This is a genomic window from Lysobacter solisilvae (assembly GCF_016613535.2).
GTDB lineage: Bacteria > Pseudomonadota > Gammaproteobacteria > Xanthomonadales > Xanthomonadaceae > Agrilutibacter > Agrilutibacter solisilvae.
Window position 1 is genome coordinate 3,242,419 of the sequence record NZ_CP071518.1, and the last position, 230,686, is coordinate 3,473,104.

At 67.9% G+C, this 230,686-nt stretch carries 188 protein-coding genes, 1 tRNA gene and 8 pseudogenes (1 of these 197 cut by a window edge); 78 read left to right on the forward strand and 119 right to left on the reverse strand.

Annotated elements, in window-relative coordinates; all coding sequences use genetic code 11:
• Positions 1 to 630 precede the first annotated feature (630 nt).
• The gene (locus I8J32_RS14285) at positions 631 to 828 is read left to right on the forward strand and encodes a hypothetical protein (RefSeq protein ID WP_200615740.1); all 198 of its coding nucleotides are present in this window, start codon (positions 631 to 633) and stop codon (positions 826 to 828) included.
• Between the two features lie 100 nt (positions 829 to 928).
• Here the strand turns inward: I8J32_RS14285 and I8J32_RS14290 are convergent, their stop codons facing one another.
• Positions 929 to 2,125: a M23 family metallopeptidase gene (locus I8J32_RS14290; protein ID WP_200615741.1), complete on the reverse strand. Its 1,197-nt coding sequence runs from the start codon at positions 2,123 to 2,125 to the stop codon at positions 929 to 931.
• A 432-nt stretch (positions 2,126 to 2,557) separates the two neighbouring features.
• Complete coding sequence (locus I8J32_RS14295) at positions 2,558 to 3,385, reverse strand: alpha/beta fold hydrolase (RefSeq protein ID WP_200615742.1); 828 nt, start codon at positions 3,383 to 3,385, stop codon at positions 2,558 to 2,560.
• Between the two features lie 358 nt (positions 3,386 to 3,743).
• Here I8J32_RS14295 and I8J32_RS14300 point away from each other — a divergent pair, with 358 nt between their 5' ends.
• The 4 genes from I8J32_RS14300 (at position 3,744) to I8J32_RS14315 (ending at position 6,605) form a co-directional block, all read left to right on the forward strand.
• Entirely contained in the window at positions 3,744 to 4,460 is a 717-nt protein-coding gene (locus I8J32_RS14300) for a hypothetical protein (RefSeq protein WP_200615744.1), read from the forward strand.
• 1 nt (position 4,461) lies between these two features.
• Positions 4,462 to 5,106: a hypothetical protein gene (locus I8J32_RS14305; protein ID WP_200615745.1), complete on the forward strand. Its 645-nt coding sequence runs from the start codon at positions 4,462 to 4,464 to the stop codon at positions 5,104 to 5,106.
• 577 nt (positions 5,107 to 5,683) lie between these two features.
• On the forward strand, positions 5,684 to 6,319 hold the full coding sequence (locus I8J32_RS14310) for a glycoside hydrolase family 19 protein (protein ID WP_200615746.1): 636 nt from the start codon (positions 5,684 to 5,686) through the stop codon (positions 6,317 to 6,319).
• A gap of 34 nt (positions 6,320 to 6,353) precedes the next feature.
• A complete protein-coding gene (locus I8J32_RS14315; RefSeq protein WP_200615747.1) occupies positions 6,354 to 6,605 on the forward strand; it encodes a peptidoglycan-binding domain-containing protein in 252 nt (83 codons plus the stop codon).
• 82 nt (positions 6,606 to 6,687) lie between these two features.
• On the opposite strand, the gene I8J32_RS14320 is transcribed toward I8J32_RS14315, so the two are convergent.
• The 5 genes from I8J32_RS14320 to I8J32_RS14340 form a co-directional block, all read right to left on the reverse strand.
• Positions 6,688 to 7,149, reverse strand: a complete 462-nt coding sequence (locus tag I8J32_RS14320; RefSeq protein ID WP_200615748.1) for a BON domain-containing protein — start codon at positions 7,147 to 7,149, stop codon at positions 6,688 to 6,690.
• Between the two features lie 246 nt (positions 7,150 to 7,395).
• Positions 7,396 to 8,256, reverse strand: a complete 861-nt coding sequence (locus I8J32_RS14325; protein ID WP_200615749.1) for a PA4780 family RIO1-like protein kinase — start codon at positions 8,254 to 8,256, stop codon at positions 7,396 to 7,398.
• Between the two features lie 251 nt (positions 8,257 to 8,507).
• Positions 8,508 to 9,167 (reverse strand): hypothetical protein, encoded by a 660-nt coding sequence (locus tag I8J32_RS14330; RefSeq protein WP_200615750.1) that lies wholly within the window; start codon positions 9,165 to 9,167, stop codon positions 8,508 to 8,510.
• 75 nt (positions 9,168 to 9,242) lie between these two features.
• A complete protein-coding gene (locus I8J32_RS14335; RefSeq protein WP_200615751.1) occupies positions 9,243 to 10,322 on the reverse strand; it encodes a hypothetical protein in 1,080 nt (359 codons plus the stop codon).
• Entirely contained in the window at positions 10,319 to 11,419 is a 1,101-nt protein-coding gene (locus I8J32_RS14340) for an RNA polymerase sigma factor (RefSeq protein ID WP_200615752.1), read from the reverse strand. Before I8J32_RS14340 ends, I8J32_RS14335 begins: the two co-directional genes overlap by 4 nt.
• A gap of 171 nt (positions 11,420 to 11,590) precedes the next feature.
• Here I8J32_RS14340 and I8J32_RS14345 point away from each other — a divergent pair, with 171 nt between their 5' ends.
• Complete coding sequence (locus tag I8J32_RS14345) at positions 11,591 to 12,100, forward strand: hypothetical protein (protein WP_200615753.1); 510 nt, start codon at positions 11,591 to 11,593, stop codon at positions 12,098 to 12,100.
• A 28-nt stretch (positions 12,101 to 12,128) separates the two neighbouring features.
• On the opposite strand, the gene I8J32_RS14350 is transcribed toward I8J32_RS14345, so the two are convergent.
• The 3 genes from I8J32_RS14350 to I8J32_RS14360 all read right to left on the reverse strand — a co-directional run bounded on the left by I8J32_RS14350 (position 12,129) and on the right by I8J32_RS14360 (position 15,792).
• Positions 12,129 to 13,049, reverse strand: a complete 921-nt coding sequence (locus I8J32_RS14350) for a M14 family metallopeptidase (protein ID WP_200615754.1) — start codon at positions 13,047 to 13,049, stop codon at positions 12,129 to 12,131.
• 106 nt (positions 13,050 to 13,155) lie between these two features.
• Entirely contained in the window at positions 13,156 to 15,156 is a 2,001-nt protein-coding gene (locus tag I8J32_RS14355; protein WP_207526638.1) for a type II CAAX endopeptidase family protein, read from the reverse strand.
• A 54-nt stretch (positions 15,157 to 15,210) separates the two neighbouring features.
• Positions 15,211 to 15,792 carry a DUF488 domain-containing protein gene (locus I8J32_RS14360; RefSeq protein ID WP_200615757.1) on the reverse strand — a complete coding sequence of 194 codons (582 nt, stop codon included), beginning with the start codon at positions 15,790 to 15,792 and terminating at the stop codon, positions 15,211 to 15,213.
• 358 nt (positions 15,793 to 16,150) lie between these two features.
• Between I8J32_RS14360 and I8J32_RS14365 the strand changes: the two genes are divergently transcribed.
• On the forward strand, positions 16,151 to 16,909 hold the full coding sequence (locus I8J32_RS14365) for an OmpA family protein (protein ID WP_200615758.1): 759 nt from the start codon (positions 16,151 to 16,153) through the stop codon (positions 16,907 to 16,909).
• Positions 16,910 to 17,000: 91 nt separating this feature from the next.
• Here the strand turns inward: I8J32_RS14365 and I8J32_RS14370 are convergent, their stop codons facing one another.
• Complete coding sequence (locus tag I8J32_RS14370; protein WP_200615760.1) at positions 17,001 to 19,064, reverse strand: M13 family metallopeptidase; 2,064 nt, start codon at positions 19,062 to 19,064, stop codon at positions 17,001 to 17,003.
• A gap of 190 nt (positions 19,065 to 19,254) precedes the next feature.
• Here I8J32_RS14370 and I8J32_RS14375 point away from each other — a divergent pair, with 190 nt between their 5' ends.
• Together I8J32_RS14375 and bla are read left to right on the forward strand one after the other, a co-directional pair.
• Positions 19,255 to 20,145 carry a class I SAM-dependent methyltransferase gene (locus I8J32_RS14375; RefSeq protein WP_200615805.1) on the forward strand — a complete coding sequence of 297 codons (891 nt, stop codon included), beginning with the start codon at positions 19,255 to 19,257 and terminating at the stop codon, positions 20,143 to 20,145.
• A 119-nt stretch (positions 20,146 to 20,264) separates the two neighbouring features.
• A complete protein-coding gene (gene bla, locus I8J32_RS14380) occupies positions 20,265 to 21,128 on the forward strand; it encodes a subclass B3 metallo-beta-lactamase (RefSeq protein ID WP_200615761.1) in 864 nt (287 codons plus the stop codon).
• Between the two features lie 222 nt (positions 21,129 to 21,350).
• Here bla and I8J32_RS14385 read toward each other — a convergent pair whose 3' ends face one another.
• The 3 genes from I8J32_RS14385 to I8J32_RS14395 form a co-directional block, all read right to left on the reverse strand.
• Positions 21,351 to 21,785, reverse strand: coding sequence for an EF-hand domain-containing protein (locus I8J32_RS14385; protein ID WP_200615763.1), 435 nt, complete (start codon positions 21,783 to 21,785; stop codon positions 21,351 to 21,353).
• Between the two features lie 205 nt (positions 21,786 to 21,990).
• Entirely contained in the window at positions 21,991 to 22,524 is a 534-nt protein-coding gene (locus I8J32_RS14390) for a GlsB/YeaQ/YmgE family stress response membrane protein (protein ID WP_200615764.1), read from the reverse strand.
• A 199-nt stretch (positions 22,525 to 22,723) separates the two neighbouring features.
• Positions 22,724 to 24,115, reverse strand: a complete 1,392-nt coding sequence (locus tag I8J32_RS14395) for a hypothetical protein (protein WP_207526639.1) — start codon at positions 24,113 to 24,115, stop codon at positions 22,724 to 22,726.
• A 398-nt stretch (positions 24,116 to 24,513) separates the two neighbouring features.
• Here I8J32_RS14395 and I8J32_RS14400 point away from each other — a divergent pair, with 398 nt between their 5' ends.
• Positions 24,514 to 24,915 (forward strand): ribonuclease domain-containing protein, encoded by a 402-nt coding sequence (locus tag I8J32_RS14400; protein WP_245156344.1) that lies wholly within the window; start codon positions 24,514 to 24,516, stop codon positions 24,913 to 24,915.
• A 98-nt stretch (positions 24,916 to 25,013) separates the two neighbouring features.
• Here the strand turns inward: I8J32_RS14400 and I8J32_RS14405 are convergent, their stop codons facing one another.
• The 6 genes and pseudogenes from I8J32_RS14405 to I8J32_RS14430 all read right to left on the reverse strand — a co-directional run.
• Positions 25,014 to 25,454, reverse strand: coding sequence for a hypothetical protein (locus I8J32_RS14405; RefSeq protein ID WP_207526640.1), 441 nt, complete (start codon positions 25,452 to 25,454; stop codon positions 25,014 to 25,016).
• On the reverse strand, positions 25,451 to 28,906 hold the full coding sequence (locus I8J32_RS14410) for an nSTAND1 domain-containing NTPase (protein WP_200615767.1): 3,456 nt from the start codon (positions 28,904 to 28,906) through the stop codon (positions 25,451 to 25,453). The genes I8J32_RS14405 and I8J32_RS14410 overlap by 4 nt, the downstream gene beginning before the upstream one ends.
• 159 nt (positions 28,907 to 29,065) lie before the next feature.
• Positions 29,066 to 29,365, reverse strand: coding sequence for a hypothetical protein (locus tag I8J32_RS14415; protein WP_200615768.1), 300 nt, complete (start codon positions 29,363 to 29,365; stop codon positions 29,066 to 29,068).
• A gap of 2 nt (positions 29,366 to 29,367) precedes the next feature.
• Entirely contained in the window at positions 29,368 to 29,715 is a 348-nt protein-coding gene (locus I8J32_RS14420) for a RebB family R body protein (RefSeq protein ID WP_200615769.1), read from the reverse strand.
• A 40-nt stretch (positions 29,716 to 29,755) separates the two neighbouring features.
• A pseudogene (locus I8J32_RS14425) lies at positions 29,756 to 29,959 on the reverse strand (RebB family R body protein); the annotation flags it as partial.
• A gap of 60 nt (positions 29,960 to 30,019) precedes the next feature.
• A pseudogene (locus tag I8J32_RS14430) lies at positions 30,020 to 30,205 on the reverse strand (RebB family R body protein); the annotation flags it as partial.
• A gap of 762 nt (positions 30,206 to 30,967) precedes the next feature.
• Between I8J32_RS14430 and azu the strand changes: the two are divergent.
• Positions 30,968 to 31,579, forward strand: a complete 612-nt coding sequence (gene azu, locus I8J32_RS14435) for an azurin (RefSeq protein ID WP_200615772.1) — start codon at positions 30,968 to 30,970, stop codon at positions 31,577 to 31,579.
• 201 nt (positions 31,580 to 31,780) lie between these two features.
• The gene (locus tag I8J32_RS14440; RefSeq protein WP_200615773.1) at positions 31,781 to 32,710 is read left to right on the forward strand and encodes a hypothetical protein; all 930 of its coding nucleotides are present in this window, start codon (positions 31,781 to 31,783) and stop codon (positions 32,708 to 32,710) included.
• A gap of 156 nt (positions 32,711 to 32,866) precedes the next feature.
• On the opposite strand, the gene katG is transcribed toward I8J32_RS14440, so the two are convergent.
• Positions 32,867 to 35,056, reverse strand: coding sequence for a catalase/peroxidase HPI (gene katG / locus I8J32_RS14445; protein WP_200615774.1), 2,190 nt, complete (start codon positions 35,054 to 35,056; stop codon positions 32,867 to 32,869).
• 408 nt (positions 35,057 to 35,464) lie between these two features.
• Positions 35,465 to 37,459, reverse strand: a complete 1,995-nt coding sequence (locus I8J32_RS14450) for a M13 family metallopeptidase (RefSeq protein ID WP_200615775.1) — start codon at positions 37,457 to 37,459, stop codon at positions 35,465 to 35,467.
• A 209-nt stretch (positions 37,460 to 37,668) separates the two neighbouring features.
• Between I8J32_RS14450 and I8J32_RS14455 the strand changes: the two genes are divergently transcribed.
• The gene (locus I8J32_RS14455) at positions 37,669 to 39,342 is read left to right on the forward strand and encodes a tetratricopeptide repeat protein (protein ID WP_207526642.1); all 1,674 of its coding nucleotides are present in this window, start codon (positions 37,669 to 37,671) and stop codon (positions 39,340 to 39,342) included.
• Between the two features lie 39 nt (positions 39,343 to 39,381).
• Here the strand turns inward: I8J32_RS14455 and I8J32_RS14460 are convergent, their stop codons facing one another.
• The 4 genes from I8J32_RS14460 to I8J32_RS14475 all read right to left on the reverse strand — a co-directional run bounded on the left by I8J32_RS14460 (position 39,382) and on the right by I8J32_RS14475 (position 45,306).
• On the reverse strand, positions 39,382 to 40,626 hold the full coding sequence (locus I8J32_RS14460) for a hypothetical protein (RefSeq protein WP_200615778.1): 1,245 nt from the start codon (positions 40,624 to 40,626) through the stop codon (positions 39,382 to 39,384).
• Positions 40,626 to 42,971 (reverse strand): putative bifunctional diguanylate cyclase/phosphodiesterase, encoded by a 2,346-nt coding sequence (locus tag I8J32_RS14465; protein ID WP_200615779.1) that lies wholly within the window; start codon positions 42,969 to 42,971, stop codon positions 40,626 to 40,628. Before I8J32_RS14465 ends, I8J32_RS14460 begins: the two co-directional genes overlap by 1 nt.
• A 15-nt stretch (positions 42,972 to 42,986) precedes the next feature.
• The gene (locus I8J32_RS14470) at positions 42,987 to 43,652 is read right to left on the reverse strand and encodes a cupredoxin domain-containing protein (RefSeq protein ID WP_200615780.1); all 666 of its coding nucleotides are present in this window, start codon (positions 43,650 to 43,652) and stop codon (positions 42,987 to 42,989) included.
• Between the two features lie 262 nt (positions 43,653 to 43,914).
• A complete protein-coding gene (locus I8J32_RS14475; RefSeq protein ID WP_200615781.1) occupies positions 43,915 to 45,306 on the reverse strand; it encodes a pyridoxal phosphate-dependent decarboxylase family protein in 1,392 nt (463 codons plus the stop codon).
• A gap of 202 nt (positions 45,307 to 45,508) precedes the next feature.
• Between I8J32_RS14475 and I8J32_RS14480 the strand changes: the two genes are divergently transcribed.
• Positions 45,509 to 46,171 carry a glutathione S-transferase family protein gene (locus I8J32_RS14480; RefSeq protein WP_200615783.1) on the forward strand — a complete coding sequence of 221 codons (663 nt, stop codon included), beginning with the start codon at positions 45,509 to 45,511 and terminating at the stop codon, positions 46,169 to 46,171.
• 179 nt (positions 46,172 to 46,350) lie between these two features.
• Here I8J32_RS14480 and I8J32_RS17710 read toward each other — a convergent pair whose 3' ends face one another.
• The 5 genes from I8J32_RS17710 to I8J32_RS14505 all read right to left on the reverse strand — a co-directional run bounded on the left by I8J32_RS17710 (position 46,351) and on the right by I8J32_RS14505 (position 48,871).
• Positions 46,351 to 46,752, reverse strand: coding sequence for a DUF1801 domain-containing protein (locus tag I8J32_RS17710; protein WP_245156527.1), 402 nt, complete (start codon positions 46,750 to 46,752; stop codon positions 46,351 to 46,353).
• Positions 46,753 to 47,019: 267 nt separating this feature from the next.
• The gene (locus I8J32_RS14490; RefSeq protein ID WP_200615785.1) at positions 47,020 to 47,262 is read right to left on the reverse strand and encodes a hypothetical protein; all 243 of its coding nucleotides are present in this window, start codon (positions 47,260 to 47,262) and stop codon (positions 47,020 to 47,022) included.
• Between the two features lie 132 nt (positions 47,263 to 47,394).
• On the reverse strand, positions 47,395 to 47,805 hold the full coding sequence (locus I8J32_RS14495; protein WP_200615786.1) for a VOC family protein: 411 nt from the start codon (positions 47,803 to 47,805) through the stop codon (positions 47,395 to 47,397).
• The gene (locus tag I8J32_RS14500; RefSeq protein WP_207526893.1) at positions 47,802 to 48,230 is read right to left on the reverse strand and encodes a helix-turn-helix transcriptional regulator; all 429 of its coding nucleotides are present in this window, start codon (positions 48,228 to 48,230) and stop codon (positions 47,802 to 47,804) included. The genes I8J32_RS14495 and I8J32_RS14500 overlap by 4 nt, the downstream gene beginning before the upstream one ends.
• 113 nt (positions 48,231 to 48,343) lie before the next feature.
• Positions 48,344 to 48,871, reverse strand: a complete 528-nt coding sequence (locus I8J32_RS14505; protein WP_200615788.1) for a DUF1801 domain-containing protein — start codon at positions 48,869 to 48,871, stop codon at positions 48,344 to 48,346.
• A 264-nt stretch (positions 48,872 to 49,135) separates the two neighbouring features.
• On the opposite strand from I8J32_RS14505, the gene I8J32_RS14510 reads away from it, so the two are divergent.
• Genes I8J32_RS14510 through I8J32_RS14525 form a run of 4 tightly spaced genes read left to right on the forward strand, consistent with a single transcriptional unit; the run spans position 49,136 to position 51,080 of the window.
• Positions 49,136 to 49,663 carry a DUF2975 domain-containing protein gene (locus I8J32_RS14510; protein ID WP_200615789.1) on the forward strand — a complete coding sequence of 176 codons (528 nt, stop codon included), beginning with the start codon at positions 49,136 to 49,138 and terminating at the stop codon, positions 49,661 to 49,663.
• Between the two features lie 3 nt (positions 49,664 to 49,666).
• Positions 49,667 to 49,888, forward strand: a complete 222-nt coding sequence (locus I8J32_RS14515; RefSeq protein WP_200615791.1) for a helix-turn-helix domain-containing protein — start codon at positions 49,667 to 49,669, stop codon at positions 49,886 to 49,888.
• Positions 49,889 to 49,892: 4 nt separating this feature from the next.
• Positions 49,893 to 50,357 carry a hypothetical protein gene (locus I8J32_RS14520; protein WP_200615792.1) on the forward strand — a complete coding sequence of 155 codons (465 nt, stop codon included), beginning with the start codon at positions 49,893 to 49,895 and terminating at the stop codon, positions 50,355 to 50,357.
• A gap of 33 nt (positions 50,358 to 50,390) precedes the next feature.
• Positions 50,391 to 51,080 carry a DUF2306 domain-containing protein gene (locus I8J32_RS14525; protein ID WP_200615793.1) on the forward strand — a complete coding sequence of 230 codons (690 nt, stop codon included), beginning with the start codon at positions 50,391 to 50,393 and terminating at the stop codon, positions 51,078 to 51,080.
• 32 nt (positions 51,081 to 51,112) lie between these two features.
• Here the strand turns inward: I8J32_RS14525 and I8J32_RS14530 are convergent, their stop codons facing one another.
• The 5 genes from I8J32_RS14530 to I8J32_RS14550 form a co-directional block, all read right to left on the reverse strand.
• Positions 51,113 to 51,400 (reverse strand): hypothetical protein, encoded by a 288-nt coding sequence (locus I8J32_RS14530; RefSeq protein WP_200615794.1) that lies wholly within the window; start codon positions 51,398 to 51,400, stop codon positions 51,113 to 51,115.
• Positions 51,397 to 51,987 (reverse strand): hypothetical protein, encoded by a 591-nt coding sequence (locus I8J32_RS14535; protein ID WP_200615795.1) that lies wholly within the window; start codon positions 51,985 to 51,987, stop codon positions 51,397 to 51,399. The genes I8J32_RS14530 and I8J32_RS14535 overlap by 4 nt, the downstream gene beginning before the upstream one ends.
• Positions 51,988 to 52,242: 255 nt before the next feature.
• Positions 52,243 to 54,087, reverse strand: a complete 1,845-nt coding sequence (locus I8J32_RS14540) for a M12 family metallo-peptidase (protein ID WP_200615796.1) — start codon at positions 54,085 to 54,087, stop codon at positions 52,243 to 52,245.
• Between the two features lie 285 nt (positions 54,088 to 54,372).
• Positions 54,373 to 56,271, reverse strand: coding sequence for an FG-GAP repeat domain-containing protein (locus I8J32_RS14545; RefSeq protein ID WP_200615797.1), 1,899 nt, complete (start codon positions 56,269 to 56,271; stop codon positions 54,373 to 54,375).
• Between the two features lie 83 nt (positions 56,272 to 56,354).
• Positions 56,355 to 58,757: an FG-GAP repeat domain-containing protein gene (locus I8J32_RS14550; RefSeq protein ID WP_207526643.1), complete on the reverse strand. Its 2,403-nt coding sequence runs from the start codon at positions 58,755 to 58,757 to the stop codon at positions 56,355 to 56,357.
• A gap of 79 nt (positions 58,758 to 58,836) precedes the next feature.
• Here I8J32_RS14550 and I8J32_RS14555 point away from each other — a divergent pair, with 79 nt between their 5' ends.
• A complete protein-coding gene (locus I8J32_RS14555) occupies positions 58,837 to 63,393 on the forward strand; it encodes an NEW3 domain-containing protein (RefSeq protein ID WP_207526644.1) in 4,557 nt (1,518 codons plus the stop codon).
• A 419-nt stretch (positions 63,394 to 63,812) separates the two neighbouring features.
• Complete coding sequence (locus I8J32_RS14560) at positions 63,813 to 64,613, forward strand: helix-turn-helix transcriptional regulator (protein WP_200615810.1); 801 nt, start codon at positions 63,813 to 63,815, stop codon at positions 64,611 to 64,613.
• Positions 64,614 to 64,678: 65 nt separating this feature from the next.
• Here I8J32_RS14560 and I8J32_RS14565 read toward each other — a convergent pair whose 3' ends face one another.
• The gene (locus tag I8J32_RS14565; RefSeq protein ID WP_200615811.1) at positions 64,679 to 65,074 is read right to left on the reverse strand and encodes a hypothetical protein; all 396 of its coding nucleotides are present in this window, start codon (positions 65,072 to 65,074) and stop codon (positions 64,679 to 64,681) included.
• Between the two features lie 138 nt (positions 65,075 to 65,212).
• Positions 65,213 to 66,232 (reverse strand): lysyl oxidase family protein, encoded by a 1,020-nt coding sequence (locus I8J32_RS14570; protein ID WP_200615812.1) that lies wholly within the window; start codon positions 66,230 to 66,232, stop codon positions 65,213 to 65,215.
• 320 nt (positions 66,233 to 66,552) lie between these two features.
• On the opposite strand from I8J32_RS14570, the gene I8J32_RS14575 reads away from it, so the two are divergent.
• Positions 66,553 to 67,185 carry an FMN-binding negative transcriptional regulator gene (locus tag I8J32_RS14575; protein ID WP_200615813.1) on the forward strand — a complete coding sequence of 211 codons (633 nt, stop codon included), beginning with the start codon at positions 66,553 to 66,555 and terminating at the stop codon, positions 67,183 to 67,185.
• A 35-nt stretch (positions 67,186 to 67,220) separates the two neighbouring features.
• On the opposite strand, the gene I8J32_RS14580 is transcribed toward I8J32_RS14575, so the two are convergent.
• The 4 genes from I8J32_RS14580 to I8J32_RS14595 all read right to left on the reverse strand — a co-directional run bounded on the left by I8J32_RS14580 (position 67,221) and on the right by I8J32_RS14595 (position 72,044).
• Complete coding sequence (locus tag I8J32_RS14580; RefSeq protein WP_200615815.1) at positions 67,221 to 67,706, reverse strand: VOC family protein; 486 nt, start codon at positions 67,704 to 67,706, stop codon at positions 67,221 to 67,223.
• 345 nt (positions 67,707 to 68,051) lie between these two features.
• A complete protein-coding gene (locus tag I8J32_RS14585; protein WP_200615816.1) occupies positions 68,052 to 69,269 on the reverse strand; it encodes a S1 family peptidase in 1,218 nt (405 codons plus the stop codon).
• Positions 69,270 to 69,658: 389 nt separating this feature from the next.
• Positions 69,659 to 70,000 carry a Hint domain-containing protein gene (locus I8J32_RS14590; RefSeq protein WP_200615817.1) on the reverse strand — a complete coding sequence of 114 codons (342 nt, stop codon included), beginning with the start codon at positions 69,998 to 70,000 and terminating at the stop codon, positions 69,659 to 69,661.
• A 457-nt stretch (positions 70,001 to 70,457) separates the two neighbouring features.
• Entirely contained in the window at positions 70,458 to 72,044 is a 1,587-nt protein-coding gene (locus I8J32_RS14595) for a hypothetical protein (protein ID WP_200615818.1), read from the reverse strand.
• Positions 72,045 to 72,410: 366 nt separating this feature from the next.
• Between I8J32_RS14595 and I8J32_RS14600 the strand changes: the two genes are divergently transcribed.
• Entirely contained in the window at positions 72,411 to 72,998 is a 588-nt protein-coding gene (locus tag I8J32_RS14600) for a dihydrofolate reductase family protein (RefSeq protein ID WP_200615819.1), read from the forward strand.
• A 77-nt stretch (positions 72,999 to 73,075) separates the two neighbouring features.
• Here I8J32_RS14600 and I8J32_RS14605 read toward each other — a convergent pair whose 3' ends face one another.
• Positions 73,076 to 73,468: a GFA family protein gene (locus tag I8J32_RS14605; RefSeq protein WP_200615820.1), complete on the reverse strand. Its 393-nt coding sequence runs from the start codon at positions 73,466 to 73,468 to the stop codon at positions 73,076 to 73,078.
• Between the two features lie 322 nt (positions 73,469 to 73,790).
• Between I8J32_RS14605 and I8J32_RS14610 the strand changes: the two genes are divergently transcribed.
• The 3 genes from I8J32_RS14610 (at position 73,791) to I8J32_RS14620 (ending at position 80,322) form a co-directional block, all read left to right on the forward strand.
• The gene (locus I8J32_RS14610) at positions 73,791 to 74,726 is read left to right on the forward strand and encodes an ABC transporter ATP-binding protein (RefSeq protein WP_200615821.1); all 936 of its coding nucleotides are present in this window, start codon (positions 73,791 to 73,793) and stop codon (positions 74,724 to 74,726) included.
• Between the two features lie 12 nt (positions 74,727 to 74,738).
• Positions 74,739 to 78,359, forward strand: a complete 3,621-nt coding sequence (locus I8J32_RS14615; protein ID WP_200615822.1) for an ABC transporter permease/M1 family aminopeptidase — start codon at positions 74,739 to 74,741, stop codon at positions 78,357 to 78,359.
• Positions 78,360 to 78,711: 352 nt separating this feature from the next.
• Entirely contained in the window at positions 78,712 to 80,322 is a 1,611-nt protein-coding gene (locus tag I8J32_RS14620) for an SDR family NAD(P)-dependent oxidoreductase (protein WP_407060970.1), read from the forward strand.
• Between the two features lie 91 nt (positions 80,323 to 80,413).
• Here the strand turns inward: I8J32_RS14620 and I8J32_RS14625 are convergent, their stop codons facing one another.
• On the reverse strand, positions 80,414 to 81,802 hold the full coding sequence (locus I8J32_RS14625; protein WP_200615825.1) for a S8 family peptidase: 1,389 nt from the start codon (positions 81,800 to 81,802) through the stop codon (positions 80,414 to 80,416).
• A 440-nt stretch (positions 81,803 to 82,242) separates the two neighbouring features.
• Here I8J32_RS14625 and I8J32_RS14630 point away from each other — a divergent pair, with 440 nt between their 5' ends.
• Positions 82,243 to 82,857, forward strand: coding sequence for a dihydrofolate reductase family protein (locus I8J32_RS14630; RefSeq protein ID WP_200615826.1), 615 nt, complete (start codon positions 82,243 to 82,245; stop codon positions 82,855 to 82,857).
• 265 nt (positions 82,858 to 83,122) lie between these two features.
• Entirely contained in the window at positions 83,123 to 84,076 is a 954-nt protein-coding gene (locus I8J32_RS14635) for a hypothetical protein (protein ID WP_200615827.1), read from the forward strand.
• Positions 84,077 to 84,102: 26 nt separating this feature from the next.
• Here I8J32_RS14635 and I8J32_RS14640 read toward each other — a convergent pair whose 3' ends face one another.
• Together I8J32_RS14640 and I8J32_RS14645 are read right to left on the reverse strand one after the other, a co-directional pair.
• Entirely contained in the window at positions 84,103 to 84,930 is an 828-nt protein-coding gene (locus tag I8J32_RS14640; RefSeq protein WP_200615828.1) for an MEDS domain-containing protein, read from the reverse strand.
• 232 nt (positions 84,931 to 85,162) lie between these two features.
• Complete coding sequence (locus I8J32_RS14645) at positions 85,163 to 85,912, reverse strand: TerC family protein (RefSeq protein WP_200615829.1); 750 nt, start codon at positions 85,910 to 85,912, stop codon at positions 85,163 to 85,165.
• 300 nt (positions 85,913 to 86,212) lie between these two features.
• On the opposite strand from I8J32_RS14645, the gene I8J32_RS14650 reads away from it, so the two are divergent.
• Positions 86,213 to 87,058, forward strand: a complete 846-nt coding sequence (locus tag I8J32_RS14650) for a right-handed parallel beta-helix repeat-containing protein (RefSeq protein ID WP_200615830.1) — start codon at positions 86,213 to 86,215, stop codon at positions 87,056 to 87,058.
• 83 nt (positions 87,059 to 87,141) lie between these two features.
• Here I8J32_RS14650 and I8J32_RS14655 read toward each other — a convergent pair whose 3' ends face one another.
• From I8J32_RS14655 to I8J32_RS14680, 5 genes are all read right to left on the reverse strand, one after another.
• Positions 87,142 to 87,714: a hypothetical protein gene (locus I8J32_RS14655; RefSeq protein ID WP_200615831.1), complete on the reverse strand. Its 573-nt coding sequence runs from the start codon at positions 87,712 to 87,714 to the stop codon at positions 87,142 to 87,144.
• A 673-nt stretch (positions 87,715 to 88,387) separates the two neighbouring features.
• On the reverse strand, positions 88,388 to 88,825 hold the full coding sequence (locus tag I8J32_RS14660) for a hypothetical protein (protein ID WP_200615832.1): 438 nt from the start codon (positions 88,823 to 88,825) through the stop codon (positions 88,388 to 88,390).
• 491 nt (positions 88,826 to 89,316) lie between these two features.
• On the reverse strand, positions 89,317 to 89,556 hold the full coding sequence (locus I8J32_RS14665) for a hypothetical protein (RefSeq protein WP_200615834.1): 240 nt from the start codon (positions 89,554 to 89,556) through the stop codon (positions 89,317 to 89,319).
• Positions 89,557 to 90,518: 962 nt separating this feature from the next.
• The gene (locus tag I8J32_RS14675; RefSeq protein WP_200615837.1) at positions 90,519 to 90,758 is read right to left on the reverse strand and encodes a hypothetical protein; all 240 of its coding nucleotides are present in this window, start codon (positions 90,756 to 90,758) and stop codon (positions 90,519 to 90,521) included.
• A 195-nt stretch (positions 90,759 to 90,953) separates the two neighbouring features.
• Positions 90,954 to 91,424: a hypothetical protein gene (locus tag I8J32_RS14680; RefSeq protein ID WP_200615838.1), complete on the reverse strand. Its 471-nt coding sequence runs from the start codon at positions 91,422 to 91,424 to the stop codon at positions 90,954 to 90,956.
• 166 nt (positions 91,425 to 91,590) lie between these two features.
• On the opposite strand from I8J32_RS14680, the gene I8J32_RS14685 reads away from it, so the two are divergent.
• Complete coding sequence (locus I8J32_RS14685; protein WP_245156345.1) at positions 91,591 to 92,019, forward strand: GFA family protein; 429 nt, start codon at positions 91,591 to 91,593, stop codon at positions 92,017 to 92,019.
• A gap of 51 nt (positions 92,020 to 92,070) precedes the next feature.
• On the opposite strand, the gene ygiD is transcribed toward I8J32_RS14685, so the two are convergent.
• The 5 genes from ygiD to I8J32_RS14710 all read right to left on the reverse strand — a co-directional run bounded on the left by ygiD (position 92,071) and on the right by I8J32_RS14710 (position 97,430).
• Positions 92,071 to 92,934 (reverse strand): 4,5-DOPA-extradiol-dioxygenase, encoded by an 864-nt coding sequence (gene ygiD, locus I8J32_RS14690; RefSeq protein ID WP_245156346.1) that lies wholly within the window; start codon positions 92,932 to 92,934, stop codon positions 92,071 to 92,073.
• Between the two features lie 188 nt (positions 92,935 to 93,122).
• Positions 93,123 to 93,701 (reverse strand): hypothetical protein, encoded by a 579-nt coding sequence (locus I8J32_RS14695; RefSeq protein WP_200615840.1) that lies wholly within the window; start codon positions 93,699 to 93,701, stop codon positions 93,123 to 93,125.
• A 136-nt stretch (positions 93,702 to 93,837) separates the two neighbouring features.
• Complete coding sequence (locus tag I8J32_RS14700) at positions 93,838 to 95,289, reverse strand: serine hydrolase domain-containing protein (protein ID WP_200615844.1); 1,452 nt, start codon at positions 95,287 to 95,289, stop codon at positions 93,838 to 93,840.
• A 217-nt stretch (positions 95,290 to 95,506) separates the two neighbouring features.
• A complete protein-coding gene (locus tag I8J32_RS14705) occupies positions 95,507 to 96,406 on the reverse strand; it encodes a right-handed parallel beta-helix repeat-containing protein (RefSeq protein WP_200615845.1) in 900 nt (299 codons plus the stop codon).
• A 139-nt stretch (positions 96,407 to 96,545) separates the two neighbouring features.
• Entirely contained in the window at positions 96,546 to 97,430 is an 885-nt protein-coding gene (locus tag I8J32_RS14710; RefSeq protein ID WP_200615847.1) for a retroviral-like aspartic protease family protein, read from the reverse strand.
• Positions 97,431 to 97,724: 294 nt separating this feature from the next.
• On the opposite strand from I8J32_RS14710, the gene I8J32_RS14715 reads away from it, so the two are divergent.
• Complete coding sequence (locus tag I8J32_RS14715) at positions 97,725 to 98,108, forward strand: nuclear transport factor 2 family protein (RefSeq protein WP_200615849.1); 384 nt, start codon at positions 97,725 to 97,727, stop codon at positions 98,106 to 98,108.
• Between the two features lie 128 nt (positions 98,109 to 98,236).
• Here the strand turns inward: I8J32_RS14715 and I8J32_RS14720 are convergent, their stop codons facing one another.
• Both I8J32_RS14720 and I8J32_RS14725 read right to left on the reverse strand, forming a co-directional pair.
• On the reverse strand, positions 98,237 to 98,698 hold the full coding sequence (locus I8J32_RS14720; RefSeq protein ID WP_200615850.1) for a YybH family protein: 462 nt from the start codon (positions 98,696 to 98,698) through the stop codon (positions 98,237 to 98,239).
• 248 nt (positions 98,699 to 98,946) lie between these two features.
• Positions 98,947 to 99,834 (reverse strand): right-handed parallel beta-helix repeat-containing protein, encoded by an 888-nt coding sequence (locus I8J32_RS14725; RefSeq protein WP_200615851.1) that lies wholly within the window; start codon positions 99,832 to 99,834, stop codon positions 98,947 to 98,949.
• 210 nt (positions 99,835 to 100,044) lie between these two features.
• On the opposite strand from I8J32_RS14725, the gene I8J32_RS14730 reads away from it, so the two are divergent.
• Positions 100,045 to 100,182 carry a hypothetical protein gene (locus tag I8J32_RS14730; protein WP_200615852.1) on the forward strand — a complete coding sequence of 46 codons (138 nt, stop codon included), beginning with the start codon at positions 100,045 to 100,047 and terminating at the stop codon, positions 100,180 to 100,182.
• On the forward strand, positions 100,179 to 100,445 hold the full coding sequence (locus I8J32_RS14735; protein WP_245156347.1) for a DUF6522 family protein: 267 nt from the start codon (positions 100,179 to 100,181) through the stop codon (positions 100,443 to 100,445). Before I8J32_RS14730 ends, I8J32_RS14735 begins: the two co-directional genes overlap by 4 nt.
• Before the next feature lie 671 nt (positions 100,446 to 101,116).
• On the opposite strand, the gene I8J32_RS14740 is transcribed toward I8J32_RS14735, so the two are convergent.
• A complete protein-coding gene (locus I8J32_RS14740) occupies positions 101,117 to 102,538 on the reverse strand; it encodes a M20/M25/M40 family metallo-hydrolase (protein ID WP_200615853.1) in 1,422 nt (473 codons plus the stop codon).
• 273 nt (positions 102,539 to 102,811) lie between these two features.
• On the opposite strand from I8J32_RS14740, the gene I8J32_RS14745 reads away from it, so the two are divergent.
• Both I8J32_RS14745 and I8J32_RS14750 read left to right on the forward strand, forming a co-directional pair.
• Positions 102,812 to 103,657 (forward strand): right-handed parallel beta-helix repeat-containing protein, encoded by an 846-nt coding sequence (locus I8J32_RS14745; RefSeq protein WP_200615855.1) that lies wholly within the window; start codon positions 102,812 to 102,814, stop codon positions 103,655 to 103,657.
• Positions 103,658 to 103,850: 193 nt separating this feature from the next.
• Positions 103,851 to 104,696 carry a right-handed parallel beta-helix repeat-containing protein gene (locus tag I8J32_RS14750; protein ID WP_200615856.1) on the forward strand — a complete coding sequence of 282 codons (846 nt, stop codon included), beginning with the start codon at positions 103,851 to 103,853 and terminating at the stop codon, positions 104,694 to 104,696.
• Positions 104,697 to 104,811: 115 nt separating this feature from the next.
• On the opposite strand, the gene I8J32_RS14755 is transcribed toward I8J32_RS14750, so the two are convergent.
• From I8J32_RS14755 to I8J32_RS14795, 10 genes are all read right to left on the reverse strand, one after another.
• Positions 104,812 to 105,624, reverse strand: coding sequence for an alpha/beta fold hydrolase (locus I8J32_RS14755; protein ID WP_200615858.1), 813 nt, complete (start codon positions 105,622 to 105,624; stop codon positions 104,812 to 104,814).
• Between the two features lie 406 nt (positions 105,625 to 106,030).
• Entirely contained in the window at positions 106,031 to 106,627 is a 597-nt protein-coding gene (locus I8J32_RS14760) for a hypothetical protein (RefSeq protein WP_200615859.1), read from the reverse strand.
• A 56-nt stretch (positions 106,628 to 106,683) separates the two neighbouring features.
• A complete protein-coding gene (locus I8J32_RS14765) occupies positions 106,684 to 106,956 on the reverse strand; it encodes a hypothetical protein (RefSeq protein WP_200615860.1) in 273 nt (90 codons plus the stop codon).
• Between the two features lie 110 nt (positions 106,957 to 107,066).
• Entirely contained in the window at positions 107,067 to 107,345 is a 279-nt protein-coding gene (locus I8J32_RS14770) for a hypothetical protein (RefSeq protein WP_200615862.1), read from the reverse strand.
• Between the two features lie 89 nt (positions 107,346 to 107,434).
• Positions 107,435 to 108,658, reverse strand: a complete 1,224-nt coding sequence (locus tag I8J32_RS14775) for a BamA/TamA family outer membrane protein (protein ID WP_207526645.1) — start codon at positions 108,656 to 108,658, stop codon at positions 107,435 to 107,437.
• A gap of 228 nt (positions 108,659 to 108,886) precedes the next feature.
• Positions 108,887 to 110,032 (reverse strand): zinc metalloprotease, encoded by a 1,146-nt coding sequence (locus I8J32_RS14780; RefSeq protein ID WP_200615865.1) that lies wholly within the window; start codon positions 110,030 to 110,032, stop codon positions 108,887 to 108,889.
• Positions 110,033 to 110,202: 170 nt separating this feature from the next.
• Entirely contained in the window at positions 110,203 to 110,769 is a 567-nt protein-coding gene (locus I8J32_RS14785; RefSeq protein WP_207526646.1) for a NosD domain-containing protein, read from the reverse strand.
• A gap of 174 nt (positions 110,770 to 110,943) precedes the next feature.
• Entirely contained in the window at positions 110,944 to 111,069 is a 126-nt protein-coding gene (locus I8J32_RS17890) for a hypothetical protein (RefSeq protein ID WP_284691288.1), read from the reverse strand.
• Between the two features lie 97 nt (positions 111,070 to 111,166).
• The gene (locus I8J32_RS14790) at positions 111,167 to 111,676 is read right to left on the reverse strand and encodes a DUF1993 domain-containing protein (protein WP_200615867.1); all 510 of its coding nucleotides are present in this window, start codon (positions 111,674 to 111,676) and stop codon (positions 111,167 to 111,169) included.
• 315 nt (positions 111,677 to 111,991) lie between these two features.
• Positions 111,992 to 113,077: a J domain-containing protein gene (locus I8J32_RS14795; protein WP_200615869.1), complete on the reverse strand. Its 1,086-nt coding sequence runs from the start codon at positions 113,075 to 113,077 to the stop codon at positions 111,992 to 111,994.
• Between the two features lie 698 nt (positions 113,078 to 113,775).
• On the opposite strand from I8J32_RS14795, the pseudogene I8J32_RS14800 reads away from it, so the two are divergent.
• Positions 113,776 to 115,658, forward strand: a pseudogene (locus I8J32_RS14800) (DUF885 domain-containing protein).
• A 248-nt stretch (positions 115,659 to 115,906) separates the two neighbouring features.
• Here I8J32_RS14800 and I8J32_RS14805 read toward each other — a convergent pair.
• The 9 genes and pseudogenes from I8J32_RS14805 to I8J32_RS14845 all read right to left on the reverse strand — a co-directional run bounded on the left by I8J32_RS14805 (position 115,907) and on the right by I8J32_RS14845 (position 128,142).
• Positions 115,907 to 116,833, reverse strand: coding sequence for a pentapeptide repeat-containing protein (locus tag I8J32_RS14805; protein ID WP_200615871.1), 927 nt, complete (start codon positions 116,831 to 116,833; stop codon positions 115,907 to 115,909).
• A gap of 37 nt (positions 116,834 to 116,870) precedes the next feature.
• A complete protein-coding gene (locus I8J32_RS14810) occupies positions 116,871 to 118,427 on the reverse strand; it encodes a hypothetical protein (RefSeq protein ID WP_200615873.1) in 1,557 nt (518 codons plus the stop codon).
• 469 nt (positions 118,428 to 118,896) lie between these two features.
• Complete coding sequence (locus I8J32_RS14815) at positions 118,897 to 119,373, reverse strand: hypothetical protein (protein WP_200615874.1); 477 nt, start codon at positions 119,371 to 119,373, stop codon at positions 118,897 to 118,899.
• A gap of 301 nt (positions 119,374 to 119,674) precedes the next feature.
• Positions 119,675 to 119,901, reverse strand: a pseudogene (locus tag I8J32_RS18145) (DUF2188 domain-containing protein).
• Between the two features lie 146 nt (positions 119,902 to 120,047).
• Positions 120,048 to 120,719: a hypothetical protein gene (locus tag I8J32_RS14825; RefSeq protein ID WP_200615876.1), complete on the reverse strand. Its 672-nt coding sequence runs from the start codon at positions 120,717 to 120,719 to the stop codon at positions 120,048 to 120,050.
• The gene (locus I8J32_RS14830) at positions 120,716 to 121,120 is read right to left on the reverse strand and encodes a RusA family crossover junction endodeoxyribonuclease (protein WP_200615877.1); all 405 of its coding nucleotides are present in this window, start codon (positions 121,118 to 121,120) and stop codon (positions 120,716 to 120,718) included. Before I8J32_RS14830 ends, I8J32_RS14825 begins: the two co-directional genes overlap by 4 nt.
• A gap of 198 nt (positions 121,121 to 121,318) precedes the next feature.
• Complete coding sequence (locus tag I8J32_RS14835) at positions 121,319 to 122,503, reverse strand: STAND family AAA ATPase (RefSeq protein WP_207526647.1); 1,185 nt, start codon at positions 122,501 to 122,503, stop codon at positions 121,319 to 121,321.
• Complete coding sequence (locus I8J32_RS14840; protein WP_207526648.1) at positions 122,475 to 124,373, reverse strand: hypothetical protein; 1,899 nt, start codon at positions 124,371 to 124,373, stop codon at positions 122,475 to 122,477. Before I8J32_RS14840 ends, I8J32_RS14835 begins: the two co-directional genes overlap by 29 nt.
• 175 nt (positions 124,374 to 124,548) lie before the next feature.
• Positions 124,549 to 128,142, reverse strand: a complete 3,594-nt coding sequence (locus tag I8J32_RS14845; RefSeq protein WP_200615880.1) for a methylmalonyl-CoA mutase family protein — start codon at positions 128,140 to 128,142, stop codon at positions 124,549 to 124,551.
• Between the two features lie 359 nt (positions 128,143 to 128,501).
• Here I8J32_RS14845 and I8J32_RS14850 point away from each other — a divergent pair, with 359 nt between their 5' ends.
• The 6 genes and pseudogenes from I8J32_RS14850 to I8J32_RS14875 all read left to right on the forward strand — a co-directional run bounded on the left by I8J32_RS14850 (position 128,502) and on the right by I8J32_RS14875 (position 141,446).
• The gene (locus tag I8J32_RS14850) at positions 128,502 to 130,055 is read left to right on the forward strand and encodes a phospholipase D family protein (RefSeq protein WP_200615881.1); all 1,554 of its coding nucleotides are present in this window, start codon (positions 128,502 to 128,504) and stop codon (positions 130,053 to 130,055) included.
• A 434-nt stretch (positions 130,056 to 130,489) separates the two neighbouring features.
• Positions 130,490 to 131,590: a Glu/Leu/Phe/Val dehydrogenase gene (locus I8J32_RS14855; protein WP_200615883.1), complete on the forward strand. Its 1,101-nt coding sequence runs from the start codon at positions 130,490 to 130,492 to the stop codon at positions 131,588 to 131,590.
• Positions 131,591 to 132,192: 602 nt separating this feature from the next.
• On the forward strand, positions 132,193 to 133,350 hold the full coding sequence (locus tag I8J32_RS14860; protein ID WP_200615884.1) for an isovaleryl-CoA dehydrogenase: 1,158 nt from the start codon (positions 132,193 to 132,195) through the stop codon (positions 133,348 to 133,350).
• Between the two features lie 371 nt (positions 133,351 to 133,721).
• Complete coding sequence (locus tag I8J32_RS14865) at positions 133,722 to 136,316, forward strand: S8 family serine peptidase (RefSeq protein ID WP_207526649.1); 2,595 nt, start codon at positions 133,722 to 133,724, stop codon at positions 136,314 to 136,316.
• Between the two features lie 596 nt (positions 136,317 to 136,912).
• A pseudogene (locus I8J32_RS18205) lies at positions 136,913 to 139,721 on the forward strand (S8 family serine peptidase).
• 213 nt (positions 139,722 to 139,934) lie between these two features.
• Complete coding sequence (locus I8J32_RS14875) at positions 139,935 to 141,446, forward strand: DUF3369 domain-containing protein (protein WP_200615888.1); 1,512 nt, start codon at positions 139,935 to 139,937, stop codon at positions 141,444 to 141,446.
• Positions 141,447 to 141,566: 120 nt separating this feature from the next.
• Here I8J32_RS14875 and I8J32_RS14880 read toward each other — a convergent pair whose 3' ends face one another.
• The gene (locus I8J32_RS14880; RefSeq protein ID WP_200615890.1) at positions 141,567 to 145,331 is read right to left on the reverse strand and encodes a two-component regulator propeller domain-containing protein; all 3,765 of its coding nucleotides are present in this window, start codon (positions 145,329 to 145,331) and stop codon (positions 141,567 to 141,569) included.
• 137 nt (positions 145,332 to 145,468) lie between these two features.
• Here I8J32_RS14880 and I8J32_RS14885 point away from each other — a divergent pair, with 137 nt between their 5' ends.
• The 6 genes from I8J32_RS14885 (at position 145,469) to I8J32_RS14910 (ending at position 150,886) form a co-directional block, all read left to right on the forward strand.
• Entirely contained in the window at positions 145,469 to 146,644 is a 1,176-nt protein-coding gene (locus tag I8J32_RS14885) for a thiolase family protein (protein ID WP_200615892.1), read from the forward strand.
• A 180-nt stretch (positions 146,645 to 146,824) separates the two neighbouring features.
• Positions 146,825 to 147,178, forward strand: a complete 354-nt coding sequence (locus I8J32_RS14890) for a hypothetical protein (protein ID WP_200616037.1) — start codon at positions 146,825 to 146,827, stop codon at positions 147,176 to 147,178.
• A 145-nt stretch (positions 147,179 to 147,323) separates the two neighbouring features.
• Positions 147,324 to 147,725: a hypothetical protein gene (locus I8J32_RS14895; protein ID WP_207526651.1), complete on the forward strand. Its 402-nt coding sequence runs from the start codon at positions 147,324 to 147,326 to the stop codon at positions 147,723 to 147,725.
• Between the two features lie 204 nt (positions 147,726 to 147,929).
• Complete coding sequence (locus tag I8J32_RS14900; protein ID WP_200615894.1) at positions 147,930 to 149,540, forward strand: carboxyl transferase domain-containing protein; 1,611 nt, start codon at positions 147,930 to 147,932, stop codon at positions 149,538 to 149,540.
• A 447-nt stretch (positions 149,541 to 149,987) separates the two neighbouring features.
• Positions 149,988 to 150,527 carry a bactofilin family protein gene (locus I8J32_RS14905; protein ID WP_200615895.1) on the forward strand — a complete coding sequence of 180 codons (540 nt, stop codon included), beginning with the start codon at positions 149,988 to 149,990 and terminating at the stop codon, positions 150,525 to 150,527.
• The gene (locus I8J32_RS14910; protein ID WP_200615896.1) at positions 150,524 to 150,886 is read left to right on the forward strand and encodes a hypothetical protein; all 363 of its coding nucleotides are present in this window, start codon (positions 150,524 to 150,526) and stop codon (positions 150,884 to 150,886) included. Before I8J32_RS14905 ends, I8J32_RS14910 begins: the two co-directional genes overlap by 4 nt.
• A gap of 31 nt (positions 150,887 to 150,917) precedes the next feature.
• Here I8J32_RS14910 and I8J32_RS14915 read toward each other — a convergent pair whose 3' ends face one another.
• The 3 genes from I8J32_RS14915 to I8J32_RS14925 are packed head-to-tail and all read right to left on the reverse strand — an operon-like array spanning position 150,918 to position 153,267.
• Positions 150,918 to 151,160, reverse strand: a complete 243-nt coding sequence (locus I8J32_RS14915) for a DUF6587 family protein (protein ID WP_407060971.1) — start codon at positions 151,158 to 151,160, stop codon at positions 150,918 to 150,920.
• Positions 151,157 to 153,025, reverse strand: a complete 1,869-nt coding sequence (gene feoB, locus I8J32_RS14920; protein WP_200615899.1) for a ferrous iron transport protein B — start codon at positions 153,023 to 153,025, stop codon at positions 151,157 to 151,159. The genes I8J32_RS14915 and feoB overlap by 4 nt, the downstream gene beginning before the upstream one ends.
• Positions 153,022 to 153,267 (reverse strand): FeoA family protein, encoded by a 246-nt coding sequence (locus I8J32_RS14925; RefSeq protein ID WP_200615900.1) that lies wholly within the window; start codon positions 153,265 to 153,267, stop codon positions 153,022 to 153,024. Before I8J32_RS14925 ends, feoB begins: the two co-directional genes overlap by 4 nt.
• Positions 153,268 to 153,417: 150 nt before the next feature.
• Here I8J32_RS14925 and I8J32_RS14930 point away from each other — a divergent pair, with 150 nt between their 5' ends.
• The 9 genes from I8J32_RS14930 (at position 153,418) to I8J32_RS14970 (ending at position 163,263) form a co-directional block, all read left to right on the forward strand.
• Positions 153,418 to 154,203, forward strand: coding sequence for an enoyl-CoA hydratase-related protein (locus I8J32_RS14930; RefSeq protein ID WP_200615901.1), 786 nt, complete (start codon positions 153,418 to 153,420; stop codon positions 154,201 to 154,203).
• Entirely contained in the window at positions 154,203 to 156,218 is a 2,016-nt protein-coding gene (locus I8J32_RS14935; protein ID WP_200615903.1) for an acetyl-CoA carboxylase biotin carboxylase subunit, read from the forward strand. Before I8J32_RS14930 ends, I8J32_RS14935 begins: the two co-directional genes overlap by 1 nt.
• Positions 156,219 to 156,342: 124 nt before the next feature.
• Positions 156,343 to 157,062 carry an alanyl-tRNA editing protein gene (locus I8J32_RS14940; protein ID WP_200615904.1) on the forward strand — a complete coding sequence of 240 codons (720 nt, stop codon included), beginning with the start codon at positions 156,343 to 156,345 and terminating at the stop codon, positions 157,060 to 157,062.
• A gap of 2 nt (positions 157,063 to 157,064) precedes the next feature.
• A complete protein-coding gene (locus I8J32_RS14945; RefSeq protein WP_284691305.1) occupies positions 157,065 to 157,958 on the forward strand; it encodes a hydroxymethylglutaryl-CoA lyase in 894 nt (297 codons plus the stop codon).
• Positions 157,955 to 160,525 carry a sensor domain-containing protein gene (locus tag I8J32_RS14950; protein ID WP_200615907.1) on the forward strand — a complete coding sequence of 857 codons (2,571 nt, stop codon included), beginning with the start codon at positions 157,955 to 157,957 and terminating at the stop codon, positions 160,523 to 160,525. Before I8J32_RS14945 ends, I8J32_RS14950 begins: the two co-directional genes overlap by 4 nt.
• A complete protein-coding gene (locus I8J32_RS14955; RefSeq protein WP_200615908.1) occupies positions 160,525 to 161,100 on the forward strand; it encodes a GNAT family N-acetyltransferase in 576 nt (191 codons plus the stop codon). Before I8J32_RS14950 ends, I8J32_RS14955 begins: the two co-directional genes overlap by 1 nt.
• A gap of 204 nt (positions 161,101 to 161,304) precedes the next feature.
• Positions 161,305 to 162,075, forward strand: coding sequence for an SDR family NAD(P)-dependent oxidoreductase (locus I8J32_RS14960; RefSeq protein ID WP_200615909.1), 771 nt, complete (start codon positions 161,305 to 161,307; stop codon positions 162,073 to 162,075).
• Between the two features lie 145 nt (positions 162,076 to 162,220).
• A complete protein-coding gene (gene yeiP, locus I8J32_RS14965) occupies positions 162,221 to 162,787 on the forward strand; it encodes an elongation factor P-like protein YeiP (RefSeq protein ID WP_200615911.1) in 567 nt (188 codons plus the stop codon).
• A 254-nt stretch (positions 162,788 to 163,041) separates the two neighbouring features.
• Positions 163,042 to 163,263, forward strand: a complete 222-nt coding sequence (locus I8J32_RS14970; protein ID WP_207526652.1) for a hypothetical protein — start codon at positions 163,042 to 163,044, stop codon at positions 163,261 to 163,263.
• A gap of 53 nt (positions 163,264 to 163,316) precedes the next feature.
• On the opposite strand, the gene I8J32_RS14975 is transcribed toward I8J32_RS14970, so the two are convergent.
• Complete coding sequence (locus I8J32_RS14975) at positions 163,317 to 163,865, reverse strand: NUDIX hydrolase (protein ID WP_200615914.1); 549 nt, start codon at positions 163,863 to 163,865, stop codon at positions 163,317 to 163,319.
• A gap of 264 nt (positions 163,866 to 164,129) precedes the next feature.
• On the opposite strand from I8J32_RS14975, the gene I8J32_RS14980 reads away from it, so the two are divergent.
• The 4 genes from I8J32_RS14980 to mtnC all read left to right on the forward strand — a co-directional run bounded on the left by I8J32_RS14980 (position 164,130) and on the right by mtnC (position 167,811).
• Positions 164,130 to 165,659 carry an amino acid permease gene (locus tag I8J32_RS14980; protein ID WP_200615916.1) on the forward strand — a complete coding sequence of 510 codons (1,530 nt, stop codon included), beginning with the start codon at positions 164,130 to 164,132 and terminating at the stop codon, positions 165,657 to 165,659.
• Positions 165,660 to 165,772: 113 nt separating this feature from the next.
• On the forward strand, positions 165,773 to 166,429 hold the full coding sequence (locus I8J32_RS14985; protein ID WP_200615917.1) for a methylthioribulose 1-phosphate dehydratase: 657 nt from the start codon (positions 165,773 to 165,775) through the stop codon (positions 166,427 to 166,429).
• 90 nt (positions 166,430 to 166,519) lie between these two features.
• Positions 166,520 to 167,077, forward strand: coding sequence for a 1,2-dihydroxy-3-keto-5-methylthiopentene dioxygenase (locus I8J32_RS14990; protein WP_200615919.1), 558 nt, complete (start codon positions 166,520 to 166,522; stop codon positions 167,075 to 167,077).
• Positions 167,078 to 167,097: 20 nt separating this feature from the next.
• Positions 167,098 to 167,811, forward strand: coding sequence for an acireductone synthase (mtnC, locus tag I8J32_RS14995; protein WP_200615920.1), 714 nt, complete (start codon positions 167,098 to 167,100; stop codon positions 167,809 to 167,811).
• 141 nt (positions 167,812 to 167,952) lie between these two features.
• Here the strand turns inward: mtnC and I8J32_RS15000 are convergent.
• The 10 genes and pseudogenes from I8J32_RS15000 to I8J32_RS15045 all read right to left on the reverse strand — a co-directional run bounded on the left by I8J32_RS15000 (position 167,953) and on the right by I8J32_RS15045 (position 177,262).
• A pseudogene (locus I8J32_RS15000) lies at positions 167,953 to 169,588 on the reverse strand (calcineurin-like phosphoesterase C-terminal domain-containing protein).
• Positions 169,589 to 169,649: 61 nt separating this feature from the next.
• Positions 169,650 to 170,291 (reverse strand): bifunctional phosphoribosyl-AMP cyclohydrolase/phosphoribosyl-ATP diphosphatase HisIE, encoded by a 642-nt coding sequence (gene hisIE / locus I8J32_RS15005; RefSeq protein WP_200615923.1) that lies wholly within the window; start codon positions 170,289 to 170,291, stop codon positions 169,650 to 169,652.
• Positions 170,281 to 171,132, reverse strand: a complete 852-nt coding sequence (gene hisF / locus I8J32_RS15010) for an imidazole glycerol phosphate synthase subunit HisF (protein ID WP_200615924.1) — start codon at positions 171,130 to 171,132, stop codon at positions 170,281 to 170,283. Before hisF ends, hisIE begins: the two co-directional genes overlap by 11 nt.
• Positions 171,126 to 171,905, reverse strand: coding sequence for a 1-(5-phosphoribosyl)-5-[(5-phosphoribosylamino)methylideneamino]imidazole-4-carboxamide isomerase (gene hisA / locus I8J32_RS15015; protein ID WP_200616038.1), 780 nt, complete (start codon positions 171,903 to 171,905; stop codon positions 171,126 to 171,128). Before hisA ends, hisF begins: the two co-directional genes overlap by 7 nt.
• A gap of 30 nt (positions 171,906 to 171,935) precedes the next feature.
• Entirely contained in the window at positions 171,936 to 172,535 is a 600-nt protein-coding gene (gene hisH / locus I8J32_RS15020) for an imidazole glycerol phosphate synthase subunit HisH (protein WP_200616039.1), read from the reverse strand.
• On the reverse strand, positions 172,532 to 173,620 hold the full coding sequence (hisB, locus tag I8J32_RS15025) for a bifunctional histidinol-phosphatase/imidazoleglycerol-phosphate dehydratase HisB (protein WP_200615926.1): 1,089 nt from the start codon (positions 173,618 to 173,620) through the stop codon (positions 172,532 to 172,534). The genes hisH and hisB overlap by 4 nt, the downstream gene beginning before the upstream one ends.
• Entirely contained in the window at positions 173,617 to 174,741 is a 1,125-nt protein-coding gene (gene hisC / locus I8J32_RS15030) for a histidinol-phosphate transaminase (protein WP_200615927.1), read from the reverse strand. The genes hisB and hisC overlap by 4 nt, the downstream gene beginning before the upstream one ends.
• Positions 174,738 to 176,039 (reverse strand): histidinol dehydrogenase, encoded by a 1,302-nt coding sequence (gene hisD, locus I8J32_RS15035; protein WP_200615929.1) that lies wholly within the window; start codon positions 176,037 to 176,039, stop codon positions 174,738 to 174,740. The genes hisC and hisD overlap by 4 nt, the downstream gene beginning before the upstream one ends.
• On the reverse strand, positions 176,036 to 176,947 hold the full coding sequence (gene hisG / locus I8J32_RS15040; RefSeq protein WP_200615931.1) for an ATP phosphoribosyltransferase: 912 nt from the start codon (positions 176,945 to 176,947) through the stop codon (positions 176,036 to 176,038). The genes hisD and hisG overlap by 4 nt, the downstream gene beginning before the upstream one ends.
• 9 nt (positions 176,948 to 176,956) lie before the next feature.
• Positions 176,957 to 177,262 (reverse strand): YerC/YecD family TrpR-related protein, encoded by a 306-nt coding sequence (locus tag I8J32_RS15045; RefSeq protein ID WP_207526653.1) that lies wholly within the window; start codon positions 177,260 to 177,262, stop codon positions 176,957 to 176,959.
• A 206-nt stretch (positions 177,263 to 177,468) separates the two neighbouring features.
• Here I8J32_RS15045 and I8J32_RS15050 point away from each other — a divergent pair, with 206 nt between their 5' ends.
• Entirely contained in the window at positions 177,469 to 179,268 is a 1,800-nt protein-coding gene (locus I8J32_RS15050; RefSeq protein ID WP_207526654.1) for a sensor domain-containing diguanylate cyclase, read from the forward strand.
• 42 nt (positions 179,269 to 179,310) lie between these two features.
• On the opposite strand, the gene I8J32_RS15055 is transcribed toward I8J32_RS15050, so the two are convergent.
• Both I8J32_RS15055 and hisS read right to left on the reverse strand, forming a co-directional pair.
• Positions 179,311 to 181,206 carry an HAL/PAL/TAL family ammonia-lyase gene (locus I8J32_RS15055; RefSeq protein ID WP_200615935.1) on the reverse strand — a complete coding sequence of 632 codons (1,896 nt, stop codon included), beginning with the start codon at positions 181,204 to 181,206 and terminating at the stop codon, positions 179,311 to 179,313.
• Positions 181,203 to 182,612: a histidine--tRNA ligase gene (hisS, locus tag I8J32_RS15060; protein WP_200615937.1), complete on the reverse strand. Its 1,410-nt coding sequence runs from the start codon at positions 182,610 to 182,612 to the stop codon at positions 181,203 to 181,205. The genes I8J32_RS15055 and hisS overlap by 4 nt, the downstream gene beginning before the upstream one ends.
• A 169-nt stretch (positions 182,613 to 182,781) precedes the next feature.
• Here hisS and I8J32_RS15065 point away from each other — a divergent pair.
• A tRNA-Pro gene (locus I8J32_RS15065) sits at positions 182,782 to 182,858 on the forward strand.
• Positions 182,859 to 183,056: 198 nt separating this feature from the next.
• Here the strand turns inward: I8J32_RS15065 and I8J32_RS15070 are convergent.
• Positions 183,057 to 191,219: a putative Ig domain-containing protein gene (locus I8J32_RS15070; RefSeq protein WP_245156352.1), complete on the reverse strand. Its 8,163-nt coding sequence runs from the start codon at positions 191,217 to 191,219 to the stop codon at positions 183,057 to 183,059.
• Positions 191,220 to 191,535: 316 nt separating this feature from the next.
• Here I8J32_RS15070 and I8J32_RS15100 point away from each other — a divergent pair.
• The 4 genes and pseudogenes from I8J32_RS15100 to I8J32_RS15115 all read left to right on the forward strand — a co-directional run bounded on the left by I8J32_RS15100 (position 191,536) and on the right by I8J32_RS15115 (position 193,768).
• Positions 191,536 to 192,038 (forward strand): annotated as a pseudogene (locus tag I8J32_RS15100) (phage tail protein).
• 50 nt (positions 192,039 to 192,088) lie between these two features.
• Entirely contained in the window at positions 192,089 to 192,616 is a 528-nt protein-coding gene (locus I8J32_RS15105; protein WP_200615940.1) for a phage tail protein, read from the forward strand.
• A gap of 63 nt (positions 192,617 to 192,679) precedes the next feature.
• Positions 192,680 to 193,213 (forward strand): phage tail protein, encoded by a 534-nt coding sequence (locus I8J32_RS15110; RefSeq protein ID WP_200615942.1) that lies wholly within the window; start codon positions 192,680 to 192,682, stop codon positions 193,211 to 193,213.
• Between the two features lie 12 nt (positions 193,214 to 193,225).
• Positions 193,226 to 193,768 carry a GNAT family N-acetyltransferase gene (locus I8J32_RS15115; RefSeq protein ID WP_207526655.1) on the forward strand — a complete coding sequence of 181 codons (543 nt, stop codon included), beginning with the start codon at positions 193,226 to 193,228 and terminating at the stop codon, positions 193,766 to 193,768.
• Positions 193,769 to 193,836: 68 nt separating this feature from the next.
• Here I8J32_RS15115 and I8J32_RS15120 read toward each other — a convergent pair whose 3' ends face one another.
• From I8J32_RS15120 to I8J32_RS15160, 9 genes are all read right to left on the reverse strand, one after another.
• Complete coding sequence (locus tag I8J32_RS15120; RefSeq protein WP_200615945.1) at positions 193,837 to 194,124, reverse strand: DUF6916 family protein; 288 nt, start codon at positions 194,122 to 194,124, stop codon at positions 193,837 to 193,839.
• Positions 194,125 to 194,188: 64 nt separating this feature from the next.
• On the reverse strand, positions 194,189 to 195,478 hold the full coding sequence (argH, locus tag I8J32_RS15125) for an argininosuccinate lyase (RefSeq protein ID WP_200615946.1): 1,290 nt from the start codon (positions 195,476 to 195,478) through the stop codon (positions 194,189 to 194,191).
• Positions 195,479 to 195,534: 56 nt separating this feature from the next.
• Positions 195,535 to 196,506 carry an N-acetyl-gamma-glutamyl-phosphate reductase gene (argC, locus tag I8J32_RS15130; protein WP_200615948.1) on the reverse strand — a complete coding sequence of 324 codons (972 nt, stop codon included), beginning with the start codon at positions 196,504 to 196,506 and terminating at the stop codon, positions 195,535 to 195,537.
• Entirely contained in the window at positions 196,499 to 197,110 is a 612-nt protein-coding gene (locus I8J32_RS15135) for a GNAT family N-acetyltransferase (protein ID WP_200615949.1), read from the reverse strand. The genes argC and I8J32_RS15135 overlap by 8 nt, the downstream gene beginning before the upstream one ends.
• Positions 197,111 to 197,112: 2 nt before the next feature.
• Positions 197,113 to 198,411 (reverse strand): acetylglutamate kinase, encoded by a 1,299-nt coding sequence (locus tag I8J32_RS15140; RefSeq protein WP_407060972.1) that lies wholly within the window; start codon positions 198,409 to 198,411, stop codon positions 197,113 to 197,115.
• Positions 198,412 to 198,588: 177 nt separating this feature from the next.
• Entirely contained in the window at positions 198,589 to 199,674 is a 1,086-nt protein-coding gene (locus tag I8J32_RS15145) for an acetylornithine deacetylase (protein WP_200615952.1), read from the reverse strand.
• 25 nt (positions 199,675 to 199,699) lie between these two features.
• Entirely contained in the window at positions 199,700 to 200,902 is a 1,203-nt protein-coding gene (locus I8J32_RS15150) for an argininosuccinate synthase (protein ID WP_200615954.1), read from the reverse strand.
• A gap of 169 nt (positions 200,903 to 201,071) precedes the next feature.
• Entirely contained in the window at positions 201,072 to 202,076 is a 1,005-nt protein-coding gene (locus tag I8J32_RS15155; protein WP_200615955.1) for an N-acetylornithine carbamoyltransferase, read from the reverse strand.
• A 280-nt stretch (positions 202,077 to 202,356) separates the two neighbouring features.
• Complete coding sequence (locus I8J32_RS15160) at positions 202,357 to 202,755, reverse strand: hypothetical protein (protein WP_207526657.1); 399 nt, start codon at positions 202,753 to 202,755, stop codon at positions 202,357 to 202,359.
• 156 nt (positions 202,756 to 202,911) lie between these two features.
• On the opposite strand from I8J32_RS15160, the gene cysS reads away from it, so the two are divergent.
• The 3 genes from cysS (at position 202,912) to I8J32_RS15175 (ending at position 206,099) form a co-directional block, all read left to right on the forward strand.
• A complete protein-coding gene (gene cysS, locus I8J32_RS15165; RefSeq protein ID WP_200615958.1) occupies positions 202,912 to 204,279 on the forward strand; it encodes a cysteine--tRNA ligase in 1,368 nt (455 codons plus the stop codon).
• 43 nt (positions 204,280 to 204,322) lie between these two features.
• On the forward strand, positions 204,323 to 204,766 hold the full coding sequence (locus I8J32_RS15170; protein WP_200615960.1) for a SufE family protein: 444 nt from the start codon (positions 204,323 to 204,325) through the stop codon (positions 204,764 to 204,766).
• A gap of 76 nt (positions 204,767 to 204,842) precedes the next feature.
• Complete coding sequence (locus I8J32_RS15175) at positions 204,843 to 206,099, forward strand: MFS transporter (protein WP_407060973.1); 1,257 nt, start codon at positions 204,843 to 204,845, stop codon at positions 206,097 to 206,099.
• Positions 206,100 to 206,184: 85 nt separating this feature from the next.
• Here I8J32_RS15175 and dksA read toward each other — a convergent pair whose 3' ends face one another.
• Complete coding sequence (gene dksA, locus I8J32_RS15180; RefSeq protein ID WP_200615967.1) at positions 206,185 to 207,384, reverse strand: RNA polymerase-binding protein DksA; 1,200 nt, start codon at positions 207,382 to 207,384, stop codon at positions 206,185 to 206,187.
• A gap of 293 nt (positions 207,385 to 207,677) precedes the next feature.
• Between dksA and yidD the strand changes: the two genes are divergently transcribed.
• Genes yidD through I8J32_RS15195 form a run of 3 tightly spaced genes read left to right on the forward strand, consistent with a single transcriptional unit; the run spans position 207,678 to position 210,132 of the window.
• Positions 207,678 to 207,875, forward strand: a complete 198-nt coding sequence (yidD, locus tag I8J32_RS15185) for a membrane protein insertion efficiency factor YidD (protein WP_207526894.1) — start codon at positions 207,678 to 207,680, stop codon at positions 207,873 to 207,875.
• Positions 207,876 to 207,895: 20 nt separating this feature from the next.
• Complete coding sequence (locus I8J32_RS15190; protein WP_200615970.1) at positions 207,896 to 209,260, forward strand: dihydroorotase; 1,365 nt, start codon at positions 207,896 to 207,898, stop codon at positions 209,258 to 209,260.
• Between the two features lie 26 nt (positions 209,261 to 209,286).
• A complete protein-coding gene (locus I8J32_RS15195; RefSeq protein ID WP_407061034.1) occupies positions 209,287 to 210,132 on the forward strand; it encodes a M23 family metallopeptidase in 846 nt (281 codons plus the stop codon).
• Between the two features lie 149 nt (positions 210,133 to 210,281).
• Here I8J32_RS15195 and folE2 read toward each other — a convergent pair.
• From folE2 to efp, 6 genes and pseudogenes are all read right to left on the reverse strand, one after another.
• Positions 210,282 to 211,256: pseudogene (gene folE2, locus I8J32_RS15200) on the reverse strand (GTP cyclohydrolase FolE2).
• A gap of 63 nt (positions 211,257 to 211,319) precedes the next feature.
• Positions 211,320 to 212,096 carry a phytoene/squalene synthase family protein gene (locus tag I8J32_RS15205; RefSeq protein ID WP_200615975.1) on the reverse strand — a complete coding sequence of 259 codons (777 nt, stop codon included), beginning with the start codon at positions 212,094 to 212,096 and terminating at the stop codon, positions 211,320 to 211,322.
• Positions 212,093 to 212,776 carry a phosphoglycolate phosphatase gene (locus tag I8J32_RS15210; protein ID WP_200615977.1) on the reverse strand — a complete coding sequence of 228 codons (684 nt, stop codon included), beginning with the start codon at positions 212,774 to 212,776 and terminating at the stop codon, positions 212,093 to 212,095. The genes I8J32_RS15205 and I8J32_RS15210 overlap by 4 nt, the downstream gene beginning before the upstream one ends.
• Positions 212,777 to 212,860: 84 nt before the next feature.
• Positions 212,861 to 213,595, reverse strand: coding sequence for a bifunctional 2-polyprenyl-6-hydroxyphenol methylase/3-demethylubiquinol 3-O-methyltransferase UbiG (gene ubiG / locus I8J32_RS15215; protein WP_200615978.1), 735 nt, complete (start codon positions 213,593 to 213,595; stop codon positions 212,861 to 212,863).
• 85 nt (positions 213,596 to 213,680) lie between these two features.
• Positions 213,681 to 215,021, reverse strand: coding sequence for a TRZ/ATZ family hydrolase (locus I8J32_RS15220; protein WP_200615980.1), 1,341 nt, complete (start codon positions 215,019 to 215,021; stop codon positions 213,681 to 213,683).
• Between the two features lie 227 nt (positions 215,022 to 215,248).
• Entirely contained in the window at positions 215,249 to 215,815 is a 567-nt protein-coding gene (gene efp, locus I8J32_RS15225; RefSeq protein WP_200615981.1) for an elongation factor P, read from the reverse strand.
• A gap of 113 nt (positions 215,816 to 215,928) precedes the next feature.
• Between efp and epmB the strand changes: the two genes are divergently transcribed.
• Together epmB and I8J32_RS15235 are read left to right on the forward strand one after the other, a co-directional pair.
• Entirely contained in the window at positions 215,929 to 216,972 is a 1,044-nt protein-coding gene (epmB, locus tag I8J32_RS15230) for an EF-P beta-lysylation protein EpmB (protein ID WP_200615983.1), read from the forward strand.
• A gap of 191 nt (positions 216,973 to 217,163) precedes the next feature.
• Positions 217,164 to 219,248 carry an EAL domain-containing response regulator gene (locus tag I8J32_RS15235; protein ID WP_200615985.1) on the forward strand — a complete coding sequence of 695 codons (2,085 nt, stop codon included), beginning with the start codon at positions 217,164 to 217,166 and terminating at the stop codon, positions 219,246 to 219,248.
• A gap of 117 nt (positions 219,249 to 219,365) precedes the next feature.
• Here I8J32_RS15235 and htpX read toward each other — a convergent pair whose 3' ends face one another.
• Positions 219,366 to 220,259 carry a protease HtpX gene (htpX, locus tag I8J32_RS15240; protein WP_207526658.1) on the reverse strand — a complete coding sequence of 298 codons (894 nt, stop codon included), beginning with the start codon at positions 220,257 to 220,259 and terminating at the stop codon, positions 219,366 to 219,368.
• Between the two features lie 90 nt (positions 220,260 to 220,349).
• On the opposite strand from htpX, the gene gluQRS reads away from it, so the two are divergent.
• The 3 genes from gluQRS to phaR all read left to right on the forward strand — a co-directional run bounded on the left by gluQRS (position 220,350) and on the right by phaR (position 222,717).
• Positions 220,350 to 221,294 (forward strand): tRNA glutamyl-Q(34) synthetase GluQRS, encoded by a 945-nt coding sequence (gluQRS, locus tag I8J32_RS15245; RefSeq protein ID WP_200615988.1) that lies wholly within the window; start codon positions 220,350 to 220,352, stop codon positions 221,292 to 221,294.
• A 44-nt stretch (positions 221,295 to 221,338) separates the two neighbouring features.
• Positions 221,339 to 222,079, forward strand: coding sequence for an acetoacetyl-CoA reductase (gene phbB, locus I8J32_RS15250; RefSeq protein WP_200615989.1), 741 nt, complete (start codon positions 221,339 to 221,341; stop codon positions 222,077 to 222,079).
• Positions 222,080 to 222,228: 149 nt separating this feature from the next.
• On the forward strand, positions 222,229 to 222,717 hold the full coding sequence (gene phaR, locus I8J32_RS15255) for a polyhydroxyalkanoate synthesis repressor PhaR (protein ID WP_200615991.1): 489 nt from the start codon (positions 222,229 to 222,231) through the stop codon (positions 222,715 to 222,717).
• Between the two features lie 182 nt (positions 222,718 to 222,899).
• Here phaR and I8J32_RS15260 read toward each other — a convergent pair whose 3' ends face one another.
• On the reverse strand, positions 222,900 to 223,832 hold the full coding sequence (locus I8J32_RS15260; protein ID WP_200615993.1) for a M48 family metallopeptidase: 933 nt from the start codon (positions 223,830 to 223,832) through the stop codon (positions 222,900 to 222,902).
• A gap of 95 nt (positions 223,833 to 223,927) precedes the next feature.
• Positions 223,928 to 225,730: an SUMF1/EgtB/PvdO family nonheme iron enzyme gene (locus I8J32_RS15265; protein ID WP_455423547.1), complete on the reverse strand. Its 1,803-nt coding sequence runs from the start codon at positions 225,728 to 225,730 to the stop codon at positions 223,928 to 223,930.
• 251 nt (positions 225,731 to 225,981) lie between these two features.
• Between I8J32_RS15265 and rnd the strand changes: the two genes are divergently transcribed.
• Entirely contained in the window at positions 225,982 to 227,070 is a 1,089-nt protein-coding gene (gene rnd / locus I8J32_RS15270) for a ribonuclease D (RefSeq protein WP_200615994.1), read from the forward strand.
• A 481-nt stretch (positions 227,071 to 227,551) separates the two neighbouring features.
• On the opposite strand, the gene I8J32_RS15275 is transcribed toward rnd, so the two are convergent.
• From I8J32_RS15275 to I8J32_RS15290, 4 genes are all read right to left on the reverse strand, one after another.
• Entirely contained in the window at positions 227,552 to 228,634 is a 1,083-nt protein-coding gene (locus tag I8J32_RS15275) for a matrixin family metalloprotease (RefSeq protein WP_207526659.1), read from the reverse strand.
• A 452-nt stretch (positions 228,635 to 229,086) separates the two neighbouring features.
• A complete protein-coding gene (gene trxC, locus I8J32_RS15280) occupies positions 229,087 to 229,527 on the reverse strand; it encodes a thioredoxin TrxC (protein ID WP_200615997.1) in 441 nt (146 codons plus the stop codon).
• 205 nt (positions 229,528 to 229,732) lie between these two features.
• A complete protein-coding gene (locus I8J32_RS15285; protein WP_200616043.1) occupies positions 229,733 to 230,161 on the reverse strand; it encodes a nuclear transport factor 2 family protein in 429 nt (142 codons plus the stop codon).
• Positions 230,162 to 230,405: 244 nt separating this feature from the next.
• On the reverse strand, positions 230,406 to 230,686 hold the 3' portion of the coding sequence (locus I8J32_RS15290) for an SIMPL domain-containing protein (RefSeq protein ID WP_200615999.1). Its footprint extends 472 nt past the window's final position; the window shows 281 of its 753 coding nt (coding positions 473-753); its start codon lies off the right edge, out of view; its stop codon occupies positions 230,406 to 230,408.

The window sequence follows — 230,686 nt, forward strand, 5'->3', positions numbered from 1 at the left end:
GACCCACGGCAAATCCGGATGGCTGACTGGGTGCGTGGACGCCTCCGGACCGGGAGCGAAGCCAGGACCGTCCGCGACGCGCGCGTTGCCCCTTCCGGCGGAGATGGACGCACGCCCGCCCATGTCGGCGAGCCGCCCGTGCTGCACGGCCCGTGCCAGTCGACGACGGCGACGCGAGGACAATCCAGAATCTGCGCCAGACGCGCACCGGATCGGTGGAACACCGTGTCCTGCGATAGTCCGCGAGCGACGCGCCATCCACGCTGCCGCAACGGACACGACAAGACGCGACTGGCCCGCGCCAGCGCACTGAATTGGCATGCGCAACACGCAACGAGGTCGCATGCTCCGATGTACGCCCCCAACCGGGTGCCATCACTTTTGTCATGCCGCGCACCTGACGAGCGCGAATATCCGCGCTCGCCGACATGCATGCATTGCATCACGCGCCACGCGTTGACCCGCGCCTGGAAAAACGGGTGCATGCTTCCCGCGCGCCGGTCGCACGCCGGCGCGATCGAGGCAGGCGGACAGAACCCCCCGGTCGCTCGCAAAGGCCACCGCCTGCAAAAGTTCGCCGCGGCGTAACGAGCGACGCCGCCCGCGATGCGGCCGACCCGCAAGGTGCCCATGAACACGTCCGAACACCGCCTGGAACCTCCCCAATCCCATGCCGCGAAGATGTCGACGGCGACGGTGCGATTGTCGAAGCGCGACCCTGCTGCCGACGGCTGGCCTTCATTGCCGGCCGCCCCGCAGGTGCGACGCCGTTCGACCGATGCCCTGCCCTGGCGGCCGGAGAGCCCGCGGATGCGCTGGGAACGGTGAGGCTCGCCGGATGCAGCCGCCGGAATGCATGCACTCCGGCGGCTCATCCCGCAGCGCCGATCGGGACCTGCATCGGGCGCTTGCGACCTACTCACCTCGCTCAGGGGTTGTAGAACCAGCCCGAGCAGTACCGGTAGCCGTTCTTGCTCAGATAGAAGCGCGAGCAATAGGTGTCATAGCTGCTGCCCAGCGCGGTGATCTGGAAGCCGGACAGGTACACGCCATTCAAGTGGTAGTGGCTGCCGTTGTACTTGAGCGACCAGTGCTCGTGCGGGCCGGTGGAGGATCCACCGTTGCACAGCGCCTGCGAGGTGGTGTTGGCGGGATTGCCGATGCCGTAGTTCTTGTATACGTAGGCACCGGTGCCGTACTGCAGGTTCATCATGTGGTAGTAGGTGGTCGACCACCCACCGGTGTGCACGACCTCGGCGAAGCAGGAGGAGTGTCGCTTGAAGTATCCCGCGGCCGATGCCACCACCCAGGTGTTGCCCTGATAGCTGCCCCAGCCGCCGCCTTGGGACATGTCCAGCGAGGACATCGGCCAGGAACCCGAACCGGTGTTCGTGTGCGCGCCACCCACGTGCCATGACTGCCCACGCGGGAACGGGAACTGCAGGAAGCCGTTGACCGGACCGGCCTTGGTATTCACGTCGCCGTGGCTGAAGCGCCCCGAAGTCGTCGCCTTGCGCGGTCCGTTGAACAGCCGCCCATAGACCAGCTGGAAGGCACCATCGCCCAGCAGCGCGGCGCTGGCGCTGCTCTCACCCGCGCGCAGGTACAGCGCCTGCAGGGGGTTGGCCGACGACAGCGTCGCCAGGCCCTTGGGCGTCACCGCCGGCACCGGCGGTGCGTACAGCGACCGGCGCAACGCAAGGGCCACGTCGCGCGTCTGCTCGTTGAATCCGGTGGCCTTGGACAGCGCACCGAACGGTCGCCGCATCGACTGCGCGCCGCCACGACGGGACACCACCCCGCTCTGCTGCTCCATGAGTGCGATCAGCACCTTGGGACTGATACCGCTGTAGCCGGCCCAGTGCGAGATCACCTCCGCGTGCGGGCGCAGGTGCGGCGCGTGCTTGCCCAGGTAGGCGGGAATGTCGAAATCGAACATCTCGTCGTAGGAATACACCAGGTCCTGTGCACCCAGAACTGTTGCCGGCTGTGATTGCCGCTGCAGCGCGGGCTTGCCGGTGCTGCTGCGTGGGAGGCCGTTTCCAGCCCAGGCCGCGCCCGCGGTCCCGACGGCGAGCGCCATCGCCAGCAACAGCGTCCTGCGGGACCAATTGTGTTTGTTCATCTGCATCGTCCTTGCCAGTGCGGCGGCTGAACTGCGATCACCCGCCGGCCCCTGCGGACGCGCACGGGCCGCGCTTGCGCGACCTCGACGCACCCGCCGCCAAGGGGTGCGATGCCATGGAATCTAGTCGCGGCGGGGTCCGCGCGCCCGCAACGGCAGGAGGCAAACCGAGAACGCACGCACGTTTCCGCTTATGCCAAAAAGGAATGGAATTGCATCGGAGCGCGGCTGTCTTGTGGATAACCCATCGCCAGAACGCCGCGTTGGCGGGCCGCGGCCCGCGCAGCGGCATTCGAGCAAGAGTCGTCATGGCCAGCGCGTGCGCCTTCGCGGGCCTTCATTGAGCGAGGTGAAGTCCAGCCGCGCTCCGCGAGGCGGAACGCGCCGCCCCTGGCAACGCAGGACCTCGCGGCGTGCCCGCGCAAAGCGCCGCTAGTCTTTCAGGAAGTCCAGCAACGCTTCGTTGAACTCATCGGCGTGACTCAGGTTGCATCCATGCGGGGCATCGCGCAGGAGCACCAGGCGGCTGCCGGCGATGGCGGCATGCGTGCGCTTGCCGGACCCCTCGAATGGCACCGTGGCGTCGCTGTCACCGTGCAGCACCAGGACGGGCACGGTGATCTTCTTCAGGTCGTCACGGAAATCCGTGGTCGCGAACGCTTTCATGCAACCCAGCGCGGCGCGCTGGTCCGACTGCCGGCACACCGCCAGCGCTTCCTGCCGCTGCGCTTCACTCACTTTCAGCACGTCGTTCGCGCTGAAGAAAACTGTGGTGAACTTGTCGAAGTAGCCTTCGCGATCGTCCTTGAGGCCCTCCTCCTTCTCACGCGCCTTCTCCGGCGTGAGCGGGCCGTCGGGATTGTCCGCCGACTTCATCAGGCACGGGGGCACGGCGGCGGCGAACACGACGCTTCGCAGGCGTTCCTCGCCGTGATTGGCCACGAAACGGGCCACTTCCCCACCGCCCATCGAGAACCCGACGAGTGTCACCTCGCGCAGGTCCAGGTCTTCCAGCAGGCCGGCCAGGTCCGCGGAGAGCGTGTCGTAGTCATAGCCATCGGCCGGCTTGTCCGAACGCCCGAATCCGCGCCGGTCGTAGGCGACGACGCGATAGCCCGCGCTGCGCAGCGGCCCGGTCTGGGCCTGCCATGACTGCGCCGACAAGGGCCAGCCGTGGATGAGGACCACGGGACGGCCATCACCTCCGCTGTCTTCCACATGGAGGCGCACGCGGCCGGCGATGGATTCATTGGCGGACATGGGGGTTCCTCGCGCGGGCCGGACGGCGGCCCCGAGTCGCGATGATGGCCAGCATCGCATCCGTCCCAGGTGAAGGTTGATTGCGGCGCTGATGGTCCCTTGGTGACGAGCTCTTCCACGCCGGCAGACGGCGCAATGGCGTCAACGAAGTCTTCGTGTGCAAACACCCGGGCCGGGCCCTTCGCGGTGCGAAGAGTCCCGTGATCTTTGCGTTAATTGGCCGAGCGTCCTGGCACCGCGCGTTCTTCATTAAGCCGGCGGCATTGCCGGCCACGCGCCCGGCAGGGATCCATTACCGGGACTTGAGGACCGCCACCGGCCGCAACTTGCACCGGTGGCATGCAGGCGAGGAAAAGCCATGGGATGCAAGAAGGAAACAGGAAACAAGGGCAGCGACTGCGTCGAACTGGAACAAGGCAGGCATTGGTTCGACGCATCGGAAACGGCCTGGCTGATAGGACAGGCCGTCCGCTACCTCAACGGCGCCGAGCCCACCGACGAGCGCCACTACCAGCACACCGTGGCGCTGCTGCGCGAGCACAAGGACGGCACCCGCGCCATCAGCCAGCTCGCCCACGCCACGTCGGAAGACCCGACGCTGCGCTGGAATCTGCTTCACGTCCTGGGTGACGCCGGCGACGTGAAGTCCGCCAAATACCTGGTGACCGCGGCGCTGGAGCCGTTGCCCGACCGGACCCGCGAGAAGGGTTGCGAAGGCCCGTTCGATACCGAACTGCTCAATCGCACCATGGCCGTGATCGCACTGGCCACTGTTGCAGGACGCCACAAGGACGCCGCACAGAGTCTGCTGAAGATCATCGGTTCGGCGCCGGCGCGTCCGGTGCTGATCGAAGCGGTCAAGGCCGCCGTGGACCTGGGCCTGCAGGACCGCGTACGAGAGATGCTCCCGGAGGAAGAGCGCTGGATCCTCGACATCAAACGCGTCAGTTATCGCGAGGTCAACGCGGACCCCGAACGCGAGGATGGCAAGGAAGTCGGCTACACGCCGCCCCGGCATCGTGCCGACCACACCGCGCCGAGCAGCAACGCTTGCTGCGGCTGCAGGGAGAACTGACATGGCCAGCTGCTCGGTTACCGTCCCGGACCTCAACACCTCCGGCGACAATCTCTATGGCCCGCGCGTGTGCTGGCAGCCCTTCGTCGACTGGGCCTGGAACGCCTTCGACTTCGACGAGGGCGACTGGGACGACGGCTTCGGTTACGACGCGGTGTGCGACAACAGACTCCCGCTTTGCCGTGCGCTGGCAGGCATCTGGTGCCTGACCTACTCCTCACCCCACTTCCCGAGCGAGTCCTACAGCTCCAACATCCTGGAATGGGGCTGCCGGTTCGCACGCAACCACATCGACGAGCTCGATGCCCGCTGCGGTTCCGGTGGGGCTTTCGCCGAAACACAGTGGGGCGCGTTCGCCGACGACTGGACCCGGCTCTACCTGCCGTTCTTCTATGACCAGGGCGTCAGCCGCCGGGCCGGCACCATCCTCCACGAGTCCCGCCACGCCGACGGCAAGGGCCACGACGTCGGCGACAACGATTCGTCCTGGGGCTACAACGGCGCCTGGCGCTGGCACGTCTGCTGGCTGGCATGGTTCGCCTTCGAGGGCCTGCATGCCTCCGCCGCCATGCGAAGCCAGGCCACGCAACGGGCGAACAACATCATCAATTCGCGCTTCGAAACCCATCCGGGCTTCAACGTGTAGCGACGCCGTGGCCTGCTGTATGGAAGGGCTTTCGTCGGTGAAACGGCCAAGCCGCTGACCTGCAGGCCTGGCAAGCCCGGCGGATCGGCCATGTGCCTGATCCTCCGGGCTTTTTTATGGCTTGGGGATAAGTGCTCGGCCGGTGGGGATAAGTGCTCGGGAGGCCGAGCAAAAAGCTCGGGGCGCCGAGCAAAAAGCTCGGGGCGTCGAGCAGATTGCTCGGGCGGCGGGAATTTTTACCCGGGGCGCCGAGCAGATTGCTCGGCAGGCCGGGCAAATTGCTCGGCAGGCCGAGCCCGGACCGCGGCGGGCCGAGCAGATTGCTCGGGGCGCCGAGCAAATAAGGCGGACCTCGGGAATCCGAGCTCGGGTCGCCGAGCACTTATCCCCACGGGCCGAGCACTTATCCCCACGGCCGGAAACAGACCTATCAGCGCGGAGGCATTGCGCTGACCATTCGTCGACGACCTCGTCCCATTGCACGCCGGCACCCGTCACGGTGGCCGCCGCCGCGCGTTGAACCCAGAGCAGGCTCGTGCGGCCTGGCCCGGGGTTCACTGCCAGAGGACGGTCCGCCATGCTCTCCCCTTCCGTACTGAAGCGCCTCTATCCGAGGGCACCGCAGGCGCATCTCGACAGTTTTGCGCAGCGCCATGCTGCCCTGTTCGACGAGTTCGGCGTCGGCGCCACGCGCAACCGCCTGCAGTTCTTCCTTGCCCAGATCGGCCACGAATCAAGCGGCCTGACCATCGCCGAGGAAAACCTGAGCTACCGGGCATCCCGCCTGATGGCCGTCTGGCCGTCGCGCTTCCCTACCTTGGCCGCAGCCGAGCCGTTTGCGCACAACCCGCAGAAACTGGCCAACCAGGTCTATGCCCACCGGATGGGCAACGGCGCGCCGGAGAGCGGCGACGGGTTCCGTTTCCGCGGCCGCGGCTACGCGCAGGTCACCGGTCGGGACGGCTATCGGGAGGTCGGTGCCGTAGCCGGCCTGGACCTGCTCACCCACCCCCGGCAGGTCGCCGATCCCGACCACGCACTGCGCGCGGCGTGTGCGTTCTGGGAGTGGAAGAAGCTGTCGGCCCTGGCCGATCGTGGCGACTTCGTCGCGGTGACCCGGCGCTGGAACGGCGGCAACGTCGGCATGGAAGACCGCCGCTTGTGGCTGGTGCGCGTGCAGACGATCGTGCCCACCCGCACCGCCGCAGGATGAAGCCCCGCGTATCGACCGCGACGCCATTGTTCACGTGCAACGCGTGCTGCGGGACGCCGGTCTCTATCACGGCGGCATCGACGGCGTGATCGGCCGCATGTCGCGCGCCGGCCTGCGCGCCTGGCAGGCGGAGCACGGGCTGGAAGTCGCGGGCGTGATCACGCGCGAAACCCTGGCCAGCATGCCGCCTGCGTCCGATGGAGGCCCCGCTGGGCATCGTGTGGCCGGCGCATCCCGCAACAAGCCCAAGGCCGACGGGAGCAACCGGGGCCACACGCCGGCGTGATTCCGGGCAGGCGCAAACCGCGCGCCGCGCCGAGCGTGCCCCTTGCGTCCGGGTTGGGTCCGGACGCCCTGGTTTCACGCAGTCAATGCCGCTGGGACTCCTCGCCCGCCACGCCTTCCCGTCGGGTGGTCAGGCGGCTTTCGACCTCTTCCACGCCCGGCAGCGCCGCGACCTCATCGATCAGCTGGTCGATTTCCGCCACCGCCACGTGCCCGCTGAGCACCACGAAACCGTCCTCGACACCGACCTCCACATCGACGGGCCGATCGACCAGCCGGCCGATCTTCGCGCGTACCCTGGCTTCCAGGCGCTCGTCGTTGTCCAGCTCGGCGCGCGCCTGCGCCCGCGCCTCCAGCGCGGCATCGCGCATCCGGTCCAGGGGGCGCCGCGATCGCGCCGGGGCGAACGTGTCCAGCTCGTCGTCCCCCGCCAGCACATGTTCGTGCGCGAGCCAGCGGCGGCGCCTGCCGGTGACCGGATCGAACAGGTACATGACCAGCGCTCCCGCGCCAAAGGCCACCGCCAGCTTCACCAGGTTACTCATCGGAACTCTCCTCTGGATGGGATGCGCCGTGCATCGACAGGCGCAGATGCTGCCATCGGGGATGGAAAGTGCGCGCGAAGGAGCGGCCATGCCCTGGCGCGGCCAAGTATCGCTGCGGCGCGCGCGATCCCCGTGCACCTGACGCGATCAAGCGCGGATCGTGCGCGGGGAGCGGCTGTATGCGCTCCGGCGCCCGGAAGACCGGGCCTCTCGCCGCTGGCCGTCGCCGCACCGGCGCCTGCGGGACTATGCCTCGGCTTCTTCCGCCGCTTCGCGTCCCTGCTGACGGATCAGGGCTTCCTCGCGCGCATCGTTGATCGCATGGCGGACGCTATCGAGGTCGACGGTGCTTTCGTCGGGTTCGAATTCGCCGGTCAACTCGGTTTCCGGCTGCAGGGCGCCGGCCTGGAACAGGGCCCACATCTCCTCGCCATACCAGGTATCCAGCAGTTCCGGCGCCCAGCGGCCCAGGCTGGCGGTGAGGTTGTTGACGTCGCGCAACAGCATGGCCCGCGCGGCGTTGTTGCCGCCGGCACTGACCACCTGCGGGAAGTCGATCACGATCGGGCCGTCGGGCCCGACCAGGACGTTGTAGGCCGACAGATCGCCGTGGATCAGGCCACAGCACAGCATGCGCACGACCTGCCGCATCAGCACGGAATGGAACTCGAGCGCCTGCGGCGGCGTGAGTTCCACCTCGCCCAGGCGCGGCGCGGAGAATCCTTCGGCATCGGTGACCAGTTCCATCACCAGCACGCCATGAAAATAGCCAAAGGGCTCGGGCACGCGCACGCCGGCCGCGCGCAGCTGGTAGAGCGCATCGACCTCGGTGTTCTTCCAGGCCGCTTCCTGCTGCCGGCGCCCGTACTTGCTGGCCTTGCCGACCGCACGCGCCTCGCGGCTGCCGCGCACCTTGCGGCCTTCCTGGTACTGCACACGCTGCTGGAAGCTGCGCTGGGCCATGTCCTTGTAGACCTTGGCGCAGCGCACTTCGCCACCGCTGCGAACGACATATACCGCCGCTTCCTTGCCGCTCTTGAGCGGACGCAGCACTTCATCGATGACGCCGTCGTCGATCAGCGCCTGCAAGCCTTGGGGGGTCTTCACGGAATCTCGGGAGAGCGGCTGGCGCGGCGAGGCCTGCGCGACCGGGGCGCGCATCTTCGCACCTTCGGCCAGGTGGGGCCATGGGAAGGGGGGCCGTAGCGGTGCCCGGTTCACGATTTGCGGGCTTGAACGCCCCGCTGGCCTGTTAAGCCCGTCGGAGGGAGTTCCCACGGCAGCCCAAGGCGGGTCCGCCTTCCAGGCGCAAACGGGGGCGGTTGCCAAGCGCCCCCGTTCATCCACAGCCATCCGCTCTACTGCATGGCATCCACGATCTCATTGGCCAGCGTCGAGATCCGATGCGTGTGCTTATGCGTGGCGATCGGGCTCTTGCCATCCAGCTTGCGTCCCGTCAGCAGCACCACCACCTTCCTGGCTTCCAGCGCCCGCTGCAGCTCTGTCTTCTTACCGCCGAGCGTACCGATCTTCTGGACCAGGGTACCGAGGGCCTCGATGAACGACCGGGCGTCGTTGCTCAGTCCACTGCCGGGCACGAACCCGATGAGCTGCGTCCCGTAGTTCTTCACCAGGGACGAGAACGAATACGCGCTCTCCTCCTCGGGAAACACATACAGGAAATAGTCCATCCGGACGATGTCGTTCGGACCGGCCACGTCGGTGACCTGGTCGTCGCCGCCGCCGTATTCCGATGGAAGGAACCGCTCGATCGTCATTCCCTCGCGGATGCCGCAGCGGATGAAATGCTTGTCCATCTGCGACATCAGCTGCAGGGTCTCGACCAGCGCGTCCTTGCCTTCGGCCCGGAACACGACGTCCTTGCCGATGAGGTTGTGGTAGCCCGGACGCAGCGGCCCGGTGCGCTGCCTGCCCTTGATGTAGTCGGGACCAAAGCTCATGCCCTTGATCACGGCTGCCTGGTCGATGATGACCCAGCCACATGCGACTTCTGCCATTTTCCTTCTCCTTTGCGCCTCCGGAACGGAGGCGGTTGGTGGTTCAGCGGGACGCCCTGCCCCGCACGCCACGGGCTATGCCACCCCGGCCTCGACGTCCACGGCGCGGGTTTCGCCCGGCCACACGCCATACAGGTCGACATGGCGCACGCCACCGACCCACTGCCCCCGCGGGCTGCTCCATTGCAGGCGCTTGCTCTCGCTGGAGAACACGCCGCGGAACGAGAGGTCGAGGACCAGGTTGCTCGCGTCCAGCGGAATGTCGCCGATGCTCGCCGACAACCCGCCCGACACGGTCGTCTGGTGCGACTTGCGGCCGCGCGGCGTGTCGTACTGCAGGCTGATGTCGACGATGTACGTGCCGCCGTTGGAGTTTCGGATCACCAGCTGGAAGGCGCTGATGTGCGTGATCCAGCGCGGCAGCAGCAGGCGCCCATCGAAAGAGGCGAAGGTGAAGGCCAGCGGCGTCGACCCCGAAGCCAGCACCCCGGCCTCGCTCGGCCACAGATGCTTGTCCACGCTCTTGCTCTCGCTGGTCGAAGTAAACGAGCCCTTGCCGCTGGCTTCGCCCAGCATCTTGTGCACGCCCGAGGCGGTGCCCGTGAGCGAGAAGGTGTTGTCGGCCGCCATCGAGCCCACGTTGAGGCCGCTCTTGGCGAACAGCACGCTGGTGATGACGCCGAAGCCCTGGGCGATGCGACCATCCGAGCCCATGCCCGACTGCGCTGCGCGCTGGACCAGCCAGTCCAGGTTCTGCCCCAGCACGGCGTCCGGGTTGTTGAGGACCGACTCGGCGTCCAGGGCGCACTTGGACACCATCGATCCCTCGCGACCCATCTTCCATTGCACCTGCACGCCCGCCGTCGCTTTGACGCCCGTCTCCGGATCCTCCGCCTCGCCCTTCAGGTCGACTTCCACTTCCGTGCGCGAGACATCACTGGTCATCGCGTTCCAGTCGGAACTGACCTGCGTGCGGATGAAGTTGCCGTCGCTGACGCCGGGGATTTCAGATGAAATCAGCTTGAACAGCCCCGTGGCCGGGTCGAGGATGCCAACCGCACCCGGGGTGATCTCGCTGCTCAACGACCAGTTGCCCCAGTAGGCCTGGTTGGTCTTGCGGATCAATTGTGTGAACTGCGCGTTCCAGTTGATCATGTCCTGCTCCTTGTGGTGGTGGGATCCTGCCGGTGGCTCGAACTCGCGGGGAGGTGCTTGCACTGCTTGCGCCGGGGCGCCCGACACGCGTCGCGCGTGCTCCTGTTCAAACGCTGCAGACGTCGGTCTGTGAAACCGTTGTCGAGGCCAGCGAGCAGGCGTGCGCGCAGCAGCTGCACGCGCTTGCGCGCCAGCGCTTCGCTGATCCCCAGGCGCTGGGCGATCGCGGCATAGGGCAGGTCATCGATGAAGCGCCACGCGAACAGGCGCTGCTGGTCGGGCGCCAGTCGGCGCAGCACGCCATCCACCCGTCCCAGCTGCTCGCGGCGCTCGCTCCACTGTTCGGCGGTGCGATCGCCGCCGGAAGGCGCGGATTCCGCATCCAGTTCAGGATCGGTGGAGGCGTCGAACACGCGGTTGTGGCGCGCGCAACGCCTGACTGTGTCGAGGAACACATGCTTGAGCACGACGAAGAGGAAGACCTCGGGATCGGTCAGCTTCTGTGGCGCCCGACGCATGAACTGCAGGGCCTTGACCGCGGCGCCGGCGAGCAGGTCGTCGGCGCGGTCGCTCCGGCCTTCGGCCAGGCGCTGTGCGCGATGGCGAAGCGCCGGATAGGCCGCGCGCCAGGTGCGTTCGAACAACAGGTCAGCCTGTGCGGTGACGCCCGACCTCCCCTGCTTGCTCGCGGTCGGCTTTTCTGTCGCGGGCGCGCTGGCCGGACCGGCGTCCGAGGGATGCTGCTGCGCAGGGGGTAACACAGACGGGTGCGTAGGAACGTTCAAGGCGACGATTCCTGTCGTACTGCTCCGAAAAACGTTTCCTGCGCGCGCCGATGAAGGCAGGCGCAGAAAGTCCTGGGCTCCACGCCTTCTGCCGGTCCGGCTGGGCGGTCGGGGCTTGTCTTGTTCGAACGTCAAACCCCGACGGGTGTGAATCGCGCTGTCCAAAGGAATGGCGCGCAGGATCGGATCGAAACGCCAGGCGCGGATGCCGTGGCCCCGACCACGCGACAAGGGCGCCGGCTTCGACTTGCAGGTGCCGACCTGCAACAGCGCGCGAACCGGCGGCGGCATCCGAGGCGGGAAAGGCGTCACCACCACGGCCTGGAGCGGGTGCTCGTTGCGTTCTCTCAGGACAGGGGATCAACCGCCATCACCGGTTGCCTCCCGGTGTGGCGCACTGCGGCAGCTTCGCTGTGGGTGCGAGTCCGGCCAACCTGTCACCGGACGCGTATCCTGACGTTTCGCGCCCGAGAGACACTGCCCGTGCCCGCCATCGAGACCTGCTCGCTGCCTGCCGATGCGTTCCTGCAGCGCTATCTGCGCGAGGGCCACTACGCCGACTGCTACATCACCGCCATCACCGGCGATGCGGGCCTGGCCCAGTACGTCGAAGCCTTCTACACGACCGCGCTGTTCAAGGCCGAACGCGTTGTGCTGGCGATGATCGGCCGCTCATCCACGGACCACCAGGCGCGGCAACTGGGCGCGGGCGCGCGCGACCGCTTCGCAGCCTGGGCTGTCGAGCAGCGCGACGACCGCCAGATCCTGCTGCGCGACTTCAGCGGTCACACCTGTTCCTGGCTGATGGCGGCCCCGATCCCCGGGGGCGGCACGCAGCTTTATTTCGGATCGGCGGTGGTGGCCTCTGCCGATCCGCGCACCGGCCGTAGTTCGATCGGAACACGCTGGCAGGTGCTGCTCGGACTCCACAAGCTGTATTCGCGCATGCTGCTGCGTGCGGCCAGCCGTCGCCTGATGGCGGGAGATCGATAGCCCGGGGCGTGCGTTGGCCCCTCTGTCCTCAGAGGCGTGCCAGCGCGTAATCGATCGCCGCGCACACCGCGACCGCCTGGGCCTGGTTGCATTGTTCCGGCGTGGCGCGGGGGCTGTCCGGATACACCTCGGTGGTGGTCTTGTAGCGGGCGTCCGTGATGCCTGCGCACAACCCCAGCTGGCGCAAGGGGTAGCGGATGACGCCCGGCGCCACCACCGTCGAGCCGATGATCTCGCCCTTGGCGTCCGCCGGTGCGATGTGGGTCACCTTGGCCACCGCCTCGATCACGGCCTGCTGGAACTCCGGCTGCGGGTACTCGCTGTCGTCCACCAGGTAGAACCCGTCGGGAATCTCGCCCGGCTCGAAGGGCATGCCATCGCGGGCGGCCAGCGCCGGGCGGAATTCCGACTCGTCGGTGTCGGTGGTCTCGTGCAGGTCCACGTGCACCAGCACGCGATCGCGCAGCGGGCCGACGAGCCGCAGCAGCGCCGCCGATTCCTGGGCCGGGCTGTCTTCGCGGAAGGACCGGTTCGGGTCGATCGCGTCGGCATTCCAGCGATGGATACGCTCGTAGGCCCAGGGGCTCACGCAGGGGACCACCAGCAGGTTGACCCGGCCGGCGTAGCCGGACGCGTACTGATCAAGGAAGCGCAGCGCGCCATGCACGCCACTGGTCTCGTAGCCGTGTACGCCGCCGGTGACCAGGACCGCGGGCAGGCTGTCGTTCCACTCCCGGCTCTTGACGGCAAACAGCGGGTAGCGGTCTGCGCCGTAATCGAGCTCGCCGTACTGCACCACATCGAACCGTGGACGCAGTCCGTCGATCACGCCGACCACGTCCACGTCGTAACTGCGGTGGCGGACCTGCCGTGCACGCCAGTCGGCCTTCTCCGCCCTGCCCCACGCCTGGCCGGGGGTGCCGATGGGATAGCTGGCCTGGGCGTTCATGGCGCGCTCGCTGGTCGTTGGATTCGAAGAAACTCTAGCACCGCCTGCCTGCCGCCCGCACCGCAGGACCTTGGCTGTTGGCGATGCCCGCCACCGGCAGCGCTGCCTAGGTTGCGTACATCATCGCCAACGCCGCCCAGGAATTGTTCAGTGCGTGCAGCACGATCGCCGGACCCAGCGAACGGGTGCGCTTCACCAGCCACCCGGCGAACAGGCCCAACGCCAGGTAGAACGGAAGGCGCGGCAGATCATCGTGGCTGGCGGCGAACACCAGGGCCTGGATCGCATTTGCCCAGCCGAAGCCGATGTGGCGCGCCAGCCCTCCCAGCAGGAGTCCACGGAAGACGAGCTCCTCGAGCACGGGGACGATCAGCGCCATCAGCAGCAGCGTGACGGCCGGACCGGCAGCCTGCCTGCCGCCTTCGGCGATCGCCTGCACGGCCTGCGTCTGGGTGGTTTCAGCACCGCCGGAAGACGCGTTGACCGCGGCGAGCAAGGCACCGACCACCAGCAGTGCCACCTGGGCCAGCAGCACCCAGCCGATCATTCGAGCCGCGCTGCGGCCGCCCACGATCTGTCGCAGGCCGATGCGCCGGGCGTAGGGCACGATGCAGAGCAGTCCGGCCAGCGAGCCCCAGAGCATGGACCGGAACAGGCCCGGCTCATCGAAAGCAGGCCCCCCCGACGCCATGCCGGACAGCGCATCGGGTGCCACCAGGGTGCCGACCGTCAGCGGAACGACCAGCAGGATGGCCAGGCCGATCCACGCCTGACGCAGGCCGACCACCTCGAACAGCGGCTCCAGCGCGGGCTGGCCGCGGGCCCTGCGCAGCAGGCTGCGGTAGTGCGCGGGAACCAGCACCAGCCCCGGCAGGAGTGCCAGCAGGATCAGCATCCCGATGGCGATGGCCGCGGCCATCGTCATGGCCGGCTTGAACAGCGACAGCGGCGAGCGGACGAGGATGGCCGCGGCGCGCGCAAGGTTCTGCGCAAGCCCGTCCATGTCGGACACGTCGACCATGTCCACGGCGATCTCGAACTCGCGCAGGGCGAGCGCGACTTCAAAGCGCTCGTCCTCCATCAATGTCGCCCCGTCCTCGCTGGAGGCGCGCAGGTACCTGCGTGCCTGCGCCGAGTTGCCCGCATGCAGGTGCACCCGCGCCGCCAGGACATCGGCCACCTGCCGGCCCGCCTTTTGGTGACGTCGCAGTTCCGACAGCGCCACGCGTCCGTCCGGCAGGTCGAGCGCCGCCTCGATCCGCTCGCGGGCGGGCCAGTCCTCGTCTGCGACCGGCGCCTGTGCCAACAGGCGTGCCGCTTCCAGGCTGCGCTCGTTTGCAGCCAGCCAGCGCACCGCGGCGTGCACCTGGCTGTAGTCGCCCAGGCGCGCGGCCTTCTCGCCCAGCTCGCCGGCGCGGTCATCGTCGTTTCCGGCATGGGCGTTGGACAAGGTCGCGAGCAGCGCGCGACGCTGCGGCACCGGCCAGCGCTCCGCCGGTCCGATCAGTTTTTCCCCGGCTTCGATGACTTCCTGGTCATCCCACAACTGCCTGAGCAGGAAGACCTGGGCTTCGGGCGCCTTGTCGGCACGATCGCGCAACGCCTGCTGGCACGCTTCGAAATCGTCGGGCGCGCTGTCCACGAATTCGCCGTATTCGTCATCGACGAAGTGGGCGATGAAGGCGCAGCGCGCGACCGTCTGCGCCGCGTCGTGCGGCGCGGCGGCGCGGATGGCGGCGTCATAGCGGGCAAGGGACTGCTGGTACGCCGCGGCCTTGACGGCCTGCACGCGCTCGAGTTCGCGCTGGTCGCTGGAGGGGGCGGCTTCGTGCACGCCGACGACGGGCGCGGCGGCCAATGCCGACGCGGAGACGAAAGCCGCGACGGCAACCAGCCGGCGCAGCCAGGAACGTACTGCCATGGAACTACTTCCCCTGATTCTGCTGGCGCGCGTGCAGCGCGGGCCGGCGTCTGGATGGTGCGACCCGGGCCGGGCGGAAGCCGCGGCGCCGCGTGGGACCGGACTATAGCCCAGCGCCTCTCCCGCGACTTCCGCCGCTGGACATTCCGCGTACCGGCGGCGCCTGCCGCGGATCGGCGGCGGCATGACCGCCTGTTTCCAGCCGCACCGGGCACCACATCGCCGCTGGTCCGTCGTCGGCTACAGCAGCTCCCCCTGCGCGGGCGCATAGCTCAACCGTCCGTGCTCGATGCGCGCGGGCGCCGTGTAGGCGTGGGTCGTGGCGTGGGTCTGGTCCAGGATATGGATGACCTCGATCCCGCGCAGTTTGAGCACGTCGGAAATCAGCGCGCGGTGGCAACGCCACCACAGGGATTCGGCACACATCAGTGCGGTCCGACGCCGCGCCGCCAGCGCCAGCACCGCGGCCAAGCCCTCGGCGAACTCCGGGCTGTCCAGGTGATCGGCGTACCCCTGGAAGGAGGGATTGCGCCAGCCCCCGTTGGGCGAGCCCGGTCGCACCTTGCGACGGCCGCCGAGCTGCGGCAGCCATGCGTACTCGATGCCCTGCGCAGGCAGGCTCGCCGACAGTGCGTCGCCGGCAAACCACGGGTAGCGCCGGGAGCCGGGAAAACGGCGGACATCGGCGATCGCGCCGATGTCGTACGCGGCCAGCAGGTCGAGGAAGGCCTCCAGCGGCCGGGTCGAATGCCCGATCGTCCACACGGCCGCGGGCGTGGGCCGGGTCGTGGATGTTGGAGCAGACGCGTGATGGACCGGCATCGGGCGTACCCCTGGCGTAGCGCATGGCCGCTGGATCAGGCCGGACCCAGTTCACCGCAGCTTGCGTCCACGATGCGTATGGACGCAGTCCTGCCAGGCCTTGCCACTGGGACCGCAGGACGACGCCGGATGCCAGGGCCCGCAGCCGTGTTGGCCCAAGGGCCAATAGGCAGCCTCCAGCGCGCGTGCCAGCCTGATGCCTGCGCTCCCGGCTCGTCCCATTGTGCCCAGTGAAATCGCGCCGGGCTGCTGCTGCGCCAAGCCGCAAGGCTGCGACCTTGCTTCGGGCATCCGCCCACCCGCATCCAAAGGCCCAGAGGGCACCGCCATGACTACCAGGAAGCCTGTGAAACACACCATGTTGATTGCCGCGTTCGTGGCCATCCTGGCCATGCTGCCGGCATTGGCCGCCGACAAGAGCACGATCCGGGGCCTGATCACCGCCATCCAGGGCGACACACTCACCGTCAAGGACGGCAACAACGTCGAGCACACCATCACCGTGTCCTCCGACACGACCTACAAGAAGACCAAGGGCCTGACCGGCGCCATCAGCGAGAAGGCGGCCTTCACTTCGCTGATGCCGGGCCTGCCGATCATTGCCGACGGCATGGCCGACGGCGGCAACTTCACCGCCAGCGCGATCTCGTTCAAGTCCGAGGACTTCCGCACCGCCCAGCAGGTGCAGGCGGGCGTGGCCCCGACCTCCACCCGCGTGGATGACATGGGCAAGCGCATGGACGACTTCGGGACCTACGAGGCGCTGGAAGTGCTCGACGTGCATTTCGCCTCGGGCAAGACGGCGCTCTCCGCCAAGGACAAGGCCGCCCTGTCGGCCTTCGCCGAAAAGGCCAAGGCGACCAACGGTTATCACGTCGTCCTGCAGGGCTTCACCGACTCCGTGGGCAACGCCGCCGCCAACCAGCGCCTGAGCACGATGCGCGCGGCCTCCGTCGCCAATTACCTGCAGCAGACCGGCGGCCTGATGCCCGGCAAGGTGCACGCCGGCGACGGCATGGGCGTTGCCGCGGACGCAGGTTCGGGCAGCAACGCCAATGCGCGCAAGGTCACCGTGAAGCTCGTGGTCGACAAGGGCGTGCAGGCCGGCAACAAGTAACCGTTCACCACCATGCCGGCGGAAACCCACGCCGGCGGACATGCACCCCAGAAAGACGAAGCCCGCAGATCGCGGGCTTCGTCGTGTCAGGTCACCAGATCCGCACCCGCTTCTCCGGCGGCAGGTACATCTCGTCGCCCGGCTTCACGCCGAAGGCCTGGTACCACGCATCGAAGTTGCGCAGCGGGCCGTTGGCACGGTATTGCGACGGCGAATGGGGGTTGGTCTTGATCAGGTTGAGCAGCGCCTCGTCGCGGTACTTGCCCTTCCAGATCTGCCCCCAGGACAGGAAGAAGCGCTGGTCGCCGGTCAGCCCGTCGATCACCGGCGCCGGCTTGCCAGCCAGACTGAACTGGTAGGCCGTGTACGACATGGACAGGCCGCCCAGATCGCCGATGTTTTCGCCCATGGTCAGCGAACCATTGACGCACTGGCCCTCCAGCGGACAGAAACCGTCGTACTGCGCGCCCAGCACCTTGGTGCGCTGCTCGAAACCGGCGCGATCGGCGTCGGTCCACCAGTTGCGCTGGATGCCGGCGAAGTCGGACTTGCTGCCCTGGTCGTCGAAACCGTGGCCCATTTCATGTCCGATCACCGCACCGATGCCGCCGTAATTGACGGCCGGATCGGCGTTGAGGTCGAAGAACGGCGCCTGCAGGATGCCGGCCGGGAACACGATCTCGTTGAAGGTCGCGTTGTAGTAGGCGTTGACCGTCTGAGGCGTCATGAACCATTCGCTGCGGTCCGGACGGGTGCCGACGCGGCGGTTCTCGTCGTTGCGCCCGTAGCGGCGCATCTGCATCACGTTCGCCATCAGGTCGCCGGGGACGATGGTGACGCTGGAATAGTCGCGCCACTTGTCCGGGTAACCCACCTTGGGCCGGAAGGTTTCCAGCTTGCGGTAGGCCTCGGCCTTCGTGGACTCGCCCATCCAGTCGATCTGCTCGATGTTGGCACGCAGGGCCTTGCGCAGGTTTTCCACCATCGCCTGCATCGCGGCCTTGGCCTGGGGCGAGAAGTGGCGCTCGACATACAGCTTGCCCAGCGCATCGCCCAGGCCGTCCATGCCGCCCACCGCGGCCACGGCGCGCTTCCAGTCCTCGCGCTGGGCCTTCTGGCCGCTGAGCACGGTGCCGTTGAAGGCGAAGGCCGCATCGTCGATCTCGCGGCTGAGCAGCGGCGCATTGTTGCGGACCGCGTGGAAGGCCAGGTAGTCGCGCCACACCGCCAACGGGGTGCGCGCGATGACGTCGACCACCGGCTGCACCGCGCTCGGCGTGACGATGTTGACGCGGTCCAGCGCGGGCATGCCCTGCGCCTTCACGTGCGCGGCCCAGCCGTAGCCCGGATACTGGCTTTCCAGGTCGGCGAAAGTGACGGCGTTGTAGGTCTTGTCGCGGTTGCGCAGCTGCGCGCGCTCCCACTGCGGCTTGGCCAGTTCGGTTTCCAGCGCCAGGATCGCTTCGGCGCGCGTCTTCGCGTCGCCCACGCCGGCGAAGCCGAGCATCTTCTGGATGTGTTCGAGGTAGGCGGCGCGGATGCCGGCGAATCGCGCATCCTGGTTGAGGTAGTAGTCGCGGTCGGGCAGCCCGAGGCCGCCCACGCGCAGGCCGACGAGGTACTGGTCCGGATCCTTGCGATCCAGCTCCACCCCGAACTGCAGCGGCGAGATCGTGCCGTCGAGCGCGCTGCTGGCGAAGGCGGCGACCAGCGCATCCTTGGTCCGGATGGCATTGATCCGGTCGAGCACCGGCTTGAGCGGCGTGATGCCCGCCGCATCGCGGGCGGCGCGGTCGAGGAAGCTGGCGTAGTAGTCGCGCACCTTCTGCGCGTCACTGCCCGGCGCAAGGTCCTGGCGCTTGGCCAGTTCCTCGATGATGGCCTGGACCTGCGCTTCGGAGCGGTCGCGCAGCATCATGAAGGAGCCGTACGAGGTCTCGTGGTCCTTCAGCTGGTAGGTGTCGAGCCAGTGGCCATTGACGAAGCGGTTGAAGTCATCGCCCGGCTTGACGGTCGTGTCCTGCGCGGCGAGGTCGACACCGAAGCTGCCCAGCTGGGGCCTGGCCTTGGGTGCGGCGTCTGCGGCGTGGACGGTGGTCGCCGCGGCCAATGAAACAGCGAGCGCGAGGCCCAGGCTCAAACGTGAAGGCTTCATGGACGTTCCCCGGTGGAAAGCTGGAGCCTAGCGTGGCGCCGGAAGGGTGTCGTAGGCCAATGGTTGGGAAAACGGCGGACGCGGTGGAAGGCCGGAGTCGGCAAAGCCGGGCTGGGCGAGACGGCCCTTCCCCAGGCGCCGGGTCCCGCACCGTGGCACCCGCGCGCGCAACGCCTCTAAAGTAGTTCGGATAGCTGCTTCCACACCCCGCTTCCAACCGCGCCTCAGGATCCCTCCCCACGTGCATTACGCCGGCCCGCTGCTGACCCTTCCCCTCGCGCAAGCGCTGCTCGCGGCACGCCATGCCGGAGCGGGCACATGGCACGGTTCGCTGGATCTGGACGTTTCCCGCGCCGAGGTGGCCCTGTCGTCCGACGCCTGGGAGTGGCGTGGCCAGCGCTATCCCTATCCCGGAAAGCTGAAGGACCGCACGCTCTATTACTGGGATGGCGACGGGTTCGCCTCCATCTCGCGGTATTCGGGCTCGCTGATCAAGCTGGTCCCCACGCCATGGGGCGCTCCCACGTTCGAGATCGACGGCATCAAGATGCTGCCCACGTCGAAGGAATCGCCCATCGACGATGCCCGCCGCAAGGTGGCCCTGGTGGCGCCGCAGGGCAAGATCGTCCTCGACACCTGCGGCGGCCTGGGCTACTTCGCCGCGTGCTGCCTGGACGCCGGTGTGGCCCGCATCCTGTCGTTCGAGAAGAACGCCGACGTGCTGTGGCTGCGCACGCTCAACCCCTGGTCTCCCGACCCCGACGCCCCCGCCAGCGGCGGTCGACTTGAGCTGACGCATGCCGACGTGTCGCAGGCCATCGCGCAGATCCCGGGCGCATCGGTGGATGCCCTGCTCCACGATCCGCCCCGCTTCGGCATTGCGGGGGAGCTGTACTCCCAGGCCTTCTACGACCAGCTGGCGCGGGTCCTGCGCCCGGGTGGGCGCCTGTTCCACTACACGGGCAGTCCGAACAAGCTCACCAGCGGGCGCGACGTGCCGCGCGAGGTGGAGAAACGGCTGGGCAAGGCCGGCTTCAAGGCGCAGCTGGCGCTCGATGGCGTGCTCGGCGTGCGCAGGTGACGTCGCGCCACCCGGCTGTGCAACGGTAGCGGAAAAGCCGCGCCATCAACCGCTTGGCGCATCGTGAAATTGATTCCATCGCGTGGCACATTGGCCACCCCCACTGCGGAGCTCGGTCGATGCGAACGAAGGTGCTTGCCACTGCACTGATGCTGGTCACGACCGGCATGGCCCTGGCGGCCGAGCCGTTGCCGGTTTCGCCCGCGGCGGACACGCCCGAGCACTGGCGCCAGCCCGTCACTCCGTTCCGGATCGCCGACCACACCTGGTACGTCGGTACGCAGGGCCTCACTGCGCTCCTGGTAAAAACCGACGCAGGCGCCGTGCTCATCGATGGCGGACTGCCGCAGGCGGCGCAGTACGTGCTGGCCAACCTGCGCAGCCTGGGCGTGGAGCCCGGGCAACTGAAATTCATCCTGCACAGCCATGCCCACGCCGACCACTCGGGGGCGCTGGCCGCGCTCAAACGCGCGACGGGCGCCACGCTGGTGAGCAATGCCGAATCGGCGGTGCTGCTCGCGCGCGGCGGCAGCGACGACATGCATTTCGGCGACGAACTCCCCTACCCGCCGGTCCACGCCGACCGCCTGCTCATGGACGGCGAAACCGTCGATCTGGGTGCCATCCACCTGCGTGCGCACTTCACCCCCGCGCACACCCCAGGCAGCCTGAGCTGGACCTGGACCGACACACGCGACGGCAAGCCGCTGCGCATCGCCTATCTCGACAGCTTCAGCGCCCCCGGCTACCGGCTGGTGGACCATCCGCGCTATCCGCGCATCGTCGAGGACTACCGCCGCGGGTTCGCTACCGCCCGCGCGCTGCCCTGCGACCTGTTGATCACTCCCCACCCCGACGGCAGCGGATGGAAAACCGAAACCGGCACGGCAGGAGAGATGAGTTGCCCAGACTACGTGGCCAGAGCCGAGAAGGCGCTGGAGGCGGAAGTCGACAAGCAGCGCAAGGCGGCCGCGTCGCACTGAGCCCGCGCTTGAGGTTCCACAGCTGATCGCGCCGACGGGTTGCCGCGGCTGGTCCTCGAGTTCGCCGGCTTGTTCTCGGGTGCACCAGATTCGTCCGACGTTGAGCCAATCTGGTCCGACGCCGGACGGGGGGTTGTCCTCGCGCGGGTCATTCCGGCCCAGCGCAGGACCACGCAGGCGGACTGGCGGACGACAGGTCGTCCGCGGGAACGGCCGGAACCGCTAGTAGTTCTGGTATTGCCCGGGTGCGGGAATGCCGAACCGCGACTTCATCTCGGCCAGCTCCAGCTTGCCGTCCTGGTTGGTATCCAGCCACATGAAGCGCGTCTCGGCGCCGCGACGCAGCTCTTCGTCGGACAGCTCACCATCCTGGTTGCGATCCGTGCCGCGGATGCGGTCGACGGCGGACATCTGGCCATCCTCCTGCGGCCCGAGCACGGCCTCCAGCTCTTCGGCGGAGATACGCGAATTGCCGTTGCTGTCGAGCTGGCGGAACAGCGCCTTGCTGTCGTACTCGGATTTGTCCACGACGCCGTCGGCGTTGGTGTCGAGAGACTGGAAACTGGACGTTGCGCTGGTGGGCACGCCCTGGGCGCACACGCTGGCCGGGATCAGGCTGGTGACGAGCAGCAGGCTGGAGAGAGGTAGGGCATTCATGGCGGGCTCCTGGACGCGACTTCCTGGATGAAGCAACGAGGACGGTGCCGGCGGGCGGAGACAGGGCGTGTCGGCTCGAGGGCCCGGTCGGGATCGGGATCCGGGTCGGGACCGGGGAGCGCAGGCACGTCGGATCCGCGGGGTGGATGGACGAGCTGCCGATGCCGGGGTCGGCGGTTCGACAGTACTCCTGTGGCCGTGCCTCCTACAACGTCGAGGTCACTTCACCGCCCTGCGCGCGCAGGTAGTCCGCGGCGCGGGCGCGCTGCTCGGCCGAGAAGGCATGCACGACCACCGTCGTGCTGCCGGCCGCCATCGCGTCCCGGGTGGCCTCCACGTAGCGGTCATGGTCGGGCCGCAGCGATACCAGCCCGCCCAGGAACAGCCCGGCTACCGCGCCGAAGCCGATCAGCACCAGCAGCGCGGCCACCCAGGACTGGACGACGAACGGCACGCCCATCGCGTACAGCCCCCAGAACACCAGCGCGCCGAGTACCGCGCCGACGATGCCCAGCCGGACGTGGGCGACCACGATCGTCCGCCAGATGCCCCGGCTTTCCGGTTCGAGCTTGTGTCCGGGATGCGGTTCGGCCGGCGTGACCAGCTGCACCTGCGCCGCCTCCAGCGAGAGGGCCGAGGACACGCCGTCGGCCGCCTGCTGCGCGACGCGGGTGCTCGGGAATACGGCGGCGACCTTGTGGTTGGAGAACTCGCCGGTGATCGGGGAGGCTTCCGGCATGGCGTGGATCCGCTGCGGGGCTTCGATGCTGCCAAAAGTGATGTCCCGGGGGCGTGAGCCCGGCCGTTTCAACGAGTCCCGGACGCTCGGCTGTCACGGGGCCTTCGTGCCAGCCGTTCCACGAAAAACAGGTGCCCCGCACGGTGGCGGGGCACCTGGCTGCTGGTTGCCCGGCGTCATCGCCGCCGGGCGTGTGGCATCAGCCCTGCCCGCCCTTGGGCATCTTGGCGATCTGGACGCCGATGATCATCGGCTGGTCCGATGTCGTGGTGCCGGTGAAGCTCGAGCCGTTGGCGTCGGCATGCCAGCCGGACTTCTCGCTGCCACCCTCGGCCTCGAAGGAGAACGGACCAATGCGGATGCCGGTGGCGACCTTGAACTTCTCCGAGAACTGCTTGAACGTCGCGCTGCTCGTGCGGATGCTGAAACTGGGCTTGTAGCCGACGTACATGCCGGTCTTGAGCAGGTTGAAGAAGCCGCTCTCGCCATACACCGCCTGGTTGTCGCCGTCGCCGAACGGGCTGTAGCCGCGCACGAACGGCCCATTGGCCATGCTGCGCACGAAGCCGCCGTTGTACCAGAGGCTGGGCTGGATCTGGATCAGGTCGAATGCCTCGAATTCCAGCGAGACCTCCAGCTGGTTGTCGGTCTCGAAGGAGTCGATGCGCTCCCACTTGCCGTTGACCTTCACTTCCCAGAACAGCTGCTGCACCTTCGCCTCGCCGCCCGCCCACGACTTGCTGAAGTCATAGGAAGAATCGCGGCTGCTGAAGCCCATGGTGGCGCCCGCCGGACCCTTGCCCGCCTTCACCTTGTCCAGCCACTGCGCGGCGTTCTGCGAGATCGACCAGTTCGGCACCTTCGGCAGCTTGGTCAGGTTGGGATCGGCCAGGCGCACGTAGAACTCTTCGTTGACGAACTGGTTGCGCGCGTCGGCCAGGCCGGGCGTGTTGGCCTGGTCGACCAGCGCGGCCAGGTTGATCTCGGCCTGGGACATCTTCTTCAGCGCGGCGGCGATGTTGGCCTGGTAGCCACGGCCCTGGAGCGAGCCCAGCCACTCGGTGAACGGCGGCGTGTTGTCGACCACCGTGTCGTCGTAGATCGCCAGGGCGATGTCCACCGCCTGCGTGTACTGGTTGCTGGCCTCGGTCAGGGCATCGGTGGCCACGGTGATCTGGTCGCGCAGGTCCGGATCGTCGGTGGCGACGGGAATGACGCGCAGGAACTGCTGGTAGGCCAAGTCCACGCGATCGCCGCCGGAGGCATAGGCGCCCACGGCATCCCATTGCGGGGCGGTCGAACAGAAATCGTACTGGGCGCTGCCGATGGTGCCGGCGGCCGCCGTCGGCCAGGACCAGCTGACGAAGGGATAGACCAGCTGGAAGGTGTCGGGCGAGGCGCCCAGCGAATTGATCAGGGCGCGGTACAGCAGGCCCCAGGGCTTGTCGTCCGCATCCGCGGCGGCCAGGCCGCGGGCGCCGACGCGGGCCCGGCGCAGCAGGCGGCGACTGACGGCGCCATGGGTGAAAGCGGAAATCGGACGCTCGTCTTCGCGATCGAGGATGTCGACGGCGGTGGTTTTCGCGGACATGGAAAGGCTCCTTGCGATGTGCCGGCCTCCTGTGGCCGGCAGCGGTGCCGAACGCTGCGCATCGATCGATGCGTCAACCCCGGGCGGGGCACCCTCGCTCCGGTGGGCGCACCTTCCCGGGTCGCCCGGCGCGGCGCCTGACGGCAACCTTACCGTCGGCAAAACCCTTGTGATTCGGGTAGTTGCAGGCAGTGCCCCGCGGGCGGACCGGCAGACCGGCCGATTGGGGCGGCGGCCGCACGCGGCCCTGGCCGGCTTCCACGGCGCGGCCCGGGACGCTGTCGCGCCGCTCCGGGCGCGATCGTCAGGTTGCGGTAAGGCCGCGACGTCGGACTCTGCGCAAGCCTGTGGGCCGCGTCTGCCTGTCGCAACGCGTTCGCCCACCAAGGAGTTCCACCATGAACAAGACGATCGCAATCCACCGGCGCCTGGCCGGTGCCCTCACCACCGCCCTGATGCTGTGCGCGCTTCCGGCCGCCCAGGCCGCCCCGCCGGCCTGCAAGGGCCTGCACACCTCGGTCAAGGAAGCCATGCGCACGATGTCCGTGTGCATCACGATGAACAACCCGCCCGCCGACTGCAATCACGCCGGCATGGACGTGCAGCGCTTCAACAACGACGAGAAGAAGCTGCCCAAGGCCAGCCCGCCGCAGGAATACTGGGAAGGCAAGCTGCGCGACGGTGGCGCCGCGGGCACGTGGCGCCTCGTGTACCTGGTGACGATGGGCACGACCAAGAACAAGGTCGACGCGCGCTACTTCACCAACGACCACTACGCGAGCTTCTGCAAGATCAACTGATCCGTCGCACACCGCCCGGCCGGCGCCGGGCGGTGTGCGGGATGGTTGCAGCGCCAAGCGCGCGCCCGGCCTTCCGGAGCGCGCTCCGGGGCACGGCTTCAGGCCGTTTCCGACGCCTGCGGAACCGGTGAGGCCATCAGCACGGGCTTGATTTCGGGATCGTTGCCGACCTTGGGGTCGCAGCCGAACACGAGGTTGCGGCGTTCGTCGCGCACGACGATCGAGAAGAAGATCAGCGTCTTGATGTTGTTGTTGTTCGAGAACACGACGCTGCGGCCGTCATCGCTCACCACGACGTCCTGGATCTGATGTCGCGCGTCGGAGCTCAGCAGCGTGACGATGCGGAAATACTCGGGCACTTCCGATTGCAGGGTGTAGCGCATCTTCACCCCCTGCTGGCCCTTGCCGACCAGGACCATGTCCGGGTCGAAACTGTAGAAGTACTTGCCTCCGCGGGTGTTGCCGCCGAAGCCGGTGTAGGCCACGGTCAGCTGCATCTGGATCTCGAGGGGTTGGATCGGGGGATTGCTGTCGCTCATGGTCGGACCTGCTTGGGTGACGGGTGGGATGGAGATGAGCCGGACGGGGATGAGCCGGACGGGGCTGAGCCGGACGGGGATGAGCCGGACGGAGTTGAATCGAAGGCGGAGGGACGCGGGGCAGCGGAGAACGCCAGGAAATCGGGGTGCCGGTAGCCCGCCGCGTGCAGTCGGGCCAGCGGCGCCCGCACGCCCTCTTCCGCGCCCAGGCGCCGCAGTACGCGGACCCAGGCATCCAGCACCGCGGGGTTGTGCGTTCGCCCGGCCGGTCCCTGCAGCAGGTGCCGGGCCCGCTCCCAGTCGGCACGCGCCTCCGCGTTGCGGCCCGTCGCAGCCCACCGGTCGCCACGCCACAGGCGCGCGTGCGCCAGCGCGAGTGCGGCCAGGCGATCGTCGGGCGCCTCGACGAAGCGGGCCTGCAGTTCGGCGATCGCGGCTTCGGCGCTTTCGCTGACGGCTGTCGACAAGGGGCTGTCATCGGCCGCGATGCGCGCCAGGCGCAGACGCACGATCGCGTCCAGGGTCCGCCATTCCGGCAGCGGTTCGGTCTCGCGCAGCAGCGGTGCCAGCACCCGGCGCGCACCTTCGAGGCCGCGCCGGGCCTGCCCGCGGTCGCCACGCAGGGCATCGATCCAGCCCACCTGCGCCCGGCCGTGGGCCAGGTCGCGCCGCCAGACGCGGTTGTCGGGTTGCTCGGTCGTGAGCGCCGACAACAAGGTCACGCTTTCTCCGGCGTCGCGCCGGGCGTCCTCCAGGCGGCCGCGATCGAGCGCGAGGTCGGAGCGCCGCAGCAGCGACGTGGCCAGCCGCCGCCGCCACGCGTCGGCGGTGGGATCGCCGCGCAGCAGCTCGCGGAGCATGCCGATCTGCCGGTGCAGGCCGTCGGCCGCCTCGGCCAGCCGCCCTTCCGACTGCTGGGCGCTGCTGAGCCAGGCCAACGAGTCGATCAGTTCGAAGCGCAGCGACGAGTCGCCGGGACTGCGTCGGAGCAGTTCGCGCTTGAGCGCAATCGAGCGCGCGAACAGGCGCGCCGCCTCGGCGCTGCGGTCGCGGCCCTGCGCCAGCGTGCCCAGGTTGTTGAACGCGTAGGAGAGTTCCAGCATCCAGCGCGGGTCGCCGGGCGCGCGGGCGACCAGTGCCTGCGCGACCTGCCGATAGTGTTGCCAATGCAGCTGCGCGGCGTCGAAGTCCTTGTGCCGCCAGGCATAGTCGCCCAGCCAGAAGGCGGTGGTGCCGGATTCGGCGAGGGCCTCGATTGAATCGGGCGACTGCGCGCGCGCCTGCCGCGCCACTGCATCCGCCCGTTGGAAGGCCGCGCGCGCCGCATCGAAGCGCCCCTGGTTGGTCAGGACCTCGCCGATCGTGCGCAGGGCTCGGGCGTGGTTCACCAGTTCGCGGGGCTGCATGTCGGCGGCGGGCAGGCGTTCGAGATAGTCCAGCGCCTGGCTGCCGACACCATCGAGCAGTTTCAGGTTGCCCACCGGCCGAAGGCCATCGGCCAGGTCGCCCAGCATGAAGTCCACCAGGCCCTGGGCCTGGTCGCGACGCTGCTCGGCTTCGCGCCGGGCCTGCTGCGCCTTCCATCCAAACGCGCCGGCGATGCAGCCCGACGCGAGCACGCTGGCGATCACCGCCTTGCCGATCCATTGGCGCCGGCGGTCGGCGCGCTCGGAAGCGCGCAGGAAATCCCTTTCGTCCGGGCCGAGGTCCGAGGCCAGCCTGCGCGCGGCCTCGCGTGCCTCTTCCAGCGGCCGCCCGCGGGCCAGCAGCCGATCGGCCCTGCGCTGATCGTCCGTCCAGCGCCGGCTTGCCCGCCTGAGGCGCTCGCGGGCCTGCAGCAGCGCGCGGTTCTCGCGCGTCCATTCGCGGGCCCGCGGCCACTGCCGCAGCAGCGCTTCATGGGCGACGCCAAACCCCGGCTCGCCACCACTGAGCCCGCCGACGAAAAGCCGCGCGCGCACGAACGCTTCCACCAGCGCGCGCGTGGGGTCGTCGCCCAGCGCCGACAGCAGCACCCGGCGCGCAGTGATCGCATCGCTGTCGGGATGGGGTACCACCAGCCGTGACAGCACGGTGTCCAGGCGTTCCTGCGCTGCGCTCGGCAACGATGCGAACACCGCCTCGGCGCGGTGCGCAAGGGCGCCTTCGAGGCCTCCGAACGCGCGGTAGGCCTGGAACCCCAACAGACCATCATCGCCCCGGGCTTCGTACAGCGCCCGCAGGGTCTGCTGCAGCAGGGGCAGCGCGTCGGGATGCAGGGCCGCGGCGTCACGCAGGACGTCGTCCAGGCGAACGTGGGTATCGGCATCCTCGTCGAAGCGCAGGCCGGCCAGCGCCGCGGGCGCGCGGATCATCTGCGCGATCTCGCCCGCATGCGGAGGCAGCAGGTCGATATGTCCCTCGCCCGCCTTGAGTTCAGCGATGGCCGGCACGGCATCGATCAGGCGCGGATAGAGGTCGCTGCGCGTCATCCCGATCACGGCCACGCTGCCGCACGCGCACAAGGTACGCAGGGCCGCGCCAAGGTCGTCGCGGTCGCGCGCCGTCATGCCTGGCGTGGCGACGGCGGCTTCGGCGTGGTCGAGGATCAGCAGCAGGCAGGCGTGCCTGGGCACCGCGGCCTTGGGCGGCGACCTGCGCGACAGCGCGCTGTCGATCCTGGCGCGCAGCGTGTCCGCCGGGCCACGCAGCGCCTCCATCAGCTCCGGAATCTCTGCGGCCAGGAACACCGGACGCCCGTCGAGGCTCCACTGGCACAGGGCTTCGGCCACGCGGGCAAGCAGGTCGCCCCCCACGCAGGCACCCAGGTCGCAATAGGCGGACGACATCGCAAGCAGGCCGTCGAACCCCGCCGCTTGGCACAACAGCGGTGTTACCGCCGCGCGCACCAGCGAGGTCTTGCCGCAACCACTGGCGCCGGAAACCAGCACGAACGGACGGCCATGCTCCAGTTGCCGGCGCAGCGCACCGAGCAGGTCGGCGGCCGCGCGACTGCGGCCGAAGAACACGCCGGCGTCCTCGTCGTCGAACGGTCGAAGGCCCGGATACGGGCTGCCGCCGGTCCAGGCCTCGCCAGGCGGGAGCCCATGCCGGTAGTCGTCCGGAAAGGCCACCCGGGCTATCAGCCGATAGCCGCGCTTGCGGATGGTCTCGATGTAGCGCGGTGCGCGGCTGTCGTCGCCAAGCCGGCGGCGCAGTTGCGCCATCGTCTTGTGCACCGGGTTGTCGCCGTAGAAGGTGCCGCGCCACACCTCGATCAGCAGCTGCTCGGCGCTGACGACCTCGCCGGCGCGCTCGGCCAGCGCAACCAGCACCTCCATCATCCGTGGCTCAAGCGCCACGGTGCCGTCCTCGCCGACAGCGAGGAGCCGGTCGGGCTGGATCAGCAGCCCGCCGACACGGAACTGCCTGGCCGACGCCAGGGCCCTGACCCGCTGGTTGCGTTGCGGCATGGCTGCAGTGATGTCCCTATCGTGGCCGCGACGTCTCCGACGTCGTCCGTATCCTGAAAACCCGTACCGCCGTTTCCGGATCCTTGAACCTTCGCGCGCAAACCCGGGATTGCGCCTGGTCCTTGCGCCGCCCGCCCCGCACGCTTGAAGCCGCGCGTGCTACTGCTCCTTGCGACTCCTGGTCGACTGCCGCGCGAGCCGGATCGCCTCGCTCACGCCCTGCACCGCTTGCGCAACCGCGTCTTCGGCCAACTTCATTGCATCCTGGACCTGCGCGTGTCCGGCCGCGATGGCAGCGGTCACGGCGGCGTGGGTACGCAGGAGCTCTTCGGCTACCTGGCTGTCCGCCAGCGTCACCGGTGCGGCCGTCGCGCGGACGCTGGACGATGGACTGGCCTTGGTCGCCGGCCTGGCAGTCGGCTTGGCCTTGGGCTGCGTCGTCTTCTTCCTGGTGGCCATGCTCACCCGCCCTTGGAAGGCTGGCGCGCCTGGACGCCGCTCATGACTTCACCCAGGCGCTCGAGCGTCTGCGCGACGTCGTCGCTGGACAGTACTTCGCGCGCGAATCGAAGCGCTTCTTCCGGGCTCGACTGGAGAATCGCGCGGGCGGCCGCAGTGGTCACGGCATTGCGCAGGATGTAGGCCTGCTGCTGTTGCGCGACCGCGTTCTGCATCGCCAGGCCGACGGCGTGCGCCATCACCTGGTCCGCCAAGGCGCGCGCCTGCGATCCGGATGCCCCGGCAATGGTTTCGTTGACCTGGGTAACCGCGTCGGTGATCTGGCTGTTGACCGTGGACTCGTCGGCCATGGCACTACTCCCGACCGGGGAGACTGCCGACCAGTGCGTTGACGCACCGCGTCGCGACAGCCATCGCCACGTTGTTCGCGCCCTGCTGTTGCGCCACGGCATTCTGCGCCGCCAGGCTGGTGGCCTGGGCAATCGTCTGGTACAGCGAGCCCATGGCCTGGGCCGGGGCTTCCCCGAGCACCTTGACGTTGGACTGGGTGACCGAGTCGGTGATCTGGTCGTTGACCGAGGTTGGAAATGCCATTGTCGTAGTCCCTTACCTGGTGGCCGGCGCGAGGATGGATTCGACGCAGCGCGTGACAACCGCCTGCGCCACCTGGTTGGCGGCCTGCTGGTTTGCGGTGGCGTTCTGCGCCGCGATTCCTGCGGCCTGGGCGAGGGTCTGGTACAGCGAACCCATTGCCATGGCGGGCGCTTCGCCCAGGACCTTTACGTTCGATTGCGTCACCGCATCGGTGATCTGCGAATTGACGGACGTAGGAAATGCCATCGCTCAAACTCCCTTTTGAGTGTCCGCGAGATGCGGTGGCGACACCTTACGCGCGTGAAGGCGACCGGCGCAAGCGGACCGCCGGCCCAGGCGATCATCGCCCGGACCGCGACTACTCCGGACAACGTTCACCGCAACGGCTGTCACCGCTGCAGCGTTTGGACGCATCCGATAACGCAAAGCACCACGTCCACGGCTGGATCACCGAGGAAGGCGCGGCGGGTGCCGCCGAACCGGCGTAGTCGACGGCCAAACGCGGTGGCCATCGGCCTCGCCGGTGGCACCGGCGCAGACCTGGCGCTTGCTGCCTTCGCCATGGCTCACGGCGCGGATCCGTCCAGCGGTCAGCCGCCCGATCCCGCCCGATAGTCGCGCGCGGCTTGGGCGCGTCGCATGTGCAGCGCACGGTTGAAGTCCGCACTGCCCACCGGATGGACTTGGCTTGTTAATGACACGTGGGAAGCGTGTGAACGTTCTGGCGAGCACGTCGGGAGGCTCGCCAATGCTCAGCCACAAAACGCAACGAATGCCGGCCAGATGCATTAGACGCGGCTGGGCGGCACGGGCACTGCGCCGCACCCGCCCTTTTCATGCCACGCCAGGAAAAATGGCAGCCACTGCCCGGCCGCGTGCCGGGGCGCACTGCCGACCTGGGAATCGGTGCTGGCGCCCGCGCAGGTCGAACTCGTTGCGCTGCTTTCACACGATGCAAGGGTGCCGGGGCGAATGATGTCCGGCGCATCCCCATCAGGAGACCACACCATGACCATCAGGATCGCACTACTGGCGGCTGCCTGTGCATTGGCTGTCACCGCATGCGGCGGCCGCGAAGCGCCACCGGCCCAGGACACCACCGCGCCCGCCACGACTTCCACCACGCCCGCACCCACGCCTGCCGAACCGGCTCCTCCGGCCACGACCACCGCACCACCGACGCCGGCTCCGGCCACACCGCCGGCTGCCAGCGACAAGCCCGCCGCCACTGTCAGCGACTGCGCCACCCACATCGAAGGCACCGACGCGATGCAGTTCAACGTGTCGTCCATCACCATCCCGGCGTCCTGCAAGACGTTCACGATCCATCTGAAGCACACCGGCCAGATGCCGGTAGCGGCGATGGGCCACAACGTGGTGATCGCCAAGACCGCCGACGTGCAGGGCATCGCCACCGACGGCATGGCCGCCGGCGCGGCCGCGCACTACGTCAAGCCGGACGATGCCCGCGTCGTTGCGCACAGCGATGTCATCGGCGGCGGACAGAGCACCTCGGTCACGTTCGACCCCGGCAAGCTCAAGAGCGGCGGACCGTACGAGTTCTTCTGCAGCTTCCCCGGCCACGTGGCGATGATGAAGGGCAGCATTTCGGTCGAATGAGTGCGTTGGCCGATGTCCGTGGACAGGGCCGCGAACCACACGCGGGGGCCAGGTGCGCACGGGCGGACCTGGCCCTCCCGCTCCGGCGCGCGCCTCTGACGCCCCGCCACGCGCCGCCTGGTGAGTCCCCCGGCTGTCGGCGTGTCCGCCCTTCCGCGGCGCGGCTATTCTGGGAAGCAGGCGAGTCCGGGGAGCGGTGCCATGCCAGGTCAAACCAAGCGCGTCCTGATCCTGGGGCATGGCGCCATGGGCCGCGCCTTCGAGGGGCTGCTCGGGCCCCGGCACGAGATCACGGTATGGGATCGAGACCTGGCGACCGGCGTGGAAACCCAGCCGCTGGAACTGGCGGCGCAGGACCGCGACGTGGTGCTCTTCGCGCTGCCCACGAACCCGCACGATGAACTGGCCGGGCGACTGGCGCCCTGCCTGGACGCGGACACCGTCTGCCTGTCCATCGCCAAGGGACTGGACGAGCACGGACGCACGCCGGCGCAGATCTTCGAACAGCATCTGGGGACGCGGCTGCGCTGGGCGCTGTTGTACGGCCCCATGCTGGCACGCGAACTCCAGGCCGGCCAGGCCGGATTCGCCCTCGCCGCCAGCAGGCAACCCGGCGTGGATGTCGTGCTCCGTGCGCTGTTCGACGGGACGGCGCTGCACCTGGACTACGGCGACGACGTCCAGGGCGCCGCCTGGGCAGCCATCCTCAAGAATGTCTATGTGCCCCTGATCGGAGCGGTCGACGCCCTCGCCCTCGGCGACAACATGCGCGGTTTCCTGATCGCCGAGGCCACCCGCGAACTGGCGGCCATCCTCCAGCACATGGGCGGACGCCCTGAAACCGCGTACACCTGCGCCGGCCTGGGGGACCTCACCACCTCCGCCACCAGTGCCTCGTCCCACCATCGTCGCATCGGCGCCGAACTCAGCGCGGGCCGGACGGAGCAACTGGCCGCCACGGGCGTGAACATCCGCAGCGAAGGCGTGCACACCTTGGCGATGGTGCGCGCGCACCACCTGTTCGAGCCGGACCGGTTCGCGCTGTTCGGCCTGGTGTGTCGCTTCCTGGAACAACCGGCCCGGCTGGAAGCCGACCTGCGCTCGTACGTCGACCGACGGTTCGCGCATTGAGGGCAAGGCCGGTGTCCTGCCGCAGGATCGTCAGGCCGCGTCGTCGGCCATCTTGATCGCTCCGGGCATGCACGCCCTCCCCCCTCTCTCCGGAGGGGTAGAGGGGGGCCCATCCAACAGGCAGTCGCCTTGGCGCCAACACGCCAGCCTTGATGCTCAAGCCGCCTTGCGTCGGGCGATATCGAACCGGTCCAGGTTCATCACTTTCGTCCAGGCGGCGACGAAATCGCGCACGAAGTCGGCCTCGCCGTCGCTGGCGGCGTACACCTCGGCCAGCGCCCGCAGCTGCGCATTCGAACCGAAGACCAGGTCGGCGATGGTCGCCGTCCACTTGAGGTCGCCGGTCTTGCGGTCGCGTCCCTCGAACAGGCCCGGCACGGTCCCGGACTTCTGCCACGCCGTGCCCATGTCGAGCAGGTTCACGAAGAAGTCGTTGGTCAACGTCCCGGGTCGCGTGGTGAACACGCCGTGCGACGTGTGCCCTGCATTCGCGTCCAGCGCGCGCAGCCCGCCGATCAGCACCGTCATCTCCGCCGCCGTGAGGGTCAGCAGACTGGCGCGATCGATCAATGCCGCAGCCGTGGTGGATTCGGCGCCCGCGCGGACGTAGTTGCGGAAACCATCGGCCGCCGGTTCCAGCACGAGGAAGGAATCGGCATCGGTCTGCTCCTTCGAGGCATCCATCCGCCCCGGCGTGAACGGCACGCTGACCTCGAAACCGGCCTGGCGGGCCGCCTCCTCGATCGCCGCGTTTCCGCCGAGCACGATCAGGTCGGCCAGTGACACCTTCCGGCCGTCGGACTGGGCCGCGTTGAACTCGCGCTGGATCCTTTCCAGCGTCGCCAGGACCGTCGCCAGTTCCGCCGGTTCGTTCACTTCCCAGTCCTTCTGCGGCGCCAGGCGGATGCGCGCGCCATTGGCGCCGCCGCGCATGTCAGACCCGCGGAACGTGGACGCCGATGCCCAGGCCGTCAGCACCCACTGTCGCGACGCCAGGCCGGCGCCCAGCAGCCTGGCCTTCAGCGCCACGGCATCGGATGCGTCGATGAGCGGGTGGTCGACTGCGGGAATGGGGTCCTGCCAGATCAGGTCTTCCTGCGGGACCAGCGGCCCCAGGTAGCGGACTTTGGGGCCCATGTCGCGATGGGTGAGCTTGAACCACGCGCGCGCGAACGCATCGGCGAAGGCCTGCGGGTTGGCCAGGAAATGGCGCGCGATCTTTTCGTAGGCCGGATCGGCGCGCAGCGCAAGGTCGGCCGTGGTCATCATCGGCTGGTGGAACTTGCCGGGAATGTGCGCGTCCGGCACGTTGCGGCCCGCGTCACCCCTGGGTTTCCATTGGTGGGCACCCGCCGGGCTTCGGGTCAGCTCCCACTCGTGCCCGAACAGCGTCTGCAGGTATTCCATGTCCCACGTGGTGGGCGTGGACGTCCATGCGCCCTCCAGGCCGCTGGTGATGGTGTGCGCGCCGACGCCGCTCTCGTACGCGTTGCGCCAGCCCAGGCCGAGTTCCTCGATGTTGGCGCCTTCGGGCTCGATGCCGACGTGCTGGGTCGGCCCCGCGCCGTGGCACTTGCCGAAGGTGTGGCCGCCTGCCACCAGCGCCACGGTCTCTTCGTCGTCCATCGCCATGCGGCCAAAGGTGTCGCGGATGTCCCTGGCCGAGCGCAGCGGATCGGGTTCGCCGTTGGGGCCTTCGGGATTGACGTAGATCAGCCCCATCTGCACGGCGCCGAAAGGCTGCGCGAGCTCGCGCTCGCCGCTGTAGCGCTCATCGCCAAGCCAGGTTGATTCGGGACCCCAGTCGATCGGCTGCGGTTCCCAGACATCCTCGCGGCCGCCGCCGAAACCGAAGGTCCTGAAGCCCATCGATTCCAGCGCGACGTTGCCGGCCAGGATCATCAGGTCCGCCCACGACAACTTGCGGCCGTACTTGCGCTTGATTGGCCACAACAGGCGGCGCGCCTTGTCCAGGTTGCCGTTGTCCGGCCAGCTGTTGAGGGGGGCGAATCGCTGCTCGCCCGAGCGCGCGCCGCCACGGCCGTCGAAGATCCGGTACGTGCCCGCCGCGTGCCAGGCCATGCGGATGAAGAACGGCCCGTAGTGGCCGTAGTCCGCCGGCCACCAGTCCTGCGAATCGGTCATCAGGGCGTGCAGGTCGGCGACCACCGCGTCGAGGTCGAGGGTCCGGAACTCGGCGGCGTAGTCGAAATCCTCGACCATCGGGTCCGACAAGGCCGAATGCTGGTGCAGCAGGCCGAGCGGCAACTGGTCGGGCCACCATTGGGCGTTGGTGCGCGCTTTATGCGGACCATGGGCGACAGGACACTGGGAGGAGCCACTCATGTTGTTCTCCTGGGTTCACAGCCATCGGACGGGCAATCGGACGGGAGCAGGCGGGCATGAAGGCGCGTCATCTGGTCCACGACCCACCGTAGCCCCCGGTGGCCGATCCAGGAAATCGAATGATTGGATGGTTGCGATAGGAGTCGGCTATCGACTTTCGGAGCGACGTCGGAGCTCGTCCGCGAACCCCGCCGCTACCGTGGGGCGGGCCGCCCAGCGCGGAACCCCAACGTCGCAGCGCCTGTCCACATCAGACCATGCCGTGGCGGGCCAGCTACACGCGCGCAGGCAAACCACCATGCGCGATGCCGCACGCCAGGGACTCAGCCTGCACGATGCAGCGGGCCCGGGAGCCGGAAACTCATCCGGCTGGCCCGGGCCCATATGGCTACCTGGCCCCTGCCCGTTTCACCACACTTCGCAGCGATCCGACTGTGCCCGCACCATGGGATCGCCGACTTTGCAGCTGAAGGCCTCCTTGAAGGCCGGCAGGTTCGACAGCGGACCGTTGACCCGGTACTTCGCAATCGGGTGCGGGTCGCCCTGGATCATCGTGCGCTGCGTTTCCATGCGGGTCTCGTCGCCGCGCCACTGGCCCCAGGCCAGGAAAAACTGCTGCTCGGGAGTGAAGCCGTCGATGGTCGGTTCCGGTCCCTTGCCTTTGCGGGACTTGAGGTAACCCAGGTAGGCGAGCTTTGCACCGGCCAGGTCACCGATCGATTCGCCAAGCACGAGCTTGCCGTTGTGGTGCACGCCCGGCTCGATGAAGTAGCTCTCGAACTGATCGACCACGCACTGGCCCTTCGCCTGGAACTGGCGGCCGTCCTCGGGCGTCCACCAGTTGGCCAGGCGACCCTGCGCATCGAACTGGGCGCCCTGGTCGTCGAAGCCATGGCTGATCTCGTGGCCGATCACCACGCCGATCGCGCCGTAGTTGACCGCATCAGTGGCATTCACGTCGAACGCGGGCGGCTGCAGGATGCCCGCGGGGAACACGATCTCGTTCTGCGAGGGGTTGTAGTAGGCGTTGGATGTCGGTGGCGTCATCCCCCAGCGGCTGCGGTCGGTCGGCTTGCCGACCTGGCTGCGGTTGTCGGCCACGTTCCAGCGCGATGCGGCGACCAGGTTGTCCCAGGCCGAGTCGCGGCTCACGGTCACGCCAGCGTATTCCTTGAACTTGTCGGGGTAGCCGAGCTTGGGGAAGAAGGTGGCGCGCTTTTCCAGCGCCTTTTTCTTGGTCGCCTCGTCCATCCAGTCCAGTTCGCCGATGACGTCGTCCATCGCCAGCAGGATGTTCTTCACCATGTCCTGCATGCGCGCCTTGGCCTCCGGCGGGAAATACTTCTCCACGTATTTCGCACCCAGCGCCTCGCCCAGCTGCTGGTCGGTGGCCTCCGCGCAGCGCTTCCAGCGCGGCTTCATTTCCGTCGCGCCGGTGAGGAACTTGCCATTGAAGGCAAAGCTTTCCTGGACGAAGGGCGTGGACAGGGCATCGGCGCCGTTGCGCAGGACGTGCCACTGCAGATACGTCTTCCACTGCGGAAGCGGCGTCGAGCTCAGTTCCTTCTCGACCTGCTGGAGGAACCTGGGCTGGGTCACGTTCACCGCGTCATGCGGCATGCCGGCCGCGTCGAAATACTTCGCCCAGTCGAAGCTGGGCACCAGCCTGGGCAGGTCGGCGAACGGCGTCGGGTTGTCCGACAGCTTGGGATCGCGCAGCTGCACGTTGTCGAAAGAGGCTTCCGCCAGGCGCTTCTCGAAGGCCAGTACGGTGTCGGCGTTCTTCCGCGCCTGCTCGGGGGCGGTGCCGGCCAGTTCGAACATCCTCGCCACGTGCGCCAGGTACTTCGCCCGCGCCTCCACGAAGCGCGGCTCGGTCTTGATGTAGTAGTCGCGATCGGGCATGCCCAGGCCGCCGGCATAGATGTGCGCGACCGTTCGCGACGGCTCGTGCAGGTCTTCTCCGGCGTAGACGATGAAGGGCACGTACACCCCCATGTCGTGCAGCTTTCCAATCATGCGCTGCATGCCGGCCGCGTCCTGGAGTGCGCCGATCTCGCTCAGCCAGGGCAGCACGGGCTTGCTGCCCAGCGCGTCGATCCGGGATTCGTCCATGCACGCCGCATAGAAGTCGCCAGCCAACTGGCCCGCGCTGCCCTTGGGCCAGTCGCTGCGCGCGGACAGCTCGGTGAGGATGTCGCGCACATGTTCCTTGTTGACCTCGCCCGACTGCCAGCGACGGCTCCAGCGGTCCATGTAATCGGGGATGGGGTTTTCCTTCCGCCACGATCCGTTGGCGTAATCGAAGAAGTCGGTGCAGGGGTTGCCGTCGCGATTGATGTCGCCGGACTGGATGCCGTGTACGGCCCCGGCCGAGGCAGTGGTGGCGAACAACAAGGCCACGATGGGAAGACTGGACCTGATCCGGTTCACGGCATACCCCATGCTTGAATGGTGGGGCTCACTATAGCCCCGGTCCGGGAACCGGCCTGTCCCAGAAGTTGGGGCGGAGCAGCGCCGCCTGCTCGTGCCTGTGCAGCCACGTCCACGCCCGCTGGCCCCGCCGCAGAGGCAACTGCGTTGTTCCTGTTGCCACCCGCCGTGGGATTTCCATGAACGTGAAGAATCGACGCCTGACAGCCTCACTGCGCATCGGCGCCCTGGCCAACGCTGTGCTTGGCTGCCTGGGTTTCGCCTTCACTGCCAGCGCGATGCAACCGCCGGCACATGCCGATCACGCACTGGGCACGGTCCACTTCCCCGTCAGCTGCACGCCCCCCGCGCAACGGGATTTCGACCATGCGCTGGCGCTGCTGCACCACATGACCTACCCGCAGGCGCGCACTGCCTTCGCCGAGCTGGCCGCACGCGAGCCGGACTGTGCGATGGCCCATTGGGGCGTGGCCATGACCCTTTTCCAGCCGCTGTGGCCTACGCGGCCCACGGCCGCGGATCTCGCACGGGGGGCCGCCGAAGTGGAGGCCGCGCGCGCTGCCGGGCGTGCCAGCGAAGGCGAGAAACTCGCCATCGACGCGGCGGCGGCGTTCTTCGACAACGCAGGCCAACCGGACTACTGGGAGCGCATCCGGCGCTGGGAAGCGGCCATGCAGCGTGCGCACGCTGCGCTACCCGAAGACCCCGAGCTCACGGTTTTCTACGCCCTGGCGCACCTGGCCGTCGCACCGTCCAACCAGAACGCGCGCGCTAATGCCGACCGCGCCGCCGCGTTGCTGCTGCCGGTCTACGGTGACAACCCCGATCATCCGGGCGCCATGCACTACCTGGTTCACGCCAACGACGTGCCCGGGCGCGAACACGAACTGCTCCAGATCGTGCGCAAGTACGAAACCGTCGCGCCGGACAACCCGCATGCGCTGCACATGCCCACGCACATCTACACGCGCCTGGGAGAGTGGCCGTCCGTCATCCGCGGCAACCTGCGCGCGGCCGATGCCGCGCTGAAACACCCCGCCGGCGACCAGGGCCAATACGTGTGGGACGAATTCGCCCATGCCATCGAATACCTCGTCTATGCCCATCTGCAGCAGGGCGACGACGACGCCGCGCTCGCGCAGGTGCGCCGCCTGCAGGCGCAGGCGCGGATCGAGCCCAGCTTCAAGTCCGCGTTCCACCTGTCCTCCACCGCCGCGCGCTACGCGCTGGAACGGGGCGACTGGGCATCGGCGGCCCAACTGCCCGTTCGCATGCCCGACACGATCGCGTGGGACAAATACCCCTCGCCCGAGGCCGTCACCTGGTTCGCACGCGGGCTCGGCGCGGCCCGGCAAGGCCAGGCCGAGGGCGCGAAGGAACCCGTCGCGCGGCTGACGCAACTCGAAGCAGCCAGCCAGGCCAGCGGCGAGGACCTGTTCGCCCGCAGCATCCGCGTCCTTCGACTGGCGGTGCAGGGCTGGCAGTGGCAGGCGCAGGGCGAGCCGGACCGCGCACGCAAGCTGCTGGAGGAAGCCGCGGCCCTGGAGGCCGCCACGCCCAAGCACGCAGTCACTCCCGGGCCGACACTGCCGGCCGAAGAACAATTCGGCGACCTGCTGATGCAACAGGGGCACCCGGCAGAAGCGTTGGCCGCCTACCAGCGCGCGCTGGCGGCCTATCCCGAGCGCTTCAATGCGCAGCTCGGAGCGACCCGGGCGGCATTCGAGTCCGGGGACGTGGATGGCGCACGCAGGCGACTGGACCATCTGCTCGAGGTGACCCTGCCCGGCCCGCGGCGACGGGACGCGGAAGCCTCGGGGCGGCAGGTGTTCGCGGCGTCGAAGACCGACTGATTGCAGGCCGGGGCAGGTGCGCGGCCGTCGCGAGGTGCCTCAGAAGAACAGCCGCAGGCCCAGTTGGACCTGCACGTCCACCTGCCGCGCGTCGAGCTCGTCCAGGCGACGCTGGTTCCTGCTGCTGTCGATGCGCAGCACTTCGCCCGTCAGGCGCACGGCGTCCGAGGGCCGCCAGTTCAACGCCAGCGTGAGGGCGTTGCCGTGCTCACTCAGCGGGGGCGTCAGCGCCGCAGGACGCTGCCGGGTCTGGAACAGGTCCACGCGCAACGCCGGCTGCCAGGCTCCCTCTTCCCGCGCCAGCATCAGATAGCCCGCATTGAAGTCCGTATCCAGCCGCAGACGGCCGGGCACGGGCTCGAAGATGGTCGAGCCGTGCATGGCCTGGGCCAGCAGGGCCCATTCGCCGAAGCGCTGCTCGCCGCCCAGGTTCCAGAAGTACGTGCGCCAGGCACGCAGCGTGCGGCCGGAATAGCGCACGGACTCGGCGAGGTCGGCATGATTGTCGTAATACAACGCGGTGAAGCGCCGCTGCGACGACGGCTGCCAGCCCAGTACGCCGTAGAAGCCTGGCCGGTCGTCCATCTCGACGAAAGGACGAAAGCGCATCGGCACCGGCGCGCGCGCGACGGGAGCGTGCACGTCCGGCTGTCGCAGGCTGCCATCGATGCCTGTCGCGATGTCGCCCAGCGCCCAGCCACGCGAGGCGAGCAGCTCGCCGGCCGGATCGTTTTTGAAGAACACGGCGGCGCGCGCGTCGAGCGTGCCTTGCCGGCCCCGATGCTCCACATGCAGCTCCGCGCCGAAGATCCGCAGTTCCTCTCCGACCCACGTGTTGACCGCCGACGGGGTGAGCGTCCGCGTCGTGCTCCAGGCCAGGCCGTCGTGCTCCTGCGAAACCGGCGGGAAAAACGCGCCGGCCTTGGCCGACCAGCGCCAGGGCGTGGTCGAAACCGGACGGTAGCGGACGAAGCCCTCCAGCACGTCGAACTGACGCTCCAGTTCGGGCTGGTACTGCAGCGAGGTCGTCGCCAGCAGGGCGGGCGTCATCTGGATGGCCGCGGTCAATGCCGCACGCCCGGACAGTGCGTCGTCCGACGCCGCATCCCCACCTCCGCCGAAGCGCGTCTTGCCCAGGCCACCCTGGGTCCAGGAGGTCTCATCCGCCGGTTGCGCCACACGCAGGTCCAGGGAGCCGTGTACCTCCAGCTCCAGCGCGTACACGGGCGCCGCGGCCACCGATGCCAATCCGGCCATCGCCACTGCCATTGCCGTCCTTCGCATCAGGTCTCCGTTGCCGCGGGCAGCGGCCAGCGTGCGGGGTCGAGCCACTGTCCCACGTCCTGCGCCTGCAGCGGCGGCGCGATCAGATAGCCCTGTGCATGATCGCAGCCGACATCGCGCAGGTACGCCAGTGCGTCCGCATCATCCACGCCTTCGGCGGTGACCCGGTAGCCCAGGTGATGTCCGAGCTCGACGATCGAGCTGACAATGATGCGGTCTTCGCGAGACCGGGCCAGATGGGTGATGAACGTCTTGTCGATCTTCAGCTCGCGCACCGGCAGCCGACGCAGGTACGCGAAGGACGACTGGCCGACGCCGAAGTCATCGATGGCCAGGTCGATGCCGTCGTCGGCCATCCGCCGCAGCACCGCGATGGCCGTCTCGGGCTTGCCCATGATCGCGCTCTCGGTGATCTCCAGCACGATCTGCGCAGGCGCGACGCCGTGCGCACGCAGCAGGTCCCTCAACCGGTTCGGAAGTTCCGGATCGTCCAGGTCCCGCGCCGAGACGTTGATCGACACGCGCACCGCGTGGCCGGCCGCCATCCAGCGCGCCGCCTGCGCAATGCCAGCGCCCAGCGCCCAGCGCGTGACGCGGCGGATGTTTCCGGTTTCCTCGGCCAGCGCGATGAAGTCGTCGGGCGCCACGGGTCCGGCAATCGGGTGCCGCCAGCGGATCAGGCCTTCGACCGCGTCGATGCGCCCTTGCTGCAGATTGAGCTTGGGCTGGTAGTGCAACTCGATGCCTCCGTGTTCGAGCGCGTGGCGCAGGTCGCCCATCAGGGACAGGCGCTCGGGACGGTGCGGATCGGTGGCCGGGTCGTAGAGCACCACCGCGTCGTCCGAATGCAGCGCGCCGATCATCGCGACCTCCGCGCGTCGCAGCAGCACGCCGGCGTCGGTGCCGTGTTCGGGCGCCAGCGCTATGCCGATGGCGGGCGCGAAGTCGAGGGTCAGCTCGGCTTCGCGGTAGGGCTCACCCAGCGCCTCGACCACCCGGTGCGCGGCGGTCATCGCCTCTTCAAGCGTGGCGCCGGGCAGGAAGATCGCCAGTTGCGTCTCGGTCGCCCGGGCCACCAGGCTGTCGCCAGCCGGCGCCTGCAGACGCGCGCCCGCCGCATGCATCAGGCGGTCCGACACCACATGGCCGAGCGTCTTGATGATTTCCGGCAGCCGTCCCAGGCCGAGCATGAGCAGGGCCGCGGGTTCCTGCGGACGCGCCGCGAGCGCGTGCTGGACGGCGGACTCGATGTAGGCGCGATTCGGCAGCCCGGTCACCTGGTCGTGGCCCGCCTGGTGCAGGATGCGCGCCTCGCGCTCACGGATCGCGTGGGCCATGTTGCCGAACGCGCTGGCCAGCTGGCCGAGTTCATCCGGCCGGGCAGGCGCATCCGGGGCGCTGTAGTCGCCGGATGCAATCCGCCGTGCCAGCGACGCCAGCTCTTCGACCGGACGCGACACGCTGCGCGCGATCACCCAGGCACAGACCAGGCCCACCGTCAGCCCGAACACGAGCAGGCCCGCCCATGCGGCGGCCACGGGCCGGTACGGCTCGAGGGCCTCGTCGACGGAAAAGCCCAGGACGGCGGCGACGCGGGGACTGTGGCGGGCGCCGCGCAGCCAGACAGCCTGCGAGACGAACTCGCGCCCGCCCACCATGACGACCGCCGGCGCGGTCGGCAGGCGGCCGTTGGCGCCCAGTGACACGGCGAGCTGGCTGCGATCGCGCCCGCGCGCCAGCACGGCAAAACGGCCAGTCGCGTCGGCAGCGGCGAGTTCGATGTTGTCCGGCAGCGCCGACTGTTGCTGCAGTTGCACCAGCATGCGGTTGTCGGCGGGGATGGCGGCGCCGATGTAACCCACCAGGTCGGGGGCGAACACCGGGACGACGACCATCCAGTACGCGTGCTGCTCCCAGGTCACCGTGGCCGCGGCCGGGGCCTGCAGCGAACGTTCGACGAGGTCCGGATAGGGAAATGGCGAGCCGGCGGCCCATCGTCCGGCGGTGTCGACCTCCACGCGACCGTCGGTTCCGACCAGCAGCATCTGCGTGGCGCCGACGCGGCGGCCATGGTTGCGCAACGCAGAGGACAGCGTCGCCTCGTCGTGCTGCGCCACGGCCGAGCGCAGCGCGAAATCCAGCGCGAGCACCTGCACGCTGGCGGCCGCGCGGTCGGCCATGTCCTCGAACTGGTGGGCGAAGGACTGCGCGGCCTCCTGCATGCGGCGCTTGCCTTCGCCGATCAGCTCGTGCCGCGTGACCTGATAGACCAGCAGGCCCGTGAGCGCCTGCACCAGGATCAGGGCTACGACGAAAAACGACGCCAGGCGGAAGCGGAAGCCCATGGCGCCGGTCCTGCCTCAGTACCGGGTGTGCTCGCGGTCGAACTGCAACCGCGAGTCGGGAAGCAGGGAAAGGGCGAAGCCCAGGCTCCGACGTTCGTCCGCACGCAGGGTGATGCCGGACTGCACCAGGTCGGGTCGTTTGGGCGGCAGCCTGGGCTGCCAGACACGCACGTCGAAAGCGCCCGCCGGGAGGTCGCGGAACACGACCACGCCGCGTTCATCGGTGCGCGCGGCCCAGGGTGCGTCGGAGATGTAAAGGTAATTGATCATCCCGTCATGGATGTTGCAGCCCACCGCGATCACGCCGGAACGCTCGAGCCTCATCGGCGCGGAGGTCACCCCCGGCGCGAGCACGAACTCGAAGGGCTTGATGGGCGAAAAGGAATAGACATGGTGGCGCGTGCGGTCGCTGTTGCGGTACGCGACCTGGTCGCCGGGCCGGAACACCTCGACGTAGGGAGTGAAGGCGAGCGCCTTCTGGTCGACCACGTGCAGGGATGGCGCGGAGCGGGTCGGCGGGTTGCGCGAGCCGTTCGCGGCGGCGTTGTGCAGCACGATCGTCACCACGGCGTCGCCTACTGGCTCGCCTCGACGATCGGTGACGCTTACCTCGAGCTCCGCCGCCGTGGCCCCGGCGCAGAGCGAGGCGAGGATCCCAAAGATCACGATCTGCCCGCGCATGTCGCTCCCCCTGACGCCGCCTGGACACCCGGACCACCGCAATGGTCCTCGCCCGAGCGTAGCACCGCGGGCGTGGACGGCAAGACCACCGCGCCAGCGAAGCAAAATGGCCGCTTGAACTCGAAGGGTCCCGCTGCGGGACCGCGACCGGCACGGGCGCGACCCTGCGGAAGTTGGCGCCGGTCGCTTCGGCGTTGCGCGGGCCAGCCATGCCAGGCCGGGGCGAACCATCACGGGTCCGCAGGTGGATGGCGGCCCCCGGCTACCGGGTCGATTGCTTGAAGACCCGCACCATTGCGCCGGCACTCGCGACCACGTCCTGTTCGCTGGTCGCCCAGTTCGACACCGATATCCGCATGGCCGCCAGGCCATGCCAGGTGGTGCCACTGGCCCAGCACGTGCCGTCCTCCTGCACGCCGGCAATCACCTGCCGCGTCAGGGCGTCGTCGTCGCCGAAGCGCACCAGCACCTGGTTGAGCACCACCTCGTTGAGGATGCTGATGCCCGGCTCGGCGGACAGCAACGCGGCGAACTGGCGGGCCCGCGCGCAGCAGCGATCCACCAGGTCGGCAACGCCATCGCGGCCCAGGGCCCGCAGGGTGGCGTACACCGGTATGCCGCGGGCCCGGCGGGAGAATTCTGGCACCCAGTCGACGGCATCGCGTTCGGCGCCGTGCGTCTGGATGAGGTAGGCCGCGGCGGAGGTCATCGCGTCGCGATGGTCCTGCGCGTGCCGCACGATGGCCACGCCGCTGTCGTAAGGCACGTTGAGCCACTTGTGCGCATCGGTGGCCCAGGAATCGGCCAGTTCGATCCCGTCGGCGAGTGCGCGGTGGTCCTCGCTCGCACGCGCCCACAACCCGAATGCGCCGTCCACGTGCAACCAGGCGCCATGTGCCCGCGCAAGTTCGCCGATCTGCGGCAGCGGGTCGAACGCACCGGTATTCACGTTTCCCGCCTGCGCACACACGATCGTCGGCCCCCGCAGTGTGGCAAGCACTTCGGCCAGGCGTTCGGCCCGCATGCGTCCCTGGTCGTCGGCTTCCACGCGCACCAGGCTGCGCGTGCCCAGGCCGAGGTAGCGAAGCGCCACGTCCAGGGTGATGTGCGCTTCCTCCGAGGCGACCACGTGGATGCGCGGCGCGCCGGCCAGCCCGTCGGCCTCCACGTCCCACTCCGCCCTGCGCAGCACGCCGTGCCGCGCGGCGGCCAGGCAGGTGAAGTGCGCCATCTGGCAGCCAGTGACGAAACCGACGCCGCTCCCGCGCGGAAGGTCGAACAGCTCGAGCAGCCAGCGGGCGGCGACCTCCTCCATCGCCGCGGTGATCGGCGAGATGGCGTGGATGCCGGCATTCTGGTCCCACGTGGACACCAGCCAGTCCGCCGCCAGCGCCACCGGCAACGAGCCACCGATGACGAAGCCGAAATAGCGTGGCGATGCACAGGCCGAAGCGCCACGGCCGGCGTGGCCGGCCAGCAGGTCGATCACGGCCGCCGGGTCTTCACCCTGCGCCGCGAGCGGCGAGTCGAGCGCGGCGATCAGCTCGTCGCGGCCAGCGCGCGCGCCGACGAAACGTTGCGGCAAGTCCTGCAGGAAGGCACGGGCATGCGCGTGGGCGCGCTCGAGCAGCGGATCGAAGGCATCGCGGGACATGGGAACTCCACGGCAGCGAGGACCTTCATCGTATCGCCTGGGAGCCGGCAGGCGAAAACCCCCGCTCCGGTGGGCCCCGGCGTTATCTTGGCCCGGCGCCGCCCGATCGCGGGGGGAGGACTCGAAAAATCCGGGGCTGGCCCGATGTCGATTCCAGGCTCCGTGCTTCGTCGTTGAGACAGACACCGCCACAAGGACACCCATGCCCGCGCCCCTGCCCGTGCTATACGCCCATCCCTTCTCGTCGTACTGCCAGAAGGTGCTCACTGCGCTCTACGAGAACGGCACGCCCTTTACGTATCGCAACCTGGAGGATGCGGGCGCTTCGTCGGAACTCGCCGCGCTCTGGCCGATGAAGCGATTCCCGGTGCTCGTCGACGGCGACCACACCGTGCTGGAGGCCAGCTGCATCATCGAGCACCTCGACCTCCACTACCCCGGCCCCACCCGGCTGGTCCCGGCCGATGCGAAGGCTGCGCTCGAGGTCAGGATGATGGATCGGTTCTTCGACAACTACATCTCGACGCCACAACAGAAGGTCGTGGCCGACAGCCTGCGTCCTGCAGCGGTCCGCGACGCCTACGGCACAGCAGAGGCGCGGGCCATGCTCGACACTGCGTACGCCTGGCTCGACCAGCGGATGGCCGACCGTATCTGGGCCGCCGGGAATCGATTCACCCTCGCCGACTGCGCGGCCGCCCCGTTCCTGTTCTACGCCGACTGGACCCACGCAATCGATGCCGGATTCCGGAATGTCCACGCCTATCGCGCGCGGTTGCTGGCGCGGCCATCGTTCGCGCGTGCCGTGGACGAGGCGCGGCCGTATCGAAGCTACTTCCCGTTGGGGGCGCCGGATCGGGACTGATGCCCGACCAGGCGCCGTCCGCCGGTGCAATGCCGTCGATCATTCCTTCAGTTGCGTTGCGCGCGACCCAGGCGCATCTGCTTGTGCAGGGCGTCCTGCGCCGCGGCCGCCGCCGTGCGGCCACCGGCACCGCGCCGGAGTCAGGTCCAGGCGCCTCGCAGCCGGCGACCACGCGCGGCTCAGGCCCTCGAACTCTTGCTCCGGGGTACCGCGTTGGCGGTGTTGAACGCCACCGCTTCGCGTAGCAGCGCCTTCAGGGCGCCCTTGTCCAGCTTGTCGCCCTGGCGGTAGTCGATCGCTCGCCACTTGTTGCCGCCGAGCCCGGCGTTGAAGAGCCTGCCGTGGTCGGCCAGTCGCGCACCGTGGAAAAAGGTCAGCTTCACCTTGTCCTTGTGCGCGTTGGCCAGGACATACATCCCCTCGTGCGACCAGACCGGAGTGCCCATCCACTTCCATTCTTCGATGACCTCGGGGTCGACCTGGTGGATGAGCTTGCGGATTTCAGCCAGCCGCTCGCCACGCCAGTCGCCGAGGCTTTCAATCCTGGCGTCGATGCGCCGCGCGGCGCTTACTGTCTGCACGGACTCTGCACCGGCCTTGCGCGGGGCCGCCCTCGCGGCCACTCGTTTGGCCGGTGTCTTCTTCGCCGCGACTTTCCTGGCCGGAGCCTTGTTCGCGGCGACCTTCTTCGCAGCAACTTTGCGCACCGCGACCTTCTTCGCCACGACCTTCTTGGCCGCCACCGGCTTCACCGCGACCTTCTTCGACGCGGTCCGCTCCGCGCTGGCTTTGCCTGCACTGGTGCTCTTCTTCCCGACCATCTGGTTCGCTCCTTGGACTGGCCAGCCTCAACCGCCGTGATCAGCCGCCTGTTCGCCGGCGCGCGAGCGGCCACGCCACTTGGCGGCATAGGGCAGCGCGAACATGTACAGCCCGGTGACCAGCAGCAAGGCAAGCGGCACCAGCGTCGCCAAACCCACCCATACCGCAATCTGCCCCTTCCCCATGACGACCAGGTTGGCGATCACCGCCAGCGTGAAAGCGATCGACAGCCAGCGATGGAACTGCCGGATCCATTTGTTCCAGTTCAAGGGACACCTCCTGGTGAAGTCGCGTCCGATGGATTCGGACGCCTTGAAGAATCGGTCGAGCCATCGCCTTTGTTTCCTGGCCCCCCGACAGATGCCGGCATGCGGGTTCTCCGCATGCGCGATGCGGGAGGCTCAGCCCGGCCGCGCCTGGGTCATCTTCCATCCGTTGCCCGAGGGATCGCGGAAGCTGGCGTCCACGGTGCCGTAGCGCTCCACCGGCTCCTGCGTGAACTCCACGCCGCGGGCCTGCATGCGCTCGAATGCGGCGCGACAGTCGTCGACCACCAGCAGCAGCGGCGGCATGCCCCCCTTGGCAACGATCTCGCGCAGGCTCTGCGCGGTCGCTGCGTCCACCGTGGGGGCCTGCGGCGTGAACAGGCCCAGCTGGAAGTCCGGCTGGTCGGGATGCTGCACGGTAAGCCAGCGGTAATTTCCGTTGCGCGCGTCGGTATGGACGCGGAATCCAAGCCGCTGGACATAGAATTCAAGGGCTTCGTCCTGGTCGCGGACGTACAACCCGGCTACTGCGACACCCTGGTTCATGGGACCTCCTCCGTGTTTGGAGGCTCTTTTATACCCACGGCCTCCTGCCTACGCTTCTCCGAAACTGCGATGGTGAGTCCGGGCCGGTGGGCCGCGCTGACGAAGCAGGCCGGCACCTGTTCGAGCGCGTGTTCCGCGGCCTTCTGGCGCGCGCGCAGTTCGCTGGGGCTTTGACCGGTGACGTCGCGGAACGTGCGTCCGAACGTCCCCAGGCTGTTCCAGCCGGTCTGCAGGGCGATGTCGATGATCGGCAGGTCGGTGTCGCGCAGCAGTGCCGACGCACGCTCGAGCCGGCGCGTCAACAGGTAGCGGTGCGGCGGGACGCCGAAGGCGTCCTTGAACGAGCGGGCGAAATGAGCTTCGGAGACACCGCTCACCTGCGCCACGCGCCGGACCGGCCATTCCTCGTGCGAGGCCACGTCCATCCGGTCCTTCGCGCGCAGGAGCCGGCGCAACAGCCGGGGGTCCTGGCCGACCGGGCCTTGGCCTTCGCTTCCATTCGCTTTTGCCACGTACTTACCTCGGTTTGATCGGGGGCCTACATCCGCTCGCCGGGCAACTGGCTGGCCTGCTTCACCCAGGCGGCGAACTGGGCCTCGTCGAGCGTGTCGTGCTGGCGGATGTCGAGGTAGCGCGTGTCCTGGCTCCTGGACGCGCCCGGTGGAACAGGACGCAGCGCTGCACCTCGGAAGAAAGCCACTTTCACGTAGTGGGCGTAGCAATGATAGGAGAGGAACCAGCCATCGCCGTCGATGCCATAAAAAGGCGAGTTCCATTTCACTGCCTTGTGCACGCCGGGGACGGTGCGCTCGATGATCGCGTCAAGGCGACGCCCCACTTCGTGCTTCCACCCAGGCATGGCCGCGATGTAGGCCTGCACGGGCGCGTCACCTTCGCCTTTTGGGATCTGCGGATTGCCACCGGCAAGCAGTTTCGGCGTCGAGGCCGGGGCCTTTGTATCGACGGCTGTTTTCGTCCGCGCAGTCTGCCTCGGCTTGCGCGGACTGCGTGGGGCGGCCGCCTTCGCGACAACTTTCGCCGGTGGGTTCTGCGTCGTGCCGGCCATGGCTTCACTCCAGTGGATCGACCCGGCGGCGGGTCTGGATCGTGATCGAAGCGGGCCGCTTCACCGGCTGGACCGGCGGTCAGGCCCTGCAGTGTGCCCAAGCCTATCGCAGCGGCGCACCGGCCCGCGATGGCTGGGGACGCCTCCCGGGGGACTGCCTGCCCAGGCCCCTGACTGTCGAGCCATGGCCCCTCATTCGGCCCTTGCATATCGTTTTGCGATATCGTATATATCGTCCACCGATATCCCCTCGAGGTGCACACCGTGACCACTGCCCCGAACCCCCTCGTCCTGGCCCGACCCCTGATCCGGGTGCTGATCGTCCTGAACACCCTGTATGCCCTCGCCATCGGCGGGCTGCTGGTCGCCACCCTCGTCTCTCCGACCTTCACCTTCGAGGCGCTCGGCGGCGGCAAGGCCAACTCCGTCTGGGAGCTGCGCAACTCGCTGCGCGCCATCGTGGTCGTCGGCCTCCTCGCCGCCTATGTCACTTATCGCGTGCTGCGCGAATTGCTGGCCATCGTCGACACGGTTCGTGACGGCGACCCGTTCGTCGCCGGCAATGCCCGCCGACTGCAGGCGATCGCCTGGTGGGTGTTGGCCGGCGAAGGCCTGCGGCTGGTGGTCGGCGCCATTGCCTGGAGCGCCGCCCGCGCCGCGCCCGCGCTGAAGATGGACATCGACGTCGGATTCTCCTTCGCCCCGTGGCTGGCCGTGCTGCTGCTGTTCGTGCTGGCACGCGTGTTCGAGCACGGCGCACGAATGCGCGCCGACCTGGAAGGCACGGTGTAAGCCATGGCCATCCTGGTCCACCTCGACGACAAGCTGCATGAGCGCCGCATGACGCTCACCGAACTGGCCGCGCGCGTCGACATCACCGTCGCCAACCTGTCGATCCTGAAGACCGGCAAGGCCAAGGCCATCCGCTTCTCCACGCTCGAGGCGATCTGCGCGGCGCTCGAGTGCCAGCCCGGCGACCTGCTCGCCTTCGATCCCACGCAGCCGCCCCAGGAGTAAGCACATGACCGCCCTCGCCCGCTTCTTCGCTTCCGACTCCCAGCGCCACGACGGCGTCCGCCCGGTACAGATCTGGGGCCTGCGCCTGTTCTTCTTCCTGATGCTGGTCTTCGTCACGCCCTTCGCCTGGCGCGTGCTGCTGACGCACGAGGGGCCCTGGGACCCGCTGCGCGCGATCGCGTTCGCCGTGTGGGCGACCTATCCCGCGCTCGCCTTCTTCGGGTTGCTCAATCCCCTGCGCTGGTTGCCGCTGATGTTCTTCACCATCGGCTACAAGGCGGTATGGCTGGCCTTCGTCGCCTATCCGCTGTGGCAGGCCGGCACGCTCTGGGGCACGCCCACCGGCGAGATCGCGAGCTCGTTCCTCGCACTGCCCCTGCTGGCGGCGGTGGTTCCCTGGGGCTACGCATGGCGGACGTACTTTGCCTGGCCGCGGCGTGGGTTCCAGTCGCGACCGGTGTCAGCCTAGGGCCGGACCGGCCATTACCTGCGGAGCATGGGCATGAATGGCATCACCTGGATCCACATCGCCGGCGGCATGGTCGCGCTGGCCACCGGCGCGGTGGCCTTCGCCGTTCGCAAGGGCGGCCGCGTCCACGTGCAGGCCGGCATCGCATTCGCCGTGTCCATGCTCGTTTTGGGCATCACCGCGGCATACCTGTCGCCGCTGCGGACGCCGGCCGAGTCACCGGTCGGCGGGCTCATGGTCTGCTACTTCGCCGCCACCGGGTGGATGGCCGCGCGCCGGCGCAGCGGTGTGCCGGGCCGCTTCGAGAAGATCGCCTGCGCCGCCGTACTGTTCATCGCGATGGCCATCATCGCCAAGGGTATCCGGCTGGCACTGGGTCCACCGCCTGCGGTGTTTGTCCCGCCTGGTCCGATCGAACTGCTGGTGCTGGGCAGCATCTGCCTGCTGTCGGGCCTGGGAGACCTGCGATGGATCCTGCGCGGCACCCTGTCGGCCATGCAGCGCATTACCCGGCACCTGTGGCGCATGTGCTTCGCTTTTTTCATCGCCACCGGCTCGTTCTTCCTCGGGCAGCAGGACATCCTGCCCGAAGCCGTGCGCGGCTCGCCGATCCTGTTCGGCCTGGCCTTCGCGCCGTTCGGATTGTTGCTGTACTGGCTCGTGCGGGTGAGGCTTTCCCGCCGCAACAACCCGGCAAGGCCAGAAGTCACCGAAGGGGCTTGACGGTCGTCCTGTCTTGCCCAGGCGCGGAAGTGTCAGTCGATCATGTCGCCCAGGTCGCTCACGCCGAGCGTGAACCACGCCACCGCCAGGCCCAGCGCGATCCGCAGCAACAGCGGGATCGGCACGCCTGCCCGCTTCGCTAGCACACGGCGCACCGCCGGCATGTACGCCAGAGACAACACCAGGCCCACGGCGCCGGGAACGGGGTGGACCAGCCACAGGTTCGCGACACCGATGGCGAACACGCAGGTACCGAAGATCGCATCGACGCAGCGCGAGGCCAACGAGGCGTCGCGTGTGCCGGCCGTTGTCTGGTTCACGGAGTACCTCCTGCAGCCGCCTCGTCGCGCGCGGCCTTGGAAAACACCAGCGCCGCGACCATCCAGGGCACGGCGAAGCCCGCCGTCAGGAAGGTCTCCAGGCCGATGCCGGGCCCGTCGCGCTCCATGCCGCCCAGTGCCAGCCCCACTCCCGCCGCCAGCAGCTGGGCCAGTGCAGTCGCGGCCATGGCCCGTGCCATTCCGCGCGCCCTGAACTTCGCGGCCAGCGCCCCGGCGGCGGCCACCAGCAGGACGCCGCCGAACATCAGGTTGAGCGGGTTGTGCTCGCTGCCGAACATGCCCACCGCGAGGTTGACCCAGACGGTAAGGAACCCTGTCGCCACCGCGATCGCAAAGCCCATCCGGTAGACGGTGTTGCCGCTCAGCCACGTGGCCAGTTCATACAGCGCGCACGCGGTCCCCAGCATCACCCCCATCGCGATGAAGTCCGACCCGGTCCACACCACTTCGTGGGTGAACTGCATCGCCACGGCGGGCAGCAGCAGCAGGGCCGCCGCCCCGCCCCAGATCAGCGGGCGCCAAGGGTTGCGCCCGCGGCGAGGTTGGGGAACGGGATGGGTGGTCATGTCTGCCTCCGCGCTGGGTGTGCCGGGCCCACCGAAGTGGACCGTCTGGAGCCTGCGAGGCCAGCCTCAACCACACTGATGAAGGCGACAAGGGCGCTGTGTGAAGCGAGGAAGAAGTCGGCCGGCGGCTCAGTGCCACGCCGGGACGATGGGGACGCCAATGAAAAACGCCCGCTTCGCAGCGGGCGTCGTTCATGGCGCGGCGACCGGATCAAGGGCGCCAGGTCTCCCGGCACACTCAATCCGCACCTGCCCTCAGAAGCTGATGCTCCAGCTGTCGATCTTGCCCGTATCACCCGTGGCATTGTCGTTGGCGCGCAGCTTCCACGTGCCGTTGAGGGCTTCCGACGACAGGTTCACCGTATAGGTCTGGATGATGTTGTCCGCACTGCCGCCCGAACGGTTGTGCAGCAGGTAGGCGGTGCCATCCGGGGCGATGAGCTGGACCTTCAGGTCGCCCTTGTAGGTGTGCAGGATGTTCACCGCCACCGCCGTGTTGCTCGGGGCGTTGCCCGCACGGCCCGCGACCACGATCGGACTGTCGACCGTCGCGTTGTCATTGATGGTGAAATCGGCGGGGTTGGTATAGGTCGTCTTCACCTGCGAGACGACCACCGACTTGGTCACGCTGTGGGTGGCGCCGTCGTCATCGGTCACGGTCAGCGTCACGCTGTAGGTGCCCGCCGCAGCGAAGGTCTTGAGCGGGCTGGTCGCGGTCGACGTGGTGCTGTCGCCGAAGTTCCAGCTGCGCGACACGATCGTGCCGTCGCTGTCGGTGGAGCTGTCGGTGAAGGTCACCGCCAGGTTGCTGGCAGTGGAGCTGAAGTTCGCCACCGGCGCGGCGTTGACTGCCGGCGTGGCGCGGAACGCGGCGACCGTGGCCTTGCGCTCGATCAGCACGCGGCGGTTGTCGCTCTGGTTGGCGTTGCCCATGGCCACGCCGTTGTAGGTGATTTCGGGGCTGGACCAGTAGTTCAGGCGCGGGCACCCGCCGGTGCAGGCGTAGGCCATGATCGTGCGCCAGCTGTTGCCGTACTGGTAGCCGTGGCCATAGGTGTAGATGCTGTTGCTGCCGTTGACCGGGTCGTGGTGCGCGCCCATGTTGTGGCCGATCTCGTGCGCGAAGCTGTAGTAGCCGGTGGCGCAGTTCCAGGCCACCGCCACGAAGGCGCTGCTGGCGCCGGAATTGAGGTAACCCAGGCCGCAGTACTGGGTGTTGTTGATGATCAGCGCGTTGACGTCGGCGCCGATCGAATCACGGGTGGCGTGGTAGCTGTCCAGGTATCCGTCGTTGGTGCCGCTGAAACGCGACAGGTCCGTATCGAAGCTGCCGGATTCGGAGTAGCTGGAGGCGTAGTACCCCGCCAGTTCCATGGTGATGCCGATGTTGGAGTTCGCGTAACCGGCATTGGTTTCAGCCACCGCAAGCTCCATCAGCGCCCGCATGTCGCCGGTATAAGCGGCCACGGCCTGCTGGCTGGCCACCACCATCACGCGGAGGGTCTGCGTCGCACCTGGCGCGGTGTCGGCGACGACCGCCGGCCTGCGCAGCTTGTGCTGCCGCATGGCCTGGTCGAACATCGCGCGGTAGCTGTCGGGGTGGTCGGCAGGCATGGCCGATTCGTCGACCTCGATCACCGCGTGCTCGCCGCCGGGCAGCGGCTGGATGCGGTAGAGCGTGCCCTTGACGCGGACACTTCCGGTGATGCCGTTGCCACGGCGCACCAGGATCACCGAGTTCAGCTCATCGCGGCGCACTTCCTTGTTGATCGCCGGACGCGGCTTGGCATCCTTGAGATGGCCGGTCCAGACCTGGCTGCCGCTGGCGTTGACCTGGGCCTTGTCGAGCACGGCCGTGACGTTGACCCGCCCCAGGTCGAGGTCGAGTTCGCGCGTGGCAGCGTTGACGGCCGAGACGTCGGCGCGCGCGACGCGCATCGTTGCGGTCTCCGGGCGGTCGGCGATCATCCGCGCGGCGCGGTTGGCCGCGGCCTGCGGCTGGGCCGGCGTCGCCACGAACAGCGGTCGGCCGGCGAGGACGCTGCCGGACATTGCCAGCGCCGCGATACCGACGGCAAAACGAATGGCCTGCTTTTTCACTGCTGCTCCATGGATGACTGGACCGGATAGGGCGCCCGCAATCGCACCCGGACCATCGCTCGGCCCGGACAGGAATTGGGGGAAGTCGCGGGAGAGTATCCCAACCGGCACCCGGCGAAAAGTGGGAGCGCGGCCACACTTTTCCTCGGTCGAACAGGCGGTCCTGATGGCCCCGGGTAAACGCCACTGCGGACGCGGGCCAGGGCCGCGTGCCCGGGGTGGAGGCTGCGAAATTCGGACTGGGCACCCGGATGCGCCTGCCGCATCCGGCCCACAGCACCGCCGTCAGCGGACGACCTTCCACCCCACCAGCGAACCCACCGGCTGCAGCTGGTTCTTGTCGGCCGATCGCCAGATGACGTTCTCGCCGGTGCTGGCATTGCGCCACATCAGGTCCGCGCGACCGTCGCCGTTGTAATCGCCTACGGCGGCCAGGGTCGTGTGCACCGGCACGGCGGCAATCAGGACGCGGCGTGCGCTGAGCCCGGACAGCCACAGTTCGTTCGCGCCGGTGGCGCTGTTCCTCCAGACCAGGTCGTCGGTGCCGTCGCCGTTGAAGTCCCCCACGCCGGCCACCTGCCACTGCTGGCTCGCCACGCTTGTCAGCGCCTGCTGCAGATCCTGGCGACTGCTGGGCCACACGACGTTGGCACCCGTCGTGGCATGCCGCCACAGGATGTCCGACCGGCCATCGCCGGTGAAGTCACCGATCCCGGCCACCTTCAAGCCCAGGTCGGCAACGGCCAGCGCCTGGTAGGTTTCCGAGGTTGCCGATTTCCAGATGGTATTGGCGCCGGTGCGGGCATTGCGCCAGAGCAGGTCCGCGCGGCTGTCCCCGTCGAAATCGCCGGCCCCCACCACCTGCCAGTCCTGGCTGGCGATGCTGGTTGTGGCCGTCAGTCGCGCCTGCCCGGCCGACCATACTTCGTTTGCTCCGGTCACCCGGTTGCGCCAGAACGAATCCGCGCTGCCATCGCCATCGAAGTCGCCCACGGCCTGCAGCGACCAGTTGCCGTCCTGCGCATCGAGCGTGCGGGTCGAAGCGCTGTTGGCCGAAAGCCACAACATGTTCTGCCCTGCCTCGTTCGTCCACGCCACGTCGGAAACGAAATCCCCGTTGAAGTCACTGACCGGCTGGCGTCCGCCGTAATGGATATGCAGCAGGCCATCGGAAACGGCCAAGTCGGCGTGGCCGTCGTGATTCAGATCACCGATGGCCATGTGGTCCGGGTATTTGACGTGCAGCGGTGTCCACAGTTCGGCAGGCGACAGACGCTGTCCCAGGCCCATGTACCGGCCGATGGTCATCCAGCCGCGATGTCCGACCAGCAGATCCTGGCGACCGTCCTCGTCCACGTCCGTGGCAAGCATGGCATGGGGGTTGTCGAAGGTCGGCAGCTGTTCGGCCAGCTCGAAGTATCCGTTCGGCGCGCGCCGGTACTTGTAGAGCGTGGCGCAGGGCGTGTTGCAGGACGCCGCGACGATGACTTCCCTGGCGCTGGCATGGTCGACGACTTCGATGTCCTGGGACCAGGCGTAGTCCTTGGGATAGGTGTAGGCCACGGCCGGCAGGAAGCCGCGGTTTCCATCGTGGGCGTAGACGAAGAAGCTGTTGGATGTGCCATTGGCCAGCAGCAGGTCGGGCTTTCCGTCGCCCGTCACGTCGCGCAGCCGCGGCCTTCCCACGGTGGCGACCTGCATGTAGGAAGGCGCGGAAAGCCCGGTCGCCATCGCGCCGTAATACAGCATCGCCTCGGCGTCGCCGACGCAGACCACGTCCTCCAGGCCATCACCCTGCAGGTCGGCCGTGCCGATGGCCTGGCAGGCATAGGTCGCGGCATGCTCCTTGAGCGTGAACCCGTTCGCGCCGTTCCACTTGTAGGTCGACAACCCCCGTGCGTGCCCGACCAGCAGCTCGCGGGTGCCATCCTTGCCCAGGTCAGCCACGCCCAGGTCGAAGACGGTCACCGGTGAGGACAGCCTGTGCGTGCGCAACAGGGTGCCATCGGCCTGCTGGAGCAGCACGTCCACGTACAGCTGCATGCCGACGACAGCCACGTCGTCTCGTCCGTCGCCATTGAAGTCCGCCACGGCAACGGCGCTCGTGCTCTTGTCCCATACCTGGACCGGCGGGCCGAACATGAAAGCACCCGCGTGGGCGGCGACCGGGACGGCTGCGGCCATCGGAGCCAGAACCAGAACCATCAACAGGCGCCTGAGCATGGGGCTGCACCTTTGCGTCATCGAATACCGATCAAGATCCATGGTCAGCGCACCAACCGGGTGTCAGTACCGCTGGCATGCACTGCCTGCGTGACGCGCGAGTCCGCCGAACGCCAGATGACGTTTTCACCGGTGCCCGGGTCATGCCATAACAGGTCCGCGCGACCATCGCCGTTGTAATCGCCCACCGTCACCACCCACTCGACGGACGTACGGGTGATCGCGACGCGCCGCGCGAGGCTGGCCGAATACCAGATGTCGTTGGCGCCGGTCGCTGCGTTTCGCCACAAGACGTCGTCCTTGCGGTCGCCGTCGAAGTCACCGATTCCTGCCACCTGCCACTGCAGGCTCACCACGCTGGCCAGTGCCTGCCGCAATTCGCGGCGGCCGGAAGGCCACAGGTCGTTGCTGCCGGTGCTGGCGTGCCGCCACAGGATGTCGGCCCGGCCGTCGCCGTTGAAGTCGCCGATGCCGGCGACCTTCCATCGCTCGTCGGTCACTGCCGGCAGCACCTGGTAGGTCGCCGGGTTCGCCGACTTCCAGACAGTGTTGGCGCCGGTGACGGTGTTGCGCCACAGCACATCCGAACGCCGGTCTCCATCGAAGTCGCCCGCCCCCACGACCTGCCAGGACTGGCTGTCCACCGCACCAATCGCGCGCTTGTATATCGCGTGGTCCCAGACTTCGTTCGCGCCCGTCGAACTGTTGCGCCAGAAAACGTCCGCGGCACTGTCGCCATCGAAGTCGCCGAAGGCCTGCGGCTGCCATTCCGCGGCGATGAAACCGGGGCACATGGCATTGCCGGTCCGGTAGAACATGACTTGGCGGCACTCGATCCAGTTCTCGATCTCCGCCCAGCCCCACAGCATGGCTTCGCCACCCGTGTAGAGGCGCCAGAGGACGTCCGCCATGCCGTCCCCGTCGAAATCGTTCTCGGCCATGCGCGTGCGCACGGCAGGCCTGCAGCCGTACAGCACCTGCACGCCCGTGCGCGTCGCGCTGGCCAAGTCCTTGCAGCCGTCGTGGTCGAGGTCCCCGAGCGCAATGCTGTTGCTGTGGCCCTGGGGAACGAAAAGCGCGAGATCCTTGCCGAAGCCCGGCAGGTCGAAACGCGACTGGCCAGCCAGTCCCTTGGTCCCGCTGCCCAGCAAGGTCACGCTGTTGAAGGTGAAATGGGCGGCGATCAGTTCGTTGTCGCCATCGCCGTCCACGTCGCCCGCCAGCATGGCCGTCGGCGCGCTCTGCACGGGGATGCGCTCGGCGCGGGCAAGGTAACCATTGGCGCCACGGCGGTAGACGTTGAGTGTGGCGTCCGGTGCGTTGTCCGGGCTGGCAGTGACCACTTCATTGACGCCATCGCCGTCCAGGTCGAGCACTTCCAGCGCCGCCGGCCATTTGAAGGCGGCCGAGCGCGGATGGGGATACACGTTGGGCGGCAGGAATCCGCCGCCGCCGTTGTTGGGGAAGACCAGGAACCCATTGACCGTGGTCGAGGTCACCAGCAGATCGGGCCGGCCGTCGCCGGTGACGTCCGCCAGGCGCATGCGCTTCCAGTCGAAGGAATACGTGCCTGCCGGCGTCTGGAACTCGAGTGTCGAACGGAAGCCGCCGTTGCCATTGCCGAGGAAGACCGTGGCGGTCTGCTTCCAGTCGTGGCAGAGAACGTCGGCCAGGCCGTCGCCGTCGACATCGCCGGTCACCAGGAACTTGCAGCCATGGCTGTTCGCGTGCGGGACCAGCGCGATGGTTCCGCCCGCGCCGACTCGCCCCACCAGCAGGCCGGGGCCACCTTCGGCGACACCGACGACGATTTCCCGGGCACCGTCGCGGTCCAGGTCGACGAGCGCAAGCGGGTAGATGTGTTCATTGAAGGCCGATGGCAGGGCCACCCGGACACGCTCGGCGAGCGAACCGTCCGCACGCTGCAGGGACAGGGAAAGGTTGTGCACCTCGGTCGCGGCCAAGTCGTCGCGCCCGTCTCCGTTGACATCGCCGACGGCCACGCTCACGAAAGTGTCCCGCGACATCACCACCGGCACCGGTGGCCCGAAGGAAAATTCCGTCGCGCACGCAACACCCGAAAAGCCCAGCATCAGCCAGGCCAACCAGCAGACTTTCTTCATCGCCCCTCCCCGATCGCGGGGAAAAGGGTAGCAGACGCGACGCGTGGCCCGAAGCCCGGCCGAAAGCACGAAGCGGTGTCGGCGGTACGCGCAAAGGCGCTTTGACGGGCTACCACTCATCGGCCGAAGCGCTGGTTTGGATACCTGAACCTGCTTCCGGCCGGATGTCGATGTTCGGCTCGCTGCACACCACCACGACGGGGAATGGTCCGCGCCTGCCGAGGTTTTCACCATGCGCGCAACGCTTGCCGGCGTGGCGCGCCGGCGGGCCCGCCATATGGCCCATGTCCGTCCGCCAGTGTCGAGTTCAGGCGGGCCTGGCAAGGCCCGGTGCCTGGCTGCCCTCCTCGCGCTCGTCCTCGGGAGCGGAGCGTCGCAGATCGCGCGCGCGGAAACCTTCTACGTGCGCGTGGACGGCGGTGACGCCAGCCAATGCACCGGACGCAGCGACGCACCGTATCCGGGCAGTGGCACCGGCCAGGCCTGCGCCTGGAGCCATCCCTTCCACGCGCTCGCACCCGATGGCACGCGACGCATCGCCGGTGGCGACACCCTGCGGATCGGCGGCGGCAGCTACATGATCGGCCAGGGCGCATCAGGCGCCGGTGCGTGCCTGCCCGCCAACTGCTCGCTCGCCACGGTTCCCGGCGGCACGGCCGGGGCACCGACGCGGATTCTCGGCGACCCCGCCCACCGGCCCAGGTTGTGGGGCACGCTGGGGGTGACACGCATCCTCAGTCTCGATGGCAGCTCCAATGTCGAGATCGGCCACCTGGAGATCACCGACCAGGACGACTGCGTCTACAGCCACAGCAACGCGACGGCGAAGTGTCCCGCGGTCGGCCTCGGGGCCTGGGCCAAGCACGGCGTGTATGCGCGCGCCTCGGCCAACGTCTGGCTGCACGACCTCGATATCCATGGCCTCGGCCACACCGGCCTTTGGGCGGGCGGTCTGAGCAACTGGACGCTCGAGCGCGTGCAACTCAACCGCAACGGTCGCGCGGGTTGGGACGCCAACATCGGCACCGGCAGCTCGAACTCCGGCGCCATAGTCCTGCGCGGCATGGAGATCGCGTGGAACGGTTGCGGCGAACGCTGGCAGACCGGCGCGGCCTGGGCCTGCTGGAGCCAGCAGGCCGGCGGCTATGGCGACGGCCTGGGCACGGTGGCCACCGGCGGCCTGTGGCTGATCGAGGACAGCTTCGTCCACCACAACACCCAGGACGGACTGGACCTGCGCTTCCTCGACGGCGCGGACACCACGCACGCCACGCTGCGCCGCATCCATGCCGTGGGCAATGCCGGCAACCAGGTCAAGGTGAAAGGCAACTCGCTGATCGAGAACTCCGTGCTGATCGGCAACTGCGGCTATTTCAACGGGAAGTTCTACATGTTGGCGGCCGACAACTGCCGCGCCGACGGCACGACGCTCCTGCTGGTGTTCACCGCCAACGACCTCGCCGTCGTGCGCCACAACTCGATCACTGGCGAAGGCTGGAGCCTGGTTGGCGCGACGGAAGGCGACAGCAGCGGTCGCGCGCTGGTCCAGAACAACGTGCTCGCCGGCTTCCCCTGGTTCCTCAACCCGGCGGACCTGAGCCGCGTACAGGCCGGCACTTCCCCCGCCCTGGTCACCCACTCGGGCAACCTGGTCTGGAACGTCTATGCCAATGCATGTCCCGGCGACAGCCTCTGCGGACAGAATCCAGCGCTGAAGGACATGGCGCTGGCCACCTACGATGCCGAGCCGCTGCCGGGTTCGCCGGTCGTCGACCGGGTCGCTCCGATGGCCCAGGTCACCACCGACTTCCTGCTGCATTCACGGCCGCTGGGGGCGGCCAGCGATATCGGCGCCTATGAACTGCCGGCCGCGATCACATGCACACGCGCCACGCCGACGGTGGCGCTCGCGGGCTTCCCGGCCGCAGTGCCGGCCGGCACCCGCATCGATTACACGCTGACCCTCACCAACCATGACAGCGCCGGCTGCCCGACTACGAGCTTCACCCTGTCCGGGTCCGTGCCGGCGGGCTGGAGCAGCACATTGGGGGCCGGGAGCCTGGACCTCGCGCCCGGCAACACCGGCAGCACCACCGTCTCCGTCACCTCGCCGGCCAGCGCCGCGGGCGGCGACTACACCGTCGGCGCCGGCGTCGCGAGCAGTGCCCATAGCCGCCACACCGCGAGCGCCACCGCGACCTACTCCGTGCTCGTTCCGGACCCCGTCTGCACACCGGCTGCGCCGACCCTGAGCCTGGGCGGGCCGACCGACGCCGTGCCGGCCGGCACGTCCATCCAATACACGGCGAATCTGCGCAACAACGACAGCGCGAGCTGTGCAACGACGTATTTCAACCTCGCCGATTCGACACCCGCCGGATGGACCGCGACGCTGGCTATGCCGGGCCTGACGCTCGCCCCCGGCGCCAGCGGCAGCACGACGCTCACCGTGGCCTCGCCCTCCGACGCCACTCCCGGCGGCTACGGCATCGGCGCCGGTGCCAGCAGCGATGCCGGCGCCGTGCACACGGCGAGCGCCGGCATCACCTACAACGTGGCCGAGCCGCCTGCGCCGTGCACGCGCTCGGCTCCCACACTCGCCCTGGGTGGCCCCACCGCCCCGGTTCCGGCGGGAAGCGGCGTCGACTACACCATCAATCTGCACAACAACGACAGCAGCACCTGCGCCGGCACCAGCTTCAGTCTCGCCGCATCCGTGCCTGCCGGATGGACCGGGCTGCTGGCGGCCGACACGATCACGCTCGCACCGGGCGCCAGCGGCGGCACCACGCTGGCCGTCACCTCCGCCATCGACGCCGGTGCGGGCAGCTACACCATCGGCTCGGGCGTGGGCAGCGGTGCGGGCGGCGTGCACACGGCCAGTGCCAGCGCGACCTACACGGTCGACGAGCCGGCGCCGGCATGCACGCGCGCCGCGCCAACGATGACGGTCGGCGGGCCCACCGCCGCGGTGTCGCCCGGCAGCGTCGTCGACTACACCGTCGGTATCCGCAACAACGACAGCAGCTCCTGCGTCGGCACGAGCTTCAGTCTCGCCGCATCCGTGCCGGCGGGATGGACCGGGCTGCTGGCAGCCGACGCCATCACGCTCGCACCTGGCGCCAGCGGTGGCACCACGCTGACCGTCACGTCCGCCACCGACACCAGCGCGGGCGACTACACGATCGGCGCCGGTGCAGGCAGCAGCGCGGGCACCGTGCATACGGCCAATGCCAGCGCAACCTACACCGTCGACGTGCCAACTCCGGTATGCACGCGCGCCGCGCCGGTGGTCAGCCTGGGCGGGCCGACTACGGCAGTGGTCGCCGGCACCGCGGTGGCCTATACCCTCAGCGTCAGCAACCAGGACAGCAGTGCCTGCGCGGCGACGAGCTTCAACCTGTCACGCACCGTGCCCGCGGGATGGGCCGGCACGCTCACCGCCACCAGCATCGACCTGGCCCCGGGCGCCAGCAGCAGCACGACGCTCACCGTCACCTCGGCGGGTACGGCTCCGGCGGGGCCGTATGCCATTGGGGCCGGCGTCGACAGCAGCGTTGGCAGCGTGCATGCAGGCAATGCCAGTGCGACCTACACCGTTGCCGTGCCACCTCCGGTGTGCACGCGCGCCGCGCCGGTTGTCAGCCTGGGCGGGCCCACTGCGGCAGTCGCCGCCGGCACCGCGGTGGCCTACACCCTCAGCGTCAGCAACCAGGACAGCAGTGCGTGCGAGTCGACGAATTTCAACCTGTCGCGCACCGTGCCGACGGGGTGGGCCGGCACGCTCGCTGCCACCAGCATCAGCCTGGCCCCGGGCGCCAGCAGCAGCACGACGCTCACTGTCACCTCGGCGGGTACGGCCGCGGCGGGGCCGTATGCCATCGGGGCCGGCGTCGACAGCAGCGTTGGCAGCGTGCATGCAGGCAATGCCAGTGCGACCTACACCGTTGCCGTGCCACCTCCGGTGTGCACGCGCGCCGCGCCGGTTGTCAGCCTGGGCGGGCCCACTGCGGCAGTCGCCGCCGGCACCGCGGTGGCCTACACCCTCAGCGTCACCAACCAGGACAGCAGTGCGTGCGAGTCGACGAATTTCAACCTGTCGCGCACCGTGCCGACGGGGTGGGCCGGCACGCTCGCTGCCACCAGCATCAGCCTGGCCCCGGGCGCCAGCAGCAGCACGACGCTCACTGTCACCTCGGCGGGTACGGCCACGGCGGGGCCCTATGCCATCGGGGCCAGCGTCGACAGCAGTATCGGCAGCGCGCACACAGGCAATGCCTCTGCCACCTACACCGTCGCCGCGCCACCGCCGGTGTGCACGCGCGCGACGCCCACGCTGTCCATGAGCGGCCCGACCTCCGCGGTCGCGGCCGGCACCGCGGTCGATTACACGGTGAGTCTGGTCAACCGCGACAGCGCCGCCTGTACGCCGACGAGTTTCAACCTGACGCGCGCCGTGCCGAGTGGGTGGACCGGGACGCTGACCGCCACCAGCCTCAGCCTGGCCGCCGGGGCCAGTGGCAGCACCACGCTGCGCGTCACCTCGACGGGAACCGCGGCCGCCGGAAGCTACACGATCAGCACCAGCGCCGGCAGCAACGCGGGCGCGGTGCACACCGCCAGTGCCTCGACCAGCTACACGATCGCGGCCCCAGCCATCGTGCTGACCACTACGCTGACCACCGATCGGGCCACCTACGCGGCCCGCGGCACGGTGCAGATCGCGGCCCTGCTGCGCAACAACGCCGTGGCGGTCGCCGGGGTCCCGGTCACCTTCACCCTCGCCCGCCCCGGCGGTGCCACCAGCACGCTGACCGCGACCAGCGGCAGCGATGGCTACGCCCGCACGACCTACAAGATCCCCAGCAACAAGGCCGCGCTGGGGCTCTACACCATCACGGCGCGCTGGAGTTTCGGCGGCGTCAGTGCGTCAGCGGTCAGGACGTTCACCGTGCTCTGAAAACGAGGCCGGGTCACGCAGGCGCACCGGAGCGTTCGGACCAAACCGGGTGGTTCACCCCGACCCGATGGGCCTCGGGGCGAACCGTGGCCGGCATCCGGCCACACCGTCCCGGCGGCCGGAAAGCGCAGTCAAACGAGCGCCCGCCCGCCCTCCCCCGGTTGGGTAGAGGTGCCCCCTGGCATGGCCGTCTGCGGCGGGCAGCACCGTAGTGCTGAGTGAGCGTGACGATCTTGTGGTGGAACGGGTACACGGGCGGTCGCTTCCAGCGGAACCACCGGACTGGCGCATTTCGCTGGCCGTTGCTCCCTTCGTGGCACCTCCGGCCTCCATTCCTGTTCCTTTCGAACGCGCATCCCATGCGCGGCAGGACGATGCGTCCGCTGATTTGGATGTCAGGCGCTGACCGGGACGGGACCATGGCGATGCACCAGGATCAACTCGACGCGGTGCGGCCGGACCCGGCGTCCCGCCTGGTACCGCTTGTCCTCGAGGAGTTCGAGGCTGCCACCACCGCCACCGCTCGCGCCGCCAGGATCAAGGTCATGGTGGCTTCGGCCGGCGATGTCCTCGGTGCGCCATCGCAGGCCATGCTGGCATGCGCGGCCGACATCGAGATCACGCAGCGGCCGGAGCTGGACGCAACCGGTCTGGCCACCTCGGTGGAGCATCATCTCCCTGGCGTCCTGCTGCTCGACAAGACCATGCTCGAGAGGCTCGACCCGCAGTCCCTGCTGCGCATCCGAGCGCAGTGCCCGCGCGTGCGCGTGCTGCTGCTATGGGACGGAATCTGCCGCAATGTCGTGGCCGACGTGCTGCGCAATGGGTTCCAGGGCTTCATTCCAGCCCCCTGCCCGCCCGACGTCTGCCTGAAGGCAATCCGCGCCGTCAGCCATGGGGAGCTTTGGTTGTCGCGCGCTTCGATGGCGATGGCCATCGCCGACCTCCTGCAGTTTCCGGTCCACGTCGATTCCGCAGCGCCGGCCCCGGCGTTGCACGTGGATGCCCGGGAAGTGCTCACGCCCCGGGAGATGCAGGTCGTCGCGCTTCTCCGCCAGGGCCGCATCAACAAGGAAATCGCGCGCGAACTGGGCATCATGGAAGACACCGTCAAGAAGCATCTGCAAAGCGTCTTCGCGAAGCTGGGGGTGCATCGCCGCGCCCTGGTGGCCCTTCGCAGCCTGCCCGGCGGCTACGGCGCGGGCCACAGCATTCCGTAGGGCGGCCTGCGGCGATCGGAGCGGACGATGCGTCCGCCCGATCACTTGATCGCGACGTGCGCGGGTCAGTTGCCCGGTTCCGGCGGTTGCTCGGTGGTGGCCCGGCGTGCAAGGCATTCCACGTTCGACGCCTGGTGGGGGCCGATGACCGATGCCAGGTGCAGCGGCGGATCGAACACCCGGGTGGCGAACCCGTCGCCATGGGCCAGGTGGGCCGCCCATGCGTTCTCGCTCGCACCGATGATGATGCCCAGGAACTGGTTCGCACTGAAGGTCAGGACTTCCCCGCCTTCAAGTGCGACCGAGCAATTGCCGGTGGCTTCGCAGTTGGCGCCCAAGTCCATGGGGCCGCCGATGTTGTGGCACAGCACGTAGGCCTGTCCGCCCGCAAAAGCCGAACCAGCCGCCAGGGCTGCACTGAGACCCAGCGCCGCCGTCATCAATGATTTCTTCGCAGTCATTTCAGTCTCCTCGCCTGGATGGATCGAACTTGCTTCCGGTTCACTTCGCTTCCGCATGCCCGGATCGATGCGGTCGCACGGGGTCAGGATCGAAACCGCCGGACCAATCCCCGCAAAACCAATTCATGATTTTCCGGTCTACCTCGTGACCCGGAACCCGTTGACCAGCACCCCACCGCCACCGACCCGCACATTCCAGACAGGGTCCTGGCCGGGGTTCTTCTTGTAGGGCACCGTCACCGTCGCCGTGATCTGGTCCACCGATTCGGTGTTCGACACCAGTTGCACGTTGCTTGCGACGGGACGTTGCCCGTTACCGCTGTCGAAGGTCACGCCCATGCCGGAGCTGAATCCGTAGCCGGTGATCGTGACCTGCACACTGGTGCCCACGCGTGCCGAATTCGGGGTGATCGAAGCCACCGCGGAGCACAGGCCGCTGCTGTCGAGCACGGTGGCCGTGCTCGGCTTCCTGAGGCTGAGCAGCACGCACGAGACGTTGTCGCTCTCGTTGGTCTCCTGGATCACCTTCTTGGGATCGACTTCCACCTTCAACTGGTAGATGCCGTCGGCGTTGTTGCTGAAGTCGATCTCCTGCCCGGCCAGTTCGGGACCGTAGGTATCGGCCCATCCGACCGACATGCCCTGGAGGTCGCGCCCGCAGCGTCCGTAGAACGGCGAGGCGGGTGCGCGCGGCAGCGCGAGGTTGACCGGGCTGGTATCCATCACGCAGAACGTCGTCTTGGCGCCGGTCCGCAACGATCCGCCCGGCGCATTGAGCGGCTGCAGCGAATAGAGCGCGTAGTCGTTGAAGTGCATGTGGTCGTGCGCGGGGTGGTATTCGAAGGCGCCCGCGAAGCTGAGCACCGGGCTGCCGCTGCTCTGGTACACGACTTGGTATACCCGCAGCTTGCCCGATCCGGTTTCGACTTCGCCGGCGGCCAGTTCCAGCGGCCCGGCGCCACTGTTCCAGGTGGTGGTCCCGAATCGCAGCGTGGAACGGCCGCCCGCGTCCGTGGACAGCGTCGGACTGAAGGCTCCCAACGCAACGAGGTTGGGCCGCAGGGCCGTCTGCGCGGCGGCGGTGCCGGCCAGCGACAGCGCCCATGCCGCCGCCATGGCCAGCCAGGGAGCGCGCTTGCGAGGGGCGTTCGGCGTCATTCCGATCCTCCAGGGTCATCGCGCCGGCTACACGGCACCGGCGTTCACGCCACCCTCTCAGGCCCGCCCTGGCGGGACAATTCCACTAAAGAGGGGGGCGGACCCTGCGGCATCGCCAGCAAGGGCCGCGGTCCCGGCAATCACCGTGCCGGGGCGAGGACGGAAGCACCGTGCACGCAGTTCAGGTGCACCCTGGTCCGCCACGAGCGCTCAGCGCGGGAAACCTTCATCCGCTCCACCCAAGCTGGTACCCTCCCGCTGCTATTTTCCTACCGGTTTCCCATGCCGCTCTCGTCTTCGCCAGCCCCTGGTCGCCGCGCATGAAGCAATATCCGATGTTCGCGCCGGAATCGCCCCTCGCCATCGACCGCATGGTCTCCGCCTACCCTTTTGCCCTGCTCATCAGCGCCGGGCCGGGCATGCCGACCGCCACGCCCCTGCCCCTGCTGCTCGAGCGCAGCGCGAGCGGGACGGGCACGCTCATCGGCCACATGGCGCGCAACAACCCGCAGGTTGACGTACTACGCAATGACCCGCGCGCGCTCGCGGTGTTCCAGGGACCGCACGGATACATCTCGCCCTCGTGGCTGGTCGACCGCACCCAGGCGCCGACGTGGAATTACGAAACCGTGCATTTCCAGGTGGAGGTTCAATTCCATGACGAGCTCGAGGCCACGACGTCGGCGATTTCCCGCCTCGTCGCGCATATGGAGCGCGGCCGTCCGGACGCCTGGTCCATCGCCGACATGGGACCGCGCTACGCCTCGCTGGCCGGCGCGGTGATCGCGTTCGACGCGCGCATCACCGCCACCCACGCCATCTTCAAGCTGGGCCAGAACGAACGTCCCGGCGACCGTGCGGACATCCTCGCCGGCCTGGACCGGACGGGCCAGCAGGCACTGCTCGATGCGATGAGGCGGGTGGCTCCGGAGCCCGCGGCCGTGGAGGACTAGCGCGGCCACGCGTGCCAGCGTGCTTCGCTCGCGCTTCAGTCCTTGGCGCCCTCGACCGCGCGCTCGAGCGCGGCGATGTCGATCTTCTTCATCTCCATCATCGCCTTGAACGCACGAGCCGCCGTTTCACCACCCTGGGACATGTATTCGGTCAGGCGCTTCGGCGTGATCTGCCAGGACAGGCCGAAACGATCCCGGCACCACCCGCACATGCTTTCCTCGCCGCCGTTGCCGGTGATGGCATTCCAGTAGCGGTCGGTCTGCGCCTGGTCGTCGGTCGCGACCTGGAAGCTGACCGCTTCGTCGAACTTGAACTCGGGTCCACCGTTCAACAACAGGAACGGCATGCCGAGGATGGTCATTTCGACGGTCAGCACGTCCCCCTGTTTGCCAGCGGGGTAATCGCCAGGTGCGCGCATCACGGCGCCTACGCGCGAATCCGGAAACGTGTCGGCGTAGAAGCGCGCCGCGTCCTCGGCATTTCCGTCGTACCAGAGGCAGGGCTGGATTCTAGGGGTCATGGTGGCGCTCCTTGAAGACCTTGGAAAGCGAACCCGTATCGTGGACCGATCAGGCGATGGGTGAAACCGGCACAGTCCGGTGCTGGAGCTGCGACGGGTGCAAACCCGTGCCCGGGCGACGCGGGCAACGACATCATCGTCGCGTGCGGCGCGCTCGTCTCGCCAGCGCATCAGTCCGCCAGGATGCGAATCCGCAGTCCGTGCACAGCGTCCCCGGCACCCCGGTCGACTCCGCCCAGCTTTCGTTTAAGCCTCCCGTACGACCCCGTGGCCGCCCCCGCAAGACAAACGCCCCGGCAAGCCGGGGCGTTCGTGTGTGGCATGACCCGTGCGGGGATGCGGACGTCAGGTACCCGTGCGCAGGGTGAGGTTGTATGCCTGCAGGATCGGCAGGAGCGGCTGATAGAAACTGCGCGTGCGATTGTTGGGCTGCTTGCCCTTGCAGCTGCCGCTGCCGCCCGACAGCACGCCCTGCGCCTGGCCGGGACCGGTGATGAACGAGCCGCCGGAGTCGCCGCCTTCGGAACACGCAGTGGTGCGCGTCAGGTTGAGGATCGTTTCACCGGTACTGTAGCTGACGGTCTGGTTCTTGGCTTCGATCGTGCCGCAGCGCCAGCCCGAGGTGCGACCGGAGCGGCAGATCGCCGCGCCGACGGCCGCTTCGGTACTGCCCCTGACGGTGACGTCGCCCTTGCCCCAGCCGTACACGGCCGGCAGCGAGGTGTGACCCGCGTCGATTCTGATCCACGAGTAGTCGTTGCCGGTCTGGCCAGGATTGGGGAACTTGGATGCGGCGAAGTTGCCGATCTTCGGTCCCAGCGTCCACTGCGGCGACAGCTCCAGGTAGACCGGCTCGTTGGCATCGCCGCAGTGACCGGCGCTGACGTAGCCCGGCGTGCTGCCCTGGGTGACCGTGAAGCCGATCGAGCAGGCATACAGGTAGCCGTCGCCCGGGTTGCGCAGGTAGCCCAGTCCGCCCTGCAGGGTGGAGCGCAGGCGCGGCTGCTCTTCAGCCGTCACCAGTCGCACGCTCTGGGCATCGGCGCCGCTGGCGGCCACGAAGTTGATGCCGGCCTGCTGCGCGCCCTTGCCGACACTCACCACGACGCTGTTGGTGGGCATGTCCACGTACCAGCCATATACGCCGCGCGGCACCTTGCCGCCGCGCGCCAGTACGGCGTCGAGTTGCGCCTTGGAGGCATCGAGCGTGGCCAGCGTGTGGCGCGTGCTGCGGAACTCGACGCCGGCCGCGGGCTTTTTCGGGGTGATCGAGGTGGTCGCAACGACGAGCTGGAAGCTGCCATTGGCCTTGCGCTCGATCCAGCTGCCGGCGAAGTTGCGTCCCTGCGCCTGGGCCAGCTGCTTCTCCTGCAGCGCGGCGAGGCGTTCGATCTTGAGGTACTGGGTCAACTGGGAAGACGTCAGGCCCAGGTCACGCTGCATGGCCGCGCGGAGCGAATTGGGGACGGTGCCGGACGGTGTCGCCGCGGAAGCGGTCATGGCGAGCGCGAGGGGCGAGAGCACGATCAGGCCGCGTACGGCCCAGGAAACGAACTTGCGCATCTGCAAATCTCCAGTCGAATTGGGGTGGATTTGCAGGACCCGTCACCCGATGCGGTGGGGCGCGCTCGCGAATGGGGCCCGGCCGACGGATGCTGTCACAGCAATATTCAGCCGGTGTGAAGCATTTGCGCGCTGAACAGCGAAGATCACGCGGACGGCGGGCGGCGGATTGAATGATTCAGTCGAACAGCAGCTCGGCGCCTGGCCGAAGCCGACGGTGATGTTCGTTTAATCGCCCGGACAGGTAGCGACACAGGCTGTGCACACGTGCGCAAGGCTCGCAATCGGCGAAGTGGAAGCGCTGTTCAAGTCTGCGCGGACGGCGCGCGGCGTAGCGATGAGTCGGCGTGCGGCGTCAATCCTTGCGGTGCGATCCTCTGCCGGCCCGGTCAGGTCGCCGGTCGGATGATCCAGCAGGCCCTGGTGACCTGTGTCGATCCGGGCTCGTTGAAATCCGCCAGGATCCGGTAGGACGGGCCGGCATCGACGCGGCGCAATACCTTGCTCCAGCCATTCTTGCCGACGGCCTCGTTGAACGACCACACGCGGTCGTTGACCTTCAGCTGGCCGATGGTGACATCGCCGCGACCCTCGGTGGACACCACGGTGTTGTCCGCGAAGCCGCTCTTGCAGACGCCAAAGCCCAGGCCGCCGCCGTTGTTGTCCGCGCTGGCGGGCCCCGAAAGCAGGCCGAGTGCGACCAGCGTGGCCGCCCCTTGGTAGATACGCATTCCCTTCCCCCGATCTGGCCGTCGCAGGCTCAGGCCTGCGGTCGAACGAAACAGCGCCCCGACCGCCCGAGCCGCTGGCCGGGCCGTCCAGGGCGGAGTATAGACCGACCAGCGGTCGAAAACAGTCTCCGGGCGGTATCGCGATTTCGAGCCAGATGCGCCTGCGGCGCGGCCCGGCGTCCCCGGCCTGGTTCCGGACTGGGCGGATGCGGCAGCTGCACGGGGTGGTGGCCGGGCGCCAATGCGACGCGCCCGGGCACTTCTCGTCCATTGCCGCGGGAGGTTCCGGGGGCCCTTGCCCGCCCCGGCATGGCGCAGGTCCGGGACGCGACCCGAAGTGGCGGCGCCGACTGCAATGCACAGCCAACACCGCCACTGGCCTGGTCTCTTCAGCAGAACCGCTGCAAACGCTACGACACCACCAATGCAGGCCACCCGAGGGTGCCGGCGTCAGTCCTCACGGAATCTGACAGCTCGCACAAGCGGTCCTGCAGGTGCACGTTGCCGAGTTCCAGGTCCCGCCCTTGATGTCGCACTGCTGCTCGGCGGTCGCCGGACAGGTGGGCGCCGGCGGAGGTGTCACGGGAGCCGCCTCGAAGTCGCGGCGGTCGTCGAACAACTGCGCCCAGCGCCCGTCGAAGCCGCCGTTCTGGGGGAGGTACCAGGCGCCCACCAGCCACAGGCCGGCTTCGTAATGCTCACGCGTGTCCAGGACGCCGGAATGGGCGAAGAAGTCGTGCTGTCGCCAGTAATTCCCGAGCGAACCGTAGTCCCCGCTTGCATCGGCCCGATTGCGGTTGAAGCTGTCACGGCCCGCGCCACCGTAGCCACCGAAGTCGTCGGAGCCGGAGGTGTAGTCATCGGCATTGGCCTCGGCCGAATAGCCACCCCAGAACCAGGACTTGGCGATCACGCCGTCGCGGCCATCGGTCAGGTCGGAGCTGTAGTTGTCCCGCGAGCCGAGGTAGAACCGCTGCAGGCCCGCCGGAATCTCCGCCACGCCGGCTTCGTTCACGATCGGGCTGTCGAGCAGCACGTCCTCCGTGCTGTCGTCGGTCCAGCTGGTCGACCACGTCGATCCACCCCACTGCGTGAGGAACACATCGGCCAGGTCCTGCAGTTCGTAGGTGATGCGCTTGACCTGCGACCACGAGGTCTGGCTGTTACGCCGGGAGGCCAGCGACGACGCGCTCGAATAGCTGATCGCCTTCGCGTTCCAAGCCGACACGGCGGCCGCGGACGTCTCCGGCACCCAGACGTAGTGGACGTTCTTGTCGTCGTCGTTGGTGACGTCGACGTCGGCAGTGCCATTGGACGCAACGCTGGCGCTGATCGTGCTGTAGGCGTCCTGGACGAAATGCAGCTCGTGGGCGTGGGTGCTGCCGTAGCCGGTGTCCTCGTCCGCCTGCCAGATCATGACGTGCCTGCCGCCGGCCACCTGCATGAACCTGACATCCGAACTGGAAGCGCTGCGCATGACATGGTCGGCATGGCTGGTCACGGTGACGTAGCCGACCGACTCGCCCGCGGCGCCGGGCGTGCCAGTGACGCCGCGCACCGAGATCTCGATGCGTTCCCAGTCATGGATGGCGCCGGCCATTTTGTCGACGGGATGGAAAACGTGATAGAGCAGCTGCAGCTTCTTGCTGCCGCCATCCATGTACTCCACCAGTGACGCGTACAAGGTTGGCCGGATGCGCCAGTGCCGGTATGCGCCCGTGTTGGCCGCGCCAGCCGCCACGTAGCCCGACAGAACATTCGCCCACGTGTAGCGGTTGTTGGCAAAGTTTCCATCGCGATCGAAGTCGTAGTTGGAGATCCAGTCGCGGCCGGGCTTGCTGCTGTCTTCCTCGGCGCGCTGCATGATCACCGGCGCGTAATAGTTCAGATAGGCCTGGCGCTGCACCTGGCTCAGTACCGGCACCTGGGCCTGCGCCGCACCGGGTACCAGGCCGCCCCCCGACAGCAGCAGCAACGTGCACAGGATGAAACCCCTCACGCCCACGAACCGTGGCTTACGCGCAATACAGTTGATCCATTTCATGTCGAGCTCCTTTGGTCAGTCCATCGAGCAGTCATTCCATCGAGCGTTCTTTGCTTCGCCATCGAAACGGCGATAGCCGTTCCATTCCCGCAGGTGCGCCTGGCTTGCCGGCCATGTTGGAGCCTGGACGTCCAGGTCATTCCCCGCCACCTTGCGGGCCCCAGACATTGCCGCAAGGCCCCGGCGGAAAACAAGCCAGACCCCGTGGGTGAGTCCGCCCACAGCGATGCCCGCTGAAGGCAGCAGCATCGGGGCACATCTTCCCGTTGTCCTGCGGTCACAGGATGTCGATCTCCTTCCCGCCCGTTCGTCATCCATGCATGGGTGCCATGCGCCCTGATCCCTCCCACCGACAGCGAGGCAGACATGGGCAAGCTCATCGTGGAACAGATCGTCAGCGCCGACGGCTACGCCCAGGACGCACAGGGCGGGATCGGCTTCTTCACATCCGCCCGCGAGCTCAACGACGCGGACCCGGGACAATTGCGGATGCTGGCCAGCGTCGGCGCCATCGTGCTGGGCCGCGTGACCTACGCGATGTTCACCGACTACTGGCCCACGCCGGCGGCGAAAGCGGAGCCGGTAGCCGGCCCGATCAACGCCTTGCCGAAGTTCGTGGTCTCGTCCACGCTCCGCGCCGCGCCCTGGGGCGCGGACGATGCGGCCGAGCTCCTGCGGGGCGATGGCGTGGCCGCGGTACGCGCGTTGCGAACGCGCATCACCGGCGACCTGATCGTGTGGGGCAGCCTCACCCTCAGCGATGCCCTGCTCCGTGCAGGCGAAGTCGACCTGCTGCGGCTGCGCACCGTGCCGGTACTGCTTGGCGCCGGCCGCTCCTTCACTCCCGCCGACCTGGGCGAGCGCCGGCTGGAGCTGGTTGAATCGCAGGCCCACGCCGGAGGACATGTGACGTCGGCTTACCGGCCGGCGCGTCAGCAATCGGCGAGTGCCTAGCCCCTATCGAAGGGAATCCAGAGCATCGCCGCTTCAGGGCGCCGCTGACGGGCGACGCCTTGTCGCCTGCGCACGGCCTAGCCTTCGAAGCGACCCGCCGCATCACGTTCCCGCTCGTACAGCCGGGTGTGCGGAAACGGCGGCAGCCAGGCCTCGCGGCGAACCGTCCAGAGTTCATAGCTGGGCCGCAGCTGGTCGGGGGCATCCAGGGATCCCAGGCTCACCTCGATCTCGTCCGCGGTGCGCGCGAACACCGGCGAGCCGCAGCGAGGACAGAAATGCCGGCCGCCAAAATCGCGCGTGTCGCCCACTATCGTCACCGCCTGCTCGGGAAACACCGCCGAAGCATGGAACAGCGCCCCATGCTGCTTGCGGCAGTCCAGGCAGTGACAGACACCTACCCGGTACGGACGGCCCGACGCCTCGACCCGGACGTCGCCGCACAGGCAACCGCCCGTGAACTTTTCCATGCTGCGTCTCCTTGCGGATCAGGTTCAAGCTTTGGAGGTGGTACGGAAACCGGGGCCAAGATATCTCGCTATGGATCGACGTGCCCTTGGGAGGTGCGGCCACGCCTACCCTGCCCGGCAGACCGGCCCTGGTGCGATGCAGCGCGCCGCTGAACCCCTCAGCCAAAGCAGGGCAGCCCAACAGGTGGCATGGCGATCGAATCCCGGACCGCCGCCGAACCCAGGAGGCCCAATGACCACCAGCCTATGGAACGGGCCGTCCGGCACGCCTTAGCATGGCCCGCCGCCCGTCGCCCGCGGGCCTACCCAAGACACGGACCGCATGCTCACCATCCGCAACCTCAGCAAGACCTACGCCAACGGCGTGCACGCGCTCAATGACGTCAGCCTCGACATCCCGCGGGGCATGTTCGGCCTGCTCGGTCCGAACGGCGCCGGCAAGTCGTCGCTGATGCGGACCCTCGCCACTCTGCAGGAGGCCGATTCCGGCAGCGTCACCCTGCAGGGCGCCGACGGCGGGACGATCGACGTGCTGCGCGACAAGGACGCGGTACGCCGCCAACTGGGTTACCTGCCGCAGGATTTCGGCGTGTACCCGAAGGTCAGCGCCGAGGACCTGCTCGAGCACTTCGCCGTGCTCAAGGGCCTCACCGCGCGCAAGCAGCGCCGCGAGGTGGTCGACGGCCTGCTCCAGCAGGTGAACCTGTGGGATGCCCGCAAGCGCAAGCTGGGGACGTTCTCCGGTGGCATGCGCCAGCGCTTCGGCATCGCCCAGGCCCTGCTGGGCAACCCGCGCCTGGTCATCGTCGACGAACCCACCGCGGGCCTGGATCCGGAGGAGCGCAACCGCTTCCTCAACCTGCTGGCCGAGATCGGCGAGAACGTCGCGGTCATCCTTTCCACGCACATCGTCGAAGACGTCACCGACCTGTGCCCGACCATGGCGATCATGAACAAGGGTCAGGTGCTGCTGACCGGCAAGCCCAACGATGCCATCGCCGCGCTCGCCGGGCAGGTCTGGCGCAAGCAGGTCGGCAAGGCGGAACTGGCGGAATACGAGTCACGGCACCAGGTGCTGTCCACGCGCCTGATCGGTGGGCATCCGGTCATCAACGTTTTCAGCCATGAGAAGCCGGACGCCGGCTTCGAGCAGGTCGCGCCTGGACTGGAGGACGTGTACTTCCAGCGCCTGCGCCAACAGGCCCGCCGCCCGGCCGCATCGCAGCCAACGCCCGCCGCCGAAGCCGAACTGGCCTGACAGAGCGCTCCCATGACCTTTGAATTCTTCAAGTTCGAGCTGCGCGAGCAGCTCCGCTCTCCCCTGCTATGGGTGCTGGCGGCCCTGTTTGCTCTCCTGGCCTTCGGCGCCGCCAGCAGCGATGCCGTCCAGATTGGCGGCGGTATCGGCAATGTGCACCGCAATGCCCCAACCGTCATCGCTCAGTGGCTCACCTTCTTCACCCTGGTGGGCATGCTGATCATCACGATCTTCATCACAAGCGCCCTGCTGCGCGACTTCGACCAAGGCACGGCCGAACTGTTCTTCGCCAGCCCGATCCGAAAGCGTGATTACCTGGCCGGGCGGCTCGCCGCGGCGTTCACGGCCAGCCTGGTGGTGTACATGGTGATCGCGCTTGGCATCTTCATTGCCCAGTTCATGCCGTGGATCGACCCGGCGCGGCTGGGACCGATATCGCTGCAGCCGTACCTGTGGACGTTCGCGGTGCAGGTAATTCCCAACGTGCTGTTCACTGGCGCACTGCTGGCGCTGCTGGCCGCCACCACGCGCAGCATCCTCTGGGTATACATCGGCGTGCTGGCCTTCTACGTGCTGTACGGCACCAGCGCGTACATGCTCAAGGACCTGGACAACGTGTGGCTCGCCACGCTTGCCGAGCCCCTGGGCGTGCGCGCCCTGTCGCGCACGCTTCGCTACTGGTCGGTGGAGGAACGCAACGCCGGCCTGCCCGCCGTCGCTGGCTATCTGCTTGCCAACCGCGCGCTGTGGTCGGTCATCGCGCTGGCGATGTTGGCAGCGACGTTCGCGCTGTTCAAAACCGAACGCAGCGGCACCTCGCGTCGCCGCGGCAAGCGCAAGGCGGTGTCTGCTCCAGCACCGGCTTCGCGATCGGCAGAACGCTCGGCCTCCGTCGTGGTGCCCAAGCCCACGCCCGCCTTCACCGCCGCTACCGCATGGCAGCAGTTCCTGCGCCAGGTCCGCTTCGATACGGCTGGCGTGCTGCGCAGCGTGCCCTTCCTTGTGATGTTGGTGTTCGGCATCGCCAACTTCATCCCGTCGGCGCTGTTCATGTCGACGACGTACGAGACGCCGATCCATCCGGTCACCTCGCAGATCCTCGACGCACTACAGGCCAGCTACGGGTTCCTGCTGGTCATCATCGTGCTGTTCTACGCTGGCGAACTGGTGTGGAAGGAGCGCGGCACGAAGATCAACGAAGTGAGCGACGCCATGCCGGTGCCCAACTGGGTGCCGCTGCTGGCCAAGTTCACCACCCTTGTGGCGGTGATCGTGTGCTTCCAGGCGATCGGCGCGCTCACCGCTGTGGCCATCCAGCTGGCCAAGGGGCACACCCAACTCGAGCCACTTGTCTACCTCAAGCTGCTGTCGGTCAACTGCATCGCCTTCATCCTGATGGGCGGAATGGCGCTGGTGCTGCAGGTGCTGAGCAACAACAAGTTCATCGGCTACGCGCTGCTGCTCGTGGTCGTGATCGCGCAGGCCGCATTGGGCATGATGGATTTTGACCACATGCTCTACACGTTCGGGAGGTGGCCGAACGCTCCGTATTCGGACATGAATGGCTACGGCCACTTCCTGCCGGGGCAGTTGTGGTTTCAGATGTACTGGGCGCTGTGCCTGCTGTGCCTGCTGCTGGTGTCGCTGGCGCTGTGGGTCCGCGGCGTCGACCAGGGGCGCAAGCAGCGCTTCGCCATCGCCCGGCAGCGCATGCGCGGCCCGCTGGCGCGCGGCCTGATTGTCGCCGTGCTGGCCTTCGTTGCGGTGGGGGGCTGGCTGTTCTGGAATACCAACATCCGCAACACCTACCTCTCGGGCGAACAACAGCTCGACCTGCAGGCCCGCTACGAGCGCGAGTACGGCAAATACCGGAACTTGGCGCAGCCTCGCATCCTGGCTACGCAGACGGAGATCGACCTGCGCCCGGAAACCCAGACCCTGCGCGTCCACGGCCGCTACCGCGTGCGCAACCCGCACGCCCAGGCTATCCCTGAGATCCACATCAGCGTCCCTGTAGACGATGCACTGACGTCAATCGACCTGGGCGGGGCCAAGCTGGTCAAGCATGACAAGCCGCTGGGCTACCGCATCTACCGCCTCGACCGGCCGATGCAGCCGGGAGAGATGCGCGAGGTCGCCTTCGAGATGGACTACCACCCCAACGGCCTGACCAATAGCGCGCCCGAGACCCGGATCGTCGACAACGGCAGCTTCTTCAACAACCGCATCTTCCCCACCTTCGGCTACGACGCCGGCGGCGAGATCACCGACCGCAACGATCGCCGCAAGCGCAAGCTCGGCGAGCCGCGCCGAATGCCCAAGCTCGAGGACACCCAAGCCCGCGCCAATCCCTACATCGACGACGACGCCGACTGGCTGGACTTCAAGACCACCATCTGCACCGCTCCGGACCAGATCGCACTGGCACCGGGCTACCTGCAGAAGGAGTTCACCCGCGCAGGCCGCCGCTGCTTCAGTTACGCCATGGACCGGCCGATGCTGAACTTCTACGCCTACCTGTCGGCACGCTGGCAGGTGAAAAAGGGCGACTACGTCAGCCACCTGCCCGACGGGAGCACCCGCCGCATCCCGATCGAGATCTATTACGACGCGCACCACCCGTACAACATCGATCGAATGATCGAGGCTTCCCGCAAGTCGCTTGCCTACTACGAGGCCAACTTCACGCCGTACCAGCACCGACAGGTGCGCATCATCGAGTTCCCGGGATATGTCGGCACCTTCGCCCAGTCCTTCGCCAACACCATTCCCTATTCGGAAGCCATTGGTTTCATCGCCGACCTGCGCGACAAGGACAACATCGACTACGTCTACTACGTGACCGCGCACGAGGTCGCCCACCAGTGGTGGGCGCACCAGGTGATCGGCGGCAACGTCCAGGGCGCGACGATGCTGAGTGAGTCGCTGGCCCAATACTCCGCGCTGATGGTGATGGAGAAGGAATACGGCCGCGACAAGATGCGCCAGTTCCTGAAGACCGAACTGGATGGCTATCTGTCCGGTCGCGGCGGCGAGCGAGTGGAGGAATTGCCGCTGTACCGCAACGAAAACCAGCAGTACATCCACTACCAGAAAGGCTCGCTGGTCTTCTACCGCCTGCGCGAGGAGCTTGGCGAGGCCGCGGTGAACCGCGCCCTGAAGAAGTTCCTGCAGGACAAGGGCTTCCAGCAAGCGCCCTACACGACCTCGGCCGAGCTGCTGACCTACCTGCGCGCCGAGGCCAAGCCGGAGCAGCAGGCGCTGATCACCGACCTGTTCGAGAAGATCAGCTTCTACGACAACCGCGTCGAGACCGCGACGGCGAAGAAGCGCGCCGACGGCAAGTACGAGGTCACCCTCGAACTGCACGCCGACAAGCGCTATGCCGACGGCAAGGGCAAGGAGACCGCCGGCAAGCTCGACGACTGGATCGAGGTGGGCGTGTTCGGCCAGGGCAAGACCGGCGAGGAAGCCGATCGACCGGTGCTGTACATGGAGCGCGTCCACGTCACCAGCGCGAAGCCGAAGCTGACGGTGGTGGTCGACCAGCTGCCTTACGAGGCCGGCTTCGACCCCTACAACAAGCTGATCGACCGGGTGTCCGCGGACAACCGCAAGCGGGTTTCGATGTAGCACCTGCCCTGGCGGCACGCGGACCGCAATGGGTCCGCGTGCGCACCACAAGCCAGACCACGAAGGCGCCCCGCATCGGGGCGCTCTTCGTTTCCATGGCCGCGCCACCGGTCACCTTCACCAGCGGTGGACTTCAACGCGCCGCGGCGCGCTGGCACTCCCCACGCAGGCCGACGTCCGGGCAAGCCCAGGCAGCCCGGAAGGGACGCCGCCCTCGCCCCGGGAGCACCCGAATCACGGGGTCGAAACCAGCGGTCAGGATCATTCACCCCCGGGGATGACCGAACAGCCCCCTTCGCCCGGCTTTCCCAGTACCCTTTCCCGCCTTCCGGCCCGCCCCGCAGACCCGTCCTTGAACACCCCCGCTTCCTCTACCCCTTCCACCGCGCCGGCATCCAATGCCGATGCAGCCGTCACCGGCGATCGCCTGCAGGCCGCCCTGGCGCTGCTGGAAGCGATCATCGCCGACCGCGGCGTGCTCGATGCGCTGCCCGCGGACGAACGCACGCGCCTGCTGCAGGCGGTCGCGCTGGTCCATCATCCCGAGCCCCGGGCGCGGCGCCGCAAGTCCAAGGACGAGGCACGCGAACGCGCGCTGGAAAAAGCGCGCGCGACCGAGGCTCTGCTCGACCAGACCGGCATCCGCACCCTGCGCCGCAAGCCCGTGTTCTCCACGCCGAACTATTTCCCGCCGCAGGCGCCGGGCCTGCATGACCCGCACAACCGCGCGTCCGATCCGGTTTCGCACAACGAGTCGCCGGAGCTGCTGCACTGCTACGTCTGCAAGCAGAAGTACACCCGCATCCATCATTTCTACGACCAGCTGTGCCCGAGCTGCGCGGAGCTGAATTTCTTCAAGCGCACCGAGACCACCGACCTGCGCGGACGCGTCGCGCTGCTCACCGGCGGACGGGTCAAGATCGGCTACCAGGCCGGCCTGAAACTGCTGCGCGCGGGCGCGACCCTGATCGTGACCACGCGCTTCCCGCGCGACTCGGCTGCCCGTTATGCGGCCGAGCCGGATTTTGGCGACTGGGGCCACCGGCTGGAAGTGTTCGGCCTGGACCTGCGCCACACCCCCAGCGTGGAGGCCTTCTGCACGCAACTGCTGGCCACGCGCGACAGGCTGGACTTCATCATCAACAACGCCTGCCAGACCGTGCGCCGCCCGCCGGCGTTCTACGCGCACATGATTGCCGGCGAGACCGCCGCGCTGCACGCCATGCCGGCGCATGTGCGCCAGCTGATCGGCCAGTACGAAGGCCTGCGCAGTGCCGACCTGGTGGCCGATGCCAGTGCGACCGCCCTGGCCGGGCGCCATGACGTCGCCGGCGTCGCCGGCCTCACCCGCGCCGCCGAACTCTCGCAGGTCCCGCTGCTGGCCGACGAACTGCTCGGCCAGACCCACCTGTTCCCCGAGGGCCGGCTCGACCAGGACCTGCAGCAGGTCGACCTGCGCGGCCGCAATTCATGGCGCCTGCAGATGGACGAGGTGCCCTCGGTGGAATTGCTGGAAACGCAGCTGGTCAACGCGGTCGCGCCGTTCATCATCAACGCGCGCCTGAAACCACTGATGCTGCGCACGCCGGAGGGTGAACAACCCACGCGCGACAAGCACATCGTCAATGTCTCGGCGGTCGAAGGCCAGTTCTACCGCAACTTCAAGACCACCAAGCACCCGCACACCAACATGGCCAAGGCCGCGCTCAACATGATGACGCGCACCGCGGCCGCCGATTACCACGGCGACCGCATCCACATGAACAGTGTCGACACCGGCTGGGTGACCGACGAGGATCCGGCGGAGATCGCCGCGCGCAAGATCATCGAGGAGCGCTTCCATCCGCCGCTGGACATCGTCGATGGCGCCGCCCGCATTGTCGACCCGATCATCCACGGCATGAACACCGGCGAGCACGTGTGGGGCCAGTTCCTGAAGGACTACGCGCCGACGGACTGGTGATCGGCCCGATCCGGGCCCCGCTGGTCGAACAAAGAAAAACCCCGGCCGGAGCCGGGGTTTTCTTTTTGCCTTGCCTAGCTGATGAAGCCGATCAGTACGCCGCCGCCGCGGAGACCGCTGCCGCCGCGTCGATGATGCCGCTGCCGATGGGCTTGTCGTTGCTGCCCGGGAAGGCGCGCAGCGTGCTCTTCAGGATCGTCTCCACCTGCGCCGGGGTCAGCGGCGTGGTGCGCACGGCCTGCATCAGCGCCACCAGGCCCGCCACGTGCGGCGAGGCCATCGAGGTACCGGCCATGCACATGTAGTTCTCGGTGGTCGGGCCGCTGGTGCCCGCGTTGCCGGTGGACACGATCAGCGTGGTGCAGTCCGGGCTGTCGCCGCCCGGAGCGGCCACGTCGATCTTGGTGCCGTAGTTGGAGTAGCTGGCACGCGTGCCGGACTTGTTGGTCGCGGCCACCGTGACGGTGTTGGTGCAGCTGGCCGGGGTGAAGCCGGCGGCGTCGGCGTTGTCGTTGCCGGCGGCGACCACCACGGTGGTGCCACGGCCAACGGCGCCGTTGATCGCGTTCTGGTAGGTGCTCGAACACGCACCCGCGCCACCCAGCGACATGTTGATCACCTCGGCCGGGTTGGCATTGGCCGGCGCGCCGGCCACCGTGCCGCCCGACGCCCAGGTGATGCCGTCGACGATGTCGGAGGTGTAACCGCCGCCACGGCCGAGCACGCGCACCGGAACGACCTTGGCGCCGTAGGCCACGCCGATCACGCCGGCGCCGTTGTTGCCCACCGCGGCGATCGTGCCGGCCACGTGCGTGCCGTGCCAGCTGGAGTTGTCGGCGCGGTAGTAGTCGCCCGGGTCGTGCGCATCGGCATCGCGGCCACCGCCGTCACCGGAGACGGTCTTGCTCGAGATGAAGTCGTAGCCCGGCAGGATGTTGGCGACCAGGTCGCTGTGGTTGGTGTAGCCGGTGTCGAGCACGGCCACGACCACACCGTTGCCGTTGGTGGTGTTCCAGGCCTGATCGGCCTTGATGCCCGGGGTACCGCTCTGCAGGCCCCACAGGTAGGTGCCGTAGTGGGTGTCGTTCGGGGTCATCAGCGGCTTCATCAGCCGGTCGACCTCGACGTACTCGACGTTCGGGTCCGCGGCGATCTGGCGCATCAGGCTTTCGGCCTCGACGCGGTCCATCCCGCGGCTGGCCTGGATGACTTCGCCGCCGACCGACAGCGTCCGCAGGCGATTGAGGGAAACGGCCTCGGCACGGTCGCGGCCGGCGCTGGTGAGGTTCTTCTGCTGCGCCGCGGACGGCGTGCCGGCGCGATATTTGACGATGAAACGATCAAAGCTGGTCTGATCCGCGGACCGCAGGCCTGCGGTATCCACGCGGCCGGCAGCGGCGGCAGAACCGGCGAATCCGACCAGGGCGACCGCAATGGCCGTGACGAACGCGCGCTGCTGGAACTTGTGCGACTTCGACATCAGGTGTTTCCCTCGGAAAAAGTAAGGTTGGCTTGCATGGCATTTGGCTCCAAGCCTTTCCCCGGTGCGCAATCCGGCGGCCCATCCGAGCGCGCGCTCCTAGTAACCGGGTGATGTCCGGCAGAACGCCGGTTTTTCGAACCTAGCGGGAAACACAAACGTCAACAATGAGGGTCACTACTCATGCCGGGCGGCGCTGCGGGCAGAAACACCGGCAATCTGCCGCAGACAGGCAGTGGACGGCACAATCCGGCAGACCAGCGGTCGGTAAATCGTTCATTGCGAACGTCGGGACCACCAGCGCGATACTCGCAAGTGCGAAAGCCGTCACACGTACTGCTGCGTAGCGACATGGCCAGCGCCCGCGTTCATGTCGATCCATTCTCCCTTCGTGCGTCGCACAGACAGGCAAACACGTCGATCAACCCAGGAGTCCGGACATGAGAACGCTCACCATCGCCGCCATGATCAGTCTCGATGGCGTCATGCAGGCCCCCGGCGGCCCCGGGGAAGACACCAGCGGCGGCTTCGCCTTCGGTGGCTGGGTCGTGCCCTACGCCAGCGAAGACGACGAGATCATGGGCGGCGCGCTCGAGCGCCCGTTCGACCTGGTGCTCGGCCGCCGCACCTACGACATCTTCGCCGCCTACTGGCCGCACGTTCCCAAGGGCGCGCCGCACCAGCACATCGCCGACGCGTTCAACGGCGCCACCAAGCACGTGGCCACCCACCACCCCGAAACCCTGGAGTGGCGGAACAGCCGCGCGCTCGGCCCGGACATCGCCGCCGCCATGCGCGAGCTCAAGCGCACCGACGGCCCCGACCTGCTGACCCAGGGCAGCAGCGAGCTCCTGCACCAGCTGCTGGCCACGGACCTGGTCGACGAACTGCGCCTGCTGGTCTATCCCGTCCTGCTCGGCCGCGGCAAGCGCCTGTTCGACGACGGGGCACAGGCATCGGCTTTCCGGCTGGCGGAGTCGAAGACTTCGTCGAAGGGCGTGCTGGTGACCCGGTATGTGCGCGACGGGGACGTGCGGACGGGGTCGTTCGGGTAAGGGGCTGCCAGGGATGATGCCTGCCGCCTTTCGTGCCTGCCTTCCGACTCAAACCTGGGCAACACCCTCGAGTTCCCGGATTGAGCAAACCTGCGTTGCTTCACCACCGGCTGCAGGTCACAAGGACTCGACGACCCTGCATCTACCGTCGGCTTCCCCCTCCAGGAAACATCGGATGCGCCACTGCCCCTCAGCAATGCCCGCGCAACGCGGCCGCCTTCGCGGCACCTCACAAGCCCTCTCATTTCCATTGCTCTGTGCATTGATGCTGTTGGGCCTGGCCACCGGTTGCCAACGCAACGCGCCGACTTCGGCAAACAACGCATCTGACGCCACCCCCGAATCACAGCCCCAGGTTCCGGCGCCCGATGCGCAGACTGCATCCCCGTCGACAACGGGACCCGTCACGCCTGACAGCACTCCCACGCCGCCCACCTCCCGACCCACCGGACGCTTCGCCGAAGAGCTGCGCAACGCCGTCTACCCGATCGACACCACGCCCACCGGCAAGGCGCCGCTCAAGGACGGTCTGTACGAATCGTCCGTCGCCGGTTCCAGCAGCAGGAACACCGTGCGACTGGGACCGGTCCCGGTATTCGGCGACCTGGATGGCGACAACGTCGAGGATGCCGCGGTGACCCTGCTCGCCACGCCGGGCGGCAGCGGCAGCTTCAGCTACCTGTCGGCCGTCCTCAATGACGATGGCGCCGCCCGCCCGACGGCTGCGGTGCTCATCGGCGACCGCATCACCGTGCAGTCGATGCACATCGTCGACGGCAGGATCGAGGTGACATGGCTGGACCGCAAGCCGGGCGAGCCGATGAGCACGGCGCCCGCCACGCGGGTCAGCAAGACCTTCGTCGTGCGGGGCGGAAAGCTGGTGGAAGCCGACGATGCCGGCACGGGCGCGACCGCAGGCCTGGAGCCGTTGCGTGGCCACTACACCTGGGGCGCGGAAGTCGAGACGTTCCGCCCCTGTGGCTCCACACAGTCCTTCTGGGTCATCGGCGACAAGGTGCTGCTGCAGCCCCTGCGGGACAGATCGGCGGCGCTGGCCAAGACCAGGGGCAAACCTTACCAGCCGGTCTACATCGAGGCCTCCGGCGCATCGGAAGGCAAAGCCACCGATGGCTTCGCGGCGGACTACGACGGCGTCTACCGCCTCGCAGCGGTGCAGGCAGCGAAGGATGTCAGCCCGGCGGACTGCAAGGCGCGCTGAGCCGCGCCTGCCTGCCTCCCCCTGGATCAGGGGGGAGCGCCCGCTCCGGCCAGTGACGCGAAAACCGCTTCGATCTTCTGGGCGTCCCTGGACTTGTCGTGCACCCACGCACCACGCTTCACGAAGATCCGTCCGTGGTTGTGGATGAGCTCCCGGCACCCGCACATGGAGGACGCTTTCGCCGGATAGGTGCACACCGCCATGATCCGCGAGTTCTGGATGGCGAGGTTCACCTTCGTCTCGTAGTCCATGAACCTGGCCATGCTCTCGGGGTCCTTGACCCAGCTGACACTCCCGGAAGCCCGAAGCCCCTCGAAACCCATGTCCCTGGCGCTCGCGCCCATCGACGCGAACTGGTAGCTCAGCTGCTCGGGCGCGCGCACCGTCCCGTTCGGGTCGGTGTAGAACTCCGAGTAATGCCGGATCTGCATCTGCCCCGTGGCCATGTAGCGATCCAGGTCAGGCACGCTCGCCGCGAGTGCCGTCCTGGCTTCCTTGACGCTCAGGTCCCCCACCAGCCAGGCGCAGGCCTCGTTTCTCTCCAGGCCCTGCTTGAAATACGGCACGAGCATGTCGAGCTGATCTTCGCTGGTCTCGTAGAACTGGCAGACATGCGCGCCCCACGGCAGGTCCAGCAGGGCTCGTTCGGATGGCACGGGCAGCGTGACCACGCCCTTGCCGAGCAGATACAACAGCAGTTCCGCCCTCATGTCGGCGGAGAGGTTCTGCAGAAGCGCGGCGTCCAGATCCGGCATCCTGGCCGCCAGCGCGTCCACGGAGTGCTCCGATTCGGGAATGCCAGCGACAGCCAGCTTCTGGCGGAGCGACTCGTTGGGGTATTCAGGTGCGTTCATCATTGGATTCTAGAAGGGCTCGGCAGGTCTGGACTGGGCGCTGGTCACGCCGGCGGGTTTCGCGGAAGCCGGACGCCGGGCGGACAGATGGTGCAAAGGCGCTGTGGCCATGCCCTCCATCCCTTTAGCAGGTACCCAGCCGCCTCATCGTGAAACAGCGCACCCGGGCCACTGCTTCGCGCAGGCTGGGCTCGTGGAGCCAGCCCAGCCTGCGTCCGGGGCCCGCTTTCGATCAATCCATGTACCGCTCATGCAACTGCACCGGCTCCACCGGCTTCTGCCGCCGGCGGATGGCCAGGTTGATCAGCTCCACGAATACCGAGAACGCCATCGCGGCGTAGATGTAGCCCTTCGGGATGTGCAGGCCGAAGCCGTCGGCGATCAGCACCAGGCCGATCATCAGCAGGAAGCTCAGCGCCAGCACCTTCACCGTCGGGTGCCGCTCGACGAAATTGCCGATCGGACGCGCGAAGGCGAGCATGAAGACGATCGAGATCAGGATCGCCGTCACCATCACCCAGCGCTCGTCCACCATGCCCACCGCGGTGATGATCGAGTCGAGCGAGAACACGATGTCGAGCAGCATGATCTGGACGATCACGCTGGCGAAAGTCGCCGTCGCCACGCCCGCCGTCACCTGCTCGCTGGCGCCTTCCAGCTTCTGGTGGATCTCATGGGTCGCCTTGGCGATCAGGAACAGGCCGCCGCCGATGAGGATCAGGTCGCGCCAGGAAAAGGCCTGTCCGAAGGCGGAGAACAACGGCGCGGTCAGGCCGACGATCCAGGCGATGGCCATCAGCAAGGCGAGCCGGGTGACCGCCGCCAGCAGGATGCCCAGCTTGCGTGCGCGCCCGCGCTGCTCGGGCGGCAGCTTGCCCGCCAGGATGGAGATGAAAATGATGTTGTCGATGCCGAGCACGAGCTCGAGCGCGGTGAGGGTCGCCAGCGCGATCCAGGTTTCGGGGTTCAACAGGACTTCCATGGTGTGCGCTCTCGTAGAAGGAACCAGGCGGGATGACCGCGGCCAGGTTCCTGCATCGACAGACGCACGCACCTTCGCCGCGAAACGGCGAAGGTCTTGCTCACAGGCCGGATGTGGCCTGCTGCTGCACCGGAGCAGATGCTCGTAATGACGGCGACAGCACGTGGGAGCTACTCCCCTTCGAGGGGAAGACTAGCAGATCGGCAGGTGCCCGGACCTTGCACAGGGCCACCGCTTGACCGCTTCCCGCCACCCATCCCATCCTCCGGGGCACTGCTTCGAGCCCGAAGGCCCCAAGACATGATCAACCCGCTGCGTTCGCTCCTGATCGGCGCCCTGCTGCTTGCACCGCTGGCCGCCCGCGCCGAGACCCATGCGACCTGCGCCGGGTTCATCGACTCGGTGCCCACCGTCATCAACACCCAGGGCACCTGGTGCCTGCGCCATGACGTCAGCACCAACATCAGCGTCGGCAGCGCCATCGAGATCGGTACCAACAACGTCACCATCGATTGCAACGACTTCAAGATCGGCGGACTGGCAGCGGGCATCGAATCGACAACGGTCGGCATCAAGGCGATCTCCAGGCAGAACATCACCGTACGCAACTGCAGCGTGCGCGGATTTTTCATCGGCGTGCAACTCACGTCCGGCGCCGGTCACCTGGTCGAAGACAACCGGGTCGACAACAGCCTGCGCTACGGCCTCTATGTCGCAGCCGAAAACTCGGTCACCCGGCGCAATCGAGTGTTCGACACCGGCGGCACGCCTGGCATCAGCTCCACGGCCGGCATCGTGGCCAGGGCGGACATCATCGACAACGTCGTCTCCGGCGTCTTCTGCGATCACCCGAACGCCTGGCCCACCGGCATCTCGCTGGAGAACGGCGACGCCGGCATCATCCAGGGCAATCGCGTCAGCGGCCTGGTCCCATCCGGCTCCGGTCTCGCGATCGGCATCACCGCCTACGCCAGCTATCCCCGCGTGCAGGGCAACCACGTTACGGCCCAGACCCCGACAGCAGGCATCGGTATCTGGACACCCGGTTCGACGAGCTTCTGTCTGGAAAACACCGTTGCCAACTTCCAGACGGCGCGCCAGAACTGCGGGCAGAGTGTGGGGAATCTGGACTTTCCGACGCCGTGATCGACGGCGATGCAGGCGGCGGGCATCAGCGTCGCTGGCTGACCCTGCAATCTAGATGCAGCACCTGCAGTGACCCCGCTTCCTCAGCAGGCCGGCACCATCTCCATCGAGATGATCGTTGGCCAGTACTTGGAGTCCGTCGACTCAAGCAACCTGAGCATCATCTCGTCGAATTCGGCCAGTTCAGGCCAATCAAGGATGGCCGACCTCATCCCCGCACCTATTGCGAGCAACATCCCTTGCAGGGACGCGTTGAACTCCCGAATGAGCGCTTGCTCAGCCTGAAGCTTTGCCACGATTGAAGCGCAGCCCTCCACAGTCCTGAACTCCACGCCGTTGTCCGCATGGAAGTGGTGAACCAGCCTGTTCCGCTGCTTTACCCGCCTCTTGAAGCCCTCCTTGACCTCGGGCACGTCAATTGGAAGGTTCGACAGCAAATCCTCCACGAGCGAACCGAGCGTCTTGCCAGCAACTGCCTTACTTCTCTTTTTGACCTCGGTGATCGAAAAGGAACCCGGGCCGTCCATCACTGCCAGCACGGTTTTCAGCATGCTCTCCATTAGCTGCATGGAAACCACGTTCTGGCCAACCCAGGCAAGCACTTTTCGCTGCGCGAGCACGAGATCGCTGTCTATCGCGCCAACCGGCTCTGTCATGTTTCGCTGCTCACAGGTCTAGAAAGCGACGGGATCCAGACGTTCTTTTCTTTTGGTCAGTCCCCACTTCTGTGCTATCGAGGATCGAACGGTTGAGCCCATGACCGTAGAGCGGTCTATTGCCACGTCTTTCCTCCGCTCTTGAAAGCGGGTCAGGGACCGTTGTCACTGGGTCAAAGGGCCATGACCCCGCCATCCGCCATCAGTTGGGCGACACGCTGAGCTGTTTGCTCTCACGCGTGAAGAGCTTGTACACGCCCCACGCGCCAGCCCCAGCAAGAAGTGCCCCGCCAACTGCCCAGCCAATTACCGGGACGGCTGCGGATGTAGCGGCTGCACCGACAATGGTGCTTACTCCCCCCGCCATTCCCGCGCCACCGGCTGCAAGAGCACCGCCACCTGCTGTTGCGAGGGCGCCCGTTGTTGCGGCCGCTCCAGTAGCTCCAACGGCCGTAGAAGCCGCCAAAGCGGCCGCGGCCGCTGCCTCAGCAGCAGCGCCAACCATAGTTACGCCGATCACAGCACCGGTACCCGCACCCACCGTCGCGCCTACACCCGCAGCGACAGCCTCCCCAATTGCGTTCTGTTTTCCACTATTCACGGGACCCCCTGTTGTTGATTGCCGCCAAATGCCTGAGTCAAGCCGGGCCGGGAATGGGCCTCTGCTTGAAATCTAGTTGCTTGACCTCTGCGCGATCGTCAGGAGAGTCGTAACGTCGCCTCCCCAGGAAGAAAGCTCGTCGAAATGCATGGCACCGAATGCAAGCCCCTTGCCAAAGAAGAGCTTCTGATTGACGAGATCAAGATTGCTGATTGTGCGCACCGGGTTGAACTTCCTGTACGCATGAACAACGAGGAAGAATGCTGGCTTGTCCGAATCGCGAAGATGATTCAACAGGACATATTGTCCGACGATCAACTTCGCCATGTTGGCCGAGTCAATCTCGATCAGAACCTCCCTGTCGTCATGCACGAACGACTGGTCAACAGATATTTCCACGCCCCCAGACGCGTAGCGCTTCTTTCCCAGCAGGGGTGTTCCTGGCGCTTTGCCTACAAAGATGTCATGAAACCTTCGCTCGTTGTCTCCGGCTCTTGCAGCTGTGGCCATGATTGTTAGAGACCTCGCCCCTGAAACTGGGGCCGAACCGCGAAGCGGCTTCGGCTTGAAGGAATTGTTAGGCGGCCCTAGCCGGAGATGCTGGCGCTGCATTTGTTGCATACGAAATTGCGCCTGGCTTGGTCGACTTGCGCGCCAGCCCTATTTCCAAGTGCGCCACCGATTCCTGCGCCGGTAAGTGCGCCCATTATTCCGCCCGCAACAGCTCCCACCGCAGTACCTAGGACTGGGACAACTGAGCCGATGGCCGCTCCGACGGCGGCGCCCCCTGCCGCCCCGCCGTACCCTGCAGCGGCCCCTCCGGCAATTCCAGCCACAGTACCGAGGGTCTCACCAGCGCTGGAGAGAGCAACGTGCTCATCGGTACCGCAGTTGTGACATTTCGGCTTAGATAAAGACATAGACTCCCCTGTAGAAATAGTTGTGCCGCCTGCCGCCTGAACTAAGCCGAGCCGCGAAACGGCTTCGGCTTGAATGAATTGTTAGGCATCACTCGCGGTGGGACGCTGTGACCTTTGCGACGCGAGTTCGGCACGTGTAGCCGCCAGCTCAGAGGCGATGCGTGCCAACTCCGCATTAGTCTTCCTTGACTCCGCAATGATCGCGGCAAGCTTGTCTTTGGTGCCGAAGATTGCGAAAGGAAGCAGAAACCACAGCAGCGCAAGCACAAACAGAAACAAGATGATGACGATACCGAAGCCACCACCCAGTAGATCAGCCATATCAAACTCCCCCTAGTTGATTTGCGCACCACAGAAACGACGCTGGCCCCTGTGAGACCTAACGCTTAGTAATGCCTCCAAATTGAGGCGTTGAAACCTATTTGCACGCATGCCTAACCACCGCATCCAACCGCGACAGCAAGTCATAGGTTCTCCCCAACCCCGCCGCTTCCAGCGCCGCGTCGCGCTGGCGCTTCGCCGCCTCGCAACCCGCGTTCGGGCTCCGCACGGGGATCGACGTGCCAGCAGCGCTCGGCCGCGCATTGGCTCGCGACGTACCAGCCAGGTTCGAAAGATATGCAGACTCCGCGCGATCGCGCTGGAGCTTTCGCCGTTGAGCCGCCAAGTCACCAGCGGACGGAGGTGTTTCGGGGACGTAGGTCCGGGCATTCGCGATGCGTTGCCCCGGATCGCAGGCGTGGGACTGGTAGCTGATGGCTCCGCCCTTCCCCACGCACTTGTAAAGCGTTTCGGCCCTTGCTGTTCCGCACAGCAAGACCAGCACACAGATCATCCTGATCAAATCCCGCCCCCCGGCCAGGTTTGTTTGTGCGTCGAGGATAACCAAAAGTGGCGCGGCCCGAGCGTGCCGATTGCAACCGGTCCGCAACTAGCCGTTGGGTCCGCCGGTGAACATGGGTCTGTGTCGTGCGGCTATCGGCGTGGCCCAGGCTTCAAGCCAGCGTCGGGCTTGTACCAAGCTCGCAGCAGTAGCGCCCTGCTTGGCCCTGCCCGGTGCGCGCACCACCGTTCGCCATCGGCCGTCGTGGCATTGAACCGCCCGCGCCAGCGGAAGCGTAAAACCCTGAATCGTTAATTCGTAGCCGACGCTTGGGGCCGGTCTCCAGATCAATTCGGGGTGCGGGGACTTCATGCCCCAAGGCTACGAATCCGCGTCTCGCCCACCGAGACGACAACTCTCGCGCACGGCGCCCGCAGCAACGCCGGATGCCGCACGACCATCAGCCTCCGCAGCCGCCGCAGCATTCCGAGGGAACACGCTCGACCCGAGTGGCGGCGAGCGGGCCGCCGGCTTGAAGCAGGATGCCGAGCAGCGCCGCTTCGGGCAGCAACGTGGCGATTCGCAGCGTCCGCCCACCTGCAGCCAGGTCGACGAGTGCCGTCGGGTCTTCCATGACCAGGGCAGCTTCGATGGACGCCAGGCGGGACGGCGCGTCGGGGTCGTGGACCATGTATTGCATCGCGTGCTCCAGGCTTCGTGGGTTCTGCCAGGAGAGTGCCCACCGGCGGACGGGCGGGCCATGACCTGGATCAAGCGCGTGCGCGCCTCCGGAAACCTGGCGACGTTGTCCTGCACTGCGGTGATCGTCCGCTCCACCCTCCCCCGCCATGCGGGAGAGGACTCGGAGCCGCTGGATGCTTTCCACCCTGACCGGTCAGCCACACCGCTCCAGGTCATGATCGATGGACGAAGTCACCGTCCCATCCGGATTGATCCTCAGATGGAACGTCTCGCGCACCAGGTAGTTGTTGCCGGGCCCCGGACCGATGACGAGGAAGTTGCCCACCAGGGTCGTGTTGTAGTCGTGACCGTCCTGGATCGAACCCATCACCTGGCTGTTCAATCCGCCGGTGGCGCGGTACGCGTCGCCGGTGGTCAGACCCACGCCGGTGACCTCGTGCATGTCCACGTGCATGCCACTGCGGACCTGGTTGCCGCCGATGTTCAGCCGGAACTGTTCGTGTCGCGGCCCCTCCAGCAACACCAGTTCCCCGTCACCGCCGTTGGCGCAGGGAACGAAGGTCAGGAAGCTGTAATCGTAGGTATTGTTGATGACGACTTCGGCGTTGACCGGCGCGGCCATCGCCGCGAGAAGCACGCCTGCACACACGGCACCTCGTTTCATCTGAGCTCTCCGCTCGTGGGGTAGTCCTGCGCGCGAGACTGGCGTGGCGCCCGGACGGCTGCCATCCCCCGAAAGAGGTACATGCGGGTTCAGCCCTCCACCCGGCCTGTCCTGGCGGGCCGCTACGTTGTTCCGGAAGTACGCCCAACACGCACGGAGCATCCCCATGACCCAACAGCACTCAGGCACCTGCTTCTGCGGCGCCGTGGAAGTCCAGGTAACCGGCGAGCCCGAAGGCATGGGCTACTGCCATTGCGCCTCCTGCCGTTCCTGGTCGGCCGGGCCGGTCAACGCCTTCACCCTCTGGAAGCCGGAGAACGTGAAGGTCACCCGCGGCGCCGGGCAGGTCGGCCACTTCCAGAAGACGCCGATGAGCGACCGGCAGTTCTGCACCGCCTGCGGCGGTCACGTGATGACGCACCACCCGCCGTTGGGCCTGACCGACGTCTACGCCGCGACCATCCCCACCCTCGACTTCAAGCCCGGCGTGCACGTCAACTACGCGGAGACCGCGCTGCCGATGAAGGACGGGCTGCCGAAGTTCAAGGACTTTCCTTCCGAGTTCGGCGGGTCGGGGGAAATGGTGCCGGAGTGAGGGAAGGCTCGGGGTGACTCCATCGAGCCGGCAGCATCCACAAGCCTTCACTCAGATATTCGTCGACTCAGGCGGCGCGATGCTGTCCAACGCCGCGCCGCCGCCCGTGGCGCGATCGCTCTGCGGGCGCGCCATGCCGACCAGGAACGAGGTCATCGACAGGGACCCGAAGGCGTAGCCGTCGACCAGCACCTCGAGCGGCTGCCGCGTCTGCGCGCCGAATCCGGCGATGTAGAGGAAGGGCAGGAAGTGTTCGGGCGTGGGCGCGACCCGGAGGAAATCCGGGGCCTGCATCAGGCCTGCGGCGTCCTCCGGTGTCGAGGTCGCGATCTCGATGGCCTTCTCGTTGAAGCTACGCGCCCAGTCGAAGCCCCCGTCGCTGGCGTTGCAGTCCATGGCGCGCACGTTGTGCACCACGTTGCCGCTGCCCATCACCAGCACGCCGGAATCGCGCAGCGCCGCGAGCTTCGCGCCCAGGCGCAGGTGGTATTCGGCGGGTCTGGTGGCATTGATCGAGAGCTGCACTACGGGCACGTCGGCCTTCGGAAAGGCGTGGACCAGGACCGACCAGGTGCCGTGATCCAGGCCCCAGCCGTCGTGGTCGGCCCCGACGAAGTCCGGCTGCACCGCATCGGCGACCTCCTCGGCCAGTTCCGGCATGCCCGGCGCCGGGTACTGCACGTCGAACAGCGCCTGCGGGAACCCGAAGAAGTCGTGGATGGTCTTCGGCCGGGCCATCGCCGTCACCGCGGTCGCGTTGATGTACCAGTGCGCCGACACCATCAGGATCGCGCGCGGCCGCGGCACGCACAGGCCGACCGAATGCCAGGCCGCCGAGTAGCGGTTGCGTTCCAGGGCGTTCATCGGGCTGCCGTGCCCCAGGAAGACGGCCGGCATGTGCATCGCTGTGTCCATGATCAAGGGCCGTCGATGGAAATCAACGCCGCGCCGTCAACGCACGCCGTGTGCAGCGCGGATGGCTGCCTGCGCGTGGCGGGGCAGTCCGGACCATCTTTCGCGCCGGGCTGTATGCGGCCGGTGATTCCCGGCCAAGCAGTCGAAGTCGCCAGTGGCCGAAGCTCGACTACCCCCGTCCCCTCTGATCACGCCCTCAGTTCCAGCTGCCCCAGGTGGAAGCGCGTCAGCGTGATGGCGAGGGTGACCAGGGTGGCGAGCAGCAGGCTCGCCACGCAATGGAAGCGATTGTCCTTGACCAGGGCAAGCCCCACCAGCAGCGCGGCGCCGCAGGCCTGCAGGATGCGAAACGGGACCGCGAAGGTCCGCACGCCGGTGACAGGTTCCAGGAACATCGCCCAGACAGCGGCAGCCACGAGCAGTCCGAAGAAGACCACGTGGGTGTCGTAGTAATGGCGCTCGATGTCGATCTGGCCGTCGAGCAGCTCGGGCACGGCCAGGTGGCTGGCGATCACCAGCAGCGCGGGACCGATCAGGACATAGGCGAAGGTGCCGTAGGTCCAGTCCGTGACGCTATGCAGCACCCACAGCGACCACCACATGTGCAGGTGCATCACGATCAGCAGCAGCACCCAGAACGTGTGCAGCCAATAGAAGCGCACGCGGCGGCGGATCTGCACGAAATTGCCGATGCCCGCCAGGAGCTGGGTCATCCCCAGCCCCACCACGATCGACACCATGACCGTCAGGTAGTTGAAGGCGTCCATGGGATGCATCCGCGGCCGGGGACCGGGGCAGAGTACTGAATTCGGCGTTACCCCCAACGCCCTTTGATCGGCTGTTGCCAGGCGGCTGGCCGGGTTGATTCGGCCAACCCGGCAGCAGGACGCGTGCATCGTTGCGTCAGTGGAACTCCAGCGAAAGCGATCGTTCCGGACCGAACCGGACCAGGTAACCCGGCAGGCCGGGTTGCGCGCGCAGGTCATGCAGCCCGATCGGGGTGACGATGGCCGCGCGGGACAGGCCGCCGCGGGCATCCAGTCCGATCAGCTTGAGTGAATCGGCGTCGCGCTGGGGAAAGCCGTTCACCCAGTCGCGCAGCGGGCCTGGGGCCAGCCGGAGCGTGCCGATGCAGGTGCCGTCCTCCATCGCGAATACGGCGCGGCCGGCGAACGCCTTCCCGTCGAAATGGGCCGTGTAGGCCGAGGCACGCACGGGACAGGCGCGCGCGGGCGGTGACGGTCGTGGGGCCTCGCCCTGGAACGGCACGGCCAGCATCGTCGCGGTCTGCTCGATCGAGGAAACCCACAACGCATTGGACAACACGCTGGCCGCGAGCCGGCGCTGCGGCCACAGCACCAGCGCACTGCGTGCGCCCTCGGTGACGCCCGCGTGGTGCGCGATGCGCGCGCCGTCGGCGTCCTCCCCCACCCGCCAGCCAAAGCCCACGGTGGCGTCACGCTCCCGAGCCAGGCTGCCGTCGGCCAACGCCATCGGCGTGAGCATCCCCTCGAAGGTAGCGCGCGACACGATGTCGCCCCCCATGGCGCGCGCGCCGAACAGCGCAATGGCCTCGGGCGTCGCGCCCAGCCCGCCGCCACCCCAGGTGTAGCTGAAGTCATGGGGCGGGGCCGGGACCGCGGCGCCGTCGACGAAGCGGTAGGCCCGCGAGGCCTGCACATCATCGCCATCGGTGGCGTCGGCCCCCAGTGCGAGACCAGGCGCGAGCGTGTCTTCCACATAGTCCAGGAACGGTACGCCCGCCCTCGCCTCCACCACCGCGCTGAGCAGCGTGTATCCCCAGGACGAGTAGCTGTACGCCGTCCCGGGCACGCTGAGGAGCTGGCGATCCTGGAAGAGGCCCACGGCCTGGCGCACCGAGGCGTAATGCACGGCGCCGCGACCTTCGTCGACGGCCTGGTAATGCGGCAGTCCCGAAGTGTGCGCGGCCAGTTGCCGCGTGGTGAGCGGGCTCCATTGCGCGCCCAGCCAGGGCAGCACGGACTGGACGGGCGCATCGACGTCGAGCGCCCCTTCCTGCATGAGCCTGGCGGCCGCGGTCGCCGTCACGACCTTGGAGACGCTGGCCAGCCGGAACCGAGTGTGCCTGTCGACGGGCCACCCGCGCTCGACGTCGCGAAAACCGGCACTGCCCGTCCAGACCGTGACGCCGTCGCGGACCACCGCCGCGCCCATGCCCGGCACCCCGGTGGCTTCCACCAGCGCGGCCAGCATCCGGTCCGAAAGGCGCGCGGCCGCCTCGTCGGCGGGGGTGCGCCCGGCGGGGCGGGTGGGCGCGGGGACGGACAGCCCGACCAGCACACAGGCCACGATGGCCGCGGAATTCCATGTCATGTGCACACTCCATGCGGGGACGCAGGGGTAACGCGTGTGCCGGCGGGCGGTTGACGTGGGGGCTGAAAGAACATGCAGGGATCGAGGCCCCTGGACGCGAAATCGACAGCCGACGTCCTTCGGGATTTCGACGATCGTCCGCCCCCTCCCTGTCAGCGCGGATCGATCAACCCCGCCCTGCGGTGAAGGGAGCGGTCCGCAGGCTGCGGACCCACCCTCACGGCCCCACGAAGTTCCCGCCATCGGTGCAGGTGGTGAGCGCCGTGATGAAGCCACCGATCGTGTTGTCGTGCGCCAGGTGCTTGGCCGAATAGCAGTACACGCCGGCGCTGGGTGTGGTCCCCGGGCCGACGAGGTCGTTGTCGTGGACGCTCGGGCGCGCGGTGGAGGTGTCGTCGTAGGTCAGGATGCCGACGGCGGTCCCCGAGCCCTGCACGGCCAGGCCCCGGACGCGGTTGCCGGCGATCGTGCCGGAGCTGTAAAGGACCTGGATGCCGTTCGCGCTGGCCGCGCCGCTGCCATTGGGCACGGCGGCGAGGTTGCTGACCAGGTTGCCCAGCACGTCGCCGTCGTAGGTGACGCTGATGCCCACCGCGGCGCCCGGCACGCTGGTCGAGCCGCCGGTATCGATCACCTTGTTGCGCTCGACCACCGAGCCATCGCCCTCCAGGAAGATCCCGTAGCGCGTGTTGCTGGCGAAACGGTTGTCCTGGACCACGTGCCCGGCCGAATGCGTCCTGCTGCTGGCTTCGATCGATACCCCGGCATAGAACCCGCGGATGTTGCAGTTGCGCACCGTGGCATTGAGCCGGTCCTCGGCCAGGATCCCGCTCGTCATGGTGGCGCTGCCCGCGGCCAGGCCGCCGAGCTTGAAGTCGTTGCAGTCGATGGTGACGTTGTTGGTGGCGATGGTGATGGCCGCGCCGGTGGTGATGGCCGTGGTCAGGTCCTTGCGCATGCACCACACGCCCTGCGTGCCGATGACGACCGGCAGGCTTTCGATGAAGCGGCCCTCGCAGGCGTCATAGCTCTGGGCGGCGCGCGCGGCGCCGGGGAGCGCGAGCAGTCCGGTGAGAACGGCCAGCGTGGCCAGCAGGGGGCGGATCGGGATAAGCATGGATGCTCCGATGAGAGTGCACGGGTGAGGCCCGGGGCGACTCTATCAGCAGCCATGGGAGGCCGAGGGGGCTGCGCAACCGATGGGGACGCAGCGAATCAACCGCGGGTGACTCTCCCCGGACTGGCGTCCCCTTGGATCACCGCTCGATCAGCAGGCGCTTGCCCGGGTAGTCGACGACGAACCGGCGATCGCCCATCAGGTCCAGGCCGAGGATCATGCCCGGCGCCTGGTCCATGCCCATCGGCACGAACACCGGCAGGTCGCCGATGGCCAGCGTGCTCGGACGGAACGCGGTGTCGCCGATGCCGATCCGCTGGAACGACCGGGTGTGATAGTCGAAGGCGTGCCGGGTGACGCCGCTGGCCATGGTCGCGGTCTGCAGCCCGGCGCTGCCGGGCGTGACCCCGGCGGCCCTGGCGGCGTGCCAGTTCATGAAGGTCCTGCTCGCACCGGTGTCGAGCACCGCGGTCACCGGCACGCCGTCCAGAGTCACATCGAGCATCACGAAACCGATTTCAGGCATCAGCCGGATCGGCACTTCGTCCCAGCCGCGCGTGGCCGCGGGCAGCGCGCCCGGCCGGTGCAGGCCGAGCCGGTTGGACACCAGATCGAACTCCACCATGTAGCTGCCCAGCACATCGCGCCCGAGCACGCCCATCACCTCTTCGCCGTGCTTGGCCGAGGCGGGGAAGCCCGACACCAACAGCTGGCCGGCGTCCTCGCCCGCCACCTGCAACCGCGGCAGGCGGTAACGCTGGATCATCTGCGAACCGCCGGCTCCGTAGATCTCGATCTGCGCGCCGGGCTCCGGCACCAGGCCCATGCGGGCGCGCCCATGCTCGTAGAGCGCCGTGGCGCTGGCCCCCGTGTCGACCCCGAACAGTTGCGGCCCGTGCCCGCGGATCTGCACCTGCGTGACGACATGGCCCGTGCTGCTGCGCTGCAGGTCCTGGGTCCCGGCCTGCCCTGCCACGGGCAGCGCGAGGGCGATGGGCAACAGCAGGCCAGGCGACATTTTCATGGGCACATCTCGATGGGAGTGGCCGCATCGTAGGGAGGCCACGCCAGTAGGGTATGTGCGGGAAGTCGGTGTGCCTTGGGGCAGGCCCTCGAGGACCGCCACAGCGCCTGCGTGCGGGTCACGCGGCCAGCTGCCCACGCGCCTTTCCGCGCCATGAACCCATGAACGGCACCTTCGCATTTCCTTTCCCCGGTCGGCGTTACACCATCCCCCGTCGTCCGACATTCCGCACTTCTTCAAAGACCCATCGGCCGCCGACCGCGCGACCGCAAAATTCCCGATCCGGAGGTGGGCATGACCGTTACCGACCTGGGGCTGAAGTACGCCGCCCTCGACTTCCTCAAGCTGGCCGCCGCGGGTGACGTCGACGAAGCCTTCGAGCGGCACGTTGCCGCCAACTTCCGTCACCACAACCCGGCCTTTCGCGGCGACGCGGCGGCGTTGAAGCAGGCGATGCAGGCCAATGCCCGGGACAACCCCGACAAGTGCCTGGAAGTGCAGCGCTCGCTGCAGGACGGCAATGAAGTGGTCGTGTTCTCGCGCGTGCGCCAACGCCCGGATGACCGCGGCGCGGCGGTGATCCACCTGTTCCGCTTCGAGGACGGGATGATCACCGAACTGTGGGACGTGGGTCAGGCGGTGCCGGAAGAGTCGGTCAACGAGCACGGGATGTTCTAGGCCGCGTACCGCACCGTCCGCGACACCGGTGCAGCCAGCAGCGTCGAGGCGACCACTGCGCTCCCGGATTCCATGAAAACACCCATCCGGGGGAGGCCATCCGCCTGCGCCCCTTCCTCGTCAACGGATCACTTGGCCTCGGGCGGGGGATCGTCGGAAGGGTGGTCCACGATATACAGCCAGCGCCCGCCGATCTTCTTCTGCACATCGATGTAGCGTCCGTGGGTCACCGCTTCGGCCTGCGTCGCCTTGTCGACGTGGCTGACCGTGTAGGTGCCCCAGGTCACCTTGGTCGGACCCACGGTTTCCTCGCCGATCTGCGACAGCTTGAAGTCCTTGATCGTGACGCCCGAGAAGAAATGCGTGAACCCCTCGCGGATTGCCTGCCGCCCCTTGGCCATCGACCCGCCCGGGAACCAGACGATCGCGTCTTCGGCGTAGCACGACGACACCGCATCGGCGTCGCCGGCCTTGAACCCCGCGACGAAGCAATCTCCAGCCGGAGCCGGCTCCTTGGCCGCCGCACTGCCCGCGGCCAGGGCCATTCCGCACAACACGACGGCGACGGTCGATCGGCTCAGGACATGCATGGCGCGTTCTCCGGTGGCGGCGGGCGCTAGGCGGCCCGTATCTGGCGCAACGCCAATCCGGACGGTGATCGGCCATGCAGGGCGCAGACTGAAACGGCACCGGAGGTAACGCCGGGGATCATCGATGCCCTGCGTCCCCCTTGTCTGTCCCAGTGGTTTCGCCTGGTCCCACGAGCCACCCACCTGGAGACGACGAAGCCCGCGTGCGCGGGCTTCGTGGTACTGCGTGCGCAAGCAACGGGAACTGATCAGAGCCCCAGGTGATTCCCACCATCGGAGCAGGTGCTCACCGGCGAAGCGAAGCCGCCGATCGTATTGCCATGCACCAGGGCCATGGCCGAGAAGCAGTCCACGCCGCTGCCGGGCCCGAACCCGACCAGGTCGTTGTCATGGACGCTGGTGCGCTGGCCTCCGGTGTTGTAGACGAAGATCCCGGCCACCGAACCCGTCCCTACTGAACTCAGGCCACGCACGCGATTGCCGGCGACGCTGCCCGCGCCGTACATCGTCTGGATGCCGTATGAGCCCGCATTGCCGCCACCGTTCGGGACGGGGGCCAGGTTGCTGATGAGGTTGTCGAGCACATCGACGTTGTACACGGCGTTGATCCCCACCGCGCCGCCCGGATCGCTGGTCGAGCCGCCGGTATCGAGCACCTTGTTGTGCTCGATGACCGAATCGTCGCCGACGAGAAAGATGCCGTAGTGGGTATTGCTGGAGAACCGGCTGTTTTCGATCACGTGTCCGGCCGACAGCGCCTGGCTTCCCTCGATCCAGACCCCGGAATGGAACCCGCGGATGTTGCAGTTCCGGACGGTGGCATTGAGGCGGTCCTGTGCCCGGATGCCCACCGCGAAGGTGTTCAGGCCCGCGGACAGGCCGCCGATCTTGAAGTCGTTGCAGTCGATGGTCACGTTGTTGGTGGCGATGAGGATGGCCGCGCCGACGGCGATGCCGGTCGACACGTCCTTGCGCAGGCACCACACGCCCTGGCTGCTGATCGTGACGGGCAGGCTGTCGATGAAGCGCCCCTGGCAGGCGTCGTAGCTCTGGGCGGCGCGTGCGGCGCCGGGGATGGTGAGCAGGCAGCCGAAAACAGCCAGCATGGCCAGCACAGGACGGATCGGGGTAAGCATGGATGCTCCGATATGAGGGCGCGGGTGAGGCCCGGGCCGACTCTAGCAGCCGCCACGGCAGGTCGAGGGTTCCTGCCGCGAGGCTCTGCGGCATCCAGCCTGCCCCTTCGCCACGCTGGTCACACGCCCGCCATGCCGGCACCTGATCCAGGTCATGGCCGACGCGCTCCACGCGGTCGATCATGGCGCTCCGTGGTGGAGCGCAGGACCATGAGCGAACTTGACGCACAGATCGACGAGGCAGATGACCAGGTGCCCGAGGACAGCCGCTGGATCGAGCGCCTCAGCGGCGCCGTCAGCGACTATGAAGTGATGGGCGCGGAGGACGCCGCGGGATTGAGCCTGTGAAGACCATTGCGCTGCAGCTGACGCATGCGGGCCCGGAGACCGCCGTCAGCATCGCCATCGATGGCGCCCTGGTGGCGCGCAAGCTCGGGCTCGAGACGGAAGCCTTTCGCCAGCTGATGGACAACCGCAAGGTGTCGGTGCTGTGCGAACGCGGCATCGGCCAGGACGCCGGCCTGTATCGGGCCACGTTCTACTTCGAGGATCGCCGCTTCCGCGCGATCGTGGAAAGCGACGGGCGCATCGTACAGACCGAGCCGCCCTAGCCGCCCGATGCGCGGCGCTGCTTCCGCGGAAGGCGGGGGATCCATGGACGCTGCGTACCGACGTCATCCCCGCGAAGGCGGGACGTGCTCCTCAACAGCGCAGCTGGTCATCCAGGGACGTTGCTTACAACACGTCTTTCCCGCGAAGGCGGGGATCCAGGGACGTTGCTTTCCGGCGTCTTCCCCGCGAAGGCGGGAAGTGCTCCTCAACAGCGCAGCTGGTCATCCAGGGACGTCACCCAAAGCACGTCATCCCCGCGAAGGCGGGGATCCAGGGACGTTGCTTACAACACGTCTTTCCCGCGAAGGCGGGGATCCATGGACGTCACCTTCAGTACGTCATCCCCGCGAAGGCGGGGATCCAGGGACTTGGCTCTGTTTGGCTCTTATTTGGACGCCGGCTACTGATTGCCCAGAAGCAACGTCCATGGATCCCCGCCTTCGCGGGGATGACGAACTCTGAGATTCTCGCGGACCCTGGATCACCAACTACGCTCTTGAGGAGTCCCCTCCCTTCGCGGGGATGACGAACTCTTAGATTCCCGCGGCCCCTGGATCACCAGCTGCGCTCTTGATGAGTCCCCTCCCGCATCCGCGGGCCTCACAACGAAAAGGCCCCGCAATGCGGGGCCTTCTCCATGAACCGAATCAGCCGGTTCCAGACCTGTCGCCTACTCCGCCAGCGCCTTCACCAGGTCGAACAGGTAATCGCGACCGACATACACCGAGCGCACCTCGAGCCGTTCATTCAGGCCGTGCGCGCCGTTGCCATCCGGATCGCCCCACATGCCCGGCACGCCATAGGTCGGGATGCCCACGGCCGACATGTACAGGCCGTCGGTGGCGCCGGTCGACATCGACGGGATCACCGGCACGCCGGGGAAGTACTTCGCGCTCAGCTTTTCCATCGGCCCGATGATCGCCGGGTCCAGCGCCGGCGACTTGGCCAGCGGCTTGTCCTTGCGAGCCAGGTCGATGGAAATCTTCGGGTTGCCGATGGCCGCGGCCAGCGCGTCCTTGATCTCGAGCGGCGTGTGGCCGGGGAAGATGCGGCAATTGACGTTGGCCTCGACCCGCTGCGGCAGCGCGTTGACCGCGTGGCCGCCGTTGATCATCGTCGCCACGCAGGTCGTGCGCAGCATCGAATGGAAGCCCTTGTCGGTGTTGACCACCTTGGCCGCCTTCTCGTCGGACGGGTCCTTCGCCAGCGCGACCATCGCCGCGCCCATCTCGTCCTTGCGCGAGGCGCCGGCGCGCGAGAAGAAGGCGCGCGTGGTGTCACTGAACTCGGCCGGGAACTCGTGCGCGCCGACCTTCAGCAGGGCCTCGGACATCGCGTAGATCGCGTTCTCGCGCACCGGCTGGGAACTGTGCCCGCCGGGATTGGTGGCGACCAGGTGGTAGTCCTGGTAGATCTTCTCGCCGACCTGGATCGACTGGGCGACGATGTGGCCCTTGCCGTCGGTGTCGCCGCCGCCGCCTTCGTTGAGCGCGAAGGCCGCGTCGATCAGGTCACGCTTGTTGTTGGCCAGGTACTGCGCGCCGTTGAACGCCGTGTCGGTCTCCTCGCCGCAGGTCAGCGCCATCTTGACCGTGCGCTGGGGCTTGTAGCCCTCCTGCTTGAAGCGGATCAGCGTGTCGGCCCAGCTGGCCGCCATCATCTTGTCGTCGGCGATGCCGCGCGCGTAGTAGTAGCCGTCCTCCTCGACCAGCGTGTACGGATCACGCACCCAGTCGGCGCGCTTGGCCGCCACCACGTCGATATGGGCCAGCAGCAGGATCGGCTTGAGCGTGCTGGACGTGCCGGGATACACGGCCACGATCCCGCCCTCCTTCGGATGATCGGGCACAGAGAACTGCGTGATCTGGTCGTCGCTGAACCCTGCCGCCTTCAGGCGCGTCGCGATCTGCGCCGCCGCCCGGGTGCAGTCGCCGCTGGTGACCGAGGTGTCGGTCTCGACCAGCTCCTTGTAGAGCTCGAAGAAGCGCTGCTGGTCGGGACGAAGCGCGCCCATCTTCCCGGTCGGCACCTGCGCCGACACCGTGCCCGCGACGAACGCCGTTACCGCCAGTGCAATCAATGCCGATCTCATGAACCACTCCCCGAATTGAATGTCGCGCGAGCCGCGCAGTCCGTGCCCAATCGATGGAGCCTGGGCCCGGGGCTGATTCTTACAATATCTGAACGAGCAAGGATGGGCGGTCGACAGGCCTGGGCGCCGGCGGGGAGAGAAAGGCGTGGCCGGGCAAAGGCTGGGGTGGCTTTGTGCAAAGTCGGGGCGGGCTCCTGCCCGCCCTGCGTGACCGCCCGTCCCCACCTATGCCGTTCCTCGGGGTTACTGCTTCGAACCCGAAGGCCCCAAGCCATGATCAACCCGCTGCGTTCGCTCCTGATCGGCGCCCTGCTGCTCTCGCCCCTCGCCGCCCGCGCCGAGACCCATGCGACCTGCGCCGGCTTCATCGACTCGCTACCCACTGTCATCGATTCCCAGGGCACCTGGTGCCTGCGCCATGACCTCAGCACCGCCATCACCGTCGGCACCGCCATCGAGATCACCACCAACAACGTCACCATCGACTGCAACAACTTCAAGGTGGGCGGCCTGGCCGCGGGCATCAGCTCCAAGACCTCGGGGATCAGGACGTCCTTCCGGCAGAACATCACCGTACGCAACTGCAACCTGCGGGGCTTCTTCATCGGCATCAACATCTACGGCGGTTCCGGCCACCTGGTCGAAGACAACCGCCTCGACAACAACACCCTCTTCGGCATGTACCTGTTCGCGGAAGCCGCACTCGTCCAGCGCAATCGCGTGTTCGATACCGGCGGTTCGCCCGGCGAGGGCGGCCCTACGGGCATCTGGGCCGTGGGTGACATCATCGACAACGTCGTCTCCGGTGTCTTCGGCGATGCCGTGAACACCTCCCCCACCGGCATCATGCAGACACTCGACGGCGGCCGCGTGGTCCAGGGCAACCGCGTCAACGGGCTGGTCACCTCCGGCACCGGTACCGCGCGCGGCATCAGCGCATCCAGCTTCAGCACCCGCGTGCAGGGCAACCACATCACGGCCCAGACCATGACTCCCGGCATCGGCCTCGACGCCGCCAGCGGGACGAGCTTCTGCCTGGAAAACACGGTTTCCAACTTCCAGACGTCGCTGCAGGGCTGCGGGTGGAGCGTGGGGAACCTGGCGTTGAATACGCCTTGATGAGGCGGTGAGCGGACGAGCAGGATCGCTTGATGACCTGCCTGCCTCATTTCAGACACGACGGACGAGGTGAGCTCGCGTGACCGGCCCGGAGAACGCACCGCGCGGGCCAATGGCCCCCGTCCCCTATATCCTCGCCCGCACCTGCCCCGATCCTCGGGGTAATTGCTTCGAACCCGAAGGCCCACAGACCATGATCAACCCGCTGCGTTTGCTCCTGATCGGCGCCCTGCTGCTTTCACCCCTGGCCGCCCGCGCCGAGACCCATGCGACCTGCGCCGGCTTCATCGACTCGGTCCCCACCGCCATCAACACCCAGGGCACCTGGTGCCTGCGCCATGACCTCAGCACCGCCGTCACCATGGGCAGCGCGATCGAGATCAGCACCAACAACGTCACCATCGACTGCAACAACTTCAAGCTGGGCGGCCTGGCCGCGGGCGTCAGCTCGATGGCCATGGGCATCAGGACGGCCAACCACCAGAACATCACCGTGCGCAACTGCAACGTGCGCGGCTTCAACATCGGCATCAACTTCTACGGGGGCGCCGGCCACCTGGTCGAAGACAACCGTCTGGACAACAATCTGGTGTATGGCATCTACGTGTATGCCGGCAACTCCCTCATCCGGCGCAACCGCGTGTTCGACACCGGCGGCTCGCCTGGCGAGCCCGCGCCCACCGGCATCTGGGCCTCGGCCAACATCTTCGACAACGAGATCTCCGGCGTCTTCGGCAGCGCCGCGAACGTCTACCCCCGGGGCATCGTGCACATGCTCACTGGCGGCGGCGTGATCCAGGGCAACCACGTCAGCGGGCTGGCCACCTCCGGCGCCGGCACCGCGCAGGGCATCGCCGCCTCCAGCAGCGGCACCCGCGTGCAGGGCAACCACATCTCGGCCCAGGCCATGACCAACGGCGTCGGCGTCTACGCCCCCGGCGGCGCGAGCTTCTGCCTCGAAAACACGGTCTTCAACTATCAGACGCCACTGCAGGATTGCGGGTGGAGCGTGGGGAACCTGGCGTTGAACTCGCCTTGATGGGCGGGGGCGGCGGCGTCGATTGACCAGCCAGGTCGATCAATTGCCTCCGTCCCCATTATTCGGTGCCCGTCGCAGCGCCCGGACGGGTCAGTGCCCTTCGTCTCTTGATCCCTTAGTCCGCCGCCACGAACCGGATCGCCTCGGCGACGGCCTTGGGATTCTCGCGGTGGATGTTGTGCCCGGTGGCGTAGTACTTGTGCATGCCGCGCGACACGCCTGCGAACAGGTTCGCGTGCTGGCCCTTCCACAGGGCCTTGCCCTGCGCGGTTTCCTCGAACACGAACGGGTCGGCCGCTACCTGTGTCGCGGTGAGCAGTGCTACCGGTACGTCAGGCAGTTCCGGCGCGCTGCGGGGCGCAACGGCGGCGTTGTCCAACTGGGCGATCAGCAGCTTGTAGTCCTCCGCCATGGCCGGCGGCAGCATCGTCAATAGCGCCTTGTCGTCGGCCAGCACGCGCTCGCGATCGGCGTGCAGGAAGGCGGTGCGCTGCCCCATGGTCGCCGGATCGACCAGCACCAGGCCCCGAAGGCGCTGCGGATGCTGGCGCGCGAACTCGGTCGCCAGCAGGCCACCGTAGGAATGGCCGACCAGCACGACCTTGCGGCCGGGCGCCAGCGCGTCGATGACGGCGCCGAGGTCCTGCACATGCTGATCGATTGTCTTCGGGGCACCGTCCGTCCCGGACTTGCCCAGGCCAGCGCGTGCGTAGGTGATGCAGGTGCAGTCGGCGCCCAGCTTGGCGATCGTGTCCGTCCACACGCCGGCGCCCTGGCCAAAACCGGACTCGAACACAACGGTGACGGGCCCCTGCCCCTGCTGCTCCGCCTGCAGGCTGTAGCCCGTGCGGGCCACCTGCGTTCCGGTCGACTGTACGTCCGCCGCCTGCACCGTCGTCGCCGCGCATGCCAGCGCCAACGTCAGCATCCATCCCTTGGTCCCGAACGTCTTGCCCACTCATCACCCCCGCGTTGTTGATGTGCGCAGTGTGGCGGAATGAATGGAAGTGGCGCAGTGCATTTGGTCATGCATGTGAACGCAGGCGGGAGTGCTTGGCATATGTCGCCTGCGTTGGGCCTAGCCGCGCAGCGGCTTTGGCCGGAACCCCTGCCCGTAAGCCACCTTCAACTCGGCGAGCTCCTGCGGTGACAGGTGATACGCAAAGACCTGCAGTACAGGGGACGGAGGGAATTAAGGTCGCTTCTTCCCTCCCGCTTTTTCAGGAGTGGCGACTCCGCGTGGAGTCGCCCGTCGCAGGCATCGGGCGGGTTGGTTACCCCCTCTTTGATTGCCGAATCAAGCCGAGCCGCGAAGCTTCCGCTTGGATGAACTGTCAGGCAAGGCCCGCGTCACCCTTGAGCCGCCCTCTTAGGTACTTACCAGAAGCTCCCGCTAGCTCGCTCCTGTCAAAGAGCTTGCCTTGGAACTGGAAATCGCGACCAATGCGAATGATGAGCAACTGTTCAAAATCTCCCTGACTCTTGACGAGCACACGATCGCTGGTTTTCTCAGGCGAGATCGTCTTTACCTCGACAAGCTTTCCGGCAATCGTGCCGTCAGAGCCAGCCCTGTGGGTTGCATGTCGACGAAGTCCGAACTTGATCTCGGCATAGATCTCTCCGAGCTCTCCCCAGACCTGCAAGTATCTGCCTGTGTTCTCGAAATGGCGCTCAGCGCATTCGACAAGATCCTGGAAGATTTCAGTTTGCTCAAGGACGCTGTAGGGAAATCCTTCCCTGCTCTGAAATGGCTCGCTTGGCTCAATCGAGTAGGCGTCATCTTCCGGCGCTTCTTCAAGTTGAGAGTCGACCCAGTCCCGATCTATGTAGCTCCACTGCCACGGCGCTAGACCAGAGCTGGCGGCGTCGGCGATCTGCTCTGGGCTATAGCCGCGCTCCTGCATCTCATGAAGAAAATCCCAATCCCCCATGGTCTCTCCCTAAGCGACTTCGACTCGAATGAATTGTTAGGCCCCAACCCGCGCAATCACAGGCAATCCCCATAACTGCACGCGGTGAAGAGGCCAAGAAAGAGGAACGCCGGCAACAGTAAGGCGAGTGCAAAAAAAGTGGCCACTACGCGGCCCGCCACTTGCTTGTAGGGGTAGATCAATACCGCTGCCACGGATGTGATCAGGCCGGTGATGAGCGCCGGAAGTGACCACGGCCAGTCTGACGCACTGGCGCCGGACCAGTAGCCAGAAGCGGTGCCGACCCAGGCGATTGCCAATCCGAGTAGTACGCCTGCAGCCGAGCGCATCAGATGCTCCACGGTCGAGCGTGCCGTGACTCTCCCGGTTGCCGGGGCAGTTGATTCCGGAGATGCGTAAGGATTCTCGGACATTGCTGTGCGGCCTGACCCCCGCCCCCTCAATCCCGCGCCAGCCCGCGCGCAGCGGCGGCCGCGGCGCGCAGGACCCGGATGTAGTCCTCGCGCGCCCTCGCCGCCTGGGCGATAGCCGAATCCAGGCCCTCGAAATACGACGCCACCAGCGCTTGCGCGTTGAACTGGTCGCTCAGCTCGGCCATCGTCTTGGCCACCGTGTCGCGGACATGCCAGTCCACGTTCATGCCCTTCTCTGCTTTGATGGCGAGGTCGACGACGCGCAGCAGGTGCGGCGTCACGAGACCGACGACAGTGGCTTTCATCCTTTCAACCCTGGCTTCCGGAACCCCGCAAGATTACCGCGACGGGCGGCGGGGGCGGGTTAATTGCCTCCGTTCCCATTGATTGCCCCTCACCGCCACGCGCTGCCCACCGTCACGTAGACCGCCTCGTCCTCTGCCCCCCAGCCGTAGTCGAGGCCGGCGTACAGGCCCATCCGGCGCGCGATGAGGTAGCGGAAGCCGGCGCCCTTGGCCACGGCGCTGGCGGTGTCGCCGAAGCCGGCCTTGCGGCCCCACGCGCGCCCGGCCCCGGCGAAGCCGACCAGCGCCCAGCGCGGGGTGAGGTTCCAGCGGGCTTCGGCCTCGAGCACCGCGGTGCGGCGGTCCTCGTAGCGCACGGCGGGGATGCCGCGCAGTTCGACGAAGGGCTGCATGTAGAACGGCACGTCGCCCTGCGCCGCGCGCACGTCGACGCGGCCGCCCAGCACCAGGCGGCCGTCGGCCAGCGGCCAGTAGGCGAACAGCTTGCCGCGGTACGTCTCGAACACGGTGTCGCTGCCGAAGGCCTTCGCGTAGGAGACGCCTTCCAGCGCCCCGATCCAGCCCGAGGACGGGGTGAAGCTGTTGTCGCGCACGTCCATCTCCGCCAGCAGGCCGAGCCCGGAGTTGCGCTCGCCGAACTCGCGCGGCTCGAAGTACTGCGCGTCGGACTCGATATCCAACTGCGCCTGCAGGTCCAGGTACAACCACTTCAGCCCCAGGTACAGGTCGCCCTCGCCGATGCGCCGCTGCACCTGCTGCAGGCTGCCGGTGCCTTCGATGGTGTAGGCGATCTGCCGCGTCGGGCCGGGCCCGTCGATGTAGTAGTCCAGGTTGATTTGCGGCCGCCCGAGCAGGCCGCGATAGCGCCAGCGGTCCTGCCGGAAATGCATCACGGCGCCCAGCCCGTAGCCCTGGGTGCCGTTCTCGGTCTCGAGGGCGACCACGCCGAAGATGTCCGGCGTTATGGGCCGCACCTGCCCCGAGGCGGTGGTCCGCGTGGGCGGCCCGTCCGGGCGCCGGAAGAACAGCAGCGCCAGCCCGCCGCCGTAGCCCACCGCCGGCTCGGTGACGATGACCGGCACCGGCAGCGCGCCCTTGCGATCGAGCAGCCAGGTGGAGGCGTCGAGCTTGCCGTCGTCGGGGTCGCGGAAGCTGGCGAGGCGTTTGGGTTTGGCGGGCGCGGCCGGTGGCGGCGTTGCGTTGGGACTGCGCGCGGCCTGGTCCGTGGCCTGGTGGGTGAGCTGCGCCGGATTCGCATCGGTCGGCTGGGCCGTCGCGAGGACCGGCGCGCACGTCAGCAGGGCCGCGCACACGGGCAAGCCCCACCTGATCCGCCTGAAACCGTCGCCTCGCATGCGACCTCCGTGGTCGGCCAGCGTGGGCGCCGCCGGTGGCGGGTCGCGGGCCACCGGGACACGAGCGCTTCGTCCGCGAAACGATGCCAGAGCGGCGTTAGGCCGGGGTGTAGGGGCGCGAGGGGAGTTTCGGGATGGCGATGGCGGGTCGAGACCCGCCCTATACCCGCCGACCGCTCGCACCGCTCAGGCCGCGAGCACGGCCTCGCACAGGCGGTGCTCGCTTTTTTCCATGGCCAGGTCGACCGATTGGCGGGCGCTCGCCCGGGTTTGTTCGAGCAGTTGCCGCGCCAGTGCGGCGTCACCGGCGCGGGCGGCGGTGAGGGCGCGGCAGCGCAGACGCAGGGTGGGATAGTGCCAGTCGGCGTCCGCGTCGAGCCCGTGTTCGAGCTCGGCGTCGTTCGGGATTCCCGCCATCGCCCGGGAGAAGCGGATCTCGCAGCGGAGCTGGGCGATGAAGGCCTCCAGGCCGGCCTGCTGCTCCACGGGCATGGCCGCAACGCGCTCTTCGAGGACGTCATGCAGCGCCGCGGCGCGGTGCCAGTCCAGGCGGTTCTGGTCGGCCTTGAGCACGAACCACAGATGGACCAGCGGCATCGGCGCGGGCTGGGTTTCCAGCAGCGCCACCTGGTCGGGCGGCAGTTGGTCCGCCGTCGTTCCCACGGCCGACAGGCCATTGAGGCGGGCGAAGACCAGTTCGGGCGCTGCCTCGTCGCGGGCGCGCAGCCAGCGCAGCAACATCAGGCCGTCGCTGGCGGCATGCTTCTGCGTGGGCAGCAGGTTCGTCAGCGCGAGCGGCAGGTTGATCGAGGCGAAGGAGAGCAGCAGCCAGCAGGCGCTGCCGCCTCGCTCCCACAGAGCGGCCGCGAGCAATGCACACAGCCCACCCACCAGCGCGTTGGCCGCCGGGCCGGCCACCGTCATGAGCATGCACGGCGCGCGCATGGGCACGCGCGGGTCGGGGAACGCCACCACCAACCCGGCCAACTGCGGCTTCTTCCGGTTCCAGCGCACCCGCCACCCGCGGCGCTGCGCCTTGAACTCCAGGCGCCCGACGCTGGCGTGGAAGACGGTCATCCCGCTGGCGCGGGCGCCCAGCACGTGCCCGCCCTCGTGCACGGCGACCGCCAGCACCCACAGCGCCACGCACAGGAAGATGCCCAGGAAGCCGAGGTCCTCGCGCCAGAACGCGACCGCGACGCAGCAGCACGCGACCGAGGCGACAATCGCCAACCAGTTCAGCACGCCCTGAAGGACCTTGCAGGCCAGCTGCGCTGCAGGCGGCGGGTTCCAGGCGAAGTCGGAGGGCGGGGGCGTGGCGGCGTCTTGCATGCGGGCGTGGTGCGGGGAAACGGGCGTCAGTCTACTGGGGCCGGGGCGTCGGGGCCCTGCCCGGAGAGGTCGATCAACCTGACCCCTTTAGGGCCGGAGTTTTTCTGCATGGCGATGGCGGGTCGAGACCCGCCCTATGCGCGTTAGCTCCGTCGCCATTGATCCCGGACTCAAGGCAGCACGGCGTTGCCCCCGGCGTCGGTACACATCGACAGGGGCGTGGTGAAGCTGCTGATGACGTTGTCCTTGGCCGCAGCGCTACCCGCGCTGGGGGTGCAGATCACGCCGTAGGTGCCGCCGTTGCCGGCGATGACGTTGCCCAGGGCCACCGCGTTGCCGCTGTACGCCAGCAGGATGCCGCGTGCAGTGCCATAGCCGTCCGGCGTGATCTTGCGGATGCGGTTGCCGGCGACCGCGCTGCCGGCGCTGCCGACCAGGTAGATGCCGTGGACGGTGCCATTGCTCCCGGCGCGGGCGGTCACGCCCACGATGGTGTTGTCGAGCACGTCGGTGCCCCAATAGCCCGAAATGCCCACCGCGTCGGTCTGGGCGGTGCTCAGCCCGGTGTCCATGACGAGGTTGCGCCGCACCACCGAGCCGTCTCCGTCCACGGTCACGCCGTACCACGTGTTCGCCTGGAACCGGTTGTCTTCGACGATGTGGCCGCCGGACGACCCGAGGGAGGTGCCCTGCAGGAACACGCCGCGGGCGAACCCGCGGATGTTGCAGTTGCGCACGGTGATGTTGAAGCGGTTGGACGCGGCAATGCCGTTGGACAGCGTGCCCGCGCCCGCGGTCAGGCCGCCCAGCTTGAAGCCGTTGCAATCGATGGTGACGTTGTTGGTGGCGATGTTGATCGCATCGGCGAAGGTCAGGCCGGTGGACAGGTCCTTGTTGAAGCACCAGGTGCCCTAGGTGCTGATCGTCGCCGGAAGCGTGGCGATGTACCCGGTGCAGTTGTCGTAGCTTTCCGCGGCGCGGGCGGACGGGACGAACACGAGCGCGAGGAGCAGGAGGGCCGGCAGACGCAGGTTCATGGGATTCCCAGGTGGGTGACCGGCGTCCACTGTACCCAAGTACCGCCCCCCCGCACCGCGGGCACCTGACCGTTCAAGCCCCGCGCGGGTGCCTTCGTCAGTAGCTGCCCATGTAGTCCTTCTTGCCGATCTCCACGCCGTTGTGGCGCAGCAGGTCGTACGCCGTGGTGACATGGAAGAAGAACTGCGGCAAGCCGTACGCCAGCAGGTAAGCCTGGCCGCCGATGCTGCGTTCCTTCGGCGTGCCGGGACGCAGCACGACCTCGCGCTGGTCGCTGCCTTCGAATCGCGCCGCGTCCAGGCCACCGATGAAGGCCAGGGTCGCCGCGATCCGCTGCTGCAGGTCGGCGAAGGTCTCGTCGCCGCCCTCGTAGGCCGGGACCTCTTCGCCCGCCAGCCGCGCCGACACGCTGGTGGCGAAATCACAGGCGACCTGCACCTGGCGCGTCAACGGAAACATGTCGGGGAACAAGCGCGACTGCAGCAGCGCGGCCGGGTCGATCTTGCGCTCGGTCGCGTGGGCTTCGGCCTTGGCCAGGACACCGCCCAGCGCAGCGAGCATCTGCTTGAAGACGGGAACGGACGCGGCGTGCATCGAGAGGGACATGGGGGACTCCAGTGTTGTGAGTGCGCGCATGGTAGCTGGCGAGCGTGCGTGGTGCGGTTACGAGCCCTGGACAGAGTGGACTTGTCCGGCAGCAACGACGGCACACTTACAGCACCCTCACTTTTGCGAGGCCATCAAAGCCCAAGTGGGGCGCGCCGCGGGCCCGAAGAAGATCGGTCGGCCGCGGAAGGATGCAGCAGACCGCGAAAGGCGACTCCGACCCCTGTTTCGTGTTTCGTAACTGCGTCGGGGCAGCAGGTCGCCGGGACCGCGCGGGGTATTACCTCCGCCCCTTCGAGCGCAAAATTCAAATCCTTAGAACTCCCCTTCGGACAATGAATACGTCTGCATGTTGCCATTCGCAACCTTGAATAACGTCAATCGAATTGAGCTGTAGCGAGTGCCGTCGGCGACCCGCTCCTCCTCAAGGTCAAATGCCTCTGACCTGGCTAGCGCACCGGTATCCAATTCACGGTACCGGACATCATAGTGACCCACATTCACTTTTCGAACCGTAAACGCACCGTGCGCAGGAATGAAGAATTGCCGCACTGGCTTAGCAATAGAACCAATAGCAACGAGTTTCACGAGCACATCCGAATCGTTTTCGGTGTTGTCGACCGTAACCTCAGATAGCCCTCGAGTGTTCAATCGAGGCTCCCCGGTCATGTATCCGGCTCGAGACGGCCACGCTTTCCCGTTTGGCGCAAGCGCCGGGCGCAAGTATGAAGCCTGCCCGGACTGAGACTGTCGCACTGCTTCCGATCGCGGAATATTGACGGCATTCGCCTGGTCCGACGATTCAACTGCGGTACTCGCATTCTGTGAGGACGAATCAATTGCCCCCTCTGCGTCTTGGACCATTGCAGGCTCTGCGGAGGGCTCTCGCACATAGGGCGCCGGACCTGGAGGTGGTGGGGCCGGGTCAGCGAACTGCGAATAGATGAAGAAGCCCGCCAGTAGCGTAATGGGCCACGCGGCAATCGCCGCAGTGAAGACCACTCGCACCAGCCGCCCAACGTGCTCGGCCTTTGTCTTGCGCGGGGGGCGTGCTCCGAGATGCGAACGAACACCTGCGCCACTAGCCGCCGGCCTAGGCTGATACGGTTCATGTGGAGAGGTGCCGGGGGTTGCTCGACCGGATGTTCCCCCAGCATTGCCGAAAGGCTCGGACCTAGTTTGACCCTCTTGCGTCGCCTGCTCGGCAGGGCGCTGTTCCTGCCGCGAGATCCATTCATCGTGTTCAAGGCGACGCACTGGATCCGACAATACTGCATAGGCCGCGTTGATAACGGCCATTCTCTGTGCCGCCTGCCCGTCGCCGAGATTCTTGTCTGGGTGGTACTTTTGAGAAAGTGACCTATAGGCCGCGCGGATCACTTCTTCCGGAGCATCGCGCATGACCTTTAGATTGTCGTAGTGAGTATGAAGCCTGCCCATCCCTTCCCCCCGAAGGAACTCGTGCGGTCCCTATCTAACCGCAGATTCTTGTTCAACGCCATTCCCGGGGGAAAATGGGTCAGGTTCACTTTGAAAAAGCATGACCACCCTTTTTCGCTTGGATTGGTGGTGCTGTCCGGCAGCAGGGCTGTCGTCACAGCTCGCTATCCCCATCGCAGCCCCCCCGCATCAACTCCCCATGATTCCGGGGCCGAGCGAATCAGTTGCCTCGTCCCCTTCAATTTTTGCTGAAGCGGGAAGCACGTGACTATCCGCCGGGCCCAAATGCCCCTCGGCGCGACCCAATGGACCCAAAGCCCGACCCCCGTGGCACAAATGGGGACAGGATCAATTTTTCCTGACAATGCCCCCTTCAAACACGTTTCCCCTCCGCACTTTTCCCTTACAGCATGGTCCCCTTCCGACTGGCTGCACCCAACTCTCCAAAGCGGTCGAACAACCGCTTCGAAGCCCGGGTCAGAGTGGACTTTCGCGGCAGCACTGCGGTCATGCCCGGTGGAAGCTCGCGCGACCCGGCCCTGCCCCATCAGGCCGTTAGTCACCTCCTCCCCATTAATTGCAATGCCCACACTCGGCAAACCCTGACTCGACCGGATCGGAATTTTTTGGCTGCTCCCTACCCCGGTGACCTTTGGCCCATGTCGGCTGCGGGCCCTGCCGAGGAGGCTTGCGCGTCCCGATCGACCACTGGCCTGGAGTTCCCGATGACCGCACGTTTGCCCGCCCTGCTCGCCCTCGCCATCGCAGCCGCGCTCGCTGGCTGCGGCAGCACGCAGGCCTCCACCTCGACCACCACCGCCACTGCGCAGGTCGCCGAAAGCAAGGGCGAACGCCTGGCGAAGCTCTATGAGGCGTACTGGGAAGAAAGCCTGCAGCTCAATCCGATCCAGGCCACCTTCCAGGGTGACAGCCGCTACAACGACCAGTTGCCGGACTTCCTGTCCGCCGAATATCGCCAGCAAAGCCACGCCTTCACCCAGCGCTGGCTGGACGCCGTCGAAGCGGTCGGTCCGGAAGGCCTGCAAGGCCAGGACCTGCTGAGCTACCAGATCTTCGTCCGCGACGCGAAGCAGTCGCTGGAAGCCGAGCAGTTCCCGAGCTGGATGCTGCCGATCCACCAGATGGGCAGCATCGCGAGCATCGCCGTGCAGTTCGGTTCGGGCAGCGGCACGCAGCCGTTCCGGACGGTCAAGGACTACGACGATTGGCTCGCGCGCGCCAACCGCGTGCCGGTGCTGTTCGACAGCGCCATCGGCAACATGCGCCAGGGCATTTCCGCCTGCGTCGTGCAGCCCAGGGCGCTGATGGTGAAGGTGGTGCCGCAGCTGGCCATGGTCATCAAAGGACCGGCCCGAAGACACGATCTTCTGGGGGCCGATCAAGAACCTGCCGGCGGACTTCTCCGCCGCCGACAAGGCACGCCTGACCGCTGCGTACCGTGAGATGATCGGCCAGCGGATGATTCCGGCGTTCAAGGAGCTGCGCGATTTCATCGCCAACGAGTACATGCCCAGGACGCGCACCGCGCCCGGCATGGACGCATTGCCCGATGGCCAGGCCTGGTACGCGTTCCTCGCGCGCCAGTACACGACCACCGGCAAGTCGCCGACCCAGATCCACCAGATCGGCCCTGGACGAAGTGGCCCGCATCCACGGCGAAATGCGCCAGGTGATGCAGGAGGTCGGCTTCAAGGGCTCGCTGCAGGACTTCTTCCACTTCATGCAGACCGACAAGCGCTTCAGCTTCCAGAGCGAGGAAGCGCTGCTGGCGCACTACCGCGCGGTGGAGGCGAAGGTCAACCGGAAGATCCCGGAACAGTTCCTGCTGCTTCCCAAGGCCCCGTTCGAGATCCGCCCGGTCGAACCGTTCCGCGCGCAGTCGGCCGCCGCCGGCGAGTTCTACCCGTCGAGCGAGGACGGCAGCCGTCCCGCCATCTTCTACGTCAGCACCTACGACCTGCCCACGCGCAGGACGTGGCTCGCCCAGGACCTGTTCCTGCACGAGGCCATCCCCGGCCACCACTTCCAGTTCTCGCTGCAGCAGGAGCTGGCCACCATGCCCAAGTTCCGCCGCTTCGGCGGCGAGACCGCGTTCGCCGAGGGTTGGGGCCTGTATGCCGAATCGCTGGGCAAGGACCTGGGCGTGTACACCGATCCGTACGACTACTTCGGCTACCTGCAGAACGAACTGTGGCGCGCCATCCGCCTGGTCGTCGATACCGGACTGCACAGCAAGGGCTGGACCCGCGAGCAGGTGATCCGATACATGCTCGACAATTCGGCCGAGTCGGAGACGCAGTCCACCGCCGAGGCCGAGCGCTACATGGCCGTCCCCGGCCAGGCGCTGGCGTACAAGATCGGCGAACTGAAGATCCAGGAACTGCGCCACCGCGCCGAGGCCGAGCTCGGGGCCAGGTTCGACGCGCGCGAGTTCCACGCCGAAGTGCTGAAGGATGGCGCGGTGCCGCTGGAGGTCCTCTCGGCCAAGATCGATCGCTGGATTGCGACGAAGAAGGCTTGAGGGGTTCGCCCGCGACGTGGGCCGGCCCACGGAGGGAATCGCCTCCGTCCCCTTTTTTCCGCGTGCCCTACCTTGCAGGCCAAGGGCGCTGTTGGCGGGTTCCCGGTGAAGGAGGACGGCGTGGGTGTAGCGCGGTCCGGCATTGGGCGTGCCGGAAACGGGCGCCTCTGCTAGTGCGGAGGCGTCGGGCGCCACCAGGAGGGGGCAATCACCCTGCCCCCTTCAAGCCAGGTCCTGGAGGGCCACCCTCATTTCAGGGTAGTGAAGCGCCGCCCGTCCGAATGCACATGGACCTTTACGCGCTCGGGATGGTCAGCCGCAAACTGCTGAGCAATATTCGGCGGCAGTTGAGCACCTCGCACGCTCTTTGCCTTGAGAAGCTGTTCGACTAACAGCCCGGCAACGTCCCGGAAATCCACGCCAGCCAGATCCGCATCTTGAAAGCTCGCGCCGGTCACATCCGCTCCCGAAAGATCAGCTCCTCGAAGATTCGCGCCAGAAAAACTTACCCGGACGAGCGTTGCCGTTCTAAAGCTGCATCCGGAGAACTCACCGAACATGCACCTGGAGTTCTTCATGAATGCCCGCTCAAACCTTGCCCCGGAACACCGCGCCGCGACCAGGTAACATCCTTTCATCTTCGCGTCCGTAAGCACACAGTTCTTCAGCACTGCGTCACCCAGATCAGCCCCCCAAAGCTTGGCTCCGGTCAGGTCCAAGCCGCGAAGATCAGCCTGCTTCAAGAAGCACTCATACAGGTCGATCTCCCTGACCCGTTCGTTTGCCAAGCGCTTCACACACCCAGCGATCCTGAAAGCGGACTCGGGGGTTCTCCATGGACGGAAATCGTCGATTTCCTCCTGGAATCGAGTGATCGCGTGCTTTCGTTCCAGGCTTTTGGTCACCCAAGACAAAACAAAGGCAATGATCACCAAATCAAGCAAGAAGCCGTGGGCTTCCGTGATGAACCCAACCCAGAAATCAGCCTCCCCATAGAGACCTAGCGAGTAGGTCAAGAAACCTCCCGAGCGGTCAAATAACACAGTGACAGCGATTAGAAGAACCGCGTACCCCGCTATGGTCCAGCCCACAATCCTGAGCTCGGTGAACTTGACGGAAAACAATGACATCTCAACCCTCAAAATGGAAAAGTGATCAGATTCGTTGTTGAGCATGCGGCAGGTTCATTCTTTCGAACGTCAACCTACGAGCTCAGGTGTCCGGCAACTCCACCTGCAGGTACTCGATCGGCAGATTGAAGTCCGCTCGCAAGCGCGCGACAAAGATGTTGGTAACCGCGTCCAAGGCAGGTTCGCCGACGACGAACAGCTTGACCGGTTCCAGCCCACCTTGACGGAAGCCGTACTCCAGCAGTTGGCCCATCGCCAAACGAACCACCTCGGCGGCGCTGTCAGCGACCTTGATTTCATAGAGATGGCAGCGGCCATCCGGTAAGCGGGTGATCGCATCGGCGAACCCACCGGTCCCGGTGGGGTATTCGGTCCAGACGCGATCCCTTCCCAACTCGGTAGCCAACCGATCGAAAAGGGCTGTCTGAATTGCATTGTGTCGCAGCGCGATGATTCGCTGCGCCGGAGGAAGTTCCGCGAAAGCAGCGAGGGCACGCGGCTGATGCCCGGGCGGGACGGCCGCTCGGGCCGTGCGAACACTCAACTGATCCGCGACGAACCACGGGAACATGTTGCGAGCCAGGATGTCGTCGAACACCCCGAGCTGGTCCAGGTGCCCCACCAACGCCTGCGCACTTGCCGCCCAGCTGCCGGAGCGGGGCCGAATGAAGCCAGTGTGCTGAACAAACCATCCCAGAACCTCGTTGTGCCTGTCGCCATCTACCGTCGTGTGGTAGCGGGCCGGATGCACACCGGCAAAAGCCCGAGCAATCAGCAGGCGGGGCACCTTTCCAATGCGGCCCTCGGCCTTCCACCGCTCGAATCTCTCCACGATCCGATTGAAGCTCGCCGGGCTCCCGTCCGAATGGATCTGGCGAATGACTTCCAGCAAGTCGTTACGCATCGCCTCGACGGTCTCGTACTTCAGCAAGCCCGGCCCGGCATTGCTGATGGCGTTGTCCGGGCTTTTCCAGACGATCTCAAACACGTCCTGAGGGCGGTCCTGGCGCAGTGCTTGGCTGATGGCCTGGGTTGTTTCGCGATAACGCGGCATCCATCGCGTCAAGAACCAACCATTCGGATCCTTGAAACCCTTCAGGAAGGCCACCGCTTCGGCGTCCAGCGTTGGGGGCGCAAGGCTGTCGTTCTCCTCCCCGAACGCCCCCGCCTCCGAGGGGGCGTCCTCCGATACCGCTCTGGGCGACGGCCTGCCTTCCAGGCGCGCCCGAGCGGCTTCGACCGCGGCAGCGGAGAACTCGCCCGGGAAGCGGTCGATGATGGCTTCAAAGCTGAGCGCCTGCAGCCCGGCTTCTTCGAGTACTTCGAAGCCCTTCGACGGCTGGCGGCTGAGCACCATGCGTTCTGCGGCGATGAGCGCGCCATGCCGGTCCAACATCTGTCGCGTGCGGTTGGCGCGGAAGGTCCGTTCCTTGAGCCGGCTCTGTTCGTCCTCGTAGGCGTAGAGGGCGATCGCAATGGCCTGTTCCGCGGGAGTACTGAACCCCTCCTCCGCGGCCTGGAGCTCGCTGGCACGTTGCAGGGCCCGTGCCCCCAGTTCCGGATGCCCGAGCCGCCGCGCGTTCTCCGCCAGCCTGCGAGCGTCGTCTGATGTCTTTAGGCGCGCGATGCGCTCTTCCATGGTTCCCCCCTGGTAATGCGCAGGGATTCTGGCATGGGTGAGGCGGCACGCACGCGCCCTTCAGCCGGACCCAAACGCTCTCCGGCGCGACCCAAGCGATACTCAGCCCGACTTACGCGCCCCTCGCAGCGACCCACTCGACCCTCGCCGCGACCCAATACCCCCTCGGGGCGAACCAAGTGCCCCTCGCCGCGAACCACACGCCCCTCGCCGCGAGCCTCGCGCCCCTCGCGGCGACCCCAGCGACCCTCGCACCGACGCACGCGACCCTGCGCGCGACCCAAGCAACCCTCGGCGCGACCCATGCGCCCCTTGGCCCGGACCACGCCACCCTCGGCACGAGCCACGCCACCCACGCCCCCAACTGTGCATCCCGCGAGGACCCACCGATACCAGCCTTCGGCGGGATGCGGCCCCCAAAAAGAAGCCGCCCAATGGGCGGCTTCCTTCTCGATCAATAATGCGGCGCTCAGGACTGCGGGGCCGGCTCCTCCTGCGCCCGGCGGCGGCCGCGGCTGAACTGATGCCCGAGGTCACGGCGCAGGTTTTCTAGGCCCTGGTCGGCACCCGACAGCTTGAGGTGGCGGTAGCCTTCGTACGCGAAATCCATGACATCGTGGCCCAACAGGGCCACCGTGCCTTCCAGCAGTGCATGCAGGCGCCCCACTTCCTCCAGCAGCGGACGCAGCGCATCCAGGGCATCGAGGTCGGCACGGGCGCCGGCGACGTCCAGGCTGGGCGGCACGATCTGCCGATGGGTCTCCAGCGTGCGCAGCACGCCGCGCCCGAAGAGTTCGTTGTTGTTAACGAAGTGGTGCAGATCGCGACTCTGCGAAGGGTGCACCGAGACGAGCCCCGGCAAAGCCGCAACGGCCTGCGCGATGCCCGTCGTGGCGGCCTGCCCCTGTTCGGGGGTGACGGTGAGCGTAATGCGGTTATCCGACACAACAACCTCCTGTTGATTCCCTGTGTGGACCGGCGATGCCGGCTGCGTCCTTGCTCCGCCGCGTTCCGTGTGGCGATGTTTGGTGTTGACCGTTACGGCGCCATCGGAGCGAGCAGAAGTCTGGCACCAACCGCTGCGTGCGTGGTCGCGCGGATACAAATCGATACAAGACGCTACAAAGCGATACATTGGGCCGGGGTCGCTTCGCGGCCCGGGACGCCGCCCGAAAATGGAAAGGCCCGCCGGTGGCGGGCCTCCAGGATGAAGTCAAGAAAGTCAGACCCCTGTATTGCCTTCGAACTTACGGCTTGGTGTCTTTGGGCGGATTGGGATCGTTGCCGTAGCTGTTACTACCCTGAATCCTTCCGTCCTTGCCATGCTCGACGACCTCGACTTTGTCGCGCCGCCCCTGATCGCGGGCTTGGCTCATCGCCTCGTCCTTTCGGCCGTGAACGCGCGATCTCCGCCTTCCCTCACGACTGCCCAACCGTCTTTGCGCGGCACTACATGAATGTCCTTCTTACTCATGCGACTACCTCCCGTCAAAGCTCACGGACCACCCGGAGCCTGTCCTAGAGCTTACGTCCAATAGGTCTCAAACAGTGCGACAACTTCGTCCGAAAGAAAACGGTCTTTGACCCGGTTGTTTTGACCTTTGTTCTTCATGGCTTCTTTCAGTCGCCCCCGTCGTCCTCTGCCGACCAAGCGTTCACATACCGTGCAACTCGATCGAAAGAATCATCGATCGCTGACCTTGGGAAACTAGTACTTCCATGCCCGTGCGCTACTTGATTACGAGCATTGAGCAAACCCTTAAGTCCGTCGTAATCATCCACTGAAATCTCGCCCAACGAATACATGTGGTTGAAAACATTAGCTGCCGGCAAATTGGAGACCGGAATGTTTCGCAACGCTGCTCGCTTCTTCATCGCGAGCTCGAAAACCGCCCACAAATATAGAACCGCAGGCTCCAACACATTCGATTCGATCAATGGACGGACCTGCCTAAGCTTCTCCAAAATCTCCGCCCAAGTCGAATAGCGTTCGTCCAACGAATCCATCTCGTCGGAACCATCCAACGTTACCAGCACAAATCGCCATCCCTGCCCCTTTAGAACCTCTGAAATAGACTGAAACTTTTCCATCGGGAGCCTGGAGCGACTTTGCTTCACCTCGACGACCAAGCGATCACCCAACTTATCTGCGATCAGGTCGGGCCTATAGCCTTCCAAGTCAATAGGCATCTGCTCTGGTAGCGGCTCGACCACGACTTGGTAGCCGTCATCTATCAACTTGTCTCGAATCTGTCGGACCTTTTCGTCGTGAACAACTCTTGAAGTACTCACAACAAGCTCTCCAGAAGCGGCGATTCAGCCACTCGAACATAGACGCACTCATCTCCATCAAATACGCCGAGCTTGAGCAACTGAGGAAGATTTGTGACATCAATTCCCGCCGCGAGGAATCGTCGGTGACTATCCACATCAGCGATCAGACTATCATCCACATATACAAGGCCTACGAGCGCATCTTGAATTGGCTTGATTATGTTGTCTATGTCTGCCGGCGAATCGTCGCATAGATAAACGATCGAAAATCTTAGATCTCCTTCCTCCGCAGGCCTGCCAACTGGCCAAACCTTTTCGGCCTCACTTCTCACGTATGCCTTCCATGCCTGGAGATTCTTCCTGCTCTTTGTTTGATGCGAGACAGGACGCTTCCTAATCAAGAACTCGAAGTTCGGCATTGATGCGGGCCACCCATTCCATGTTGCGATGCATTAACCAATGGCGACTCGGGACCGATCCCCTGCTTAAGTCGACCCCGCTCCTGTTCTGGCACTGATCCACGGGAAGCGGTCCGCGCCGAGCCTGAAATGGCCGCGAATCACGTGTACGAATCAGTGGCACATGCTCGCGACCGTGATTTTCAGACCCCGCCCTTATTACCCTGGCTTAGGAAGGCGCTTCTGCTCCAGGAACTGGAAAGGCAACGCCTTGATCTTAAAGCGGTCCAGCACCGCACGCTTGAGTTCCTCACGCACCGGAAAGAGGTAGAACCGACGAATAAGGAAACGCCGAAGCACGGAATTTGGGAGTACCGGACCACGCTGAAGAGCGTCTTCCTCAAAATCTAAGAGTTCCTTTTTCGGAAAATCCGAAAAATGCTCGAGATGGGCTATCAGCCTAAGTAGCTTTCGCGTATTCACGCCACGAAGGACATCATCGAGCGTAGGTGACAACTCCTCCGATCCTATCGCGTTGGCAATCTTGATAAGGGTACCAACGGTCAATGATGACATCATCGATGGCAAGTATGACTCCAATTCCTCAGCCAATTCCGAGTCGTTCATGCTCCCCCTTTCGGCCTTTATCTGCAGGCCGCGAAATTTCAACATCTCTTCGCCGTGGGACCCAACCATGCGGTACAAGAACGACAGTACGCGCAGGCCAAGCCCTACGCATGTATCGGCCATTGCATGCTTGTCATCTCGCTCGATCTCGCCCGCGTGATTTCGCAGCACCTGGCCCAAGACTTGAAGAGTCTTGAACGCCGCATTCATCAATACCGCATCATCAATTCGGGAGCGGAGCCTAGCTTCCGCGACCTTCTCAATTTCCTGCGACGCGGCCTCATGATCCTTTTCATCAAGCGCGCGCTGCTCAAGCTGAAACTCGCGCGCGCCTTCCACCAAAATTTGACGGATTTCCATAGGCTTGAACTTGTCAAGCACAGGACTTACTTCGAAAAGGTCAGCTTCCGGGAGATCCCTGAACATCTGCGTCGCACTGTCGATGATCTTTTCTGCAACTCTTGGGTCGCGCTTAAGGTGCGCGAGGAATAACAGTACGTTGGCACTCCTCTCCGTATGAATTGACCTCACCAACAAGTCAACCCGCGGCTCAAGCTCACCCCAACTTCGCTGGGAAATACTTCTGGCTAAGAAATAGTAGTAGTGGTACGGATATTTGAAACGGACGCGCCCACCGCGATCTTCTAGAATGTCCGCCTCTACGAGTTGCGCCTGAAGCGAGCCCATGGGCAACCGCAGGTTGTACCTCTGACAATGCTCAACATGGAACGCTTCAAAATCAGCCTGCTCAACCTCCTTGGACGTTGCCCAATTCAAAGAGGGACGCCAATGCTGTCAGGTACGTCATGGAAGTTATGGCGTTGCACAACGAAACTCTTCCGCTGAGCGCCTGCGTGATCAAGGATTCGTAAAGGAACCCATGGGAACCACTCTTCACCACCGTACTCAAATCTTGTGCAAGCTCTGCCCGTTGAAGAATGATGAGTACAAATACGGGAGCCGCCGGAATCAAGTTTCTCCCAAGGGTCTCATCAACAATCTTCAAAAGCTTGACGGCGGTTAGCTTGATCTCCTCGAGTCCGTGTGATGTCTCATTCCCAATCATCAACCAGCGCTCAATGATCTCCAGGCGATGATGGTGGGTGGACGGAAGAATCTCGAAAGCTGCCGAGTCAACAAAGTTCTCATCCGAAAGGAACTCGCTCAGAGCAAGTTCCATTCCAGGATTGGAATCGATCACCAGATAGATCCGTCCAAACTGCTGCCGGAGCGCCCGCAACCCCTGCAGACACCCGTCCGAATGCAGAAGATCGAAATCATCGATCAGAAGGACCTTTTCCTTCGGATCCAATTTCTTGTACTCGGCGCGCCAACGCTTTCCGTAAAGCAGATCGATCGCCCCGTCAACTCGATCTTCAAGCCCGCTGGGGCGCCACGACGTAATCGTCGCCGCGTTCAGGAGCAGCGGATAGACGCCGCGCTTGCTCAATTGGATCGCTAGCATCTTGGCGAGAGCCGACTTACCGGACTGTTCCCCGCCCTTGACAACGCAGACTGCGGGCAATCCAGTCAACTCAGCGAGTGCGTCTCCCTTTTCCGCAAGGCCGTCCGCGACAATGTTTCCAGTATCTTTCTCGGGATTTACGCGCTTGAGGTTTGGCCATACAAAGATGTCTTGTAGTGTCACAACCTCTTTCCTGCGATGGGTGTAGTTGGCCCCGGCACTGTTCAAGTAGCGGAGCCCCTCCGTCGATATCGAGATCTTTCTTGAACCGTTGGACACAGGCCAGGGCAAATACTCGTCCCTCGACTTCTCTACCCACGCCTCGTAGGCTCCATCCTTCCAACGATAGGACCGGGGCAAGAATCCAAGCTTCCTGTCAACCAGAACCGTCTGAAAGGCACTATTCTGAGAGTCTGACGAGTCACGCAAAGCGTGCCCTCGCAAGTAGGTAATTGCCGAATCGTCGTAGATGTCGTTGACCTGTTGAGCCCACAGCTCATGCTCGTGCCCCATCAGGAACAGGTCACCCAACATGGATGCGTGTTGAGCCAGTTCGCGGGCATTGTCCGGCATCAACCAACCGTACGGATGGTGCATGACGAGGAAGGTCTTCATCCCGTCTTTTGAATCCAATTCCGGCAACGGCACAAATAGCTTCCCAGGGTCTTCCCTGATCGTGGACATCACAGACGAGTTCAGCAGCACATAGCGAACGGCGACATCGGGGAACTCTGCGACTGCGCCCCACTTGTCCGCACTCATGAATGTGGGCCCAAGGTCTCTTTGCAAGTCAAAGAAGCTGTCCAATGGCTTCGCAATCTGCTCCAGGATTAACGGAGACATTTCATGTGGCTTATTCCGCGCCACACTTAGTAGGGCATCCCTTACGGTTTGATCACCTGAGAAGTCACAGTCATGGTTGCCCGCTGATACCAGGATTGCCGCCTCGATACCGAGCCTTTCATGCACCCGAGCTTTGACACGCTTCAGAAGGTCTCTAACAACTTGAAAGTCCTCAGGCGCCCTCTTGTTCGCCATATCACCGGAGAAAACCACGTGAACTTCCGACACTTCAACGATGGGCGACAGAGCAGAATCTACAATCGCCTCAGCTCGGCTCACGAAATCGATCGAATCCTCGTCGAGATGCGCATCCGTCAAATGGATCAGCAGCAAGCTCATTCACCCCCCCCTTTCCTTCAAATTACTACCTGGCAACCAACCACTCTTCATGCACGCATGATCGACGCCTCATCTTCAGACGCTAATTGACTCAGGGGGCAAAGTGCAAATGCCTTCCAAAAAAAAGGGCCTACCAATGGCAGGCCCTCGCGGTCTCAAGAAGAGGGAATCCGAGCTACATATTCCGCCGGTATTCCCCACCAACGTCATAAAGCGCATGACTAATCTGCCCCAAGCTGTGCGTCTTCACCGCCTCCATCAGGCTGGCAAACACATTCCGCCGCTCCCGCGCCGTCGCCTGCAGCTGCCTTAACCCTTCAGCTGCGTAACCATTGCGATTGCCCTGATACCCCGCGACGTTCTGGATCTGCTGCCCCTTCTCCCCTTCCGTGCTGCGGATCAGCTCGATCTCGGTGACGATGTCGCCGCCGTGGTCCTTGGGCAGGAAGGTGTTGACGCCGATCAGGGGCAGCGAGCCGTCGTGCTTCTTGTGCTCGTAATAGAGCGACTCTTCCTGGATCTTGCCGCGCTGGTACATGGTGTCCATGGCGCCGAGCACGCCGCCGCGCTCGCTGATGGCTTCGAACTCCTTGTAGACGGCTTCCTCGACGATGTCGGTGAGCTTGTCGACGATGAAGCTGCCCTGCCAGGGGTTCTCGTTGAAGTTGAGGCCCAGTTCCTTGTTGATGATCATCTGGATGGCCACGGCGCGGCGCACGCTTTCCTCGGTCGGCGTGGTGATGGCTTCGTCGTAGGCGTTGGTGTGCAGGCTGTTGCAGTTGTCGAACAGGGCGTACAGGGCCTGCAGGGTGGTGCGGATGTCGTTGAACTGGATCTCCTGCGCGTGCAGGGAGCGGCCGCTGGTCTGGATGTGGTACTTCATCATCTGGCTGCGGCTGGAGGCGCCGTAGCGCTCGCGCATGGCGCGGGCCCAGATGCGGCGGGCGACGCGCCCGATGACGGTGTATTCCGGGTCCATGCCGTTGCTGAAGAAGAACGACAGGTTGGGCGCGAAGTCGTCGATCTTCATGCCACGAGCGAGGTAGTACTCGACGATGGTGAAGCCGTTGGACAGGGTGAAGGCGAGCTGGCTGATCGGGTTCGCGCCGGCTTCGGCGATGTGGTAGCCGCTGATGGACACCGAGTAGAAGTTGCGGACGTTGTTGTCCACGAAGTACTGCTGGATGTCGCCCATCATGCGCAGGGCGAACTCGGTGCTGAAGATGCAGGTGTTCTGGGCCTGGTCTTCTTTCAGGATGTCGGCCTGCACGGTGCCGCGCACGGTGGCCAGGGTGTGGGCCTTGATCTTGGCGTAGGTCTCGGCGTCGACGACCTGGTCGCCGGTGACGCCCAGCAGGCCCAGGCCGAGGCCGTCGTTGGTCTCGGGCAGCATGCCGCTGTATTCGGGGCGCTGGCGGCCCTCGAACATCGCTTCGATCCTGTTGTGCGCCTCGTCCCAGCGGGCCTGGTCGGCGCGCAGGTACTTCTCGACCTGCTGGTCGATGGCGGTGTTCATGAACATCGACAGGATGATCGGGGCCGGGCCGTTGATGGTCATCGACACCGAGGTACTGGGCGCGCACAGGTCGAAGCCCGAGTACAGCTTCTTCATGTCGTCCAGGGTGGCGATGTTGACGCCGGAGTTGCCGATCTTGCCGAAGATGTCCGGGCGCACGGCGGGGTCTTCGCCGTACAGGGTGACGCTGTCGAAGGCGGTGGACAGGCGCGCGGCCGGCTGGCCGACGGACAGGTAATGGAAGCGGCGGTTGGTGCGCTCGGGCGTGCCTTCGCCGGCGAACATGCGGATCGGGTCTTCGCCGGTGCGGCGGTAGGGGTAGACGCCGCCGGTGTAGGGGTAGTAGCCGGGCAGGTTTTCCTTCTGCAGGAAGGTCAGCAGCTCGCCCCAGCTCTTGTAGGTGGGGGCGGCGATCTTGGGGATCTTCTGGTGCGACAGGGACTCGCGGTAGTTCTCGACGCGGATGGTCTTGTCGCGGACCTGGTACTCGGTGAACTCGTCGACGATGGACTTCAGGCGCTGCGGCCAGTCGCGCAGGAGCTTGAGGGCGTCGGAGGTGAGGGACTGGATGGCGTCGTTGTAGCGCTGGCGGAGGGTTAGGAGGGTGCGGTCTACACCCGCCCCGTCATTCCCGCGGACCCCACTTTCGTCATTCCCGCGAACGCGGGAATCCAGTGCCTTGTCGCTGTCCGAAGGAAGTCGCTGGGTCCCCGCGTTCGCGGGGACGACGAGCAGATCATCGGCGCCGTAGAGGTCCAGGGCCTTCGGCAGCTTGTCGTCCCCCAGATCCCGCAGCGACTGCCAGTAACTCTGCGCCCGGTCGGCGATCTCCGCCTGGCTTTCGATCTTGGCGTTGATGCCGCGGCCCTGTTCGGCGATTTCGGCCAGGTAGCGGACGCGGGCGCCGGGGATCAGGACGGTGGCGCGGGGTTCCTTGAGGGAGGTGTCGATGACGGGCTGGTAATCGCAGTGGGCGGTGCCGAAGGGCTTGGCGCCCTCGGGCTGGTCGCCCTGCCCCGTCTTGCCGAGCTTCTCGCGCAGCAGGCGGCACAGGTTGGCGAACATCCAGCTGATGCCGGGGTCGTTGAACTGGCTGGCGATGGTGGGGTAGACGGGGACGTCCTCGTCCTTGGTGGCGAAGGCCACGCGGTTGCGCTTCCACTGCTTGCGCACGTCGCGCAGGGCGTCTTCGGCGCCGCGCTTGTCGAACTTGTTGAGGACCACCAGCTCGGCGTAGTCGAGCATGTCGATCTTTTCCAGCTGGCTGGGGGCGCCGAAGTCGCTGGTCATGACGTACATGGGGAAATCGACCAGGTCGACGATCTCCGAGTCGGACTGGCCGATGCCGGCGGTCTCGACGATGACCAGGTCGTAGCCCAGCGACTTGAGGAAGGCGATGCAGTCCTTGAGGACGACATTGGTCGCCGCGTGCTGGCGGCGGGTGGCCATGGAGCGCATGAACACGCGCGAAGAGCGCAGCGAGTTCATGCGGATGCGGTCGCCCAGCAGCGCGCCGCCGGTGCGGCGGCGGGTGGGGTCGACGGAGATGACGGCGATGCGCATCTCCGGGAAGCTGGCCAGGAAGCGGTTGAGCAGTTCGTCGGTGACCGAGGACTTGCCGGCGCCGCCGGTGCCGGTGATGCCCACGACCGGGGTCTTGCCGCCGGCCAGCTGCCATTCCTTGCGCAGGTGGGCGAGCTCGGACTCCTCCAGGGCGCTCTCTTCGATGGCCGAGAGCATGCGGCCGATCTCGATCTCGTTGTCGAAGGCGACCTGGTGGGGCTTGTCGACCGGCAGGCGCGCGCCCTCGGCGCGGCGGACGACGTCCTCGATCATGGACACCAGGCCCATGTGCATGCCGTCGTTGGGGTGGTAGATGCGCTCCACGCCGTAGGCCTGCAGTTCGCGGATTTCCTCCGGGGTGATGGTGCCGCCGCCGCCGCCGAAGACGCGGATGTGGGAGGCGTTGCGCTCCTTGAGCATGTCGACCATGTACTTGAAGTACTCGACGTGGCCGCCCTGGTAGCTGGACAGGGCGATGGCGTCGGCGTCCTCCTGCAGCGCGGCGCGGACGACGTCCTCGACCGAGCGGTTGTGGCCCAGATGGATGACTTCGGCGCCCTGCCCCTGGATCAGCCTGCGCATGATGTTGATGGCGGCGTCGTGGCCGTCGAACAGGCTGGCGGCGGTGACGAAACGCAGCGGCGAGGACTCGGCCTGGGCCTGCGGGAGGTTGCTGGCGGGGGTGCTCATGGGGGGCACTCAATACGGAAAGCGGGTTGGGTGAATTGTAGCGGGTGGGGCGTGGGGGGGGCTTTGGGGGGGATTGATGAGGTCAACACCGTCCATGGATCCCCGCCTTCGCGGGGATGACGGTCTGATTGATAACCGGCCTTCGTGAAGATGGCAGCTTGCTTGAGGCCGTCATCCCCTTTGAAACCGTCATCCCCGCGAAGGCGGGGATCCATGGACGTTCGTGCAGAGACCGTCATGCAAGAGGTCAACCTGCACTCCCGCCCGCGGTCCTCTCACGGGTGGACCCGCGCCCCCCCACGCGTGAATACTCCCCCCGCGGCCTTCAACAGCCGAAGGCTGGTCAACGGGGAGATCGCATGCGGATACGACGGGTGCTGGCGTGGGTACTGGCGGGCCTGCTGGTGCTGTTCCTCAGCGGCTGGGTGCTGGCCGACCACCTCACGCCGCCGGCCACCGGTGCGCCCAGCCATGCGCTGCCGGTGCAGGCGGCGCAGACGCTGCTCGATCGCGAGGTCGGTGCCTTGCTCGCGCAGCATCCGGGCAGGAGCGGCGCGATCCTGGTGCCCGACGGGCTGGATGCGTTCGCGGCGCGGGCGATCTCGGCGCGGCGGGCCGGGCGCAGCCTGGACCTGCAGTACTACATCTGGCACGACGACATCGCCGGGCGGATGCTGGCGCGCGAGGCCTGGCTGGCCGCCGAGCGCGGCGTGCGCGTGCGCATGCTGCTGGACGACATGAATGCCGAGGGCCTGGACCCGGGCCTGCTGACGCTGGACGCGCATCCCAACGTGGAGATCCGGCTCTACAACCCCTTCCGCAACCGCGGCGGCGTGGGCCGCGTGCTGGAGCTGGTGCAGCGGCTGGTCAGCGTGAACCACCGCATGCACAACAAGGCGTGGATCGCCGACAACCGCATGGCGGTGGTGGGCGGGCGCAACATCGGCGTGGAGTATTTCGCCGCGGGCGAGGAGACCAACTTCCGCGACCTGGACATGGTGCTGATGGGGCCGGCGGTGGCGCAGGCCAGCGGGGTGTTCGACGCGTACTGGAACAGCGCGGCGGCCGTGCCAATCGTGGCGCTGAGCGAGAAGGCCGCGGCCGACATGGCCGCCATGGTGGCGACCGTCGCGGCCGAGGCCGAGAGCCCGGCGGCGCGGATGTACCTGGAGCGCGTGGATGCCTCCGAGCAGGTGCGCGCCTACACGCAGCAGCGGCTGCGGCCGCACTGGAGCACGGGCATCCAGGTGGTGGCGGACCCGCCGCTGAAGTGGAAGGACGACGATCGCCGGGGCTGGATGGTCGAGCGGCTGGTGAAGCTGCTGGGCACCACCCGGCACAAGGCGCTGCTGATCTCGCCCTACTTCGTGCCCGGCGACTTCGGCACCCAGGGGCTGGGCAAGCTGGCCGCGCGCGGCGCGCACGTGGGCGTGATCACCAATTCGCTGGCGGCCAACGACGTGCCGGCGGTGCACAGCGCGTATGCGGGCTACCGGCCGGCGCTGCTGGCGGCGGGCGTGCGGCTGTACGAGATCCGCGCGGTCGGCCGCCCGGAGACGGCGGGCGTGTTCGGCAGCAGCGGCGCGAGCCTGCATACCAAGGCGTTCGTGGTGGACGACACGCGCGGGTTCGTGGGTTCGTTCAACCTGGATCCGCGGTCGGCCGACCTCAATACCGAGATGGGCGTGGTGTTCGACGACCCGGCCATCGGCGCGGCGCTGCGCGAGGAATACCGACGGCTGTCGGGGCCGGCGCTGAGTTACTGGGTGTACGAGCGGCCGGGCGGCGGCATCGGCTGGCTGGATCGCGCCGCCGCGCCGCCGGTGCTGGTGCGGCGCGAGCCGGATACGGGAAAGATGCAGCGCGCGGTGGCAAGGGTGGTGGGGTGGTTGCCGATTGAGTCGCAGCTTTAGCGGTGGCCCCCTCCCCCGCTTCGCGGGGGAGGGTTGGGGTGGGGGCGACGGTCGCGGTGTGTTCAAGCGAAGGTCGCGTTTGCTCTCATTGAGCGTGCCCGCAGCGTGTTCGGCCCTGCACGAACGTCCATGGATGACCAGCTTCGCTGTTGAGGAGCCCTTCCCGCCTTCGCGGGGATGACGGCAATTAGAGACGCGCCCGGGACCGACAAAGCAGTTCCCCCATTCACCTTTGCATACGCCGCGGTATCCATCGCGGCCCGGGTGTCGCCAGCCCCGGCACGGGCCGCTCCGGGGCGATTGGCGTAGACTACGCCGCCTGCGGAGGCCCTTCTGGCCGCATATCCCGCCGCAGTTCCCAGCCCACTCAACGACTTACATCACCTTGTTGGCGTCGCCTGCCAGCGCAGCGCGATTGTCGACCGGAGCAACCGATGATTTTCGAAACCCTCGACACCTACGGCCATGAGCAGGTCGTGTTCTGCCACAACAAGGATGCGGGCCTGAAGGCCATCATCGCCATCCACAACACCGTGCTGGGCCCGGCCCTGGGCGGTACGCGCATGTGGCCGTACAAGACCGAGGCCGACGCGCTCAATGACGTGCTGCGCCTGTCGCGCGGCATGACCTACAAGAACGCGGTGGCGGGCCTGAACATCGGCGGCGGCAAGGCGGTGATCATCGGCGACCCGGCCACCGACAAGTCCGAGGCGCTGTTCCGCGCCTTCGGCCAGTTCGTGGAGTCGCTGGGCGGCCGTTACATCACGGCCGAGGACGTCGGCATCGACGTCAACGACATGGAATATGTCTACCGTGAAACCGAATACGTGACCGGCGTGCACCAGGTGCACGGCGGTTCGGGCGATCCCTCGCCGTTCACCGCCTACGGCACGCTGCAGGGCCTGATGGCCACGCTCAACAAGCGTTTCGGCGATGAGGAAGTGGGCAAGTATTCCTACTCCGTGCAGGGCCTGGGCCACGTGGGCATGGAGTTCGTGAAGCTGCTGAAGGAACGCGGCGCCAAGATCTTCGCGACCGACATCAACAAGGGCCTGGTCGACAAGGCCGTGTCCGAGTACGGCGTGGAAGCCGTGGGCCTGGACGAGATCTACGACGTGCCGGCCGACGTGTACTCGCCCTGCGCGCTGGGCGGCACCGTCAACGAGCAGACCCTGCCCCGCCTGAAGGCCAAGATCATCTGCGGCGCGGCCAACAACCAGCTGGCCAACAACGCCATCGGCGACGAAGTGCAGAAGCGCGGCATCCTGTACGCCCCGGATTACGCGGTGAACGCGGGCGGCGTGATGAACGTGTCGCTGGAGATCGACGGCTACAACCGCGAACGCGCCATGCGCATGATGCGGACGATCTACCACAACCTCGCGCGCATCTTCGAGATTGCCGAGCGTGACGGCATCCCGACCTACCGCGCCGCCGACCGCCTGGCCGAGGAGCGCATCAGCGCCATCGGCAAGCTGAAGCTGCCGCTGGGCCGGGCGCAGCCGCGGTTCCAGGGGCGAATCCGCGGGCATTAATCGCGTCTGCGACGCGATTAATCCCAAAGTTTCGCGGTGCGAAACTTTGGGCCCCCGCCAACGCGCCACATCCCCGCCGCTGTCGCGGCGCCCCCTTGACTCAAGGGGGCTCTCCACCAGTGGGGATGCGGGGATTTGGAAAGAATTGAAGACGCCCGGCTTGCCGGGCGTTTTCTTTTTGCGGGCGATGCTCCCGCGGCCTGGGTTTCCCAAGCCGTCGTTCCCGCGAAGGCGGGAACCTCCGCGCTTTGGCCCCTTCCCCCGCTCCGCGGGGGAAGGTTGGGATGGGGGCCGACGATCGCCGCGTCGTCGAAGCAAGCGAAAGACCGGCTCCTCCATCCCGATACCGGCGACCGTCCGCCCCTTCCCCAACCCTCCCCCGCTACGCAGGGGAGGGAGCTTTGCAGGCCCTAGCCCGGGCTACGCGCTGCAGTTCCGCTGTTCGCAGCGCGACGCGGCGCGTCCCAGCTCCGCCGCCGCGGCGCTGATTCCATACCGCATCGTCGGTTTCGCCCGGCGCGATAGAATCGGAGTCCCGCTACGGCGGTGGCTACCCCGTTTCCGGTTCCCGGTTCCCCGCTCCCGCCCCTGCAAGGACACCCATGCGCCCGTTCCCCCTCGGTGAAGAACTCGACGCCCTGCGCGATGCCGTGCGCCGTTTCGCGGACGCCGAGATCGCGCCGCGGGCCGCGCAGATCGACCACGACAACGTCTTCCCGCAGGACCTGTGGCCGAAGCTGGGCGAGATGGGCCTGCTGGGCATGACGGTGCCGGGCGAGTACGGCGGCAGCGAGATGGGCTACCTGGCGCACCTGGTGGCGATGGAGGAGATCTCGCGGGCATCGGGTTCGGTGGGCCTGTCCTACGGCGCACATTCCAACCTGTGCGTGAGCAACCTGTACGCCAACGGCAACGACGCGCAGCGCGCGAAGTACCTGCCCAAGCTGTGCACGGGCGAGTGGAAGGGCGCGCTGGCGATGAGCGAGCCGGGCGCGGGTTCGGACGTGGTGGGCTCGATGTCCTGCCGCGCGGAACTCAAGGGCGACACGTGGATCGCCAACGGCAACAAGATGTGGATCACCAATGGCCCCGAGGCCGACGTGCTGGTGGTCTACATGCGCACCGCCGGCAAGGAGGCGGGCAGCAAGTGCATGACCGCCTTCATCGTCGAGAAGGGCATGAAGGGGTTCTCGACCGCGCAGAAGCTGGACAAGCTGGGCATGCGCGGCTCCAACACCTGCGAACTGGTGTTCGAGGACTGCGCGATCCCGGTGGAGAACGTGCTGGGCGAGGTCCACAACGGCGTCAAGGTGCTGATGTCGGGCCTCAACACCGAGCGGCTGGTGCTGACCGGCGGCCCGCTGGGCCTGATGCAGGCCGCGCTCGACATCGCCCTGCCCTACGTGCGCGAGCGCAAGCAGTTCAACCAGGCGATCGGCTGCTTCGGGCTGATGCAGGGCAAGATCGCCGACATGTATACGTCGCTGCAGTCCTCGCGCGCGTTCGCCTACCAGGTGGCGCGGGATTTCGACGGCGGGCACAAGAGCCGGATCGACGCGGCTTCCTGCCTGCTGCACGCGTCCGAAGCGGCGGTGCAGGTCGCGCTGGAAGGCATCCAGGCGCTGGGCGGCAATGGCTACATCAATGAATTCGACACCGGGCGGATCCTGCGCGACGCGAAGCTGTACGCGATCGGCGCGGGGACGAACGAGATCCGCCGGATGCTGATCGGGCGGGAGTTGTTTGACGGGAAGAGCTGAGGGGCGCTGCGGGGTCCCGGCTGTCCGCCTGGGAGTTCGCAGCGCGCCGCGGCGCGTTCGTGGCCTACCGCTGCTGATGGTTGCCGGTGGCGCGGTGCTTTGCTTAGCCGGGCTATGGGGCTCCGCGGCGATCGGCTGCCCCCATCCCAACCTTCCCCCGTAGAACGGGGGAAGGGGCATTCCCGGCGCGCTTCGCTTGCCGGGGCTACGGCGGCTGCCTGCTCCGGAGGTCGCAGCGCGCCGCGGCGCGTCCAGGGCCTACCGCTGCTGACTGTTGCCGGTGGCGCGGCTGGATGATTCAGATCGCGGTCGCTTTACATGGGGCGTGGCTTCCGGTTCGATGGCGCATCTGATTCCCGAACTGCCACGCCATGCCCTTCGCCCGACTGAGTGCCCTGCAGGTTTCCATGTTGACCGTGGCCGGAGCCGCGGCGTTGTGGGGCGCGATCCGCGTGGCGCCGGAACCGGGCCAGGCCTCGTCACGCGGGGCCGCCGCGCAGGCCGCGGTCGCACCCCGGACTTCCGGCGAGCGCGGTTCAACCGCACGGGTTCCGACCCGCCAGGCCGGCCTGCCCGATCGGGGTCCTCGGCGCGTGCACCTGGTGTTCTTCCGCGAGGTGCCACTGGCGACCTTCCAGGGCAGCAAGGCGCTGGGCTCGCCGCGGACGGCCCCCGGCGGCCGGCTCGATCCCAAGAGCGCGCCGGCGCGGGCCTATGTGAAACAGCTGCAGCGCCTACAGGGCGAGCGCCTGGTGCAGCTGGAACAGGCGATCGGCCGCCCGCTGCGGGTGACCCGGCGCATGCAGCACGCGGTCAACGGCGTCACCGTGGCGCTGACGGATCGCGAGGCGGCCGTGCTGCGGCGCCAGCCGGGCGTGGCGATGGTGGAAGCCTCGCGCCTGCGGCGCGCGCACACCGACGTCGGCCCGCGGCTGATCGGTTCGGAGATCGTCTGGAATACCGGCGTGCGTGACACCGTCGGCGCGACGGTGCAGCGCGCCAAGGGCGAAGGTGTGGTCGTGGCCGTGCTCGACTCGGGCATCAACTGGGGCAGCCCGTCCTTCGCCGCGCGTGGCGCGGACGGCTACACCGTGGTCAATCCACTGGGCGCCGGGCAGTACCTGGGCACCTGCGCGCCGGGCGGTCCCGACTACGGCCGCTGCAACGCCAAGCTGATCGGCGGCTACGACTTCGTCTGCAACGCGCAGGACCCGATCAGCATGACCTCGCCCTGCACCGACCCCAATGCCCGCGAGGAACCCGGCTTCGGCGACACGCATTCGCACGGCACCCACGTAGCCTCGACCGCGGCGGGCAGCGTGCGTGACATCAGCTACCTGGGCGTGCCGCTGCGGATCTCGGGCGTGGCCCCGCACGCGAACCTGATCGCGCTGGACATCTGCTACACCGACCTGACGGAAAACACCTGCTGGGCCCCGAGCGAGGCGATGGTGGCGGCGGTGAACCAAGTGGTGGCCGACGGCGTGGCCGACGTGATCAACCTGTCCTTCTCCGGCGGCACGCTGCCCTCGAACACGGCCGAATCCCTGGCCCTGCTCAACGCCGTCGCCGCCGGCGTGTTCGTCGCCGGCTCGGCGGGCAATGAAGGACCCACGCCCAACACGCTGTCGCGCCGGGAGCCCTGGATCACCACGGTGGCCGCGGCGCAGCACGGCCGCGCCTCCTTCGACTTCCGCCTCGCGGTCAATGGACCGGGGGTCGTGCCCGATGCGCTCAAGGCCGTGCCCCTGGTCCCCGCAGCCGGCGGCACCGACCTGCGTGCGGCCATCGCCGCGGGCACGGCGCTGAAGCTGATTGCCGGCAGCGCGGAGAACGCGGGCTTCGACGGCACCAGCGACGGCTGCGCGCCGTATGCGGCCGGAACCTTTACCGGCCGGGTCGCGCTGATCCGGCGCGGCACCTGTTACTTCAGCCAGAAGCTCGAGAACGCGCAGGCTGCCGGCGCCACCGCGGTGGTGTTCGCCAATCACGAGGACGCGGCCATGGTGCCCACCGTGGCAGGCACCACCGCCACGATTCCGGCCTTCATCGTCTCGCGCGCCAACGGCAATGCGCTGCGTGATTTCAGCGTGGCGCGCGGCGGCATGACGGCGGGCGTGCCCTACCCCGCCACCGCCAGCCCGAACACCGTCGACGCCCTCGCCGCCTTCAGTTCGCGCGGGCCCGGCGCGTCCGTGCTCAAGCCCGACGTGGCGGCCCCCGGCGTGGCCATCCTGGCTGCCTTCGCCGGCACGACCCTCACCGGCTACGAGCAGGCCATCGGAATGATGAGCGGCACCTCCATGGCCTCGCCGCACGTCGCCGGCGCCGGCGCGCTGCTGCGGCAACTGCGTCCGACCTGGACGCCGTCGGAGATGAAGTCGGCGCTGATGCTGACGTCCCGCCAGAGCGTGCTCAACGAAGACGGCGTGACGCCGGCGAATGCGTGGGCGGGCGGCGCCGGCCGCGTGCAGGTCGACCTGGCCGCGCGCTCGACGCTGGTGCTGGACGAGACGTCCGCCAACTTCCAGATGGCCAATCCCAACACGGGTGGCGATCCCTCGCGGCTGAACGTGGCGAGCATCGAGAAGGACCATTGCCCCGGGACCTGCACCTTCGTGCGGCGCGTGCGCAACACCATGTCGCTCAAGCATTCCTGGCTGCTGCAGCTGGAAGGCATCCCGGGCAAGGTGACCCCGCACGTGCTGGTGCTCAAGCCCGGGCAGGTCGGGCAGATCACGATCACGCTGGACAACAGCAGCCAGCCGGCCGATGGCAGCTGGCGCTTCGGCCAGCTGCGGCTGAGCCCGAACCGCGGCTGGTACGAGAACCAGGTGCTGCCGAAGCTGCACATGCCCATCGCGCTGTCGAAATATGCGGCGGCGCGCACGCCGGCCAAGGGCGGCGCGCTGCGTGCGGGTCGCGACAGCGTCGTTCCCGCGCGCGGCGTGGCACAGCGGCGCTGAGGCCTCCCGCTGCCGGGGCCCGCGGGTCTCGGCCTGGTTTCCGGACGGTTCTTGAGTGCCGCCGCATCGGTCGTGCGGTCGGGAAACAGCGGCACCGCCATCCGACCGCGCGCACCGCATCTGACTGATTCAGAACAGCCCGTCGGGTCGCGACCCGACGGGCCCGGCCGCTCCGCTCGTCCGCCGCGGACTTCCGCTCGTCGCCGCTGGCGAGGCCACCGCGGACGCGTTCGCGCGCCGCGCCTGCGATCGGAGGATTCCCGCGCCGATTCCATACCGCCACGCACGTCGCCGATGCCGTGCGCGGGAGCGCTGCTGCGACTGCAATCCGGATGATTTGCGCGCGGACACGGCGCCGAACGCCGCGGCCCGCACGTGTTCGGAGGGCAATTGCGGCCACGGGCTTCGGGGAGTCGAAGGGTGTTGCACCGCAGCGGGCGCTGGATCGCGACGCGTGACACATTCCGCGGGCCGGCGGGCGCAGGAATGCGCAGTACAGGGGCCGCCGGCGGCAGGGTGAATTCTTCCGCAACTTTCATGACTCCAGTTCCCGGAACGGGGAGCGGGGACATGCCTATCCCTCGAGGCAATGACTCATGTCCACTGCACGCGCGACACGCAACAAGCGCCTGGCGATCGCCACCGCGCTGGCCGGCCTGGCCGGTCTGGCGGCCTGGGCCGCCGGTTCCGCCGGCTGGCTCTCCAGCCCCTCCTCCACTGCGTCCTCCACCGTCGCTTCCGCCGCGCTCGCGGGCGGCGACGTCACCGGGAAATACACCGCGCACAGCTTCGACCGCAGCGGCGCGACGCCGCACCTGGTGCTGTTCCGCGAAGCCCCGCTGGCCAGCTATCGCGGCGGCATGGGCATCGCCTCGCCGCGCAAGGCCAATGGCCGGCTCGATGCGCGCGGCCAGCAGGCCCGCGACTACGTCCATTACCTGCGCAACCGCCAGGACCGCCTCGAGGAGAAGCTCGAGCGCACGCTGGGCCATTCGCTGCAGGTGTCCTCGCACATGCAGCACGCGGTCAACGGTTTCGTCGCCGTGCTGTCGGCCGACGAGGCCGCGCGCGTGAGCCGGGACCCGGAGGTCGCGCTGGTCGAGGCCTACCGCGAGTATGAAGCCGACACCGACGTCGGCCCGCGCCTGATCGGCGCGGAGAACGTCTGGAACGGCGTGCCGGCGACCGTCGGCAACGGCGTCAACAAGGCCCAGGGCGAAGGCATGGTCGTCGCCGTGTTCGACTCGGGCATCAACTGGGGCAGCCCGTCCTTCGCCGCCACCGGCGCCGACGGCTACACCGTGGTCAATCCGCTGGGCTCGGGCCAGTTCATCGGCACCTGCGCCGCGGGTGGGCCGGACGAGGGCCGCTGCAACGACAAGCTGATCGGCGGCTACGACTTCGTCTGCGACTACCGCGACTCCGCGGGCAACATCCTCACCCGCAACTGCGGCGTGGCGGGCCGTCGGGAAGAACCGGGCTTCGGCGACACCCACGGCCACGGCAGCCACACGGCGTCGACAGCGGCGGGCAGCGTGCGCGATGCGACCTACCGCGGCGCGCCGGTGCGCATCTCGGGCGTGGCGCCGCACGCGAACATCATCGCGTTCGACATCTGCTACACCAACATCTCCACCGGTTCGTGCTCGGCGCCGAACATCTCGGTCGTCGCCTCGGTCAACCAGGTGATCGCCGACGGCCTGGCCGACGTCATCAACTACTCCTTCAGCGGCGGCGCCTCGCCGTGGAGCGAGTCGGTGTCGCTGGCGCTGCTCAACGCGGTGGACGCGGGCGTGTACGTGGCGACCTCGGCTGGCAACTCCGGCCCCGGCCCCTCGACGCTCGGCCACAACGAGCCGTGGACTTCGTCGACTGCCGCCGCCCAGCACGGGCGCCAGGGCTTCGATTTCTTCCTGACGGTCGACGGCCCCGGCACGGTGCCCGCGCCGCTGCAGCTCGTCTCGCTGACCCCAGGTTCGGGCGGTGTGGACCTGTCCTCCGCGGTTCCGGCTGGTACGCCGCTGGTGATGTTCCAGGGCACCGCCGCGAACACCGGCTTCGACGGCCCCAGTGACGGTTGCGCGCCCTATCCGGCGGGCACCTTCACCGGTGCGGTCGCGGTGATCCGCCGCGGCACCTGCGGCTTCGCGGTGAAGGTGGCCAACGCCGCCGCCGCCGGCGCGACCGCGGTGGTCCTGGGCAACAACCAGCCAGGCCTGCTGACGCCGAGCGTTCCGGGCACCACCATCCCGGCGTTCATGATCACCCAGGCCAGTGCCGACGCGCTGCGTGACTTCCACGCCGTCGCCGGCGCCACGGGCAGCATCACCTACCCGGCCGTGGTCACGACCAACGTCGCCGACGCGCTGGGCGCCTTCAGCTCTCGTGGCCCGGCCGCGTTCGACGTGCTCAAGCCCGACATCACCGCGCCGGGCGTGAACATCCTGGCCGTGATCGCCGGCACCACGCTGACCGGGTTCGAGAACGCCATCGGCCTGATGAGCGGCACCTCGATGGCCTCGCCGCACCAGGCCGGCGCCGCCGCCCTGCTGCGCCAGATCAATCCGAGCTGGACCGTGCCGGAAGTGAAGTCGGCGTTGATGATGACCTCGGCGCAGACCGTGCTGCTGGAAGACCAGACCACCCCGGCCAACGCCTTCGGCGCCGGCGCGGGCCGCGTCCAGGTCGACCTGGCCACGCGGGCCGGCCTGGTGATGAACGAGACCAAGGCCAACTACGCGGCGGCCAATCCGAACGCGGGGGGTGATCCGTCCACGCTCAACCAGCCGTCCATGGCCAAGGCCCGTTGCATCGGCACCTGCACCTTCGTCCGCACGGTGCGCAACACCCTGCCCTACAAGCACCAGTGGCGCGTCACGCTGGAAGGCCTGGCGGGCACGGTCCTGCCGGCGTCGCTGACGCTCAAGCCGGGCGAGTCGCGGCAGATCCTTGGTGACGATCGACAACAGCACCCACCCGGCCGATGGCAGCTGGCGCTTCGGCAAGCTGGTGCTGCGCCCGAGCAACTCCGCCAACGGCAACGTGGTCCTGCCGACCCTGCGGATGCCGATCGCGGTGTCCGTGCCTGCGCCCAAGCCCGAACTGGCCAACGGCGTGCCGGTGACCGGCCTGTCCGGCGCGATCGGCAGCCAGACGCACTACCGCCTGGAAGTGCCGGCCGGCGCGACGTCGGTGACGTTCCAGCTGGCCGGCGGCACGGGCGATGCGGACATCTTCGTCAAGCGCGGCACCGAAGCCAGCCAAGTCGTCTTCGACTGCGCCTCGGCCAATGCCGCCAACAACGAGACCTGCACGATCAACGCGCCGCAGGCAGGGACCTGGTACGTCAACATCGTGGCGTTCGCGGCCTACTCGGGCACGACGCTGACCGGTTCCTACCAGTAAGCCACGCCTGAAAGTCCATCCAATGTGTGACACGGGGCCCGGAGCGATCCGGGCCCCATTTCATTGAGCGGCCGGGAGCTGGATGATTCAGCTTCCGCAATGCCCGCGCCGCCTTCGCCGCCTGTCCCAGTCAGGCGACCGGCCGCGCGGCAAGCCCTCACGCCGGGGGTCGCGAATCCTGTTAAAAGGGGCCGGGGGGATACGAGCACCGCCATGGATTTCCTGTCGCCTACAGACAGTCGCTCCGCCGCACCATGGACGCTGCTGCTGGTCGACGACGAACCCGAAGTGCACGACGTCACCCGGCTCGTGCTGTCGGGCTTTCGTTTCGAGGAACGGCCGGTCCAGATCCTGTCGGCGATGAGCGCCGCCGAGGCGCGCAACATCCTGCGCGCGCGCGACGACGTCGCGGTCATCTTCCTCGACGTGGTGATGGAGAGCGACCAGGCGGGGCTCGAGCTGGCCGAATACATCCGCAACGACCTCCAGAACCACGACGTGCGGATCGTGCTGCGCACCGGCCAGCCCGGCCAGGCGCCCGAGCACGAGGTCATCGCCCGCTACGACATCAACGACTACAAGGAAAAGACCGAGCTCACGGCGCAGAAGCTGTCGACCACGCTGTTCGCGGCACTGCGCGCCTGGCGGGACATCCTCACCATCCGCACCAGCAAGCGCGGCCTGGAACGGGTGATCTCGGCCTCCTCGGAAGTCTTCGCCCACGACCGCACGGCGGATTTCGCCGCCACCGTGCTGGGCCAGCTGGCCGGCCTGATCGGCGACGGCCGCGACGTGCTCTGCGTGAACCTGGGCGCCGACGACGAGGACGGGCGCCTGGTCGTTGCGATGGCCACGGGCACTTTCGAGGATTTCGTCGGCAGGCAGGTGGAGCAGGTCCTGCCGGCCCACCAGGTGGAGAGCCTGCGCGGGGCACTGGCCGACGGGGTGCACCGGTTCGCCAGCGACCACTGCGCGCTGGCCGTCTTCGACCTGCCGCGCGGCGACCGGCTGCTGTTCCTGGCGCAGGCGGCGGGGCTGTCGGACCTCGACCGCAAGCTGCTCGAGGTGTTCGCCACAAATGTGGCAATTGCGTTCTCCAACCTGCAGCTGACCCGGGAGCTGTCGGACGCGCAGCTGGAGATGATCTTCCTGCTCGCCGGCGCCGCCGAGTCGCGCTCACGCGAGACCGCGGCGCATGTGAGCCGCGTGGGCATGCTGGCCGAACTGCTCGGCCGCGAAGCCGGCCTCGACGAGGCCAGCTGCGAACGCCTGCGGCATGCCGCGCCGTTGCACGACATCGGCAAGATCGGCATCCCGGACGCCATCCTCAACAAGCCCGGGCAGCACACCCCCGAAGAGGGCGTGATCATGCGCGGCCACGCCGAGATCGGCTATCGCATGCTGGCCCCTTCGCGGCGGAGCATCCTCCAGCTGGCCGCCGAGATCGCCTGGACCCACCACGAACGCTGGGACGGCGGCGGCTATCCGCGCGGCCTGGCCGGGGAAGACATTCCGATCAGCGGACGCATCACGATGCTCGCCGACGTGTTCGACGCGCTCGGCAGCCGGCGTTGCTACAAGGATGCCTGGAGCAAGGACCGGATCCGCGAGTACATCGAATCCAACAGCGGGAAGATGTTCGACCCCTCCCTGACGGCGCTGCTGATCCGCAACTGGGACCGGGCCGAGGCGATCCGGGCGGGGTTGCCGGATTCCGCCGACTGAGCTGGCGGCCAAGCGCCGGGATGCCGGCGACCTGCGGCCCCACCCCAACCTCCCCCGCAGGCGGGGGAGGGAGACAAGCGCCCCGCCCCAACCGTCCTCCGCAGAGCGGGGACGGAGCGTTCATGCCTTGCGCGGCTGGACCGGAAACCGCAGGACGAAGTGCGCGCCCTGCCCCGGCATGTATTCGCAGACGATGCTGCCGCCGAGGAGCTGCGTGGCCAGGTTCCAGGCGATGTGCATGCCCAGGCCCGAGCCGCCGCTGCCGCGGCGCGTGGTGAAGAAGGGGTCGAAGACCCGGCGGCAGGCGTCTTCGGTCATGCCGGCGCCGTCGTCGCGGTAGTCGAGCACCACCTGGCCGTCCTCCACGCCCAGGCGGATGCGCATGCAACCCTGGTCGCGGCCGGCGTAGCCGTGGGTCAGCGAGTTCATCACCAGGTTGGCGACGATCTGGTAGATCGCGCCGGGATAGGTTTCCACATGCACCGGCTCGTCGCAGGCCACTTCCACGCGATGGCGGTGCTGGCGCAGGGTGGGTTGCAGCGAGATCAGCACTTCGTCGAGGTAACTGCGCAGTTCGATGCGGCGTATTTCCTCGTTGGACTGGTCCACCGCCACCTGACGGAAGCTCTTCACCATCCGGTCGGCACGTTGCAGGTTGCGCAGGATCAGCTGCGAGCTCTCCGTGGCCACGTGGCGGAAGTGTTCCAGGGTGGCCGGATCCAGCGCCTGCGCGTCGATCAGCCGTCCGAGCTTGCGCGTTTCCATTTCCAAGTGCGACGCCGCGGTGACGCCGACGCCCAGCGGGGTGTTGATCTCGTGCGCCACGCCGGCGACCAGGCCGCCCAGCGCGGCCATTTTCTCGGCTTCGACCAGCTGCTGCTGCGCCTGCTGCAGCTCGTCGATGGTGTGCCGCAGGCTCTCGTTGGTCGCGTGGAGGGCCTCGGTGCGGCGCTGCACGCGCGATTCCAGTTCGGCGTTGACCCGCGCCAGCTCCACTTCGTTTTCCTTGAGGCCGGTGATGTCGCTGTTGGTGCCCACGATGCGCATCGGCTGGCCGGCGGCATTGCGGCGCACCACGCGCCCGCGGCTCAGGCGCCAGCGCCATTGGCCGTAACGGTCGCGCACGCGGTAGCTGACGTCGATGAATTCCTCGTGCCCGGCCACGTGGTCGGCCAGGGCCTGGTCGAACAGGCCGCGGTCGTCCGGATGCACGTTGCTGCTCAGGACACTGGCGTCCTCCACGCGCTCGGTCTCGTCGAAATCCATCGAGTCCAGCGGGTTCTGGCGGCGCACGGTCATGCGGTTGAGATCCCAGTCCCACAGCTCGTCGCCGGTACCCCACAGGGCGAGCTTGAGGCGCGCTTCGCTGTCGGCGATCTGCCGCCGCGCGCGTTCGCGCTCGACCAGGCGCGCGCGGACCGCCCATGCCAGGCCCAGTCCCGTCAGCAGCGCCACCAGGACATACAGCGTCTTGGCCCAGGCCGTACGCCACCACGGCGGCAGCAGCCGGATCGGCAGGGCCAGTTCCTGCCCCCATTCGCCGCCAGGGGTGCGGGCGCGGGCGCGGAAGACGTAGCGTCCCGGCGGCAGGTTGTTGTAGCTGGCGACGCGGTGCCGCGCATCCACGTTCACCCAGGTGTCGTTGACGCCTTCCAGCCGGTACGCGTACTGCAGGCTGTCCGGGTCGGCGAAGCTCAGCGCCGAGAAGCCCAGGGTGATGTCGTCGCCTTCCGGCGGCAGTACCCGCGTGCCCTCGACGTCGACCGCGCGCGGGGACGACGGGGACTGCGGGTCGACGCGCTGGAGGCGCAGGTCGGTGAGCGCCACGCGCCAGGGCGCGGGCATCGCCTGCACGCGGCCCGGGTCGAAGACCGTTACGCCACGCATCCCGCCGAAGGCAATGCGACCGTCGGGGACCGCGGAAAAATCACCCACGAAGTACCCCAGCAGCTGCGTCCCGGTACTGGCGCCGAAGTTGGCGATCCGGCCCGTCTGCGGGTCCAGCCGGCTGATGCCCTCCGTGGTGCTGATCCACAGATTGCCGGCGGCGTCCTCCACGATGCCGCCCACCGCGTTGGTGGCCAGCCCTTCCTGGATGCCATAGGCGCTGAAGTACGGGCGGCCCTGCGCATCCATGTCCACGCGGTTGACCCCGCCGCCCTGCGTGCCGACCCACAGGCGCCCGCGCCGGTCCTCGACGATGGCGGTGACCGTGTCGTGGCTGATGGCGCCGGGCCGATGGATGTCGGCGCGAAACCGCTCGATCCGGCCCGTGGCGCGGTCGATGCGCAGCAACCCGCCCAGCAGCCCGCCGGCCCAGAAATTGCCGCGGCTGTCCTCGAAGATTGCTTCCACGCCAGCTCCGCCCGCGGTCCGCACCCCGGCGGCCATGAGCGTGTAGCGGCGGAACTTCGTGCAGGTCTCGCACAGTGAGGCTAGCTTTCCGTCGAAGGTGCCCACCCAGAGCGTGCCGGCGCGGTCGACGTACAGGCGGCGCAGCGAGTTGTGCGGCAGTCCGTCCGGGTCGGCGGGATCGTGCCGGAAGACGGTGAAGCGGTTGCCGTCCAGCCGGGCCAGGCCGCCCGAGGACGCCACCCACAGCCGCCCGCGCCGATCGCGCACGACATGGGTGATGCGCGGGCTGGGCAGCGAGCGCGGGTCGGCGGGATCGTGCGAGAACTGCGCCAGCAGGCCGCGCCGCAGGTCGTAGTGCACCAGGCCCATGCGCTCGACGGCGCCCAGCCAGAACGTGCCGTCGGCATCGACGTGGACCGCGGTGACGGCAGTACTGAAACTGCCGCGCGCGCCGGCCTCCTTGACCTGGATCTCGCCGAAGCTGCGCGTGGCCGGCACATGCACGCTGACGCCGTTCAACCAGGTCCCGGCCCAGAGCAGGCCGTCGCGATCGAGCATGAGGCTGTGGATGCGGCTGGAGGCCAGGGTGCCGGCCAGGCCCGCGCCGAACAGCCACACGCGCATCGGCGCATCCGCCGCGTCCAGCCGCGCCAGGCCGTCGAAGGTCGCGATCCAGAGCTGGCCGCGGTCGTCGAACTGCAGATCGCGCACCTGCTCGTCCGGCAAGCCCTCGGCGCGCCGCCATTGCTGCAGCCGACGGCCTTCCAAGTCGAAATGGAGCAGGCCTTCGGTCCGCGTGCCGACCCATACGCCGCCGCCCTTGGGCGCCAGCTCCAGGGTTTCGACGGGCACGCCCTGCCCTTCGGACCAGCGCCGGACCCGTCGTCCGTCGCGGCTCATCAGCCACAGGCCGGACTGCGCGCCCAGCAGCACGTCCTTGCCCAGCGGCAGGATCGAGGTGATGGGACCGACCTGCGCCGACACATCGGGCGCCACCGATTCGAACCGGTCGCTCCCCTTGGCCAGCCATTGCAGTTCGCCACCGCTGCCGGCAACCCACAACCTGCCCTGGGCGTCCTCGTGCAGGGCGGTGACCACGTTGGAAAGCAGCGACCCGGGCCGGCCGTCGGCGACATGGCGCTCGAAGCGGTCCTGTGCGGGCAGGTAGCGGCCGACGCCGCTGGTGAGCGTGCCCAGCCAGAAACCGCCCTCGCTGGCGCGTTCCAGGATCGGGACGTTGTTGTCGGGCACGCTGCCGGGGTCCCGCGGGTCGTTGCGGTAGACGCGGAACTCGTAGCCGTCGAAGCGGTTGAGGCCGTCCTGGGTGCCGATCCAGACGTAGCCGGCTTCGTCCTGGAGCATCGAGACGGCGGAGGTCTGGGACAACCCGTCCTCGACGCCATAGCGCTGGAAGCGCACATCCTCATACGACACGGCGGCGACCTGCGCCGCCGCGTCGCACATGCCCATCCCGGCGGCCAGCATCACGCCGGCCACCCGCAGGACCACGCTGCGAGGCCATCCCCCCATCCGTGCAGGCTAGCCCCGGGCCGGGCCTGGGACAAGCAAGCCGGGCCGCGGTCCCGCGCAGGTGTTTGCGGCAGTGCAACACGCCGCCGCATAATCGGGTGATACCGGCCCGGTGCCGGCCCCCATCGGAGTCCCCCATGAGCGACGTGGTCATCGTCGGTGCCAAGCGCACCGCCATCGGTTCCTTCCTTGGCCAGTTCACCGGCGTCCCGACCCCCACGCTGGGCACCGCCGCCATCGCCGCGGCGCTGGCCCAGGCCGGCGTGGCGCCCGACCAGGTCGACGAGGTGATCATGGGTTGCGTGCTCCCGGCCGGTCTGGGCCAGGCACCCGCCCGCCAGGCCTCGCTGGGCGCCGGGCTGCCGCCGTCGGCCGGCTGCACGACCATCAACAAGGTCTGCGGCTCGGGCATGAAGGCGATCATGCTGGCCACCGACGCCATCAAGGCCGGCTCGTCGAACGTGGTCGTTGCCGGCGGCATGGAGTCGATGACCAATGCCCCGCACCTGATCAACAACTCGCGCACCGGCACCCGCTATGGCAGTACCGAGATGCTCGACCACATGGCCTGGGACGGCCTGACCAATCCCTACGACAAGCAGGCGATGGGTGTGTTCGGCGACATGGCCTGCGAGAAGTACGGCTTCGACCGGGCTGCGCTGGATGCCTATTCCGCGGCCAGTGTCACCCGCGCCCAGGCGGCGATTGCCAGCGGTGCGTTCAAGGACGAGATCGTCCCGGTCACCGTCAAGGGCCGCAAGGGCGAAGTGGTGGTCGACACCGACGAAGAGCCGGGCAAGATCGATCCGGCCAAGATTCCCACACTGCGCGCGGCCTTCGGCAAGGATGGCGTGCTCACCGCGGCCTCGTCGTCCAAGATTTCCGACGGCGCGGCTGCCACGGTGCTGATGTCGGCGGAGGAAGCCAAGCGCCGCGGGCTTACCCCGCTGGCCCGCGTGGTGGCGCACGCCACGCATTCGCAGGCCCCGGAATGGTTCACCACCGCGCCGGTCACCGCCATCCAGAACGTGCTGGCCAAGGCCGGATGGACCGTGGACCAAGTCGATCTGTTCGAGGTCAACGAGGCGTTCGCCTGCGTGGCGATGGCCCCCATGAAGGACCTGGGCATCGCGCACGAAAAGCTCAATGTGCAGGGCGGCGCCTGCGCCCTAGGGCACCCCATCGGCGCCAGCGGCGCCCGCCTGGTGGTCACCCTGATCAACGCCCTGCGCCAGCGCGGAGGCAAGCGCGGGGTGGCTTCGCTGTGCATCGGCGGGGGCGAGGCGACCGCCATCGCCATCGAGCTCCCCTGAGCCCGAAATGCTTCACGGGACGTGCACAAGGCCCAACGGGGGCCGTCCAGACCCCGCCGGTCTAACAACGCAATAACGAAATAAAGACGGCCACCCGCTTGACAGCGGTAGCGGCCTTGTCATCATGTGATGGACGCGCCGCTGCGCGCGTTGCCCCTATTCCACGACGAGGAAAACAACATGACTTTCAACAAGGCGCTGATCGCTCTGGCCATGGGCTTCGCCCTGGCTGCCTGCACCAACCAGCAGCAGGCTGACGAAGCCGCTGCCGACGCTGCAACGGCCGCCACCGAAGCTCAGGCTTCGGCCGACGTTGCCGCCGGCCAGGGCGATGCCGCTGCCGCCGACGCCGCCCAGGCTGCTGCTGACGCCGCCGCCCAGGCTGCCGACGCTGCCGCCACCTCGGCTGATGCCGCCGCCACCGCCCCGACGGGCGATGCCGCCGACACCATGGCCGACACTGCTGAAGAAGCCGCTGACACGGCCAAGCAGGCTGCCGACACGGCCGAAGAAGCTACCGAAGAAAAGAAGTAATCAAGTAACGGTTTTCCCTTAACAGGGAATCTGCTACAGTGTGAAAGGTTAAGAGCCGTCGGCAAGTCCGGCGGCTCTTTCCATGTGGTCAGTGAACGATAGAAGCCGGCACATGCCGGATCGCTGCGCGCACTGGCGTTGCCTGATGTCAATCCTGCTTTTTTCAGACAACTCCTCGGAGAGATTCATGAACACCAAGATGTACGTCCTCCTCGCCGCTGCGGTCCTCGCTCTGTCGGCCTGCAAGAACGAAACCGCCACCGCCCAGAACGAAGCCGCCGAAGCCGCTGCTGCCACCGAGCAGGCCGGCGACGCCGCCGCTGCCGCTGCTGACGCTGCCGGCACCGCCGCTGCTGAAGGCGTGGACGCTGCTGCTGCCGCCACCGGCGAAGCCGCTGCCGAAACCGCTGCCACCGTCGACGCCGCTGCCGAGACCGCCGCTGCTGCCGGCGCCGAAGCCACCGCCGACGCTGCCCAGGCCACCGCCGACGCCGCTCAGAACGTCGCCGACAAGGCCGAAGCCGCTGCCGAAGAAGTCAAGAAGTAATCGACTTCGCGCATGCTGCACCCAGGAGGCCCGCGCAAGCGGGCCTTCTGCTTTTCAGGCCCTGCGCTGGCGCGCATCCCGTGACAGATTGTTCGCGCCCCCTTCCCCACGGGTCCGCAGAGGCGCTGAGGCGCCCACCGCTCCGCAGGTGACGGGCATCGCCGCGTATGTTCTGATGCCGCGTCTTTCAGCAATCCAACGCCGATGCCCGCGCTCACTTCCCAGCTCGACCCCCGCTCGCAGGAATTCCAGGACAACGCCACCTACCACCAGGCATTGGTCAAGGAACTCGACGAGCGACTGGCCCGCGCCGCACTGGGTGGCGGCGAGAAAGCGCGCAGCAAGCACACCGAGCGCGGCAAGCTCCTGGCGCGCGACCGCATCACGGCGCTGCTCGACCCTGGGTCGCCCTTCCTCGAAATCGCCCCGCTGGCCGCCGAAGGCATGTACGAGGGCGCCGCGCCGGCTGCCGGAATGGTCTGCGGCATCGGCCGGGTGATGGGGCAGGAAGTGGTGATCGTCGCCAACGACGCCACGGTCAAGGGCGGCACCTATTTCCCGATGACGGTGAAAAAGCACCTGCGCGCGCAGGAAGTCGCGCGCGAGAACCGCCTGCCCTGCATCTACCTGGTCGACTCGGGCGGCGCATTCCTGCCGTTGCAGGACGAGGTCTTCCCGGACAAGGAACACTTCGGCCGTATCTTCTACAACCAGGCCCGGATGAGCGCGGAGAACATCCCGCAGATCGCCGTCGTCATGGGCTCGTGCACCGCCGGCGGCGCCTATGTGCCGGCCATGTGCGACGAATCGATCATCGTCCGCGAGCAGGGCACCATCTTCCTCGGCGGCCCGCCGCTGGTGAAGGCCGCGACCGGCGAGGTCGTGGATGCCGAGGCCCTGGGAGGCGCCGACGTGCACACGTCGGTGTCCGGTGTCGCGGACCATTTCGCCCAGGACGACCGCCACGCGCTGCAGATCGCCCGCGATATCGTCGGCACCCTCAACCGCAGCAAGACCTTGCCCGTGGCCGTGCAGCCCGCGTGCGAGCCGCTGTTTCCGGCGCAGGAGCTGTACGGCATCGTCCCGCGCGACACGCGGCGTCCGTTCGACATCCGCGAAGTGATCGCCCGCGTCGTCGACGGCAGCCAGTTCCAGGAATTCAAGGCGCGCTACGGCAAGACCCTGGTGACCGGCTTCGCCCACCTGCATGGCTATCCGGTGGGCATCGTGGCCAACAACGGGATCCTGTTCGCCGAATCCGCGCTCAAGGGCGCCCATTTCATAGAACTGTGCAACCAGCGCGGCATCCCGCTGGTGTTCCTGCAGAACATCACCGGCTTCATGGTCGGCCGGAAATACGAGAACGCAGGCATCGCGAAGGACGGCGCCAAGATGGTGACGGCAGTGGCGTGCTCGCACGTGCCCAAGTTCACGGTGGTCATCGGCGGCAGTTTCGGCGCGGGCAATTACGCCATGTGTGGCCGTGCGTATGGCGCGCGCTTCCTGTGGATGTGGCCGAACGCGCGCATCAGCGTGATGGGCGGCGAACAGGCCGCCTCGGTGCTGGCCACGGTCAGGCGCGATGGCATCGAGGCCGCGGGCAAGGTGTGGTCGCCCGAGGACGAGGAAGCTTTCAAGGCGCCCATCCGCGACCAGTACGAATCCCAGGGCAATCCCTACTACGCCACCGCGCGCATGTGGGACGACGGCATCATCGACCCGGCCGACACGCGCCGCGTGCTGGGCCTGGCGATATCGGCCAGCCTCAACGCACCGATCGAAGACCGCACGCGTTTCGGCGTATTCCGTATGTAGCCGTTGGCGCCGTGCGGGAATTCCGTTTCCCGCGGACGCCCTGCGCGACACTGGGCGGAACGGTCACGGAGCCCGGTCGAATCATTCCGACACCGAAGAACCGCCGCGCGTCGCAATCGCGCAGCAAGCCTGGCGTAGCCGCGCGAAGCATCGCGACACCGGACCGGCGCACGCGCGCATCGCGCCCGAGGCGTGCATCCGGCCAGCGCCGCCAGTGTGCGCGCGTGGCGGTCCGCCGCTCAGGCCCTGACGAGCTTCAGGAATCTGCGTCGCCTTGAAATCGCGGCCTTCCGCGACAGACACCTGAACGGTTTTCGCACGCAAGATCGCCGCAGGGCGCGCGCGCGATTTGCGGCGCGCAGTCACAGCATCGTGCTCCGGGGGGCATGCTAGGCTCGGGATTCCGCGTTTCCGTGGCCTTTTTCCCCCAGCACAGGAGCCCGCGTCATGGCCATCTTCAACCAGCCTTCCGCGCCCAAGCGCGACACTTCCGCTCCGCCGGAGCCGCCCAAGCCCACCGAATCCGCGCTCAGCCGCTCACCGGATCCGGGCAGTGAATTCAGCTTCAATCCCGCGCCCGCGCAAGCTTCGCGCACTGCCGTCGCCGAGCGCAGTGAAGGCAAGGAATCCCTGATCGCCTCCGACCTCACCATCGAGGGCAAGATCGAGGGTGCCGGCCACATCCGCATCGCCGGCCGCTTCAAGGGCGACGTGCACGTCCAGGGTGACCTGACCATCGAGGTGGGCGCAAAGGTCAACGGCGGCGTGCGTGCCCGCAAGGTCGTGATCGCGGGCGAACTGGAAGGCAACATCGAATCCGCCCAGCGCGTCGAACTGCTCGAAAGCGGCGTGATCATCGGCGACCTCAAGGCCGAGACCCTGCTCGTCGCCGCGGGATCGCGCATGAAGGGCCAGGTCGAATTCGGCAGCGACAAGGGCGCGCCCAAGAGTTCCGGCGGCAACGCAGAGCCCGCCAAGGCGTCATGACATCCCCGAAGCCGGGCACCCCGGGTGCGACCCGGGTGTGCCCGCACTGCAAGACCACGATCCTGGAGAGCGCCAGCGTCTGCCCGGCGTGCCGGCATCACCTGCGCTTCGACGAATCTGCCATCGCGGGTGCGAAACCCAGGATCTCTCCCCTGCATGTCGAAGGCACGATCTCGCCGCCCGACAACGAGGCGCCCTGGGAATATTCGATGGTGGTGACGATCCGCAACGAGCGCGGCGAGGAAATCGCGCGGCAGGTGATCGGCGTGGGCGCGCTTTTTCCGGAAGAGGAACGCACGTTCACGCTATCGGTGGAGATGACGCAGGCCACTGGCGCGAAGGCACGGCGCCGCCACTGACGCGGGACCTCCGGATACTCCGACGGGATCCCTAGCCCGGACCGCACCCGTTGCACCCACCACAGCTTCCGCCGTCGCCCTGCGGAACGGGCGCCAGCCACTGACCGATCCGGCGCAACCAGGACGGCCGGCCTTCGCGCACCAGCGGCACGGCGCAGGCCAGCCGGAGGCGGCGCACCTCCTGCGGGAACTGTCGCCGGACGACAAAGCCCGCACTGAGGGCCACGGCCAGCGCGATCACGACGTACTGCGCGAGCAGCGACGCGTGCATCATCCAGCCCCCAGTGCCACGGCGACCTGGTAAGTGATCATCGAAGCCAGGTAGGCCAGTGCGAACAGATAGCCGGCGCTGATACCGACCTGTTTCCACGAATGCGTTTCCCGGCGGATCGTGGCGAGCGTGGACAGGCACATCGGCGCGTAGATGTACCAGACCAGCAGCGACAGCGCGGTGGCCAGCGACCAGTCCGCGGCCACCAGCGGAGCCAACGCCTGGGCCGCGGCGGTGTCGTCCGTCGCCGACAAGGCATACACGGTGGCCAGCGAGGACACCGCCACCTCGCGCGCAGCCAGGCCCGGGATCAGCGCAATGCAGATCTGCCAGTTGAAGCCCAGCGGGGCGAAGAAGGTGGTCATCGCGTGGCCGATGCGGCCCGCGAAGCTGTAGTCGATCGCCGGGCCCGGAGCCCCGGCCGGCGCGCCCGGGAAGTTGAGCAGGAACCACAGCAGGATCGTGAGGGCCAGGATGATGCCGCCCACGCGGCGCATGAAGATTGCCGCGCGCTCCCACAAGCCAAGCGCCAGGTCGCGCGGATGCGGCAGACGATAGGACGGCAACTCCAGCAGCAGGGGGTGCTCGCTGCGGTCGCGACGCCAACGCTTCATCACCCAGGACACCACGAGCGCACTGACGATCCCCGCGGCATACAGCGCGAACAGCACCAGGCCCTGGAGGTTGAACAGTCCTACTTTGCGGGCCGGGATGAAGGCCGCGATCAGCAGGGCGTACACCGGCAGGCGCGCCGAACAGGTCATCAGCGGCGCGACGATGATCGTGGCCAGGCGGTCGCGCGGATCCTGGATCGAGCGGGTGGCCATGATCCCGGGGATCGCACAGGCGAAACTCGACAACAGCGGAATGAAGGAGCGGCCGGACAACCCGGCCGAGGCCATCATCTTGTCCAGCAGGAAAGCCGCTCGCGGCAGGTAGCCGCTCTCCTCCAGCGCCAGGATGAAGGCGAAGAGGATCAGGATCTGCGGGAGGAACACGATCACGCCGCCCACGCCGGCGATGATGCCGTTGACGAGGAGACTGTTGAGCGGCCCTTCGGGCAGGGTGGCACCGACCCAGGCGCCCAGCGCGGCGGTGCCGGCGTCGATCAGGTCCATCAGCGGCGTCGCCCAGGCGTACACGGCCTGGAAGATCAGGAACATCACCACGGCCAGTGACATCAGGCCCACCACCGGATGCAGCAGCCAGCGGTCGAGCATGTCGTCGATCTCGGCCGTCCGACGTGGCATCGACACGGCCAGCGAGAGCAGCCGGCGGGTTTCGGAGTGCAGCACCTCGGCGTCGGGCACCGGGTGATCGGTGCGCGGCGTCGGTGGCGGCAGGCCCTGCGACATCGCATCGAGCTTGGCGACCAGCGCGCGTGCGCCATCGCGGCGCACGGCAACCGTGGGCACTACCGGAATGCCCAGTTCACGCTCCAGCACGGCCAGGTCGACCTCGATCCCGCGGCGGCGGGCGGCGTCCATCATGTTGACCGCCAGCACCATCGGGCGGCCGAGTTCGCGCACTTCCAGCGCGAAGCGCAGGTGCAGCCGCAGGTTGGTCGCGTCGACGACGCAGACGATCACGTCGGGGGCGGGTTCGCCCGGGTAGAAGCCGCGACACAGGTCGCGGGTGATCGCCTCGTCCAGGCTGGCCGCGTGCAGGCTGTAGGCGCCGGGCAGGTCGAGCAGCGCGTACTGGCGTCCGGACGGCGCGTGGAAGCGGCCCTCCTTGCGTTCGACGGTCACCCCGGCGTAGTTGGCCACCTTCTGCCGGCTGCCCGTCAGCAGGTTGAACAGCGCCGTCTTGCCGCAGTTGGGATTGCCCACCAGCGCCAGGCGAATGGCGGTCGCCGCCTCGCTCATGCCTCGACCTCCGTGCGCACGCGCACGCGGGCCGCTTCACTGCGGCGCAGTGCGAAACGCGTGAATCCGATCTGCACCAGCAGTGGCTCGGCGGCAACGGGACCGGCCGCCATCACTTCGACACGCTCGCCGCTCACGAAGCCCAGCTCGCGCAGGCGCCGGGCAATGGCGTCGTTGGGGGCTTGATCGTCGACGGATTCGACCGTAGCGGCCGTGCGGTGCGGCAATTCGGACAACTTCACGTGGACACCGCCCCGGTGAGGGCCGCAAATGGGAACTGTTCTCATTCTAGCAGCCTTGCGGACGGCGCATCCGGGATTCCGCACCCTCGCCGCAGGACCGCCACGAAGCGGCAGGTCGTTATCATTCAGCTTCCACGACACGGAACGCCCATGAGTCCTGCCCTGCTCACCCTGCGCGACGGCCCGGTGGCCCGGCTGCGCCTGAACCGCCCGGAGCTGCACAACGCGTTCGACGCACAGCTGATCGGGGACCTGACGTCCGCGCTCGTGGCCGTGGGCCAGGACGAGAGCGTGCGCGTCGTGGTCCTCGAAGGCGAAGGCGCCTCGTTCTCCGCCGGCGCCGACCTGAACTGGATGCGCGGCATGGCAGGCGCCAGTGAGGCAGCCAACCGTGACGACGCCCTCGCCCTCGCCCGCCTGATGCGGACCCTGGACGAACTGCCCCGCCCCACCGTGGCGCGCGTCCACGGCGCGGCGTTCGGCGGCGGCGTGGGTCTGGTGGCCTGCTGCGACATCGCCGTGGGAACGCCGGAAGCGAAATTCGGCCTGACCGAAAGCAAGCTGGGCCTGCTGCCGGCCGTGATCTCCCCGTATGTCATCGCCGCCATCGGAGCGCGCCAGGCGCGACGCTGGTTCGCCACGGCCGAGATCTTCGACGCCGCCCGGGCCCGCGACATCGGCCTGCTTCATGAAGTCGTCGACGCTCCCGGGCTCGACGGCGCGGTCCAGCGCCAGATCGATCTGCTGCTGAAAGCCGGTCCCCACGCAGCCTCGACCGCCAAGCAACTGGTGCGTCGCGTCTGCGCCCAGCACGACCGCGCCCAGCTCGACATCGAGAACGCGGCACTCATCGCCCGCCTGCGCGTCTCCCCCGAAGGTCAGGAAGGACTCGGCGCCTTCCTCGACAAGCGCAAGCCGTACTGGACCCAAGCCTGATGTTCGCCAAGATCCTGATCGCCAACCGCGGCGAGATCGCCTGCCGCGTGATCCGCACTGCCCGACGCTTGGGCATCCGTACGGTCGCGGTGTATTCGCAAGCGGACGCCGACGCCCAGCACGTGCGCCAGGCCGACGAGGCCTACTGCATCGGTGGCCCCCGTCCGCAGGAGTCCTACCTGCGCGGCGAGGCGATCATCGAAGTCGCGCGCCAATGCGGGGCGCAGGCCATCCACCCCGGCTACGGGTTTCTCAGCGAGAACGCGGATTTCGCCGATGCCGTGGAGACTGCCGGCATCGCCTTCATCGGGCCCAAGGCGGCCACGATGCGCAAGATGGGCAGCAAGGCTGGCGCCAAGGACCTGATGCATGCCGCCGGCGTGCCGGTCGTGCCGGGTTACACCGGCCAGGACCAGTCGCCCGAGGTGCTGCAGCGCGAGGCCGACGCGATCGGCTATCCGCTGATGATCAAGGCCGCGCATGGTGGCGGCGGCAAGGGGATGCGCATCGTGCGCACGTCCGCCGAGTTCGCAGCGAACCTGGAAAGCTGCCAGCGCGAGGCGCGCAACGCCTTCGGACGCGACCGCGTGCTGCTGGAACGCTACGTCGAGAAACCACGCCACATCGAGATCCAGGTGTTCGCCGACGCCCAGGGGCACACCCTGCACCTCAATGAGCGCGAATGCTCGGCGCAGCGCCGCTACCAGAAGGTGCTGGAGGAATCTCCCTCCTCGTTCCTGGGTCAGGAGCTCCGCGAGGCGATGGGTGCGGCGGCAGTGGCGGCCGCGCGGGCCATCGACTACGTCAATGCCGGCACGGTCGAGTTCATCGTCGGCCAGGACGGCGGCTTCTACTTCATGGAAATCAACACCCGGTTGCAGGTCGAACATCCGGTCACCGAGTACGTCACCGGCTTGGACCTGGTGGAGTGGCAACTGCGCGTTGCCGCCGGCGAAGCGCTGCCGCTGCAGCAGGACGGGGTACGCCAGGATGGCCACGCGATCGAGGTCCGCCTGTACGCGGAGGATCCCGAGGCCGGCTTCCTGCCCGGCTCCGGACGCCTGGAGCGTCTGCGGCTGCCCACCCCCGACACGCACACGCGCATCGATTCGGGGGTGGTGGAAGGCGACACGGTCACGATCTTCTACGACCCGATGATCGCCAAGCTCATCGTCTGGGACGCGGACCGGCCGCGCGCCCTGGCCCGCCTGCGCGAAGCACTGGCCCAGTGCGAGATCACCGGACCCAAGTCCAACATCGAGTTCCTCGAGCGCCTGAGCCGCCATCCCGCAATCGTGGACGGCACGATCGACACCGGCTACCTCGACCGCCACCTCGAGGAATTCGTGCCCCCGCCGGGCGGCGTCGACACGACACCCGAAACCGACCTCATGCTCGCCGCTGCGGTCACGCGGCTGCTGGTCCAGGAGCGTGACACCCGTGAGCAGGCCGGCGCCTCCAACGACCCGACCTCGCCCTGGGCGATCGCGGACGGTTGGCGGCTGGGCCACGGCGGGCAACGCAGCCTGGCATTCCTGCATCGCGGCCAGCGACTGGAGCTGCGCACGCACGGCAGCGGCGGCGAGTACCTGATCGAGCAGGCCGACGGTGCGTACGCGGTGGCTGGCGCGCGCCTGGATCGCGACGAGCTGAGCCTGCGCATCGATGGCCGCGGCCGACGTTTCAATGTGCTCGAACACGGGCGCCACGTGGTCGTGCACGACGGCCAGCAGCGCCTCGCACTCGAACCGGTCGCCATGTTCGAAGCCGCACAGGCGAGCAGTAGTGCCCACAGCGACCGCGTCATCGCACCGATGCCGGGGCGGGTGGTCGTCGTGCGGGCCGCACCGGGCGATGCGGTCACCGCCGGCCAGGAGGTGATGGTGATCGAGGCGATGAAGATGGAACTGAGCCTCAAGGCGCCCCGCGACGGCACCGTCGCCGAAGTGCGCGCCGCGGCGGGCGATTTCGTCGAGGGCGACGGCGTGCTGGTGACCTTGGCCCCCCCAGGCTGACGGACCGTGCGGAGAGGATTCGCCGCCCTGCCGCCATCCGCCCGCGCCGGGCCGCGATCCCGTTCCCTCGCCCCGCCGGCGTCGCGCCTGCCAGCGATGCGCGCATAGCTGGTAGCCTGTGGCGATGCAGCGCGAACTCTTCAACGACGACGCCTATCTGCGCCAGGCTGCGGCCCGGGTGCTGCACCACGACGAACGCGGGCTGGTCCTGGATGCAACGATCTTCTACCCGACCGGTGGCGGCCAGCCCGGCGACATAGGACACCTCGTGCTCGAGGACGGCCGCCGGATCGAGGTGACCGATACGCGCCGCGACCGCGGAACCCACCAGATCGTGAGCACGCTGACCAGCGGCGGCCCCTGGCTGGTCCCCGGCACACCGGTCGGGCTTGAACTGGACTGGCCCCGTCGCCATCGGCACATGCGCATGCACACCGCACTGCACCTGCTGTCAGCGGCCGTCCCCGCCGGCGTGACGGGTGGCAACCTGACCGACCGCTCCGGCCGCCTCGACTTCGACGCCGGCGCGCTGCGCCTGGACCCGGCGGAGCTCACCGCCCGCCTTCAGGCGATGATCGCGGCCGACCGCCCCGTGCATGTGCGGTCGATTTCCGGCGACGAACTGCGCGCGCAGCCCGAACTGATCCGTACCATGTCTGTCAGCCCGCCGCTGGACGCGCCGATCGTGCGCCTGATCGAGATCGAAGGCACCGACCTGCAACCCTGCGGCGGCACGCACGTGGCGCGCACCGGCGAGATCGGCGCGATCCGCGTCGGCCGCATCGAGAACAAGGGCGCGCGCAACCGTCGCGTCGCATTGGATTTCCTGGAGGACGGACCTTGACCCTGCCCGCGCACGTGCGCATCGTCGAAGTCGGCCCGCGGGACGGGTTGCAGAACGAAAAGACGCACATCGCCACCGCCGACAAGATTTCGCTGGTCGACCGCCTGTCGGCAACCGGGCTGCGCAGCATCGAGGCCACCAGTTTCGTGAGCCCGAAATGGGTGCCGCAACTGGCCGACGCGGCGGAGGTCTACGCCGGCATCGCCAAGCGGCCCGGTGTGGCCTATCCGGTCCTGGTGCCGAACGAGCAGGGGCTGGATCGCGCCCTTGCGGTGGGCGTGCGCGAAGTGGCGGTATTCACCGCGGCTTCGGAGGCCTTCAACCGGAAGAACATCAATGCCTCAATCGACGAGTCGCTCGCGCGCTTCGCGCCCGTCATGTCACGCGCGCGAGCCGAAGGCGTGAAGGTGCGGGGCTACGTGTCCACGGTCCTGGGCTGCCCCTACCAGGGCGAGGTGCCGGTCGCCGACGTGGTGCGCGTCGCCGCGGCGCTGCACGACATGGGCTGTTACGAAATCTCGCTGGGCGACACCATCGGCGTCGGTACGCCCGGGAAGGCCCGCGCGATGCTGCGGGCCGTCGCGGGCCAAGTGCCCATGCCTGCGTTGGCGGTGCATTTCCACGACACCTACGGACAGGCGCTGTCCAACATCCTGGCCTGCCTCGAAGAGGGCGTGTCCGTGGTCGATTCGGCGGTGTCCGGGGCCGGCGGCTGTCCGTACGCCCGTGGCGCCAGCGGCAACGTGGCCAGCGAGGACGTGGTGTACATGCTGCACGGCCTGGGCATCGATACGGGCATCGACCTGGGCGCGCTCGCCGATACCGGCCGCTGGCTCGCCGGGCTGCTGGGCCGGGAGACCGGCAGCAAGGTCGGCAAGGCACTTTCGGCGACATGAGCCGGAAGGCGCCCCGCTCGTCCGATGTCCCGGCCACCGTGCCGGCGGCCCCCGGCACGCTGGCGGCGCTCGAGCAGGCCTTCGACGACCCTGCCCTGCCTCCCCACCTGCGCCCGCTGCTGCAGCAGGCCTGCGACGTGCTGCGCGACGCCGCCACCACCGCCGACACCGAACGCAACCGCTATCGCGCCGTCTTCGATGCCGTGCCCGACCCGGTCAGCATCATCGACTGGAATGGCACGGTGCTCGACGTCAACAAGGCCGGGATGACCGCCTACCAGCGCACGCGCGAGGAAATCGTCGGCAAGCCCATCGAATTCCTCAACCCCGACCTGCCACGCGACCACCTGCGTCCGGTCTGGGACACGCTCAGCCGCGGCGAAACCTACGTAGTCGAAGTCACCAACATGCGCGCCGACGGCCGGCGTTTCCCGGTGGAGGTGCATTCGGCCGGTTTCGACGACGATGGCCAGACCCGCATCGTCGCCGTCGCCCGCGACCTCAGCGGCCGCCGCATCGCGGAGCTTCGCTATCGCGAGCTGATGGAGACGATCGACAAGGGCATCCTGGTACGCGACGCCGACGGCCGGATCATCCACGCCAATGCAGCCGCGATCCGCCTGTTCGACATCCAGCCCGGCCAGTCGGTCAGCCAGGCACTGGGGCGCGAGCGCTGGCTGATCGTCGACGAACACGGCCGCCAACTGGCCGAACACGAGTACCCCGCACTGCGCGCCCTGCACACCGGCCAGCCCGTCGGCAGCACCGTGCTGGGCTTCTACGACAAGCAGCTGCGCAAGCTGACGTGGTTGACCGTCACCGCCGTGCCGCAGTTCGACTCCGGCGACGACCGCCCCCGCCAGGTGCTGTCGATGTTTTCCGACGTGACCGCGCTCAAGCGCGACAGCGCGCTGTTCGACCGCGCGCAGACGCTCGCCCATATCGGCGGCTGGGAGTGGGACACCGGCCGCAACGCGTTGTATCTCACCGGGGAGGCGCAGCGCATCCTCGGGCAGCATCCGGCGCCAACGACGATCGAGGAACTGCTCGCCTGCCTGCGCGAGCCCGATCGGCGCCGCCTTCGCGTCGCCCTCGATCACGCGATCGAGCACGGCCGTGGCCTGAGCCTGGAAATGCAGGGATGGCAGGCGAGCGGGCGGTTGTTCTGGGTGCGGGTGATCGGCGAAGCCGAGACCGGCGACCCGCTCAGCGCGCACATCACCGGGACGCTGCAGGACATCACCGAGCGCAAGCAGGCCGAGGAAACCCTGCGCGTGCAGGCGCGGACCGATCCGCTGACCGGGCTGCTCAACCGCGACGCAATCCTGGAAGACCTGGAAACCCGCCTGTCGGACGCCTCGTTCGCGCGTGCCGCCGTGCTCTACATCGATCTGGACCGCTTCAAGATCGTCAACGACGTGCTCGGCCACGCCGCGGGCGACCGCCTGCTCTCCGCCGCGGCCCGCCGCATCCAGCGCGCCGTGGGCAGCGAAGGGCTGATCGCCCGCTTTGGCGGCGATGAGTTCCTGGTGATCTGCGGCACCGATGACGAGCCCTCACGGCCCGAACGCCTGGCCGACGCGATCCTGGAAGCGTTCTCCGAGAGTTTCCGGATGGACGGCGAGGAATTCAGCATCACCGCCAGCATCGGCATCGCGCAGTCCCCCATCGATGGACGCCGTGCCCCCCAGCTGATCCAGAACGCCGATGTCGCGATGTACGACAGCAAACGCCGCGGCCGCAACGACTGGCAGGCCTTCACCGCGGAACTGGCCGAGCAGCAGCTGCAGCGCCTCCAACTGGAGACCCACCTGCGCCGCGCGGTGAGCAACGACGAGTTCAACCTGGTCTATCAGCCGCTGGTGCGCCTGGACACAGGGAAGGTCGTCGCCGCCGAAGCGCTGATCCGCTGGAACAACCGGTCACTGGGACAAATGCGTCCGGACCACTTCATCAGCCACGCCGAGACGACGGGGGACATCGTTGGCATCGGCGGATGGGTCCTGCGGCAGGCATGCCGGCAGATGCGCCGCTGGCGCGACCAGGGCCTGCCCCTGGACCGCATCGCGGTCAACGTGTCCTACCGGCAGTTCCTGGGCGAGGATCTGGCCGAACACGTGCGTGCGGCGCTGCACGACTCCGGCCTCTCCGGCGACAGCCTGGAACTGGAATTCACCGAACGGGTGCTGATCGAGGACGCGCCGGACACCGTCCGCACCTTCACCACGCTGCGCGACATGGGCGTGGTGCTGACCATCGACGATTTCGGCGAAGGTTACAGCGCGCTCAACTACCTGCGGCGGCTGCCGATACATGGCCTGAAGCTGAGTCAACTGTTCGTACAGGGCGTGCCGGACCGCAAGTCCGACGTGGCGGTGTGCCAGGCCGTGACCGGCATCGCGCGCAGCCTGGGCCTGAGCCTGGTGGCCGAGGGCATCGAGACCCAGTTGCAACGTCGCTTCCTGCTGGAAATGGGCGTGACCATCGGCCAGGGCTTCCTGTTCTCGCCGGGTATCGCGCCAGAGGATCTCAAGTCGCATTACCTGCCTCCCGAGGAGACCCCGTGATGGCCCCCACCTGGCGCATCCGCCCGATCGAACCACGCGACGAGCCAGCGATGGCGGCCATCATCCGCAGCGTGATGCCCGAATTCGGGGCGGGCGGGGACGGCTTCGCGATCAATGACCCGGAAGTGGACTGGATGCACCGCGCCTATTCGCAACCGCGCAGCGCCTATTTCGTGGTCGAGCTCGACAGCCGGGTGATGGGCGGCGGTGGCGTGGCCCGGCTGGAAGGTGGCGACGAGGACACCTGCGAACTGCGCAAGATGTATTTCATGCCGGCGGTCCGTGGCCAGGGCGCCGGCAGCGCGATGCTCAAGCGCTGCCTGGATGCCGCGCGCGGATTCGGCTTCAAACGCTGCTACCTGGAAACGCTGTCGGGCATGCACAGCGCCATCCGCCTCTACGAGCGCGCCGGCTTCCGGAAGATCCGCGAACCCATGGGCGCCACCGGCCATGGCGGGTGCAACACCTTCTATCTGCTGGACCTGCAGCCGCCCGCGCGGCCGACGCAGCAGGAATGGGAGCGCAGCTTCGACGCCGAGGCGCGCGGATTGGGGAAGCCGGCCGGCCAGACGTAGGGCGGCTCCGCAGGAGGATCGGTTTGGCCCGGGACGCTTGAGGGGCTCCAGGCTCGCGATTGCGGCGGCCTCCCTGCGGTCGGAGCTCCCCCAGACTTCCCCGCCTGGAACCTTCACCGCCCTGGAAGCCCGGCATCATGGCCCCCAGCCCTCGACTGGGTCGGGCGGTTAAACTCCCGCCTTTCATTCCGCAGGACTTCCCCCATGCAGCTCAACACCGTCCGCGCCGTGATCACCGGCGGCGTTTCCGGCCTCGGCCTGGCCGTGGCCCAGCACCTGGTCGCCCACGGTGGCAAAGTCGCCCTGTTCGATGTCAATGACGACAAGGGCGCGGCCGCCGTCGCGGCGCTGGGCGAGGCCAATGCCCGCTACATCCGCACCGATGTCACCAACGAGGCGGGGGTTGTGGCCAGCATGGACGCCGCCAAGGCGTTCCTGGGCGGGCTGAATGCCGCGATCAACTGCGCGGGCATCCTTGGCGCTGGCCGCGTGCTGGGCAAGGAAGGCCCGATGGCGTTGTCGCAGTTCCAGACGACGGTGATGGTGAACCTGGTGGGCAGCTTCAATATCGCCAAGGCGGCCGCCCAGCTGATGCAGGGCAATGAGGCCGGCGCCGATGGCGAGCGTGGCGTGATCGTGAACACCGCTTCGGTGGCTGCCTACGAAGGCCAGATCGGCCAGGCCGCGTATTCGGCTTCCAAAGGTGGCGTGGTCGGCATGACCTTGCCGATGGCGCGCGAACTTTCGCGCTTCGGCATCCGCGTGATGACTGTGGCCCCGGGAATCTTCTGGACGCCGATGGTCGACGGCATGCCCGAGTCGGTGCAGCAGTCGCTGGCCGCTTCGATCCCGTTCCCGTCACGCCTGGGCAAGCCCGAGGAGTTCGCCGATCTGGTCGCCTATATCCTGGGCAACACGTACCTCAACGGCGAAACGATCCGCCTGGACGGGGCGACGCGGCTGGCGCCGAAGTAACGCCGCCGGCACGGACCGGAATCAAGGCGGGAACAGTTCGCGGGGCAATCCGCGATTCCTTCCTGCCTGGAGCGATCATCCCCGGCCCGCCCACCACCACCCTTCCCATTCCCGCACCAATATTTCTTCCTGCCCTCGAACAATCATGAAAGCCTACGACATCAAGAAGGGTAACGTCGTCGAACACAACAACGGCGTCTACCAGATCCGCGACATCGAGCGCAGCTCGCCGCAGGGCCGCGGTGGCAACGTCAAGTTCCGTTTCACCATGTACAGCGTGCCCGGCGGTACGAAGCTGGACCTGAGCATGGGCGCGGAAGACGAGCTCAAGGAAGTCGAGCTCAGCCGCCGCCAGGCCACGTTCTCGTACAAGGACGGCGAGGCCTTCGTGTTCCTCGACGACGAGGACTACACGCCCTACACGCTCGACGCCGCCGTGGTGGGCGACATGGCCGGCTACATCGTCGACGATCTCACCGGCTGCTACGTGCAGATCATCGATGACCAGCCGGTGGCCGTGCAGCTGCCGCAGAACGTCGCGATCGAAGTGGTCGAAACTCCGCCGGAACTCAAGGGCGGCACGGCGACCAAGCGCCCGAAGCCGGCGAAGCTGTCGACCGGCATCGAGATCATGGTCCCCGAGTACATCGGCAACGGCGAGAAGGTGCTGGTCAACACGGCCACCGGCGAGTTCGCCGGCCGCGCGGACTGACGACGATGCGAAGCGTGCACGCGGTCGCTGCCCGGCACGGCGCCCGCACGCGCGTGCCGACTCCGCGCAGGTGGCGCGGGGCGATCCTGGCGGCCGTGCTGGCGTTGCTTGCGTCGGGTTGTGCGAGTTCGCCGGCCACGGTGTCTTCGGCCCCGCCCCCGGCCGCCTCGCCCGTGGCTGCAGCCTGCGACCCGCCTGTCGGGCCGGTCGTGCGGCCGACGTGGTGCGCACTTCCCGCCGACGTGCGCGCATTCGTGGACGACCGCGACGGCTGTGACCACTTCCGCGGCGAGCCCTCGCCCGAGGGAAATACCGCCGACGATCGCGAGCGCCGACAGCAGCTTGTCGACGCCGTACGCCGTCTGTGCGCGGGGACGGACCGTCGGCTCGAGGCACTGCTGGAACTGCACCGGGACAATGCGGACGCGATGCGCGTGCTCGCGACCTACGAGCGGAATATCGAAGCCGGACCATAGTCGAGCGGCCCGAACGACCATGCGCGCGGCGGCCGCCGCACCTTGCAAAGCGATCAGACGTCCGATGGCTCCGCCGCGCGACGCTGTAGCCATTTGCGCGCCATCCGCCGCAGCGATGGGTCCGCCGCGTCGTCTTCAGCAATCGCGTCGATGTCGCGCCACGCCAGGTCGTGCGACTCCTCACTGACCACGAACCGTTCATCGTCACCGGCGTGCACGACATAGCGCACGTCGTAGTGCCAGTGGCCGGCCACGTCGCCGCGCTCGGGGATCCAGTGCCGGTCTAGGTCGAAGACGCGGTCCTCCACGCACAGGCCCTGCAGGCCCGATTCCTCCTCCGCCTCACGCAGCGCGACGCGCGCCAGGTCACGGTCACCGTCGGCATGGCCTCCCAGTTGCAGCCAGCGGTCAAGCTTGCGGTGGTGGGTGAGCAGGACGCGCTTACCCGAAGCGTCTACCAGCCACGACGAGGCGGTCAAATGCCCGGCCACCCGCTCACGGACGAAGGGATCGCCCGGGTCTCCAAGCAAAGCAAGAAACTGATCGGCCACGGAACGCTCGTCCTGCCAGACGGCGGCGTACTGCTGCAATGCACCAATCATGGAGTTCGAGTCTTCGGGGGAGGATGAAGAAGTTGGCATTCCGGCGATCGTGCTGTCCCGCACTGGCACTGAGGGTGGCTTGGGATCCCTCGCCGGCGATCCACGCGCCTGGGCGACTTGTATGCCGCCGGCCGGCCAGCTAAGGTCACGAGATCTTAACGCAGGCTCGACGCGGGACCGCCGTTTCCGGCGCCCGGCCGGGGCAGGCACAACACAGAGCGAGGATGCATGGCAAGTACCGCAAATCGAGGGCTGGTCGCACGCATGTTGGCACGCAAGAGCGTGGCACAGGTGCAGCATGAAACCGAAACCAGCCAACTCAAGCGGACGCTGGGTCCCTGGAACCTCGTCTTTCTCGGCATCGGCTGCATCATCGGCGCGGGCATCTTCGTGCGGACCGGCAACGCGGCCGCGCTGCATGCAGGCCCCGCCGTCCTGCTGTCGTTCCTGATCGCCGGCGTCGTGTGTGCCCTCGCCGGCCTGTGCTACGCGGAATTGTCCTCGTCGCTGCCGGTGTCCGGCTCGGCCTACACCTACAGCTACACCACCATCGGCGAGTTCGCCGCCTGGATCATGGGCGCGCTGCTGCTGCTCGAATACGGCCTCGCCGCCTCCGTCGTCGCGGTAGGTTGGTCCGGCTACGTCGTGAGCCTGCTTGGCGACTGGGGCATCCAGGTTCCCCTCGAACTGACCGGACCGGCCGGCCACGCCCTGATGCGAGACGGCAAGGCCGTTCTCGACGCGGCCGGCAACCCGGTCACCACGATCTTCAATCTTCCGGCGTTCCTGATCTGCATGGCGCTCACCGCTCTGCTGGTGATCGGTGTGTCGGAAAGCGCGAAGGTCAACAACGTGATCGTGGCCATCAAGATGGCCGTGATCATCGCCTTCATCCTGATCGTCGGCTGGTACTGCATCCAGCACTTCGACACCCTTTCCGCCAACTGGAAGCCGTTCATCCCGGAACCGACCGGCGAGAAGGGCGAGTTCGGCTGGAGCGGCATCCTGCGCGCGGCTTCGATCGTGTTCTTCGCCTACATCGGCTTCGAGGCCGTGTCGACTGCCGGCCAGGAAGCAAAGAACCCCAAGCGCGACCTGCCCTTCGGCATCATTGGCTCGCTGCTGGTCTGCACGATCCTGTACATCCTGGTCTCGATCGTGATGACCCTGATCGTCAACTACAAGTCGCTGAACGTGCCCGACCCGGTCGCAGTGGCCGTGGACGCGCTCGGTCCGCAGTGGGGCTGGTTCGCCAAGACGATCAAGATCGGCGCGATTGTCGGCCTGACCTCGGTCATCCTGGTGCTGATGTACGGCCAGACCCGCATCTTCTACACGATGGCCCGCGACGGCCTGCTGCCGAAGGTGTTCGCCACGATCCATCCGAAGTTCAAGACCCCTTGGGTCAACACGCTGCTGGTCGGCCTGATCACCGCGAGCGCCGGCGCGTTCTTCGATATCAACACCCTCGGCGACATGACCTCGGTCGGCACCCTGGCCGCGTTCGGCATCGTCTGCCTGGCGGTCATCTGGCTTCGCCGCACCCACCCGGACCTGCCGCGTGGCTTCCGCGTACCGATGTACCCGGTGCTTCCGGCGCTGGGCATCGTGGCCTGCTTCGCCCTGATCTTCACCGTCGAGACGCGCGTGCTGATCTTCTTCGGCTGGTATGCAATCGCGGCCATCATCCTGTACTTCCTCTACGGCATGCATAACTCGATGCTGCACAAGGGCGTGACGAGCAACGCCCCGCACGACCTGCCGGCCTACAAGGAAGACGCCCCCGGCGCCTGACCTGGCCAAACGCTGGAACCGGAACGGCGCGGGCAACCGCGCCGTTCTGCGTTTGGGTGTCCAACCGCCCCGCTTCACTCTCCACCACGGCCCCGTTTGGCTAAACTGCCGCCATGAGCGCGCCCCCCTACGACCCCAACCGCCTGGCCCACTGCGCCGGCGAGATCATCGTCAACACCCGCGAGCTGGCCGAGCGCGGCTGGACGCCGGCCACCAGCAGCAATTTCTCGACCCGGATCGACGCCGGGCACGTGGCCATCACCGTCTCCGGCCGCGACAAGGGCAAGCTGACCGAAGGCGACATCATGGTGGTCGACCTGGAGGGCGCGCCGGTGGGCACCGACCAGAAGTCCTCCGCCGAAACCCTGCTCCACACCCAGTTGTACAAGCGGTACCCCGATATCGGCTGCGTGTTGCACACGCACTCCCTGGTGCAGACCGTGGCCTCGCGCCTGTTTGCCGGCATGGGCCACGTGCATCTGGAAGGTTACGAACTACTGAAGGCCTTCGTCGGCACCACGACGCACGATGTCGAGCTCGACGTGCCGGTCTTTGCCAATACCCAGGACATGCGGACACTCGCCGCGCAGGTCGACGCCCTGCTCGACCGCCAGCCGATGTGGGGTTACCTGATCGACGGTCACGGCCTGTACGCCTGGGGCGCGGACATGGCGCAGGCACGCCGCCACCTGGAGGCCTTCGAGTTCCTGCTCGCCTGCGAGCTGGAACTGCGCAAGCTGATTCCGCACGCCAAGCTGCCCCAGAACTGAGCGGGCAGCGTAGCTGCGCCGCTCCGTACCCAATGGGCGCGTGATCCGCCTCTGATCCGCTGCCCCCGCGTCGCCAATGGAAGTCCCGTCATGAGCCGCCTCAGAATTTTCTCCGAAGACAACCCCAGCGACGTGCTGCTCAGCACGAGCGAGCACTCGCGCATGGCGCAGGAACTCGAGCGGATCGGTGTGGGCTTCGAGCAATGGACCGCGAGCAAGCCGATCGTGCCGGGCGACACGCCCGAGCACATCATGGAGGCCTACCGCGCCGACATCGACCGGATCAGCCAGGCGCGCGGCTTCAAGACCGTGGACGTGGTCAGCATCGCGCCGGACCATCCGGAGCGCGAGACGATGCGCGCCAAGTTCCTGGACGAGCACTACCACAAGGAAGACGAGGTGCGTTTCTTCGTCGCCGGCTCGGGCCTGTTCACGCTGCACGTCGAGGGCAAGGTGTACGAACTCAAGTGCGAACAGGGCGACCTGGTGTCGGTGCCCGACAGCACGCTCCACTGGTTCGACATGGGCCCGGAACCCAGCTTCGTCGCCATCCGCTTCTTCACCGAACCCGATGGCTGGGTGGGCTACTTCACCGGCACCGACATTGCGCAGATGTTCCCACGTTACGAACCCGGCGCCGCCGGCTGATCGCAGGAAATACTTCCCACATGGCCACCACGCCCGCGCCGATCACCGCCATCCTGACCGACATCGAGGGCACGACCAGCAGCATTTCCTTCGTCAAGGACGAGTTGTTTCCCTACGCGCGCCGCGCGCTCCCGGGCTTCGTGGCCGCCCATGCCAACGAGCCGGAAGTTCGGCGCTGGCTTGACGTGGTGGCCGCGGAAAACGGCGGGATGTGCGACGACCGCATGGTCGTGGAGGTCCTGCAGGGCTGGATCGACGAGGACCGCAAGCACACGGCCCTGAAGGCGCTGCAGGGCATGATCTGGGCGGACGGTTACCGCAACGCAGACTTCACCGCGCACATCTATCCCGACGCCGCCCCTGCACTGCGCGCCTGGAAGGACGCCGGATTGCCGCTGTACGTGTATTCCTCCGGCAGCGTGCCGGCCCAGCGGTTGTTCTTCGGCCACAGCGACGCGGGCGACCTGATTCCGCTGTTCTCGGGCTGGTTCGATACCGAGGTGGGCGGCAAGCGCGAGGCGGCGAGTTACCGGCATATCGCCGGCGCGATCGGCCAGCCTCCGGAGAACATCCTGTTCCTCTCCGACGTGGTGGAGGAACTCGACGCAGCGCGCGAGGCCGGCCTGCAGACCGTGCTGGTCGACCGGCGCCAGGACTATCCGCGTCCGCGCAACACTGCCGCCGCCAACGGGCACAGTCGCGTCGAGTCCTTCGCGGACCTGGACGTCGCCTGACGATCCGGCCTGATTGCACCAGGCCGGTGCGATCCGCCACCGACGCGAGCACATTTGACGGCCCCGCCCGGCCGGGCCTGCACTGACGCCTCGCGTTGCGCGTTCAGCGGGAGACGTGCGACATCCGCCCCGCCTGGGACTTCAGGGCACTGAATCGAGCCGGTACGTCCAGGACGCGTGCTCCGCCGGCCGCCGCGCGTTGATTCCGGAGGCGCGCACGTCCACCCGGTGTTCACCCGCAGCCAGGTCGGTCGGCAGCGTCGCGCGCCATAGATGCTGTGACGCGGTCGCCTCAGGCGCGCGATCGAACGCGCGCAGCTTCGGCGCGGCATCATCCAACATGTTCTGGGCCGTTACCCGCGGGTCCGCCTGCACGGCGCGCGACATCGCCTTCCACGCGCCCTCGTCGATGCGGTACTCGACCTGAGCATCGTCCCGGGCCATGTAGACGTTCGCGTACACGGCTTGGCCCGGCCATGCGCCGCGGCGCAGCACGCGGGGGGCGTGCAGCGCCATCCCCTCATCGTCCGCCGCCCGGGCCACGAACCAGTCCAGCGTGTACTGTCCGGCCCCGCCAACCTGCAGGCGCGCATAGCCGTTGGGTGTGCCATCGCTCATCGTCGTATCGGGGATGCCGGCGGCGTCGGCCACACCGGACCAGAAGGCACCGCAGGCTGCGCCGACGTTGTACTCATGCAGGGGCGTCGCACCGTGCCAGCCGCTGTCAGGACCGTGGAACACATGGCGCTGCGCGTGGCTGTGGCCGCTGAGCAGCAGCACATGCGGAAAATCGCGCAGCAGTGCGAACAGGCGATCGCGGTCGGCATGGCGGAAGGTCTCGCGTCCGGGCGCCGCGTCGAAGAACGGGATGTGGACGCCGATCACCAGCAGCCGGTCGCGCGGCACGGTCGGCAGATAGGCCTGGAGGAAGGCGAACTGGTCATCGCGCAGCCCGCCGATGTACGCGGGGGTGCTGCCCGGCTGATAGACCACGTCGTCCAGCAGGACAAAGCTCGCCTGTTCCTCTTCCCACGCGAAGGTATCCGGGCCGAAGTGGTGACGGAAAGTGCGCAGCGAGTCCGCGTCCCGGGCCGCGTCGAAATCCAGGTCGTGGTTGCCCGCGACGTGGAGCCATGGGACCTGCGTGCGCACGGTGGCGGCGGTGAGCGCCGGATAGAGCGACAGGTCGTCGTTGACGATGTCACCCAGGCTCAGCCCCAGGTCCGCGCGTCCATCACGGGCCTGGCGGTCGACGACGTCCCTGGACGATGTCGCGGTCGTAGTAGTCCACGTCCACGCGCGACTTGGGCTGCGGGTCGGTGAACACCCATACACGCAGTGCCTCGCGCGCCGGCCGCGGCACCAGGCCGAAGTCGTGGCACGCGGGAAATCGTTCGGGAATCCCGCCGTACCTGAGCGCCGGCCCCGGCTGCAGCTGCACGTTGTGCCAATGGTCCGGGGTGCCGTCGGTGCGGCGCGGCACGTCGTATCCCGCAGGCTTGATCACGAAGGTGCTGCGGCCTTCCGGGTTCGACAGCACGTACCGGCCCTGTGCGTCGGTGATCACGATCTCGACCCCATCGGAGACGCGCATGCCCGGCAAGGGCGCCTCTCCGGCATCGGGCTGGCCGTTGCCATTGGCATCGGCGTATACCAGTCCGCCGTAGCAAGGCGGGGGCATCGCCGCAGCGGGGGCGCACCACCCGAGTGCCGTGATCAGGATGGACGCGCAGGCATTTCGCAACGGACGTGGACGCGTGGAGTTCGGCGATGGCATCGGCATGCAGGCTCCGGTGAGCGGGACGTGCCGATTATTGCAGCCCCGCCTACCGTAGCGCTCAACCGGCGTGGCGCCTGCGCAGCGTGTGAACGACGTCGTCCAGGGCCAGGCCCCGGGCCTGCAGCAGGACCAGGACGTGATAAAGCAGGTCGGCCGCCTCGCCAGTGAGGGCCTCAGCGTCCTGCGCGACCGCGGCCAGCGCGGTCTCCACGCCTTCCTCGCCCACCTTCTGCGCAATGGCGCGCACGCCGGCATCGAACAGCCGGGTCGTGTAGCTGCCCGCGGGCCGGTCGCGACCTCGCGCAGCGACCAGCGCATCAAGCTCGGCAAGGAAATTTCCGGGTGCGGCGTCGAAGCAACTGACGCGCCCCAGGTGGCAGGTCGGTCCGACCGGTCGCGCCAGGACCAGCAGCGTGTCCCTGTCGCAATCGGTGCGAAGGTCCACGATCTGGAGTGTGTGGCCGGACGTCTCGCCCTTGGTCCACAGCCGTTGGCGGCTGCGGCTGTAGAACGTGACCTGACCCTGCTCGAGCGTCACCCGCAAAGCCTGGCGGTCCATGTAGCCGAGCATCAGGACACGCAACGTGCCGGCGTCCTGCACGATCGCGGGCAGCAGGCCGGCCTGTTTGTCCCAGGCCAGGTCATCGATGTCCGCAACGGCCAGCGCGGACTGGAACGGTGCGAGCAGGTCAGGCGACATCGTCGATCTCCAAGCTTGCGGCCTGATCCGCCAGACCCGGGGCGACGCGCATCGGGACGCCCCGCACATGCAGGAAGGCTTTCAACTCAGGGATCCTCAACGCGCCGGAATGAAACACGCTGGCCGCGAGCGCGCCATCGACGTCGGCTCCCCCGCGGTCGGAACCATCGGCCGCAGCTGGCAGGAATACCTGCAGGAAGTGTTCGAACGTTCCGGCTCCACCGGAGGCCACCAGCGGCACCGCACACACTTTGCGGACGGCTCGCAGCTGCGTCAGATCGTAGCCCTCGCGCACGCCATCGCTGCCCATGCAATTGAGCACGATCTCCCCGGCGCCCAGCGCCTGGACGCGTTCCACCCAATCCAGCGTGCGCCAGGCCAGGGCCTGGGTGCGCGTGGGATCGCCGGTGTACTGCCGCACCCGCCACTCCCCGTCGGCATCGCGCAGGCTGTCGATCCCCACCACCACGCACTGCACGCCGAACGCGCGGGCGAGTTCGGAGATCAACGCCGGCCGCTCCAGCGCGGGCGAATTGACGGATACCTTGTCGGCGCCGGCATGCAGAACAGCGCGGGCATCCTCGACGCTGCGGATGCCGCCCGCCACGCAGAACGGGATGTCGAGCACACGCGCCACCCGTTCGACCCAGGCCAGATCCACGCTACGTGCTTCTGGGCTGGCGGTGATGTCGTAGAAGACCAGTTCGTCGGCGCCCGCATCGCGGTATGCCAGCGCGCGTTCCACCACGTCGCCCACGTCGATATGGTCGCGGAAGCGCACCCCCTTCACGACGCGACCCTCGCGCACGTCCAGGCAGGGAATGATGCGGCGGCTCAGCACGGGCGGCCCACGGGTGCAACCTCAAGGGCGAGTGCGTCGACGAGGTCGAAGCGTGCGTCCAGTAGAGCCTTGCCCAGCACTGCGCCGGCGCACCCAGCTCCGCGCGCGGCGGCGATGTCGGCCAGATCGCGAACGCCGCCGGAGGCCTGCAGCTCCAGGTGCGGTGCGCACGCGCGGATGCGCCGGTACAGGTCGAGATTGGGCCCCGACAGCATGCCGTCCCGCTCTATGTCCGTGCACAGCAGGTGCCGCAGCCCGCCGTCGGCGAACCGGTCGAGCACGTCCTCGAGCAGTTGCGCGCCCTGCTCCGTCCACCCCGCGGTCGGCAGGCGCCATTCGCCGTCCGCGCAACGCCGTGCATCGAGCGCTACCGTGATCCGATGGGCGCCATACCGCGTCAACCAGCCCAGGACCCGGTCGGGCTCGCGAACCGCGAGCGAACCGATGACCACCCGCTCGGCTCCGGCCTGCAGCAGCGCGTCGATGTCGGCCTGGCTGCGAACGCCACCGCCTGTCTGCACCTGCAGCGAGGTTTGTCGGCGGATCTCACGCAGCAACGAACCCAAGGTGTATCCGCCTTGACGCGCCGCATCCAGGTCGACCAGGTGCAGCCAGCGGGCGCCCGCCCGCGCATGTCGCCGGGCGAGCTCCAGGGGCGCCTCGTCGTAGCGCGTCTCGCAGTCGTAGTCGCCCTGCCGCAGTCGGACGACGCGGCCGTTGCGTACATCGATGGCCGGATACACCGCGAATCCTTGCGATGACGTCCCGTGCAGGCCGCGGTCGGGCCGGGTGATGGCGTCCACTCAGTACAGGTCCTTGAGGAAGTTCGCCAGCAGCCTGGCGCCGGTTGACGCCGAGCGCTCCGGATGGAACTGCGCACCCCAGCAGCGGCCATGCCGCACCACAGCCGCAAACGGCTCGCCGTGCGCGCTTGTGGCCACTGTGTCGGCCGTGACGGGCGCCGCGTAGCTGTGGACGAAATAGGCCTGCTCGCCGGCACCGATGCCGCCGAGCAATGGATCGTCGCGGCATGGGTGCAGCGTGTTCCAGCCCATGTGGGGAACGCGCACGCCCGGCTGCGCGCCAAGTCGGCGGACCCGGCCGGCGATACGGCCCAGGCAGGCGACATCGCCCTCCTCCGACGAATCGAACAATAGCTGCATGCCCAGGCAGATCCCCAGCAGGGGTTGCTCGAGGGCCCGTACCGCCTCGACCAGGCCCAGCTCGCGCAACCGGGACATGCCCACGTCGGCAGCACCGACACCCGGCAGGATTACGCGGTCGGCCGCCGCGATGCGCTCAGCGTCGCCACTGCAGGTCACCTGCGCACCCAGGCGCTCCAGCGCGTAACGCACCGACCCGAGGTTGGCGCCGCCGGCGTCGATCAGCACCACGTCCATCAGCTGTCTTCCATCTGCAGGACGCCCTTGGTGCTGGGCAGCTGTGTGTCCGCGCGGGCCATGGCCGCGCGCAGCGCGCGGCCCAGTGCCTTGAAGCAAGCCTCGATCTGGTGGTGATCGTTGGCGCCGGTCACGCTCAGGTGCAGGTTGATTCCGGCCGACTCGCACAGCGAACGGAAGAAATGCGGCACCAGCTCGGTCGGCAGATCGCCGACCTTCTCACGGCGGAACCGCCCCTCGAACACGAAGCACGGGCGCCCGGAGAAATCGACGGTGGCGCTGGCGAGCGACTCGTCCATGGGCAGCGAGAAGCCGTAACGCCCGATGCCGCGCTTGTCGCCCAGGGCCTTGCGCAGGGCCTGCCCCAGGGCCAGCGCGCTGTCCTCGACGGTGTGGTGCTCGTCGATGTGCAGGTCGCCCGCACAGGTCAGCTCCAGGGCGAAGCCGCCGTGCTTTCCCAGTTGTTCCAGCATGTGGTCGAAGAACCCCAGGCCCGTCCGCACCTTCGGCGGCGCGGCGCTGTCCAAGTCCACGCAGACCCGCACGCGGGTCTCCAGGGTGGCGCGCTCGACCGTCGCCGTGCGCGGCGCATCGCACAACTCATGGGCGATCGACAGCCAGTTCCACGTGCCACCGAACTGCGGCGTGCACAGCTGGAACCCGCGCACCCCCAGATTTTCGGCGAACTGCATGTCGGTCGGGCGGTCGCCGACCATCGCGCTGCGGTGGAGGTCGATACGGCGGTCGCGAAGGTAGTGCTGCACCAGGCCGATTGCCGGCTTGCGCGTGGGCGACGCGTCGGCCGGCAGGCTGGTGTCGATCAGGATTTCGCGAAATACGATGCCCTGGCTTTCGAACACCTGCAGCATCAGCGCCTGCGGGGCTTCGAATTCCTCGCGCGGAAAGGCCGGGGTGCCCATGCCGTCCTGGTTCGTCACCATCACGAACTCGAAACCGGCATCACGCAGGCGCAGCAATGCGGGGATGACGTCGGGCACGAAACGGAGCTTGTCGAGGCGGTCGATCTGGAAGTCGGCGGGTTCCTCGATGAGGGTACCGTCGCGGTCGACGAAAACGATGGCGGTCACGCGAGCACCCGATCGCGCGGGTCGGCTTGCGGGGGCGCGACCCGGGCCAGGCCCGCCGATGCGCCAAGCGCCGCCAGCACGGCGTCGTTCTGGTCCGGCGTGCCGATACTGATGCGCAGGGCGTCGCCCAGGCCGGGCACCGAGCGCATGTCGCGAACCACGATGCCGGCAGCCAGCAGCCGTTCGTAAGCGTCTTGCGCCTGTTCGAAGCGGACCAGCAGGAAATTCGCACGGGAGCGGTAAACCCGGCGAATGCCAGTCAGGGCCGTGAAGGCGGCCTGCAGGCGGTCGCGTTCCTCCACGGCCCGTTCGACGCGTTCGCGCGTTGCCGCGCGCGCGGATGACTCCAGCGCAGCCAAGGCCATCTCGACGCAGGGCTGAGGCAGCGGGTATGGCGCCTGGCAACGCCGCAGCGCGGCGATCAGCATGGCGTCGGCAACCACGCAGCCGATCCGCGCCCCGGCCAATGCGTGGGCCTTGGACAACGTGCGAAGCACGGCGATGTTGTGGTGGGCATCGAGCAGAGCCACCGCCGAGTCGGACTGGGCGAACTCGATGTACGCCTCATCAACCACGACCACGCCGGTGCCACGAAGGCGCTGCGCGAGCGCGGCGATGGCGGGGAGTGGTAGCAGGTTGCCACCCGGGTTGCCGGGAGAACACAGGAAAACGAGCCGTGCCTGTTCTCGCTGGGCCACCGCGGCAACCGTGTCGAAATCGCAGGCGTGCCCGCCGGGCCCGTCGACCAGCGGCACGTCGACCAGGCGCGTGCCGTGCAGGCGCGCGCAGACTGCGTACATGCCGAATGTGGGCGTGGTGATCACGGCGCAACCCGCGCCCGGCGGACACAGCGCGCGAAGCAGCAGGTCGATGGCCTCGTCGCTGCCGCGGCCCGCCAGCAGCTGGTCGTCGCGACATCCGTACAGGCGGGCCAGCGCCGAGCGCAGGCCAGGCGGCTGGGGATCGGGATAGCGCCGCAACCCCTGCGTGCCCTCGGCTGTGCCTGGCTGTGGGGACTCGTTGGCGTTGAGCCAGATCGATCCTTCGCACTCATCGGAACGGGCGGAACGGTATCCACCGAAGTCGCGCAGGTCCTCGCGCAGCAGGGAGAGGATGCTCATGCTTCCAACGCCTCCAGGCGGAGCGCGACGGCGCTTCGGTGCGCATCCAGGCCTTCCGCGCGCGCCAGCTCCACCGCGCACGGACCGATCGCGGCGAGGCCCTCCCGGCGCACTTCCTGCACGGTGATTGCGGTCTGGAAGCTCGCCACGCTCAGGCCGCTGCACCAGCGAGCGGCACCGCCGGTCGGCAGCACATGGTTGGTGCCGCTGCAGTAGTCGCCCAACGCCTCCGGGGCCCAGTCGCCCAGGAAAACCGAACCGGCACTGGTCACCGATTCCAACCAGTGGCGCGGTTCCCGCAGTGCCAGGATCAGATGCTCGGGAGCGTAGTCGTTGCTGATTGCGAAAGCCTCGTCCAGCGTGTCGACCAGGATCAGCGTGGAAGCAGCCAATGCGCGCCGGGCGATGTCTTCCCGCGGCAGGCGCGCGAGCTGCAGTTCGATCTGCGTGGCCACCGCGGCCATCAGCGACGCATCGGTGGAGATGAGCACCACCTGCGAGTCGGCGCCGTGCTCGGCCTGCGACAGCAGGTCGGCCGCCACGAAGGTGGGGTTGGCGCCCGCGTCTGCGATCACCATCACTTCCGATGGGCCGGCCGGCATGTCGATGCCGGCGCACGGGTCGCTCATCGACACCTGGCGCTTGGCCTCGGTGACGTAGCTGTTGCCGGGGCCGAACAACTTGTCGCAGCGGGGCACGCTGTCGGTGCCGAAGGCCATCGCGGCGATCGCCTGCGCGCCACCGAGCTTGAAGACGCGGCGCACCCCGCAACGTAGCGCGGCGAACAGCACCGCCGGGTCGGCCGTCCCATCGCGGCGGGGCGGCGTGCACAGCACCACGTCGGGACAACCCGCCAGGCGCGCGGGGATGGCGAGCATGAGGGCGGTGGATGGCAGCGGCGCGGAGCCCGCGGGCACATACAGGCCGACGCCTCGGATGGGCCGATGCACACGTTCGCAGCGCACGCCATCAGCCGTTGCGATCGAATAGGGTTGGGCCAGGCCGGCAGCGTGAAAGATTTCGATCCGCTGCGCGGCGGCGTCGATGGCCTCGCGCAGAGCGGCCGGAACGGCAGCCGACGCGGCGGCGAATTCGTCCTCGCCCACCTGCAACGTCTGCGGGCGAACGCCGTCGAACTGCTCGCACAACGCCAGCAGGGCCTCGTCGCCGCCCGCCCGCACCTGGGCCACGATGCGTTGCACCGCGGCGCGGACCTGCGGCGCGGTGGCCTGGGTGGGACGTCGCAGGACGGCAGCGCGTTCCCGCGCACCCAGGGCCTTCCAGGTGACCTGCCTCATGCCAGCATCCCTTCGACGGGCAACACCATCAGTCCGCGCGCTCCAGCGCGGCGCAGGTCTTCCAGCCGTTGCCAGGTGAGCGCACCGTGGCACAGCGCCTGCAGTGCAAGACGATCCTCGCCATCGACCTGCATCACCGTGGGTGCGTCGGCGTCGGGCAGCAAGGGCAGCAACTGCGGCAGCAGCTGACGCGTGGCCTGGAACATCAGCAGCTTGCTGTGGCGGATGCGGGTGGCGCCGTCCAGCCGCCGCAGCAGCAACTGGGCCAGCTCTCCGCGCACGTCATCCAGATCCGCGGCGGGACCGGCCAGCACGGCTTCGCTCTCCAGCAAGGTCAACACCGGCTTGAGCTGATTGGCCGCCAGGGTCGTTCCGCTGGAGACGAGGTCGCAGACCGCATCGGCTTGTCCCAGCCGCGGAGCGATCTCGACCGAACCCGAAAGCACGACCACTCGCGCTTCAACGCAGTTGTCCGCCAGCCAGCGGGTGAGCAGTTGCGGGTAACTGGTGGCGATCCGTCGGCCAGCCAGCTGGGACGGCTCGTGCCACGCCCAACCTTCAGGCACGGCCAGGGCGAGCCGGCACGCCCCGAAACCAAGTGGACGCCATTCGCGCAGTCGGGCGCCGCGGCCCGCGGCCTGGGCATCGAGGTCCTGCTCGACAAGCACGTTGCGGCCGACGATGCCCAGATCGCAGACACCTTCGGCGATCAGGCCCGGGATGTCGTCGTCGCGGACCAGCAGCAGGTCGACAGGCAGCGTTTCGCCGTAGCAGAACAGGCGGTCGCGGCTCTCTCGCCAGCTCAGGCCGCAGGAAGCCAGCAGCGAACGTGCCGGTTCAGCCAGCCGGCCGGATTTCTGGATGGCGATGCGAAGCCGGTCGCGCGCGGCCGGGGTGGTAGGGCTCATGGCAGGGCCTCAGCGGGACGCGCGGCGCTTGAGCGCGGCGGAATAGCCACCGGCGCCGCGCTCCACGGTGCGGGCGACGCGGCCGATGGTGGTCACGCTGACCAGCGTCCGGTCGTGGATCTCGCGATAAGGCACGCCCTGCTCCAGCAAGGGCACGACCTTCCAGCGATCGCTCATCGCCTCCAGCTCGGCCGGCGTGCACAGGTCCTCCAGGAAAGCGCGCAACTGCGCGACGCTGCCCAGTCGCAGCATCGCCGCAGCGAGCTCGTCGAGGCTGTCCTCGCCTTCTTCTGGGTCGGTGGGCCGGCGCTTCATCTTGATCCAATGTATTAACGTGCTAATACATTATTGAAGAGCCTGGAACAGGTGTCAACCCGGCCGACGGGCCGCGGGCCATTCCCCCCCCGCAAGGCCAGCCGCCCGCAGCCGTGAAGTACACTTCCGGCCTTGCACCATTTGGCCGTTCCGCTGCGGCATTTGAGAGATCGGGACTGGGAATGGGGACCTGGAAAACATGGTGGATGGCCGGGCTCGCCTGCCTGCTGCTGGCGGTATTGCCCGCGCACGCCCAGTCCACGGTCGAACTGGGCGACGGCATCAGCCGGGTCGACCTGTCCAGCCAACTGCGCTACTACCAGGACACCACGGGCACGCAATCGCTAGACACGATCGCGCACCGGCTCGCGCAGGGAGAATTCGTCCCCCTCCCGCAGGGCAATTCGGCGCTGGGCTTCCAGGACGGCGCGTTCTGGTTCCACGTCCGCATCCTCAACCGATCCACCGACCAGCTGCGTTGGCTGCTCGTGCAGGAGTACGCGCTGAGCGACCAGCTCGACGTATACGCTCACCATGCCGACGGCCGTTCGTTCCACTGGCGCGGCGGGGATGCCCTGCCCTTCGAACTGGGCCGCAGCATCCGGTTCCGCCATCCAAACTTCTGGCTCGACCTGCCGCGCGACCAACCCGTCGATGTGTTCGTCCGCGTGCGCAGCGAAAGCTCGATGCAGGTGCCGCTGATGCTGTACACCCCGACGGCCTTCACCGAACACGCGCGCGATGCGCAGCTGGGCATGGGGATCTACTACGGCATCCTGCTGGCGCTGTTTTTCTACAACATGGTGCTGTGGCTGACGCTGCGCGATGCCAGCTACTTCTGGTACCTGTTGCATATCGGCGCGTTCGGCCTGGTGCTGTTCACGCTGGGGGGCATGGGCTTCGAATACCTGTGGCCGAATTCGCCCTGGCTTGCGGAGAAATCCGTGCCGCTTTCGATCTGCCTGGCGCAGATCGGCATGCAGCAGTTCACCCGCACGTTCCTGGGATTGCGCGAACGCTGGCGTTGGGCCGACCGGGTGAGCCTGGGCGTCATCGCCTTCTACCTGCTGCTGGCGGTGGCGGCGACGCAGCTGCCCTACCGGATCTCCACCCAGATCGCATCGGCATCGGTGTTCCTGAGCATCACCTGGGTCGCCTTCACCGGCGCGATGATCGTCCGTCGCGGCTACAAGCCGGCGATCATCTTCCTGGCGGCGTGGGCCACCTTCCTTCTGGGCACCGCGCTGTTCACCGCGGTCGCCTTCGGGCTGGTGCCCAAGATGTTCATCACCGAGTACGGCAAGGAGATCGGCTCGGCGCTGGAGATGCTGCTGCTGTCGATCGGCCTGGGCTACCGCTACGCGGCGCTGCGCAATGAGAATGAACGAATCGTGCGCGAGGCGCGCGACCAGCTTGAACAGAAGGTCGATCAACGCACGTCCGAACTGAGCAATGCCCTGAGCCAACTGGCCGAGGCGCACGGGCGCCTGCGCGAGTCCAGCCAGCGCGACGGCCTGACCGGACTGCACAACCGCACCTATTTCCGCGAGGGTTTCGAGAGCCTGCTGTCGCAGGCGCGCAGCGGCCGGCAGCTGTCGCTGCTGATGATCGACCTGGACCACTTCAAGCAGATCAACGACCGCCATGGCCATCTGGCCGGTGACGAGTGCCTGCGCTGGGCGGCGCGCGTGATCGGCCAGACCCTGCGGCCGCACAATGCCCTGCTGGCACGTTTCGGGGGCGAGGAATTCGTCGTCGCCCTGCCCGGCATGGACCTGGTCACCGCTGCCACGGTCGCCGAGGAACTGCGCCAGCACCTGCGTGACGAACCCTTCTTCGTCCAGGGGCAGCGCATCGCGATCACTGCCAGCTTCGGCGTGCACGCGGTGGACACGCAGATGAGAGGCGGCGTCGAGGCGGCACTGCAGGTGGCTGACGAAGCGCTCTATCGCGCCAAGGCCGACGGACGCGACTGCGTCCGCACCTCGGCGGTGCTGGCGGCCTGAGCCAATGCCGCGGCGGGCCGCCGCGGCGCTTCGACTGTTCGCCTAGTCCTGGAGGCCCAGCGAGGCGCCCAGGATCACGCCCTCGCGAACGAGCTCGACCATGATCGCCACCTCTCCATCGAGGGCGCGGTCGCGGTCCAGGAATGCCACGCGCCGGCGTATCGCCGCATGCGCACGTGCCACGGACTCGCCAGGATGGAAGGCCTCGGCTTCCGCCAGCTCCACCCGCAGGCGTTCGACCTCGGCCAGGAATCCCTCGCGCTCGTCGCTGTCCGGCAGAGGCGCGCCGCTGATCTTCGCCGCCAGCCCGACGGCATCGGTTCGCTTCGCCAGGGCACGCGCGGCGTTGATCATGTCGCGCCGCAGGTCAAGCGCCTGGGCGGCGGTGTACAGCTCCAGCGCCAGCACCTTGCCCAGGTCCGAAGCCATCGCCAGCACGTGGCGGGCCTCGTTCGCGCCCATGGACACATGGTCCTCGGCGTTGGCGCTGGTCGGGATCGAGTACACCGACGCGGGCATCGCGCGGCTGGCCAGATCGTTGACGATGGCCGCCGCGGTGTACTGCACGATCATGTGACCCGACTCGGTGCCGTCTTCGTTGCCGATCAGGAACCCGGGCAGGCCATCGTTGGTGGCGCTGTCGACCAGCTTGTTCAGGCGCCTTTCGGAAATGCTGGCCAGCACCGGGATGGCAGCCTTCACGTAGCTCATCGCCAGCGCCAGCGGCATGCCGTGAAAGTGGCCGGCGGAGATGACCTGCTGCTCGACGTGGTCGGCCTGCGCATCCGGGAACACGATCGGATTGTCGGTCAGCGAATTGAGTTCGATATCCAGGACGCGTGCAGCCTGCGCCAGGGCGTCGCGCACGGCACCGTGGACCTGCGGGACGCAGCGCAACGAGTAGCTGTCCTGGGGCTGGTGCTTCTTGCCCCCGCGGAACGGACGGAAGCGCTGGTAGAACTTCTCCCGGCCGTGGCGCTGGTTGAAAGGCACCCAGTCCCAACCAATGTCGAACCGAAGCGCCTGCGACTGCGCGTCTTCCCAGCTGCCCGGCTGCCACGAACGGAACCGCGGCACCAGGTGGTAGGCGATGTCGCACAACGTGGAACCCTGCAGCAGCTGCCGCAGGTTGGCCGCGGTCTGGACCTGGCCCGGGTGGGGGCGCAAGGCATGGACTTCCTCGGCGAATGCGCCCAGCCGGCCGGCAAACGCGTCGAGCGTCATGGCGGCAGCCAGGTCGGCGGTGTCCACGAGCGATTCCAGCTGCGCCAGGGCGAGCACGCCGGTGGCGAGCATCTGCGCGGTGCCGTTGTTGAGCGCCAGGCCTTCCTTGTAGGAAAGGGTCACCGGCGCCAGTCCCGCGCGTGCCAGCGCCTGCGCGCCCTGCAGTCGTTCGCCCTTGTAGAAGGCCTCGCCTCCACCGAGCAGGACGATGGCCAGGTGGGACAGCGGCGCCAAATCGCCCGAGGCGCCGACCGAGCCCAGCTGCGGCACGACCGGTACGACGCCGGCGTTGAGCATGCGGGTCAGCGCCTGGAGGATTTCCACGCGGATTCCCGAATGGCCGCGCATCAGGGTGTTGATCCGGATGCACAGCATCGCGCGCACGACATCCTGCGCGAACGGTTCACCCACGCACACGGCGTGGGTGACGATAAGGTTGCGCTGCAGCTCCTCCGGCAGCGAGTCCTGCGCCGGCTGCGCACCGGGCAGCTGATCGCGCAGCCGGTGCGCGCCCAGCAGCTTGTCGGCGTTGCTGCCGAAGCCGGTATTCACGCCGTAGATCGGCTCCTCGCGGCGCGCCTGCTCGGCGAGGAAATCCGCCGCACGCTGCACCGCCGGCAACTGGTGCGCGGCGAGTTCGACCGTGGCGCCGTGCGCCACGGCCACCAGCTGCGCCCGCGTCAGCGAGCGGCCATCCAGGGTGATCGACTTCATGCCCGTGCGTCCTTCTGCGCCTGGGCCTGGGCGAGCTCCACCCGCAACGCGCCCGCCAGTTCGGCCCGTGCGATGGTGAACTGGTCTTCCCGCAGCATGTCCTTCACCGTCACCGTCCCCTTTGCGATCTCATCCTCGCCCAGCACCACGACGAAGCGGATGCCGGCGCGGTTGGCGTACTTGAACTGCTTGGCGAGCTTGCCGGGCTCCATCACCGCTTCGGTGTTGAACCCGGCCCGGCGCAGGTCCGAAGCGACGGCCAGGCAATGCGGCAGGTGGGCGGCATCCATCTGCGTCACCAGCACCTGGACGGAGCTGCCGGCGGCCTGGACGAGGCCCGCCTTCTGCAACTGGAAGAACAGGCGGGTCAGTCCGATTGAAATGCCCACACCGGGCAGCTTCGACTTGGTGTACTGGCTGGCCAGGTTGTCGTAGCGACCGCCCGAGCAGATCGAGCCCAGCTGCGGATAAGCATCCAGCGTCGTCTCGTAGACCGTACCGGTGTAGTAGTCCAGGCCGCGCGCGATCGAGAAGTTGAGCGCGTAGCCGGACTCGGGCACGCCCATCGCGCGCACCAGGTCCAGCACTTCGCGAAGTTCGGCGACGCCCTGCGCGAGCGCGTCGTTCGCCCCGTCCCGCGCCAGTGCATCGAGGGCCTCCAGCGCCTGCGCGTGCGTGGCAGAACGGAATTTCACGAACTGCATGATGCGGTCGACCGCGTCGGCCGCCAGGCCGAAGCCCTCGCCGGTCAGGGTCTGGCGCACGTGCTCCTCGCCGCGTTTGTCGAGTTTGTCGACCTCGCGCAGGACCAGGGCCTGCAGCTCGTCGTCAGCCACGCCCTGGGCCTCGAAGAAGCCGCGCATCAGCTTGCGGTTGTTGAGCTGGATGGTGAAGGCGCCGATGTCGAGCTCGGAGAACACGGCGTGGATCACCGCCGGGATCTCGGCGTCGAAACGCACGCTCAGCGCATCCTTGCCTATCACGTCGATGTCGCACTGGTAGAACTCGCGATAGCGACCAGCCTGGTTCTTCTCGCCGCGATACACCCGCTGCATCTGGTAACGGCGGAATGGGAAGGCGAGTTCGTGTTCGTGTTCGGCCACATAGCGGGCCAGGGGCACGGTGAGGTCGAAGCGCAGCGCCAGTTCAGGCAAACCCTCCCCTGCCCCGCCCTCGGCGCTGGCCTTGCCCAGCGCGCCGGTGGACTGGACGAAATAGACCTGCCGCTCGGTCTCGCCACCGGACTTGGTCAGCAGGACCTCGGACAACTCCATGACCGGGGTTTCCACCGGCAGGAAGCCAAACCGTTCGTAATTGCGTCGGATCACGTCCAGCATGCGCTGGAAGGCGATCTGGTCAGGGGGCAGCAGCTCCATGACCCCGGGTGGGGTGCGTGGCTTGATCAAGCGGGTGCTCCGGATCTGGGGGAGGGATTCCGGGCGGCCCGGAATCCGCGCAGGCGCGCGAAGCGCACAGTTTAACTGGGGCGCGCGGCGGCGGCCCGCGCATTCGCGGACCGCGCGAAATCCTCTTGCCCATGCCAGGCCGCCCCGCTAGAATGCCGGGCTCCGCTGTCGGGGTGTAGCTCAGTCTGGTAGAGCGCTACGTTCGGGACGTAGAGGTCGCAGGTTCGAATCCTGTCTCCCCGACCAATCGGAACACGGAAAAAGCCGGCCTCGCGCCGGCTTTCCTGTTTCCGGGCAGTGGGATCTGGACGGCTGGAGCCGCCCACGAAAAAGCCGGCCTGGGGCCGGCTTTCGCGTTTCAGCGCTCGGTCCGGGCGGTTTCCGCTGGCCCCACAGGCGGCTGCAGCCGCCTGCGTTGCCTCGGCGCGCCGGACCGCGCCGCACTCAGAACTGCTTCTCGACGTTGAGCATGATCGAATGCTCGTCCTGGTCGTCGTTGCCGAACAGGCCGCGGTATTCGGCCTTGAACAGCCAGTCGTGCTCGGTCTGCAGGATCGCACCGACGCCCAGCAGGAAGCGGCTGCTGTCCAGCTCGGTCAGGCGGGTGCGGTAGAAGGGCCCGCCCAGCAGGTCGGCATAGGTCAGCGTGGCCACGCCCGGATCCTCGAAGTCGTGCTGGTACTCCAACCGCAGCAGGGGCGAGAACAGGCCCCAGCCCGTGCGGCGGCGGAACTCCACGCGCAGGCCCAGGTTGCCGGTCGTGCTGTCCACGTCCTGCTGGCTGTAGTGCAGCGCGTAGACCGGATCGCCCTGCTCGGTGAAGGCATCCAGCTCGCCGCGCGCCACGTCCAGCCGCAGGTACGGCGCCAGCGTGTAGGACTCCTCGCGCTTCTCATAGGTGGTCGACAGCGATCCGAACCACTGGTCGCCATCGCGGTCACCGGTGACCATGCCGCCGGTCGCGGTGACGTGGCGCCGCGAGTCGTAGGACAGGCTCTGGTAACCCAGCAGCAGATCGACGAAGAAGTTGTCCGCCGGCTGGTGGCTGCCGTACAGCGCCAGGCTGCGGGCCGACGCCTCGCTGCGGGTGCCGTTGTCGCCCACGTCCGTGACGTCGCGGCCGTAACCCACGCCCCCGCCCAGGACCAGTCCCGGACTGAAGCGATAGTCGACGCCCAGGCTGACGGCGCTGGTCTCGAATTCGAAGCCATTGCCCGGGCCGCGCAGGTCGTAATCGCCAAAGGCCATGGCACCGGCCGTCCAGATGCCAACCGGCGCCTGGCTGCCTGGGCCGGACGGTGTCTCACCGGCCGGCGAAGCCGCGCTGCTGACCGGCGAGCCGAGCGGCTCGTCGGCGCAGCGCTCGCCCGGCCGCTCCGCGCGGCCGTCGTGGCAGCGCCGCGTGATCGCCACGGTCAGGCCGTTGTCGAAGCCCTGCCCCGCACCCGCGTCGTGCAGGCGTTCCATGCGCGACTGGAAGTTGTCGATCTGGCCATGCGCGAACCGCTTGGCAGCCGCGCTCTGCGCCACCAGCAGGCCCTGGACCTCGGCGTCCTGCGTCGGGTCGGGGCGGGCCGTGACATCGATGGTCACCACCGCCGGGGAGGACGTCGCGAACGCGTTGCCCAGCGTGTAGCTGACCTGGGCCGTTCCGACAAAGCCCGCACTCGGGGTGAACGTCAGCACGTATTGGCGAGCGTCGGCAGCACCCGCGGCGGTGACCACGGTCGTGCCGGCCGCGGCCGGGATGATCGTGACCACGTCGGCCGCGGTGAACGGTCCGCCGCTGGCGCCTTCGGTCAGGTTCACGTCCACCGCGATTCCGGCCAGCGTCGTCGCGTTGTGGGCGACGGCGATGGGCAGCGGGTTGATGATCACCGTCGACGTGATCGGCGCGGACGGCCCGAACGCGTTGTTGAGCGTATAGGCGATGGTCACGCTGCCCGACGCATCTGCCGCGGGCGTGTAGGTGATCGTCGTCCCGGCCACTTCCACCACGCCCTGCGGCGGCGTAGTCACCAGGGTGACGCCGGTGAACGGCGCGCCCGTGGCGCCCGTGGCCGCGTCGAAGGAGACCGGCTGGCCGGCCAGCGTGGTCACGGTCTGCGGCACGCCCGTGGGCACCGGCAGCGGGATGACCTCGACCGACACGGTCGCGACGTTGGACGTACCGCCCGGGCCGGTCGCGGTGTAGGTGAAGCTGTCGCTCCCGGCGAAGCCGCTGGCCGGCGTGTACTGGACTTCCAGCCCGGCCACCACGGCCGTGCCATGCGCCGGCGTGGAGGCCAGTGCGATCGAGCCGATCGTGCCGGAATCGTTGGCGGTCACCGCAATGGTTACCGGCGTGCCGGCATCCGTGGAGGCGGCATCATCGACCGCCACCGGCAGTGCGTCCGCGATGGTGAGGGTGAAACTGTGGGTGCCGGTGAAGCCGAGGCCGTCGGTCGCGGTGACCTGGAAACTGAAACCGCCCGTGGCCGTTGGCGTCCCGGCCAGACTGCCCGTCGTGGCCAGGCTGATGCCCGGCGGCAGCGCCCCGGACGTCACCGCAAAGGTGTACGGCGAGGTGCCGCCCGTGGCGGTCAGGGTCTGGGAGTAGCCGGAACCGACGACGCCATCGACCAGCGCGGCTGGCGTGATGGTGATTGTCGGCGGCGGCGCGATGGTCAAGGCGTACGCCTGCTCACCGTAGAAGCCGTTGAGGTCGGTCGCACGGATCGTGAAGTTGAACGTGCCCGATGCGGTCGGCGTGCCGGAGAACGTGCCATCGCTGGCCAGGGTCAACCCGCCCGGCAACGCGCCGGCGGCTACCGTGAAGGTGTATGGCGCGATGCCACCGGCAGCCGACAGGAACTGCGAGTAGGCGAAGCCGACGGCGCCATCGGGCAGCAGGTCCGGCGTGATGACGACCACCGGAGTTTCGACGAACAGCGAGAACGCCTGGTCACCGGTGAATCCGTTGGCATCGGTGACGCGCACGGTGAACGCGAACGTGCCTCCCGCCAGCGGGATACCGGAAATGTCGCCCGAACTGGTGAGGCTCAGCCCGGAGGGCAGACCACCGGACACCAGCGAGAAGCTGTACGGCGCCACGCCACCGGTGCCTGCCAGCGACTGGCTGTACGGGCTGCCGGCCAGGGCGTCGGCCAGCGTGTCGGGGGTGATCGCCAGCACCGGCGCGCCAATGGCAATCGCATAGGCCTGATCGCCGCCGAAGCCCAGGGCGTCGGTGGCCCGCACGGTGAAGTTGTAGGTGCCGTCGGCCGTCGGTGTACCGGAGAGGACGCCCGCGCTGCTGAGCGTCAACCCGGTCGGGAGCGAGCCGGCCACCACGCTGAAGCCATAGGGACCGGTGCCGCCACTGGCGGTCAGGCTCTGGCCGTATCCCACGCCGGCAACGCCATCGGGCAGCGTGGCGGGGGCGATCACGATGCTCGGAGCGATGATGACCAATGCATAGGCCTGATCGGCGCTGAAGCCCAGGGCATCGGTGGCGCGCACGGTGAAGTTGAACGTACCGCTCGACACCGGCGTGCCCGACAACAACCCCGCGCTGCTGAAACTGATACCCGTTGGCAACGTGCCCGACAGCAGGCTGAAGCTGTACGGCCCGGTGCCGCCGCTGGCGCTGATGGACTGGCTGTAGGCGACGCCGCCATTGCCGTCAGGCAGCGTGGCCGGCGCGATGACGACGGCAGGTGCGGCGATGACGAGGCCATAGGCCTGATCCACGCTGAAGCCCAGTGCGTCGGTGGCCCGCACGGTGAAGTTGAACGTCCCGGCCGCCACCGGCGTACCGGACAGCACACCTGCACTGCTGAAGCTCATGCCCGCCGGCAACGTGCCCGACAGCAGGCTGAAGCCGTACGGCCCGATGCCACCACTGGCGGTTATGGTCTGGCTGTAGGCGACGCCCGCGACGCCATCGGGCAAGGTCGCCGGTGCAATGGCAAGGGTCGGCGCGGCGATGACCAGCGCGTAAGCCAGGTCGGCCGTGAAGCCAAGGGCATCGGTCGCCCGCACCGTGAAGTTGAAGCTGCCGGCGACCGTCGGCGTGCCGGAAAGCACGCCTCCACTGCTGAAACTCATGCCCGTCGGCAGACTGCCGGAAAGCAGGCTGAAGGTGTGCGGCCCGGTGCCGCCACTGGCGGTGAGGGTCTGGCTGTAGGCGACGCCCGCGAGGCCATCGGGCAAGGTCGGCGGTGCGATGGCGATGGTGGGCGCGGCGATGACCAGCGCGTAGGCGAGGTCGCCCGTAAAGCCGAGGGCGTCCGTTGCGCGCACCGTGATGTTGAACGTGCCGGCGGCCGTCGGCGTGCCGGAGAGCACGCCGCCACTGCTGAAACTCATGCCCGCCGGCAGAGCGCCGGCAAGCAGGCTGAAGTTGTATGGCGCGGTGCCACCACTGGCGGAGAGCGCCTGGCTGTACGCGACGCCAGCCAGGCCATCAGGCAGTGTCGCCGGAGCAACCACGATGGTCGGCGCGGCGATCACGAGGCTGTAGACCTGGTCGCCCGTGAACCCGTTGGCGTCAGCCGCGCGCATGGTGATGGAGAAGGTGCCGGCCGTCGTCGGCGTCCCCGCAAGTACACCCGCGCTGCTCAGGCTCAGGCCGGCGGGCAATGAACCCGCCACGAGGCTGAAGGCATACGGTGCGGCGCCACCCGTGGCGGTGACCGTCTGGCTGTAGGCCACGCCACCGACGCCGTCGGGGAGCGTGGCGGGCGCGAACACGATCGTCGGCGCGGCGATCACCAGGCTGTAGGCCTGGCTGCCGAGCGTGCCGCCCGCGTCCCTGCCCTGCAAGGTGAAGTTGAACGTCCCCGTGGCCAGGGTCGTCCCCGACAACAGGCCGCCGGGCGACAGGGTCAGCCCCGCCGGCAATGCGCCGGTGATCACGGTGAACCCGTACGGCTCGACGCCGCCACTGGCGGTGATCGCCTGCGAATAGGGCAGACCGGCCGTGCCATCAGGCAGCGTGGAAGGCGACAGCACGAGGACCGGCGCCACGTCGACCTGCACGACATAGCTGCGCGAGATCGAGAACGGGGCACCCGCGCCAGTGCTGCTGTCGGTCGCCGTGAGGGTGAAGTTGAAGGTACCGGCTGCCGTCGGCGAACCCGACAGCAAACCCGATGCCGCATCCAGGCTCAACCCGGGCGGCAGTACACCGGCGGTAATCGCGTAGGCATACGGCGCCGAGCCGCCAGTCGCGGTAAAGGCCTGGCTGAAGGACGCGCCTACCAGCGCGTTGAAGGGACCCGCGGCCGGCGGCAGCGTCAGCGCCGGCGGCAGCACGTCGAGGGTGACGGCCTGGTTGACGGTGAACGGGCCATTGCCGGTACTGGAGTCGGTCGCCGACACGGTCAGGCTGAAGGTGCCCGCGACACTGGGCGTGCCGGACACCGTGACACTGTCGGCCGTCGTCGCCGTGATCGCCAGGCCGGCCGGAAGGCCGGTCACGGCACCGCTGTACGGCGCAGCGCCACCGCTGAAGTTGAAGGTCTGCGAGAAGGCCCCACCGACGATGGCGCCCAGCGCCCCGTTCGGGGTGATGGTGATGGTCGGATCGGCGACGGTGATCGAGACCGTGGCCGGCGCCGACGTGCCCGCGCTGTTGCTGGCCGTGTAGGTGAAGCTGTCCGGCCCGGCGTAGCCGGCCGTCGGGGTGTAGGTGATGCTGGTGCCACTGGCCGTGGCGATGCCATGCACGGGCGCGCTGCCGATGCTCACCGAATCCGGCACGCCGCCGGTGACGTTCAAGGTGATGGGATTGGTCGAACTGCCGTACGCGACCGTGGCCGCTACCGCGTTGGCGACCGGTGTGATGTCCGCGACAACGACGCTGTAGGCACGGCTGCCCGAATACGGCCCGCTGCCGGTGCTGCTGTCGGTGGCCGTCACGGTGAAGTTGAAGGTGCCGGTCGCCGTCGGCGTCCCGCTGAGAACGCCGGAACTGCTGAACGCCAGGCCCGGCGGCAGTGCGCCAGCGGAGATGGCAAACGTGTAGGAACTCGTGCCCCCCGTTGCCGACAGACTCTGTGAGTAGGCCGCGCCCAGGGTGCCGTCAACCAGCGTGGCGGGCAGTACTACCACCGTCGCAGCCGCAACGGTGAGCGTGTACGCGCGGCTTGCCGTGTAAGGCCCCGCGCCGGTGCTGCTGTCGGTCGCAGAAACAGTGAAGCTGAAACTGCCACCCGCGGTGGGCGTGCCCGAAAGCGTGCCGTTCGCCGCCAGCGAGATACCGGCAGGCAACGTACCTGCGGTGACCGCGAAGGCGTACGGGGCAGTGCCACCGGAGGCGATTACCGTCTGCAGGTAGGCGCCCCCCACCGCTGCGTCCGGCAACGTCGCCGGGCCGACCGAAATCGTGGGCGCGGCGATGTTCACCGTGTAGGCGAGCGCGCCGGTGAAGCCCAGGGCGTCGGTTGCGGTCACGTCGAAGCTGAAGGAACCGCCGGCGGTCGGCGTGCCCGACAGCGTGCCATCGCTGGCCAGTGTCAGTCCGACCGGCAGCGCGCCGGCGGTAACGGCGAAGGTGTATGGCGCCGTGCCGCCGCTGGCGGTAATCGCCTGGCTGTACGCCGCTGCCACGGTGCCGCCGGGCAGCGTTGCGGGCGACACGCTGATCACCGGCGCGGCGATGGTGAGCGAATAGGCCCGTGAGCCCGTGTAGGGCCCGCTGCCCGTGCTGCTGTCGGTCGCGGTGACGCTGAAATTGAAGGTGCCACTGCCGGTGGGCGTGCCACTGAGCACGCCAGCCGCCGACAGCGTCATGCCGGCAGGCAGAACGCCCGCCGTTATCGCGTAACCGTAGGGCGCCGTGCCCCCGCTGGCGGTGATCGCCTGGCTGTAGGCCACCGCCTGCGCGCCATCGGGCAGCGACGCCGGTGCGATGGACACGACCGGAGGGGAGATCAGCAGCAAGTAGGAGCGGCTGCCATTACCCGAGTTCGCATCCGTCGCCGTGACGGTGATGTTGAACGAGCCGCCCGCGGTCGGTGTGCCGCTCAGCACGCCTGCAGTGGACAGGCTGAGACCGGCCGGCAGGGCGCCGGCGGTGACCGCGAAGCCATAGGGCGCGGCGCCGCCACTTGCCGTAAGCGTCTGGTTGTACGCCGCCGCCACCGTACCGGAGGGCAGCGTGGTGGGCGAAACGATGATCACCGCCGAGGCAATGGTCAGCGAATACGCCCGCGATCCGGTGTAGGGAGCACCGGTGCCCGTACTGCTGTCGGTGGCGGTCACGGTGAAGTTGAAGATGCCGGCGACCGTCGGCGTTCCGGTGAGCGCACCGCCCGCCCCCAGGGAGATGCCCGCGGGAAGACTACCGGCAGTCACTGCAAACGAACGCGGCGCCGTGCCCCCACTGGCGGTGATCGTCTGGCTGTACGCCACACTTTGCGTGCCACTGGGCAGTGTCGTCGGTGCAACGGTGATGGTGGGCGCGGCCACCGTGAGCGTGTAGGCGCGCGACCCGGTGAAACCGTTGTTGTCGGTGGCCGTCACCGTGAAGTTGAAGGAGCCGCCAGCGGTGGCGGTCCCCGTCAGCGCACCTGCGCTCGACAGGGTGAGGCCCGCCGGGAGCGCGCCCGCGGTGACTACGAACGAGTACGGCGCGGTGCCCCCGCTGCCCGTGACGGTCTGGCTGTAAGCCACACCGACCGTGGCGCCTGGAACCGTGGCCGGATTGACGACGATCGTCGGTGGCGGCGTCACCGTCATCGTGACGTTGACCACCTGGAACCAGCTGCCAGGCCCCGTGCTGGAGTCGGTGACACGGATGCCGAAGGTATAGCTGCCCGCCGTGGTCGGCGTGCCGCTGAGCGTGTTGCCCGACAGCGTCAGACCCGGCGGCAGCGGGAAGGACGGGTTGGGTTCCCACATCAGCGACATCGGGGTGACCCCGCCCGACGGGGTGAAGGTGACCGAGTACGGCGCCGTGACCACGCCATTGGGCGGCGGGTTCGGCGTCAGCGAGAGCGTGCCGCCGGCGACGGTCGGGTTGTAGCTCTTGACCCCGAACGCGGCGGTGGCGTCGGTGGCGCGCACTGAAAACGCAAACGGGCCGCGCTGCGTCGGCGTGCCGGACAGTACCCCTGCACTGCTCAGCGTCAATCCGGTGGGCAAGGCGCCGCTGTCGAGGGTGTACGTGTAAGGACCGACGCCGCCGCTGGCGGCGAGCGTCTGGCTGAAAGAGGTGCCTGCGGTGAGCGCGGGCAGCGACGCCGGCGCGATGGTGATGGACGATGCCGGGCCGATGGTGACGTTGACCTGGACGTAGAAACCCGAGCCGTCATCGAACCGGAACGTGTCGCTGAGCGCGCTGTCGCCGTTGTGTGCGTAGGTGACCGTGCTGGCCAGCGTGTCGATGGTGACCGACCCGTGCAGCGGCGCCACCATAAGGAACCCGATGCCGAAACCCTCGTGGCAGGCGTTGGCGTTGATCGTGCCCGAGCCGGCGTTCGGAATGCTCAGGGTGAATGGCGCGGGGCAGCGCGGCGAGGCGACCTGCGCGCGTGCCGCCTGCGGCCACAGCAGCGCGGCCATCACAAGGACCACTGCCGCGAACCAGAAGGTCAGCCGGGACTGTGCACCGACGGACAAGCCCCGAAGGGCGGACGGACTACGGCGCATGTGCTGTCCTCGCAAAACGGACAGCCATCAATGGCTGCCGCCGCCGGCTTGCCGGCAATGACTGATTCCATGTCGGCCGGCACCGGATGCTGGACCCGGAGTCGCCTCCCCTTAGCGAACTGCAACGCCATTCGAACAGGAAAGCGGCCATCGCGAAAGTGCCTTAGGCAAGCGGCACATGGCTGTCCCGCGGTTACCCCAGGGCATTTGCTATTTGCCGGGAGCGAGGTGAAAGTGCATGCCGCGCGCGGCACATGACGAGCCGCGGCACATGGGGACAATGGACATGACCGAGGTCTTTCTCGGGCAGATACTGCCCGCGGGGTTTCAATTCGCGCCCAAAGGATTTGCCCAATGCAACGGACAGTTGCTTGCGATAGCCCAGAACCAGGCACTCTTCTCGCTGCTGGGCACACAGTACGGTGGTGATGGACGCGTCACCTTCGGGCTGCCGGACCTGCGCAGCCGCACACCGATCGGTTTCAGCAACGACTATCCGATAGGCGCCGCCGGTGGCGCAGAGACCGTGACCCTGACGACCCAGAGCCTGCCGGTGCACGTGCACCAGCTGGCCGGCACCGCGGCCACCAACACCACGCGCAATCCCAATGGCGGCCTGCTGGGCACCGCAACGGCCAACCTCTACGCCCCGACGGGCGGACCGCAGGTGGAACTGGCCGCGGGCAGCGTGGCCAGCGCCGGTGGCACCCAACCGCACGAGAACATGCAGCCTACAGCGTGATCAATTTCTGCATCGCGCTGACCGGCATCTTCCCCTCGCGCAACTGACGCCCGCGGCCACGCCGGCCCCGCGTCCATTAGCCACTGGAGTTCCATCCATGAGCTCACCCTACATCGGAGAAATCCGGTTGTTCGGCTTTTCGCGCACCCCACAGGGCTGGCAGCCCTGCGACGGCAGCATCCTGCCGATCTCCAACTACGACACGCTGTTTTCCCTGATCGGCACCACCTACGGCGGTGACGGCCAGAACACGTTCGCCGTGCCCGACCTCCGCGGCCAGGTGCCGCTCCACCAGGGCCAGGGCCAGGGCCTGACGATGCGCACCATCGGCGAGCGCGCCGGCGCCGAGAACGTCACCCTGTTGCCTGCGCAGATGCCCGCGCACGTGCACAGCCTGTCGGCGACCACGCTGGCCGCCAACGCGACTGCGCCCTCCGGCACGGTCGAACTGGGATCGGTGAGCGGCGACACGCTGTACGCCACCGACCTCGGCGTGGGCACGGTGGGGACGTCGGTGGCATCGACGACGCCCGCGGGCGGCACCCAGCCGCACGACAACCTGATGCCCACCCTGACGGTGCAGTTCTGCATCGCGCTGGAAGGCATCTACCCGCAGCAGAACTGAGCCACCTGGCTGCCGGAAGGCACACACCGCGGCCGCGGCCGCGACCACATTGGGGACACCATCATGACCGAGCCATTCATCGGCGAGATCCAGATCTTCGGCTTCAACTTCGCGCCGCGTAACTGGGCGCAATGTGCGGGGCAGATCCTGCCCATCCAGCAGAACACCGCCCTGTTCGCGCTGCTGGGCACGCAGTACGGCGGCAACGGCACGACCAATTTCGCCCTGCCCAATTTCCAGGGCAACGCGGCGTGCAACCAGGGCCAGGGCCCCGGCCTCACACCGCGCACGACGGGCGAGACCTTTGGCGAGCCCACGGTCACGCTGACCCAGAACGAGATGCCGGCCCACCAGCACGGCCTGACCGTCTACGCCCAGAACGATCCGGCCAAGCGCTCGGCCTCGCCCGCCACAGGCAACGGCTTGGCCTCGCCCGCCACGTTTGCCGCATTCGCCCCCGGCAACAGCCCGTCGGTGATGATGGCCACGGGCCTGGTCGGCCAGGCCGGGCAAGGCCAGCCGCATCCCAACCAGCAGCCGTACCTGGCGATGAACTTCTGCATCGCGCTGAGCGGAATCTTTCCCTCCTTCGGCTGAGGCCCGCGCACGATGCGGTTTCCCGGACAGACCCAGGTCCGGTTCCAGGCACCCGCGCTCCTTTGCGAGCGCGGGATTGGCCTGCGCGCGGCCAACGAGGGCGACCTGCCCTTCCTGGCCCTGCTCTACGCGCAGACACGCGCCGCCGAACTCGCCGCCGTCCCCTCGCCGGACCACATCCGCCAGGCGTTTCTCGACAGCCAGTTCGCCCTCCAGCACCGGCACTACGTGCAGCAGTATCCGGAGGCCGACTTCCTGGTGATCCACCAGGGTGATCTGCCCGTGGGCCGCTTCTATCTCGCACACGAGATCGAGGACGATCTCATCGTGGACATCGCACTGCAGCCGCACTGGTGCGGCCAGGGCATAGGCGCGGTACTGATCAAGGCGACGCTGCAGCAGGCTGCCGTCCACGGGCGCGGCGTGCACCTGCATGTACTGCACGGCAATGCCGGCGCAAGGCGGCTCTACGAACGCCTTGGTTTCCAGGTCGTTGGCGACACCGGAAGCCATCTGCACATGCGTTGCGCGCCGGCCGTTGCAGGCGCCGGTTGAGCTGACTCAGCCGGGCCGGCTCGCCCAGTTGAAGTGGGCCCGGATGGAAAGGCCCAGTGGAAGCAGGCTCAGTTGAAGATGGCCTGGTAAAGGAATCCGTCGCGCTCGCGCGCCACCGGCACGAGGAAGACGCCGATCTCGCCCAGCCTGGGATGCTGCATCCGGTAGGTCTGCTGCGGAAACAGGAATGCCGAGGCATTGCGGAACAGCAGGGCAAACGGCGCACGAGCCGCGATGCCACCGGTCGGCAGGCCGCGGGCTTCCACCAGCACGAAGGGCACCTCGCCCTCGTTGAGCGCGGCCGGGAACGTCTCGTTGACGTGCCCGGTGAAGTGATCCAGCGTCAGCAGTTCCATTGCACTCTCCCCTTGTCCGGCGCACATCGTGTCCATGCGCGCGGCGTGGCGCAAGTGGCGCGGGTCAGCTCAACTCCGCCAGTCGCGAGCGCAGCGTGTCCAGCCGCAACGCGCCCGCGCCCCCCGGTGAGGTGCGGGCGGCCAGGCTGTCCGCCGCGTCGCCCTGCTGCCATCGCGCCGGGTCGGCGGCCTGGCGGTACGCGTCGCGAAACGGCACGCCTTGGCGAGCCAGGTCGACCGCCAGGTCGGTGGCGAACATCGACGGTTCGATCGCCGCGTGCATCCGGTCGACGCGCCATTCCAGATTGCGCAGCAGGTCGGGCAACAGCTCCAGGGCCGCCAGGCCGCGGCCGAAGGCGTGGAAGATCGCGCCCTTGGAGAACTGCAGGTCGCGGTGGTATCCCGAGGGCAGCGACAGCAGCTGCTCGATTTCCGTGCGGGCGGCGGCGGCCGCCGAGTAGGTGCCGCGCATGAGTTCGATCACGTCGGGATTGCGCTTGTTGGGCATGATCGAACTGCCGGTGGTGTATTGCGGCGGCAGCGAGACGAAACCGAATTCGGCGCTGGTGAACAGGCTCAGGTCCCAGGCCAGGCGGCGCAGGTCCAGCAGCGCCGATCCCAGTGCCTCGATCGCGGCCATCTCGAACTTGCCGCGCGACAGCTGCGCGTACGCCGCCGCCACCTGCAGCCGGCCGAAGCCGAGGGCCTGCGTGGTGTGGTCGCGATCCAGCGGCAGGTTGATCCCGTACCCAGCCGCGCTGCCCAGGGGGTTGGCGTCCACCCATGCCAGCGTCTGCGCGGCGCGCACCGCGTCGTCGATGAAGCCCTCGGCCCAGGCCGACCACCACATGCCCGCGGAGGAAACCATCGCGCGCTGCAGGTGCGTGTATCCCGGAAGTGGAAGCGACGCCTCTGCTTCCGCCCGGGCCAACGCGACCTCGGCCGATTCGCGACACAGGGCGCCCAGGCGCGTCAGCCGGTCCTTCAGCCACAGGCGCGTGGCCACCAGGATCTGGTCGTTCCGGCTGCGACCGGTATGGATGCGCCGGCCGGCATCCCCCAGTCGTTCGATGAGACGGGCCTCGATCGCCGAGTGCCCATCCTCGAACCGCTCGTCCAGCACGAAACGGCCCTGTTCGAAGTCCTGCGCCAGCGCCGCCAGTTCGCGCGTGATGCCGTCCAGCTCATCGGCCGACAGCATGCCGATGCGCTGAAGGCCTTCGGCATGCGCCTGGCTGGCCCGGATGTCGAACAGGAAGAACTCGCGGTCCAGGACCACGTCCTCGCCGGCGAGGAAGTGCTGGATGCGTGCGTCCACCTGGACGCCGGGTTTCTGCCACAGCAGGTCAGACATCGATATCTCCGAGGTGTCCCGGGCGTGCGCGTGGAGCCCGGCATGTGCCAGTGGGTTCAGACGGGAATACCCAGGGTCTCGTCCAGGCCAAAGGCGAGGTTGAGGTTCTGCAGTGCCTGTGTGGCGGCACCCTTGAGCAGGTTGTCGATCGTGGCCACGACCACCAGGCGGCGTGCGTCTTCCGATACCGCGAAGCCGCCGATCTCGACATGGTGCGCGCCCGCGATCGCACTGACCCAGGGCGCGTCCTCGGCCACGCGCACCAGCGGCTCGTCCGCGTAGAAACCGCGGTAACGCGCGACGGCGGCGCTGCGTTCGATGGGGTCGCGCAGATGGAGGTTGGCGGTAATGGTCAGTCCACGGAAATGCGGGGCCACGTGCGGCATGAACTCGACCGGATGGCCCAGTTGCCGGCTGACTTCGCGCTCGTGCACGTGCCCGGTCAGGGCATACGGCATCAGGTTGTCGCGCAGCTTGTCCGGGTCGTTCTTGTCGGACGGCGTGGTGCCCGCACCCGAGTAGCCCGAAACACCAAAGCATTGCACCGGACCGTCGAGCGCATCGCGCAGCGGCGCGATCGCCAGCTGCATGGCGGTTGCGTAGCAGCCCGGATTGCTGATGCGCCTGCGTGCGTCGCGCCGGTCACGGGTAAGTTCGGGGAGCCCGTAGTACCAGCGGTCGTCGAAGCGGTAGTCCGCCGACAGGTCCACCACCCATGTCCCGGGTGCCATCCCATCGATGGCCTCGACGAAGGGCGCCGCCTTGCCGTTGGGCAGGGCCAGCACCACCGCGTCGACGCCCTGCCCGGCCACGTCCTGCGGCCCGAGTGATCCATAGACCAGATCGCCCGAGTAACCCGGTTCGTGCGCATCCAGCCGCTGGCCCGCGCGCTCGCGCGAGGACACGAAGGCCAGATCCAGCGCCGGATGCGCGGCGACCAGCCGGATCAGCTCCGAGCCGACGTGGCCGCGGGCGCCCACGATGCCGATCCGCCGCCGTGTGCTTGTCTGCGGGCTGTGCTCAGTCATGGCGCGCCAGCTTCATCCGCAGGTGATTGTTCACCGCCGGCCACTCGTCCTGGGTTATCGAAAACACCACGGTGTCCCGCAGCGTCCCGTCGCGATGCCGCATGTGGTTGCGCAGCACGCCGTCCTGGCGTGCGCCCAGGCGGGCGATGGCCGCGCGCGAGGCCTGGTTGAACCAGCTGGTTTCGAAGGTCACCGCGGCGCAGTGCAGCGTTTCGAACGCGTGTGTGAGCAGCAGCAGCTTCGCCTGCGTGTTGAGGCCAGTCCGCTGCACGCGCGTGGCATACCAGGTGTAGCCGATGCACAGGCGCGGCACCCGGGGGTCGAGCTGGTAGTAGCGCGTCGACCCGACCACCTCCCCCGCCGCGTCGCGCACGGCAAACGGCAGCGCTTCGCCGCGCGCCTGCTGGTCCAGCGCGGCCTGGATGTACTCCTGCGCTTCCTCCGGCCGCGGGATGCTCGTGTACCACAGCTCCCACAGCCGGTCGGGCCGTACCGCCGCCCGCAGGCCGTCGGCGTGCTCCAGCCCCAGCGGTTCCAGGCGGACGTGCTCGCCCGACAAGGTCGGCACCACGCTCCAGGGGGACAGGTCTCGTTCCATGTTCATGCTCAGTCCTTCAACGTGGGCGGTCGGCCGCTGCAGTGTTCGACGCAGTGCGCGATCTGCTCGAATGTATCCAGGCCGTACCAGAAGACCTTCCACTTGTCTTCCTTGATGCAGCCGTCGCTCTCGGCGAAGTAGAAGCCGTTGACGGGATTGCCGCGGCGCGAGCGCCAGAACAGGCGAGGCGTTTCGTCGCGCATCACCTGCCAGACCGCGCGGCCCAGGCCCTCGCCCTGCGCCTCGTCGAGCACGGCGAACTTGTCCAGGTAGGTGTAGCCGTCCTCGTCGGTGAGGATGACGGCCGCACGGTAGTTCTCGCTCACGTAGGCGCGCAGCAGCCTGGTCCGATCGAAGTAGTCCGGCATCAGCCGGCGTCCGAACGCCGACTCGATCAGTTCACGCAGCCGCGCCACGTCCAACTCGTCCCAGTGCCGGACGCTGAGCACGCGCTCGCCGCGCCTGACCACGGTGCCGGAGCCGCGATGGGTGAACAGTTCCTTGGCCAGCTCCGCCGGGCGCGTGATCGAGACCGACGACGACAGCGGCAGGACGTCCAGCAGGTCCTTGATCTGCTCCAGTTTCACGCGCATGCCGCCATTGATCCACGGCTGCGCGATCAGGTGTTCGTACTCGGTCGACAGGTTGATCGAATCGATCACCTTGCCCTTTTCGTCCAGCAGGCCACCGGTGCCGGTCAGGAAGACGATCTTGTACGGTTGCAGGGTCTTGATCAGTTCGTTCGCCGCCCAGTCGGCGTTGACGTTGACGATCTGCCCCTGCTCGGTCTCGGCCAGTGATGCGATCACCGGGATGGAGCCGACCTTGATCGCCGCCTGGATGCCGTCGGTGTCCACGCGGACCACGCGACCGACCAGTTCGTAGACGTCGCGGTCGAGGAACTCGGCCTCGAACACCCCCGACTGGATCGACGTGGCGCGCACACCCTGCGCCTGCAGCGCCTCGACCAGCTTGAGGTTCTCCTCCCGCATCACCCGGCGCACCACGCCCAGGACCGGACCGTCGGTGACGCGCAGGTTGTTGACCGTGCGCTTCTCGATCCCGGCCAGGCGCATCTGCTCGTCGAGCTGCGGTCCCGCGCCGTGCACGACGATGGGCGTCAGGCCCACCTGCTGCAGGAACGCGAGCGAGGACACCAGCGCGTCGATGTCGTCGCGCAGCACCGCACCGCCGACCTTGACGACGGCGAAGCGCGAGGCGTCGACCTGGGAGAAGCGCTTCAGGTACTGCTGGATCTCCTTCGCGCTGGCCATGTTGGACAGCAGCCGGACGATCGTATTGCGCATGTCGGTCATGGTCAGCCTGAACTCAGGAGGCAGCGTCGCTGTGGCAGACCGGAAGTGCCCCCCGATCGCCCGCCAGGACGGTCGTGGCGGAGGCGTCGGCCTGCGAAGCGCGAGGCTCGATTACGGCAAAGGCGGATTTTGCATCCGAGGACACGGCGTGGGCGGTGGCGCTCATGGTCAGGCTTCCAGTAGACGGCGGTAGGTGGTGGCGGCGGCATGAAGCTGGTCCAGGGCGACCCACTCATCCGACGTATGGGCCTGGGCGATGTCGCCCGGGCCGTAGACGATTGCGGTCAGCCCCGCGGCCGAGAACAGCGATGCTTCGGTCCAGAAGTCCACGGCATTGCCGATGGGGAGGTCCAGCGCATCGGCCAGGTCCCTCGCCTCCAGGCGCCGCTGTTCGGCACCGGCGACATCGCCCGCCGGCAGCGGCGGGCCGCGGAAGGTCTCCTCGTAGTGTTCGATGGCCCCGGCCGGCGCCAGCGCGCCGAACTGGGCGTGCAGCGCGTCGATCGACATCGAGGGCAGCGGCCGGAAGCCGAAGCGCACCTCGGCGGCAGGCGCGATCATGTTGGCCTTGATGCCGCCATCCACGCGGCCGATGTTGAAGCGCAATCCCGTGAGCCCGCCGAAGCGCTGGTGCGCCTGCGACTCGACCAGGTCCAGCGCAGCGCTGCCCCAACGCATCGCATGGTGCAGTGCGCTGGCCTGCAGGGCCTCCTGACCCGAGGCGTGCCCCGCCCGGCCGGTGAATCTCATCAGCACCGACGCGATTCCGCGATGGGCAAGCACGGCCTCGCACCGCGTGGGCTCGGCGACGACCGCTTCGCTGAAACCGTGCGGACTGGCGAGGAATCCGGCGATGCAGCGCGGGTCGTTGGCCTCCTCGTCGGTACTGAACAGGAACGCGGCATCGCCTGTCGTCTGGGCGGCCGCGACCAGCAGACCCGCCGCCGCGCCCTTGATGTCGCACGCTCCAAGGCCGATGGCGCGGTCGGCTGTGACACGCAGGCGGTGCGGGTCGGCCGTCCATGCCGGCGAGGCCGGCACCGTGTCCATGTGCACGTTGAATACCCGCCGGGGTTGGCCGCGCACGGCCAGCATCGACACCGCGCCGGCGCCGAAGTCCGTCACTTCGATGCGGAAGCCGGGCAACTGCGCGCGCAGGTAATCGAAAATGCCACCGGTGCCGATCAAGCGCGGCGGATTGCGGGTATCGAAGGCCACCAGCGCCTCCAGATGCCTGAGTACGTGTTCGAGCATGTTCGTGTCCCGTCCTTTGGCTGGCTCAGCCGCGGTTGACCTGCGCCCACAGCGTGCTGCTCATGCCGAACAGCTTGATGAAGCCCTCCGCCTCGGCCACGCCCCAGTCCGCCGCCTGCGCGTACGTCGCGCCCTTGGCATTGAGGATGTGGGGCGAATCGATGGCAACGGCATTCACCAGCCCGCCCTGGGTTTCCAGCACGACCTCGCCGGTTACGGTCGACTGGCTCGAGGCGAGGAACGCTTCCAGATCGGTCTTGAGCGGGTCGTGGAAGAAGCCTTCGTAGACCAGCTCGACCCACTTGCGCGCCACGTCGGGCTTGAAACGGTTCTGGTGCTTGCTCAGCACCGCTTCCTCCAGCGCGCGGTGCGCCACCAGCAGCGCGGTCAGGCCCGGCGCTTCGAAGATGATCCGCCCCTTCAGGCCGATCGTCGTGTCGCCGGTGTACAGGCCACGGCCCACGCCATACGGGGCGAGCAGCGCGTTCAACCGGGCCAGCAGCACGTGGCCCGGCAGTTCCTCGCCATCGAGCGCCACGGCCTCGCCATTGACGAAGCGCAGGCGCGCCTGCAGCGGCTGGGCGGGCCATTCCGCCCGCGGACTGCACCAGCCGCGCGCGCCGGGCCCCGGCGCCTGCCAGCGGTCGATCTCGCCACCGGACATGGTCAGGCCCAGCAGGTTCTCGTTGATCGTGTAGGCCTTCTGCTTGGCCCGCACCTCGAAGCCGCGCGCTTCCAGGTACTCCTGCTCGTACGCCCGCACCTGCGTGTGTTCCTTCTGGATTTCGCGGATCGGCGCCACGATCTCGTAGTCGCCCAGCGCCTTGACCGCCAGGTCGAACCGCACCTGGTCGTTGCCCATCCCGGTGCACCCGTGGGCGATGGCGCGCGTGCCCAGTTCCTCGCAGCGCTGCAACGCGGCGTCGACGATCAGGTACCGGTCGGATACCAGCAGCGGGTACTGCCCCTGGTAGCCCTCGCCCGCCCAGACGAAGGGCTTCACGAATCCGGCCCAGATCGCCGGGCCGCCATCGACCGTGACGTGCGAGGCCACGCCCAGCTCGGCCGCGCGCTGCTCGATGAAGGCGCGTTCTTCGGCATCCACGCCGCCGGTGTCCGCGAACACGGTGTGCACGCGCCAACCGCGCTCCTGCAGGTAGGGCACGCAGAAACTGGTGTCGAGACCGCCGGAGAAGGCGAGGACGATGTCGCGGATGGGGGTGGTCATGATCGGGGCCCGAAAGGAATGAGGATCTGGAAAGAAGTGCGGAGACGAACGGCGGAAACAAGTCGCGTCGGGATGGATGGGATTGCGGCCGGGCGGGCGGAGCAACGTGCTGCGAATGGGGGCGGCAACGATGCTCCCCGCGCACGCTCCACGCCGCTCCCGGCAGGCCTCACACCAGCGCCGCCATGATCGCCTTCTGCACGTGCAGGCGGTTCTCGGCCTCGTTGATGGCGATGCAGGACGGCGAGTCCATCACGCCATCGGTGGCCTTGATGTTCCTGCGCAGCGGCAGGCAATGGCTGAAGACGCCGTCGCGCGTGAGCGCCATCTTGGCCTCGTCGACGATGAAGTGGCGGTATTGGTCCCGGATGGGCTTCTCGGGCGCCCAGTTGCCGAAGTACGGCAGCGCGCCCCAGCTCTTGGCGTAGACCACGTCGGCGCCCGTGTAGGCGCTCTCGATGTCGTGGCTGACCTGCAGCGACCCGCCGCTCTCCACCACGTTGCGCTCGGCCCATCCCATGTAGCGCTCGTCGAGCACGTAGTCAGGCGTGGGGCACAGCAGGGTCACGTCCATGCCCATGCGCGTGGCGATGGTCAGGGCGGAGTTGGCGACCGCGGTGTTGAGCGGCTTGGGGTGGTAGGTCCAGGTCAGCACGTACTTCTTACCGCGCAGGTCGGTCGTGCCAAAGTGCTCCTGCAGAGCCAGGATGTGCGCCAGCTCCTGGCAGGGATGGGTGATCGTCTCCATGTTGATGACCGGCACGGGCGAGTATTTCGCGAAGCCTTCCAGCACGCGGTCCTGGCGGTCCAGCGACCAGTCGACGAACTTCGGGAAGGCGCGGACGCCGATCAGGTCGACATAGCGACCCAGCACCTGCGCCACCTCGGCGATGTGCTCCTCGGCCTCCCCGTCCATCACCGTGCCCAGGTCGAACTCGATCGGCCAGGCGTCCTTGCCCGGCTGCAGCACGATCGCGTGCCCGCCCAGGTGGAATGCGCCCAGTTCGAAGCTGGTGCGGGTACGCAGCGACGAGTTGAAGAACACCAGCGCGATGGACCGGCCCTTGAGCTGGTCGCCCAGGCGGTTGCGCTTGAACATCGCGGCCTGGGTCAGCAGCGCGTCGAGGTCAGGACGGGACCAGTCCTGGGTATTGAGGAAGTGCTTGGGGGGCATGACGGTCTCCGGAGGCGAAAAACGGGTGGAATCCCTGGGTTTTCGCTGGACCGGAAACGACAAAGCCCAGCGCGATGGCTGGGCTTCGTGTGGAACACGAACAGGCGGTGGCGCCCGTTACCCAACCAGGATTGGTGGCAACGGTCGGCGCGCGCGCGAGGTCATGCCCGCCGCCATCCAGGCGGAGGTCATCACATCGGCGTCGGCGCGGTTCGGGTTCATGAGGGCGCGAATGCTCGCATGCATGGCTCCCGGGCGCAACCCGCGCGGCATCACGCGCTCAGGGCGCCGGGCTGGAGGCGACGACCGGGCTCACGGCGATACGGACCCGAAGGCGGTTGCCCGGATCCTCCGGGAGCCTGGACCGGTACTTGGCGCCCTTGTAGACGTAATCGACGTCGTAGGCGATGGGGCGCCGGAACTCGCGTTCCACGGGCACGTTGCGGCAATTGGCGGCAGCGGCCTGCTGCTGTTGCTGTTCCCGCCGCAGCGCCTCCTTGAGGGCCCCGACGGCGCGCGTCAGGCGGTTGGGCTGCGCCGGGGGATCGCAGCGCTGCTCCATCCGGGTGGCGGTCAGCGTCTGGTAGACGGGCGTCACCCGCAGCACCTGGGCGTAGTCGAAGCGGACGTTCTCGGCCTGGATGACCGTGTTCTGCGCGTACGCCTGCCCGGCCAGCAAGGCCCAGGACCACGGTCAGCGAGGGCAGAAAACAGGAACGGGGCATCGCGCGCAGGTCGGGCTCGTGTCGAAGGATTGTAGGCGACAGTCCCGCCCAGGCCCTGAATCTCCGCTAAGGCCGGCTAAAATGGCGGCAGGACAGTCGCGACACCCTACATGACCCTGCATCTCTTCAACAGCCTGACGCGACGCGTCGAGCGCTTCGCTCCCCTCGATCCCGCACGCGTGACGATGTATCTGTGCGGGCCGACGGTCTACAACTTCGTGCACATCGGCAACGCCCGCGGCCCGGTCGTGTTCGACGTGCTGTCGGGTCTGCTCCGCAGACGCTACGGGGGCCTGGCGTACGCGCGCAACATCACCGACATCGACGACAAGATCAACAACGCCGCCAGCGAGCAGGGCGTTCCGATCGCGACCATCACCGACAAGTTCGCCGCGGCCTATCTGGAGGACATGGACGCGCTCGGCGTGCGCAGGCCGGACCTCCAGCCCACGGCCACGGGCCACGTGTCGCACATCATCGCCATGATCGCGCGCCTCATCGAGTCCGGCCACGCCTACGAGGCCGAGGGCCATGTGCTGTTCTCGGTCGCCAGCTTCGACGGCTACGGCAAGTTGTCACGGCGCGATCCGGAGGAAATGCTCGCCGGCGCACGCGTCGAAGTCGCGCCTTACAAGCGCGATCCGGGCGACTTCGTATTGTGGAAGCCATCGACGGGCGATCTGCCCGGTTGGGATTCACCGTGGAGCTACGGCCGCCCCGGCTGGCACATCGAATGCTCTGCGATGGCGCAGGCCCACCTGGGCGAGACCATCGACATCCACGCCGGCGGCGTCGACCTGCAGTTCCCGCACCATGAGAACGAGATCGCGCAGAGCGAGTGCGCCCACGGCGGCAAGCCGTTCGCGCGCTGGTGGCTGCACAACGGCATGCTCAATTTCGGCGGGTCGAAGATGGCCAAGTCGGTGGGCAACATCCAGCGCGTGCACGACCTGGTGCGCGCCTACCCGCCCGAGGCGCTCCGCCTGGCGCTGCTCTCGGCGCAGTACCGGCAGCCGCTGGAATGGTCGGACGCGCTGATCGAGCAGAGCATCCGCACGCTCGACCGCCTGTACGGGACGCTGCGCGACCTGGCCGACGTTCCCGCTTCCCCGGCCATCCCCGTCGAAGTGGATGCCGCACTGGACGACGACCTCAATACGCCGGCCGTGCTGGCCGAAATCGCCCGCATCGCGGGCGAAGCGCGCAAGGCCGAGGCGCCGCAGGAGCGCGCACGCCTGAAGGGCGAACTGCTGGGCGCCGGCCTGGCCATGGGCCTGCTGCAGCAGGCGCCCGCGGACTGGTTCGCCCGCGGCGCCGCCGACGACGACGATGCGCGCATCCAGCTGCTGATCGACGAACGCAACGCGGCCAAGAAGTCGCGCGATTTCGCGCGCGCCGATGCCATCCGCGAGGACCTGTTGGGACAGGGGATTCTCCTGGAGGACACGGCACAGGGCGTACGCTGGCGTCGCGCGTGAAACACCGGCGCGCACCTTCATCCCCCTTCAACCCAGAGTTGCCTTGATCGCCTCGCCGTTCCCCCTCGAACCCACCGCCGAGCAGGCCCAGGCCGCGATCCGCGAGGAGTTTGCGTTCTTCGGCGACTGGGCCGAGCGCTACCAGTACCTGATCGACCTGGGACGCAAGCTCCCGGAATTTCCCGACGACTGGAAGACCGAAGACAACCGCCTGCGCGGCTGCCAGTCGATGGTGTGGATCGTGGGCGAAGGCGATGCCGATCGGCTCGACTTCCATGCCATCAGCGATTCGGCCATCGTCTCGGGCCTGATCTACCTGGCCCTGCGCGTGTACGCAGGCCGCAGCGCCAGCGAGATCCTGGACACGCAGGCCGATTACATCGCCGACATCGGCCTGGCCAAGCACCTGTCGCCCACGCGCAGCAATGGACTGACGGCACTGCTGGGCTTCATCCGCGACCGCGCCCAGGCGCTGGCGTGCACCTGACCCGGAGCCGCCCGGACAGGATCCAGGGTGCGACGACTGCGTCGCACCGGCGTTGCTCCAGCGGGCCCGCTGCCGCGTGATGACTCCAGGGCCTGCGGACGCCGCTACGCCCGTCACGGTGCGCTCGATCCTGCGCAACCGCGGATTCGTTGGACTGCTGGCCTATCGCATGCTCGCGATGCTGGCCTATCAGGTCATTGGCGTCACCGTGGGCTGGCATGTCTACCAGATCACCCGCGATCCCCTCGCGCTGGGGCTGATCGGGCTGGCCGAGGTCATCCCCTACTTCATCTGCGCGCCCTTCTCGGGATACGCCGTGGACCACCTGCCGCGGCGGAAACTGGGCATGGCCGCATGCCTGGGCCTGGCCGCGACCGCGCTGCTGCTGGCGGGCATCGCCAGCGGCGTGGTTCCAACGTCGGGCACGGCGATGATCTACGTCGCGGTGGGACTGGGCGGCCTGGTGCGCACGTTCTTCGGCCCCGTCAACATGTCGCTGCTCGCGCGCGTGCTGCGCCGCGACGAATTCGCCCGGGCCGCCGGCGTGTCCAGCGTGAACATGCAGGCGGCGCTCGTCATCGGACCGGCGCTGGGCGGCGTGCTGGTCGCGACCGGCAAGACGACGGCTTACCTGACCGCCGCCGGGCTCGCGTTGCTGGCCGCCGTGGCCGTCATCCTGGTTCGCGTGACCGAGCCGCCAGCGGCGGCCACGCGGGCGCCCATCTTCCGCAGCATCGGCGAAGGCCTGCGCTTCGTCTTCAACCACCAGGTGGTGCTGGGCGCGCAGGCCCTGGACATGTTCTCGGTGCTGTTCGGGGGCGCGGTGGCGCTGTTGCCGGCGTTCATTGCCGAGGTGCTCCACGGCGGTCCCGAGGCGTTCGGCATCCTGCGCGCGGCCCCCGCCGCGGGCGCCGTGCTGGTCGGCATCTGGATGGCGCGCCACCCACCCAGCCGCCACGCCGGACGCCTGCTGCTCTTCTCGGTGGCGGCCTTCGGCCTGTGCATCATCGCCTTCGCCCTGTCACGCTCGTTCTGGCTCTCGGCCTTCCTGCTGATGCTGTCGGGCGGGTTCGATGGCGTCTCGGTCGTCCTGCGCTCCACCATCCTCCAGCTGGCCACGCCCGACCACATGCGTGGGCGCGTTTCGGCGATCAACGGCATCTTCATCGGCTCGTCCAACGAGCTGGGCGCGTTCGAATCCGGCGTCGCGGCGCGTCTGATGGGGCTGGTCCCCTCCGTCGTGTTCGGCGGTTGCATGACCCTGCTGGTCGTGGGCGTCACGGCGCGGCTGGCCCCGAAGCTTCGTCGCCTGGACCTGCGCGAGTTGCATTGAGCCTAACCGTCGGTGCCGGTGGCCGAGCCCCAAAAAACGAAGCCCCGCGGATGCGGGGCTTCGTGGAACACTTGAACGGACCGGGTCAGTCGCCCATCTGCTTCTGCAGGTGCTCCCAGCGCTCCTGGGCGTCGAGCGTGCGTTCGGCGGTCAGGCGGGCTTCCATGCGCTCCAGGCCGATTTCCTCGCCGGTATCGACGCAGAAACCGTAGTCGCCCGAATCCACGCGCTTGAGCGTGCTGTCGATCTTGCTGATGAGCTTGCGGTAACGGTCGCGGGTACGCAGTTCCAGGGAGTTTTCCGTCTCGCGGGTGGCGCGCTCGGCTTCGTCGCCCACGTCGCGCACTTCATCCTTCAGGTTCTCGATGGTCTGCTTGGATTCCTCGACCAGATCCGCACGCCAGTTCAGCAGGCGCTGGCGGAAATACTCGAGTTGCAACGGGCTCATGTACTCCTCTTCCGAGGAGGGGACGTAGCCCTTGGGCAGGATGGGGCGGCCGGTGGCGTCGTCAGTGCTGTACTCGACGACTTTCACTTTCTCGCGGGGCGCGGGCGACTTGTCCTTGCTGGCCGCGACAGCGACGGCGACCTTGCCGGCGGGACGCTGGGCAGGCACCGGGCGGGCAGGAGTGCCCACGTCCGGTGCACGGGTTGGCGATGTCTTGACGGTTTCTACCGACTTGCTCACTTCTGACTTGCTCACATGGGGCTTGCTGGCTGCAGGGGCAGACGGCGCGGGGGTGGCCGGCGCGGGGCGGGCCGCCGGACGATTGCCCGGAGACTTGGCCACGCTGGGCTTGGATTCCTGCCTGCCCGTGTCCTTCGCCGGCGTGGCTGCTGCCTTGACCGGGGTGGATTTGGAGGGCGCGGGCTTGGAAGGTGCGGTTCGGGACGCGGCCTTCGCCGGAGCGGCGGCCTTGGTGGGGGCGGCCTTGATGGGGGCGGATCTGGCGGGCGCAGACTTGGCCGGCGCGGGCTTGGCCGACTTCGCCGGCATCGCCTTGGAGGCGACGGCCTTGGAAGCCTTCTTGGCAGCTACGGCCTTGGATGCGGACTTGGCAGGCTTGGCGACCGGCTTCCTGGCTGGCGCAGCCTTTTTCGCCACGGGCTTGGCCACCGGCTTCTTCGCAGGCGCAACCTTCTTCGCGACAGGCTTCTTGGCCACCGCCTTCTTCACCGCCTTCGCGGCGGCGGGCTTTTTGGCCGCGGTCTTTTTCGGGGCGGCCTTGGATGCCGGCTTCTTGGTGGCCTTGACGGCCTTCTTCGCGGGTTTCTTCGCTGCCACGAGCGGCGTGTCCTCTGGTTACTGCTGGGTTGTCCAACTCGGTGAGTCCGGACGGCGAGCACCGATCCGCGGGACAGATTTGGGCCATTGGCTGAAAAAAGCAATGTGCCCCTTGGCCCGGCCTTTCCGTTGCAACCCTGTAACTGGAAAGCGCGCTGTTATACCCTGCCCCGGGGACCGCGGCAACCGCGCTTCACCCACGCAATTCACACGACGAAACCGGCATCCCCGTCGTCGCGCCAGTAACTGCCTGCCCGCATGAAGGAACCGTGATCGACCGACTGCTCATTGCGATGCTGCGCGGCTACAAGCGCTGGATCAGCCCCATGATCGGTCCGGCCTGTCGGTTCCATCCCACCTGCTCGGTCTATGCGATGGAAGCCATCGCCCGGTTCGGCGCGCTCAAGGGCAGCTGGCTGGCGACCCGGCGCCTGCTGAAATGCCATCCTCTGCATCCGGGCGGACACGATCCCGTGCCGCCCGCCCACTGACTCCCACGGATACCGCGCGCATGCCGAGCCAGCAGAACTCTCCCGCGACCCTCATCGTCAACGCGCGCCTGGTCAACGAGGGGCGCGAGTTCGACGGCGACCTGCGCATCGAACAGGGACGCATCGCCCAGATCGGAACGGGCCTGGCCGCGCGCGGCTTCGAAACGGTGATCGATGCGCGCGGGCGCCGCCTGCTGCCCGGCATGATCGATGACCAGGTGCATTTCCGCGAACCCGGCCTGGAATACAAGGCCGACATGGCCACCGAATCGGCCGCCGCCGTGGCGGGCGGGCTGACCACCTTCATGGACATGCCCAACACCAACCCGCCGACGCTGGACGCCGCCGCGCTGGAGGACAAGTACCGCCGCGCGCACGGCCGCGCATGGGGCAACTACGGCTTCTACCTGGGCGCCAGCAACGACAATCTCGAGGCGATCCGCCAGCTCGACCCGCGCACCGCGCCGGGCATCAAGGTGTTCATGGGCGCATCCACCGGCAACATGCTGGTCGACGACCCGGCGACCCTGGACAGCATCTTCCGCGAAGCGCCCACCCCGATCATCACGCACTGCGAAGACACACCGATGATCGACGCCGAGCTGGCGCGCTACAAGGCCCAGTACGGCGACGACATCCCCGCGTGGTGCCATCCGGACATCCGGTCGCGCGAGGCCTGCATGAAGTCCACGCAGCTGGCGCTGTCGCTGGCGCGGCGCCACAACACGCGCCTGCACGTGCTCCACATCAGCACCGCCGAGGAGCTGGCGCTGTTCGAGCCGGGCCCGCTGCGCGACGCGCATGGCCTGCGCAAGCGCATCACGGCCGAGACCTGCGTGCATTTCCTGCGCTTCGACCGCGCCGACTACGACCGCCTCGGTCACAAGATCAAGTGCAATCCGGCGATCAAGGATGCCTCCGACCGCGAAGCCCTGATCGCCGCGCTGGCCGCGGACGTGATCGATGTGCTCGCCACCGACCACGCGCCGCACACGCTCGAGGAGAAGGCCCGGCCCTACACGACGGCGCCGTCGGGCCTGCCGCTGGTGCAGTACGCCCTGCTCGCCGCGCTGGAACTGGTCCACGAAGGGCGCCTGACCACGGCCCAGGTCGTGCAGAAGTTCGCGCACGCACCGGCAGAACTGTTCGATGTCCGCGGCCGCGGCTTCCTGCGCGAGGGCTATGCCGCCGACCTGGTGCTGATCGAAGACACGCCGCTCACCGTCCACGCGGACGACGTGCTGTCCAAGTGCGCCTGGTCTCCGTTCGAAGGTACGACCTTCCACTCGCGCGTGGCCTCCACCTGGGTCAACGGCGTGCTTGCCTGGGACGGCGACCGGCTGGTGGGTGATGCCATGGGCCAGCGGCTGGAGTTCGACCGTTGAGGTATCTGCGGGCCCTGCGCGCCCTTCTGCCGGCCTTGCTGCTGGCGGGGTGCGCCGGAGCGCCGCAGGCCCGCACGCCCGGCACGACAGCACCGGCCCCCTCGGCGGCACCCGTTTCGGCTACCGCCATATTCCCCGCCCGCGTCTCCCAGGGCGCGCTGGTGTTCGGCCGGCTGCCGTCGGGCAGCCAGGCGACGTACAACGGGAGGTCGCTGCGCGCCACGCCTTACGGCACGGTGGTGTTCGGCGTCGGCCGGGATGAAGCCGGCCCCCTGCGGGTAGCGGTGCGGCATGCCGATGGGCGCGCGCAGGATGTCGTCATTCAAGTGACACCGCGCGACTGGCCCGTGGAGCGGATCGACGGAGTCCCCCCGACTACCGTGGACCCGCCACCGGCGATCGCCGAACGCATCCGCCTGGAACAGGAACGCGTCGCGGCCGCGCGCCTGCGCGATGACGATCGCACCGGCTTCGCGCAAACCTTCGCCTGGCCGGTGAAAGGCCGGATCAGTGGCCGGTTCGGCAACCAGCGGGTCTACAACGGGTCACCGCGGGCGCCGCATTCGGGCATGGACATCGCCGCGGCACAGGGGACACCCGTGCTCGCACCGGCCGATGGCATGGTCAGCTTCGCCGACCCCGATCTCTACCTCACCGGTGGCACCGTGGTGCTGGACCACGGCTACGGAGTGAGTTCCAACTTCCTGCACCTGTCGCGCATCGACGTGAAAGTCGGCGACAGCGTGGCGCAGGGACAGCCGGTGGGCGCGGTGGGCGCGACGGGCCGGGCGACGGGACCGCACCTGCATTGGGGGATGAACTGGTTCGACGTGCGGGTGGATCCGCTGCTGGTGCTGGAGCGGGCACCTTAGCGTGTGGCGTCGCCGCGCGCGGCGGCGCGTTCGTCATAGCGGCAGTCCAGGATCAACCTCTGGCGCGGAGCGCGGTCAGTAAAGCGATTTCGTCCCTACGTCGACATCGTCGTGCGCGGCGGCGCGTTCGTCATCGCAGTTGCTTTGTATCAACCTTGCGCCCCTTCTCCGCTGACCCTTGCCACCGCATCGTGCGCGTGCAGGCTTTCGAAGTGCGAAACCTGCGCGTCGAACCGTTCCACGCGGGCGTCGGCGGACAGCGCCGCGGCCACGCGCCGCGCGGCGTCCTCGCAGAACATCAGGTTTTGCGCGTTGAGCTGCGCGAAGGCCTGCTCGTCCTCGCGCTTGACGGCCGTCTGCACCGGGGTGCCCAGCGCCTGCTCGATGGCATCGATCAGGGCCGTCAACGGCAGCTCGTTGAAGGCCGGACGCAGCTCGACCCGAACATCGGCGCGGCTGCGCTGGGCATGCGGCGTGGCCGCGAGCCCGCGTTCGGACACCAGCCACTCGTGGATGGCCGCGGACAGCGGGCGCGCGTCGGCGAAGTCTTCGACGAAGCGCTCGGCATTGAGCTGGCGCGACAGCGCGGCCGATGCCGGACAGGTGCTGGAGTATTCGACCGCGAAGCGCAGCGCCAGGCGCAGGTGGCCGTCGATCAGGCCGGCATCGATCTCGACCGGGTAGCGCTTCCACCCTGCGTGATCGCTGGCCAGCGCGGGGCGCAGCAGCAGGTGCTCGTAGCGCAGCACCAGCCTGCCCTAGGTCGACAGCCCGCCCTGGGTGTCCACGAGCGTCTGCAGCACGCGGCGCAGCCCGGCCGGCGTGACGGTCTCGCTGGCGAAGGCGTGCTGCAGTTCCAGATACAGGCGGGACATGTGGATCCCGCGCGCGTTCGCGTCGCGCAGGTTGACGCTCACGTCGACCGATGCCGGCACCGTGATGGCCTCGCCCGAGGCACTGGCCACGCGCAACGGCAGGGCAATGTTCGACATCCCGACCCAGTCCAGCGGCCGCGCCATCGCGGCCGCATCGAAGGCGACATCGGGCAGGCGGCGGGATTGGGGATCGGGGCGAGGCGTCACGGGGTCGGGTCCGGGCGATGGGGGAATCGCGGTGCGGGCCATTCTACCGGCCCGCGTCCGATCGCCGGGAGAAAGCCCCCGGAACGGAACGATCCGCCGGCGGCCTCAGCCGCGCGCGGCGCGCCAGGCGGTGAGCAACGCCACCGCCGGCGACAGCGGCCGGGCCGGTTCCGGGCGCCGCAGGCGGGCCAGGGCCAGCGCGGCGAGGATGCGGCGTGGCCGGGGGACACCTGCCCCCGGGCGCTCGCGTCCGCAGAGCTCATGTCGCCAGGCCTCCAGTGCGCCGCCGGCGTCGCGGGCCATTACTTCCAGCGGCACGGCTTCGCCCGGATGGTGCGCCAGGCGCAGGTGGAGCAGCGTGGTGAGCGCGGCCTGCTCCGCCGGCTGGGGATTGGACCCGTGCGTGGGAAACAGCACCGGCTCGATCGCCGCGATGCTTTCTGCCAGCCCCTGCAGCTGCGACTGCGCCTGCCCGGCATCCATCGGCCGCTCGCGGCTGGCCGGCAGATCCGCCAGCACCGCGGCCATTCCACCCCATGGCGCCTGCTGCTTCTGCAGCAGCAGGCCCAGCGGGTGGCGGCGGGCTCCGCGGCTCCAGCCGTGCAGTTCCTCCATCCACCAGCCCAGCTTGGCCTCGCCAGGACGACGGTCGCTGCCGCCCCAGGCCGCATCGGTGAGTTCCTGCAGCAGGCTGGCGAAGGCCAGCACCAGGGGCCGCTGGTCCTTCGGCACGAAGACCTGCGCCACGTCCCATTCGGGCCAGCGCGCGCGCCACTTCTCGAGGAAGCTGTCGACGCCGTCCGGACCGCGGTCGGCCGCGCGATCGGCCGCATGATCGATCCCCTCAGGCGGGCGTTCGCCCTCTTCGTGCAGGCCGTTCATGCCGGCCCCGCGTTGACCGTATCCGGCCACGCCGATGCCAGGCACAGCGCCGCGGGATCCTCGACCAGCACATCGCCCTGCCAGGCATCGGGGCGGTCATCGGCCAGCCGATAGCCCCAGAGCGCCACCACCGAGGGCATGCCGGCTGCACGGGCAGCGACGATGTCGCGCTCGTCGTCGCCGACGTACACGGCCTCTGCAGGCGTGAAGCCCAGCTGTCGGGCGGCGTGCACCAGCGGCAGCGGGTCAGGCTTCCGCACAGGCAGCGTGTCGCCGCCGATCAGCACCGCGCAGCGCGCCTGCCAGCCGAGCAGCGGCATCAGCTGGCGGGCCAGGTATTCGGGCTTGTTGGTGACGATGCCCCAGGTGCAGCCATCGGCCTCGAGCGCGTCGAGCATCGCCGGTACGCCCGGGAACGGTTCGCCGTGGCGTCCGAGTTCGCGTTCGTAGTGGGCCAGGAAGTCCGGCACCCAGGACTCGCGGATGGTGGTGTCGATGTCCGGAAAGGCCGCGGCCAGCATCGCGCGCGCACCTTTGGAGACCACCGGCCGCAGTGTCGACAACGGCATCGGCTCCCGGCCGTGCAGGGACCGCATGTGGTTGACCACCGCCAGCATGTCCGGCGCGCTGTCGAGCAGGGTGCCATCGAGGTCGAACAGGGCCAGGCGCGGAAAGGACATGGGCTCGCGGATATCAGGTGATCGGTGGAAGCGCGGCTGGCCGCGCGGAAAGGACGTCTGCGAAGGCGGGGCACGCTGGAGGGATCAGTCCCCGTTCCAGCCGCCTTCGGACTTGCGCGCGCAGACCAGGTAGTTCACGTCGGTGCGCGAGACCAGCCGGGCCGCATTGCGCCAGGGTTCGTACATCAGGCCGCTGACGTCTTCCACCACCAGCCCGCAGCTGCGCAGCCAGGCGGCCAGTTCGGACGGACGGATGAAGTCGCGGTACTGGTGCGTGCCGCGGGGCAGCAGCCGCGCGAGGTATTCGGCGCCCACGATGGCCAGCGCGAACGCGGCAGGCGTGCGGTTGAGCGTGGACAGGAACAGGCGGCCGCCCGGCTTGAGCAGGTCCGCGCAGGCGCGGATGATCGCCAGCGGATCGGGCACGTGCTCGAGCATTTCCATGCAGGTGACGGCGTCGAAATGGCCCGGCATTTCCTGCGCCAGCGACTCGGCCGACTGCAGCCGGTAGTCCACGCTGACGCCGCTTTCCAGGCGATGCAGGCGGGCCACCTTGATCAGCTCCGGCGCCAGGTCGAGCGCGGTGACCTGGGCGCCGTTGCGTGCCAGCGCCTCGCTCAGCAGGCCGGCGCCGCAGCCCACGTCGAGGACGTGCGCGCCCTGCAGCCGCGCGCGCTCGGCGACGTAGCCCAGGCGCGTGGGGTTCAGTGCATGCAGCGCCTTCTGCGGGCCTTCCGGGTCCCACCAGCGCTGCGCCAGCGCGCCGAACTTGTCGAGTTCGGCCTGGCTGAAATTGTCGTCCGGTGCCTGCGCGCTCATGCCGCGATTGTCGCAGATTGTCGGCGCGCGCACCCGGACACGCCACGCGCGATGCGAGTGAGCCGAGATCCCGGGCAGGCCGGCATCAGCTCAGGCGGATGGCCGCGATGCGTTCGCGCCACTGCCTGGCGTTGGCCAGCAGGGCAGGCACGTCCATGTCGACCAGGACGCGGTCGCGCAGGCGTGGACGGCCGGCGATCCAGACGTCGCTGACCTGGTGGCGCCCGGCCGCGTAGATCAGCTGCGACACCACGTGGTGCAGCGGCTGGGTCTCGAGCTGGTCGAGGTCGACGCAGACCAGGTCGGCCTGCTTGCCCGGGACGATCGACCCGATGCGCGACTCCCACCCCACCGCGCGCGCGCCGCCCAGCGTCGCCGCGCGCAGCGTGCTGGCCGCGTCGAGCACCGAGGCGTCTTCGGCCACGGCCTTGGCCAGCAGGGCGGCGGTGCGGGCTTCGCCAAACATGTCCAAGTCGTTGTTGCTCGCGCAGCCATCGGTGCCCAGGGCCAGCGTGACACCCGCGCGCTGCAGGCGTCCGGCCGGGCAGAACCCCGAAGCCAGCTTGAGGTTGGACTCGGGGCAATGCACCACGCTCACGCCGCGCTGCGCGCACAGCTCGATTTCGCCGTCGGTGAGCTGGGTCATGTGAACCGCCACCAGGCGGTCATTGACCAGGCCCAGGCGGTCCAGGCGGGCCAGCGGACGCTGCCCGTGCTTCTCCTGCGACTCGGTGACTTCCTGCGCGGTCTCATGCGTATGCAGGTGCACCGGCAGGTCCAGCTGGTCGGCCAGCATGCGGATCCGCTCGAAATTCGCGTCGCTGACCGTGTAGGGCGCGTGCGGCGCGAAACTGGTCGCGACCAGGGGATCGTCGCGCCACTGGTCGTGCACCTGGGTGGCGCGGTCGAAGTATTCCTCCGACGTCCTGGCCCAGGCCGTCGGGAAATCGATGACCGGCAACCCTACCCGCGCGCGGAAGCCATGGCGCCGGTACACGGCGGCCTGCACGTCGGGGAAGAAATAGTTCTCGTTGGCGCAGGTGGTCCCGCCGCGGAGCATTTCGGCAATGGCCAGGGTGACGCCATCCTCGACGAACGATGGGGAGATCACCGCCCCCTCGATCGGCCAGATGTGGCCCTGCAGCCACTCCATCAGCGGCAGGTCGTCGGCGACGCCGCGCAGCAGCGTCATCGGGTTGTGCGTATGGGCGTTCACCAGGCCGGGAATCAACGCGGCGCCCGGGCGCGAGACGGTCTCGCGCGGTGCGTAGCGGGCACGGGCGTCGGCGATCGGGAGCACCGCCAGGATCTCGCCGTCCCGGACGGCCACGGCGTGCCGCTCCAGCACGACGGCGTGGGGTTCGACGGGAACGACGAAGCCGGCCTCGATCAGCAGGTCGCAGGCCTCGGGGAAGACGTCAGTCATGTGCGGCAGTCATCTCGCGTGGGGGCGTCGTGCGCCCCACCCTAACCGATCCGGGCGCCGGCCCGGTGACAGGTCGGGGCGCCATGGCCACCCCGTTCCGGTACCGCGGCCGCCATCGTCGGCGGCGCGCCGGGCGAAGCTCGCCGGCCCATCCGGCCGGCCGATCGCGGGACGCGATCGACCGACCCGTGCGGCCGCAGCGGCCGCGGTCGTGCTTTACCGTTGCGTTACTTGACGCGCGAGACGTATTCACCCGAGCGCGTGTCGACCTTGATCATCTCGTCCTGGCCGACGAACAGCGGCACGCGCACCACGGCGCCGGTCTCCAGGGTGGCCGGCTTGCCGCCGCCGCCGGAGGTGTCGCCGCGCACGCCCGGGTCGGTCTCGACGATCTTGAGCTCGACGAAGTTCGGCGGCTGCACGGCGATCGGGGTGCCGTTCCACAGCGTGACCACGCACTCCTCCTCGCCCTTGAGCCACTTCTCCGCGCCGGCCATGCCGGCCTTGTCGGACTGCACCTGCTCGAACGACTCCTGGTTCATGAAGTGCCAGTACTCGCCGTCGGAGTACAGGTACTGCATGTCGGTGTCGACCACGTCGGCCTGCTCGACGCTGTCGGTCGCCTTCATGGTCATTTCGACCACGCGGCCCGACTTGATGCTGCGGTACTTCACGCGGGTGAAGGCCTGGCCCTTGCCCGGCTTGACGTATTCGGTCTCGGTGATGATGCACGGGTCGTTGTTGACCAGGATCTTCTGACCGTTCTTGACGTCGTTCATGCCCAGGGTGGCCATGCTGGAACTCCTGCAGATAGTTGATCGTTGACGCCACTGCGCCACGGGCGGCGGGCGGCTAGAATGTCGGGCTGCGCCGGAGCCATGGGCGCCAGGTCACAACCGAGTCCGACATGATACCTGCCTCCCCCTTCCCCGCGCAGCCCGCGGCCCCGGCCGAGGGAGCTTCGCCCCCTTCCGCCGGCGCGCGCTGGCAGCGGCTGTGGCGCGAGGCGATCCGCGATCCGCGCGAACTGCTGGACCTGCTCGGGCTCGACCCCGCGGCACTGGGCGTGGACGCCGCGGCGGCCGCGCAGTTCCCGCTGCGGGTCCCGCGCGCTTTCGTGGCGCGCATGCGGGCGGGCGACCCCCACGATCCCCTGCTGCGCCAGGTCCTGCCCCTGGGCGAAGAGCTGCAGCCGATGCCCGGCTTCAGCCTCGATGCGGTCGGCGACAGCGCCGCGCGGGCCGGCGATGGCGTGATCCGCAAGTACCAGGGCCGGGCCCTGCTGATCACCACCGGCAGCTGCGCGGTGAACTGCCGATACTGCTTCCGCCGCCATTTCCCCTACGCGCAGGAGACTGCCGCGGCCGGGCAATGGGCGCAGGCGGTGTCGCTGATCGCCGAGGACCCGTCGATCGACGAAGTGATCCTGTCCGGTGGCGACCCCTGGTCCCTGGCCACCCCCAAGCTGGCCGAACTCACCCGGGCCCTGGCCCGGATCCCCCACCTGCGACGCCTGCGGATCCACACGCGCCTGCCCGTCGTCCTGCCCGAACGGGTGGACGAGGAACTGCTCGGGTGGCTGGGCGCGCTGCCGTGGCCGGTGACCGTGGTGCTGCACGCCAACCACGCCCGGGAATTCGACGCCAGCGTGGACGAAGCGTGCCGCCGGCTGCGTTCGGCCGGCGCGGTACTGCTCAACCAGGCGGTGCTGCTGCGCGGGGTCAACGACAGCGTCGAGGCGCTGGCCGAGCTGTGCGAGCGCGGCTTCCAGGCCGGCGTGCTGCCCTACTACCTGCACCAGCTCGATCGCGTGCAGGGCGCCGCCCACTTCGAGGTCTCCGACGATCGGGCCCGGCAGCTGCACACCACGCTGGCGTCACGACTGTCGGGCTATCTGGTACCCAGACTCGTACGCGAGGTGCCCGGTGATCCCGGCAAGCGGCCGCTCTGATCCGGCAGCGTCCGCCCGGCGGCCCCTGTCGCGTTGGAGGGATCATGCCCGCCTCGCGTAACAAAAATGCACATCCCGGCACAGCAGACGATCGTGCACATGGACGGCCACCGCGCCTTCATGTCATAAACCCGGCCTACGGTGAGCGCCACCAGGACGTCGCGGAGCCGCCTGGCCTGGAGGTATGGGGAATGCAATTCGGTAAAGACGTGGCCTTGAAGCTGCTGCTGGTCGACGACAGCGTCGAGGCGGCGGAGGCCATTGTCAGTGGTCTGCGCAACGCCGGCGTCGCGGTCCGTCCGTCACGGCCCGAGGACGAGGACCAGTTGCAGTCCCTCATCGACGGCCCCCCGCAGGACCTGGTGCTGGTCGCCCAGAATTCGGGGCTGGTGCCGCTCAAGCGGGTCATGGAAAAGATCGACGCGAGCGGCAAGGACCTGCCCGTGATCGTCCTGGTCGACCGCCTGGACGAGACCCAGCTGCTGCAGCTGATGAACATGGGCGCCCGCGCCGTCGCCCTGCGCGAGCACATGGACCATGTGCTCAAGACCGTGCGCACCGAATGGATCGACCTGGAAGCCCGCCGCTCCTACCGCCGGCTCGACGCGCAGATGCGCGAGCTCGAGCGCCGCTGCGATGCCCTGATCGACTCCTCGCGCGACCCGATCGCCTACATCCACGAAGGCATGCACATCCGCGCCAACGCGGCCTACCTGGAGATGTTCGGCTTCGAATCCTTCGAGGACATCGAAGGCATGTCGCTGCTGGACCTGGTCTCCCCCAAGAAGGTCGACGAGTTCAAGAAGCTGCTCAAGCAGCTCTCCAAGGGCGAGGCGCCGCCGCCCCGCTACGAGACCGAAGCAGTCACCCCCGAGGGCGGCCACTTCCCCGCGGTCATGGAGTTCACCCAGGCCACCTACGAGGGCGAGGCCTGCCTGCAGGTCGTGCTGCGCAAGCAGGAAGAGCTGGTCGACCCCGAACTGGCGCGTGAAGTCGAGGCGCTGCGGCAGCGCGACCCGCTCACCGGCCTGCTCAACCGCCAGACCTTCCTGCGCGCCCTGGAAGACGCGGTGTCCGACACCGCCCAGAACGCGACCCCGCACGGCCTGCTCCTGCTGGAGCCCGACCATTACGCCCGCCTGCTGCAGGACATCGGCCTGGACGCGGCCGACGACCTGGTCGCCGCCGCCGGCCAGCGCCTGGCGTCCGCGGTCGGGCCCGACGACATCGTGGCCCGGTTCGCCGAGCACAAGTTCGCCGTGCTCAGCCGCAACAGCGACCACGAAAAAACCTCGCGCCTGGCCGAGAGCCTGCGCAAGGCCTTCGCCGACACCGTCGTGGCGGCCCGGGACAACTCCCTCAACGTGACCGTCAGCATCGGCGGCGTGCAGGTGGGCGAGAAGATCGCCAACGTCGCCGCCATCCTGTCCAAGGCCAGCCAGGGGCTGCAGTCCTCGATCGGCGTCGGCGGCAACCGCTACGAGCTGTTCGACCCCAGCGCCACCGACCGCGCCGAGGAAGAACGCGTGGCGGCCTGGGTGCAGCGCATCCGCGAAGCCATCGCCAACGACCAGTTCGTCATCCATTTCCAGCCGGTCGTGCCGCTGCACGGCGCGCCCGAGGAAATGTACGAGACCCTGCTGCGCCTGCGCGGCGAGGATGGCAGCCTCGTGCAGCCGATGACCTTCCTGCCGATCGCCGAGGAGCACGAGCTGCTGGGCGAGATCGACCACTGGGTGATCGGCCGGGCCATCCGCCTGATCGCCGACCGCCAGCGCGTCAACCGCCGCACGCGCCTGCTGGTGAAGATCACCCAGGCCTCGCTGCAGGACGACAAGCTGGTGGAATACGTCGGCGAGCAGCTGCAGATCCACGGCGTGGACGGGCGGCTGCTGGTGCTGCAGATCCCCGAATCCAAGGTGTTCACCAACCTGCGGGCCGCGCAGCAGGTCCAGCAGGGCGTGGCCCAGTTCGGCGTGCGCGTGGGCCTGGAGCAGTTCGGCATCGGCCTCAACCCGTTCCAGCTGCTCACCCACTTCGACGCGAGCTTCATCAAGATCGACCGCAGTTTCATGAACGACCTGGGCACCAGCGCGGAGAACCAGGCCCGCGTGCGCGAGTTCGCATCCAAGGCCCAGGAACTGGGCAAGCAGACCATCGCCGAACACGTGCAGGACGCGGGCAGCATGTCCACGCTGTTCAGCGCGGGCATCGACTACGCCGAGGGCCATTTCCTCGCCCCGGCCGGCCCGGAGATGGACTACGAGTTCCAGTAACCGCCGGTCCTGCGCGACAAGAAAAAGCCCGCCGGAAGGCGGGCTTTTTCGTTGCGGCCACGCGGCCTGCGATGTCGGCGGCCGATGTCGGCGGCGTCGCGCTCAGGCGCCCAAGGCCTAGCCCACCGGCTCGGGCTGGGCATCGCGCAGCGCCTGGATGCGCTCCTCCAGCGGCGGATGGGTGAGGAACAGGCGGCGCAGACCGTGGCCCACCGCGCCGCTGATGCCGAAGGCCTGCACCTGCGAGGGCAGCGTGCTGTGGCCCTGGTTCTGTCCCAGGCGCTGGAGCGCGGCGATCATCTTCTCGCGCCCGGCCAGGTGCGCGCCGCCGGCGTCGGCCCGGAACTCGCGGTGCCGCGAGAACCACATCGCGATCATGCTGGCGAAAAGCCCGAAGATCATGTCCAGCACCATCACGCTGACGAAGTAGCCGATGCCACCGCCTTCGCTGCGGCCACCGCTGAGGAAGCCGTCGATCACTCGCCCGACCACGCGCGAAAGCACGATCACGAAGGTGTTGAGCACGCCCTGCACCAGCGCCATGGTCACCATGTCGCCGTTGGCCACGTGGCTGACCTCATGCGCGAGCACGGCTTCGGCCTCCTCGCGGCTCATGGCGCGCAGCAGGCCGGTGGACACCGCCACCAGCGCGTTGTTGCGGTTCGCGCCGGTGGCGAAGGCGTTGATCTCCGGCGCTTCGTAGATGGCCACTTCCGGCATGCCGACGCCGGCGGCCTGGGCCTGGCGCTGCACCGTCTGCAGCAGCCACTGCTCGGCTTCGTTACGCGGCTGGGTGATCACGTGGGCGCCGGTGCTGCGCTTGGCCATCCACTTGGACATCAGCAGCGAGATCAGCGAGCCGCCGAAACCGAACACCGCCGCCATCACCAGCAGGCCGCCCTGGTTCCCGAGCCGGATGCCGAACACGCCCTGCAGGATGGACATCACCGCGCCCAGCAGCACCAGCACCGCCAGGTTGGTGGCGAGGAACAACGCGACGCGCTTGAACATATCGATACCTTCCGGGCAACCGGCCCCTTGTCAGCAGGAAATGTGGCAGGCTCGCGCGGAATTCAAGGCAATGGCCGGCTTCGCGCTGATATGCACACTCGCCCCGACGCCGCGCCCGACCGCTCCGCCACCGGGGCCGGCTATCGCGGACGCTTCGCGCCCTCGCCCACCGGCGACCTGCATCCCGGATCGCTGGTCGCCGCGCTGGGCAGCTGGCTGCTGGCTCGACAGTCCGACGGCGCCTGGCTGGTCCGCGTCGAGGACGTCGACCCGCCGCGCGAAGTCGCCGGCGCGACCCAACGCCAGCTCGACGCCCTGGCCGCCTTCGGCCTGCAATCGGATGAACCGGTCGTGCGGCAGAGCGAACGCGGCGCCCTCTATGCCGCCGCACTGGACCGCCTGCTGGCGCAGGGCGACGCCTTCGAATGCCACTGCAGCCGCACGGACCTGCGCGCCACCCATGGCATCCATCGGCATTGCGTGCCGGGCCGCCGGCGTCCGGACCCCGCGATCCGCCTGCGCGTCCCCGACGGCGCCGTGATCGCGTTCGACGACGCCCTCCAGGGGACGTACTGCCAGGACGTCGCCCGCGAGGTCGGCGATTTCGTGCTGCGCCGGACCGAGGGCCTGTGGGCCTACCAGCTGGCCGTGGTCGTCGACGACGCCGCGCAGGGCATCACCGACGTCGTGCGCGGCGCCGACCTGCTCGATTCCACGCCCCGCCAGATCCTGCTCCAGCAGCGGCTGGGCCTGCCTGTGCCCCGGCATGCGCACCTGCCGCTGGTCGTCGACGCGCTCGGGAACAAGCTGTCCAAGTCGGAGGCGGCCGCCCCGGTCGATCCGGCACGGCCCCTGCCCGCGCTGCAGTCCGCGTGGGCGGCGCTGCGCCAGGATCCGGCCGCCGTCGATGGCATCGGCGACGTCGCGGGCTTCCTTGCGCATGCGCGCGCGGCCTTCGATGCAGCACGCCTGCGCGGCGCGGCGCAAGTTGCCTTCGCCGCGTCGCAACATACGGGGTTCACAATTGCCTCCTAGAATGCCCGGACGTTTCATCCATAGCGGTTCTTAAGGAGAAGAATATGCAGTCACGCGTCGCCCTCGTTACTGGCGGTACCGGTGGAATCGGCACCTCGATCGTCAAGCGCCTGGCCGGGATGGGCCACAAGGTCGCCACCAACTACCGCAACGAGGAGAAGGCGAAAGCGTGGCAGGCGCAGTTGCGCGAGCAGGGTTTCGACGTGGCCCTGGCCCGCGGCGACGTCTCCAGCGCGCAGGAAGCGCAGGCGATGGTGCAGGACGTGGAGCGCCAGATCGGACCGGTGGAGATCCTGGTCAACAACGCCGGCATCACCCGCGACACGACCTTCCACCGGATGACGCCCGAGCAGTGGAACGAGGTCATCTGCACCAACCTCAACTCCTGCTTCAACGTCACCCGCCCCGTCATCGAGGGCATGCGCGAGCGCAAGTGGGGACGGATCATCCAGATCAGTTCGATCAACGGCCAGAAGGGCCAGTACGGCCAGGCCAACTACGCCGCCGCCAAGGCCGGCATGCACGGCTTCACCATCTCCCTCGCGCAGGAAAACGCGAAGTTCGGCGTCACCGTCAACACGGTGTGCCCGGGCTACATCGCCACCGACATGGTGATGGCCGTGCCCGAGGAAGTCCGCAACAAGATCATCACGCAGATCCCGACCGGCCGCCTGGGCTCGCCCGAGGAAATTGCTTACGCCGTCGCATTTTTCGTTCCCGACGAGGCGGCGTGGATCACCGGCGCCAACCTCTCGGCCAACGGCGGCCAGTACATGGGCTGGTAGTCCCACGGCGCGCGGGCGCCTTCCCCGGCGCCCGCGCAGCCGCCACACCCCGTCAATCGCCGGGTGAGCGACGGCACGCGCCAGGCAAGTTGCAAGCCAACCTGCAGTGGGCCATGCTGCGCAGCATCACGATTGGAGTGCGGTGCTGGATGAGCTCGATCCGCGTCATCAAGAAGTACCCCAACCGTCGTCTCTACGACACCGAAATCTCCAGCTACATCACGATCGAGGATGTCCGCCAGCTGATCGTGGATGGCGAGGACTTCGAGGTCCGCGATGCCAAGTCCGGCGACGACCTCACCCGCCAGGTACTGCTGCAGATCATCGCCGAGCACGAGTCCGACGGCGAACCTGTCCTGTCCACCCAGCTGCTCAGCCAGATCATCCGTTTCTACGGCGATTCGCTGCAGGGCTTCATGGGCAACTACCTGGAACGGTCGATGCAGATCTTCATGGATCAGCAGGCGCAGTTCCGCAACCAGATCGGCGGCCTGCTCGGCCAGACGCCCTGGGCCATGATGAACCAGCTCACCGAGCGCAACATGGCGATGTGGAAGGAGTTCCAGCAGAACCTTTCCGGCAGCGTCGGCACCCCGCTGCAGCCGGGCAAGAACAAGAACGAATCGGGCAAGCGCTGAGGCGGCCAGCGTTGCCGCGGAGCGTGGCCAGGCCACGCCGGCTGCTACCGCCCCGATCGCGCAAGCACGTACCGCGCACGCACTGAACGACCAGGAGCCGGGCTTGCCCGGCTCCCTGCGTTCTGAACCCGTCAGATTCCTTCATGGCCGCCGGCGCGACCCGCGCCATGCCGCGCGACCGCTTACTTCAACGGCGGCGACCCCTGGCAGTACTTCGCGTAGAACTGCTCGGCCTGCGGCATCAGCGACTGCAGCGTCTGGATGCGGTTGGCCGGGTCCGGATGGGTCGAGGCGAACTCCGGCGGCCGCTCGCCGCCACCCAGCTCGGACATGCGCTCCCACAGCGGGATCGCCTCGCGCGGGTTGTAGCAGGCCGCGGCGGCGAGCATCAGGCCGACCTTGTCCGCCTGGGTCTCGTGGTTGCGGCCGTACGGCAGGATGAAACCGTACTGCGCGCCCGCGCCCAGCGCGGCCATGACCGCCTGCTGCTGGCCGGGATCCATTCCGCCCAGCGCCATGCCGGCGGCCATCTGCCCCACCTGCACCAGCTTCTGCTGCGCCATGCGCTGCGAGCCGTGGCGCAGCAGTGCGTGCGCGATCTCGTGGCCCATCACCACCGCCATCGCGTCCTGGTTCTTCGCCAGCGGCAGCAGGCCGGTGTAGACCGCCATCTTGCCGCCCGGCAGGCAGAACGCATTGGCTTCGTCGGACTGGATGACGCTCACGTCCCACTGGAAGTTCTGGTAGCTGGTGGGCGCGGCCTGCTGGTTGGTCGAGGCCAGGTCCGCGGTGACCTGCGGCACGCGGTTCACCAGGCGGCTGGCGATCTCCCGGATCTGCTTGCTGACCTCGGTGTTGTCCGGCATCAGCGCGCCCTGCGAGGCGGCATCGCTGCGCACCTGGTCGTAGGCCTGCGCGCCCAGCTGCACCTCCTCCTCGGGCGACGCGCCGTAGTGCGCCGTCTCGCCGGTGTAGGGGTCGGTCTCGGCGCTGCCGAACCAGGACCACGCCGCATAGCCGGCGAACAGGATCAGGATCCACCAGCGGATGCCACCGCCGAATCCACGGCGGCGACCGGTCTGCTGCTGGGTACCGCCGAGGGGATCAACGCGCATGGGTCCGCTCCAGAGGTGGGGATGAGGCCGCCAGAATCCTGCGGGCCGCGTGTAGGCGCGGCGATGCCCGCCGCCCCGCCGCGTCGGGCCCAGGATCAGATGTCCCGGACCACGCGAAACCCTACACGCGCGTTGGTGTTGTTGACGTCGGTGCCCTGACGCCAGGCCGAACGGCTGTTGGCCGGCGAGCTGGCCCAAGAACCGCCGCGCACCACCTGCGTGCGGCATCCGGGGTTCACCCAGGGCCGGCCGTCCTTCGGCGCGCGTCGGTAGCTGCTGTGCCAGCAGTCGGCGACCCATTCGCTGACGTTACCGGCCAGGTCGTGAACGCCGTGGCGATCGGCGTCATAGCGCGCCACCGGCGCCGGTCCCCAGGCGCCATCGCCATAGTTGCCGAACGCGTTGCTCCAGCGCCGCCCGCTGGGCGACACGTCGGCCGCGCCGGTGAAGTTGCCGGTGGCCCGCGGCGGCGAGGATTCGCCCCACGGGAACCGGCCCCGGCTGCCGGCACGCAGCGCGTATTCGAACTCGGCTTCACTGGGCAGGCGGTAGCGGTGCCCGGTTTGGTCCGACAGCCACTGCGCGTAGGCCATCGCATCGCCCACGCTCACGTGCAGCACCGGCATGTCGTCCGCGGCGGGACGGCCGACGTAGTCCGAACGCCAGTCGACATTGCCGGCGCGGACGAAGTTGCCGCTGCGCTCGTCGTAGATCGTGGAATAACCGCGGCGGACGGCGCGCGCGCGATGGCCCGTCGCCTCCACGAACCGGCGGAACTCGCCCACCGTGATCTCGGTCCGCGACATCGCGATGCCACGATCGAAGCGGATGTTGCGGGTCGGGCGCTCGGCGTCCGTCGCGTCGGCCTCGCCGTCGGCCGCGCCCATGCTGAAGGCGCCGTGCGGGATCACCACCATCCGCGGCGCGCGGCTGCCGCCGGGCAATGAATCGGTGAAGACGGCGCCGGGCGAGAACAGGCCGTAATGGCTCGCGCGCTCGATGCGCGTGCGCAGTTCCATCGTCGCCGCATCGCCGGTCGGGGCGATGCGCAGCAGTTCGGCCAAGTGCTCGCGCGCGCGCCGCAGCGCCGGCGCGGTGGGCGTGCCGAGCTCGGCGATGCCCGCGTCGCGCAGGGCGTTGACGCGCATCGCCCGCTGCAGCGCGATGCGCTCGCGGGCCTGCGGGACCGTGTCCGCGCCTTCGCGCACCTGGGCGGCGCGCACCAGCCAGTAGTCGGCGCGATCGTAGTTGTCGACCGCGGCCGAGCGCTCGGCGCGGCGGATCAGCGCGCTCTCGGCCGCCGCCAGCCCCTGGCGCGCGCGCGCATCGCCTGGCCGGCGTTCCAGCGCCTCGCGGAAATACCCGATCGCCCCGCCCGCCTGCCCCCGCTCGCCAATGCGCGCGGCCGCCAGGGCGGCTTCACCCAGACGGTTGGCGCGGGCCGCTTCGTCGGCGCGGTCCAGGCTGTCGAGGAAGGCGTCCACGGCGCGATCGCTGGGCGCCACGACGCGCGCCACGGCGGCCACCTCGTGCGCCCGCCGCAGCTGGGAGCGATCATGGTCCATCGACACCAGCGCCTGGCGGCCGGTATCGAGCAGCGCACCCAGGGCCTGGGTCAGCGCCTGCGCGACGGACTCGTCCTCCGGGTCGTAGCGCGACAGGGCCAGGTACAGCGGGATCGCCGCCGTCGCGTCCTCGTGCAGCCGTCCTGCTGCCAGCGCCGCGTCGGCCTGCTTGCGCAGCGCGGCGGCATTGTCCTGGGTGACCTCGATGGCGGGCGCCCGCCACGGCGGCACCGGCGACACCGACTGGTCGGCGCCGATGGTCACCTTGCCGGTGTCGAGCTCGCCACCCTTCTCCTTCCTGCCATCGGGCGTGCAGGCGGCCAGCAGCAGCAACAGCACGACCAGCAGGCCGCCGGGGCCCTGCAAGCGACCGGCCCGGCCCCGTACGCGGCCCGGCCCGACCGGATCGGACGGGAAGCGTGCGCAATCGGGGTGGAACTGGGTCAAACGGCGCTCCTGATCAACCGGCGCTCCTGTGAGACGCTCCCATGGGGCCCGCGCCTGTGAAGCCGGGCACGGCGAAAGTAGGCTATTGTCGCCCGCCCCGGCAACCTCGCCGCGTCGACACGGAACGACTCCTCCGCATGTACGTCTGGATCGCCGACCCCGCCGCGCTGACCGCGCATTTCCTCGCGAAGCCCGCGCGCATCGGCCTGGACACCGAGTTCATCCGCGAACGCACCTACTGGCCGCAACTGGCCCTGGTGCAGATCGCCGTCGGCGACACCGTGCTGATCGTCGACCCGCTCGTGCCGGGCATGTGCGAGGCGCTGGCCCCCATCCTCGCCGACCCGGGCATCCTCAAGATCATGCACAGCGCGAGCGAGGACCTGGTGGCGTTCCGCCATGCCTGCGGCGTGGTGCCCGCGCCGCTGTACGACACCCAGCAGGCCGCCGCGCTCGCCGGCATCGGCGCCGGCCTGGGTTACCAGAAGCTGGTCGAACAGCTCACCGGCGTGGCGCTGGCCAAGGGCGAGACCCGCTCGGACTGGCTGCGCCGGCCGCTGTCGCCCGCCCAGCTGGAATACGCCGCCGACGACGTGCGCCACCTGGCCCAGATGCACGAGACCCTGGACGGCATGCTCGGCCAGCTCGATCGCCGGGCGTGGCTCACCGAGGACGCGCAGCGCACCGTCGCCAACGCCCAGGCCGAAGCCCCCGAACGCTGGCCGCACATGTCGCTGCGCAGCGCGCAGTTCCTCGACGCTCCCGCGCAGCGCCGCCTGGTCCGCGTGCTGCGCTGGCGCGACACCTACGCGCGCGAGAACGACCGCCCGCGCGGCTGGATCCTCGACAACGAACTCGCCGTCTCCATCGCCCGCACGCCGCCGGCCGACCTCGCTGCGCTGCAGGCCGCCTTCGACGCCCAGCCCAAGGCCCCGCGCAAGCTCGCCGGCACGGTGTGGAACGTGCTCAACACCCCGCTGGAAGACGAGGCCGACACGCCCGACGCCGGCGCCGGCGAAACCCGCGACAAGAACCGCCTGCGCAAGCTGCAGGACGCGGTCAGCCAGCGCAGCACCGAACTGGGCCTGCCCGACGGCGTCCTCGCCTCGCGCCGCTGGCTGCAGGCCCTGCTCGACGACGGCACCTGGCCCGGCGCCCTCGCCGGCTGGCGCCGCACCGCACTCGAACCGGTCCTGGCCCCGCTGCTGGAAGCGCCCGAGCGCTGAGATTCAGCCCCTTCCCCCGCTCCCGGCTCAGCCCCTTCCCCCGCTCCGCGGGGGAAGGTTGGGATGGGGGCCAACGATCGCCGCGCGTCAGCTCCTTCCCCCGCTCCGCGGGGGAAGGTTGGGATGGGGGCCACCGATCGCCGCGCACCAGCTCCTTCCCCCGCTCCGCGGGGGAAGGCTGGGATGGGGGCCAACGATCGCCGCGTCCCTGATAGCCCCTTCCCCCGCTCCGCGGGGGAAGGTTGGGATGGGGGCCGCCGATCGCCGCGCACCAGCTCCTTCCCCCGCTCCGCGGGGGAAGGCTGGGATGGGGGCCAACGATCGCCGCGTCCCTGATAGCCCCTTCCCCCGCTCCGCGGGGGGTGAGAGGACGCGCTTGCGGACCACCGGTCCGCGCGTCATCGAACGCCAGCAGGCTGTGCCTGCTGGCCGGGACGGTTGGAATGGGGGCCGCCGATCGCCGCGCCCCCACCACGCGCATTCAATTCCGCTTCTTCACCCCCACCGAATAACTCCCCGTCGACGCGGCCTGCTTGTGCCGCACCGTCAGCCAGTACTCGCCCGCCTGCAGCTTGCGCACGATGCGCGCATTGCGGCCGCGGCCACGATCATCGTCCCAGGCCAGCACCGCGCCGCGGTCATTGGGCCCGTGCAGCGTCAGCACCGTATCGGTCGGCCCTTCGGTGGTCATGATGAACGTGGCCGCCTGCGGCACGCTGAAGTGGTAGGCATCCACCTCGCCCGCGCTCGCCAGGTCCGCCGTGACGCGCGGCCCGCCCACGGTGAGTTCCGTCATCGCCGGCGCGTTCTTCGGATACTGCCGGCGCATGAAATCGGCGTCGGTCGGCGAGAACGTCGTATTCCAGCCGATGGCGAACGAGCCCACGGTCAGCGCATCGGGCACCGCGTACTGCATGATCGAGGTCGGGTCGAACGTGGTGTGGTTCGTGCTGTCCTCGTCGTACACCTGGAAGATGTTGAAGTCGACGTCGTCCTCGTCCCAGCCCTGCTGCGCGTAGTAGGCGTACACCTTCGGCCGGTCCCACGGAATCTTCCCCAGCGCGGCCGGGTTCTGGTGTTCGTGGATCATGCCCAGCGCATGGCCGAACTCATGGCGGACCACGCGTTCGTACTCGCGTTGCGAGGTGTCCGGCTCCAGCCAGCCGTAGTTCATCGTCGCCTCGCTGGACCCCACCGTCAGCGCGTCGGTGCCGACCGTCGACCAGGAGAAGCCCTTCTCCTCGAAGCTGATGCGGATCTCCGCGCGCCCGGTGTCGACGAACTCCAGGGTGAGGTTGGCCAGGCTCTCCCACTCCTTGGCGATGTCGCGCACCTTCGCCTGCACCTCCGGCAGGCCATCGAGGAAGCGCACGCGGATGGTGCGGCTGTTCTCCCACAGCTTGAGCTTCTCCACCGCCGCGCTGGCGCGCAGGCCGCCGACGCGGATCGGGGTGACGCGCACGTTGTCGACGCGCTCGAGCGAGGCGGCTTCGTCGCTCGCGGCCTCGTCGCCCTTCCTCAGTTCGGACACGTAGGGCGAGCAGATCTTGCAGGTGTGTGCCATGACCATCTCCATTGTCGGCGTAGCAACCCTCAAGCGCGACCGAGCGGCCGCGGCGTTTCGAAAGCAGGAGTGACCGGGCTCGCGCGACCGGCATCGCGCGCCCGACAGCAGCGCGCGCGTCGTGCGGTCGAGGCGCCGGGCGCGAAAGCACGCACGCTCTCGGAGCCCGGCGCGGCGAGGCGCGGACCGCATCGGGTCCAAAGAAGTCGACGGGGGTGTACAGCTGCCATCCCTAGCGTCCTCGGTGGCCATGGCCACGGGTCACGAGCCTGCGCAGGCCGGACAGCACCGCATCCGGCAGGGCTCTGCTGAAGTCAACGCAGGCCTCGCGCGCGGCCGGTCAGCCGTTCGTCAGTGGTGGAGACGTGCGCGGGTTGCCGCCGAGGCTTCCGGCAGCACTCCAGGCGTTCGGCTTGACGAACCGAGCGCGCAGACAACGCCCCGGCCGCGCCCTACCCCAGATGCCCCCGTACCCAGGCCACGATCTGCGCGCTGCCCATCGCACCCGACTGCCGGGCCAGCTCCCGCCCACCGCTGAAGAGCACCAGCGTGGGGATGCTGCGGATGTTGAACCGCCCGCCCAGCGCGGGCTCGGCTTCGGTATCCACCTTGGCCAGGCGCACCTGCGGTTCCAGCATCCGCGCCGCGGCCTCGAACTGCGGCGCCATCGACAGGCAGGGCCCGCACCACGGCGCCCAGAAATCCACCACCACCGGCAGCTGGCCCTGCACCGCGTGCCGCTCGAAACTTGCCGCCGACAACGCGATCGGCTGCCCGGTGAACAAGGCCCGGTGACACTTCCCGCAGCCGGGCGCCTGGCCCAGCCGTTCGCGAGGCAAACGGTTCATGGCCCCGCAATGCGGGCAGGGCAACAGGATCGCGGCGTCGTTCATGAGGTCCCCTCCGGGCAATGGCAGCCGCCACCCGTGGGACGTACCCGCCCGGGCCTGCGCGGCAGACCCGGGCAGTGAATCAGGACGCGGGTGGAAGCGGCGTTGTCGAGGCGGCCACTACCGGGCCTACGTCGAGACCGATCCTGCGCCACATCCGCGACGCCGTGCCGGCGTGCCCGCGTGCATCCCGCAGACGCGGGCCGACTCAGCGCGGCTTCGGGTACCACAGCGCGTTGACGATGATCCAGCGGTCGCCGAACCTGCCCACGTGGAAGAAGTCCACGAACCACGGGGTTTCCGCGCGGACCACCGCGGCATTGCCGGCGACGTCCAGCACGCGGCACGAGCGATCCCACTGTTCCTTCGGCGTCTTCAAGGCCCCCTGCCGCGTGAGCTCGACCAACTCCTCCTTGCCCATGCGACGCAGACCCAGGCGTTCGTCGGGGGTATCGCCCAGCACGGCCCGCTTGGCCAGGTCGGGGTGCAGCGCGCGTGCGACCCGCGCGGCGTCGCCCTCCAGTTGCCCGTCCAGATAGTCGAAACAGGTCGCTTCGATCGCCGTGCGGGTGGCCGGTTCGATCGCCGCGGGCGATGCGGCGGTCGTGGCGGCGACGGCGGCGAACACCAGGCTCATTACGGACACGGTGACTCCTTGCAGTCGGATTGTGGAACGGCCGCCAGCCTAACGTCTCCCGACCCCGGCCGGGCAGGCGGACGCTGGCGCTTTCCCTCTCCAGGCGGACGATCGACGTAACTGGTGGTGTTCACTGCGCAGGCCGACACGGCTGCCCGAACGACGCACCGGCACCGGCGCCGGCACCGGTACCGCGAATGACCGTTCCGATGGGAACCATCATCCGCCGCCGGCGTGCGTGGGGCTACTTGCCGAGTTCATACACCACATCGAGGCTGAGACCGAGGACATTCTCGCCGGGCGCGATCGGCGCGCTCGCATTGCCGGCCGCCGCCTGCTCCATCATCACGGCGCGCGCGTACACCGGACCAGGCGCATTCCGCCCCCCGGTTTCATCGACGCTGATGACGCGGCGGACGCGCAGCCCCAGCCGCTTCGCATAGCCCTCGGCGCGGGCGCGGGCCTTGTCCAGCGCCTTGCCGCGCGCTTCGTCCAACACCGCGTCCTTGTCCTCGATGTCGAACG

Excerpts from the sequence above, each read along its gene's own strand:
- I8J32_RS14500 (WP_207526893.1), bottom strand. The coding sequence starts at position 48,230 with ATGGACGTGGCCTCGCACGAGGAATGGCCGGTCCGGCGCGTGGCGCAG.
- I8J32_RS14650 (WP_200615830.1), top strand. The coding sequence starts at position 86,213 with ATGATCAACCCGCTGCGTTCGCTCCTGATCGGCGCCCTGCTGCTTGCA.
- I8J32_RS14905 (WP_200615895.1), top strand. The coding sequence starts at position 149,988 with ATGGCCATCTTCAACCAGCCTTCCGCGCCCAAGCGCGACACTTCCGCT.
- I8J32_RS15055 (WP_200615935.1), bottom strand. The coding sequence starts at position 181,206 with ATGAAGTCGATCACCCTGGATGGCCGCTCGCTGACGCGGGCGCAGCTG.
- I8J32_RS14585 (WP_200615816.1), bottom strand. The coding sequence starts at position 69,269 with ATGCGCAAGTTCGTTTCCTGGGCCGTACGCGGCCTGATCGTGCTCTCG.
- I8J32_RS14790 (WP_200615867.1), bottom strand. The coding sequence starts at position 111,676 with ATGTCCCTCTCGATGCACGCCGCGTCCGTTCCCGTCTTCAAGCAGATG.
- I8J32_RS14740 (WP_200615853.1), bottom strand. The coding sequence starts at position 102,538 with ATGAGATCGGCATTGATTGCACTGGCGGTAACGGCGTTCGTCGCGGGC.
- I8J32_RS14520 (WP_200615792.1), top strand. The coding sequence starts at position 49,893 with ATGACCGCCCTCGCCCGCTTCTTCGCTTCCGACTCCCAGCGCCACGAC.
- I8J32_RS14295 (WP_200615742.1), bottom strand. The coding sequence starts at position 3,385 with ATGTCCGCCAATGAATCCATCGCCGGCCGCGTGCGCCTCCATGTGGAA.
- I8J32_RS14855 (WP_200615883.1), top strand. The coding sequence starts at position 130,490 with ATGATTTTCGAAACCCTCGACACCTACGGCCATGAGCAGGTCGTGTTC.
- I8J32_RS14845 (WP_200615880.1), bottom strand. The coding sequence starts at position 128,142 with ATGAGCACCCCCGCCAGCAACCTCCCGCAGGCCCAGGCCGAGTCCTCG.
- I8J32_RS14730 (WP_200615852.1), top strand. The coding sequence starts at position 100,045 with ATGAGCGAACTTGACGCACAGATCGACGAGGCAGATGACCAGGTGCCC.
- I8J32_RS14580 (WP_200615815.1), bottom strand. The coding sequence starts at position 67,706 with ATGACCCCTAGAATCCAGCCCTGCCTCTGGTACGACGGAAATGCCGAG.
- I8J32_RS14755 (WP_200615858.1), bottom strand. The coding sequence starts at position 105,624 with ATGCTGACGTTGGCGCTGGCATGCGCGGCGACGACGGTGCAGGCGGCG.
- I8J32_RS14745 (WP_200615855.1), top strand. The coding sequence starts at position 102,812 with ATGATCAACCCGCTGCGTTCGCTCCTGATCGGCGCCCTGCTGCTCTCG.
- feoB (WP_200615899.1), bottom strand. The coding sequence starts at position 153,025 with ATGAGCGAGGCGGCGACCGCCATTCGCCTGGCGCTGGTGGGCAATCCC.
- I8J32_RS14455 (WP_207526642.1), top strand. The coding sequence starts at position 37,669 with ATGAACGTGAAGAATCGACGCCTGACAGCCTCACTGCGCATCGGCGCC.
- gluQRS (WP_200615988.1), top strand. The coding sequence starts at position 220,350 with ATGCACACTCGCCCCGACGCCGCGCCCGACCGCTCCGCCACCGGGGCC.
- I8J32_RS14715 (WP_200615849.1), top strand. The coding sequence starts at position 97,725 with ATGACCGTTACCGACCTGGGGCTGAAGTACGCCGCCCTCGACTTCCTC.
- I8J32_RS14290 (WP_200615741.1), bottom strand. The coding sequence starts at position 2,125 with ATGAACAAACACAATTGGTCCCGCAGGACGCTGTTGCTGGCGATGGCG.
- I8J32_RS14390 (WP_200615764.1), bottom strand. The coding sequence starts at position 22,524 with ATGCCGGAAGCCTCCCCGATCACCGGCGAGTTCTCCAACCACAAGGTC.
- mtnC (WP_200615920.1), top strand. The coding sequence starts at position 167,098 with ATGGCCACCACGCCCGCGCCGATCACCGCCATCCTGACCGACATCGAG.
- I8J32_RS14410 (WP_200615767.1), bottom strand. The coding sequence starts at position 28,906 with ATGCCGCAACGCAACCAGCGGGTCAGGGCCCTGGCGTCGGCCAGGCAG.
- I8J32_RS14960 (WP_200615909.1), top strand. The coding sequence starts at position 161,305 with ATGCAGCTCAACACCGTCCGCGCCGTGATCACCGGCGGCGTTTCCGGC.
- I8J32_RS14880 (WP_200615890.1), bottom strand. The coding sequence starts at position 145,331 with ATGGGGGGATGGCCTCGCAGCGTGGTCCTGCGGGTGGCCGGCGTGATG.
- I8J32_RS14370 (WP_200615760.1), bottom strand. The coding sequence starts at position 19,064 with ATGAAGCCTTCACGTTTGAGCCTGGGCCTCGCGCTCGCTGTTTCATTG.
- I8J32_RS14420 (WP_200615769.1), bottom strand. The coding sequence starts at position 29,715 with ATGGCCGACGAGTCCACGGTCAACAGCCAGATCACCGACGCGGTTACC.
- I8J32_RS14335 (WP_200615751.1), bottom strand. The coding sequence starts at position 10,322 with ATGATCAACTGGAACGCGCAGTTCACACAATTGATCCGCAAGACCAAC.
- I8J32_RS14910 (WP_200615896.1), top strand. The coding sequence starts at position 150,524 with ATGACATCCCCGAAGCCGGGCACCCCGGGTGCGACCCGGGTGTGCCCG.
- argH (WP_200615946.1), bottom strand. The coding sequence starts at position 195,478 with ATGTCTGACCTGCTGTGGCAGAAACCCGGCGTCCAGGTGGACGCACGC.
- I8J32_RS14885 (WP_200615892.1), top strand. The coding sequence starts at position 145,469 with ATGAGCGACGTGGTCATCGTCGGTGCCAAGCGCACCGCCATCGGTTCC.
- I8J32_RS15220 (WP_200615980.1), bottom strand. The coding sequence starts at position 215,021 with ATGACTGACGTCTTCCCCGAGGCCTGCGACCTGCTGATCGAGGCCGGC.
- I8J32_RS14645 (WP_200615829.1), bottom strand. The coding sequence starts at position 85,912 with ATGGAAGTCCTGTTGAACCCCGAAACCTGGATCGCGCTGGCGACCCTC.
- argC (WP_200615948.1), bottom strand. The coding sequence starts at position 196,506 with ATGACTGAGCACAGCCCGCAGACAAGCACACGGCGGCGGATCGGCATC.
- I8J32_RS14840 (WP_207526648.1), bottom strand. The coding sequence starts at position 124,373 with ATGAGCTTGCTGCTGATCCATTTGACGGATGCGCATCTCGACGAGGAT.
- I8J32_RS14975 (WP_200615914.1), bottom strand. The coding sequence starts at position 163,865 with ATGATTGGTGCATTGCAGCAGTACGCCGCCGTCTGGCAGGACGAGCGT.
- ygiD (WP_245156346.1), bottom strand. The coding sequence starts at position 92,934 with ATGGACACAGCGATGCACATGCCGGCCGTCTTCCTGGGGCACGGCAGC.
- I8J32_RS17890 (WP_284691288.1), bottom strand. The coding sequence starts at position 111,069 with ATGAACCTGCGTCTGCCGGCCCTCCTGCTCCTCGCGCTCGTGTTCGTC.
- I8J32_RS14515 (WP_200615791.1), top strand. The coding sequence starts at position 49,667 with ATGGCCATCCTGGTCCACCTCGACGACAAGCTGCATGAGCGCCGCATG.
- I8J32_RS14955 (WP_200615908.1), top strand. The coding sequence starts at position 160,525 with ATGGCCCCCACCTGGCGCATCCGCCCGATCGAACCACGCGACGAGCCA.
- I8J32_RS14395 (WP_207526639.1), bottom strand. The coding sequence starts at position 24,115 with ATGTCCGCGAAAACCACCGCCGTCGACATCCTCGATCGCGAAGACGAG.
- I8J32_RS14875 (WP_200615888.1), top strand. The coding sequence starts at position 139,935 with ATGGATTTCCTGTCGCCTACAGACAGTCGCTCCGCCGCACCATGGACG.
- I8J32_RS14625 (WP_200615825.1), bottom strand. The coding sequence starts at position 81,802 with ATGTCGAAGTCGCACAAGTTCCAGCAGCGCGCGTTCGTCACGGCCATT.
- I8J32_RS15275 (WP_207526659.1), bottom strand. The coding sequence starts at position 228,634 with ATGGCACACACCTGCAAGATCTGCTCGCCCTACGTGTCCGAACTGAGG.
- I8J32_RS15210 (WP_200615977.1), bottom strand. The coding sequence starts at position 212,776 with ATGTCCTTTCCGCGCCTGGCCCTGTTCGACCTCGATGGCACCCTGCTC.
- I8J32_RS14830 (WP_200615877.1), bottom strand. The coding sequence starts at position 121,120 with ATGCCGAACTTCGAGTTCTTGATTAGGAAGCGTCCTGTCTCGCATCAA.
- I8J32_RS14805 (WP_200615871.1), bottom strand. The coding sequence starts at position 116,833 with ATGCTCAACAACGAATCTGATCACTTTTCCATTTTGAGGGTTGAGATG.
- I8J32_RS14405 (WP_207526640.1), bottom strand. The coding sequence starts at position 25,454 with ATGAGCGACAGCAATCCCCCGATCCAACCCCTCGAGATCCAGATGCAG.
- I8J32_RS14360 (WP_200615757.1), bottom strand. The coding sequence starts at position 15,792 with ATGCCGGTCCATCACGCGTCTGCTCCAACATCCACGACCCGGCCCACG.
- I8J32_RS14915 (WP_407060971.1), bottom strand. The coding sequence starts at position 151,160 with ATGATGCACGCGTCGCTGCTCGCGCAGTACGTCGTGATCGCGCTGGCC.
- I8J32_RS14685 (WP_245156345.1), top strand. The coding sequence starts at position 91,591 with ATGACCCAACAGCACTCAGGCACCTGCTTCTGCGGCGCCGTGGAAGTC.
- I8J32_RS14665 (WP_200615834.1), bottom strand. The coding sequence starts at position 89,556 with ATGGCTGATCTACTGGGTGGTGGCTTCGGTATCGTCATCATCTTGTTT.
- I8J32_RS14535 (WP_200615795.1), bottom strand. The coding sequence starts at position 51,987 with ATGACCACCCATCCCGTTCCCCAACCTCGCCGCGGGCGCAACCCTTGG.
- I8J32_RS14890 (WP_200616037.1), top strand. The coding sequence starts at position 146,825 with ATGACTTTCAACAAGGCGCTGATCGCTCTGGCCATGGGCTTCGCCCTG.
- I8J32_RS14615 (WP_200615822.1), top strand. The coding sequence starts at position 74,739 with ATGACCTTTGAATTCTTCAAGTTCGAGCTGCGCGAGCAGCTCCGCTCT.
- I8J32_RS15150 (WP_200615954.1), bottom strand. The coding sequence starts at position 200,902 with ATGACCACCCCCATCCGCGACATCGTCCTCGCCTTCTCCGGCGGTCTC.
- I8J32_RS14285 (WP_200615740.1), top strand. The coding sequence starts at position 631 with ATGAACACGTCCGAACACCGCCTGGAACCTCCCCAATCCCATGCCGCG.
- I8J32_RS14630 (WP_200615826.1), top strand. The coding sequence starts at position 82,243 with ATGAGAACGCTCACCATCGCCGCCATGATCAGTCTCGATGGCGTCATG.
- I8J32_RS14575 (WP_200615813.1), top strand. The coding sequence starts at position 66,553 with ATGAAGCAATATCCGATGTTCGCGCCGGAATCGCCCCTCGCCATCGAC.
- I8J32_RS14545 (WP_200615797.1), bottom strand. The coding sequence starts at position 56,271 with ATGGCCGCAGCCGTCCCGGTCGCCGCCCACGCGGGTGCTTTCATGTTC.
- I8J32_RS15135 (WP_200615949.1), bottom strand. The coding sequence starts at position 197,110 with ATGAACATGGAACGAGACCTGTCCCCCTGGAGCGTGGTGCCGACCTTG.
- I8J32_RS15190 (WP_200615970.1), top strand. The coding sequence starts at position 207,896 with ATGCCGAGCCAGCAGAACTCTCCCGCGACCCTCATCGTCAACGCGCGC.
- I8J32_RS14330 (WP_200615750.1), bottom strand. The coding sequence starts at position 9,167 with ATGGCAGAAGTCGCATGTGGCTGGGTCATCATCGACCAGGCAGCCGTG.
- I8J32_RS14465 (WP_200615779.1), bottom strand. The coding sequence starts at position 42,971 with ATGGGCTTCCGCTTCCGCCTGGCGTCGTTTTTCGTCGTAGCCCTGATC.
- I8J32_RS14710 (WP_200615847.1), bottom strand. The coding sequence starts at position 97,430 with ATGAAAATGTCGCCTGGCCTGCTGTTGCCCATCGCCCTCGCGCTGCCC.
- phbB (WP_200615989.1), top strand. The coding sequence starts at position 221,339 with ATGCAGTCACGCGTCGCCCTCGTTACTGGCGGTACCGGTGGAATCGGC.
- I8J32_RS14895 (WP_207526651.1), top strand. The coding sequence starts at position 147,324 with ATGTCAATCCTGCTTTTTTCAGACAACTCCTCGGAGAGATTCATGAAC.
- I8J32_RS14660 (WP_200615832.1), bottom strand. The coding sequence starts at position 88,825 with ATGGCCACAGCTGCAAGAGCCGGAGACAACGAGCGAAGGTTTCATGAC.
- I8J32_RS14605 (WP_200615820.1), bottom strand. The coding sequence starts at position 73,468 with ATGGAAAAGTTCACGGGCGGTTGCCTGTGCGGCGACGTCCGGGTCGAG.
- I8J32_RS14300 (WP_200615744.1), top strand. The coding sequence starts at position 3,744 with ATGGGATGCAAGAAGGAAACAGGAAACAAGGGCAGCGACTGCGTCGAA.
- ubiG (WP_200615978.1), bottom strand. The coding sequence starts at position 213,595 with ATGAGCGCGCAGGCACCGGACGACAATTTCAGCCAGGCCGAACTCGAC.
- I8J32_RS14365 (WP_200615758.1), top strand. The coding sequence starts at position 16,151 with ATGTTGATTGCCGCGTTCGTGGCCATCCTGGCCATGCTGCCGGCATTG.
- I8J32_RS14675 (WP_200615837.1), bottom strand. The coding sequence starts at position 90,758 with ATGCAATACATGGTCCACGACCCCGACGCGCCGTCCCGCCTGGCGTCC.
- I8J32_RS14525 (WP_200615793.1), top strand. The coding sequence starts at position 50,391 with ATGAATGGCATCACCTGGATCCACATCGCCGGCGGCATGGTCGCGCTG.
- I8J32_RS15140 (WP_407060972.1), bottom strand. The coding sequence starts at position 198,411 with ATGCGCAATACGATCGTCCGGCTGCTGTCCAACATGGCCAGCGCGAAG.
- I8J32_RS14440 (WP_200615773.1), top strand. The coding sequence starts at position 31,781 with ATGCCAGGTCAAACCAAGCGCGTCCTGATCCTGGGGCATGGCGCCATG.
- I8J32_RS14385 (WP_200615763.1), bottom strand. The coding sequence starts at position 21,785 with ATGAATGCCCTACCTCTCTCCAGCCTGCTGCTCGTCACCAGCCTGATC.
- htpX (WP_207526658.1), bottom strand. The coding sequence starts at position 220,259 with ATGTTCAAGCGCGTCGCGTTGTTCCTCGCCACCAACCTGGCGGTGCTG.
- hisD (WP_200615929.1), bottom strand. The coding sequence starts at position 176,039 with ATGAGGCAGGTCACCTGGAAGGCCCTGGGTGCGCGGGAACGCGCTGCC.
- I8J32_RS14705 (WP_200615845.1), bottom strand. The coding sequence starts at position 96,406 with ATGCTTATCCCGATCCGCCCCCTGCTGGCCACGCTGGCCGTTCTCACC.
- I8J32_RS14305 (WP_200615745.1), top strand. The coding sequence starts at position 4,462 with ATGGCCAGCTGCTCGGTTACCGTCCCGGACCTCAACACCTCCGGCGAC.
- I8J32_RS14495 (WP_200615786.1), bottom strand. The coding sequence starts at position 47,805 with ATGAACCAGGGTGTCGCAGTAGCCGGGTTGTACGTCCGCGACCAGGAC.
- yidD (WP_207526894.1), top strand. The coding sequence starts at position 207,678 with ATGCTGCGCGGCTACAAGCGCTGGATCAGCCCCATGATCGGTCCGGCC.
- I8J32_RS14505 (WP_200615788.1), bottom strand. The coding sequence starts at position 48,871 with ATGGCCGGCACGACGCAGAACCCACCGGCGAAAGTTGTCGCGAAGGCG.
- I8J32_RS14355 (WP_207526638.1), bottom strand. The coding sequence starts at position 15,156 with ATGCCGCCGCCGATCCGCGGCAGGCGCCGCCGGTACGCGGAATGTCCA.
- I8J32_RS15115 (WP_207526655.1), top strand. The coding sequence starts at position 193,226 with ATGCGGTTTCCCGGACAGACCCAGGTCCGGTTCCAGGCACCCGCGCTC.
- I8J32_RS14760 (WP_200615859.1), bottom strand. The coding sequence starts at position 106,627 with ATGGGGGATTGGGATTTTCTTCATGAGATGCAGGAGCGCGGCTATAGC.
- I8J32_RS14950 (WP_200615907.1), top strand. The coding sequence starts at position 157,955 with ATGAGCCGGAAGGCGCCCCGCTCGTCCGATGTCCCGGCCACCGTGCCG.
- I8J32_RS14750 (WP_200615856.1), top strand. The coding sequence starts at position 103,851 with ATGATCAACCCGCTGCGTTTGCTCCTGATCGGCGCCCTGCTGCTTTCA.
- epmB (WP_200615983.1), top strand. The coding sequence starts at position 215,929 with ATGATACCTGCCTCCCCCTTCCCCGCGCAGCCCGCGGCCCCGGCCGAG.
- I8J32_RS14460 (WP_200615778.1), bottom strand. The coding sequence starts at position 40,626 with ATGCGAAGGACGGCAATGGCAGTGGCGATGGCCGGATTGGCATCGGTG.
- efp (WP_200615981.1), bottom strand. The coding sequence starts at position 215,815 with ATGGCCACCCTGGGCATGAACGACGTCAAGAACGGTCAGAAGATCCTG.
- bla (WP_200615761.1), top strand. The coding sequence starts at position 20,265 with ATGCGAACGAAGGTGCTTGCCACTGCACTGATGCTGGTCACGACCGGC.
- I8J32_RS15105 (WP_200615940.1), top strand. The coding sequence starts at position 192,089 with ATGAGCTCACCCTACATCGGAGAAATCCGGTTGTTCGGCTTTTCGCGC.
- I8J32_RS14680 (WP_200615838.1), bottom strand. The coding sequence starts at position 91,424 with ATGAAACGAGGTGCCGTGTGTGCAGGCGTGCTTCTCGCGGCGATGGCC.
- I8J32_RS14860 (WP_200615884.1), top strand. The coding sequence starts at position 132,193 with ATGCGCCCGTTCCCCCTCGGTGAAGAACTCGACGCCCTGCGCGATGCC.
- I8J32_RS14310 (WP_200615746.1), top strand. The coding sequence starts at position 5,684 with ATGCTCTCCCCTTCCGTACTGAAGCGCCTCTATCCGAGGGCACCGCAG.
- hisC (WP_200615927.1), bottom strand. The coding sequence starts at position 174,741 with ATGAGCATCCTCTCCCTGCTGCGCGAGGACCTGCGCGACTTCGGTGGA.
- trxC (WP_200615997.1), bottom strand. The coding sequence starts at position 229,527 with ATGAACGACGCCGCGATCCTGTTGCCCTGCCCGCATTGCGGGGCCATG.
- I8J32_RS14940 (WP_200615904.1), top strand. The coding sequence starts at position 156,343 with ATGCAGCGCGAACTCTTCAACGACGACGCCTATCTGCGCCAGGCTGCG.
- I8J32_RS15110 (WP_200615942.1), top strand. The coding sequence starts at position 192,680 with ATGACCGAGCCATTCATCGGCGAGATCCAGATCTTCGGCTTCAACTTC.
- I8J32_RS14990 (WP_200615919.1), top strand. The coding sequence starts at position 166,520 with ATGAGCCGCCTCAGAATTTTCTCCGAAGACAACCCCAGCGACGTGCTG.
- I8J32_RS15285 (WP_200616043.1), bottom strand. The coding sequence starts at position 230,161 with ATGAGCCTGGTGTTCGCCGCCGTCGCCGCCACGACCGCCGCATCGCCC.
- I8J32_RS14765 (WP_200615860.1), bottom strand. The coding sequence starts at position 106,956 with ATGCGCTCGGCTGCAGGCGTACTACTCGGATTGGCAATCGCCTGGGTC.
- phaR (WP_200615991.1), top strand. The coding sequence starts at position 222,229 with ATGAGCTCGATCCGCGTCATCAAGAAGTACCCCAACCGTCGTCTCTAC.
- I8J32_RS14590 (WP_200615817.1), bottom strand. The coding sequence starts at position 70,000 with ATGCGTATCTACCAAGGGGCGGCCACGCTGGTCGCACTCGGCCTGCTT.
- I8J32_RS14350 (WP_200615754.1), bottom strand. The coding sequence starts at position 13,049 with ATGAACGCCCAGGCCAGCTATCCCATCGGCACCCCCGGCCAGGCGTGG.
- cysS (WP_200615958.1), top strand. The coding sequence starts at position 202,912 with ATGACCCTGCATCTCTTCAACAGCCTGACGCGACGCGTCGAGCGCTTC.
- I8J32_RS14725 (WP_200615851.1), bottom strand. The coding sequence starts at position 99,834 with ATGCTTACCCCGATCCGTCCTGTGCTGGCCATGCTGGCTGTTTTCGGC.
- katG (WP_200615774.1), bottom strand. The coding sequence starts at position 35,056 with ATGAGTGGCTCCTCCCAGTGTCCTGTCGCCCATGGTCCGCATAAAGCG.
- hisG (WP_200615931.1), bottom strand. The coding sequence starts at position 176,947 with ATGAGCCCTACCACCCCGGCCGCGCGCGACCGGCTTCGCATCGCCATC.
- azu (WP_200615772.1), top strand. The coding sequence starts at position 30,968 with ATGACCATCAGGATCGCACTACTGGCGGCTGCCTGTGCATTGGCTGTC.
- I8J32_RS14415 (WP_200615768.1), bottom strand. The coding sequence starts at position 29,365 with ATGGCCACCAGGAAGAAGACGACGCAGCCCAAGGCCAAGCCGACTGCC.
- I8J32_RS14655 (WP_200615831.1), bottom strand. The coding sequence starts at position 87,714 with ATGACAGAGCCGGTTGGCGCGATAGACAGCGATCTCGTGCTCGCGCAG.
- I8J32_RS14595 (WP_200615818.1), bottom strand. The coding sequence starts at position 72,044 with ATGAAATGGATCAACTGTATTGCGCGTAAGCCACGGTTCGTGGGCGTG.
- I8J32_RS14400 (WP_245156344.1), top strand. The coding sequence starts at position 24,514 with ATGAACAAGACGATCGCAATCCACCGGCGCCTGGCCGGTGCCCTCACC.
- I8J32_RS14795 (WP_200615869.1), bottom strand. The coding sequence starts at position 113,077 with ATGCGCGATGCTCCGGAAGAAGTGATCCGCGCGGCCTATAGGTCACTT.
- I8J32_RS14980 (WP_200615916.1), top strand. The coding sequence starts at position 164,130 with ATGTTGGCACGCAAGAGCGTGGCACAGGTGCAGCATGAAACCGAAACC.
- I8J32_RS14865 (WP_207526649.1), top strand. The coding sequence starts at position 133,722 with ATGCCCTTCGCCCGACTGAGTGCCCTGCAGGTTTCCATGTTGACCGTG.
- I8J32_RS15045 (WP_207526653.1), bottom strand. The coding sequence starts at position 177,262 with ATGAAGCGCCGGCCCACCGACCCAGAAGAAGGCGAGGACAGCCTCGAC.
- I8J32_RS14470 (WP_200615780.1), bottom strand. The coding sequence starts at position 43,652 with ATGCGCGGGCAGATCGTGATCTTTGGGATCCTCGCCTCGCTCTGCGCC.
- yeiP (WP_200615911.1), top strand. The coding sequence starts at position 162,221 with ATGAAAGCCTACGACATCAAGAAGGGTAACGTCGTCGAACACAACAAC.
- I8J32_RS14780 (WP_200615865.1), bottom strand. The coding sequence starts at position 110,032 with ATGCAAGACGCCGCCACGCCCCCGCCCTCCGACTTCGCCTGGAACCCG.
- I8J32_RS14900 (WP_200615894.1), top strand. The coding sequence starts at position 147,930 with ATGCCCGCGCTCACTTCCCAGCTCGACCCCCGCTCGCAGGAATTCCAG.
- I8J32_RS14610 (WP_200615821.1), top strand. The coding sequence starts at position 73,791 with ATGCTCACCATCCGCAACCTCAGCAAGACCTACGCCAACGGCGTGCAC.
- I8J32_RS15205 (WP_200615975.1), bottom strand. The coding sequence starts at position 212,096 with ATGAACGGCCTGCACGAAGAGGGCGAACGCCCGCCTGAGGGGATCGAT.
- I8J32_RS14930 (WP_200615901.1), top strand. The coding sequence starts at position 153,418 with ATGAGTCCTGCCCTGCTCACCCTGCGCGACGGCCCGGTGGCCCGGCTG.
- I8J32_RS14640 (WP_200615828.1), bottom strand. The coding sequence starts at position 84,930 with ATGAACGCACCTGAATACCCCAACGAGTCGCTCCGCCAGAAGCTGGCT.
- I8J32_RS14570 (WP_200615812.1), bottom strand. The coding sequence starts at position 66,232 with ATGACGCCGAACGCCCCTCGCAAGCGCGCTCCCTGGCTGGCCATGGCG.
- I8J32_RS14560 (WP_200615810.1), top strand. The coding sequence starts at position 63,813 with ATGGCGATGCACCAGGATCAACTCGACGCGGTGCGGCCGGACCCGGCG.
- rnd (WP_200615994.1), top strand. The coding sequence starts at position 225,982 with ATGTACGTCTGGATCGCCGACCCCGCCGCGCTGACCGCGCATTTCCTC.
- I8J32_RS14720 (WP_200615850.1), bottom strand. The coding sequence starts at position 98,698 with ATGCATGTCCTGAGCCGATCGACCGTCGCCGTCGTGTTGTGCGGAATG.
- I8J32_RS14810 (WP_200615873.1), bottom strand. The coding sequence starts at position 118,427 with ATGGAAGAGCGCATCGCGCGCCTAAAGACATCAGACGACGCTCGCAGG.
- I8J32_RS14850 (WP_200615881.1), top strand. The coding sequence starts at position 128,502 with ATGCGGATACGACGGGTGCTGGCGTGGGTACTGGCGGGCCTGCTGGTG.
- I8J32_RS14770 (WP_200615862.1), bottom strand. The coding sequence starts at position 107,345 with ATGAAAGCCACTGTCGTCGGTCTCGTGACGCCGCACCTGCTGCGCGTC.
- I8J32_RS14700 (WP_200615844.1), bottom strand. The coding sequence starts at position 95,289 with ATGACATGGAATTCCGCGGCCATCGTGGCCTGTGTGCTGGTCGGGCTG.
- I8J32_RS14695 (WP_200615840.1), bottom strand. The coding sequence starts at position 93,701 with ATGGACGCCTTCAACTACCTGACGGTCATGGTGTCGATCGTGGTGGGG.
- I8J32_RS14600 (WP_200615819.1), top strand. The coding sequence starts at position 72,411 with ATGGGCAAGCTCATCGTGGAACAGATCGTCAGCGCCGACGGCTACGCC.
- hisIE (WP_200615923.1), bottom strand. The coding sequence starts at position 170,291 with ATGTCGCCTGACCTGCTCGCACCGTTCCAGTCCGCGCTGGCCGTTGCG.
- I8J32_RS15050 (WP_207526654.1), top strand. The coding sequence starts at position 177,469 with ATGGCCGGGCTCGCCTGCCTGCTGCTGGCGGTATTGCCCGCGCACGCC.
- I8J32_RS14475 (WP_200615781.1), bottom strand. The coding sequence starts at position 45,306 with ATGTCCCGCGATGCCTTCGATCCGCTGCTCGAGCGCGCCCACGCGCAT.
- I8J32_RS14480 (WP_200615783.1), top strand. The coding sequence starts at position 45,509 with ATGCCCGCGCCCCTGCCCGTGCTATACGCCCATCCCTTCTCGTCGTAC.
- I8J32_RS15235 (WP_200615985.1), top strand. The coding sequence starts at position 217,164 with ATGCAATTCGGTAAAGACGTGGCCTTGAAGCTGCTGCTGGTCGACGAC.
- I8J32_RS14635 (WP_200615827.1), top strand. The coding sequence starts at position 83,123 with ATGCTGTTGGGCCTGGCCACCGGTTGCCAACGCAACGCGCCGACTTCG.
- I8J32_RS15120 (WP_200615945.1), bottom strand. The coding sequence starts at position 194,124 with ATGGAACTGCTGACGCTGGATCACTTCACCGGGCACGTCAACGAGACG.
- I8J32_RS14565 (WP_200615811.1), bottom strand. The coding sequence starts at position 65,074 with ATGACTGCGAAGAAATCATTGATGACGGCGGCGCTGGGTCTCAGTGCA.
- I8J32_RS15260 (WP_200615993.1), bottom strand. The coding sequence starts at position 223,832 with ATGCGCGTTGATCCCCTCGGCGGTACCCAGCAGCAGACCGGTCGCCGC.
- I8J32_RS14985 (WP_200615917.1), top strand. The coding sequence starts at position 165,773 with ATGAGCGCGCCCCCCTACGACCCCAACCGCCTGGCCCACTGCGCCGGC.
- I8J32_RS14935 (WP_200615903.1), top strand. The coding sequence starts at position 154,203 with ATGTTCGCCAAGATCCTGATCGCCAACCGCGGCGAGATCGCCTGCCGC.
- I8J32_RS15145 (WP_200615952.1), bottom strand. The coding sequence starts at position 199,674 with ATGCTCGAACACGTACTCAGGCATCTGGAGGCGCTGGTGGCCTTCGAT.
- I8J32_RS14320 (WP_200615748.1), bottom strand. The coding sequence starts at position 7,149 with ATGAGTAACCTGGTGAAGCTGGCGGTGGCCTTTGGCGCGGGAGCGCTG.
- I8J32_RS15155 (WP_200615955.1), bottom strand. The coding sequence starts at position 202,076 with ATGCCCCCCAAGCACTTCCTCAATACCCAGGACTGGTCCCGTCCTGAC.